The organism is Humiphilus diazotrophicus (assembly GCF_059726315.1).
On the sequence record NZ_AP040870.1, the window covers coordinates 3,214,258 to 3,444,943 of the forward strand.

Sequence of the window (230,686 nt, forward strand, 5' to 3'; positions counted from 1 at the left end):
CAGCACAGAGAGCAGCATTATGAGCCTGGAGCAGGGCATAAGTCTCCTCGCGCAACCAACTCTCATGGCGAAACTCAAAGGCAAGGCGAAAATCTTTCTTGCCGGCAATCTGAAGAAAGCCTTCCAGCCGATCATGATCGGCTTTGAAATTCGGCGGCAGTTGAAAAAGTATTACGCCCAGACGCCGGGCATCCATCATAGGCTGCAAGACCTTGAAAAACTCCGTGACCGCTGCCTCGCAATTCCGCAACCTGAGAATATGGGTAATCCGTTGCGGGGCCTTAAAGGAAAACCGGAAATTCTCGCTCGTAGAAGAAAGCCAAGTCTCCAGCATTTTGGCAGAAGGGAGACTGCGAAAGGTATAGTTCACTTCCACAGAGTTCAGCTGAGTCGCGTAATACTCAAGAAATCGTTTGGCAGGGAACTTTGCGGGGTAGAAATCAGGCTTCCAACTGGTATAGGCCCACCCGGAGGTTCCGAGGAAGATATCCGAGGCTGCAGGAAGTATCGACTTTGTCTTCGTCAAAGCGTTGGCAGACTTCACAGCGGGAGTATAAAGACACGACCAGCAAAGTTTGGGATTTAACGCCGATCAGCTTAACGGGAATTAGATGCTTAGGTGACCCTGCTTGATGTAAGCAGTTGATTCTATGGGGCGGCTAGTGGGGGTCGAACCCACGACACCCGGTGCCACAGACCGGTGTTCTGCCACTGAACTATAGCCGCCGTATAGACTAAATTGTAGCATCCAAGGCACGAATAAGCGAAAACCGGCCCGTTGCTAGATCGTCAGTTTAGCAGAAAGGAGATTGAAGTTGCCAGATACGCTGCAGGGTGAGGTTATCCCTCCTGGAGCCGCAAAGTTCGGCTCACGAATTGGCAGTAGAAACGATGGCGGGATTCTGCGAGATGAGAATCTTGATCTCCTGGCCCATCTGCTCGACGACTGGTTCCGGATACCGGGAACAGGAATTCGCTTCGGCTTGGATGGGATTGTCGGACTGATTCCCGGCTTGGGCGATATCCTTACCGGCCTGTTGGCCTGTATCCTGATTTTTGCCGCATGGGTCCGTGGATTACCCTATGTCACCCTGGCCCGCATGGTTGTGAATATCGGGCTGGACGTCCTAATCGGAAGCATTCCCTTCCTTGGAGACATCTTTGACATTGCCTGGAAAGCAAACCGGCGAAACTATGCCCTGATCCAGAGGCACTTGCAACAGCCGCATCGCCACACCTGGAAAGATTGGGGTTTTCTTCTAGCTCTTTCCACAGGCCTGACACTCATTTTCCTAATACCAGTTCTGGTAACAGTCTGGCTTATCTGGCTTTTGCGACACGCCTTTTAGCCTTCGACTTTGTTCCGAATGCTCGGCTCAGGTTACAATCGCAATAGTCGGGGCGTAGCGCAGTCTGGTAGCGCATCTGCTTTGGGAGCAGAGGGTCGGGGGTTCGAATCCCTCCGCCCCGACCAGTTCACACCAGCCTTCAAATATCGCTCTTCTCTCTTCGACAATTCCTCAAAATTTGACCTCCGAATAAGCAAGTAATCTTGCACGAATTCGCAGTCTGCTATCCCACCATTCTTTCCCATTCCACAAATGACATGTCGGGAGTATTCCCCAGGCATGAGGCGAAATGCACAACTATTTCCACATCCAGGAGCATGCAACGCGATTAGGGCCTCACGAGACTCGTTCGCACTAATTTGCCTTTTCAATTCGGCCTTTACTGCACACTGCATGCACAGTGAATCAACTTCTCCTCCAGAGCCGAAAATGACTTCTGACCTTCGGAGCGGAGCGCCCGTTCAAAGCGCAGGAGGTCCAATGGAAAATTTGCTTACTCTCGGAAACGAGGCATCTGCGCTTTTTCCTTGCGTTTGTGTTCTCTGGAGGACTGCAAGCACTCCAGAGAACACCCCTTGAGAGGCGAGCAGTTGGTTGATTTTCGCCAACTGCTCACGGTCCCGATAAAGTTCCCGATAACGAACTTTCACGCCCCCCAAAGATGCGCTTGAGGATGCGAAGAGGCATCCTACTTTTGCTTACACTTGCAGCCTCATCCGATTTCCTAGCGAAGTTTCACCTTGCAAGCTGCATTATTGGCATCGGGAAACGCTAAGAACACCAAGGTTCTTGGCTGGAGCACTACGTTTCGTGCAGACCGTTTACCCACCAGCGGGGAAATGGAGTCATCTGCCGTAAGGCTGAGGCCTTTCCCATTGAGACTTACCATACTTGCTTCGAGATCAGAGGCCGACAGGACATACTCTTCAGCCGAAGCGTCACTGTCAATATTTATCGCGGCTTTACCGGCGTTGATTGCAAGCAGTGTTACTCCACCATTCTTTTCAGGCAGACAATGTGCATAGAGGTGCACGTCGGGACTTGGACTTGACCCAGCATCCAATACCGTGGTCCCCATTAGGCGATGCCAAAGAAGAGCTGCCCAATAGTCGGGACGAGGCTGGAAGGTGTTTTCATCTATCAACCCATAATCGCTTGCAGCTAAAGTGTTATGGGCAACTACCTGAACACCATGTTTTGCAAGTGTGCCGAGTTCGTTGAGATAACGGAACGTGTCTCTAAAAGTAGAAGCCCACCGATCTCCACCACACGCTGCTTCTCCCGTTTCAGTTACCCAAATCGGCTTGTTGGGCATGTAACGATCCCGAAGGCCGGTATAGAAGGCGTTTACACGTTCCGGAATGTCGAGAAAGTTGGGCGAGAGTGCTTCATCCGGAGAAACGCCTCCGCCCAAAAAGCTGCTGCAACGCGACGAAAGGGCGTTGTAAAAGTGATACGAGTAGACATCAAATACGGAGCCTGTCGCCTGTAGCAGTTTCTCGCTCGGGATACGTTTCATCGAAGCAGTCTCCTTCCAGCCCATCCCTTCACCTTCACCTCCAGGGCCAAGGAACACGGTTTTAGGCGAACTCCGACGAAGCCAGGTACTAAATATTTCAATGTCTTGTGCAAAGTTGGCAGGCGCATATCCAGAAGGGACCCCGCCACCACGGAGAGCAAGCGTTGGCTCGTTCATGAATTCGGTAGCCGCAATATTGCCGCCCACCGACTTTGTATAGGCGAAGAACTGCTCCGCCTGTTCAGAAGTCCACACTCCATTCTTATCGCGAGTACCTCCACTCGTGGCAACCGATGTCATAAGTTCTGCGTTCGCCGCTTTTGAAAACTCCACGACACCCTTCCATTCGGAACGAGTGAGTACACCGTTGAAGCCCGAAGGAGGTGTGGTGGGTACGGGAGAATCGGAATCGTGGAAGTATGTTGCATTTCTCCAGGTGCCACTTACACGAACATATGCTGGACTAAGTGCTAATGCCAGGTTCCGTATGCGGCGATTACTGAGGTCGATAGGAGGACGATACTGGAATAGGTCAGCCGATAGCCCTCCGGCTCCTTCTTGATTCGGGTTCGCAGAAATCCCTTTGCTCTGCGAGTACGGTTTCCAGAATCGTCCTCCAGTTACTTCGACCATTTCGATGTTGTAGCTCTGGAATCGGGGATCGACAGTCGCTATTTGAGGAAAAGCAGATGGATGGACATGTTTGCTATCGCTCGCCGATTGTGCCATAAGGCCTGGGGCTAGCGCGAATAGTGCCAGAATCGTAGAGATATAAGGTGCTTTACAACTCGATTTATTTGACATGACGTATCTCTCAAAATTGGTTATTGAAACCTGTGTAAGAGTGGCTCTTTATCCGCAAAATTACTGTTACCTTATCTAACCTATTTGGACATAGTGCCGCGTGATAAACCCATATCCCAATAGAAAGGTCCGACCTCCTAGGCGAACGTAGAGACACAAGTACCGGATCATGGAAAGACCGCGAGAGAAGGGACTTCTCATTTCCAGCTCTCACGGTCTGGCGCTCTAGAACTGCATACGCAACGCAAACTGGATTTCTCTCGGTGTATAGCCGTTTGTAATCTGAGTTAGCTGTCCGAAATTTGGCCCATGAAGAATATTTGCAGGAGTAGCAAAGTTGGCAGTATTGGTCAGATTAAAACACTCTGTCCTGAACTGCATCGTCATTTCCCGAGGAAGCTGAAAATTTTTAAAGAGAGATACATCCACGTGCCGGCTATGTGGTCCGTAATATTGATTCCTGCGCTCATTTCCGAGTTCTCCTTTTGCTTGTGAGGCGAAGGCATCTGTATTGAAGAACCTGTGAACACCCTTGTTAGAGAGATTCGGGTTTCCTATAACGTTAGTGCGGTCGGCCGAGCTGGCTCCGGGATTTGTATTGCTCACATCTGTGGCATTCAGAATCGTATAGGGAAGACCTGTGCCCCAAATTTCCATAACATTAAACTGCCATCCTTTTTCTAGGATCCGCCGTGCTCCTGTTGCGGTTTTTCCAAATGGCAATTCATACATAACGGTTGTTACAAGGTGCTGACGGACATCGAAGGTACTGTTGCCATAATCGAGAGTACCTGACTTGCTTACCACGGTGCCAAATCCCGAAGAATCTCTGCTCCAGGGTCTGGCGTTGTCAAGACCGTGAGCCAGAGTGTAGTGAAAGTTGACGTTTAGGCCGTATTTGGAGGAATGCGAGTAAGCCGTCTGTAATGCGTTGTAAGAGGAACTTCCGCCCGAAGCAATAAAGGCAACGGTCGTCAAATTCGGATCGATCGAGTAATACGGTCGGAGGGTATTTGGGTTGGAGGATGTATTAGGAGGTGGCGCATTCAAATCTGGGAACTGTTGGGTTAAATGCCTGCCGAGCGAGCCGACATAGGAGACTTGAATAGAATCAAACTTGCCAAAAGAACGATCAATCCCCAGGTTGAATTGTTCCAGGTATATATTCTTGAGATGCAGGGCGCGCATGTTTGACAGGTTTCCCGTCGGATTGGAATAGTCGGGAGTCGTCGGCATCGGCAGCCCGGCGGCAAGTGTTGTATATCCATTCGGACAGGTGGAAGAAGAACATACTCCAAAAGTAGAGATCAGGCTCGAGCTGCCACCCGACGCCAGGGTAGATACCATACCAAATCCGCCGTGAATGGATGTTTCACCATCGGGCGTCCAGTTAAACCCTATACGAGGCATGAAACTTGAGTAATCGGTATTCACATTAGCAGTTTTTGATGCTCCATTCTTGCCTGCAATATCGATCTTGCCCGTCTCGGAATTGAAGTTTATGAGTTGATCCTTGATCTCCGTTGGTGCTGTATAGACGTCGTAGCGAACACCATAGGTTATCGTCAGACTATGTATGGCATTCCATTCGTCTTGGACGAACACAGAAGGCTCCCAAGTCCGATTATGTGGTTGAGCCAGGCTTAAGATACGTTGTACTGAAGTGAACTCACCCTTCAGAAGGCTGGGGAGATTCATAACCGTCCAGGAGCCTAAGCCATACGAACTACTCTCGTTGTTATATTGCCGACGAATTAAACCTCCGCCTATGGATAAGTTATGCCTGCCGCGGGTCCAGCTCAGCATTCCCTTATAAGAGAAGGTGTTATCAAGCTGATTTAACGGGCGAGAGTAACCGCCGTTGCCCAATGAAGAAGCAGATACTACATTGACTGGAGCAAGCCCATTTGAACTGGCTGCGACATTGACTCCAGGCTGCCCGAAGATTTGATTCACCGGATACTTTGGGTTCAGATCAGTGTCTATTTCATTCCAAAGCGTATATCCAGCCTTTAGATCCAGGAGCAGATTGGGATTAAACGTATGGGTATAGCTGAGAACACCATTCATCGACATATCCAGTGTGCTCCCGGCGAAGGTATAAAGTTGGCCACCAGGATGAATCGTTATTCCATCTTCGGTCACATCCGGGAAGGCGCTTGGAACTCCAATTGTGCTGCGGTTATAGCTGAATCGAGAGAAGAAGCTATCCTTTGGAGAGAATCGATGATCGATGCGCAGGTCGCCGGTATGGGAGAAATTCGATCCGCTTGGTGCGGTTACATAAGCATTCGAACCGGAGTTCGGAAGAGGATAAAGCTTAAAATATTGCAGTCCCACACTGTCAAGAGAAGTCAGCTTCTGACCGCCAACATCGGTAAAATCACCGGGGTTGTCGTGTTCATATTTTGTAGGCACAGTTAGCAAAGCTGGAGGACGTCCCTGAATGAGGCGGAAGCCCTCATAGTCTGCAAAAAAAGTTGTTTTGTCTTTCCACAGAGGGCCGCCAATGCTGCCGCCAAACTGATTCTGTCGCACTTCCGGCTTTCGTGTGTGGGCTCCGAAAAGATAGGGATACGCATCCAGAGCATCGTTGCGAAAATACTCATAAACGGTTCCGTGATACTTTTTGGTGCCCGACTTCGTGGTTATATTGATTACCCCACCTCCAGCTCTTCCCTGGGTAGCGGAATAGGCGCTTCCTACGACCTGCATTCCGGCAATAGCATCGACCGAAGGATGGACGGCAATTAACGAGTTGATGCGTTCGTTATTATCGATGCCATCGATCATGTTGTTGTTGAGCGTTTCCAGTTGCCCGCCAACTGAGATCGAGGAGGATGAGTGCTGAGCTCCCGGCTTTGCGTCCGAACTACTGCCGTTCATATTGCCTTCGTTAGCTCCGGTTGAGAGCTGCGCCAGATTTACGAAGTTTCTCTGGTTCTCAGGAATATCGTTTAGCACTTTGCCTACGAGCGATGTTCCTGCCCGTGAAGTTACGCTGCCGGTTTCTCCTTCGAGCAATTCCGAAGAGAGTCCGTGCTGCATTTTCACAGTAGCCTTGGCTTGGTCTCCAGCAACCAGGGGCAGCTTCGAGATGAAGAAAGCTTTATACCCTTCCTCGGTAACCAGGAGCTTGTACTCTCCGGGAGAAAGGCCTTTGATCAGGAATTGACCGGCGGTGTCGCTGAGAATCTGGAATTTCTGATGTGTTTCTAGATTTTCCACCAGGATTGTTGCTTTCGATAATGGGGATCCTTCGGGCGTGAGAACTTGCCCGGCAATTGTGGAAGTAATCGTCTGACTCTCCCTGGCCTCAGATCCGGCATAGCTAAAATTTGGTGATCCAAAAAGTGAACATGCAAGCACGAGAGAACAGGTGCGAGAGAGTCGCAGTTCAATCTTGTGCTTCAAAGAGGAGTTGCGCCAATTTGTCGGTCCATCGCTCATTGGCAGGTGTGGTCCTTTCTTTTTTCAATGCTGAAGTTTCCTTGGGAAACTCATAGAGTTGGTTCTCCGCTTCTTGAGACAAGCTGACCTTTGAACATCTTCATGTCATCGATAAAGCGAGGGATGGAATGCTCCTTCCCCGAGCGTAAGAACCTTAGTTTTCAGAGAGGACGACACGGAATGTTGTGAACCGTACTGTACGCGTATTACCCAATAATTTCATAGAGATACGACTCATTTTCCCAGTTCGTATGTCACGTACAGTACGCCCCTGCGCGCCGGAAATTCTAATCTCACACTTGAAACGGCCCTTATCCAGACCTCGACAAAGAAACAAATGAAATCGTGATTGCTATCCGAATTGATCCTTCGTTTGCAGCAGAGGGCGAAGGACGAGGAGGATGCCGTGAATTGATCCACTGTGATTTTTCAGGTTAGCTTTCAAGCCTTACAAGGTTTGCTCACTCGCAACCGCATCTCTTTTTCCGGTAGATGAAATCAGAATGGATGCTTGTCTCGGACGAGATGTGGAGGAGCTTTTCCGCGGAGTGATATCCTTCATTTATTCGTTGTTCTTCACATAAGATTTACTATGACAGTTGTCGCTGAGGCCGGAAAACACGAGTGGGTTTTACTGACGGACTGCGATGATTCTCTTAAAGCTGCAATCCTGGCAGAGACTCAATATATTCTTTCTCACCCCAGTTTTCGGAACAGTCGCCGTTGCGTGACGTTGTTCAAGTATTTGATGGAGTGTCTCGTTAAGGGAGATCAGGAAAGTCTCAAGGAACGGGTTCTGGGGGTAGCCGTCTTTGGACGGGATCCTAGTTACGATTCGAATTCCGACCCGATCGTACGTATTACTGCGAATGAAATACGAAAAAGGCTGGCTCAATGCTACCAGGAAGAACGCCAGAGCAGGATTCGCATCCATCTCCTTCCCGGCTCCTATTCACCACAAATTGAGATTATAAAGAGCGACGTCGAGACTCCTCCTGTCGAACCTTTACCGCAATATTCCGAGAAACCGGCGGAAGATAAAGAAACAGGAACAGGAATAAAGCCAGATTCACACATCATCTTTGGCAGGAAAGCAAAATCAATTTTCTTTTTGTCCATCCTTGGATTGGGCCTACTGTCAGCGGGCTTTATCGCCTGGCTTTCTCGCGGTCCGCACTTTCGCTCAACACAGGAACTCATTTGGGCACCGTTGCTGCACACGACCAGTGAACCGCTCTTAATGTGCGTGAGCGACATCCGTGATGATCCGGATACAGATCACAACAACTGGGCCGCGATGGATGCAAATATCATAGCTACTCACACGACTCCTGCTCTCAAATTGAAGGACAAGCGTGTCCCGGCAATGTCCGTAGTAGATGCAAAGGTCGCAGCAGGATTGATGGTTGCGATAGCCGCACAGCGGCATAACGCCATCATGAGAGGTTCCTCCACCGTAACTTTGACAGACCTCAGGCAAACCCCCGATGTTGTCATCGGAGCGTTTGATAATCCCTGGTCTTTGATCCTGCTTTCGCGGCTGCGCTTTCATGTCATGGTCGATCCTGTAACTCAGGATGAATGGATCGAAGATTCGCAAAACCCCGGACGAAAGGAGTGGCGTGGGAACGGGAAATTACAATTTGCAGATTCGTCCGTTGATTATGCTCTCATCAGTCGTTACCACAGTCCTGACACGGGGAAATGGATTCTTGCCGTAGGCGGCTTAGGCATGCATGGGACGGAGGCTGCTGGCGAATTACTTACTTCTCCTGTTTGGATTAACACCATTCCGAAAAACCTAATTGACAAGGAAAATAACTTTCAGATTGTCGTCAAGACAACTGTAATTAATGGAAACGTCGGTCCGCCGCAAATCATCGCCCAATATTCCTGGTAAGCATCAGTCGATAAGTATCAATCGAGTGCCGCCTTTATCTCTGTACGTGTAGGATTGCAGCACTCGTGGTGAGACGCTCGATCAATATGCTGATCACGATTGCTCCATTCCCCTAAACCGAAGTTCCAGCTTAGAAAAGGAGCAAAGGGAGAGATAAGCACCTTACTGATAAGTGAGATAAGCAGAGTATGTCTTTGTTGATTACATGAAAATGTACCCATGTAATATCAAAAGAATCGCTTGACGTCGTGCTGTTAATGATGCATATTGCTGGCCATGTACATCGACGTCGTGCCCAACCGCAACTCTCCTCCAGCCGTACTGCTGCGGCAGGCCGTTCGCGAAGGCAAGAAGATTCGCAAGGTTACCCTGGCCAACCTTTCCGACTGGCCGCAGGAGCAGATCGATAGTCTGCGCTTGGTACTCAAGGGCGAGTCGATGATCCCGCTCAACGGAGCCTTCACCATCAACCGCTCCTTACCTCATGGTCACGTTGCTGCTGCTTTGGGCACTCTGCGTCAGCTAGGACTGGAGCGCCTGGTGTGTCGAGAGTCTTGTCGGGAACGCGATCTGGTTGTAGCCATGATCGTGGCTAGGATCCTTGAGCCAGCTTCGAAGTTGGCTACCGTACGGGGCTTGGAAGCCGAGACCGCCTCCAGCAGCTTAGGGGCCTGTCTGGGGCTGGGATCTGTGAGCGAAGAGGAACTGTATCGCGCCATGGACTGGTTGTTCGAGCGCCAGGAGTCGATTGAAAAGCAACTGGCCAAGCGCCATCTGCAGCAAGGCTGTTTAGTGCTCTACGATGTAACCTCCACGTATTTTGAGGGTCGGCATTGTCCACTTGCACAGTATGGTCATTCCCGCGATGAGCGTTCAGGCAACTTGCAAATTGTCTTCGGTCTGCTGACCGATCAAGACGGACGGCCCCTTGCAGTGGAAGTCTTTGAGGGCAACACGGCCGATCCGAAGACCGTTGCCGTTCAAGTGGAAAAGTTACGCACCCGCTTTGATCTGCAACAGGTCATCCTGGTGGGCGATCGAGGCATGTTGACCAGCGCCCGCATCGAACAGGATTTGCGCAACTCCGGACTGGATTGGATCACCGCCTTGCGTAGCGTACAGATTCGCAGTCTGGTGGATTCTGGATGCCTGCAGCTGTCTTTGTTTGACCAGCAAGACTTCGCTGAGATCTCTCATCCCGACTACGCCGGAGAGCGACTCATCGCTTGTCGTAACCCTTTATTGGCCGAAGAACGCTCGCGCAAACGTCAGGAGCTTTTAGCTGCCACAGAAAAGCGGCTGGAGCAGATTGTTGCCGCCAGCAAACGCAACAGACGTCCCCTACGAGGTAAGGAGAAGATCGGCATCGCTATTGGAAAAGCTCTGGGCCGATACAAAATGGGCAAGCATTTTCAGTTCACCGTCGAGGAGACCCGTTTCACCTATCGACGTAACTTAGACAGCATTGCTCAAGAAGCGGCCCTGGACGGCATCTATGTGCTTCGCACCAGCGTTGCCCAGCAGCAGCTCTCCGCAGAACAGACGGTGCGCAACTATAAGCGTCTGTCGGTGGTGGAACGAACCTTTCGTAGCTTGAAGAGTGTTGATCTGAAGGTGCGGCCGATTCACCATCACTTGGCTAACCGCGTTCGGGCTCATGTCCTGTTATGCTTGCTGGCGGCCTATGTCGAATGGCATCTCAAACAAGCTCTCGCCTCCTTGCTATTTACCGACGAAGAGCCTCAAGCAGGGGAGGCTCTTCGTCCTTCCGTCGTAGCTCCAGCTCATCGTTCCCCAGCGGCTCTGGAAAAGCGGCAAAACCATCGCTCCGCTGACGGCCTTGCTGTCCATAGCTTCTCCACGCTACTCGAAGACTTGGCTACTCTGACTCTCAATCAAGTCTCTGTTACCGACCATTCCATGCAAATGATCTCTACACCTACGCCGCTGCAACGCCGCGCCTTTGAACTGCTCGGCGTTGCCCCTGCTTTCTAAACTGTACCCAGACCCCGATTCGCTCTCTGCACTTATCCCTCTGAATTCGCACACCTTTTCGTCCTTAAGGATGTGGAACTTCGGCCTAAATGTCTATCGAGCACGCTTTGAAGCAGCTGTGCGCGCTTTTTCGCTTTCACACCTGACTATCGAAGACGATGGTTGGATATTGCCTTCTCACGAATCAGAGCATTGAGGGCAACCAGTGTCAGCGATAAACGAAAAGTGATGGGGCACGCCTACAACTCAGGAGTCCTGGTCCTGGGGACTCAAGCTCGGCTTTGCACTGGACTGCGCTCTTGCAAGTATCCGCACATTGAGAAGCACCGCAGATAATCCTAGACAAACAGTCAAGACATAGAGTCCAACACCAGGTCTGACCTGCAAGGATTGAGCTGCAAGATGCCCAAGTTCTCTGGCCATCCCGGCAAAAGGATTATTTGAGAGTGTCCCCGAATCAGCCTCGAACTGCGCACGGAACCATTCATGCAAAGCTGTATTCGCAACCGTGAGATGAACGATAGTAAGAATAGCCAGCACCGCACCTAAAGAGGCACACAGTTTGGCAATGACTACTTTGATTGAAGTCAAACAACTCAGAAGGACCACAAGTACACAGGCAAAGCTCGCCAGGATTTCAGCAGGAACATACGATAGAGCCTGAACTATGAATGGCATAGGATGGGTCACAGCTCTATTGGGAATACGCGGCGCAGATTCATCCAATTCTGGACGGACCTTTCCCAAGTCCGTGGATTTGGCTCCATTCAACGCATGAGTAAGCTGTTTTGCTCTCGTTACAAGGTCATATCCGCTCACATCCTGCTTGCCTAGAATCGGCAACTGGATAGTCACCAGCGGCAGAAAAAAAGTTAGAAGTGCCGCAATCAATAGAGAACCAATCCCCCATCGTTCTGATTTCTGCAGTGTGTCCATCTTGCCCTTGCCTGTAATGAAAGTTACGGCCAAGTATAGCCGCTTAGAAGCGGGCACAAGCTATCAGTAATCGATCGGAATGCAATTTTTGCGCCACTGCTACGTTTAAATTGCTACTACAACTGCGTCCAGAAGGTGACCAGAAGAATCAAATTCCTCTCAACAAAGAAGCAACCATCTCGGCATCCGCCAGGATGATTGAACCCAGGAGTTTTGTCGTAGGTGTGACAATTTCCGGACTCGTGCATCTATTTAAGTGAGGTTGGAGGTACGTTGAGGGCTCTAAATGTAGTTCAGTCCTGGGGAAAGATTCTTCGCGGTCATACCCCTATTCTGTCCATTGAAGTTACACGCGAATGTCCGCTAAGCTGTCCCGGCTGTTACGCCTACGGCTCCGATCATCTCGGAGGGGAAGTCACCTTACGGGAGCTCAGCGATAAACGCGGAGATGATCTGGTTAAGGGTGTTCTAGAGCTGGTCGATAGCCATAAGCCGCTCCAGGTAACACTCGTGGGCGGAGAGCCACTGGTACGGCATCGAGAGCTAAGCCAGATTCTTCCAGCCCTTAGCAAGCGCGGAATCTACACCATGGTAGTAACCAGCGGCATCATTCCGATCCCGACTGAGTGGATGAACTATCCGGGATTAACGGTGGCTGTCTCGGTTGACGGTCTTCCGGAGCATCACAATATCCGTCGTAAACCGGCAACCTATGAACGCATCCTCAAAAATCTTGAGGGACGGAAGGTCAATATTCATTGGACCATCACAGCTCCCATGCTTTCCCGCCCCAGTTACATGGAAGAATATGTCCAGTTCTGGAGCCAGCAATCCGTGGTTCGCAATATCTGGGTCAGTCTTTACTCTCCGCAGCAAGGAGAGACTAGTCAGGAACGGCTGAACCCAGAACAGCGCGAATACATTGCTACCGAACTTCCTCGCCTGCGGGCAATCTATCCAAAGCTTCTCACTCCGGAAGGCTACGCTCAGGCGCTGCTACACCCTCCAGCATCCCCGGCAAAATGTACCTTTTCAAAAATGTCGAAGAACTATTCCGCTGATTTGAGGACTCACGTAGAACCTTGTGTTTTCGGGGGAAATCCGGACTGCAGCCAATGCGGTTGCTCCGTCAGCGCAGCCCTTCATTGGATCAGCGAATATAAACTTGTTGGGCCACTCAGGATCAAGCATGCTCTGCTTCCATCTATGGCCGTAGGAAGCCTTATGGCGAAGTTGCAGAATGTAGATCTACCCTCCTGGCGCGCCCGGCAGGAAGGTTCCTGGAAAGAGGACCGCCAAGATCTGGTCCAGATTTCAATGGACTGAGGAGCTATTCAGGATTGAAGAGCAGGCAGAAGAAACAGCAAAGGGGAACGCTTGGGTTCCCCTTAGATAATTAGTGTTGTGTTTCCGGTTGAAACTCCGCCATTACACGTTTAATGAACGGCCGGGGAGGGATTATTTCTCTGCATGAGCTGCACCAGAGCCTTTTCCGGGCACACGTGGTGCATTTCTATCTCTTCCAGCTCTTTCTCATCAAGAATGGCCGACCCCACCGTCATAAAGCAGTAGAGACATCTGGTGTTAAAACTCCCATTTTCATTCTGGGTCCGGCTATACATAATGCCCATCGTATCCACCGCCCAAGAAGGCAAATGTGATAGACGTCACAATTTCCGGTGATGAACCGCGTAGCGAGGCCTATAGTGGGGAATTGGCATAACTTGGCGTTTCCGGAATTAGGGTGTGCCCCTAGGAATGAATGAAGATCTTGTACAACTCAGCTCAAAAAACGATGCTCACTCCTGCTATTGAATTCCTCGTCCTCTTTCTTTTCCTGCCTCTGGCATATCGTTTCTCGCCTGTCTTTCTATCTCCGCTCCCGATCTTATGGGCAGTAGCAATCTACAGCTATTTCCAGCTGCGCAAAGAGAAGGGCTACTCTTTCTCCAAGACCTGGAATTCTGCTTCCATCTCTGGCCAACTTCCTTCCGTCCTGCTGCCGTTTCTTTGTTTTGTATTCATCACAGCATTTGCCGTGTGGAAGGTTATGCCCCAGGATCTATTCGGTCTTGCAAGAAATAAGACCTGGCTTTGGGCTCTGATCGTGCTGCTCTACCCCATATTGTCTGTCTTCCCGCAAAGTCTGATTTATAGGGCTTTCTTGATGGAGAGATACAAAAAACTCTTTCCGTCTTCCACAACACTTATCATGATCAGTGCTTTGGCGTTTTCATTCATGCATATCATCTTCCGCAATCCGATTGCGGTGATCCTGACGTTTCTGGGTGGGTTACTTTTCGCCTGGAGATATCACCGTACCGGCTCGTTAGCTGTCTCCACTCTGGAGCATGCTCTTTATGGATGTGCGCTCTTCACCATAGGACTTGGTGAGTACTTCTATCATGGGCGCATCAGGCTTTAGGCAGAACGGTAAGCAGGCGGGAGAGGGGTTACAGAAAGGGAAGAGTGTTGTTGAAGAAGAGGTAACACCTTCTTCCGACCTGGTCTGACCGGAAGAAGGAGTTATTCCAATTGCGGTTTTCGAACGGCTAAAGCAATTCCAGTAATGCCGGAATTGCTCCAGGTAAGCCTAATTACTCTTCAACCACTCTCTAAGTTTTGGACCTTGGGCAGCACGCAGATCAATGCAGTCGTTGATCTGGTCCTGCACTCGGTTCAGCGCTCGCTCAGCCGCAGGGACTTTATGAGCATTGAAGAAGCTCACTACTTGATCCCGCACATCGGCACGGCAGAAGCTGGAAGCAGATTCAATCAAACCCGCCCCCATCCAGGGAGTCATCTGAGCTTTGACCTTATCCCAATTCTGTTGCACATACTCCCATGTTTGCTGCTGAGACTCTGGATGCCCAAGAAGCGCAGCTACTAAATGGAGAGCATCCTGATTTCGAACTTTGCCACTCACGGCATAGTCCAAAGTCCGCTTTACTAACGCCGGATCGTAAAAATACGTCAAGGCGTACATCGTACGAGAGGCAATCTCCGGAACTGAAGCTGTTTGGCTGGTCTTCAAGAGCATGTCATAAAGTGCCGGATCTTCGGTCTCTGCCGCCACGATAAGAGCACCTCTGGCGAGAGTGGGTTCAACACTGCCGGGATCGGCAAGGAATTTTTCTGCCAGCTGTTTTGCTTGTGCAATTGTGGCAGGATCTTTTCCTGCATTTCCCACAAGACCAAATAGCGAAGCACGCAACTCGGTCTTCTGCGGCTCCTCGCCTTGCACTGGCGAACCTAGCGAGGCCAGGATGGGAGCAAAGTTCTTGCGAATCCAGGCTGAGAGTTGTTCTCTTTCTTCTTTACTTTCCGCAATCCGGGTGCGCGTAAAATTCACGCTGCCAATCACGCTGTCTATCAGTTCTGAGCTGGAATCCGTCTTTACAGCAGAGGCAAGATCGAGAAAGCTCCCGATATCGAGTTTGCCTGCACGTGTGAGAGCCCATTGATTGCCAACCAAGTTGATGCGCTCTTCGGGATTCAGATCTGTTTCCACATGCGGCATCAATGCCTTGTAGCTCTCCGGAGGTAAGGAGAATCTGTAATATCCCTTTCCTCCTGCATTAGCAAAGAAAACTGGAGAGTTAGGAACAGCAATGCTCTGCTGCTTTTCGCTAACCACCTGACATTCCGATTGTCCGGTAGCGGATTTGAAACACACAGGAAGAGTCCAAGTCTGGCTTGCCGCAGCGGGCGGCTGCAAGCTCAAGAAAAATCTCTGTTGCGATACCTGAACTTTTCCGTCTTGTGGAGTGGAGAAGCTAAGAATCGGTTCTCCTGGTTGAATCACCAGGCTGGACATAATCTTGTCCACAGGTTTCTGGCTCGTTTGCGTCAGCGTGTTCCAGAAATCCTCTGCCGTGGCATTGCCGTACATATGCGCTGCCAGATAATCGTGAACGCCCTTACGGAAGGCCTCTTTCCCGAGATAGTTCTCCACCATCAGCAAAACGGCCCCGGCCTTGCCATAGCTGATCCCGTCGAACATTTCATTGATCTGACTCGGTGTATCAGCCGTCGCACGAATTGTACGAGTTTTCCGTTGTGCATCCAGATTCAGAGTTCTATTCAATCCGCCAGCGATATCTTCGGGGATCGTCCATTCGGGCTTCCACGCATCGACTGGCTTATTCTCCATCCAGGTAGCAAAACCTTCATTCAGCCATACATTGTCCCACCACTGCATGGTGACCATATCGCCAAACCATTGGTGCGCCATCTCATGTGCGACAACAGAGGCCACCATAGCTTTGTTCGCGGCTGAAGCTGTCTTTTCGTCGATCAAGAGATCGGTCTCACGATAGGTGATTGCTCCGAAGTTTTCCATTGCACCAGCTTCGAAATCCGGAATAGCAATCATGTCGAGCTTGGGCATCGGGTACTTGATACCGAAGTATTCGTTGTAATAGTGCAGGATGTACTCTGCCGAAGTAACAGCGAACTTGCCCATCTGTACCTTGTCCGGAGTCGCACAGGAGCGGATCGGTACACCATCGCTCTCACCCGATACGCACTGGAAATCTCCCACCAGAAAGGCCACCAGATAAGTGGACATTTTGGGAGTGGTAGCAAACTTCAAAGTATGTTTGCCTGCAACCGGACCCGGGGTATCGGAAAGAGCATTCGTATTCGATATCGCTGTATCGCCCTTATCCACGGTCAGACTGATATCGAAAGTTGCTTTGTATGCCGGCTCATCGAAAGAGGGAAAGGCACGACGCGCATCCGTCGGCTCAAATTGAGTAACGGCATAATCCCGCTTGGCTGTCTTTGAAAGATAGAAACCACGCAGTTCGTTGTTCAAGATGCCGGTATATTGGATCTCCAGCGTCACAGAACCTGCGGGAAGATTGCTCGGGAAGGTGAAGGTAGCCTGCTCCTTCTTGGCATCGGTGCTGACATTTGCAACGAGTGTCTTGCCGCTTGCTTTTGCCGTTACCTTGCCGAATTGGATCTCTGCGGCATTAAGCGTAATCGCGTTGGTCGGCTGCTCAAGCAGCACATCGATCGATTCCTGTCCGGAAAAATTCTTCTGTTTGATATCCGGAGAGAGCGCTAGCTTGTAATGCTGAGGTCTTACGCCTTGCGGCAGACGTTGCGCCATCAACGTGACAGGAAGAACAGCAGGAAAAAGAGCTACAGCAAAAAACGATAGGAAGTGTTTCCCAAACATTCAATTTCCTTTTAAGGGAGATAACAGCATCGATTTGCTTATGCCGTCCCAAGAACACATCTCAATACGGGGTTGCCATAAGGATCGGGACACTTCATTTGGAGGAATGTCCCGTGAAGCATCTTGCTGAACCATAGCAAAAGCGTAAAGGCTATCGCAACGATCCTTCCCGAAGAAGAGCAGCTACATTCGTTGTGGAGAGGGTTCATCCCGCCTTTAGAGACAGAATTAGTACCAAAAAGGAATGGCTGGCGAGAATTGCCAGCCATTCGCAAAATTAGAGAAGAAAAGCGCATTACATGGAAGCTGCACGCAACGACCGGCCACTGATTTCAGCAGCACGAGCTTCTGCGTAGGCTGCAGCTCCAAGGAGAGCGGCACGGCTTTCGAGAATGATTCGTACCGGTGTCTGTACCAGCAGATCGCTCAAACGGCCCTTATCGACAAATGCCTTCATAAAGGTGCCGTCCTTCATCTTCGTGAGAAGACGAGGAGCAATTCCGCCGCCAAGATACATTCCGCCAATAGCCAGAACCTTCAACGCAAGATTTCCGGCTTCCGCGCCATATGAAGAGACGAACATGTCGAGGGTCCGGACACAAAGCTCATTCGTTCCCGCCAGGCCCAATTCGCTGATCACGGCGTTCGGATCTTCCACCTTCATCCGCTCCGCCAATTCACGAGTCTCTTCCAGCTTTTTCACATCGCGAAGGAAGTGATAGATGTTCGTCAGGCCCATACCGGAGACAATGCGCTCGAAGCTCACACGTCCCTTCAGTTGTACCCGCAGATAACGCAACAGCTCAATCTCGTCGTCGGTACGGGGTGCAAAATCGCAGTGTCCACCTTCGGACGCTACCGGGACATGTCTCTTGCCATCCCAAATCAGCGCAGCTTCGCCCAAACCGGTTCCAGCAGAGACCAACCCACGATTTCCGACCTGGGAAGGATCTCCCTCGCTCAAAACGTACAGCTGATCGGGTCCAAGCTCGGGAATGCCGTAGCCGTTGGCTTCGAGATCGTTGATCAGGAATAGATGCTCGATCCCGAGTTCACGGGAAAGGAGCCTGGAGTCCAGGACCCAGGGCAAATTCGTGAGCTTCAGGCGTCCATCGCGAACCGGTCCAGGTACTCCGAAACACGCAGCGGCAATTTCGTCTTTCGTGCCGCCGCTGCTGAGGAATTGGCGCACAATCTGCTCCAACCCCGAATATTGTTTTGCCGGGAATATTTCGTCCCGAACATACTCTAGACGCCCTTTTGCGAAACCATATAGCGCCAGATGAACTTTTGTTCCGCCTACATCACCAGCAAGAATCATCGTACGATTTCCACTCTCCCAAATCCCTCTGCATTTGGTGCCGGCAGCTTGGCAGCGGCGGCACGATCCAGAAATAATGTTAACTTGCCCGTTGCGGGCTGGATGAGCTGGGATGGCAATGTCTCCGGATCTTTTGGTCCGAAGATCACTCTTTCAAGCACATCTGCCTTGTCAGCACCGGCAACCAAGAAGAATACATCGGACGCCTGATTGATAACCGGCCATGTGAGAGTAATTCTCCAGGAATTCTTGTTTGAGACGTGATTTGCCGTCACAATCCTGCCAAGCTCATTGATTGCTTCCGAATGAGGGAAGAGAGAGGCGGTGTGTCCGTCGTCACCCATTCCCAACTCAATCACGTCGAATCGTGGGCTTTCTGCGCCTTCGAGACGGAAGGTGTTTCGAATAACCGACTCATAACGTGAGGCCGCCGCCTCCGGCTCCAGTTCGCCTTCCATGCGAAAGACCTGATCGGAAGGTATTGGCACTTTATCGAGAAGCGCCTCTCTGGTCATACGGTAATTGCTATCCGGATGATCCGGTGGAACCGCACGCTCGTCCACCCAGTACAGGTTGAGGGCACTCCAGGGTATCTGGTCACGATATGGATAAGAGGGATCCGCTAACAACGTAAACAATGCCTTGGGCGTATTTCCCCCGGAAATGGCAATGCGAGCTTTTCCACGCTTTTCAACTGCTGCAAGAATCTGGCTCAACAAGTGGTCGGCTACCCGTTGGCTCAACGCAACGCCATCGGCTACGACGTAGTTTGCTTCCGTAATCTTCGACATCTCGGTTCTTATGCCTTCCAGACCTACAGCGCCTTCCGCTTGCTGTGCAGAGAATTACGCATCCGACGAGGATCAAATCCTGGCACAAAACACGCTGTCTACCGCCACAGCAACCTAAAGCACAATGGCCAAAGTACTAGAAATTTTCCTGCAAGATTAAAGGCCCCAGAATCCAGCGAGATCTGGGGCCTCATGACTTAAAGACGGCGCCACTTGCGGCCATCGGCTTTTAGCAACTCGTCACCGCAGTTCGGACCCCAGGTACCAGCAGCGTAATTCGGAAAGACCTCAGGCTTTTTGTTGGCCCAAGCTTCCAGAACGGGGGTGTACAGAGCCCAGGTTGTCTCTACGCCATCGCGATGGGAGAAGAGTGTCTGATCACCCAACATGGCATCAAGAAGGAGCCGCTCATAGCCATTGGCGGAAGATTTGCCAAAGGCATTCTCGTAGTTGAAATCCATCAGCACCGGGCAGACCGACATATCCGGATTCGGCACCTTCGCCCCAAAGCGCAGCGAGATACCTTCATTCGGCTGAATCCGCATGGTGATCAGATTAGGCTGAATCTCACTGCACGGACCGGCCGTATTCTCCTGGTTAAAGAGCAGCATCGGTGGCTGCTTAAACTGGATCGTAATCTCGGTGGCACGCTTCGCCAGCCGTTTCCCCGCACGCAAGTAGAAGGGAACTCCGGCCCAACGCCAGTTATCCAACTGCAAACGCACCGCAGCGTAGGTTTCTGTCCCGGAGTTCGGATCTACACGATCTTCCTCCCGATATCCCTTCACCTGTGCGCCATCCACCGTGCCAGGGCCATACTGTCCTCGTACCACGCTCTTGATAGGAATCTCAGGAATGGACTTCCAGACCTTCAGCTTCTCCTGCCGGACAGCTTCAGCCGCAAAGGAAACAGGAGGCTCCATGGCAACGAAGGAGAGCAGCTCCATTACGTGGTTTTGAACTACGTCTCTCAGTGCCCCAGCCTTTTCATAGAAAGGCCCACGGCCCTCGATGCCAATACTCTCGGCAGCGGTGATCTGCACGTGATCGATATAGTTCCGATTCCAGATCGGCTCAAAGATTCCGTTGGCAAAGCGGAAGACCAGGATATTCTGGACCGTCTCTTTGCCAAGGTAGTGATCGATACGAAAGATCTGCTTTTCGTCGAAGACTGCGTTTACATGAGCATTCAGTTCCTTGGCTGAGGCCAGATCATGCCCAAAGGGCTTTTCGATGATGGCTCGCACCGCTCCATGCTCGGGCTTCACCATTCCCTGGGCACCGAGTTGCTCCACGATATCGGTGAAGTACTCCGGAGCTGTCGCTAAATAAAAGAGCCTGTTACCGAGAGTGCCGTGTTCCTTGTCGATCTTTTCAAGAAGAGTCTTCAAGCTTTTATAGCCGGAAGGATCATCGAAGTTCATCGCGTGATAGCTGATCTTCTTGATAAAGTCCGCGAGCTTGGTATCATCGCGAACCTCGCCGCCATATTTGAGGATGCCGTCCTTCATATCGGCGGCAAACTCATCCTGAAGCGGGCGGCGAGCTACACCGACAATCTGTAGCTCTTTCGGCAACAATCCGGATTCGGACAAATGAAAGAGCGCAGGGAGTAACTTGCGCTTGGTAAGGTCGCCAGATGCTCCGAAAATCACAATAATCGTGGGCTCGGGAATCCGCTCATTTCCCGTCGAAGCTTTCTTGACATCTTCGGGGGAGACCTTCATTTCCATAGTAGCCATGGGCTTCTGTAACCTCCTTCACGCAATTCAGCGTGGATAGCAACAGGCGCATGCAGGGAAGATGCGCCTGTCCGTACGATTACTTCTTGATGGCGTGTCCACCGAAGGCGTTACGCATAATCGCGAGCATACGATCGGTAAAATTGTTTTCTTCGCGGGAACGGATGCGACGAATCAGCGATTCGGTAATAACTGGAGCAGAAACATTCAAATCGATTGCTTCGAAGACGGTCCAGCGGCCTTCCCCTGAATCCGCCACATAAGCCTGCAACCCCTCGAGGTCGGGATTCTGCTTTAAGGCTTCCGCCGTTAAGTCCAGCAGCCAGGAACGGACAACGCTTCCATGTCTCCAGATCTCGGCAATTTGCGCCAGATCGAGATTAAGCGGCTCTTTCTTCTCCATGATGGTGAAGCCCTCGGCGAAGGCCTGCATCATGCCGTACTCAATGCCGTTGTGAACCATCTTGACGAAGTGCCCGGCGCCCGCAGGACCAACATGTCCCCAGCCCTTGTCCTTAGCAGGAGCCAAAGCTTCGAAGATAGGGCTCAGACGCTCGACGGGTTCCTTATCGCCGCCGATCATCATGCTGTAGCCTTCCTTCAGCCCCCAAACTCCACCGGAAGTGCCGACATCCACATAATTGAAACCCTTGGCCGTTACCTCACCGTGACGGCGAATTGTGTCCTTGTAATTAGAATTACCGCCATCGATGATGGTGTCGCCCTTAGACAGAAGAGACTCGAGTTGTGCGATCGTCTGGTCGACAGGATCTCCCGAAGGAACCATCATCCAAATGGCTCTTGGGGCATCGAGATTCTTCACCATGTCAGCCAGAGAGCTGGCTCCAACGGACCCCGCGTCGCTTAACTTCTTTACGGCTTCGGGACTAAAGTCAAAACCCACGACCTTGTGTCCTGCCAGGCGCAGACGCTCCGCCATGTTTCCGCCCATTTTGCCCAGGCCAATTATTCCTAGCTGCATAATTTCGTCTTTCCTCCGGTCCTTCTTAGTTCTTTTCTAGTGCGGAATCCTTTAAAGCGCATACGCTCTTTGGGGTTCGTTACAGAGATTCCACTACGCTACAAATACACCGAATTTCCCTACTCGTGTGTAAACCTCATCCTGCTCAAAATGAATCGGCTCAATCACGCCACTCTCTTCGGCAGCAGGCATCGTTTCTAGTTCTGATGCTGAAAGGCTTTCAAAGATGCGAAGGAGCACACCAGGAAGAGCTTGTACCTCCCTAACCCCGGCATCGTGTTGTAAAACTGAAATCCGTAGATCGGAATTGCCTACGGCTTTGGGACTGCGCTCTCTGCAATGAAAATCAGCCGTCAGCAACGAGTCGCCGACGCTCTGCAGGATTGTTGCAATCTCGCCCATAAAGAAGATTCTTTAAAACCTGTTACACAAGGGGATTTGGAACAAGGTTAAAAATGCGTTCAGGGCATCTTCCGCAATACTGTGTACTTTCCGACGATGCGAGAGTACGAGCTTAACTGTTCTTTAAACCGTATCGGGCGCGCCAGCGGCATGACGAAGGGAGGACAACTAAATGCCTAGGTTGCGGTAACCGGACTAACAATAGAGTTCCAATAATGCTTGTCAGGATACCTTACTGCCAACCTTCCTTATCCCATTCTTCCAACCAACACCAAGTCGGAAGAATGGGATAAACCCTACCAATCGTGCAGCCAGCAAAATGAAACACCGCAACTTTGTTTAGTGCTTCATGTTGCGCTCTTCTATCGCTCTAACCTTATTCAACCGGCGCACAAAGCGCTCTTCTGTAATAGCAAACTTCGCTTCCAGATACGTTTTGACAAGATCAAAGGCTAAAGCCGGTCCGATGATGCGCGCACCCAGAACCAATGCATTCATATCATCGTGTTCAACACCTTGATGAGCTGAATAGGTATCGTGGCACATCGCAGCACGTACACCCGGCATCTTGTTGGCCGCAATGCAGACTCCTACTCCGCTTCCGCAGATAAGGATGCCGCGCTCGGCCCGTCCAGCTTCCAGTGCTTTGCCTACGGCTTCGGCAAAATCCGGATAATCGGAGGGCTCACTGTTGTAAGCCCCCAAATCCAGAACTTCATGTCCTAACCGTTCTACATAACCGCGCAATTCTTCCTTCAGAGCAAATCCGGCATGATCACCGGCAATCGCGATCTTCATTCGTTATTTCCCCGCCAGTGCGGCTTCGCCTTTGCGCGCCTTTTCAATTAACTGCTGTGCCCGGCTTACGATGTTCTTGACACTATAGCCAAGCTCTTCCAGAGCACGAGTTCCAGGAGCAGAAGCTCCAAAGCGCTCCAGACCAATTACATCACCGTGTTTTCCGACGAAACGCCACCAGCCGAGAGGCGATCCAGCTTCAACTGCCAGCGTCGGCAGGTAGTCGGGGAAGATCTCCTGCTGGTATTTCTCATCCTGTTCGAGGAAGATCTTCCAGCTCGGCATCGACACCACACGAGCTTTCACACCCTGACCAGCCAATTCCTTTGCTGCATTCAAAACAGGCCAGAGCTCTGCGCCGGTAGCAACCATTAAAACATCCGGAGATTCACCGCCCTGCTCCACGATATAAGCACCATGCTTAACGCCCTCGTAGACGTTGATCTTGGTAGCGTCCAGGATAGGCAGGTCCTGACGAGACAGAGCCATGAAAGATCCATGCTTCCGCTCTAGAGCAAGACGCCATACAGCGGCAGTCTCGTTCGCATCCGCCGGACGGAAGTCGGTAATCTCAGGCACGGCACGTAGCGCCATCAAATGCTCGATGGGCTGGTGAGTCGGTCCGTCTTCACCGAGTCCGATGGAATCATGTGTAAAGACGAAGATGGAATGCACCTTCATTAGTGCAGCCATACGCAGTGCGGGCTTGCAGTAATCGCTGAAAACGAAGAAGGTCGAGCCAAACGGAATCAATCCGCCATGCGCGGCCATGCCATTCACAATGGCGCACATTCCGAATTCACGAACTCCAAAAAAGATGTTCCGTCCTGCCGGATCGATGTGGAAATTTCCACCGTCCTTGAAGATCGTCTTGGTAGAAGCTGTCAGGTCGGCAGCTCCGCCGATCAGCTCAGGAATAGCGGAGGCAACGGCTTCCATCACCTTGCCACCTGCGGTACGGGTAGCTACTGGCTTGCCATCAGCCGGGAAGATGGGCAGAGCCTTCTCCCAACCGTCAGCCAGCTTACCGGCCTGCGTACGCTCAAATTCAGCAGCCAACTCCGGATATTGCTGTTTGTACTTGGCGAAGAGCTCATTCCACGTAGATTCGGACTTCTTGCCCTTTTCTACAGACTCCAGCCAGTTCTTGCGAGCATCCTCTGGAACGTAGAAGGACTTGTCTTCCGGCCAGCCAAGATTTTTCTTGGTCGCCTTCACTGCATCGGCGCCCAGCGGCTCGCCGTGGGCCTTATTGGTACCGGCCTTAGGGCTACCGTAGCCGATGATAGTGCGAACGGCAATGATCGAGGGCTTATCCGTAACAGCCTTAGCTGCCTCGATAGCCTTTGAAATCTTCTCCAGATCGTTACCATCGTCGACGTACTGAACGTGCCAGTGATAGGCCTCAAAGCGCTTCAGGGCATCTTCCGTATAGCTCAGCTCGGTAGGTCCATCGAGGGAGATCAGGTTGTCGTCATAGAGATAGATCAGCTTGCCCAAGCCCAGGGTACCGGCCAACGAAGCTGTCTCATGCGAAATACCTTCCATCAGATCTCCATCGGAGACGATGGCATAAGTGTAGTGATCCACAAGATCGAGGCCCGGCTTGTTGTAACGGGCCGCCAAATGCCTCTCGGCAAGAGCCAAACCGACACCCATGGCAAATCCTTGGCCCAAAGGACCAGTCGTCACTTCGATGCCATCGGTTTCGCCATATTCCGGGTGACCTGGGGTAATCGATCCCCATTGCCGGAATTGCTGCAAATCTTCGAGAGAGATTTTGTAACCGGTTAAGTGAAGAACAGAATAGAGCAGCGCCGAAGCATGTCCGTTTGAAAGGACAAAGCGGTCGCGATTGGCCCATTTTGAGTTTGCGGGACTGTGCTGCATGTACTTATGGAAGAGTAGATACGCGATCGGGGCGCATCCTAAAGGCGCACCCGGATGGCCGCTCTTCGCCTTCTCTACAGCATCAACCGCTAAAAATCGCAGTGCATTAATGGACAACTGGTCCAGTTCGCTCATGTGCTCTCATCACCCTTGTTTGTTATTCACTACCATGTCTGGGACTTGCCAGAACCAGCAAGCCACTCCTGCCAGCATTCAGTTCTGCCCAGCGTCTCTCAACTTTGAGATGTCCGGAAATTGTCTTCGGGTTCTTGTCTTCCTAATCCGGAGAGCTAAATTTACGGGATTTCCAGCCAGGCATCTTCCAACCACTAGAGAGAGTAAATGAAAATCGATTAAGTTTGGGGTCCGATGGAAATATCCAAGACCCGCATCGCATTGGAAATCTCGGATTTCGAAGGCCCGGAGATTCAATTTTCGGCTGCATCGATGATTCGATAAACATTGCCGAAGATCATCAATGCCACTTGCAGAGTAGCACCGGACACAAACTTTCGCGTAATAACCCAATGTGAATTGTTCCCGGGTAATTGGTTAGTCCAATTCTGCACCCTCACAGTACCTGCGAATTGGTATCAGGGTCGGGATGGAAAGCTACTTCGCTCATGGCATGTTGAATCTCCCGATTCTTCATGAAGTACTCCCATACAAAACCAGTGCGTAAGTTTTCCGCCATGAGCACACTGATTCCCTGATCGATCCCCAGGATGTCCTCGGCAACCCACCCTGTCTTCGGATTGAAGGCGTCTACAAAGCCATAGCGGGTCCAGACCCGGTCACCCATCTTCTTGCGCATGCTCAGGAGCACATGTGAGCACTCGGCGGGCAGAAATGGCAGCGAACCGGCAACGGCACAGGGCACAACAGTCCCATCGATCGGGCCCATAGCCGGAGGTCCGCCCCAAACACGGTAACCTTGGCGGGAATCGCTGGCACTGATACCCCATAGATCCTGATCGATCCAGTTGTATTTTTGTCCCAAGGTCAGGCAAAAGAGCTGATGTGCCCGTGTGGCAGCAATCGAATTCGTAAAGTAATTCGCGTATCGATCACGCTGGTCCCGATAATCACACCAGGCATGAGGATATTGATGGATAAAAAGCGGGGCTACACCGCTGATGTACTCAATCCCCCCATATTGGACAAAGGGACGTTGCAGCGCACTCCATGTCTTTGCAGGAATGGGATGAGTTGGAGAGCCGATAGCCATCAGATACATGGTCATCAGCTCGGAATAAATATCCCAGCGATGCTGCAGAAAACCCTGTTCCGGAAGCCAGCCCATCGACAAGGTTTCGCCGCCATTGAGCATCCACTCCCAGTCGATACGCCTGTAAAACGTGGTCGCCAGTGCGGCAATACGGCTATTGCCTGCGAAATACTGACGGCAGTGTAATACGCCACATAACAATAATGCCGTATCGATGGATGACAACTCCGACCCAAAGACACGCTGACCGCTTTCCATGTCAATGAAGTGATAAAGAAATCCGTGTTCGTGGGGACAATCTTCCAGAAGGAAGGCTAAGGTTCGCTCCACGCGCTGTTCGCAATCGCTCGGACGCAGATAATTGCGCTTAGCAGCAATACAAAGGGAGCTCAGACCAAAACCCGTTGCCGCAATGCTTGCAACACGGGTTACCGAACGTCCCCGGGCTGAAGCGCGGTCACGCATCAGCCCTGTCTTAGGACTCGATTCCAGGTAAAACAGGTCGCAACCCCGCCCCTCCATGTCCTCCAGGAGGTTTTCCGCCTCGGTCGAAACCTGGGTTAACGGTCGGTTGATGAAGACGCCTGGCGGATGCGAATAATTTTGTGCCGCCTGGCTTTCGGTCTTGGGCGCCTCCCCGGGCTTTACCGGAGGCACTTGCTGCTGATTCTGGAACCCTGATGCCAGTCCTACGGCCGGAGCCCCAAGAGCTGCCGCACTGGCCATCCCCGCCCGCCTCAGAAGTTGTCTACGAGAGATCTTTTCGCTTGCCAATGCAGAGTACCGGATTATCCCTTGATGCCTCCCATTGCCGACAGACCGGGTGGCATCTCTGGATAGAGATTAAGACACACCTACACTCGATGAAGTTTCGACGAAGTTTCGACCGTCGCCGTTGCTGCCATCTTCTTAAAGGTTATGATGCTAAATTCCGGAATTTCACCCGGCTTTCACCTTTCCATGAACCCCGGCATCAAGTTGGCGCATCTACCTTGCTGTGAATAGCCTACGTTTGATGATCCCAGTTTCGAGATCGGACCACGGCTCTATTAGATTTAAGTAAGGAGGTTTTCTTTTGGCATACGAATTAGCACCCCTGCCCTACGACTACTCGGCGCTGGAACCCCACATTGATACCGAGACGATGAAGCTTCACCATGACAAGCATCATCAGACCTACGTCAATAATCTGAATGCGGCGATCGAAAAGCATCCCGAGCTGAGCAAGCACACCCCTGAAGATCTGCTCCGCAACCTTTCCAGCATTCCCGAAGACATCCGGACAGCGGTTCGCAATAGTGGCGGCGGCCATGTAAACCACACCATGTTCTGGTCCCTCATGAAGCCCAATGGCGGCGGAGAACCGACCGGAGCAATAGACGAACAGATTAAGAAGGACTTTGGCTCCTTCGAAGATTTTAAGAAGCAATTCAACGAGACAACAGCCAAGCAGTTCGGCTCCGGCTGGGGCTGGCTGGTCTATGAAGGCGGCAAGCTGAAGATTGTTACCTCCGCCAATCAAGACAGCCCACTCTCAAGCGGCCTTTACCCGATCCTCGCAAATGACGTCTGGGAGCATGCCTACTATCTCAAGTATCAGAACCGGCGTCCCGACTACCTGGCAGCTTGGTGGAATGTCGTAAATTGGGACGAAGTTAACAAGCGCTTCGAACAAGCCAAGAAGTAGAGTTTCCTAACCTCTGAGCCCCGGCATGCCGGGGCTCTCTAGTTGAATTCGTAAACAATGTAGTAACAGCTACGGAAGACTTTGTTGCCGCCATTGGCTGCTTTTCCCCCTCTCCTCCGTCCAACAATTAAGCCCTGCACTTCAGGCGTGAGGATATCTTCTTTGTTTCATCAGCGTCTTTTGCTAGTAGCTTCGGTTCTCTTTGGACTTCACATTTCTGCCATTGCCCAGAACATTCCTGCAGGGTCCTCCAGCTACACCCTCAACCTCAGCGGGAAACCTTGTGGAAAGATCTCCTCCAGCATTACTCCTGGCACTAAGGGCTACACGCTGAAAACGATAGCCAAGCTGCAGCTAGGGGATACGCCCTTTGCCTTCTCACGTACCGGGTCTATCGATCGGCAATTGAACCCGGTAGAGGAAATACTCAGCGGCAGCGTCAATGGAAAAGCCGTTGTCTTCGGACTTGATGCCTCGGCAGGGAAATACAACATCAGGATTTCAGCTAATGGCAAGCAATACTCAAATACGCTTAGCCCGCACGCACACACCGTCTTCCTACCGGATTTCGATCCGGCTGCTGCACAGATCCTTGTAACAGAGATAGCTACCAACCAAGAGGTTTGGGTTCTTATTCCCAAACAGACAGGGTTGCTTAATACCGTTCAAACAGTAAAGCACTCGCTCAAACAGGGAACTCTCGACGGGAGGCAAATTGGAGTTCAACACTTTACCGTCACCATAGCGGGAGTAAGTAGCGATATTTTCGCAACAACCACAGGCCTATTACTTCAGCAGGAAACACCGGAACAGGGATTCGCGTTGATTCGCGATGGATTTGAGCTAACGCCATCCACAACAGATACAACACCCAGTGATCCCCCTTCGCAAAAGTAGAAAGGGCTGCGCCGCATTGTCTATTGTGTAGACGTTCCTATAGGTCGTGCATGCTCTAAGCGTGCAAATCGTGATCCTGACGAATGTAGCTCCCAACCCACCTTTTCCGAACAAAGCAACCCGCTCCCGGCAGCTTCCGCAATCTTCATTCCCCCGGATAGTCATGGAGAGACTTCCTATACAGGCTCAAACCTGCTTCAAAATCGAATCGCCATCATCCACCGACGGATATGGCAATTGCTGAACTGACAGAATTCTCATCAGCTTCTCCCGAAGAAGCAGGTAATGCATCACTAACAGGCATAATAAGAAAGAGACGTGATCACTCTTTAGGTGGTCACGTCTCACGGTAATTAACGGAACTATACCAAGGAACTTAAACAGTTCAAAACGTAAGCCTGCCAACTAGCTGCATACTTCTGCCATTTACTGTTAACGAACTGATACTTGTTGAAGCATTGCAGAATGCCGATGACCCGGCGCAAGAACCAGGAGTCAAGGTGCTATTGGGAAGCCCGAAGCTCGGATGATTCAGTGCATTTGTGGCATCGGCGCGGATCTGAAATTTGATGTTTTCTCGAATCGAGAAGGTTTTACCCGCCGAGAGATTGATATTTGTCAGCCCTGGTCCATATACGCTGTTCCTCTTCATATTTCCGAAGGTTCCAGCTGTAGGAACAGCATAAGCGGTTGGGTCATACCATTTCTGCCAACTTTTGTTCGTAACAGATTTCGGGTTTCCAATAACATTTGGGAACCAGTTCCCCGCCTGTGAATACGAGTTGTTCACGCTCAGTACAGGAGTGAAAGGATTTCCCGTCATTGTTACCAATGTTCCGGAAACCTGCCAACCGCCGATAAACCTATCGAGAATGGAATTGTTGTACAGGAATTTCTTCCCTTTCCCGAAAGGTAACTGATAAACGGCATACCCTTTAAAGGCATGGCGAACATCGAAGTTGGAATTTCCATAGTTTGCAGACGGTTTATAGGAATTCTGATAGACCTGCTTACCAAAATAACTACCCCGAGCAGATGAGTCCTGTTCGTCCAGGAAGTGAGACCAGGTGTAGTTGAAATTGAAGCTCAAGCCTGACGTCATGCGCTTGCTGATCTGAGCTTGTAAAGAGTGATAATTAGAAATCGCATTATTTGTGCTACCACCGCTGATAGAGCCAAAACCAGGGTAGGGGCGAGACTTCGGACTATCGTCCACAGCCAGCTTCGACTCCGGCACCTGGTTGATATCAACTGGGAATGGCAGATCAAATCCATGACTCGCGACATACGAAATTTCCGCGGTCATATCTCTTCCGAGCTGATGCTGGATACCAAAATTCCACTGAAGGTTCTTTGGGAGCGGAGTGTGGTATTGGTTGTAGGTCACGTTCTGCCCGTTAAAAGCTGTCGGCGAAGTTGTCGGCTGCGTATAGGGAAGATTGGACCCATTGCCGGAAAGGAGCACTACAGGCGTACGGCCATTCGTTTGGTCGCTAATGCTACCCGAGGGAGTTTTCGCAGAGCCCAGAATATTGGCATAGGTATCGATACTCCAGTTATAGGAGTACAAGCCCATTCCACCACGAATTGTCATGTTGGGCCGCACCAGCCAGGAAAACCCTACACGCGGCATAACGGTACCAAGAACATCCGCTTGGGCAGCCTTTCGTCCGTGAGCACCGGTCGACGCATACCACATCGCACCGTTAGTCCCGGTGAGCTCATTAAAGACTTCAGGATCGAAGGCTCTGATATTATTCTTCACCTCATTCCATCCGTGTTGAATTTGATAGCGAACACCGACATTCAAGGTGAAGTTTGGAGTCAGCTTGATGTCATCCTGAATAAACATTTGCGGACTCTTTAAGCGCGCACCATATTCAGGAGCAATACTTGCACTCCAATTCTGGGTATAGCCCAAAAGGAAATCCGCATAGGCACTACCCGTAGTGCTACTTCCCTGGGAAGCCTGGGTATAAACACCTGTATACCCCATTGTTCCAGGATTGAGGTTTCCCCAACCGGTTTTGTTCGCCTGGTAAACCAGCAGCTCCCCACCAACGTGGAGAATGTGTTTACCGCGAATCAGAGTGACAACATCGGAAGGATCATAGACGAACTGCTTATAAACAGCATTGGTTCCAGGCTTGAGGCTGAAATAGTTGGTGATGTTGATCGTCGGAAACATATCTGCCTTGGCAAACTTCCAGCCAAGCTTGCTGGGATATCCTTCCCCTACCGATTGAGTGCTCTTGAAATAAAGTTCATCGGTAAAGCCAAAGCGTGCCTCATTGATTGTGTTGGAATTGATGTTCCACACATCGGAAATGGAGGCATTATTACTGTCTTGATCATTCTCAGCACAGCCAATTGGGCACGATGCCGGTCCACGGTCATGACTAGGGTTATCTTGTGATGAATTGGAGATGGTCAGTCGGTTATTCGGATTGATGTCGTAGTCGAGTCGGCCAAAGTACTTCGTATAAGGACTCTTCGTGGGAACGTTGTAATAGTAATTGTTAAGTGCAACGCCACTAGACATCGAACCAGGAATAAAAGATCCAGTGGAAGGATGATTCGCAGGCGTTGGGAAATATGCCTGAATTGTCTTGGCTACCGAATCTATCATGCTGGAAGGAATTCGGTTTCCATTACCATACTCATCTGCGAAAGACCTGCGGGTAACCTTGGTTCCTGACACTACTTGAGTTGTCGGATCGTAAATTGTTGGAAAGCCTGTAAAGTCGCCACTCATAACAGCTTCTGTCGGAAACGTCGCATAAGATCCGCTTCCCGAAGCGCTCGTCTTCTGAATGCGATCGAAATTGAAGTAGAAAAACATCTTCTTCTTCAAAATCGGACCACCGACCGTAAAACCGAAATTGTTATAGCGAAGAGTGGAAACAACTACCTTCCGTCCAAATCCAAAGTTTGCAGCATTCATTGCATCGTTCTGCAAGTACTCATATGCGCTGCCATGGAAGTTGGCTGTTCCGCCCTTAGTGATTTGGTTGTAGATGATACCGCCTACTCCATACTGAGCGGAAAATGAGGATGTAGAAACCTGTAATTCAGCTACATTCTCGAAGACGGAATAGTCTGCATTAGAGCTTGTTGGCAGGGTGCTGTTTGCACCGTCGGCTAGAACCGAAGCATAAGGGAGATTTCCATTCGCAGCGACAAACTGGCCAGGATTTGCAGACCCGGCATTACTGCCGGGCGCACCGGAGGTTCCGGGAAGCAATATGACAAAGTTGTTCCAGTCCTGACCGACATTTGGTAATTGGGACATGGACTTCGCTTCGAGGGTGGTAGATTGCTCTCCAGTTTCAGTCTTCAGCAGTGGTACGTCGGTACTGACGACCACTTGCTCTTTGGCTGAACCGACCTTTAAAACTGCGTTGACGGTTGTAACACCGACCTGAAGGGTAATGGGGCCTTGAATATATGAGGCAAATCCGTCCTTACTGAAGGTAACCCGGTAGCTTCCGGCAATAATAGAGGAGGTGTCGAACAACCCAGAGGCATTCGTGGTGAATGTCTTTTCTATGTTGGTATCCAGATTGAGCACTGTAACGGTTACACCCGCAACTACCGCTCCAGTGGAATCCATTACCGTTCCACGGATGTCGCCGGAATTTGTATTTTGGGCAGTTGCAATATTCAAAGCGGCTACTGACAGACATAAAGCTGCAATATGCCTCAAGAATTTCATCTTTCCGTACCCTTTCTTCGTTTCGCACTCTTGCGAATGAGCCTGTTCACAACAAGCTCCCCTAGGCCCATTCCTCTGTAAATGTTTTCCGCTCCTGACGCACTTATTTCTCAGCGTTGGGCGTTACGAATCTTGCTGGCTCATCTTTTCGAAAGTAGTTAGTGCGCACGTTTACAGCGATAATGTACACGTGTTCACAAACGGGCCAAATTTACGCCATGGGCGAAAGCACTGTCAAGAAATGGTTTCATTAGAAAACAAAAGAGGAATAAGAGAAGTTAGCGTTCACAATCGACAAAGAGACGATAAGTGTTCATCGGGTTCCGCAGCAACTGAAACTGTTACTAGAGCGGAATCAGGGTTACTGTGTCCGATCCGGCAAGGGCTAGAGCCTTTTTCGCAAAGACGTAGACCAAGTCACAACAGCTTATGCGGCTTTCCGTTAAAGAAAGCCGCTCTTCGCTGTCGTCAGCGAGTCTATACATATGCGAAAAATGCTCTAAGAGCAGCTTTTCTTTGTGGAAAAGCTGCGCGATCTTCCGTGGCTTGCGGATACATCTACCCTGATTCCGCTCGAGCCGGGAGAAATTTATATAACTATGGTTTGTTGAAATCGATATCGCTGCTAAGTGAAAAACGGCCAGCAGGAAGAATAACCAATCCCGCTGACCGCTTCTAGGCTAACCGGGGTATTGCTGCCCGGTTTTTAGCTGACCGCTTCTTAGCTGAACTACTAATTCCAGTCTTCTTTGAAGATCGCGTGTGGAATCAGCTTCCAGTAGTCTTCCTGCTTCGCATCGTCCATGCAGGCCTCGATGATCTTGCGTCCGAGAGGATCGAGATCCGGAGTCAGGAAGAGCGAAAGCTCCTTCTTGAAGAACTCGCGCCACTGCCGCGCGCCTTCTTCGTAGACATCGTGTCCGCCCTGGATCTGCGTTTCCACATGCAGCAGCACCGGAGGAATCAAGGATCCCTCAATCTTCAACTGCTTAGGGATGTATCCCAGCACTGGACAGGCAGCCTCAACCAACTGCTCACGACTGAAGCGGGCACTGCCACGGCGTGCCAGATATTCGCGGCTGATCCACTCTGCCATGAAGCCGACCTTCCAGGCTCCGATGTGCTGATTCGGAATCAGGACGTGGCGAGTATCGGTGTTCTCGACGATCTGCTCTAACAACAGATTTGCTTGATCTACGCGCCGCCCGGTCGCAAATGCCCAGTAGGAACCCACTCCCTCGGACTGCATCTCCTTCACCTTGGCAGAATCCTGAATGCTCGGATTCGCATGACCGCGAGGAGCAACCAGCCTCCACAACCACGCCAATGCAGGACTCAGAATATGCAACGCGCCGATGATTCCGTACTGGCGGCTGTCCTTGTGAGTAGGAGGACACCGGACACCAAAGCTGCGTACATTCACAGCCTTCGGACCGGAAGCCACGTCCCCAATCATCTCGCGAGGAATGATGACCCGCGGATTCGGGCAGAGCTTTCCCGGTGCATCCTCGATGTGCTCCCAGGTCAGGCAGAACCCACCGGGAACAATGTAGTGATTCAGGAAGATCAAAGGCCGCTCAGGAGCCAGGCACAGTCCTTCCAGTGTCGGATCTGTTCCGTAGTGCTTGATGTGATCGACGCGGACAAACCACCCATTCTCGGCGTCGCAGATATTCAGCTTCTGGCCGTCGTTATAGGTCGGATGTGCGCAGGCCATATCGTCTGCAATCGGACGTAGGTGGCAGGCTTCCGGCAGAACCAGTGTCCGCTCTTCTCCTGTCACGACGTTCTTGCCCAATAGCAGACGTCCATCTCCGAGACGATGGATGTGCTCGGTCATCTCGCTCTTGCCGCCACCCGAAGCACCTTCGTGCATGATGACAATCTGATTTTCGTACGGAGTCACAACGGCAACAGCCGAGCAGTGATTCGTTGTCCAGCCCTCGCGTTCGCCGATATCCAGCAGCAGGGAGTAAACCCCCTTCTTTGCGCTCGGTCCCGGATACAGGTTGTAAGCGTAAATCTCCTGGTGCGTCGGCGTGCGATAGTGAACCACCACCTGTTTGCCACTGAAATGAGTGTGGCGGAAAGGCGGAGCAATGAACTGCACACCGGCATTCAACTTGAAGTTTGTCGGAACCTTGCTGCCGGGAATCATACCCTGCAGATCGGCCAGTGCCGCGGCAAAGAAACCTGCCTGCTTAGGACAGATCAGGAGAGCACCATATTTCAGGTCATCCGGCCCGGCGTAGAACGGGACCACAATCAATTCCTGCGTCTTTAGCCAGCTCAGCGTCTGCTGACGCGTTTTGTCGAAGGTCTCGCCAAATCTTTCCTTATAGGTGGGCTTGTCTGTGGGGAGAAGGTCACCGATCACCATTGCATTCGGATCGCGGCGGCGCATGGCTGGATCGGGGAAATTCACGGCCACACCATTACGGGCCTTCGTGACTTCTGCTTCTACTACCAATCCTTTGCCGGGGACGTTGAAGACCGATTCATAAGCGCCCATGTCCTCGCGATTGCTCAAACGCCAGTCAGTAGCGTCTTTATCACGACCTAGAGCCCAATTCAGCAAATCTTCGCGAGACTCGGGAACATAGATATCCATCGCCGCACTCAGCACTTCCATTACATGTGGCGGCAGGCCCAGGGACATCCATTCTTTTTTGAAATCGATCGTACGTACGGTCGGATTTGACACAGTCCTCTCCCCGCGCATGGGTATGCGCTGATACGGAATTGGCGACACAGATGCCGTGCGCCGGAAAATGAAGTCAGTGGATTACGCCGAGAGCATCTCTCGCTATCGTTGTTGTCGCAGAACGGCGACACCCGAATCAGTGTCATTCATCACTGCCAGCAACATCTCACTGAAAACAAAGTTATAACGAACCAGCTCCAAAACGATCACGAATTAGCTGCAAACCCTCTTCGCGACTGTGAATCTGCCCTTCTAATTGTGCATCTTCTGCAAGCAGCAGCATTTCCTTAAACTGCGGACCGGACTTGTACCCTGCAGCTAGGAGATCTCTGCCGGTTACAAGTAACGGAGGACGCACCGTTTCTTCCGGAGTCTCCTCAAAATGCCGCTTAGCAAAATCATAAAGCGTAAGGTCACCATGACTCGAGAGACAATCCATCCGATGGAGCGCTAAATGCTCCGGAAACTTCGGAATCCGCAGAAATCTCTTCAGCGTCGAGACCTTCATTTTCTCAACATCCGCAAAACGCATGTGATGTTGGACCAGGGCAATAATTTGTGCCGTTTCTTCATTAGAGAATCGCAGATTACGGCACAACTCTTCTGTGATCTTTACGCCTACTTCAACATGGCCATCAAAACGAATTCGATCCGGAGCGCGGCGAAAAGTCGCAGGCTTTCCCACATCGTGCAACAGAGCGCCCCAGGCTAGCGTAGGCGAAACGCCAGCTTCCAGCTTTTCCAGCAGCGAAAGCGTGTGAATCCAGACGTCTCCCTCGGGATGATATTGAGGAGGCTGCTCGACTCCCTTCATCTTTGCTACCTGCGGCAGGACCTGTTCCAAAAGACATGTTTCATCCAGCAGTTCGAAGGCTCTTCTGGCTCTCCCCTCGGTCAACATGCGGGTAAGCTCATCCCGAACACGCTCGCGGCTGACCTGACAGATCTCCGGCGCAAGAGCTCGAATCGCTGTCTTTGTCGCATCTTCCAAGGCGAAGTCGAAACGGGCGGCAAAACGAATCGCACGCAGAAGCCGCAGCTTGTCTTCAGTGAATCGCAATTCAGGCTTGCCGATGGCGCGGATCACACCTGCCCGAAGATCGTCCATGCCACCGACGTAATCCTTCACCGCAGCTGCGACGTTGCCACTCTCCTCAAAGACCAGAGGATCAAGCAACATCCCATTAATAGTGAAGTCGCGACGCAGCACATCCTCCTCTGCGCGTTGCGAAAACTGCACGGCATCGGGATGACGGCCGTCGGAGTAGCTTCCGTCCGAGCGGAAGGTCGCAACTTCGGTTACGTATTCACAGTCGTCAATCAGATCCGCAACCAGCACGACACCAAAGTGAGCACCTACGGCGAAGGTACGCTCAAATAGATCCAAAACGATCTTTGGCTCTGCATTGGTGGCGACGTCGAAATCCTTCGGCTCCCGGCCGAGAAGCATGTCGCGCACACAGCCGCCGGCAAAATAGGCCTGGAAGCCTTTGGCGCGCAAGCATTTGACAATGGCGGTAGCAGCTTCCCGTGCGGCGTGTGTCTCCTTCACCTTGGTCATCTCCTCTACTATAGAAAAAGGTGAGCATAAGATTTATATGATGAGTGCTTCGCAGACCACCGACGCCCTGGCAGGAAAAGGCTCCGGCCTTATTTTGGCCATCGAGAGCTCCTGTGATGAAACGGCCGCCGCGGTCGTAGAGCGGGGAGAAAAGACGATCTCCAGTGTTGTAGCTTCGCAGATTCCTACCCATGCGCCATATGGCGGAGTCGTGCCGGAGCTCGCCAGTCGTGAGCATCTGCGTAACATCGTTCCCGTAGTCCGAGAAGCAGTGACCCAGGCAGGTTGCAGCCTCCAGGATCTGGACGCCATTGCCGTCACCTCCGGCCCAGGACTTGCCGGAGCCTTGCTGGTAGGCATCATGTACGCCAAAACCATGGCCTCGGCGCTCTCCAAACCACTCATTGCCGTAAATCACCTCGAAGGGCACATCCACGCTGTGCTGCTGGAGCAACGCCAGGCCCGCGAACAGGCACACGGAGAAGCACTTCCGCTTCCATCGCTGGCTCTGGTCGTCTCCGGAGGTCATACACACCTCTACATTGCCCGCCAGCATGGAACCTCCTGGACCTATTCCAATATCGGGCGCACCGTAGACGATGCCGCAGGAGAGGCCTTCGACAAGGTTTCAAAGCTGCTTGGCCTGGGATACCCCGGCGGCCCCTGGATCGATGCTCTTTCGCGCCATGGAGACCCGCAAGCGGTTCCATTCTCGTTTGCACAGATCAAGCAAAAGGCCCACCTGCGCGGAAAGCCGGGACCGGAGCAGAATCGTCGCTTTCTCTTCTCCTTTTCGGGGATCAAGACCGCCGTTTTGCGCTATGTAGAGGTCCATGGACTAAAAGACTCTATCGACGAACGCCGCCGGGCTCTGGCTCAGATTGCCAAGCCTACAGCAGCCGACGCTCTGGCCCTCTGCGATGCCGAGACACTGGGGCTGATTGCGTCTTTTCAGCATGCCGTCGTAGGTGACCTGATAAAGAAGACCTTTGAAGCAGCCGAGTCGATAGGAGCCCAATCCATTTTGGTCTCAGGCGGTGTTTCTGCGAATCGCGAACTGCGTGTCCGCTTTACGGCACAAGCCGCCGACCAGGGAATTCCTATCGCCTTCCCTTCGCTTTCTCTTTCTACGGACAATGCCGCCATGATCGGAGCCGCCGCCTGGCCGAAGCTCCTGGCCCGCGAATTCGCCACCTCGGAACTCTCTGCATCGCCGTCCCTAGCTCTGGGACAGCCTCGCTAGAGCTACAGTCCTGACGGAAGACTGGTAAACGGGACTTTTGAGTTCCGGGGCTGCCCCACAATGTCATTCCCTCCACACTGATAGAATCTCCCTTGGTATTTACCGTCTCAATATCAATAGGCAACAGTACGTTTCGACATGACAACCCGTCTGTTTAATACCCTTTCCGGCCAACTCGAAGACGTCACCCCCGCTGACGGCACCACCTTCCGCATGTACGCTTGCGGCCCAACCGTCTACGACTACGGCCACATCGGGAACTTTCGCACGTTTCTCCAAGTGGACGTACTGCGTCGATTCCTGATTTTGCAGGGCATGAAGCTCCGTCACGTCATGAACATCACGGACGTGGACGATAAGATCATCCGCAACGCCAGCCAAGCCGGAGTCCCAATCGAGGACTACACCCCGAAATACATTCAGGCTTTCTTTGAAGACCTGGATGCCCTGGGAGTGCAGCGGCCCGAGATCATCGCCAAAGCCACCGAAAATATCCCGGAGATGGTCTCTCTCATTAAGCGGCTGGCCGAGCAGGATCTGGCCTACAAGGCCGAAGACGGCTCCTGGTACTTCCGTATCTCCCGTTTTCCTGAGTACGGCAAGCTCTCCAAGAAAGACTTCACGGGGATCAACGACGGTGCCCGAGTGGACGTCGACGAATACGACAAGGATTCGGCCCGTGACTTTGCCCTCTGGAAGGCCCCTCATCCCAACGAGCATCATTGGGAAACCGAGATAGGCCCTGGGCGTCCGGGATGGCACATCGAGTGCTCCGCCATGGCTATGAAGTATCTGGGCGAGAGCTTCGATCTTCATGCTGGTGGCGAGGACCTGATGTTTCCTCACCACGAGAATGAAATCGCACAGTCGGAATCGGCAACTCACAAGGATTTTGCACGCCAATGGATGCACGTTCGTTTCCTGCTGGTCGAAGGCAAGAAGATGTCCAAATCCGAGGGCAACTTCTATACCTTGCGCGATCTGTTGCTGAAGGGCTATAAGGCCTCGGCTATTCGGCTTTTGCTGATCTCCGTACCGTATCGCCAGCAGCTGAACTTCACCTTCGATGGTCTGGGTGCCGAAACCATGGCTATCGAGCGTCTGCGGACCTTCAAACAACGCATCGAGCAGACAAAGTGGCCGGAGTGCTCCTCCAAAGAGACTGTCGGGACCACTCCCGAGATTTGGGAAGCAGCGCAATCGGCCAAAGCGAAGTTCCACGCTGCTCTGGCAAACGATCTAAATACCGCCGAAGCACGTGCAGCCATCTTCGAGATGGTGCGCTTCGTGAATGTTCAGGCCGATGCCGGAAATTTCTGCGAAAAGGATAAGGCTCCAATCCTCGACGTACTGAAGGAATTCGATTCCGTCTTCGCCGTCCTGGAAGATCACGATGCCGAAATCAGCCGTTTTGCCATTGATTGGGCAGAGCGCGAAGGTCGTCTGGCGGAGGCCTCTCAAGAAGTGGTAGCTCAGCTCTCCCTCAGCGATGCGGAGATTGATGCCATGATCGAACAGCGGAATCAGGCACGAAAGAGCCGCAATTTCGCCAAAGCGGACGCAATCCGCAAAGAACTGGCCGATAAGGGCATTCTGCTGGAAGACAGCAAAGACGGCGTTCGCTGGAAGAGGAAGTAGGTCCTGAGATTTCCGCAATTCCGGGCCATCCAGCCCGCTCCAGCTTCAGGAATTCCGGAAATCTCTGTTACACTGGGTGAAGCAACTCAAGCGTTAACCGCTGGAAAGACCAGGACCTGCGGTTGTTTGAGTTCCCACCAAGATCGGGGAGTGGCTCAGCCTGGTAGAGCACCTGGTTCGGGACCAGGGGGTCGGAGGTTCAAATCCTCTCTCCCCGACCAATTAGATACCAATCGAAATTAAGTGGAATCAGCGCATGGTCTTCCGGGTATCCTAGTCTCGTTATGCAGATTGCTATCGATTTTCCGGAAACGCTTGCCGCACAGTTCACCGCAGGCGGAAAGGATCTCTCGCGCACAATGCTGGAAGCGCTAGAACATTTCCCTTTTAGGTGTACACTGATTTTAGGCGATACTCTGCGTAGCAAATATTTGATGGCGAAGGCATATTCCGATGACCTGCGGCGGAGGTTTTTGTCCGCTTATGAGCAGGATGAGGGAACGCTGGAGGAATTGGCCGAGCGTTTCATGGTCAGTGTGGACTATGGAAAGAAGCTGCGACGTCAGTTTCTTCGCACGGGTCAGATGGAGCGTGTAGAGCAGCAGCGCGGCACCCCACGCAAGCTATTCGATGGGCCACGAGAGCAGCTGCGTGCTTGGCTGAAGAAAGAGCCGGATTTGACGCTGGAGCAATTGCAAGACAAGTTGCGCACCGATTGCGGCGTAACAATCGGCCACGCCCAAGTAGCCCGTGCGCTGCAGCAGATGGGATTGAAGTTGAAAAAAAGTCACTCCACGCCAGCGAGCGAGATAGCGAAGAAAATCGTCGGCGGCGAAAGGAATTCGTCGAACGTCTCGGTACGATCGCGCCAGAAAAGCTGATCTTCCTGGACGAAAGCGGTGTGACCACACGTATGACCCGTTTGTACGGACGTGCGCCAAGTGGGCAACGAATCCACGAGAGCACTCCGGAAGGCAATTGGCAGATCCTCACCATTCTGGGCGCCATGAGCACCCGCGGCATCCTTGCTGCCATGAGCATCGAAGCGGCTACGGATCGGGAAATATTCCTCGCCTTTCTCGACAAAGTCCTCTGCCCAGCCTTGCAAGCCGGCGATGTAGTGGTCATGGATAATCTCAGCTCGCATAAGGTCGATGGAGTCCGTCAGCGCATTGAGGCACGCCAGGCCGAGTTGCTTTACCTGCCGCCCTACTCCCCCGACTTGAATCCCATTGAAAAAGCTTGGGCCAAGCTCAAGCAGATCCTTCGTCAACTCAAGGCTCGAACCACCGATGCTCTGGATCAGGCGATCTCTCAAGCCCTTGGCGAAATCTCACCGGCCAACGCTCAGGCATGGTTTCGTCTTTGTTTTCACGGTGTATAGCTGAAGGGGAAATGCTCTAGTTCTGGAAAGCTATTGAACAAAACGATTATCGGAAGCCGAGATTCGAGATCTGCTCTATTTCGATAGGCCGCATGGAAGTTCATGCCTTCTTGAAGGAACATGCGGTCTTACTCCACTATTCTCTCGATGATTTACAACGAGACAGAGAAACAGCATTGAAGATCCGGGCGAAGAGACAAAGGCATCTTCCTCTAACAAACAACAAGCGGGATGATTGTCGTAGCCGATACCACAAGAGCGGCAAAGTCCGAATCTTGCTAGCTGTAGTTATGCTTCTTTCCGGGGCAAGGCTACCCGGTCTAGACCAAAACAAGGCTTGAATTGATTTTATAAGGTCGGAGGCTTCCGCAAGAGTTACAGTGTCTACTAACGTCGAAGTGAGTAGAAAACTGCTGGATCAGGAGAAGCCTCCATGCATATTGTAGGATGTGATTTCCACCCCAGCGCACAACAAATCGCATTTATAGACACCGAAACAGGAGAGATCGTACAGAGACACCTTACCCACAACAACGGAGAAGCAGAACGATTCTATCGCGAACTGCCTAAGCCCAGTCGGATCGGAATCGAGACGACAGGCAACAGTCAGTGGTTCGTGGACCTGTTGTTGGAGGTAGGCCATGAGGTGTGGATCGGAGACGCAGCACGGATTCGAGCCAGCTATGTTCGTAAGCAAAAGAACGATAAGCGAGATGCAGCTCACTTATTGAAGTTGCTACTAGAGAATCGATTTCCACGCTTATGGACTCCAGACAAGGAGATGCGGAACCTGCGCCAGTTGCTGATGCATCGACACAAGCTGGTTGAGATTCGCACCCGGGTCAAAAACGGATTACACCACTTGGCGATGAATCGTGGCCTGCAGATGAGTCGCCGACTGTGGACCGAAGCAGGGCAAAAAAAGTTCGATGCCTTAGCCCTAGACGGATGGGCATCAGTTCGTCGAAAGGATTTGGAGACTTTGTTAGGCACCCTTAATGGCCAGATCGACAAGCTGGATCAGGCGGTAGAGTTGGCGGCCAAACAAGATCAGCAAGCACAGCTTCTAATGACTCAACCTGGAGTCGGTCCCATTACAGCGATGGCCTTTGTTCTCACCATCGGCGATGTGAGCCGCTTCCCAAATGGTAGGAAAGTAGCCAGCTATCTGGGACTCATTCCTTCCGAAAACAGTTCTAACGAAAAGCGCTATACAGGCGCGATTACTAAGCAGGGCAATTGTTTCCTGCGTATGTTATTAGTCGAAGCCGCACAGTCGGTAGTTCGTTATGATCCCGGCTTGCGGAAAAAATATCAGCATCGCTGTCATCACAAGGCAAAAGGGGTGGCCAAGGTGGCTGCGGCGCATAAGTTAGCAACACGACTCTACTGGATGATGCGCACCAATACTCCCTATCCAGAGATCGTCCACATCGAGAGCAGCTCGCGGGTGGCCCTGGTCGACTAAGGTTCCTTAGTCAGTCCGTTGAATTGATTGAGCGCTCTCGCATCCAGCATCGGCTGGATGTCCGCAAGCAGAATCATGATGAGTAGTGCAAGTCCGTATTGATGGGTGGTGGGAAGCTGTAGCTTCCCCCGGAAACTGATTCAAGAGAATGTACCAGAAGCTTTCACTTACCTCGACGATCTTGGCCAAATATCGGTGCTTCAACACCGCACAGGACATTTTTACCCTTGACAAAGCTGTTGACCTTATTGAGGGCCACCCCCGCCTTACTTAGCTAGGTTGACGTTCCTGTTTTGCTCCAGACCCGACACGCCCATTGACGCGCCTATGCCATTGTGAGATAGTGTCGCATATTTCTAAATTTCATTTGCAAGGTAGAGTGCAAGAGGCGGAGTTATGCAAAAATTCTGGCTCGGTATGGTCGCAATTTGGGCGATAGGAGTCGCTGGCTTATGTCGAGCAGATCAACCGCAGGGATCTAGCGCCCCCGCAATTTCATGGACAAAGGGGCCAATGGTAGCGAGGCTTGGCAGCATCGCCGAAATCGAACTCCCGAAGGGTTATGTTTTTGCCGACGGCAACGGTGCTCGGAAATTTCTCGAACTTACACATAATCCTTCCTCCGGCGCCGAACTTGGAATCATTGCACCACAATCGAATCAGGAAAGTTGGTTTGTCCTTTTCGAATTCAACAATACTGGGTACATAAAGGACGACGAAAGGGAATCTCTTGACGCTGCCAAGATTCTGAAGAACATACAGAAAGGCACCGAAGATGCAAATTCAGAACGTCAGAAGCACGGGTGGAAGGCATTCCACGTAACTGGATGGCATACACAGCCTTACTACGACGTCCAAACGAATAACCTGACATGGGCAATAGACGGTTCTGAGGACAATGGCACGAGCCCATCAGTGAATTATTCAGTTCGGATTCTCGGTCGGCGGGGAACTATGAATGTCGATCTCGTGTTGGATCCAAACGACATGACTGCTACCGAACCGAAGTTCAAAGCCCTAATGTCAAGATTTCACTTCACCGGGGGGAATCGGTATGCCGATTTTGTCAAAGGTGATAAGGTCGCAAGCTATGGGTTGACTGCTTTGATAGCCGGCGGAGCCACAGCAGCAGCCATAAAAACTGGTTTGTTCGCTAAGCTGTGGAAGCTAATTGTCGTACTATTTGTGGCGATCATTGGTGCTATCAAGAAATTGTGGAACAAAACAAAGGCAGCGGTTACCGGCACCCGTGATCCCAAAGAGGAATTTCCCCCTACAAATATAAAGCCTGACTAAACGAATGCTGACGGTTGAACGCGAATTTACGTTTGTAGTTTATGCTTTGTACGCTTTCGATTGCATTCATTGGCTTAAGCCAAGCCAGTTCGCCCTCGTCCGACGTTTCAGCCGATGGCGAATTCAAGCGTTTCGCGATGACTCGTACACACTTCTCGGTAGAATGCCTGTATTTGTAAACCCGTTCGATTTCCGCCCATCGTATCTCTCAGGCGAGTTGGATGATCTTGCTGCTGTAGAGACAACTATTCAAGACATCGCCAACCGATACACGTCCGAATTAGTCTTACTTACTATATTTTCCACTATTGGCGCAGTTAACCTCTTGGTATTCCTTCCGCTGCTCCTGCTCTCGGGATATTTGCCAGCATGGTGGCACACAATAGCAACCATAGCGCTGGTCGTGCAACTTGTCCTGACCTACGAAGTCTATTGCCAAAGCGCCATTTGGCGAAGGGAGTGTCCCAGCGATTTCTGGCCGCAGTTCGTGTCAATATTACTCAATCCCGTAGCTGCACTACGAAGCGGCGATACGGTTTTGAGAGGAACGTTTGGATCACGAAACCAATCCCCATCCAACTCGGTGAGGCACTAACTAGACAGCGCAACCCTTATCTGTAAGGTTTCTTTGCAGGTTTATGTCGAGATTCAGGTAGCTGCAAAACCAAAGCCAAAACACGGCGAAATATTCTACTTATCTCCCAAACGGCAGTAGGGAGATAAGAAGGGAGAAGAACAGTAGACAGGGAGCGGGTTTGGAAGAGATCGGAGGAGTCACTCAATGGGTAATGGGCGAGGAACCGCTCAAGGCGACCCGCTCTAACCCTGTTTTGTCCCAGGTGGCTTGAATGGGCCACCCCGCCTAGTGGAAGTTTTTGTAGATCTTGGACTGGGCTCGACTGAGAAAAATCCTTGATCAGTATCTTAAGACTTCTAACGCGGCCACACATAAGCATCGTTCATCCATAACCATGCGACCCAGCACAATCCGCTACAATCATGCTGAACCTCATGAAAGACAACTGGCCTCGTAGGATTGGAATCTGGACTTTCCTGATCACGTTGATTTTGGTAGTTCCCGTTGCATTGGCACAACGGAACTTGCATTCCGTTTCCACGATTCGACGGATAGAAATTGCCCCAGTATGGACTGGAACTGAGCAGCCAACCAAGAAGTTGGTGGTCGTAATGCGTGATCATGGTGCCTTTCTCCGTACTTGGTATCCAGAGGAACTCTCCCCGGAGAACAATACCCTGCAGATATCTGCCATATCTGCTTCTGATGTCACAGCAAATGATTCTCAGCCCAAAGTTGAGGAGAACAGCCATCAGGAACCAATCGACACGAAGTTAGTAAGCAGGCTCCTTGCCGCGTTAAAGTCTGCTCCCATGGCTCACGCTACACTCGCCAATCTTGGAATCACTCCTGCGTGGCAGTCTCGTTTTGCAGAAAAACATGCAAAGCAGATAGGCAGACTTGGAGAACCTACCACTGAACACCAGAAGGCTTTCGCACAGAAAGCACTTTCCGATCGAGCACTACTCAACAGGCTATTGCCTCAGATCATAGAAGCAAGGTGGACAGATGATCCTGTTTGGGTTCGAGTCAAGATCGTATTTAGCAATGGCAATATCTGGACCGCGCAGACAGCCCATCAACCAAGTTTTATGCTTCCATGGACATGCCATCGCAACGGTATTATCTTCCAGACTTACAATGCTAATCTATCAAGAGCAATTGCTGCCCTGCTCCCTGAGGGGACAGTGAATCGAGACCGTCTGACGGGGAGTGAACTAGATCAGGAAGTTCTCCCTATCCTGGGAGATGCAATCAAGGAGCAATGGCTGGATATCGGCGCAGAAGACCTCGCCGGTGAAGCTCTACATACGCTGAAGAAGACATACATTGTGCGGCGATCCGAGGTCTCCAATTACATTAGTCTGGATTACGGCGCCGATAAGTGGGGCGAAAGTCCAGAACAGTACTTCCTCAATGCCGACGTGAGACGCCCAAATTTTCCAAAGTGTTTAGTAGTTGCGGCGATTTTCCCGATTACAGATAGGGAGCCCGAGGGAGTAAGCGACTTCCTTCACAATGGACGCTATTACGAGAACATTGTCCTTTCAACCCCTTGGTTGATGGAATCCCTCCGCAAGTTCGAGGACGTTGGAGCTTGGCTTTTATTCGTTCGTGATGTTTCGATGAGTGCAAAGGCCTTACGAATCTTTACCAAGGACATGCACGAACTTGGTAGAGATGACCTTGCAAAGGATGTATCGGTGCACAGGAAGGAGGTTGCGCTCCTCAACTACAACGGAAACCAGTTGATCATCTTTCCTGACCATCATGCCATTGTCTGGAGATGGAGCAGATGGCGCAAGTTATTCCGCTGGCCTCCAGAGAGCCTAACCACGACTCACTGTGAGAACTATGCAACGACTAGCGAAGGATGTGTTGCCGCCGTTATCAGGTCGGACGGGCATTTGATCAAATAAAGCCTTGGGGACAGTCAGTGAATGAGCCCCCATGCCGTTCGGAAGCAGCTTGTGAGGCCGCACGAAGCGTGAGAGCATTATTCGCATGGTTGCAAGTCCAGAACCCAAAGACCGGTTCTCCTCTTTGAAAACGCTACTCGGAGTCGCTGGTGTAATTTATGCCGTCATTTATTGCAGTGCACATCCTGGCGAGTGGTGGAGGATTCTGCTAAAAGCGATTTTCAGCCCCTTCTAATGCCAAAACTGACCCGTGACGTACATCTTTCCCCGGCTTCGCTTCGCCGCCCTGGACTCAAAAACACTCATTTGATGACCTTTCCTACTTCGTCGCAGGTGAATGCCGTTCCCTTCCTTTGGCACAGAGATTCCTGATATCGGCTTGTCTCTGAACTAGACTCCATATCGGAACATCGTGTCATTTCAAGGCAGGCCCCAGATACGGTACAGCTCCCGTACCATCCTCCCCATCTTCCCCACCGTGACATAAGCCTCTGTGCATCGGACCAGGAACGGTGATGTATCTGAAGAGATTTGATATCCGAGAGCAAGGCCTCTGCCCACATGCGAAACAGCCACTGACAAGGCTCCAAGGCGACTCCCCAAGCAACCAGTACCAAAGAAATCGTGAGGATGAACGTACCTTTGCGCATCTTGAGAAGATTGCCTAACGGTTATCTGGATTCTCTGTCTTAGTTGGGCTTCCGATCATCGGGCGAAGAATAATCCGGCTTAGGTAACAGACGGTCACGATCATAAGGTGGGTCTTCGTGCGCTGGAATGGCATCATCGGGAAAATCCTTCAGCCACTGCTGCCGATCAGCTTCAGCTGCGTAATATTTGAGATCGAGCCGGATATCTTCCTCGCTGCCACTACCGAGCATTTGTATGTGCCACGCTGAATTTTCATCCAGCGGAAATGCTGGGGTTTGCTCACGGAGGGAGGAGATCCAGAGATGTGCATAGAGCTCGCGGTCGCTGAGATGATCTGTCTGTTCGATAAATACTCGAAGCAATGCGAGCTTGTGTATCACCTCCCAAAGCTTTTCCGTTAACTCCTGGTCGTTAAGCGAATCCGGTGGAGGGAGTGACACGCCCGCATTCTCCAGCTGTTGGAAGTTCGTCGTCAACGGAGCTTCCTCGTAGTCCACCACATGCTGCCAGAATGCTTCCTCTACTTCAGCCGGAATCTCAGCTGTGCCGTCATCCAAATTCCCCACTGCCATCTGACCGCCACATAGCTCCTCCGCACGACGTTTCAATTCTTCGATTCGCCTATCCTGCTCATCTTCGGATTCCAGCTTTGTCACAATTACCTCCTGCTTACGAAACTGCACATCTCCAGTGATTCCTTAAGCGACAAGCCAATGCTACACGAGGTCAAGCATGCGGCCCACACCATATATACCTCCGTGCAAACAGATATCAGAATCAGGAAGTTGACTGTATTGAGGAAATGTCTGGGGTTAGAGCCGAAGAAAACCAAACATCAGGCTTCATCTGGAAACTTAAGTCCTTCCCTCATAGCTTGCTCACTCGGATGAACTCGTAGTGGTCACAACTCACCAGAGTTTGTCGCCGGAATTCACCTTGCAGGCGCTAATGGGCTGGGGACGTTTGCTGTTGAAATTCGTTTCCCAACACTTACCTAACACCGAGCAGTAACAAGCGCGAAATTCCATGTCATCCCGGGCCTTGTCGAAGGTCGCGGCCAAATCTTTACCGGCCATCGCCGGATCGATCTGGATAACAGATGTTTGGTCATGCGGGGACAGAATATTGCCAGAGACGTTGGAATAGATGACGCCAGAGGGTAGAACATCCTTATCAGCAGGCAGGGCCTTGGAACAACAGGCTCGCAACAGACCTCCAACCGTCGCGTAAGAAACACCTTTATAACGCACCTCAAAGCGGTCGATGATGGCGGGACCGATGCCTTGGTTGGCAAGGATAATCTTTTCGAGGAGCTTGCCTTCGGGTGTGACCTGATTACCGAAGGATTTGAGTATTGGCAGGGTGCTGGCCTCGACCATTTTTTCATTCTGGTCGACCATCTTCTCCATAGTGCGGCCGTGCTCGATGGAGACGACAAGTGAAACTACAGAAATAAAGACAGCGCTGACAGCGACAATGCCGTCAAGCCAGCGATGACCGGTGCCGTGGCCATGCGGTGCGTGACTGTGATCGGGTGCAGGCATCACGTCTGTTTCGTCGGCCTCCTGAGGTGTTTGGTTCATAGTAGTTGATACCGAAACTTTGTGCGTTTTTATGACATACAAAGAGCTGCTAATAGTTCCTCGATAATAGAGCCCACACTACTTCAAATCCTTGCGACATCTCCTTCGCCGTGCCAGGACTCTGTATCCCATTTGAAGGTAAAGACGAGCTGCCACCATTTATGCGGCTTCTGACCATAGCGAAAGTTCATTACTACTGAAGCGCCCATGCTGGAAGCTTCTGCGGCCAACTTGCGTTTCACATCGAGAAGATTGGCATTCTGACGGGATATTTCCGCATGGATATGCCGGATTACCGAGCCTCCGGAAATGGCCGACTCGGTAAAGAAAACCCCATCTACTTCGGTTCCTTTGACTCCGTACCGCTCAATCATTTAAGCATCTCGCTCCATGATGATGATCAGTTCTTCGCGTGTTCCGGTGAAGGAAGGGATACTGGCTGTAGCAGAAGTAATCACTCGCCAGCCTTCAGCAGCATAAGCATTGATTGCATTCTCCAGCTTCTCCGGGTCGAATTTACCCGCGAAAAATCTATCCTTCTGAGTCAGCACCTTATATTGCTTCAAAACAGCCTCCAATGGTTTTATTCGAATTGAATTTTACTCATAACGTGCTGTTATTTCAGTATCTAAATTCCATCTTGCCCAATTGGCCGCAATCGGTCTCCCAATGTAAGACAGGAATCGTCAAAACTAACCGCCGCAAATAACTTTACTAACTTCCCAAGAAAATGATATGAATGCACCCTGTTCGCTGAGGGCAGCTGACAACCTAAGAAACAGCCGCTCTCCGACATTCGGCTCACAAGCAAGAGGTTATAGAAAGTCTCCATGAGTCTCGTATAAGGGTGAAACGATCATGAACACTCGCGACAGGAAGGACTCTCCGAAATACCACATGCAACCGGCTGCAATTCTTATGGTGTTCTGCCTGGTGTTTTCCGCCTCACTCATAGCACAACAAACAGCCTCATACGTACCCGCCTGTGAAGCTAAGCCTATGATTGGATCGAACTCCCTCAAAGACTTATCCAGCGCTTACTTCGGAGATTCAAGTTATCAATGGAGTATTTTGCTCGCGACAAATGCTCATGCGTCCGACTCAGGATTCAAATTCATCCGAGACCCCTATCACCCGCCCACGGACTCAACTGCTTGTATTCCTTCATTCCCTGAGGCGAATCATCTGAGATCCAGCTATGACAGATATCTGCGCTCAGTCAATCAAACACGGATGCCAACACCAACCGACATCTCTTCCTCTCTGGTGGCGATCGATTCTTCCAAACCGGCAACAGTCGTTACCTGGATCAGAGAATCGCAGCTTTCGGCCTTCCACAAGGGCACAAATACCTGGATTTCCGCCGCTCCATACGATGTGTGGGTGACGGCTGTCCCTAAGCTGAAGGACTTCTGCCAGGAGTTTGCGAATAAGCATGTCGCCTCTGTCAGGCAACTTACCGAGCGTTTGGAAGAGCGGCTAGGGCTTCCACCTCTGAATGGCAAAACAGTTTTCGTAGAGTTTACGGTTACCGATCCCTCAGTTCCGACACATCTCTTTCGTCCTTGCGTTGTGCCTTCAGTTACAACAACAAGCTGCGCACTGGGACCTCCACCTTCGGAGGCAGGGGATCAATATAAAGGCTGGTTCTTTTCGCAGTATTACTCTTCTTATGGCACCCAATTACCATATCCATACCCATGGACATCGCTGGGATATACCTTCGATTGGGCTCAACTCGATGACGACCACTCCACACGATTTGTCCAGTTCGGAGAAAGTGAATTTGTCGTCCCTAAAGGAGCTCCAATTCAGATCAAGTCGGCTTCCACGATCATGCAATACTGCTCAGTACGTGAAACGGCTCCCATTAACTAAACAACACAGGCAGCGTTCCCATAGGAAGGCTGCCTGTATTTACTAGTTCCTACATTTGTTATTGGCGCAAAGAGGAATACCTACGAAGGGGTGGCGGTCAGAAACTGCCACCACAGCCGGTTCGGAGACCGGCGCTACTATACTGTACGTCTGCCGTAGCTTAATAGAATGCGCTGTGGTGACACGAACGGCAACGAACAAAGGCTGATGAAGGCTACCTCTATAGTGCAGTACATCCCAACTTCAGCGAAGTTAGAAATCGAAACCGCCGACGATTGCCCCACTTGAAAAGGGCAACTTGACTTTACTTTGTTACGTTTCCTCGTCGTAAAGGAAATTACAGAAGTCAGCATCTACTGAAAGCCGCCCAGGAAGCGGGCGTGAGACGAGCCGGAGAAGGGTAAGCAGCTCTCATGTAGCGCCGGTCTCCGAACCGGCTGTGGTGGCGGTTTCTGACCGCCACCTTCCTGCGTCGATTTCTTCTTCGTTTGCTGCTTGCAATATAAAAACTCGAAACACAGGCAGCGTTCCCATAGGAAGGCTGCCTGTATTTACGAGAACTGCGACTAGCGACGGAAGTGGAAGGAGACACCGGCGGCAAGCTTCAGATCGTGCTGAACATTATCTGCATTATTCGGTAAGGTCGAGCGCACGTAATCGACCTCAACGGCACGAACGCCAATCGTCTTGGAGACGCGCAGATCGATTCCGCCTCCTGCCTGCACAGCAAAAGAACTCGCAGCGCCCTGGGCACCTTTTGACGAAGGGAAAATACTATTGAACGCATGGACACCGCCGATCAGGCCTTCACCAAAGATTGCGACGCCATGACTTCCGAGATAGCGGTTCTTCCACTTCTCAGGGCTGTAGGTATATCGAGGACCCATTGTGAACATCACCTTGTCAAGATCCACTCCCGACTGGATGTCGGAAGCATGATTCCCGGTCAGATTCGCTGCTACTCCGAGTCCATGAAAGAAAGTAAATGCGGCGTTCGCACTCCCCCCATGCAGCCAGAAGCAGCCGCAATCCACAGAGACTATTTTGGCCCGTTCTGCCGTATACGTGACGGCCACATCGATATCGGTCGGATTTCCCTTAGACACAGGCTTTGACTGCTGCGCCTCCGTTGCAAGACTGGCAAACAACAAGCCACACACAAGCGCCACACTGGCCAACATTCTTCTAGCGATCATCTCATCCCTCTACTGGAGTGCTGATTGTAACTGCCACCACATAACAAGGCAGAACCGGACTTGCGATGATGTAAATCGCTTATACCGTTCCTTGCGCTCGAAGTACCACTACTTTTAGAGTATTTTCACAATTATGTAAACCTTCTAATACCCTTCGGGTACAGCTTTCTTTCCACCCCATCAAACCAAAGGCACGATAGCCTTCCATTTGCAATTCTACATAATGCAATTCACATAGTTACTTTCTTGCTATGGATCTATTTGAGCCATAAACCATTTGGCCACCGGGAGGGATGTGCGACGTAGACTGGAACGGAAGGGAAAGAGTGGAACTTTCCAGGTGGAGATCTCGTATTGCTGGTTATGACACGCCCTCGTGCTAGACAAAGAGTTGTTTTAGGATCAATCCTTCTCGGCTGCATGTTATTTGCACGAACGTCGCTAGCCGAAAGCCACGATATGAAATGCGACGGAAGCCTTCCCGCAACGCATATTGCACTCACGGAAAATGATCATGCAACGGCAGACCACCTGGAATTGAACCGGCAGTTTGGGAATAGTACATCGGTCACTCTGGATATCTGTGTAGCGGATCTGACCATTAGAAGCGGAACGGACAGCCAGCTAAAAATCTCCATCGACGCAGGTAAGGATTCTCCTCAAAAGAATCTTGTCGACTACGTTCAGACTCCGGATGTAGATCCAACACATACTACCTTGAGGCTCCATCTCCCCAAGGAGTTGCAGGCCAAGGTTGTTGTTGTCCTTCCAGCCTCCACTCCCAATCTGGAGGTGAATTTGGCTCACGGCAGCGTTTCGCTTGAAGCGGACAAAGCGGAGAGCAATCGCACCATCAATCTGGCTTCCGGAGATGTGAAGTTTCATGGAAACACCGATTCCTACCATCAACTGAAGGTAAGCATCGCCTTTGGTGCCCTACACGACCATCGCCAAGGCGGAAAGAAACGTCACTTCGTAGTGTCTAGATCTCTTTCGGGCACGGGTAAAAGCAATATAGAAATCAACCTCGCCAAAGGCAGTGTCGACCTTTTCTCTCTTTAGAGAAATCTAACCATTTAATTTTCAGCGATCTACCCGATCCGCAAAACCTCTAACGTTGCGGACCGGGTAGATCGCTATGTTTCAAAAATTATTTGTTGCAACGAATATCGTTCAAACGAATCATATAGCCAAGAGGAGAAAAAGGGCCATGACAACAGCCACCGCGACACAAACCGCCACAACCACCTGGAACATCGATCCCGTTCATTCCGTTGCCGAGTTCAAAGTCAAGCACATGATGATCTCGAACGTAAAAGGACAGTTCACCGCAGTATCCGGAGTACTATCCCTCGATGAAAACGACATTGCCAATTCGCGCATTGAGGCCTCAATTGACGCTTCGTCCATCGATACTCGCGACGAACAGCGCGATGCGCATTTGAAGAGTGCCGACTTCTTCGACGCCGAAACCTATCCCAAGCTATCCTTCCAATCGGGGAGCATTACCCGTACAGACGATGGAGAGCTCTCCATTGAAGGCGATCTAGCCATTCACGGTGTAACCCGCAAGGTAGTTTTCCGTGCGGAAGGACCAAGCGCAGCAGCAAAAGATCCCTGGGGCAATACCCGCATCGGCTTATCGGCAACCACCAAGATCAACCGGAAAGATTTCGGTCTTACATGGAACGCGGCACTTGAGACAGGCGGAATTCTTGTAGGTGAAGAGGTAACTATCACATTGGATGTGCAGTTTGTGAAGGCCTGAATCTTTCGAGAGACAGCCACATCCAAAGTCAGCGTTTTCCCATACGCAGAAGAGGTAAAAGAACATGTCACTCCGTCCAGTTAGAGAGATCATTCAAACCAAGCCCACAGTAGAGGGGGCTGGCGTAAAGCTTCAGCGGGCCTTCGGCTTCGGCAAAACAAAGGAGTTCGATCCCTTCCTGCTGCTGGACGATTTTAGGAACGAGAATCCAGAGGACTACCTTGCGGGGTTCCCATGGCATCCGCATCGCGGCATTGAGACGATCACGTACGTACTGGCCGGAGCGGTAGAGCATGGCGATAGCCTGGGCAATCATGGAAAGATGACGGCCGGCGACGTGCAATGGATGACGGCAGGTAGCGGCATCATGCATCAGGAAATGCCCTCAGGAGATGAGCAGGGCCGGATGCATGGCTTTCAGCTATGGGCGAACTTGCCCTCTGCGCTGAAAATGACCAATCCGAGATACCAGGACATTCCTGCAAGTGCTATCCCCGAGGTAACCGAGGATGACGGGACTCGAGCACGCATTATCTGCGGAGAGTTCTGGGGCAAGACAGGCCCGGTAGAGGGAGTAGCGGCAGACCCGAATTACATCGACATTTCTGTACCTCCGGGTCGCAAGAAGAGGCTGAAGGTCGAGACCACACGGAATGCTTTTGCTTACGTCTTTGCAGGGTCGGGAACATTCCGGGACTCGTCTGATCCGCAGCCGGTCCTGACCGAGCATACCGAGAGGCCAGAAGCTGCACCTGTATACGATGCCCGCAACCACTCGCTCGTTCTCTTCGATCGCGGTGATGAGATTGTAGTTCAGGCGGGAGAAGAAGGTATCCGCTTCCTGCTCGTCTCCGGAAAGCCGATTGAGGAACCGGTCGCCTGGTATGGACCGATTGTGATGAATACTGAGGCGCAGCTACGCCAGGCAATGGTTGAGCTGCATGGTGGAACTTTCATCAGGCGTCGCTGAATTTGGAAATGTGTTTCGCAATAGCTTCGGGATGATATCTCCCCGAAGCTATTGCTTTTCCTCGCCTCGGAAGCGAACTTACTTGAGCCCTTTCACATAGGTAGCAATGGCCTTTGCCTGATCGGGCTGCAATCCTGCTACGGGCTTTACATGATGCCCTTTCTCTGCCCCACCTTTAGTTAGCAGAGCTACTATCTGTTCGGGAGTCTTGGTTGTACCTGCGACTTTAGGTCCCACCTTTCCCTTACCTTCTCCAGCCGCGCCATGACAGACCGCACACTTCGATTTGTATAGAGCGGCCCCGTCCTGGGCAAATGCCGCAGTGGAGAAGACCGCGAGTAATGCTACGACAGCAAGCCTTTTGTTCATCCCTATTCTCCCTTCACCACATACTGCCTAACTTTTTTGCGACTCTCCGTCATCGTTCTTCTCTGCCGTCTCGTTTACCTCTGCCGCGAGAGCCTCGGTATCCAGCGCGTGCTCTTCCTGATAGTGCTTCCGAGACATCTTGCCATCCCACCAGGTCCAATTCATGGGATAAGCATCAGGATCAAAGAACACCTGATAGAAGTGCCACACAATAATCGCTAATGTTGCCAGAACCGCTTCATAAAAATGGATAGCCGTCGCAACGTCAATCCACCAGCGTGCAAGCAAATCGCCAACCAGCACCTTGAACCACAACATGATTCCGGTGGCGGCCATGATGATAATGCCCCACACCAGCGCCCAATATTCAGCTTTCTCTGCATAGCTGAAGCGACTAAATTCGGGCTTCTTGCGGCTCAGCCCAAGATAATACCGCATGGTTCCAATTACGTCGAAGGCATCTTTCAATTTCGGGAAGAAGTCACGAATCAGCTTTCTCCCACTTGGACTTAGGGCCAAGTAAAAGAGGTGATAGATTCCGGCACCAATCATCACCACGCCAGCAATACGATGAGTGATGCTGCGCAAACGCTCACTCATCCCCAAGGCATTTGCGAACCAGGAATCCGGATACTTCAGAGCAAATCCTGTGATTACCAGAACAAAGAAGCTGATCAGCAGAAGCAGATGCTGCCAGCGCTGGTTCGGAGACATCCGCACTACGAATGCCCCTTCTGCTTTACGCCGGGCAATTGCCTTTGCCCGCCAGATAATTATGTTGTGCAGGAGCATTGCCCCAATCACAGCAAAGATCAGGAACAGATAGAATCGGCGAATCCAACGCACGGCAATGCTGCCAACATCGGCAGAACTGCGGGAATCGACGTGAACCCGATTTTGCGCAAACCTTTCATTCACGCCAGGATGGCAGGCGCCGCAGGTCTTGGCCAAGTTCTCCTTGCTAATCGTCGACCGCGGATCACTCGAAGGCAGAATGTTATGCACTCCGTGACAGCTTGCGCAGTTCGCCACAACCTGCGATCCGCCTCGTGCCGCGAGGCCATGATAGCTATCCATATAAGTGGCCACAGAGTGCTTCTGGGTTCCGAACTCCTGTGACAGTCGCACTCCTTCGTGGCAGCGCGCACAGGTAGCCTTGGCAAGGTTTAATGCAGAAACAGGAGAAGTAGGATCGACATGCGCCTTAATGGAATGAATCCCGTGGCAATCCGTACATACCGGCGCCTGGTCATTGCCTCTTGCTAAGGCCTGTCCATGAATACTTTGAACAAAATCCTTTGAGACATTCTGATGGCATTTCCCGCAAGTCTGGGGAACATTGAACTTAAAGATAGGAGACTGGGGATTGTTGGCGGGAAGAATCTCATGTGAACCATGGCAATCGGTACAAACGGCAGCGCCATCTTTTCCTGCCGCCAAGGCTTTGCCATGCACACTCTCTTGGTAGGACATGAAAGGCTGTGCACTTTGTCCACGAGACTCCATCACAAACTTCTGGCCATGGCATTGGCCGCAAGTCGCAGGAATATTAGCATGACTCACCCGCGACTTCGGATCGGAGGTGGGCACCATTTCATGAATGTTCCCGTGGCAGTCCTGGCAGGTTGCCGCACTCCCTTTTCCCGGATGAGGACTTTTTGCGTGAAAGCTACGATCATAGGCCGCTTGCTCATCAGCATGGCAGTCCTTACAACTTACTTTTGCAGGAGTAGTCTCGTGAGGTTCCGCTTTTACTCCCTTGTGGCAATCCACACAGGTAAGCATGCTGCCATGAACGGAATTCTTGAAATGATTGGGATCGACCTGGAGGCTTACCTGTTTGCCATCAACATCTTTGGTTAAAGAAGCATCGTTGTGACAGGCAAGGCAATCTTCATTGCGAGGCTTTTTCTCTGCGGAAGAGATAGTTGCAAAGGTCAGAAAACCAAAAGCTAAAACCAATAAGAAGAGCCGGTTACAAGCAGCCAGCTTACGGAAACACAACATGCTAAGTCCTCACACGCGAGGCTCCACGTCGGGGAAGTTGGCCGGGGGCTCGCTTTGCCGCAGTACCAGCATCTCTATGCCACCCTTGCTTTCAGCAGAGAACAACGCTGGCTCGCACTTTCTCCCGCAAGCTAACTTGAGCACTATAGAGCAATCTGTGATCCGGGATACATTTTTCGAAAATTGTGTAAAGACAGGACTTAGCTTTCCCTTTAGAGGAAAGGCTGAAGCATCTTTAAGTTTGGCAGCCGAGGAGGAGGAGTTGATGCCAGACGTGCCTCAAGAACCAAGGTAAGCATTTCAGAAACATACAGATACAAAATCACTCTATCTAACACATGTCTTACGCCATCGCTTGATACGCTAACGTCCAGAAACCGACAAATACCTGGGGAGGTTCCGGAGAATCCATTAGCCGTTGCGTAAAAGAGGAGTCTCAACATACCTTCTGCAGGATCAATGTATGCAATGCGAAAGATCGTATCTCGCTTGACCGGCTCTCCTCCACCAGCCAACAGCGTCCCAAGAACTTCCACGTGAGTTTCACCATTGCGGCTAACCCGTGCCACCATTCTAGGGATATCGCCACGCTCGACGTGCCCCGCAAGGAGACGAGGCATACGATCGAGACGATCTTTCGAGAATCCTCTGCTGTACATCTCTCCCTTCCGCCATACCGGAGCGTTTATTCGCTGTAGAGTTTTCACTTATTGACGAAAGGGAATCAGCTCACGAATCCGGCTATCGCGGAAAAAGAGGCCTCCCCAGACAAAGATTCCGAGAACGATAGGAAGAACAACAACCCCGCTGGTCAGCCTGACGTTTTCATCAACGGCGCCACCCAGGACGCCGGTCATCAAGATTGCACCTAGCACCGATGTCCGCGGAAAGAGATAAAAGAGAGTGGAAATAAGCTCCAGAAGTCCGACAGTCAAAATCTGGCTGGTGGGATAGCCAGACTTAGCAAATCCCTGAACCACTTCGGCAGTCCTTAACAGCTTCGTGCTGGCGGCAAAGAGCATCATCAGTATGGGAATGGCACTCAAGATGCGCCCGGTCCACAAAGCCCCTTTTGAGATGCTGATTTCTTGAGTAGTAACCGACATTGGCTTTTCTCCTTTTCTCTGTTTTGGAAGTTAGAACTTCATTTAGAACCGTCCTTCTATCGCGGTACAGCCGCAACAGAAAGCAAACAAGCTGATTCTCGGTCTTGCTTCCGTGACTTCGGAAACCTCTTACAGAAGACGAGCTCTAGTACTCAGGTCTCGATTCTGTATCGAACCAGAAATGTTGAAATCGACAGGCCCAGGAACTTAATTGAGAAAACAATTCAAAGATAGGGGAGCAGAATCTTCTAGCACCAACTGCATCAGGCTCAATCTTCTCTGCGGCGTAAAACTCCAGAGAGCAACCGTAAGCAAACAGCCCAGAGCTAAAGCAAGCTTTCATTGATGAGGGATATGGAATTCCGATCAGCCCGTAATTCGCGACAACTTGGCACGAATCTTTCGCGGGTATTCCGGGAAATAATGTTCGATAACGGAGAGTTCGAAATGAGGGAGAATTGACTCTTTCGACTCATGCTCCAGTAGAAACTCAAATGAGGCTTCTACCAGTTTCTCGGCAGAGACCCCTTGGGGAGCGTAACGCTTCATTTGGTCTGGCATTACTGTAACGTTGTGAGTGGTTTTTCCTGCGCCCTCTTCGACAACCACCTGATATTCGGATTGTCCGCGATTCGCTACTGAAATATGCACCATCACAAAATCTCCTGAGATAGGAAGAAGCCGTTTGGTAAAAAATGGCTGCCATAGGACACAAACTCATGCCCAGCCACCAAGTACTCTCACCGTTGCCAGCACACGACGGAAACGACTACCTCTGGCCCAACAAACTATACCTGGAGATAGAGAAAGAAGGAAGCAGGGAACTTACTGTTACAGTCTCCCACTCCCGTTGCTGTTTGTTGAGCAAACCCTGCACTGCTGTTGACCATCCAATAGGGCTAAGCCAGAGGCTCCGAAGCAAATTCCCTGCACCGGCTTTCGGACTACTCGCTCACAGAAACGCTGAGTTCCTTATCTATGCGCACAGTTGCTTTCTGATCTATGTGGGAAGAAGAATCGCCCAGCATAAGCTGATAAGCACCCGCGTCTACATGCCAGACTCCACTCTTCACATCGAAATAGGCAAAGCTGCGCGGCACGAGTTCTAGGGTGATATGCTTTGTCTCCTTTGACGCCAGAAAGACCTTTTCAAAGCCTTTGAGCTCCTTCACCGGACGTCCTATATGTGGATTCTCCTGTCCTACATACAGCTGGGCAACAGTAGCGCCAGAACGATCTCCTGTATTGGTCACGTCAAAAGTAACCGTATATTTTCCGTTTCCTGACGGCGTTGCTTTGAGGTTGGAAAAGCTAAAGCTGGTATAAGAGAGTCCGAAGCCAAAGGGATAAAGCGGATCTTTGCGGCTGTGCTCATACCCCCGATAACCGACAAAGATACCCTCCCGGTAATGGATCTTATTTGTCCCTGGATCTGGATAGTAGCTTGCCAAACTAGGGTTATCCGACAGAGTCTTCTCCCAGCTGATAGGAAGGTGCCCCGAAGGATTGGCTTCGCCGAAAAGCAACTTGGCGAATGCTGCACCTCCTAATTCCCCGGGATACCAGGTTGCAAAGATACCCTGAACCTTATCTTTCCACGGCATAACGTCCACGCTGCCGCCCGCAGTGATAGCCACAACGGTCTTCTTTCCCAAAGAGGCAACCTTCTCGATAAGCTGAACCTGACCGACAGGAAGCTCAAACGAGCGGTCTCCGCCTTCCGATTCCGATAGGTTGTCGAAACCTACAGCCAGGACCACAGCGTCAGCTTTCGACGCAATCGCCAAGGCATCTGGATCGACAATATCTTTGAGCGGAGCAATACCGACACGCACACCGGAGACACTACCCAACTGCTGTGAAACCATTTCCAGCACAACCTTGTGGGCCGACTTCCCCAGGTGCATTGTCGTCTGACTCAGGATGTATTTCGGAATGACAGTATTATCGAAGACAACCTGATCATCGACGTGAAGACGGAATCTCGCATCGGTGCGAACAAAAATGGCGAAATCCCCCTCCTCTGCCGGGGTATAGTAACCGGTCCACCGGCTTGAATTAGGAGGCGTCCGATAAGGATTCTGTGTCCTGTGCATCATGAGGGCGTTAATTTCCTGCTCCTCTGGCAAACGGCGTGTACCTCCAGGACTGACCATCGTCTGCTCGACAATGGTCGATTGCACATCTCCTTCGAGATTCGATTTTGAAAACGTCTCGTGTGTCACGCCCGGTTGCGTACCAGCTTCGTCAGTCGTGAACTTTGTCAGCCGTGCCAGCTGTTCGATGGTGTAGAGTCCACGTGCATAAAGGACATTGGCGTTTTCACCCAGCGCATTGCTGATGCCGGTTAGCAAGTTGGTGTTTGCAAAACTGACGACCTCTCCGCTACCGCCACCTGTCGTAATCGTCTGCGCTGCCGTAGGACCGATTACTGCGATTGTATGAAGTGCGGAACGTTCAAGAGGTAGAACTCCGCCGGTGTTCTGCAACAGCACCGTTCCCTCAAGAGCACCTTGTAACGAAGCTGCCCGCCCCTTTAGGTTGTAGCGAGGAATCGACAGATCTTTTACCGGATGATCAAGCCATCCAAAAGCTGCGGCCACTCGCAAAATACGCCGCACCTTCTCGTCGATGGTAGATTGACTGATCGCTCCGCTCTGCACAAGAGGAAGCAGCTTTTCCCTGCTGAAATAGACACCATAGGGCATCTCAAGATCGAGTCCGCCGTTTGCCGCAGCCGCTGTGTCATAAGTGGCGACCCAGTCCGACATAACTATTCCCGGGAAGTGCCATTGCTCCTTGGCTACTTCCACATTCAGGCGGCGGTTCTGTGTCATATGTTCGCCGTTAGTTAGATTGTAGGAATCCATGATTGCTCCTACATGAGCATCCTTAACGGAAGCTTCGAAGATCGGCATATAGATTTCTCGTAATGCCCTTTCGTCAATTACCGAATCGGTATCGTGACGCAGATACTCGGAGTTGTTTCCGAGATAATGCTTGACCGTTGCAGAAACGCCTTCTTTCTGGACTCCGCGAATATATCCAACAGCAATGCGGCTACCTAAGTACGGATCTTCTCCGAAATACTCGAAATTTCTACCGTTCATTGGAGCGCGATAGATATTGACACCGGGACCAAGTAGAAATGCAGCTCCGCGCGAGCGCGAATCACGTCCCAGTTCTTCACCAATCCTCAACGCGAGATCTGTATTCCATGAAGCAGCGAGCCCAATGCCCGCCGCATAGGCAACAGTCGGCGCAGGGATATGGGCGCCCACCGGACCATCTGTCATTTGAAAGAAAGGAATGTTCAGGCGCGGAATAGAGTGTGTCCGGAAAGGAGTATCGCCGCTGAGGAGATCGATCTTTTCCTCCAAGGTCATTTTGGCGATGAGTTCATCGACTCGTCGATCCACCGCTGCCGGGTCGGCAACAGGGAATTGTGCAAAGGAGAGGCCTCCCCCAAGGAAGCCTCCAAATATGAGCAAGCTTATGACGAACGCAAAGCTGCGGTTTCCGGTCAGCATCGAGATCCTGCCCCCTGAGCTTATTTCAACGAAGTCAAATGAGACGTCGATACGGCAAGCAATACTCTCAAAAGAAGGGCAGGTTTGGAAAGGGGCAAATGAATGCCCTTAGCTTGTAGTATTCATCTAGACAATCGTTTGCTTATCCTCCAGCGATAGCTCCAAGAATAATGAAGGGCTCATGCCCCTTCATGACGGCCTCGGGCAATGGCGTATCTGGCGAGTCGTGGGATAGATCTTCCCCGCAGGCAAAGAATCGTAGAAACGCCCGGCGTTGCTTGCTATCCCGATCGCGAATCGTCCCGCATAGCATTGGATAACGGGCTTCCAGGGCATCGAGGACTGACCGTTGCGTGGCCAAGCCCTCGATATCCAGTTCAACCTCACTGCCAACACCCGCAAGGTTCCGCAGATGATACGGAAGCTCGACTCGGATCATGGCAACGTCTGGACCTCAACGGAAAGAACAGCCGGAAGGTCCCGCACAATCGGCGCCCAGGTCTCTCCCGCATTTGCCGATGCATATACCTGACCGCCTGTGGTTCCGAAATACACACCGCAGGAGTCGAGGCTATCGACAGCCATTGCATCGCGAAGGACGTTCACATAGCAATCTTTTTGTGGCAGCCCCGTCGTGAGTGGTTCCCACTCATTCCCTCCGGTCTTACTACGATAGACACAAAGCTTCCCATCCATCGGATAATGCTCGGAGTCGCTTTTGATTGGCACTACATAGATAGTGTCCGGCTCATGTGCATGAACATCGATGACAAAGCCGAAGTCTGTCGGAAGGTTTCCACTTACTTCCTGCCACGATTCCCCTGCATTGTCGCTACGCATAACGTCCCAATGCTTCTGCATGAACAAGACATTCGGACGGGAGCGATGCATGGCAACGTGATGAACACAATGGCCGACTTCCGCCTCGGGATCCGGAATGTACTTCGAGTTCAGCCCACGATTTATCGGCTTCCATGTTTTTCCTCCATCGTCGGTTCGGAAGGCGCCCGCAGCAGAAATGGCAATATAGATTCTGCCGGGATCACTGGGATCGAGAATAACGGTGTGTAAGCACATTCCCCCCGCACCGGGCTGCCACTTCGACCCTGTGTCATGACCACGCAAACCGGATAGCTCCTGCCAGTTATGGCCGCCATCGTCGGAGCGGAAAAGAGCGGCATCCTCGACACCTGCGTAAACGACCTCGGAGTCGGTTAGCGATGGTTCAAGATGCCAGACACGTTTAAACTCCCAGGGATGGGGTGTCCCGTCATACCACTGATGTGTTCCTGGAGTTCCTTCGTAGCTGAACTTATTACTTACCGATTCCCACGTCTTTCCACCATCGTTGGAGCGTTGTAAAACTTGCCCGAACCATTCGCTGGTCTGCGAAGCATAGAGGCGATCCGGGTTCACAGGAGATCCTTTGACGTGGTAGATCTCCAAACCACCAAAATGAGGACCACTGACCTCCCATTTTTCGCGCTTGCCGTCGGATGTCAGGATGAATGCACCTTTGCGCGTACCTACAAGTACTCGAACCTTGCTCATTCCATACTCCTTTTCACGGTTTTCTATTTACTAGAGCAATTCAGGTTTAGGTATGGACACCCAAAGAATCGTGTCTACACCGAAACCTAAAATGACCTAACCGGGGAAGACCTTTCTCAACCATGGGCAGAGCCACAGAAGGATGCACCTCGGCTCAATAGAGAATCGAATGGGAGATCCGCAAATCGACAACAAGACTTCGAAAATTTTGGCTGATCGATACGGTTAATAGAAGTCGCTGCAGCTCAAAAAGAAACCACAGGTTTCGCAGACCATCTTGCAACGCCAATCCTTCAGATGTGCTCCACATTGAGGGCAATAGGTCGAGAGGTCTCGTTTTGAAGTTTCCGGCGCGGGCTGCAAGTTATTGGGGGAATCAAGAACTTGGTCTTTTTGCATAGCTGCCTGCCAGTGTACAGCTGGAGATAAAGTCTTGGTGCTGAGATTGGGGGAATTGATTTCAATGTCACCCTTCAGTCGCAGCCTCAGACAAATCATTCTAAAACTTAGAGATAATCACTACGTTGCATTTGGATGGCTACCGTCACGAGTAATTGGCAACAAAGAGAAAGCTTCGAATTGCCAAGTGATTCAAGCCAGCCTAATCCTCTGATTACCCAATATTTACGACCCTCGCAGCACTCGCAGGTATTGTCGCCGAGAAGTTTGGTCTCAGCGGCGGAGGACCCTTCCTGCTTTTCCTGCGATTTTCCCGGCAAGCGCCAGCCTTATCGAAAAGCATGAGAGCCAACGTAAAGCCTCCCAGAACTAGACGGCTCTTGCCGGGCCACAAAGACTGCTGGAGCCTCTACCGCGGGCGGGACCATAGGCTCTATCGGCAAGCAGCCAACCATCCCGCCCCTTGTCGATACATGGAATTTGCGTAAGACTTACCGCATGAATACGGCACAAGATCTTGCATCGCTATTTCGTCGTGACCTAACTAGACTTGAGCAGGAAATCCAAGCCTTCCCCGACGAAGGAACACTCTGGGAAATTGCCCCTGGAATAACGAACTCTGCAGCGAATCTTACCCTACATCTAGAAGGTAACTTGCGTGAATTTGTAGGGCGGCAACTTGGGGGTATTCCTTACGAGCGCCATCGCGATGAGGAATTTTCATCGAAGAACATTGCAGCCAAAGAGCTGCTTGCACGCATAGGCCACCTGAAGCAGGTGATTCCGGACGTAATCGCATCCCTGCCAGAAGAAAAGCTGGCAACCGATTTTCCTGAGAAGGTCTTCAAAACCACCTTGCCGACACTGCAATTTCTCATGAGCCTTTATGCCCATCTGAATTGGCATCTTGGCCAGATAGACTACCTGCGCAGATTTGTCACGCAGCACTCGGCAATTGAGCTGGCTTCCCTATAGAGCCTACAGAGCGCTCCCTGCGATTTGATCCTGTGCTGATCAAATCGTATGGGAGGCTTAATCACCTTAGCAGTTATCTTGCTTTCTTCTCTTTCCCCTCTTTCGCTTGCTTTCCTATAGCCGACAGATACCGGCGATAAGCGGCGAGCCTGGAGGGAACAGCGTGATAGAAGATGTGTTGCCCACTCCGCCGCGAGGTAATCAATCCAGCCTGGGTCAGCACCCTTAAATGGTGAGAGATTGTTGCACCGGAGATGGGCTGACAAGCACACAGTTCTCCGCAATAAAGTTCTTTCCGACCCATAATCTGACTGTAGATACCCAACCTCGTCGGATCCCCTAAAGCCTTACCGATCAGGGCCGCGTCTGTTTCTGTTACATCGGCCATACCTATAACGATGCAGTAAGCCAAGCTTCCTCCGCAACATAATTTAGAGTGCACTCTCACTTCTGTGTGGAAAAGTTCGTGAATCCAGATATTTCGATAAACATCAAAATATTCACCTGAAGTACGTCCCGATTCCTTTTCTGGAGTGCCACCATGTGGATTGTTCGACTTGCGCTAAACCGGCCCTACACCTTCATTGTGGCCTCATTACTGATCATTATTCTTGGGGTAACGTCGATTGCGACGACCCCGACGGACATCTTTCCGAATATCGATATCCCGGTAATCACGGTCATCTGGTCCTACTCTGGTCTTCCAACCTCAGAGATGGAGCACCGTATCACCACCTTCAGTGAATTCGTAATGGCGGTGGTGAACGATGTGAAGTCTATTGACTCGCAAACAGTCAACGGCACAAGTGTCATCAAAATCTACTTCCATCCCCAGGTACGCATTGACGCCGCAATGTCCCAGGTAGGTGCCGCGGTGCAGTCGATTCGTTTCCGCATGCCACCTGGGGTGAATCCACCGTGGATATTACGCTTCAGTGCCTCGACAGTGCCGATCATTCAGTTATCTCTATCGAGCGATAGTATTTCGGAGTCGGCGCTGTATGACTACGGCATTTTCCGCGTCCGGCAACAACTTTCGACAGTGCCGGGAACGCTCCTTCCGGCACCATACGGCGGGGTATCGCGCCAGATCATGGTCGATCTCGACCAAAATGCTCTACAAGCTAAAGGGCTGACGCCCATTGACGTCACCAATGCAATCAACGCTCAGAACGTAACGCTGCCTTCAGGTTCAGTCAAAGTAGGAGCCCGGGAATACACCGTAAGTACGAACTCCAGCCCAGTAGATGCCTTGACCCTGAACGACGTCCCCGTTAAGCAGGTCAATGGGGCGATGGTCTACGTTCGTGACGTGGCGCATGTACGCGACGGTTGGGCCGTTCAGCAGAACGTTGTTCGCTCAAATGGCAAACCTTCTGTCCTGCTGACCATCATGAAGACCGGTTCGGTATCGACATTAGATATCGTGAACCAGATCAAGCGCGATATTCTGCCCACATCGAGAGCAGCAGCGCCGAAGGGGATGGAGATACACGAGCTTTTCGATCAGTCGATTTTTGTTCGTGCGTCGATACAAGGAGTACTGCGAGAGGGAATCATCGCGGCGGCATTAACGGCCTTAATGATTCTTCTTTTTCTGGGAAGCTGGCGCAGCACCCTAATCATCGCCATCTCGATTCCACTGTCGATTTTGAGCTCGATTATCGTGCTCAGCGCCCTGGGCCACACTCTAAACACGATGACGCTGGGCGGTCTTGCACTGGCAATCGGAATCCTGGTAGACGATGCAACCGTGACCATCGAGAATATTCACCGGCACATGGGGCGGCAATCGCTCTATGACGCGGTGTTGATCGGCGCATCGGAAATTGCAACGCCAACCTTTGTCTCGACGCTTACGATCTGCATCGTCTTCGTTTCCGTTGTCTTTCTGACAGGCCCGGCGAAGTATCTCTTTACGCCGATGGCATTAGCTGTAGTCTTTGCCATGCTGGCTTCTTATGTGTTATCGAGAACCCTCGTTCCCGTCCTGGTGAATTACTTGCTCGGAACGGAGCAGCACCCGGTCGATCCTGCAACCGGCATCGTAGAAGGTGTTCAGCACAAGAGCTGGTTTGGGCATATCAATGATCGCTTCAATGACGGGTATTTGTGGGTACGCACCCGCTACACAGAAATATTGCGCCGCTTCCTTGCACATCGGAAGGCCGCTCTATTGTCCTCCGCGGCCGTGATGGCAACAGCATTCCTTCTTCTACCGTTTGTGGGAAGAGACTTCTTCCCGGCAGTGGATGCAGGCCAGTTCCGGCTGCACGTACGTGCTCCCGCCGGAACGCGAATTGAGGAAAGCAAAGTTATCTTTAGTCGGGTAGAAGATCAGATCCGCCAAACCATTCCGGCAAAAGAGCTCGAACTGACGCTGGACAATATCGGCTTGCCTCCTGAGACCTTCAACGATGCTTTCGGAGACGGAGCAACTATCGGAAGCTTCGATGGTGAGGTTCTGGTCTCGCTGAATGCTAAGCATCATGGTTCTACCGAGAAGTACGTGAAGCAACTTCGTCGCCGCTTGCAGACGCAGTTTCCGGAATTGATCTTCTATTTCCAGCCGTCGGATATCGTGACGCAGATTTTGAACTTCGGTCTACCGGCACCAATCGATGTACAGATTCAAGGTTACGATCCGAACAACTATGAAATCGCACGTGAACTGCGTTCGAGGATTGCATCGATTCCGGGAGCTGTCGACGTTCACCTTCATCAGGTGGTGAATGGCCCAGACATGCACCTCGATATTGACCGTACGCGAGCAGCTCAATTCGGACTTACCCAGCAGGATGTAGCCAATAGCGTTTATGTCTCTCTCAGTTCGAGCGCGGCTGTACAGCCGAACTTCTGGCTCGATCCCAAGATGGGCATGACCTATATGGTCGCAACGCAAACGCCACAATATCGGTTGGACTCGGTAAATGCTCTCGAGAACACACCGATCCCGCTGCATACGCTCTCCAACCGCACGGAATTGCTGGGAAACATGGCAACGCTTTCTCCCTCGATTCAACCAGTTGTGGCCAACCATCACAACGTTCAGCCTGTATTCGATATCTATGCGAATACGCAAAACAGCGATCTAGGCTCGGTTGCGGCTAAAGTGCAGCGAATTATCAAGGAGGAGAACAAGAAGCTTGCTCCGGGAAACATCATCGTCCTGCGCGGACAGGTGGAGAGTATGCGGGAAGCTTTTACACGCCTGGGATTAGGGCTGGTATTCGCGGCTCTGCTCGTCTACCTGCTGATGGTGGTGAATTATCAGAGCTGGCTCGACCCGTTCATCATCATCTGCGCATTGCCCGGAGCTTTCTGCGGAATTGTGTGGGCGCTCTTCCTTACCCAGACGACCTTCAACGTTCCCAGCTTGATGGGCGCCATCATGTCGATTGGCGTAGCAACGGCGAACTCAATTCTGCTTGTAACCTTCGCGAATCAAAAACGTGAGGAAGGACGTTCTGCACTGCAGGCAGCAATTGATGCAGGATGCACCAGATTGCGCCCTATCTGCATGACTGCGTTTGCAATGATCATCGGTATGCTACCGATGGCCTTCGGACTCGGAGAAGGTGGAGAACAAAATGCTCCTCTAGCACGAGCGGTAATCGGAGGTCTGTCGGTGGCAACCTTCGCGACGCTGTTCTTTGTTCCTCTAATGTTCAGCATCATTCACGAAAGAAGTGAAACCTCGAAACAGGAGATTGCCTGATGCACACCAGTGGCAGCACTCAAATTCTTGAAAACCCGAAGAAGACCGCTAGAGGCCGCATCGTAAGAATTGTTGCCGGCATTCTCTTACTCTCGGGGTTAATCGTTGTCGGCATAGTGCCTCGACTGGAGCGCCAGCGAGACGCGCTTGCCGCCGTTCGGGAGGCAGCCGTAACGCATCCCGTTGTCTCAGTAATTCATCCGGAACAGGCTCCTCCCCAATCGGAGCTCGTCTTGCCCGGCAACATTCAACCTATCTACACAGCATCTGTCTATGCCCGATCGGACGGCTATGTGGAAAGAAGAACTGTCGATATCGGTTCCCAGGTACACGCGGGAGAGATCCTGGCTATCATCTCCTCGCCTGAGATCGATCAACAACTGACTCAAGCACGCGCAACGGTCATACAAGCCCAGGCAACAGTGCAGCAAACCAGAGCGAATTTAGAGCAGGCTAAGGCAAACGTCGAACTCGCGCGCGTCACGAAGGATCGCTATGTAGCCTTGGGAAAGAGCGACGTAATTTCGCGGCAGTCGGTCGATGAAGCAGTACAAACTTTCAATGCAAGATCTGCCGATGTGTCATCGGCTCAGGCAAACATCGCCGTAGCAGAAGCTAATCTCAAGGCGAATCAGGCAAATGTACAGCGGCTGACACAGCTACAAGGTTTTGAGCGAGTGGTAGCACCCTTCGACGGGGTAATTACGGAACGCAATGTTGAGCGTGGCGACCTGGTGAATGCAGGAGGGAACGGAAGCAAGAACCTCTTCACCATCTCTCAGAGCAAAACGCTTCGTATTCAGGTAAATGTTCCACAGTCGCAAGCCGTCAATATCCAGCCGGGACAGAAAGCCACCATTGAAGTTCGGGAAAGGCCTGGCCGCCAATATACCGGTGTAATTGTCCGTCGCGCCGATTCACTCGATGCAGCTGCTCGCACCATGTTGACCGAGGTGCAAGTCGATAACAGTGACGGCTCGTTGCTTCCGGGAATGTATGCGCAGGTCAAATTTGTACTTGCCCGGACTCAGCCGACGCTGGTTATTCCGTCCAACGCATTGGTTGTCGACAAGAACGGCATGCACGTCGTTTCTGTTTCGTCTACCAAGCAGATTCACTTCCAGACAGTTGAAGTAGGAAGAGATCTGGGAACGAAAGTGGAAATTGTTCGCGGGCTCGATGGTCAGGAATCTCTGGTATCGAATCCGGGAGATTTGTTAGCCGAGGGGCAGCAGGTAGAGGTAAGGTGACAAACCTTTGACATACCTCTACTGCTTTCCGCACAGAAAGCAGTATGATGGTGATGTCGGGATACCGACGAAATACGTCTTCAGGGCGGGGTGAAAGTCCCCACCGGCGGTAAGTTCTTCAAGAACAAGCCCGCGAGCGCCTGCAACGTTGCAGGGACAGCAGATCTGGTGCGATTCCAGAGCCGACGGTTAGAGTCCGGATGAAAGAAGATGTGCAGGTTTGGTGCGGCCAGAGTCTCACGACTTTGGCCGTACAGTTTGCCCTTTTGCCCTGAAACGTTTGTCGCGAAAGCGAAGGAGCGTTTCAATGTCGACTCAAATATCTTCTAGACCTTCCACTAAATCTTCATCGTCTGACTCGCGGCTGGAAGAAGCATTAACAGCCATGCGCGAAGGTCGACCTGTTATCCTCACCGATCATGCAAATCGGGAAGACGAAGCCGACCTGATCGTCGCTGCCGAGCGGATCACGATTCCCACAATGGCGCTGCTGATTCGTGAATGCAGTGGAATTGTTTGCCTTTGCCTTACCCATCAGAACGCAAAACAGCTCCAGCTCCCCCCTATGGTCGAACATAATGAGAGCCGTTACGGCACGGCCTTCACTGTTTCCATCGACGCCCGGGATGGTATTACAACCGGTGTCTCCGCTCATGACCGGGTAAAGACGATCCAGGCAGCGATTCGTCCCAGTGCAAAACCCGAGGATCTGGTTCGCCCCGGTCACATATTTCCCTTACGCGCAGCTCCGGGAGGAGTTCTTGAGCGTCCAGGACATACGGAGGGAGCGGTGGAATTGGCGCAGATGGCAGGACTACGACCTGCGGCAATCCTCTGCGAGCTCATGAACCCTGATGGAACCATGATGCGAGGTAAGGAGGTCGTGGCATTCTCGCAGGAACATCGCCTGCCGCTGATTAGCATCGAGGATCTGATGAACGAGATTTCAGCCGTCGGAAGCGGATCATGTTGAAACAGCACGTCCAGAACATCTACGACAATCCCGATTTCTTTGCCGGATATCAAGAGCTTAGACGCACCGAGAGTGGAATCAATGTAGTTTTGGAACAGCCTGCCTTTCGCAGGCTGTTGCCCCCATTAGCAGGACTTAGAATCCTTGACGTTGGCTGTGGCTTTGGACACTTTGCGCGTTATGCACGGGAACAGCAGGCACACGAGATCTATGGCATCGATCCCTCGGAAAAGATGCTGATCGAAGCACTTCACCTCACCCAAGATGCACATATCCATTACATCCATCGATCTATCGAAAAATACGCACCTGTAGTTGGCAGCTTCGATCTGGTCGTCTCTTCTCTAGCTTTCCACTATGTCCAGGACTACAAAGCTGCTGTCCGAAAAATTCAGGCATCACTCAAATCCGGTGGACGCTTTGTCTTCTCAGTGGAACACCCTATATGCACCGCCAGCCCTACAGGCTGGTGCCGGGATCTTTCTCTTGACGAGTTGCATTGGCCTATCGACAACTACCACAACGAAGGGAAAAGACTTACAAGATGGTTTATAGATGGTGTAGTTAAGTTCCACCGAACAGTCGAAAGCTATCTCAACGGATTAATTGAAGCTGGATTCAGGCTTATCAGGGTAGAGGAACCAACACCCGCTCCTGAGGCTTTGCAAAAGAGGCCCGAACTATCACTACACTTCCGAAGGCCGTCGATACTCTTAATCGCCGCCCAGAAGATATAAGTTTATTGTCCGTACTCCGAAAGATAATAGGCCAATTGTCTTAGAGATTTTTGCTTAGTGCATTTCCCGAAAAGATGTATAGACCGAGATAATAAAATTCGGTGCGGCTTTCCTCCCAAGGAAACCGCTCTTCCCCTTGCTTGGAAAGTTCACAGTATTTAGGGAAATGCTTTAGTGCGGCTTCAAATCTGTAAAGCATTAAAGTCGCAAAGGAGTGCGGCTTCGCGAAGTTGCTTATCCAAGGTTAGGAAAACCCTTTCTTGAGGTATGCCTTCGCACCACTCTAGCGCTGCAGCCAACTGCAGCGCGCTACCTGCAGAGAGATCGTACCGGTCGACGAGGCGAATCGCGCGGGAGCGTAATGCTTCGGAAGGCTGCATCATCGCCCAGGACTCACTTAGGCTTTTTGCAAGCTTCCAAGCTGCTGTCCAGCCCTTTGAATCTATATGATGCAAGCGCACGAGGCGAGCCAGGATATTGGCAATTTCGACTGGAGCTCCCCACCAGACCACCATCTCATACTTCTTATATAGAGTAGATGCCTTCGCTGTCGCACTTTGACGTACACAAAGAGGCAACAGGATGCTGGTATCCCAAAACGCAGTGGATCGATTTATCGTCTTTCCCGCTCTTCCTGCCATAGTTGATCTATAACCTCATCGGAGATATTGCCCGGCGGTTCCGGCCAGGAGAAAGAAGCAGAACGAGACCTGCGCCGCAAGGAAGGAACAAGGGCTCCTCTGGCTATCAATCGCTGTTCCTGCTCGGAATAGTCACCTAAATGATAGGGAACAATCCGCGCCACAGGCTTATTGCGGTCGCAGACCACAATTTCTTCACCTTCCTCGACAAGCCTGATGTGCGCGCTAAGCTGTGCCTTTAAGTCGCTGATATTGACTACCTTCATGGAGCGATTGTAATAAACATGACCAAGTTGGTCATGTTCCTGTTGAGACTGAATTCATCGCTTGCGTATTCAGAACACTCTCTGTAAAGTAAGTTAACTCTGAGGTAACTTTCGGTTGAAGTTTCGACCGTCTTGAACTTTTTCCCTATAGATGTAATCCGAAGTAAAGATCAGAAACTACGCAGTTCCTCCAAGACAAATCGTTTGCCGTTATAGCTTCATCAGCACCACACATTAGCACCAACAGGCTCTAGTGGCTGCGAAGTTAAGTCTCCGGTTCTTCCCTTAACGATCTGCCGCAAGCAACTTGAGGAGAGACAGATGATGCGTTCACGTTTCTTGTTGTTATGTTCATGTATTCTCTTGCAGCTAGGCTTGATATCCGGCTTTGCTCAAACCATCACAGGCTCTATCACAGGAACAGTTACAGATCCAAGTGGAGCAGCTGTTCAGGGAGCCAAAGTTACCGCACTAAACACCGCTACGGGTATTCGCACAACCACAGAAACAAACCCGGCAGGCATCTACACTCTACGTTTCCTTCAGATTGGCCAATATAAGCTGACCATTGAAACCAGTGGGTTCCAGACAAGCACTGCGGGTCCCTTCAATCTTGAGGTCAGCCAGGAAGCAAAGATCGACGTAAGACTGCAGATAGGCCAAGCCAACGAGAATGTTCTCGTTTCTTCGGCTGCGCCTATCCTCAACACGGAAAACCTGACTACCGGCGATACGATTACAGCGCAGGCAGCTACGGAAGTTCCACTGCAAGCCCGCAACTTCTCTTCGCTTACGCTACTCGTTGCGGGCGCCGTTACCACGGCACCCAGCGCTCAGAACAGTATTGGACGCGCCGGATACAACGGTGGATTTTTCGTCAACGGCAACCGCGAACAGACGAACAACTATACCCTCGACGGCGCAGATATCAATGAATCGATCGACAACTATATCGCCTACAGCCCGAACGTAGATGCTTTAGGAGAGGTTCGCGTAATCACCGGCGATGCCACTGCCGAATACGGCAACTCCAATGGCGGCCAGATCGTAATGGTCACCAAGAGCGGCACAAACAATTTTCACGGCAACGCCTTCATGTTCCTGGAGAACACCAATCTCAACGCGAACAGCTGGACAAACAAGCACCATCCGAACCGCGCGGATTTTGGTGCAGTTCCTACGCTGAACCGGTCGATGTTCGGTGGAACCTTTGGCGGCCCGCTCTTGAGAGACAGACTGTTCTTCTTTGTCGATTATCAGGGTGCCAGACAACATAGCAGCACCTCGGAATCAAGAAGTGTTCCGAATGCAGCAATGCGGAGCGGTGTGATACCGGAAACCGGGCAGACAGTCCCGATCACCAATCCTGTTGCACAGTATCTTCTTGCACATCCGGAAGTGTATCCACTACCCAATGCGACGGGAACTGGAACCTACGGGTTAGTTAACAATTTCGTTGGAAGCTCCGGACAGGCAACGCACAATGACCAGGGCGACATAAAGATCGATTCCCGGCTCACCGCCCATGACAATCTTTCCGGAAGATTTTCAATCGGACGGGAAACAAGTGGATATACGAAAGTAGCACTCCCAACCGATATCCCCTCCAACAACTCGGATCCATACACCGGATTCATCCTCAACTGGACGCACGTCTTCTCTCCACGAGTGGTAAACGAAGCTCGTGCGGGTTATGGCCGTTCCCGCTATATTGGAACGCCCACGGACATCGCCGGAAAATTCGGAGCCGCAGGTAATCAGAAGCTGGGAATTCCTGGGGCTCAACTAGTACCAGGAATTAGTAGTTTCGATATCAGCGCTGTAGAGGGACTCAATCCTATTGGAGTACCGAAGGATGGATCTCTCGGAGGCATTGGCAGCGATAGCATTGTAAATGCCTATACCTATGGAGATGTGATGAGCTGGCAGCTCGCACGTCATACGCTGAAGTTCGGTGGCCAGGCACTACGGTACCAGCAGAATCGCTATTACTCCGGCAACGACGGAGCGCTCGGATATTTCGTCTATAGCGGTCAATTTTCAAACTCAAGCTGGCAAGATTTTCTTCAGGATCGAGCATACAAATATGGGCAAGGAGCTGTAACTGGACGTTGGGGGCAAAGGCAGTGGAGAGATGCTCTCTTCTTCCAGGACGATTTCAAGCTCAAGCCTAACCTAACCATCAATCTCGGGCTTCGCTGGGAGTGGGACCAGCCTCTATACGAGGTCAATGACAAGCAGGTCAATGTAAACATCTACACCGGTGCTGTGACCTATGCCGGAAAGAACGGTGCAAGCCGCGCTCTCTATCACGCCTTCTGGGGCGGCTTCATGCCCAGAGTAGGCTTTGCCTTCTCCCCGGAGAGATTCCATGAGCGGCTAGTCGTTCGCGGCGGCTATGGAATTACTAACTTCCTAGAGGGAACGGGCGCCAATCTCCGGTTAACTCTGAATCCACCGTACTTCGTCGATTCGTCGCAGCAATCGGAAAATGGAGAGTCCTTCCAATCAGAAAATGGATTTCCTCGTCCTGCAAACGCCAGTACGCTATCAGGAAATGTTCGCGCCTGGGATCCAAACCTCAAGCCTGCACTTATCCAGCAATTTAATCTCACGACCGAATATGCAATTAACAACAGCATCTCTTTGGTCGTAGCTTATCTTGGACAAGCTGGGAATCACCTTGTGAATCCACGGGAAGGAAACCAGAAGACATGCGCCACTTGCCCTTTACCCTTGGCAGCAGTATTGCCTGCGGTAACGGTAGTCAGCTATACGGAATCCAAAGCGAACATGAACTACAACGCGTTACAAACTACTATCCGTGAACGCGCTACAAACGGCCTTGAATTCCTTGCCAACTATACCTTCAGCAAATCCCTTACCAACAATCTTGGCTACTACGGAGCCGGTGGTGTTGCATCGCAGAGCGCTTACTGGCAAGACGCATACAACGGTGGTGGCGATTACGGACCTGCCTTTTTCGACGCTACTCACATCTTCTCGTTCTCCGGATACTACGACCTGCCTTTTGGCCGAGGTAAACTTTTCGGCAAAGGCATAAATCGCCTCGCCGATGAAGCTATCGGGGGATGGAAGGTTGGAGCTGTTGCAAGCCTGCATTCCGGCTTTCCGATCACGATTGCCTCCAATCAGCATTACTCCGCAAATCAACGCACCGATCGTGCAAACCACTATCGTCCACTAAAGATCAGGAATCAATCGACGGATCATTGGTTTGGTACCGATCCATCGGCCACGCGCTGCGCATTTGACGATCCAGTTCACGCAAGTTGCGCCTATGGAGAGGAAACGCTCAACGGCTTCGGTACTGCACGAGTGGGTAGCGAACGTGCACCATCATTCCACAATTTAGACGCGGCCCTAAGCAAAGCATTCACGATCACAGAAGGAACACATTTGGACTTCCGGGCGGACTTCTTTAATGTCTTGAATACCGTCAGCCTGGGGCCTCCGGAAGCGAATATTTCCTCTACAAACTTTGGGCAGATCACAAAGACCAACTCGACCGAACGTCAGATCCAGTTGGCACTGAAGCTGGTCTTCTAACAAAGGAAGGTACCTTATCCCCACTTGCGGCGGTGCTCAAACATGGGCATTCGCCGCTTTTTCCTTTTACGACCGAGGTAAAGGTGAAATCGGTATCCGGACAGCACTAGATCCATGCATTGCTCGGCTACCAAAAAATACTATTGAGACCTGAGTTTGCTCAGCTTCTTTTGAGCAATAGCAAGTGCCTGGTAATAGCGCTCCGGCTTCTCCTCCAGCAGTGAATGCTCCACGCCTTTTTTGTATCCGTTGGTATAGATCGTATACATGACAGCCAGCGCACACCCCACCCCTAGACTGAAGCCAAAGAAATAGCCGATCATGACCGTCCAGAGACCTTCCATTATGCCTCCCTGCTAGTGCTCTGTTGTCAGGTATATCAAGAAAAGCCAGGCAATGTGTAATGGGGGATGAGGGACCGGATGCCCTCTAGTAGAGAGTAGAGGAATGAAGAATCAGAGAAAAAAAGCAGGAGCCCCGTTGGAGGCCTTGGGCCCCTGCTATCAAGACCTTCCGCCCAGCATGGCTTCAGGCTAAAGTCTTTTGCTGCTCCACTGGTTCCTTCTCTTTACCTTCAAAGATGCGGTAGAGAGTCGGAACAACGATCAAGGTGAGCAGCGTTGAAGTGATGAGACCGCCAATAACGACAATGGCCAGTGGTCTCTGCACCTCAGAACCCGGTCCGGTTGCAAATAGGAAGGGCACCAAGCCTAGCGCTGCCACAGTAGCCGTCATCATTACAGGCCGGAAGCGTAGCTTCGCTCCCTCCACAACGGCATCGAACTGCGGCATTCCAGCTTCGCGCAATTTACGAATGTAGGAGACCAACACCACGCCATTCAGCACGGCGATGCCCCAGAGTGCAATGAATCCTACCGATGCAGGCACCGATAGATACTCGCCACTTACATAGAGTGAAATGACACCTCCGATCGAAGCGAACGGCAGAACCATGATGATCAGGCTCGCAAAGCGCAAAGACCGGAAGAGCAGGAACAGGAGGAAGAAGATTGTTCCAATCGTAATCGGAACAATGATCATCAAGTGATGCAGCGCGCGCTGCATGTTCTGGAACTGTCCACCCCAGACGATGGAATAACCTGGAGGCAGTTCCACTTCACGATCGATCTTCTTCTGCAACTCAGCAACAAAGCCGCCAAGGTCGCGGTCCTTCACATTGACGCCGATTACGATACGACGCTTGGCTGTTTCGCGATTAATCTGTGCAGGACCTTCACTCACTTCGACTTTGGCCAGGTTTTCTAGCGGCACCTTCGGACCGCTGGGAGTACTTACCAGGATCTGACGGATGTCGCTGACAGTATCTCTTTGATCCTGAGGAAGACGAACAACCGCTTTGAAGCGTCTTTCTCCCTCGTAGATTTCCGTAGCAGCCTTCCCACCTATCGCCGTTTCGATCACGTCGTGCAGATCGGAGGCATTCAATCCATACCGGGCAATTACACCGCGATCAACGGTGATATTCAGATATTGTTGCCCGCCCACACGATCAACCTTGATGTCCTGGGTTCCGTGAATCGTCTTTGCCACCTGCGCAATACGATTGGCGCGTTCAACCAATACCCCCAGATCGTCACCGAAGAGCTTGATGGCCACATCGGCGCGAACGCCTGCCACCATCTCATCGACACGGTCTGAAATTGGTTGGGACATTACAAGGTTCACGCCCGGCATCACCGAGAGGCGTTTTCTGATCTCCTCTGCAATCTTGTCCTGAGTCAATCCCTTCGGACGCTTATCCCAGGGAGTCAACGAAGCAATAACATCTGTTTCATTCGGTCCTGCAGGATCGGCGGGAGATTCGCCACGGCCTAGTCGAGAAACTACGTTATCGACTCCAGGTATGCCACTGATAATCCGCATCATCTCCATTTCCATCTTGATGGATTCATTGAGAGAGATATTCGGAACTCGGTCAGCATTTGGCGAAAGTGTCCCTTCCTGCATTTCTGGAATGAACGATGTACCCAGGAACGGGAACAGGCTGAGAGCAAAGACAAATAGCGCAAGGACGATTGCAATGGACAAGCCGGGCTTGTTAATTGCACCGTGTAACAGACGATAGTAGGGCTTTCTGAGATTACGAACCAGCCAGGTATCTTTCTCAGAGCCACCTTTCAGGAACATCGCCGAAAGAACTGGAGAAAGAGTCAGCGACAGAATCAGAGAGATGCCCAACGCAATAGCAATCGTGTAGGCCAGAGGAGCAAACATCTTGCCCTCCATTCCCTCCAGTGTCATTAGCGGCAAGAAGACAACAATGATGATACCGACACCGAAAATGACCGGCGTGGATACTTCGGTAACCGCATCGAGTACAATTTTGGTTTTGCTCTTGTTCTCCGGATTGTGACTTAATTTTGCAAAGACATTCTCTACGACCACCACGGAGCCATCGACAATCAATCCTATGGCGATAGCCAGCCCACCCAGCGACATCAGATTTGCCGAGATGCCGTAGTGGTTCATGACCATAAACGTACATAGTGGAGTAAGAACCAGCGTAGCAATCACAATGATGCTAGATCGAATATCCCCAAGGAAGAGGAAGAGAATCACAATGACAAGAACAATGCCTTCCCCAAGAACCTTAGTGACCGTATGTATGGCGGCGTCCACCAGTTGTGAGCGGTCGTAATAGGGAACAATCTGCAAATTGCCGGGAATTTGATGCTTGTTATTTATTTCGGCAACGCGTTCCTTGACCTTGCTTACAATCTCCTTTGCATTACCGCCGGCCATCATCATGACAATACCGCCGGTGGCTTCGGAGTATCCGCCCTTCACCATCGCTCCGTAACGGACTTCTTCACCGATACGCACATCAGCTACGTCGCGGATGTAGACCGGAGTTCCGCCTGATTCCTTCAGAATGATGGAACGGATATCGTCAAGGCTATTGATGAGGCCTATGCCTCGAACGAGATATTGCTCATCATGTTGCGGAAGAATTCCGCCTCCGGAGTTGGCATTGTTGCGGGCAAGTGCTTGATAGACATCCTGTAGCGACAAGCCGTAGTAACGAATCTTTGCTGGATCGACGAGAATGTCGTACTGCTTAACGAAACCTCCGGTCGAATTGATCTCTGCCACGCCCGGAATAGAACGTAGCAAAGGACGCACGACCCAGTCCTGAATCGTACGGCGCTCTATTAGCTCTTGCTGTGTAAGCGCACGTTTTCCGTCATCGGGGCTTTCGAGTGTGTACTGGTAGACCTCTCCCAAGGCGGTCGAGACAGGCCCGAGTACAGGAACAACTCCCTCCGGAAGCTTCTCTCGCGCTTCAGTCAAACGCTCAGAGACAAGCTGGCGCTCGAAATAGACGTTTTTGTCGTCTTCGAAAACCAGAGTAATGATCGAGAGGCTCGGCTTGTTCAGCGAACGCATCTCGGTCAGACCGGGTAGACCGGTCATCGCAATCTCCAGAGGCACAGTAACGAAGCGTTCGACCTCTTCAGGAGAACGTCCCGGCACTTCCGTCGCAACCTGTACCTGAACATTGGTGACATCCGGAAAGGCGTCCACAGAAAGGTGCTGGGCCGCATTCATGCCGAAGACCATGAGTGCGAGAGCGACCACTACAATAACCAGGCGCTGCTTCAATGCAGCTTGAAGAATTGAGCGCAGCATATCTTATTGGCCGCCTTGCAGTGCATTCTGCTTGCGTTGATTGTTCACGTGGAATGCTCCGTCAAGGACAATCTTTTCCCCGGAACCCACGCCACCTACAAGGACGCGGAAGTCACCAAATTCGGGACCCAACTCCACTTTTCTAAGGTTGAAGATGCCAGCACTCTTTTCGACAAAGACGTAGTCCTGGTTCTGCTCACGCACGATAGCCGTTTCCGGAATCGTGAGTTTTTTCTGTGGATTGTCGCTCAGCTTCATCGTGGCCAACATCGCCGGCTTGTAGCGGCCAGCAGGGTTGGGAAGATTCATGCGGGTCCCAACGGTACGTGTCTCCGGATTGACAATTGCACTTACGAAGGAAAGCTTTCCTTGAATCTTGTCTTCCGGATAAGCTGGGATCTCTGCCTGTACCTCTTTACCCAGATAGATACTGCTGGCATTCTGCTCAGGAATATCGGCTACCAGCCAGGTATTGGAAAGATCCGCAACGAGGAATGCGGGATCGGCGGGCTGCACAATCTGGCCGATGGTGACTTTGCGCTCCAACACTGTACCGTTGATGCTGGAAACAATCGAATACTCGGAATTGATTTTGCGAGTCTGTTCGAGCCGGTGAATCGCGGCGTCAGACATGCCCAGGCCATGAAGCTGTTGACGAAGAGCCGCGACTTCAGCTGATGCCTGCAGGACTTCCGCATCGCGACGTTGCAGCTCCGCCGAACCAATCACATCCGCATTCACCAACAGCTTCGCACGTTCAGCGGATTTCAATGAAAGTTCATGCTGAGAATATGCCTTGATGAAGGCAAATTGCGTATCGGAGAGCTCAGTACTGTGAACCGTAGCCAGAACCTGACCGGCATGAACCCGCTGCCCTTCTAGAACAGTCAGCTTTGTAATTCGTCCGCTAACAGGAGAGCCAATACGAGCCAAACGTGTTGCATCGGCTTCTACTCGCGCCGCGACCTGCACGGTGTTCGTAACATCTTGCAGGATAGGATCTCCTACCTTAACCCGCTCCTGTAATGCAGGAGTAAGGCGAACTTCCGTGCTGTTCAAAGATGCTGCGCTGGTTTTGCCGGCGTCTGCATTTTTGGCGCTCTTGCAACCACTTGCCAATAACAACAGGCCTGCCGCCAGCATGACTTGAGCGAAGGTTTTAGAGGTGGTCATCTTTTACTTACTCCCTATCGTTATTGCGCCTAGCTGCTCAAGATCGATCAAAGCGAACTCCCGCTGGTATTGGGCATCCAGGAGATCGACACGAACACTTTGCAAAACGCGCTGTGCATCGAGGACCTCCATAATGCCTCGTTCGCCAAACTTGTATGCTGCCTGAGCTGCTTTAAGTGCAGCATCTGCTTGCTTCAGTGAGGCCGATTCAAAAACAACTACCTGCTGATGCGCCAGCTCATATTGCCCATACGAGCGCTCAAGAGAGGCGGTAAGTTCAAGTCGCCGCTGATCGGTTTCAGCCTTTGCGACATTCAATGAGGCTTTCGCCTCTTCAATCGGGCCCTTGCGCCGGTTCCATAGAGGAATGGCAACGTTGACGCCCATACGGTAGTAGGTCAAATCCGGCTGATGCTCATACTCTCCGGATAAGGCTGGTTGAGGAATTCTCAGTGCCTTCTGATTTTCCAATTGAAACTGTGCGCGCTCGGTATTGGCTTGTGCCTGAGCTAAATACGGATGGTTCGCCAATACCTGGTCGCGCAAGGAATCGAGGGAGGGCAGTGTAATTGGAGGATCCAGCTGGCCTTGCGGATCGATTTGCATATCAGGAGGAACGCCAACGGCGGCTCGTAACCCCGCGGTCGCCGCCACCAACTCAATCTGGGCATTCTTGACAAGAGTGCGGGCCTTCGCAATTTCGGCTTCGGCACGTGTCAATTCCAGTCGTCCGGCTTCGCCGACTTGAACTTGTACTTCGATACGACGCCGCAGATCCTCTACCAGTGCCAGATTCTCCCGGGCATAGCGAATCTCTTCCTTACGGCGAAGAACTTCATAAAATGCGTGCTTAACGTCAGACTGAACAGCCAGCAGAATACCGGCTTCGGCGTAATTGCTGCTTTTCGCACCTACGCGGGCAGCTTCAATTCTCGTCCGACGCTCCCGGGGAATTTCAATTACTTGCTGAGCACCATAATGCTGCAGCAGGCCGGGAGTACCGGGATTAGCTACTTTTCGCGCCGACTGATCTCCCATCTGGAAATCGAATTGCGGATTCGTATAGGCACGGGCGCTTTGAATTGCTGCGCGCGCTCCAGCGCTCACCGCTGCCGCAGCGCGCAACTGAGGATTATTCTTGCGGGCTAGAGCAAGCGCATCCTCAAGATGAAAAGCCGTAGCCCCCGACGCACTGCCCGATGCTGCGGGAGTTGAGTCGGCACTTTGCGCCGAAGAAACAAGAGATCCCGTAACTTGAGACAATGCTGGTGTAACCAACAAAAATACCAGCGTAACGACTGAATGAAAGCTCACGATCCCACTTAAGTGCAATTGGTGGACCAGAGCTAACCCCTTGATTTTTCTAGGGAAAAGGAAGAATGCTGTACCTTTACGTACGACAGTTACCATGAGAGTTGTCCCATTGCGTACACCTCAACGCAAAGGACATAAAGGATTCAATAGGATACTGGTGGACATTCGATTGCATAGAACTCGAAGCATTGACCAGCCGTATGAATCTGATCGGCTGGATGAATCTTGGTGGAGCAGGTATTTCTTGGGAACAGGTGCAAGTACGATTTCAAAGGACCGGATATGGCCAGCAACAATAGTAGCTTCAGTGATCTTGCTGTTCGCCATTATTCCCTGGCTTGTACCTATGCAGGATGTGCTGGCGCACAACATCCTGCACCATCTGAACTTTGTTCCGCTCATGGTCGCGGGAATGTTATTCGGTTGGCGAGGCGCCTTGTATGCCACGGTCTTCGCTGTACTGATGCAGTTCCCCCATGTAGCGCACTATTGGACTATAAATCCGCAGGACGCGAGCGATCAGGTCATTGAACTTTCTATCTTCGGGGTAGCGGGAACCATTGCCGGATTTCTGGTCGACCGCGAACGCAAGCAGCGCTTCCGTCTTGAGCGAACAAAACTTGCACTGGAAGATGTACATGAAGAGCTGCGGCAGAACGTAGAGGCTATGAAAAAGGCCGAACGGTTGTATGCTGCTGGACAGCTCTCCGCCAGCCTCGCGCACGAAATCCGAAATCCGTTGGCCAGCATTTCCGGTGCAGCAGGCATCCTCAAGAGAGGCCATGCCTCGGGAGAGAACGTAACGGAATGCCTGGAGATTATCGAGAAAGAATCTCAACGTCTGAATAAGCTTCTTACAAACTTTCTCACCTTTGCCCGGCCTCGCGTCCTGAGGCTGCAGAGCACAGATTGCCGCGATGTTGTCAGCGCTGTCACTTCAATGGCAGGACACCTGACCAGTCAAGGAATTCCGGAAGTACAGACGGAATTCGATGAGAGCTTTCCTGAAATCGAATGCGACCCGGAACAGCTCAAGCAAGTATTAATCAACCTGCTAATCAACGCTATACAAGCTTCTCCGCCCAACGAAGCAGTAAAAATCCGCGGATTCCGTCAAGGCACAAACGTCGTACTTGAAATATGCGACCACGGATGCGGAATTACTCTGGAACAGCTGGAACACATCTTTGATCCGTTCTTCACGACCAAAGATACAGGCACAGGCTTGGGCCTGGCCGTAGCTTCCATGATTATCCAGCAGCATGGCGGACAATTAATTGGAAAGATCAACCCCGATAGAGGGATGACATTCCGCGTGGAATTACCGGTAGACCGGAGACAAGAACGATGAGCCCGAATTTCATACTGGTTGTAGACGACGACAGTAGCCTTCGCCGCGTCATGAAAATGCAGCTGGAAGAGGCTGGCTATTCCGTCGAAACGGCCAGTAGCGGAGACGAAGCACAACGAATTATTCGCGATCAGAGCCCGAAGCTGGTCATCACAGATTTGCGCATGCCTGGAATGAGTGGCATCGATCTACTTCGGAATGTCGCTACAGAAGGTCTGGACACAACCGTTATCGTAATCACGGCCTTCGGCAGTGTGGAAACAGCGGTCGAAGCGATGAAGATCGGAGCCTACGATTACGTTACGAAGCCTATCGATTATGAAGCTCTGGTTCTTGTCGTACATCGCGCCATGGAGCGTCAGAGCCTCCTGGAAGAAGTTCGCAATTTGCGTTCAGCTCTCGACCGCCGTTATGGATTCGAGAGTATCGTCGGCAGTTCGAAGAGCTTACTGCGCGTTCTCGACCGGGCTTCCAGAGTCGCACCTCACGACACAACGGTCCTCATCCATGGTGAGACCGGCACGGGGAAAGAGCTTCTAGCCCGGGCCATCCACCACAACAGTCGCAGAAAAGCGAAACCTTTCGTAACGATCAACTGCGGAGCCATTCCGAAAGATCTGGTAGAAGCAGAGCTCTTTGGCTTTACACGCGGCGCGTTCACCGGAGCACAAGTAGCCAAGCAAGGTAAGGTAGAGCTGGCCGATGGAGGAACACTATTTCTCGATGAAATTGGCGAACTGCCTCTTGAAACCCAGGTAAAGCTTCTCCGATTGCTTCAGCAGGGAGAGATAGAAAAAGTTGGAATGACCGGGGTCCAGACAATTGACGTCCGCGTTCTTGCCGCAACTAATCGGAATCTCCAGGCCATGATCGAAGACGGAACCTTTAGAGAGGATCTCTACTATCGTTTGGCCGTTGTACCTTTGGAACTTCCTCCTCTACGCGAGAGGAAAGAGGATATTCCCGAACTCGCACAACATCTATTTCGCAAACTGAAGGAGCGGCATGAACTGGATCATCTGCGCATGCCTGCAAGTCTCACCTCTCTTTTCAGCGCCTATCGTTGGCCGGGAAACATTCGTGAATTGGAAAATGTGATCGAACGGATGGTTGTTCTCTCCCGCGGAGACGAGGTTTCCGAGCTCGATCTTCCGGAGGAAATCAGCCGGGTTTCTCTACCCCGTCAGGACTCCTTCCAACTGCCTCTGCCGGAAGAAGGTATCAGCCTCGAAGGTGTTGAAAGAGAGCTACTGTTGCGAGCCCTGGAAAAGTTCAGCTGGAATCAGACACAGGCCGCACGGTATCTGGACATCAGCCGAAGAACATTGATCTATCGAATGGATAAGCACGGGATTCGACGCGAGTCGGATCAAGAATAGCTACGCGCTTTATCCTTTGCTGGCTGCAATCGATAGCTTCCCCACCCTTCCAACCTGATGCTAGACGGTGGGGTGGGGTAAGGAAGACTGCTATAAAGACTCATAAAGAAAAGTCAGCTCTCGTAAAGCAATGTATCCCGGTTCAGCGGAATTAGGAAAAATCTTGAGATCTCCCGGTTGGATGCAACTGCCGCGCTATATCCGGTGCAAGGCAGAAAGGAGCGTACGATCCACCCGGAATCTTTCTCCTGAGTAGAGCCATCGCAGGCAAGCAGCATCACCGTATCGGACGTAACATCAAAGCTCTGCAGATCTTGACTAAGGCCTTTCCCCGTTCCCTTGATAAAGGCTTCTTTTCTTGTCCAACAGCGAAAGAACATAGATCGGCAATCAGAGTCAGCCAATCCCTCAAACAGCGCTCTTTCTTTCCGGGCGAAGAATCGGTCGGCAATGGCCATACTATCCCTCATCCCATCCACAGCCTCCACATCGACACCAATCTCAGCTCCATAGGTAACGCCACAGAGAAACATATCCTTCGAATGAGAGAGATTGAAACGCAGATCAGGATACAGAGGCAGATACGGCTTTCCTTTTTCGCCACGTGCAATCTGGAATGCCAAAGGAGACGTACCGGTATATTTCGCCAGAATACGGCGCAGAAGAGCCTTACCAATCAAGGCCCGGTCGCGAAGATCTTCGAAACGAAACTTCTGAGCTTCAAGCCGCTCTTCTTCCGGAACGCTGTCGAGAGATATCTCTTCCGGATTCCATTGACTCATTGAACCAATCCATAGATCGATCCGTTGGCCGAGATTCGAGTTCTGCATGCACAATTCCTGGCAGGAACTATCTTGGTCCTTTTCTATCATTGAGGCTCAAATAAAGACAGCTGCCGTTGCGGCTTGCGTATGGCAGTTTTGCGTGGGGGATCCATTACTGTTCTGCCATCCAACGATGGAGACATCTCCCGTTCCCGCGCAATTGCTTCCGAGAAGTTAGCCTCTGGACGATTGCGGCTCTCGATCGTTCGGACAAAGCGATCCAGCCTGCGGAATCCTTCCAGTTTTTCGGTATTTCCTAGCTTCGCAGCATCGAGAGAGCGGCGCAGAACAGCTATCGACTCGTCGTAGGTCTTCAACGGCACAGGAAAGGGATGTCCATCCTTCCCACCCAAGGCAAAAGAGAAACGTGCAGGATCAGAAAAGCGGGTTGGCGTTCCATGAACCACCTCGGCAATCAGCGCAAGCGATTGAAGTGTTCGCGGTCCAAGCTTTTCCATCAAGAGCAGTGAAGCAAAATCGTGAAAGTCCCGTTCGTAGGCTGTCGCCAAGACCGCTCCCAATCGCTTCAGATCTACATTCTGACTTCTCACCTCGTGATGACGAGGCATTTGCAGCAATCTTGCTTCCTGCAAAGCGCGATCCGGTCCGTCATGCACGATGTCGAGTATGGAACTTTGTGATTGCTGGGCCCGGGAGTCCACCAGATTCATGATGACTCCCTGATGACGTCCAACAATTGCTGTGTGGGGTTCGCAGGTAAAATCCCGCACTGCCGTGGAATGCCAGTGATAGCGGCGAGCCATCCGGCTCTGCTCATCCATTCCCTGCTGTACGACAACCCATTCGCCAGTCCGGCTGACAACGAAACTGTGAAGATACAGCTGGAATCCATCGTCGATGGCGTTATTGTCCACCCGAGCCGTCAGACGGCTGCTGCGAACAAGTTCCTCGCCAGCCAATCCTTCACGCTCGGCATAAGCTTGTAGCTCCTGAGGTGTCTTGCGGGAGTGCTTTCCCCGGCCGCCACAAAAGCAGATCCCCAACTCCTCCGCCTTGGGATTCAAACCACGCTTTAAAGCTCCCAATACGGAGGTTGTAATTCCCGAGGAATGCCAGTCCATTCCCATAACACAGCCAAGTGCCTGAAACCAGAAAGGATCGCTCAGTCTAGAGAGGAATTCGGAAGCCCCGTACTGATACAGGATGCTTTCTACGATTCCACTGCCCAGGGATGTCATGCGCTCCGCCAACCAGGCGGGAACCCGGCCACCATGCAGCGGCAGTTCAGCAACCCCAGACCGTTTCATCTCCCCACTATTTTAATGGAGAGATTGAAATTTCCAGATTCTGCTCGAATATTGGCGTTGAAAGCTCAGAGCATTTCCCGCAAAGGTATAAACCGGCGCAACAAAGGTCGATGCAGCTTTTCCACCAAGGAAAGCTGCACCTCACTGTGCACGGCAAGTGTATATCTACGCGAACCGGCAGCTATCGGCTCAACCGAACAGCAAATTGAACGACGCGGGGATCGGTAACTGTATTGGTGATGGTTCCAAAGGAAGTAGAACCGAAACTCCCATTTGGCTGGCCAAAAGCCGGAGTATTCGTAACATTAAACATCTCTGCACGGAACTCAACATCTCCGTGCTCCCAGACCGGGGTATGCTTCACCAATGCGAAGTCGCCATCACGATAAGCTGGTCCCCGCAAAGGATTTCGAGAAGCCGACCCCAGTGCGTATCGAGGAGCCGTGACAAACGCATCTTCATATCGAGAAGAGTACGATGAACAGGCTTTATTCGTACTGATATAGACCCAACAGGTTGGAGTCCCAACGATCTCCGGCTTTCCAACCACATTCGGACGTTGCAGTACAAACCCTGCAAAAGCATTGTTGTTCGTAGCCTGAGTAACAGTCACGGGCATCCCCGACTGCAGAGTCATAATCCCATTCAACGCCCACCCACTTAAGATGGCACGTGGTACGCCGTGCGACCCCAGACTATGCCCACGTCCAACCGGGAGCTGATAGGTAGCACTGATGACTGTTACATTCGGAGTGTCTCCTGTTGACGAATCCCGCTCCAGACGCGGATTGAAGGTATCCGCTGCAATCAGGCTGCTCGAATTGGGAGAAGAAAGCACCGTCGAGGAGAATACAGAGGAAGCGTCGTCGATAAGCTTCGAGTGGGTATAACTCACCAGGAAACTGAGTCCATGCGAAAGCCTCTGTTCAATCTTCAGTTCCGCTGCATGATAATTCGTCTGGCCGGTATTGTTTCGATAAGCAGCTACATTCAGGAAACGAGGATAGGGCTTGATGGACTGTGCATAGGAGATGGTCTTTCCCCCGATAGAAGAAGAAGTGGGAATCTGACCGTAGTAGGGATTATTCACCTGGCTTATCAACTTATCGCCTTGTGCCAGATCCTCTACCGATAGCTGATTCATATTTCGATCTGGAATACCTACCCGAACAATACGTGAGCCTACATAAGCAATTTCAATCGAGAGATTGCGCGTAAGCTCCCTCTGGATGGCCAGATTCCATTGCTGCACATAACCTGATCCAAGTTTGCGATCCACGGTATAGACGCTCTGCCCTAACCCGGCATCGGCGGTCAGAGGAATCGCCGAAACACTCGGACCATTCGAGAGGGCAAAAGCTGCATTCACGCTATCCAACGTCTTCTGCGAAGTGTTCTGAATAAATGGAAATTGCGGAATAGTAAAAGGTGTTGTAATTCCGGATTGATCGATAAAGACAATTCCACCGCCCGCCCTCACTACGGTATTCCGCATCGGCTGATAGGTGAGGCCTATTCTTGGGGCAACATTGCTCCAATGTAGCTCGCGCGCACTATGCGAAAAACCATCCTTCCCCAGATACTGGAGCTGCTGGGTCGCAAGGTTGAAGACCGCTCCCTGATTGTTCAATTCTGTGGAAGGCAAATGCAAGGTCCAACGTGCTCCCAAATTGAGAGTCAGATTGCTGCGAAATTTCCAGTCGTCCTGCAAGAAATATTCCTCAATATGATCTCGCGGACGAATGATGCTCTGCTGAAGATCAATCTGGAAGTTATCCACCTGCCCGAGCAAAAAGCTCGCAATCGCGTGTCCGCTGTTCGTTACTCCCTGTTGATTCGTTCCAGTAGTAGTAAAAGCAAAGGCTCCAGTCGGATTTGGAGGTTGAACCGCGTTGAGCTGATACCAGCGAAAATCAAGTCCAGCCTTTAGCACATGGGACTTAATCGTATGAGAGAAGGTGTCAACCATCTGCCAGACTCCCGTTTGATAACGGGAGAAGGTGCTGGCAGAAGAACCTATCTGCTGAATTCCGGTAATCGTAAAGAGCGGCAGAGCATTGTTAAAAGCAGCATTCGTAGGAATGCCCGGAATTCCCAGAGCGGCAGAAGCGGTACCGTTCAGCTGCGTACCGGTAATCGTGTTGCCTCTGCGGGTGTAGCCCAATCGAAAATCGTTGAGTGTATAGGGATTGAAGGTGTGGGTCTCATTCACTACGATCTGTTGCCCCAGCACGTTCGACAGACCAGCGACGTTATTTGTACCAAGTACCGATCCCGTTATCGCTCCACTTCCATCTGGAAAGGGTGTTGCCGGTTGATCGACATCGTGGAAATAGGAGTACCGAACAAAAGCCTGATCGGCCTTCCCGTAGGTACCATCGACACGAAGATCGAATTGATTTTGATGATCGTCGTCGTTGGCTACCCTTACGTAGTTATTCGTCGTAGCCGAGGTATCCGTCGGTTGTGGATAACGGCTCAGCAGAGCAGCTGCCTTTGAATCGAAAGGAATATTAATAATGTCGTTGGGAAATTCCTTTCGAACATACTTTCCGTTGGTGTAGACCGTTGAGGTTGGATCGTAGATGTGAGTACCGGTAAAGATTCCCTTCCGCTGATTGAGTGTCGGAATCGTCGATGTCCTGGGGACTCCAATACTCTGCTTCTGCCCCTGGTAGTCTCCAAAGAAGAAGAGCCTGTCGCGCAGAATCGGAAGTCCCAGAGTCCCTCCATATTGATGGCGTTGATAATCCGACTTTCGCGAGGGAGCACGCACAAAGTAGTTACGAGCATTCAATTCCTGATTGCGAAAGAACTCATACAGACTTCCATGAATAGCATTGCTTCCCGAGCGGGTACTCAAATTGACGACGCCACCGTTAAACCTGCCGAACTCGGCGGGCACATTGTTGCTCTGGATGGTGAATTCCTGAATGTCGTCAACGATGGGGAAGAATGCCACCTGCCCAGGTTCCGGCTGCAGGGCAGAGATTCCGTCAAAGAGATATTCATTCGTCCGGGGTCTACCCCCATTGATACGAGGGAGTTGCGTTCCTGGAGGAAGAGACACTCCGGGCGCCATCGTCGCAAGCTGAATAAAGTTCCGACCATTGAGCGGCATTGCAGGAATAGCATCCCGCGGAATCACAGTCTGAATATCGCTTGATTGGGACTGGAGCAGCGGAGCATCTCCTGCAACAACTACGCTCTCCGTAGCAGAACCTATGCGCAGAACCAGATTGGCCTCGACACGAGACCCGGTGAGCACAGTAATGCCTTCTCGAATCAGATGCTGAAAACCAGGTGCGGCAACATCCAGGTTATAGACTCCCGGAACCAGGCGGGTGAAGGTATAGTCTCCCGTACCTGTCGTAATCGTGGTTCTCTTTATATTAGTTGCTTTATCAGTTACAGTTACCCGGGCTCCGGATATAGCAGCATCTCTGCCGTCGATCACTCGGCCGGTCAAATCGCCTCCAACCTGACCAAGCACACCGGTTGTAAAAAACAGAATCAGCAAACCGAATATTGAGATCCTCTGCATCATGCGCATATCCGCCCCCAGAAAACTGCTCAATAAAAATGCGAGGTCATTTCTCTGTATCGAAAGTTGGCAGACCACGGTTGGAGGGAGTTGCCCAGACAGCTCAGGTCCCGATGTAGATCCGGAACCGATATTGGCATGGCTATTTCGGCAAAGAATAGCCACACCTCACGGTTCTCTAGATCGACAGTGTTAAGACCAGGAAGACGCTAGACAAATATCTGCCCATCTCGCTCTGCTTCCGCCAGGAAAAGCCTCGCGGGCGATCTTTAGCTCGCCCCATGAAACTTATAGAGGACAATGTCTCATAAAAAAGACAAATAATCAAAAAGATATTCAGCGGATAGGCGCGATCTTGGAGCAAGTTAAGCGAAGTACTCGGGAACGGAGATCTGCATAGCCATTCCGGCAAGAATGGCGGCACCACCCGAATGTGGAAATCGTGTGCAGACAATGCCGGTGAAGACCCGAGTTGCAGATCTACAGGACTTAGGAATTTGGAATGGAATTTTTAAAAATTTGGAGGCGCGGGTGGGAATCGAACCCACGCATAAAGGTTTTGCAGACCTCTCCCTTACCGCTTGGGTACCGCGCCGGATAGGAAAAAACGTGGCGCTCAAAGAATCCCAGCCCAGTAACTACAACACAGGAAAAACTCTTACCTGGGCTGTTGCTTCTCTGACTGGAGCGGGAGACGGGACTTGAACCCGCGACCCTCGCCTTGGCAAGGCGATGCTCTACCACTGAGCTACTCCCGCAATTGAGTACTTACGAAGTATAACCAACAGAACGACGTATGGTCAATTTGCTGCGCGTTAAAGGCTGTGACTTCCGATAACGCCCGTTCCAGACTCGACTAAAGTGATCTCTCCATCGCGCATGTGGATGATGCGATCGGCAATAGCAGCCGCTTCAGGATTGTGCGTAATCATCAGAACCGTTTGGTTCAGCTCCTGGTTGGATCGGCGCAGCATGCTCAGAACGACATCGGAATTCTTGGTATCCAGATTTCCTGTCGGTTCGTCTGCCAAAATAATCGCCGGGTGCGTAATGAGAGCGCGGGCCAGAGCTACGCGCTGCTGCTCACCACCGGACATCTCTGACGGCCGATGATCCAGCCGGCCTTTAATCGACAATATGTCGAGAAGATGATCCAGATAGGGGCGATCCAGGGGTTCCTTGCGGCCACTGATTTCGTAGGCGATTTCAATGTTGTCTTCTGCCGAAAGCGTCGGCAGGAGATTGAAACGCTGGAAAACAAAACCGATTTTGGATTTGCGCATTTCAGTGCGCTGCGCGTCGTTGAGCGAGGCAAAATCTATCCCGTCGATAACGACCGATCCCGAGGTGGCTTGCGTCAGCCCTCCCAGGAGGTAAAAGAGCGTCGACTTGCCGCTGCCCGAAGGCCCAACGATACTGACAAATTCGCCACGTTCAATGGTGAAGGAAATACCGCGCAGAGCAGGAACTTCCAGCTTGCCTGTGCGATAAACCTTAGTAAGGTTCTCAGCTTGAATAATATGCGGTGTCAACGGCACGGTTTTATTGTAAATGCCCGACGAAGGTTCCACCGTTTGTCGGATGAAGACTATTTTCCAGAGGGTTGGCAAGTCTGAGCAGATCACCATCCCTCTTCTTCAAAAAAACTCCGAAAACGCTGGAACCGTCGTGGTTCTAGAGCATTTTTCGCATATGTATAGACTTGCTGACGACAGCGAAGAGCGGCTTTCTTTAGCGGAAAGCCGCATAAGCTGTTGTGTCTTGGTCTACTTCTTTGCGAAAAATGCTCCAGCAAGAAATGAGCAGATCAGGTTTAGGAAGCTACCGCTACAGACTCACCAACCTCGAGTCCGGTCTTTGCCGGATCGGGAACTGGGAAGGTGATACGGGCTGAGCCCTTCTTGGGCCCACGCTTGCGAGCGATCATGACCCGGATACGCTCCAGCATCTCCATCGGAGAGCAGCCACCCTTCGGCAGAAAGGCATCGGCGAAATTCGCGCGATCAAAAGCCTTTACGCTGCTGCTATAGAGAATCATGGGAACTTCGCTCGAAATCTCTTTGAGACGACGCACTAGTTCATTTCCGTCCATCTGCGGCATTATGAGGTCGCTAAGGACTAGATCGATCTGTTCCCGAGTGAAGATTTCCATTGCCTCTTCACCGCTCTGTGTAGCACGGACGCGATAACCGCGAGTCTCCAACAGAAACTTCCGTACGGAAAGGGATTGTTCGTTATCGTCAACGCACAGGATCGTCTTCTTCGGCCGCATTTCTTGCTATGAACTCCGTTTCTCTGGTAGCGGCCCGTTGAGACACACTTCGAGTGTGCACCGTCCGGACCTGGTTGCGGTGTGCCGCAGTAGCCGATTTAGAAAAACAGGGCCCCGTCCGCGCGAGAGGCTTTTTCAAAAAAACAAAAAGCGAGTGACCGTCTCGTAGCGCGGTGCCGCCCTACCTGGAAATCGAACTCAGGCTGCGGAGAGCAAGAACGCCAGTAAATGAATGCTGTGCGCTAGGGACTTTGGCCGCCGGCAGGTGGATAAACAAACACACGCACGCAAAATCCCGCAGGACTTCTGCTGGCCAAGGGCTCAAGAACGGCAGGGCACACGACTCCCAGTGTTCTTGCTCTGATTCAGTTGTCTTTTACAAAAGGCGAAAGCTGCGTCCGGAATCATTCCCTGAACGCTTGCCAAGAGTACGAAGGCCGCTATGCTGTGTAAACGGGGAATAAAAAGCGAAAAGAGGAAGAAATTTTTCTTTACGTTCCACTGTTGTTGGCCAATCTCTACACTGTCGCGGGTTTCAGCCCACTTCGGGTTGTTGAAAGAATGTGAATCGCGCAAGGAAAAGAGGGTACTTTGCAACGGGAAAGGTGCTGTTGATTTTCGTCATTTTTTGCCTTCCGACGAATTCTCTATTTCGCGCTCATCTCCGCGTCATTCTTGATGAAACGTGATTTCCAGACCTTCCACAGAAGCCCACAAGCTTCCACAGGAAGATATTTATTTCCGCAGCGGATTTTGTCTCAACCACGGTTGAGGAAATTCTTCTCGGCCGCATTGACACGGAAGAGGAAACACCTTACCCTCTGAAGATCTGATGTCCATGAAACCGACCACTCAAAACGCGATCAGCTGTTGTTGTCCCAGCGTACGAGTGTGTTCTCTGGACTAACTCCCTTCGACAACACACAAAGGTCTTACTCTCAACAGCAATATGTCTGACGAGAGATATAGCCTTTTACTCTTCGGAAAGCTAAGTCTCCGCGCTTTCGGGGGAAGTTCTCTCAGGGACGTTTCTTTCAGGATGAGCACCGGTGGCGAAGTGGCTAACGCGCTGGTCTGCAAAACCAGTATTCGCCGGTTCAATCCCGGCCCGGTGCTCCAAATCAAAGCACTTCTGTAACTTCGTACAAACGACTTAGGCACTCTGCACTATTACGTGTGCAGTATCCCGATCCGGTACTCACTCCTACGCTGTTTCATTGCGACTTCTGCCAAACACCGTCAGCCTCAAATTAGAGACATATTTTGATCAATGTGTTCTATATCACTTATTAGGACATATTGAAGCCTTCATAGTTGTCAGGATCTTGAAGAGCGTGTTCATCCTGCACCATGCTCTGGGCCTGAGGAGACCAAATGAACTTCTTTCGAAACCTGCCTATTTCACGCAAGCTGGCAGTTGCTTTCGGTGCAGTAATCTTCATCTGCGTTGGTATTGGCGGAGGAGTCGCTTTACTAGGATTAATCCTTCTGAATAACTCGACCGTGGAACTTGATTCGAAATGGCTTCCAGGTGTGGTCAATCTGGCGAATATCCGCCATCAGTACGAGATCATACACAGAGCAGAGCTTAACTATATTCTTTGCCCGGATGATGCTTGCAGGACCGGCAATGAACAAGCACGCACCCAGGCACGGGAGAAAATGCCTGAAGCTATCTCAAGAATTGAGTCGCTGCTGGTTTCTTCCCAGGAACGAAATCTCATCTCGGCATTTCGCGGCAATCAGGAAACCTCCCTTGCCGTTGGAGAAAAAGCTCTGGCCATTGCCCGCGAAGGACGTGCGGCAGAAGCAAACGAGCTCATGCGGAGTCAGAAAGAGCCTCTCTTCCGCCAGGCAGAACAGAACCTGGATGAACTAACAGCGTTGACAACGCATGGAGAAGAGGATGCCACCTCCAGGGCAGCTCTTATCTACAATGGCGTTCGCATCGCCGCGACCCTGGCCGGAATTCTGGGAGCAATTCTCAGTATCTTTGCTATCCGCTGGCTCACCCGGCAAATCGCCGGACCTTTGGTGAATGCTGCGGAGTTACTGAAGAGAGTTGCGGACAAAGACCTCACGGCTGCACTCGAAGCCAATTCGAACGATGAGATCGGGCAGATGGCGCAGGCGCTCAATATCACGGTGGAATCCATCCGAGAGATGGTTTTGGAGATCCAGAACAGCTCAGGACAGATGGCGGCGGCAACGGAACAAATTGCAGCGGCAGCAACAGAGACTTCCAGCAGTGCACGGCAACAGACAAATCAGGTCCAACATGTAGCGGCATCCGCACAACAACTATCCGACTCGATTGCTGAAATCTCCAAAAACTGTGAAGAAGCATCTACAGCCAGCCAGGAATCTACCTCTTCCGCAATCAATGGCGGTGCCACCATGCGTGATGCCGTCGAGGGCATGCAGAAGATCGCGAGTACAAATCATGCTGTCGTCGAACGAATGGAGTTCCTCAGCAAGCGTTCTGCTGAAATCGGCAAGGTTGTGGAAGTTATCCGAGATATCGCCGAACAAACAAACCTGCTCGCACTGAACGCTGCTATCGAATCGGCTCGCGCCGGGGAACACGGTCGAGGCTTTGCAGTGGTTGCCAGCGAGGTGCGCAGGCTTGCGGAACGCACGCAGGGGGCAACGGCAGAGATCACTGACATGGTGGGCTCGATCCAATCGGATATTGAGTTGGCCTTGACCGCAACGGAAACCGGACGAACAGAAGTAGATCTTGGGCTGCAACGAACATCGAGCGCGCAGGCCACATTGGATACGATTATCTCTGTCACAAAGCGTTCCGATGCCATGGTCTCCGTTATTGCCTCGGCAGCAACGGAGCAAGCGAGCGTCAGTACGGAAATCAGCGAGAGCATCAATCTCATCTCTCACATGATTGAGAAAACTTCCTCTTCAGCAGACGAATCTTCAAACGCGTGTCAATCGCTAAGGCAACTCGCCGCAAACCTGGATGCAATCGTGAAGCAATTCCGTCTGGACAACCAAAGCAGAAAGAGAATGGGAAGCGCACAGCTACAGCTAGCAAATGCTTATCACGCTTCAGGCGTACATCAGTAGCTTTGCGTAGTTCGGCTGGCGCCCTAAAGGGAAACGCCAGCCGAGAGATCTTGCTAAATAGATCGTGCCAGTCAAAAGCAGATCCAGTCGAATCTATACCATTTTCATAAATACTGTGTCGGGACGAACGAACGTTATGAGTGGCTTTTTTTGACGGAAAAGCCACGCCGAGATTCTTTCTCGCGGATACACCTTTTGTGAAAAGGGTATAGCCTGCACTCTTCTACAGATTGATAAAGATGTACGAGACTTTTGGGAGAGGGAGGAGGGAATCTAACTAGCGGCTCTATCCGTATACTTTCTCAGCCGGGTATAGCTCAGGAGCTCGCGCATCCTGCTTGCTTCACGCCTTTGCGCATCGACTAGTTTTCGCTGACGACGGCGATGATCTTCACTCAGGAGGGCAGGAATTGCCTTTTCGTCACGATCGGCATCTTCTTCCAGGCGAAGGATACGGGCCTGAATCGAGAGATGAAACCGGGGACTAATCTCATAGGGTTCGCGACGGACAGCCATTTGAGAAAATTCCTCCTGACGACTAAAGGTTTTCTGAAAACCGCCGATAAGTAGCTAGTAGTTCTTTGCCTACCGCGAACAGTTTAAAACCAAACCCACCTGTGTAAAAACTTTGATGCCGAAAGCAATCTCTCGGTTGGCACCGAAATGGTCAAAAGCCTCCAATTTAGAACAACTTGCGCTCCAGTAAGCCACTCAAAGGCTATCTGCTTTCCTTCGGGTTGTCGACGGAATTCGCGCTAGAGCATTTCCCTCACGGGCTAGATTGGCTAAAGGCAGCGGGGAGCGGCTTTCTTCTGCTGAAAGCCTTCTAAGCCTCTGAGACTAGGTCTACATCTTCGGGAAATGCTCTAGCAGCTGGAAAACTCGGGACATGTAGTAGAGGAACTACTCTTCGGGAAGAACGGCGTAATACCCTTTGCGGGATTGCACCTTAAGCCCATCTCCCTTGCATTGGATGTCCACGTGATGATATTTCCCGTCGGCTTCTCCTACTGGAGTATAGCTGGCAACATATTGAGTGCGAAGCTCCGCTTCAATCTGGGCAAAGGCAGCTTCCAGCTTCTTCCCATTATTCCCAACGTCGATAACGCGCCCGCCAGTTTCCTCAGCCATTTTCTTCATGGCTGAATCACCTGAATAGCCAAAACCACCGTAGATTCCTCGATCCGCAATCATGATCACGTAAACGATAGTATTGGCTTTCTGGGCAGCTTCAATCGCCTGCGGTAGCTTGGTCTTGCTGCCCTGATCCTGACCGTCTGTCAATATAATCAATGCTTTACGTCCGGTTTCGCGAGGGAGCTTCTCTCTGGAAGCCAGATAAACGGCATCGTAGAGCAAGGTTCCCTTGGGGTCGCCATGGATCGGAACAGGCCCTTGTCCGGCGCCCGGAATACCGGCCCCGCCATTTCCCCCGGCGGTATTAATCTCGGCCTTATCCAGCGCCTGCTTGAGTTGCCGTGCGCTACCCGTGTAATCGGAGAGCAAATTGACATCTACGTCGAAGGAGATCAGGAAGGCTTCATCCTTGGAACGGAGGATACGATCTAGGAATTCGCCCCCTGCCTGCTGCTCCAAGGGCAGGACATATTGCTGACTTCCGCTCGTATCTAACAGAATCCCAAGGGTTAAAGGCTGATTCGTCTCTGCCGTAAAGTTTTTTACCTTCTGCGGCTCTTTTTCGTCAAAGATATTGCAGTCGTTCTGAGTCAGATATGGAATCAGAGCGCCGCGCTTGTCTTTTACCGTGAAGTACAGGCTGACGAGACGAGCAGTAACCTTTAGCGTGGTCATCGGCTTCTCATCTTGTGCCTCAGTATCTGCCTGAGCTGGAGCTTTGCTTTGAGGAGGAGCATCCGGAGAAGGTGCTAGCTGAGCTGCCAAAGGCAGCGGGGCCAGGAGTGCTCCGAGAAGTACCGAAACTAGATGAGCGCGCATGCGTTTTAGACGATAGCTATTCGTCAAAAGTCAGCATACGCTGAATGATGTAGGAGGAGGAACAAACCCGCAGGAATCATAAATCTGTCCCAAATCTGATAGTCTGTGGCTTCATCCTCCGAGCTGGATTGCTTCCTGGAATGGCCGGGAAGGGTCTGGTGAAGCATCTATGTAAGAACGGCGTGCGGCAAGCCGAAAGATGCCGCCCAGTGGGGGTTTTCGTTGATTCGTGGTGCTTTGGTATTAACGTTGGCTGCTGTAACCGCAGCCATAGCACAGCAACAGAGTGTCCCTGACGCTCCCGTTCCGCAAACAAGCGGAACCTTCTCGGAGATCAAGGACCAGATCGCGCCTGGAAAAGGGGCGCCCGCTACTCCCGCGCAACAGGAAGAGAGTAAGCCGAAGGCTGCAGCTCAGGAAGAGGCCCCTCAAGGCCCTCCGCCGGATATGCTGAAAGCATCGGAGCTCCCGGATTACATCCTTAAGGTCGGTGTCACTTTCATTGACGTACCTGTCACGGTAAAAGACCAGAAGGGCAAGCTTGTTCCAGGACTGGACTATCGCGACTTCCGTATTTATGAAAACGGGCAGCCGCAGCACATTCAGGTGTTCTCGTCCGATCCGCTTCCACTTTCGATTGCCTTCGTCATCGATCAAAGCGTGACCCGAGACGTCATGCAGCGGGTCAATGAGTCTCTGAGCGCTATTTCCGGCTCGCTGGCTCCTTATGACGAGGCCGCGATCATTACCTACAACAATGGGCCCAAGACCGTTACCGACTTCACTGGAGCTCAGAGCGCCAGACTGCCTGCCGCTCTGGAGTCCTCCAAGAGATCGGGTCGCGATATGGGTACTCCGGTCAACTCCGGGCCTCTAGCTGCCGGTCCGACGATTAACGGACGCATTGCAGATCCCAACCTGGCGCCCCAACGCGGAAACGCCAGTGGCTTCCTGTTGGTTCCGAAGGAAGTTCACACCTTGAACGACGCTGTCTTTGCCGCGGCAAAGATGCTGTCAACCCGTCCTATTGGCCGTCACAGAGTCATCTACGTCATCAGCGATGGCAAGGAACAGGGTAGCAAGATCAGCCAGAAGGAAGTCATCCGTTACCTGCAGACCTATCACATCACTGTTTATGCAACGATGGTCGGCGATGCAGCCATCTGGGGCGAAGGAAAGGCGGAACGCTATCACATCCCCTGGCAGGCCAGCAATATTCTTCCGAAGTACGTCAATGCAACCGGCGGAAGCTGGAATGCCGAAGGTTCGGTAAATGCCATCGAATCAAGCTATGCACGCATTGCTGGCGAAGCTCGCACACGCTACACACTGGGATATTACACGCATGAATCGGTTTACGACGGCAAGTACCGCACCATCGATGTACGCGTCCTAAGACCGAATCTGAGTGTCATCGCTCGTAGCGGATACTTTCCGTCGGCACAGGACACCAATACGACGGCACCTCCCAGGTAGGACGGCTGCCGGTTTCACCTCACCTTCTCTACAGCCGGTCGACAACGACCGGCTGTAAGTGTCTTGAACTTCCTCTGTGTACAGGGAGATTGGAAAGCAAGTGGCTTTTGGTATGCTCAGCAGCACAAATCTAGGCCTTAGTGCGGCAGTCAGCTGGGGTGCTGCTGATTTTGCGGGGGGACTGGCTACACGACGGGCCACCCCGTTTCTGGTCACAGCGATTGCCCATGGATTGAGCTGGGTGGCTCTTGTTGCGCTCATCCTGCTACTGCATATACCGGCTCCATCTCCCCATCACCTTCTGATGGGACTCTGTGCCGGAGTTGCGGGCGGCATAGGATTGGTGACGTTTTATCACGCACTCACCCTGGGACCAATGGGCCTAACAGCCGCCGTCACGGGCTTGCTGACTGCGATTGTTCCTGTTCTGTTCTCATTCGTTGGCGAAGGACTGCCAAAGCCGCTACAGCTGGCCGGTTTTGCCGTGGCTATCCCTTCTATCTGGCTGATCGCAAATCCGCATAGCGAGTCGACAAACAGCAAGGCACTCTGGTTTGGCTCGGCAGGAGGCACATGCTTCGGCATTTTGCTGATCTTCCTGAAAATAGCTGGCGAAGGTGGCGTCCTGTGGGCTATGGCGGCCTCAAGGACAGCAAGTACCAGCATCGCAATCGGACTGCTCCTGGTTAGCAGGAAACATGTCTTCGAGGGCAAGGGATTTGGCTGGCTCGCAATCCTGACGGGCTTGTTGGATACGGGAGGAAATCTCCTCTACTCGCTTGCTACCCGGGTAGGGAGAATGGATATCGCGGCAGTACTCTCATCGCTTTATCCGGCGATCACGATCCTGTTGGCGATTGCCATTCTGAAAGAAAAAACTACACGAGCCCAGATAGCAGGAATGGTGCTGGCTCTTATAGCCGTTGTCATGATTTCGTTATGAAGCACGCCAACCATGAAGAGAGCTTGATCCAAAAACAAGGAATGAGTGAAAGACAGAACTGCTAAATTGGAAGCAATCCGGGCCAAGCCAAAAACTTCGGAGAACACGATTGAGTACGTGCCCAAACCTAAGTCCATATCCCAGAGGACACTAACTTAGATAAGTCCCACCGCCCGACATTAGTTCTAATATCAATCCGATCAAGTGCGGGCAGCCACTACACAAAGATGCTATACTCCATCAGCCGTAGATTTCCGCTAACAATCAGAAATCTGATACGGAGAATCATTATGCTTCAGAAGTAGATGGTTCCCTTGTGCCCCGCCAGATGAGTCTCACGAGAGATGTAAGCTATCCAGTTAGAAATCTGAAGAACTAAGGAATCAGGTACAGGACAACTCGTCTGTCCCATTTGCTTTATGAACGATCCTGACTGCCGTCTTTAATCAATTTATCTCTTGTCTTCGGTATAGCTCGGAACAACTACAGACATATGGTGACTTTACCGAGAAAGGCTCCTTCAACGCAGGAGGTCACACTCTCATGAACATGTGTGAACAATTCTGCTCAAGATATCAAGGGAGATAGCCTATGAGTTCTCTTTCACGTTCTCAGCTGTTAACTCTTTTATCATTAGTTATTCGCCAAACAAAAATACGGTTCATAACAAGCATTATTCTCTGGGCGATACTGTGCACAATTGGAGTAAAGCATGTTCTTGCCGCAAAAACCTCGACTACCACAGTTCTGGATATTGTTTCCAGTTCAGTGCGTTTAGGGAAACCTGTCACTCTGACAACAACGGTATTTGCCGGCGGCATTCCCGTGACCCCAGGCCAAGTAATCTTCTGTAATGCCTCGGCAATTTTCTGTAAAGATGAAAATATTCTGGCTACAGCGCAGTTAAGGAATAACGGTCAGGCTTCAGCAAAGCTTTTGCTTGGTCTTGGCACCTATAGCGTCTATGCAACCTTCCGAGGAACAAATTCATATGCAGGAAGCTCTTCCCCAGCGCAGACTGTGGAGGTTACCGGACTCCTTCCTAGTGTGACGACGGTTTCCAAAGAGGGCACGGCCGGCCTCTACACCTTGAGTGCAATTGTCCGCATACAAGGAAGAGCCCGACCGTCGGGCACCTTATCCTTTCTGGATGTACTAAACAATAATCGCGTCTTGAAAACTCCGACCTTCAGAGGCGAGGCTGGGTATTCTCTGAGCCTGCCGGAGACTTACCTTGCCAATGAAGGGACCAATTCGGTAGCAATAGGAGACTTCAATTTCGATGGAGTGCCTGATCTTGCTACCGCAAACTATACAGCTGGCACCCTCAGTGTATTGTTGGGAGATTCTGTGCAGCCAAGGAGGTTTTTGCCTGCACAAAATTATCCCGCTGGCGGAAATCCAAACTTTATCGTTGCAGGTGATTTCAATGCCGACGGCCTGAAAGATTTAGCTGTTCTAAACGAAAGCGAGGATGTCTTAAGAGTATTCCTGATTGATTCTGCACATCCCGGAAAGCTTTTGCCGCCCACAATTTATCCAGTGGAACACACGCCTTCTGCCGCCGTAGTTGAGGATTTCAACGGAGACGGTATTTTGGATTTAGCTGTATCGAACTCCGCATTCGCTAACAACAAAGGGAGCAGCATAAGTCTCTTATTTGGAGACCCAATGCATCCCGGCCAGTTTCTTCCTCAATCTACATTGACTGCGAGATCTCCTCAATTTATTGCCGCAGGTGATTTCGACGGAGACGGATCACCAGATTTAGCCGTAGCAAATTTGACGGACTTGGCAATTTATCTCGCTGACCCTACACATCCTGGTCATTTTCTCGCTGAACAGACTTACCCCACATCACACCCCACCACCACATTGACAGTTGGAGATCTCAACAAAGATGGGCTACCTGATGTGGCGGTCGTTCTTCATGATCGCGGTTATCCCGGGTGGGCAGCGATTAACATTTATTTGTCGAATCTGAGTTATCCCGGTCAATTCCTCTCCCCTTCGCAGATCCCCACTGTTCAGTATGCCTATTCCATCACTTCTGGAGATATCAATTTAGATGGAACTCCAGACTTGGTTCTCGGAGGCTTTGGAGAGAATGAAGGGGCGGTCTTCTATGGCGACACTAGCCATCCAGGGCATTTTCCGGGAGCTAATATATATCTATTTGGAGGCGGGTCCAAACAAGTTCTTGTTGCGAATCTCGACGGAGACAATTTCCCTGACGTCATTGTGGCAAACGGCAACCAAAACGTCAGCGTAATTTATGGCACCCATCTTGCAACTTTCATTATCAGTCCCGATGTCTGGGTCGGACAGGGAGCGCATTATGTAGCTGCCCGTTATTCGGGAGATAGCACCTATTACGGAAGTGATTCTTGTGCCATCCGTTTGGACCAATACAATCCAGCGCCTTCGGTGATCAATAATGTACAGGTTTCGAGGATCACCGCAACCTCGGCAGTTGTGGACTGGGCCAGCAATATCCCCGCCACTGGAGTTGTAGAGTTCGGCACATCGCCAGCACTCGGGCTAGAAACATCTTGGAACAACCCGCTATCAACGGGACGCTCCTCTATTTTGAATAGCCTGATTCCAAACACCACATACAGTTACCGGGTAAGATCGGTGACCTTCTTTAGTAATTGCACACATTGGACAACTTACTCACCCATAGCATCATTCACCACGGCACATTAGAGTACAGAGGGGAACGTGAGGTGAGGTTTTGCTTCCACAGGGCTTGGCCGAAAGCCACGACAATCTCGCTGAAGACGTAAGCATCGGCCATGGAAATGCTTCAGCGTATTTCTCTTGTAAACGCTGAGCAGTAGAGCAAAGAGTAAGCCTCTTTTCTTAGAGAAAGAGGCTTACCGCTACAAAGGAATCCCATAAATGGAAAGATAGGTCGGAGAGATCGGAGATAACTAGAGCAAAACCAGCGTTACTATGTCCTATCCAAATTCCGCGATGTGCAGGTTTTCTCGACGGAAAACCTGCGTAGGGAGTTGTGGCTCGGGATACACCTACGCTGGTTTTGCTCTAAATCAATTCGGTCGAGCACTCGCCAGCTGATTCCTTCCAGGCCATGCCAGGTCACGACTTCTCTTGCCCTTCAATTCGACTTTCGGGCCGGGCAGTAGCTAGAGAACAATCTTCGTGGGGTCAAAGGTGGGCTTGGGATATTTCATCTTCAGACCACCCAAGACCTCGACCAGGATCCTGGAAATAGCAACATTGCGATACCATTTGCGATCTGCCGGAATCACAAACCAGGGAGCAAACTTCCGGCTTGTTCGGCTGATGGCATCCTCATACACACGTTGATACTGGTCCCAGTACTTACGCTCGGCAAAATCCGCTTCGCTTACTTTCCAGTGCTTGCTGGCATCGGCCAGACGTGATTCCAAGCGGCGAGTTTGCTCTTCCTGGCTAATGTGGAGAAAGAACTTGAGAATCGTCACATTGTTCGCAGCCAACGATTCCTCGAAGGCAACGATCTGCTCCATGCGGGAATGAGCTTCCTTATTGGAGATCTGCCCGTGGACACGCGTTACCAAAACGTCTTCGTAATGCGAACGATTGAAGATCCCGATCATCCCCATGCGCGGCACAGCGCCGTGAACTCGCCATAGAAAATCATGTTCTTTCTCAATGGGAGTGGGCACTTTGAACGAAGTGACGTTACAGGCCTGAGGATTAACACCGGTAAAGATGTGGCGGATCGTGCCATCTTTTCCGGCTGTATCCATACCCTGCAAAACAACCAGTACGGATCGCTTCCCCTCTGCGGTTAGCAACTCTTGAAGTTCCGACAGTTTTTTGCGGTGCCGTTCAAGATCGGCATTGGCTTCGTTGTTATTGGAATAGGATCCGGTATCGTCTGTAGCGATAGAAGCAAGACGTACCTTCGTGTGCGGCGCGATACGATAGAGGCTTTTGATCTTCATGACAGACAAAGAGCGCCGCCCTTCTGGCGGCGCTCTGCACATCTAAAACAGGATTAAGAGCGACGAAACTTGTGTCCCAAGAACTACTTGGGCTCTATCGGGTTGGCATTCGCACCCGTGTTGGTCTTTGCAGCAGTCTCCTGCTTTTCGGCATCGGGATTGCCCTTGATGCCTTCTTTGAAACCACGAAGCCCTTCCCCTAAGCCTTTTCCAAGTTCAGGCAGCTTCCGGGGTCCAAAAACTAACAGTGCAATCACTGCAATGATCAACAGATGTGTTGGCTGAAAAAGATCACCAAGCATTTCAATACCTCCCGGTCTCGCTTCTGGACTCCCTACGGAGAACCGGAGTTTCGTTTCTCTATTTTCGCACAGCCGGCGAGTCCCAATAGAAAGATTTAAAGAAACTACTGTATATTTGGCCGCCAGAGGCGGAATTTGCAGCTCAGTTTACCTTGGCTGGGTCGCCAAGACGGGAAATGACCATTTTGTAGAAGGTGACCATATCCTCCTGCTTCCCCATGGTCAGCCGCCGATAGACCTTCATCAGAGGAAATAGCCGGGAACCACGGACATCCAGGCTCGGAACTGCCGTAATACCACCGGGATAAACCGTCATGGTCCATTCCCCGGCATAGCGACGGCGCAAAAACTCCCCGAAATAGCCACCCCAGATGCGAACCTGCTCCTCTTCGTCGGCAGAATCTACCTTCTCCGCAACCTGGGAAAGGATCTCTTCCAGGATCTCTATCGAACTTTCAGAGTAGTCGAGACGCTGAAGATATTCTTTTTCAGCAAGATCCCCCGCCTGTTTGGCATACGCGGCCATCATTGCGGCCAAGTCTTCGTAAACAATTCCGTCCTTTTTATCGCGCTCTGGCATCTTTGACAGAGTATCCGTTCTCCCGAATCTCTGAAAAGAGATGGCAGGAAATGGAACTGTATATGGCACACTAAAAGGAATTTTTTATGAAAGGAAGCACGTTCCCCATGCGAAATCTTCGCCATGCAGTGCTTATCTTTGGATTTCTCCTGGCACCGATCTTCGTCGCCATGGCAGAAAGCCAACAGGTCTACCCCGACAACGCGGACGCCAAAGCCGATGTCCATAATGCCCTGGTACAGGCAAAGAAAGAGCACAAACGCGTCATTCTGGACTTCGGAGGGAACTGGTGTCCAGACTGTAAAGTGCTCGACATCTACTTCCATGATCCGGCCAATGCACCGATCCTGAATGCAAATTACATTCTGGTGCACATCAATATCGGTCGCTATGACAGGAATCTGGATCTGGCGGAAAGGTACCAAGTACCTCTAAAGAAAGGGGTTCCGGCACTCGCCGTACTCGATTCCAATGGCAAGCTGCTTTACAGCCAACGGACTGGAGAGTTTGAAGCCATGAGGAACATGGCCTCAAACTCCGTGACGAGTTTCCTGGTCAAGTGGAAGTCATCTGAGCCTTGCAGCGTTGTTGTCGCACGCTGCTAAGGAAGAATCTCCAGGGCAGCTCCTTCCGTCGCGAGGGAGTTGCCTCCCACCCAAAGCTTGTACTTGGTTGATTCAACAGTACGAATCATCTCGGCGTTATAGAAAGCTAGCTCATCAAATCCCACCGAGAACTCAATGTGTTTTTGTTCGCCGGGCTGCAGCGTGACCCGTTCGAAACCCTTCAATTCGCGGACAGGCTGTTCCACACTTGCTACGGTGTTCCGCAGATATAGCTGAACGACCTCCGTCCCCGGAGTACTGCCGATGTTCTTCACATCCACACCGACACGTACCAGTGGCTGGTTTTTCGTGGCCAGCACCTCTTTCAGGGGAATCTGAGGCTTGTTTACAGTAACCGCGGAATAGGCAAATTGCGTATAGGAAAGCCCCCATCCAAAGGGATAGAGAGGCGAGTTCAGTTCATCGATGTAGCGGGATTGATACCGTTCCCCCGCCCCCTTCGGAGGAACCGACAACTCGGCTCTTGCAGGACGTCCTGTCGGCAGCTGCGCAAGATAGAGAGGCTCCTGACCGACACTCCTCGGCAGGCTGACGGGGAGCTTACCGGAAGGACTGGTTTCTCCGGTCAGAATGTTCGCTATCGCAGACCCGGCTTCCATGCCTGGATACCAGGCTTCCACGATGGAAGGAACATGCTCTGCAGCCCAGGGAATAGCCAGAGGGTGGCCGTTAAAGAGAACCAGTACTACAGGCTTACCGGCTGCGACTACCGCTTCCATCAGCTGCTGCTGATTTCCTGGAAGGTCCAAGTGCGCACGCGAGGCCGCCTCGCCCGTCATATCGGGACCGGATTCGCCCAAAGCAAGGATGACCAGATCCGCTTTTTTCGCCGCCGCAACCGCTTCGGCAAAACCCCCGTCGGAGTTGCTGAGGATCTCAGTACCCTTGGCGTAAAGCAGTTCCGAGTTCTTCCACTTCTCGGCCAAGGCAGTCCGAAGTGTAACGGTATCTGTTGCCTTGCCCTCTGCGAACCAGGAACCTAGCATGTCTACTGCCGAATCCGCCAATGGACCAATTAGCGCCACACTCTTGGGTGCCTTTCGGATCGGCAATATCTTCCCGATGCCCTCTTGAGCATCGTTCTTCAGCAGGACCAGGGTCTCTTCAGCGATGTGGCGTGTCTGCTCCCGCTTTTCTGCAGTAGCCTGGTATGCGGGCTGCTCGGGCGCATAAGGATGTTCAAATAATCCAAGCGCAAACTTGACGCGTAAGATTCGGCGCACCGCTTCGTCGATGACAGACTCGGACAATTGTCCCGAACGAACTATCGAAGTCAATCGAGCCGTATAGATACCGCCCTCCATGTCCATATCCACGCCCGCCGTAAGAGCCTTTGTAGCCGCCTCTACGCCATCGGAAGCAATGGCATGATTCATGAGCTCACGGACGGCTCCCCAGTCGCTTACAACGAATCCCTGGAAGCCCCATTCACGCCTCAGGATCTGAGTCTGAATGAACTTATTGGCCGTGGAGGGAACTCCGTTGATGGAGTTGAAAGAACTCATCAAAGTGGCAGCACCGGCATCGACAGCTGCACGATAGGGAGGAAGGTAAGTCTGCCGCAAGGAATTCTCGGAGAGATCGACTGCGTTGTAATCGCGCCCGGCAATCGGAGCGCCGTAAGCGGCAAAATGCTTGACGCATGCAGCCACCGAATCGGGCTTTGACAGGTCGCCTTGCTGATAGCCCTTAATCCACGCACGGGCGATGGCATTTCCCAGATAGGGATCTTCGCCCGCACTTTCTACGATCCGCCCCCAACGGCCATCGCGAGCAATATCCACCATGGGAGAGAACACCCACTGAATGCCATCGGCGCGGGCCTCACGTGCAGAGGTACGAGCAACAGTCTCCACCGCGGAGGGATCGAAGCTGGCGGCTAGCGCCAGCGGAACCGGGAAGGTTGTGCGATGCCCGTGAATCACGTCGTAGCCGAAGATCAGGGGGATGTGCAGACGCGATTTTTCCATCGCTATCCGCTGATAGCGATTTGTCTTTTCCGCGCCGACAACGTTTAGCAAAGAACCGATCTGTCCGCGGGCGATTAATTCTTCATAAGTCTCTTTGGAAGCTTCAGGCCCGGTGGCGTCCCCCGCCGAATACTGCACCAGTTGTCCTACTTTTTCTTCCAAGGTCATCTTGGCCAGCAACGCCTCTACACGAACATTCAAGGAGCGTTCCGAGAGCTGACTATTCGGAGCAGGAACTGGCGCCACTGAGACTACGGCTGCTTTTTTGGCTGCCTTGGTCGACCGCAAAAGATGAAGTGTTTGCCCAAACGAAGGTCCCACAAGAACGGTTAAGATGCAGCCGATCCCTGTAGACAAACGAAAAAAACGCGCAAGGGTAGAGTCGATTTTCATGCCGGGGTGAGAATATCAAGGGTCGGGGCTGGACGCCATCAGGCATCCTTCTTGCGTCTTGGCCAGAAGCGTATCTTCGATTAGTCTTCCATCGTATGTTCCAGCCGCTACGACATTTGCGAGATGCAATCTGGACCGCAATCCTCCATGACGTGCTAAGCACGGCGAAGGCGGCTGCTTATTCCGGAATTCTGATGCTTTTTCCAACGCTGCTGGTCTTAACCACAGCCTTGGCCTTAAGCCCGGAAACAAACACAATTCGCGGCGAGATCCGCGGAGCCTTCGAACAGATTCTGCCTCCCGACACGATGCAGTTGGCACAAGCCTATTTCCAGACGCGTCCGGTCTGGTCTGTTCAGGTTCTGCTATCGGCATCGGTACTAAGTGTGTTCGCCGCAATGGGAGTCATGCTGTCGCTAATGGAGGGTTTTCGCAGAGCCTACCATTTGCCCCGGCATTTGATGGGCTTCTGGAAACAGCGTCTTACAGCGATCTTGCTCATCCCCACCTGTCTGGTACCGATGGCCTTTGCCACGCTGCTGATCGTCTTTGGCCATCAGATCGAACAGTGGACGATCGATCGGGCAAACCACGATTTGCAATTCTATGTTCTGCTCCTCTGGAGAATCGTGCGTTGGACAATCGCTCTTGCGACCTCGGTAACAGTACTCGGAATCATTTTCCACTTCGGGACCCGGCGCGAAGAGCCATGGTGGAGAATTCTTCCCGGAGCCATTCTGGCTAGTATGATCTGGTTTGGAGCGACCCTGCTCTTCGGCCTTTACGTTACTCGTTTTGCCGATTACTCGGTCGTATACGGATCTCTGGGAGCTGGAATAGCAACGCTAGTGTGGCTTTACATTACGTTTTTCAGCATCTTGATTGGTGCAGAATTCAACGCTCAAATGTATAAAACTCGTCAAAATCCAGCACCCAGCTTACCTCAGTGACGAGCCTCACGGCTTTTCTGTGGAATTCCTGTTACTCCTCACTAGGAGAGACATTTACATATCGGTTCTCCTGTAGAATTAAGCCGAAAATCGGCAAGACAACGCGGGGAACCGCATAACAATAGTTTTGGGGGATTATGAGTGCTTTTCTGGGCGGTCCTAGCCTGACCCAACACCAAACGCAGCGCCGGGCAAAGATCGTAGCGACCCTGGGCCCTGCGTCGAACAATGAATCCGTATTCCGGGAACTCGTCCGTGCCGGACTCGATGTAGCCCGTTTGAACTTCTCACATGGCACACACCCGGAGAAGCTGGCGCTGATCGAAATGATCCGCAAAGTCAGCGAAGAAGAGGGTAAGCCAGTTTGCATTCTCGGCGACCTGCAGGGACCGAAGATCCGTACCGGTAAGTTGAAGAACCACCAGCCGGTTCTCCTTAAGGCCGGACAGCGGCTGACGATTACACCGCGCGATATTCCTGGAACGGCAACCCTGGTGTCCACCACCTTCCAGACACTTGCAGAGAACGTTGAGCAAGGCTCCCGTATCCTGCTCTCCGATGGACTGATCGAATTGCGTGTTATCGAAGTCGAAGATCAGGACGTAGTCTGCAATGTCATCAATGGTGGAATGCTGGGTGAACACAAGGGAATCAACCTTCCCGGTATCCCGGTTCGCGTTCCTTCTCTGACAGAGAAAGACGAAGTCGATCTGGAATTCGCACTGAAGAACGATGTCGATGCAATTGCCGTATCTTTCGTGCGCACTGCAGAAGACGTCAAGCTGGTTCGCAATCGCGTCGCAGCTTACGGCGGCGACACCTGGATCATTGCCAAGCTGGAAAAGCCACAGGCTATCGAGCACCTGGAAAGCATCCTGGAGCATGCCGACGGCGTGATGGTTGCCCGCGGTGACCTCGGTGTAGAAGTTCCGCCCGAGAAGGTTCCGGCGATCCAGAAGCATGTAATCCGTCGTGCCGGAGAGTATCGCAAGCCGGTTATTACGGCTACGCAGATGCTCGAGTCGATGATTGAGAATCCTCGTCCGACCCGCGCAGAAGCCAGCGACGTTGCTAACGCCGTCTATGATGGCACCGATGCTGTCATGCTTTCTGCAGAAAGCGCCGCCGGAAAGTATCCCGTCGAAGCGGTCAAGATGATGGCCAAGATTGTGACTGAGACGGAAAGCCAGATGCGCGATGGCAATTCTGAACCCCGCACACGTCACATGCGGCTCTCCATCGCAGAGACCATCTGCGAGGCCATGGCACATGCCGCCGACGATCTGGATCTGAGTGCTATCTCCGTCTTTACCGAGACCGGCACCACAGCGCGGCAGCTCTCAAAGTATCGTCCTCGTCCGCAGATTGTGGCTTTCAGCAGCGTCGATGTCACTCTGCACCGTATGGGCCTGCTTTGGGGCGTTCATCCTCTGAAATGCAACAGACTGCAGACCACCGAACAGATGGTCGATACCGCAGAGCAGTTGCTGCAGGAAACCGGCTATGCCCGCGCAAGAGAGATTGTCGGCGTCGTAGCAGGAACCCGTACCAAGTCCGGTTCGACTAACTTCCTACGCCTTCACGTGCTGGGAGATCGCTCCGAAGCTCTGCTCCGGACCACCCGCGAACCCGCTCACGAAGTGCCGGAAGAAGAAGTGGAAGCAAAGCCTGCAAAGGCTGCTGCTCCCCGGCGCAAAATTGCGACCGCCCGTCGCAAGCCGGTACGGTCACGCAAGTAAGCTGTAGTTCACTCCTGAAAAATGGCGGCTCGTTGAGCCGCCATTTTTCTTTGCTATCGAAAGCTTCAAGACATCTTTACCTGCCGCTATCACTTCGACTACTCGAGAGTTACACAGAATTGCCGCAAGACAAAAATTCCACTTGACCAGCAACAGAGCTGTGGCTGTACGATATGTTGCTATGACATATATCGGAGCAGAAATCTTCGACCGTGAATTAAAAAAGGGCAGTGCCGAGTTATTGATTCTCTCTCTCCTCGAGTTCCACGCCCGTCACGGATATGAAATAAGCAAGCTTATCGAAGAACGCTCCGGAGGCACCTTAAAGTTCAATGTAGCCTCACTCTATCCCCTGCTTTACCGGCTCGAAAGTCGCAAGCTCATTCAAGGTAAATGGGTGGAGAAGCCTGGACAGCGGCGCCGGCGTTATTACCAGCTGACCGCACACGGAAAAAACATCCTCAAAGAACAGCGTGCAACATGGCGCGAATTCGTTCAGGCAATTCAGCGAATCACGGAGGCAGAGCATGCCTGATTGGTCTCACAAGATTCGATCGTCTATCACCGAACTCAGGCTCGATCCTTCTCGTGAAGCACAACTGATAGAAGAACTCAATCAGCATTTATCGGATCGTTATGAAGAGTTGATGGCAGACGGCATGACCGCCCAAGAAGCCTACCAGCAAGCCTCACGAGAATTGGATGGCGATCAACTGGCAGCCGGACTGAGAACAACTCTGAAATCCGTCCCTCCCGAATTACCCATTGGAGCCAACCGGGGGAACTGGTTTATGAAAATTGGTGGAGATCTGAAGTATGCAACCCGCCAGCTTCGCCTGAATCCTGGATTTTCAATCGTTGTCATTCTCTGTCTGGCTCTGGGAATCGGAGCCAATACCACCATCTTCCAATTGCTCGATGCGGTTCGCTTGAGGAGCCTACCGATAAAAGATCCGCAACAATTGGCACGGATCCACATAGCACCAGGAGGCTATTTAGGCGGAAGCTTTTTCACCCGCCACCCTGAACTATCTAGTGCGATATGGGAACTAATCCGCACCCGCCAGCAGGGCTTCTCCGAAGTTGCAGCATGGAGCGAAGGCACGGTAAAGCTCGGCCCCTTTGGCGATGCAAAGCATGCTGAAACATTGATGGTCAGCGGAAATTTCTTCAATGTTCTCGGAGTCAGACCTCAGCTTGGGCGATTGATCTTACCTGGCGACGATACAAGTGCTTGTATGTCGCAGAGTGTAGTTATAAACGATAAGTTCTGGCATCGGGAGTTCGCCGGAAAATCGGATGTTGTTGGGAAGAAGATTCTGCTCGAAGGTCACCCTTTTCAGATTATTGGAGTTACGCCATCAAGCTTCTACGGTCTGGAAACCGGACTCAATTTCGATGTTGCTGTTCCTTTGTGTTCCGACAAGATTTTTAGTCCCGATCATCCTCCATCGGAGAGACTCATCACGTGGTGGCTAGCATCGGTGGGAAGACTGAAGCCAGGATGGACACTCCAGCAAGCATCAGCTCAGCTCGCCTCGATCTCTTCGGGAATCTTCTCCGCCACTGTACCTACACAGGACTATGATGCCGAGCAAAGGCAGGAATATCTCAAGCACAAGCTTGAGGCGATTCCTATTGAATCAGGTCTTTCTTATCTTAGAGAACAGTACGAAGCCCCACTCTGGATGCTGCTAGTCTTGTCCGGCTTGGTGCTACTAATTGCGTGTGCAAATCTGGCAAACCTGCTACTTGCGCGGGCAGGCGCACGACAACGAGAGATTGCCCTTCGGCTCATATTAGGAGCATCGAGAGCGCGTCTAGTCAGACAATTACTTACGGAAAGTCTTTTGCTTGCCATCCTTGGAACTGTAATAGGCGCACTCATCGCACAAGCTTTCAGCCGCGTTCTGGTGGCATTCCTCAGCACGCAGCAGACCTCCGTATTTCTTGAATTGACTCCAGATTGGAGGACCTTCAGCTTTGCCGCTGGAATCGCAGCGCTAACCTGCGTGATATTCGGTTTGGCTCCGGCAATTCAGGCTTCTCGCACCGATCCTGGCAACACTATCAAAATTGGCGGCAGGACAACTGGCGGAGGGAAGACACAGTTTTTCGTGCGCCGAGTACTTGTTGTTTCTCAAGTGGCCTTATCAATTGTGTTATTGACCGGAGCACTGCTATTCGTTCGCACCTTTCACAACTTACTGACGATGAATACCGGGTTTCAGTCAGATCACGTCCTGATCCCCTCTATAGATTTCTCAGCGCTTAATTTACCTGCTTCTAGTCGCCTGGCATACAAACAGCAACTGCTATCCCGGATGCGAGCGCTTCCTGGCGTAGCCTCCGCAGCAGAAGCCTCCATTACGCCACTGAGCAATACCGGTTGGAGCGACTTGATTAACATTCCAGGCACCGGAATCCAGAGGGGAGAAGCCAATTTCAACCAAGTAAGCGAAGGATACTTTCAAACATTGCGAATCCCCTTACTATCTGGCCGGGATTTTCAAGAAAGCGATACACTCAGTTCTCAACCGGTCGCCATCGTAAATAGAGCCTTTGCGCAAAAGTTTCTAGGTGCAGTGAATCCAGGCGGTAGAACCTTTGAGGTTCCTGAACGCCCGCAGAGACCAGCCCGGCGATATCGAATCATTGGCCTTGTCGAAAACACGAAACATTACGATCTCAGAGAACAGCCTGAGCCATTAGCTTATCTTGCAATGCAGCAGGACAAAGATTCGGGTCCGTCCGCAAAATTCGTACTACGTGCAGACATTCCGATGGAGCCTCTTGCCGCTTCTGTTAAGCAATTGATCTCAGAGATGAGTCCGTCCATAGAACTGAATCTTGACGTATTCAAAACTCAAATTCGTGAAGGCACGATTCGCGAGCAGTTGATGGCTACCCTGTCCGGTTTCTTCGGAATACTGGCAGCAATTCTGGCAACGGTGGGCATCTACGGAGTAATTTCCTATTTCGTAGTTCGAAGACGAAACGAGATCGGAATTCGCATCGCGCTTGGAGCGGAAAAAATCACCATCTTCAGGATGGTTTTTCGGGAAGCGGGCATTCTCGTTGCGGTTGGAATCGTCATTGGAGTTGGACTATCGCTAGCGTTAGGGAAAACGATCGACGCGTTCCTCTATGGCCTTAGACCTAACGACCCTGCAACCTTGCTCATCTGCGTTTCCAGTTTGACAGGAGTAGCATTGCTGGCGACTCTGCTTCCCGCACAAAAAGCTGCAAAACTGGATCCGATGACGACCTTAAAGGAGGAATAGCCGAAGGCTCCCGGGGTAATAGGATTCGGTAACAGCAGGACTCAGTAACATTGGCCATTTCACCCGGAAATGGCCACACTTCACGGTCTCTTGGCTGCCTAATCTCGAGCCTAAAATACTCTAAGACAACGTTTTTCAGTAAGCTACGCCATCTATCCACCGCGACGGTCCCGAGGTTGAGACGTTATAATTCAGGCTTCGCGGAAGGACTCTCATGTTGGTTGATTCGGCGGCAAGCAGCGACTCGAAGCTAAGTGCGGACGAAAGGGCTGCAATCCTTGAGCAATTGGAGCGTCTGCTCGCAAATCCTCACTTCAAACATAGCCGGCGTTTTCCTTCTTTTCTGCGCTTCATCATCGAGCAGACACTGTCAGGCCAAACAGATCTCCTGAAAGAGCGGACTTTAGGTATCGAAATCTTTGGGAGGGATCCGGACTACGACACAGCCTCCGATCCGATTGTTCGCGTAACCGCAGCCGAGATCCGCAAACGTATTGCCCAGTACTACCAGGAACCGGGGCATGAGCAGGAGCTGCGAATCTCGCTCCCTCTCGGAACCTATATTCCACAGTTCCAATGGCCGCAAAAGCGGCAGGACAACACAGCTATACCGTTACCGGCCTCTTCGCAGGAGAGATTGGCGCAATCGGAGCAGCCTGTATCGCCCGAAGCAACGGATCAGACGCGCAAATACCATTCCTGGCTATGGATAATGGGGATCGCCGCTGCTGCAATCTTGGGCGCGGCATTAGCTCTTCTTTGGAAGTCCATCCCTGCCGCTACTCCTTTCGACGCTTTCTGGTCTCCGGTCATCAGTTCCAACGATCCCGTACTCCTATGCGTCGCGGATCAGAGTCAGTACTCCGCCATCGTGCTTCGCGATGCCAGCGATCCCAGTCGCCAGATTCTGTTGAAAGATAATTTGACGGCAGTCGTCATAGACGACCTCAATCCCGTAGTCCACATCGCAGGCACACTTCAAAGTAGAGGGAAAAAGTACATTCTGAAGGGGCAAGGCACCACCACCCTCATGGACTTGAGAAATGGGCCAACCATTTTCATAGGAGCCTTTGACAATGCCTGGACCCTCCGCCTGACAAATCAGCTCAGATATCACTTCGCTAACAATCCGCCGGCCATGACAGAGTTTGGAATTGTTGACGGAAGCGCTCCGACGAAGGTCCGCTGGATCATTGAACGCGCTCAGCAGCTGGCGACAAACAATTATCGGGACTATGCCCTCGTTGCCCGCTTTACCGATCCCACGACAGGCAAGCTGGCAGTAATTGCCGCAGGAGTTGGCCGCGGCGGAACTATTGCTGCGGGTGAGTTCCTGACCGATCCGGCAAATCTTGCTCAGCTTCAACGTATTCTCCAAAGCTCCGGTGGTAAAAGAAATTTCGAGGTAGTTTTGAGCACAGAAGTAATCGGCGGCGAATCTGGAACGCCGAAGGTTGAGGCAACCTACTTCTGGTAGCAACACGTTATGGATGTACTAAGTTCCCTTGTATCTTGCGAAATGCTTCCGTTTCCTCCTGGGCTTGTTTCAACTTGCCTTGTTTGCGATAGATACTAGCCAAGCCAAAGTGCGCTTGGGCTGCCAGCATTGAATTCCGCTCAATCGCTATGGTGCGAGACCAAGCCTTCTCTGCAGTTGCTGGCTCGCCAATTGCGGAGGCCGCTTTCCCCAATGCATACAGAGTCTCCGACATATTAGGACGGAGTCGATCGGCGCGTTGAAGTTCCTTGAAAGCTTCAGCCGTCTTGCCCTCATGCAAAAGTGCATCTCCCAACCGGAACGCTGCTTCACCATTCCCCGGCTGTAACTCCGCTTCTGCACGAAATTGTTCTTCGGCCTTTCCCCACTGCGCACCTTCTGCATAAATCTGGCCTAGCTCCAGATGAATCTCCGGAATATCTGGGCGCAGTGCCAGTGCTTGCTGGTACTCCTTTTCGGCGTCCTCCATTCGCCGCATCGAAAAATAATTTTGACCGCGGACTTGATAAGCACGGTCGCTATTCGGATAAGCGGACAACAACATATCCACGGATTGCTGCGAAAGCATTTGCGCTGCTTGACTGAGGTAATAGAGCAGGTCCGGATCGTGGGGCCTCCTCGCCAGTGCAGCTTGCAAGTTTGAAATTGCCTCCGAAGGCTTTCCAGCCTGAAGCTGTGCAATGCCCAAGGCACCAATCTCATGAACCTTATCGAGATAAGGAATGGCTTCAGAGGCATACCCCTGGGATAGCAAGGCAAACCCCAACAGCTGATGAGCTACGGGAAGATCAGGTTCAAGCTCAAGTGCATGCTTGATCGGCGGGACTGCATCTCCGTATTGATGATTTTCCAACAACGCATTGCCCAGACGAACGAAGCCTACAGGAGCCGAGGGATCTGACTCGGTTACGTGCCGAAACTCTTCGATAGCGGTTGAATACCGACGCTGGCTTTCTGCCTGCGTTCCTGCATTTAGATGTTGCATACCATCCGAAGAGAGCGCGATATTCGCCGCACTCACTTGTGCGAACAACAGCCAGGCAAAGACCATGTGAATCATGGCGTTTCACGCTCCTGTATCTCCCGGAATTGATTACCGGGAACATTCGTCATTGTTTGGCGGATACCGGAAGGCCAACGAATCTCGATCCTGGCTGAAGATGCTGAACCGAGACCGAAGTGCAGCCTCTTATCATGAGAAGAGAGATAGCCTCCGGAGGCAGTTGCGAAACGGATCTGCCCATTCACCTCGACACGGGCGCCGAATCCGTCGCAGTTGCTACGAGTACCTCGTAATGTAATTGTCAGCCAATGCTGATTCCCATTTGCGTTATTCATTATTACTTGAGGATGAGCTGAAAGGACCGACATCACTACATCAGGAAAGCCATCGTTGTTGAGATCGCCAAAGGCAGCACCACGGCCTGCAACCGGCGTCTCGCTTCCCACCCTGCCCCTCTCAAAATGTCCTTTCCGGTTTAGAGCCAGGAGAGGCGGATCCAGATAATGTAAGGACGAATCGAAGATCTCAACATTATCGATAACGTGACCCTGCGCAATAAATACATCCTTCCAGCCGTCATTATCGAAATCTTCCAGTCCCAGGCTCCAGCCGGAAGTCAGTCCGGACAAAAGGCCAAAACCGCTCTCCAAGCTCTGATCGCCGAACACTCCAGAACCGTCATTATGGAAGACCGTATATAGCTGGTGCGGCAACTCCGTCACAATGAGGTCTGGCAAACCATCATTGTCATAATCCTGAAAGACAGCGCCCATACCCGACATCATCTTTCCGTCAGAGGTAAGCGCCGCTCCGGCTTCCAGCCCTCGTTCAGTAAAGGTTCCATTGCCGTTGTTATGGAACAGATACTGTTCTACGACATCATTAGTCACGAAAACATCGGTAAAGCCATCTCCGTCGTAGTCTGCGAAGGCTACACCCAGTCCGTGGCCTTTCTTCGCACCGATACCGGAAGAAACGCTAACATCCTCAAATGTTCCATCTCCACGGTTGTGGTAGAGGATGTTGCTGATTCCGGGAAACTCTCCCGGAGGACAATAACGCGGTGGCTCGGGACCACAGAACTTACTGTGCTTCATATCCCAATCGAGATATCTGGTCACAAAGAGATCGAGCTTGCCATCATTGTCGTAATCGAAAAAGCCTGCCGAAACGGACCAACCTCCGCCTGTCACTCCAGCTTTGGCTGTTACATTTGTAAAGCTTCCGTCTCTATTGTTGTGGTAGAGAACGTTCCGGCCATAACTGGTGACAAAGATATCGGAGTAGCCATCGTTGTCGTAATCTCCGACAGCCACACCCATTCCGTAATTTCCATCGCCTGCGTCTTCCAGGCCACTCTCTTTCGTAACGTCTGTAAAGCTACCGTCCTTGTTTTGCCGGTACAGACGATTCCAATACTTTGGATCATGCCGATAGAAATTGTCCGGTTGCGGGAAGGGCTCAATAATACGTCCCCCATTCACCAGAAAGATATCGAGTAATCCATCGTTGTTGTAATCGAGTAAAGCCACACCACCCGGCATCGTCTCGATCAGATGTTTTCGAGGCGTTGGAGAATTTTGGAGGACGAAGTCCAAACCACGTGGCGATACCAAATGGAATACGGGAGCAGTATCTGCTGCCCCCAGAGTTATGAAAGCACAAGTGAAGACGCAGCTTATCCGGAGGAACCTGGCAACTTTCGATAGCGTAACCAATCTGGACAATTTCATATGGAATGCGTCCACTTCTTAGTCCAAAGTCACAGACTATGGTTGACTGTGAAATTCCAAATCGTTCCCCAAGCCATCGTCAGCAAGCGTGAAAGAGGCAGCCTGACGGGATAAATCTACGTTCCCAGACATGACCCCAGATTTCGTTCGCACTTCAACACTCTTTCCCGACCATCCATAAACTTCCACGTTCAGATCCTTCCACCAGGGACGGAAACTACCTTCGTGCGATCCAACATGCACCTTCACAACACCGGACTGTACGGAGCAGGAAAAACTCATACGCAGAAACGCTCCTTGCTTGTAGGCCATCGTCTGGCCGTCGTCCTGATACAAAGACCCGGTGCAATCTTTGCCTGGATACACACGCAAAGTAAGAGCACCTTGCGGTATCTCCCCGGTACTCTGAACCAAGGGTTGAACAGGAATTATCGAGCCTTCGCGAACATATACCGGCAGGGATTCCAGACTTGGACTTACCGTCGCCTGAGAGACTTCAGCACCGATTGCAGAACCTCCTCCATCGGCAACCGGAGCAGGAATCTGCTGCCCATGAATACGCATACCGCTCCAGTAATCGAACCAGCTTCCCGGTGGCAACAACACGCTGTAGCTATCGGGCCTCTCTGGATAGAGTGCGGGGGCTATCAGCAGATGCTTTCCAAACATGTACTCGCTCCCCGCATCGAGATCGAGAGGATGCCCATCCTGATTAGCATTGGGAAACTCCAAGAACAGTGGCCGCATGACCGGAACCCCTGTTCTCGACATCTCTTCTGCCGTTGTGTAGAGATAAGGCAACAAACGATAGCGTTCTTCGATATAGCGACGCCGTATCTCTTCCTGCGCAGGACCATGGACCCAGGGTTCCTGAAATGCCGATCCCTTCTCGGTATGGTTGCGATCAATCGTCTGAAAGGTGCCCAATTCAACCCATTTCGTCAAAAGCTCAGGCGTCGCTGACCCCACAAAGCCGCCCACATCGGCACCAGCAAGGCCAAAGCCACTAAGCCCGAGATTGAGAAGCATCGGAGTCGTCAGACGAAGGTGATTCCACGTACTGCTGTTGTCTCCAGTCCAGGTTGCTGCGAAACGTTGGCCACCTGCATAAGTCGCACGCGTTAGTACAAAAGGACGCATGTTTGGAGACAACTTGAGCAAACCTTCGAAGGTGGCTCTGGTATTCTCCATCCCATACACGTTGTGTATCTCTGCATGACTGGCAAGACGGGACCGGAAGCCCTGCTCCTCAATACGATGTTGCACACTTTCGGGAATGGTAAAGCTGAGTGTATTGAAGACGGACGGTTCGTTCATATCATTCCAAAAACCGGCAACACCCTCCGCAACAAAGCCTTTGTATAAGTTGCCCCACCATTCGCGAGTGCTTTCTTGTGTGAAATCGGGGAATACAGAAGGTCCCGGCCAGACCTTACCCACAAAGGTCGTCCCATCCGGATTTTTGACAAACCTGTCCTCTTTAGCACCGGTGTCATACGGCGCATACCCTTCATTCGGAGCCTTCGCAATGTGAAGATCAGTGATCGTGACAACGTGAAAATGGTCTTTCGCCAGATCTCTCAACATCTCGGAGAAGTGCGGAAACTTAGTGTTATCGACAGTGAAAGGCCGGTTTTTCTCTTGAAAGTCGATATCGAGATAAAGCGCATCTGCGGGAATCTTTTCCGCTCGCAGCTTTGTGGCTACTTCTCGCAGTTGCGCTTCTGTCTCGTAGCTATAGCGAGATTGTTGATAACCCAGCGTCCATAGAGGAGGTAGCGGCGCTTTTCCGGTGAGCCAGGCGTATCTCTCCAAGACCTGCTTTGGTTCCGGTCCGTTGATCACGTAATAATCAATCGGGCCACCCTCTGCGCCAAAAGAATAGATACCAGCCTTTTCTTTTCCAAAATCGAAACTGCTACGCCAAGTATTGTCGAAGAGAACTCCCGTTGCACGCCCGGCACGAAACGCAAAGAGAAAGGGGATGCTTTTGTACAACGGATCTGTCGACTCCTGAAAACGATAGGCATCTGTATTCCAGTTAGTAAACGTCTGATTCCTCCGGTCAAGAGGTCCCATCTTATCGCCTAACCCGAAGTAGTGCTCGTCTTGGGGCATCTGTTTATAGATCCGAAAGCTTTGGCCGTGAAATTCGATTGGCCACCCGGCAGCATCGTCTTGAATAACTCTGCCGTTTATATCTGAAATAGTTAGACGAAGGCTCTTGCGATCGATTCCAAGCCGTAGTGATTTGGTATGGAAGCCGATAGCAACAGAGTCCACGTCGGGAGTTACAAGAACAGTATTAGTTCTAGATTCAGGCAATACCGCCCAGGAAGCATCCTCCGGCAAGCTGCCTTCCGCCCCGATACGAATACGAATTATGTCGTCCGTGAGAGCTACGGCTCGAAGGACCGCTTTGCCTGCACGCACTTCTATTCCGCCTTGAACGGCTTTCGATTCCGTGACACCACTAAGTACACTTGATGACGTTATAAATGACTTCGGGCCCTGAGCTGCAAAACAATCTTGCTGAACAACGGTGCCAAGCAAACCTAAAAAGCAGGTGCAAATAGTAAAAACGCGTCGACTGTCCTTGATCATTCGTCCATTCCGATTTGTTTCCGCAACCGATGACAGGAACTACCCTGCGATGCGCTGACGGCACATGTGCTGCAATCAGTGCATTTCGCAAAGTAGCTTCAAAACAGCTCAAAGAACTGTGGCAATTACCAATAGATCTTTAGAGCAGCTTGGACATCGCGTGATGGATAGGCTTGGGAGATAGTCCCAAACAAATGACTGCTGACATCTCCCAGATTTGTATTCGGAGCAAAGAAGTTCGGATGGTTCAAAGCGTTGAACATCTCCATCCGGAACTGGATGCGCCTTTGCTCTCCGAAATCAAACCATTTTTGGATACCCATATCCCAATTGTTGTAGTTCGGGGAACGCAGGTTCGCGAGATTACGAGGAGCATTGCCGAAGGTGAATGCTGCAGGCTGTGAAAATGCCGACGCATCAATCCAATTCTTGATGTTCTGGCGTTGTGGCTTTGGATTTCCAACCAGATTCGGACGCTGATTGCCTCCAAACGAGTTTGTATTGTTCTGTGCCGGAGAGATTGAAAGTGGGAATCCACTCTTGGCCGTTAGGATTCCGGTTAACTGCCATCCACCTAGAGCAAGGTTGGTCGGCATATTCCATCCCCGTCCGAAGGTTTTTCCACGTCCGAAGGGAAGCTCGTAGATATAGTTCACAACCAGGCTATGCGGAATATCACTGGTATCGACAGCCCACTCCGTTGCGAGATTGTGAGGATCGCGAACCTGACTTCCGCTGCCCGGGAATGCCCATCCCGATGCACCCTGCACGTTATCCATAAACTTCGAGAACGTATAGGAAGCAGTCAGATTCAGGCCGGAATGCCAGCGATGAGTATAAGTTGCCTGCAGTGCGTTGTAGTTAGAGGCCCCTACAGCGGGAGGAGCTTCTGTAACGCTGCAATATTGCGGATAAGGACGAAGCAACTGCCCGCGCAGCACCGTAGGCTGATCGAGTCCGCAGGCACTGCCGGAGACATGCCCATAGAAAGGATTGCTTACCTGATCGTAGAGGGAATTCCCCAAGCTCAACTTGCTGGTCGGCAGTTGGTTCCACTCGAGATACTGAGCAAGAACATGAACGCCATGATTTCCTACGTACGTGATGTCGAGCAGATCATTACTATTGAAGGAGTATTGGAAACCCGCCATCCATTGCTGAACATAAGGAGAATGCCGCTTTGGATTCACAACCGGGTTCAAGCCGTAACCGACATTTGTCAGCGCACCCTGCGCGGAGCCCTGTGGCTTTACTTGCCCTCCTGGAAATGCGTTAGCCAATGCGTCGTGAGGGGTTAATTGATTGTCAAGAGTGCCAACCCAGGGAGTTGCTTGCGAGTAGCCGGTCAACGGTCCGTTGCCATAATAGTTAGGAGTAAAGAAGATTCCATAACCCGACCGGAATACGAGCTTCGGCATCACCTGATAGGCAGCACCAATACGCGGAGCAAAATTTGTGTAAGTGGTGTTGTATAGGCCACGGTTTCCATCCGTATTGAAGACCAACTGTCCTGGAACCGTCATGCCGACTGCGCTACTGATGGGGTTGGTTGCTGAAAAATCAAAATACTGCTGGCGATTGTGCCGCTCGGTGGGAGCAGTCTGAATCTCGTACCGCAAGCCAAGGTTGATCGTGAGCTTCTGGGTTGTCTTCCAGTCGTCCTGCAGATACCAGCCTAGTTGCTTTTTCTGCGTAGCCGGAAAAGCATTGACACCAGTTTGGCCGCTTCCGACGCCCAATAACAATGAGGCAATACCAGCGCCAGTTCCAGAGGCCTGGTTTTGAGGATCAGGACCTCCGGTAAAGGATGTCGGGAATGTCAGCGTCGTGTTGAAGTAATGCCCACCATAGATCTGATTCAGGACGCCCATAAATCCAAACGACAGATTATGCTTGCTCAGAGTTTTAGTAAGGTCGGTGGAAGCTGTCCACAACGTGCGCGGTACAACGTAGTCGTCCTGGCTTGGATTGGGTCCTAGCCCGGATACACCCTGCGGTTGAAACTGCGGAAAGATAGGAGAGATTGCGTCGATAAAGCCTGGGAGCCCAAGTGTTGAAGGCTTAAATCCGAAACTCTGTACACGCGACTCTTCCACCCAGCGATTCACACCGATATTGGCACTTATCAGGAAAGTTGGAGTGAATATGTGGCTGTATCCGAGATCGAAACTATAACGGTTGTTGGGATTCGTAGCTCCGGGACCGGCCGGATTCGTCGAACCGTAGTACTCAGGAACGTTGACCTTCGTTTCGAACTTCTGAGACCAGCGGGCAAAGATGCGGGAGAGAGCCGAAATATTGTGGTCAACTCGAATTGAATATTCGTCCGAATGTGCTTCGGCAGCTGCCGAACGGCTGTAGTTGTTTGAAAGAGCAGAGGAGTCTGCTTTTGGCCAATAGGTCCCCTGAAGGACATTCTTGGCAATAGCGTCCCAGCGATTGTTCGTAATTACATTTCCACGGAAAGGGTCGCGAATATATCCACTGCTGGTTGATGTCAGACCTGTAACCGCATCGACCTTACCCGCAGTGATCTGACGTGTGCTGAAGGGATCATAAATCTGGCCGGTATAAATAGGCCGGCCAAGCGCATCGCTTCCTATCTGTGCGCCTAGTTGCGCTGAGAAGTCTCCGTTACGAAAGGCGTCGATAGGCATCGTGCCTCCGAAAGTTACCGGAGTCTGCTGGCGCAGTCCTTCATAATAGGCGAAGAAGTAAGTCCTATCTTTGATAATCGGCCCGCCGGCTGTAGCACCGAACTGCTGCCGATGGAAGAGCGGCTGCTTGCCATGATTGAAGTAGTTCTTAGCATCCAATGCACTGTTACGGTAGAAGTCGTAAATATCGCCGTGGAACTGGTTCGTACCCGACTTTGTAACAACGTTGATGACGTTGCCACTGCTCCATCCATATTGCGCAGTAAAGGCATTGGTCTGAATTTTGAATTCCTGCACTGAATCCACCGCAGGCACGTAGGCTACGCCACCCCAGTCAGCACCTGTGTCCCAGGTACCGTCCAGGAGATATTCGGCGGTATTGAAGAAGGTGCCACCGAAATTAAAGAAAGAGATATCCTGGTCGGCACTTCCTGAAATTCCATTTCCGCCTACGATCTGAAACTCCGCCGTATTACTGACCGATGAATTCAATAAGGCCAGGCCATAGACGTTCCGGAGATTGAGTGGCAGATCGACCACCTGCTTGGCAGAGATGTCGGATGAGATGTTGGCGTTATCTACATTCAGTAAAGCCACCTCAGCAGTAACTTCTACTTTTTCGGTTGCCGAACCTACCTGGAGCGTAATCGGCAGTTGAGCAGTTTGGCCGGCAGCCAGATTGATGCCATCCTGCTTGTAGGTCTTGAAGCCCATTGCCTGAACTTCCAGGGAGTAGACGCCGGGCGGTAACAGCGAAAAGGAATAAATCCCGGATGCATCCGAGGTGAAGGTTCGAATGATGCCACGTTCAGGACTGACAAGTTTTAGCTTCGCACCAGCCAGCACAGCTCCTCCGGGATCGAGAACGGAACCGCTCAGCGTTGCCGTGAACGCTTGAGTCTGGGCGTGGACTGATGTCTGTAGCGATAGCTGACTACCGATGATAGTCAGGATGCTGGCTACCCCGGTCAACAGAGCTTTCCACTTCATAGAGATACAGCCTCCAAATTCTGGTTTACATCTTCCGGGAACATCTGCCGTTGAGACTTGCTCATGATTCACAGATCCCTTACCGGCCTTCCCGACAACACAATGTGAACCGCGAACCTTTCTAGCGAGGTCCTTCACTATGCAAAAGGTCCTTACGGAAATGTCTCCCGTAAAAACGAACACATATAGGGGAAAACAACAGATGCAACAAGAGCTAACGGAGGAGTTCTATCGCCCTCGAAAGTGAGGGTCTTTACAGGTAAAGACCCTGGGAAATTGGCTCAATATCAAGGACCACCTCGAGATTCCCATAGACTTCTGAGCTAACCCAATGTCAGCGAATCACAGTCGAGCGAGTTCCCGGGACTGTTCATTTGCGGACAATGGTTTTTCGAATTTGAACAAGCTTCGAGTTAGAAGAACGACCTCATGATCCCAATCGGCTGATAAAGAGGTACTTTGAAGCCGTTTGACTTTGGCAGGACATGTGCTGTGTACGAAAATGAACACCCCGGCCTGGGATGTGGAGATCTAGATGCAAACGCTGCTACAAGACCTACGCTATGCGTCGCGCCAGCTTCTATCGTCAAAGGGACTAACCTTTCTTGCGATCCTGACATTAGCTCTGGGGGTAGGCGCAAACATGACACTCTACACCGTAGTGGAGAGTGTCCTACTACGTCCGCTGCCTTACAGCCACGCGGATCGCCTTGTATTGATAACCCCCTCTGATGAAAACAAGGCTGGATTTCAGTCCACTTCCTGGCTCAACTATCGAGATGTGCGCGACCAGAATCGTAGCTTTGCCGCTGTCTCTGCCTATGCGGCAGATCTGAGTGTCATCGTAGGCAAGAACGGATCTGAATCCGTCCTTGCTCCACGCGTAACACCTAATACCTTCGCCATGCTCGGAGCACAACCGCTACTGGGCAGAACCTTTACGGAAGACGAAGGCAAGACAGGCGGCCCGCAGGTCGCGCTGCTTTCGGAAAAGCGTTGGAGGCAGAGTTTCGATTCCGATCCGAAGATCATCGGACAAACCATAAATATTGGAGGCACAAGCCGAACGATTGTAGGCGTAATGCCATCAACCTTTAAGTTTCCCGAAGAAGCCGGTGCCGATATTCGCCAAGCTATCTGGTTGCCTATGCAGCCGACACCGGAGATGCTGAAAGAACGTGGATATCACTTCCTGGGTGTAGTTGGACAGACGCGTCCCGGTGTTACACAAGCGCAAGCGCAAAGCGATCTGAACGCAATAGCAAAAAACATCAGCCAGACCGATCCGGATGACGCCAAGAATCTAGTCCTTCGCGCCTGGCCCTATCAGGAAGTTCTTACCGGACCGATTCGTCCAGTCTTTTTGAGCCTATTCGGGGCTTTGGTTCTGGTATTAGTGATTGCCTGCGCGAATGTTGCCAACCTGATGATTGCCCGCTGTCTTGGCCGTCAACAGGAGTTTGCCGTCCGCTCCGCTCTTGGAGCTAATCGTTTCCGCCTTATTCGCCAGATGATCACGGAAGGGCTACTGCTCAGTATCCTTGGCTGCGGAGTCGGAATGCTACTTGCCAAGCTAGCCTTAACGGCGATCTCCAAACTGCCGGACGATACGATTCCTAGAGCAGATTCCATTGCAATCCATTGGACCGTACTACTGGCGCTGGCAGCAGTCGCTACGCTAACGACACTCTTGTCCTCCCTGCTACCTGCGCTAATGGTGGCCAGAACGGACCCACAACCTGCTCTTCAGGCCGGTTCTCGCGGTGTAGGGTCCCGGGCGGTTAACCGCAGACTAAGCGGATGGATGGTAGCTGGAGAGATTGCGCTTTCAACGCTTCTGTTGATCGGCACCGGACTTCTCTTCCATACACTCTGGAATCTTGAGCACACGCATCTGGGCTTCGATGTCGCTCGCATAACAACATTCACCGCAATGCCGTCGGACTCCTCAGGATTTTCAGGCATGGAGGTTTCAGAAGACACCGCCAACGCTCCCACTTCGGTAGCAACAACTGTCTACACGCCTGTTCTGGAGAGAATCCGGCAAGCTCCCGGCGTCGAGAGTGCAGCGGTTGTCACGGCGCCGCCTCTCTCTGGAGTAAATATGCACTCCAGCTTCGAAATTGTTGGAGATCCCAAAAAATCCGAGAAGAAACCTCAAGGAAGGATCACGGCGGTTAGCGGAGACTATGCCAGAACATTGGGAACCCCGATGGTACGTGGTCGAATGATTGACGAAAGCGACACAGCGAACTCGCCCTATGTTGTCGTTGTCAATGAGGCCCTCGCCAAAAAGTACTTCTCAGGTAAAGATCCTCTACAACGACAAATCGATCTGGGTGGGAAAGATACAGGAATGCTCAGGCCATACACAATTATCGGAGTAATGGCAGATCAGACTGATTCCAGCGTGGGAAGCGCCGCGCAGCCCTTCATTCTTATCCCTGCGCAGCAGATACCGACAACATCCCTCTTCTATCAGGCTTTACTCAAAACCATAGTGAACTTTGTCGTAAAGACCCGCGGGGACATTCCAATTACTCAAGAGATGCGCAACATCTTCCGGCAGACTGCTCCCGGCTTTGCTCTCGATAACTTCCACACCATGCGAGAAGTTGTCGAAGCAAACACTTTCAGTCAGAGACTTAGCCTTTATCTGGTTGGCTCCTTTGCAGGACTTGCTGTTGTCATGGTGGCAGCCGGCCTTTATGGCGTACTAGCCCAGCTTGTAGGCTACCGTCGTAGAGAAATCGGCATCCGCATGGCCTTAGGCGCAACTCGCCAAAGTGTCGCACAAATGGTTCTCAGACAAGCCTCTCTATTCATTGGCATTGGCCTGATCTCCGGAATCATCATGGCACTCGCAACTGGACGCTTGATCAAAAGCTTCCTTTATCAGGTACAACCGAGCGACCTGTGGACATACAGTTTCGTCACTCTCCTGTTGCTGTTGATAGGAACAATAGCTTCTGTCTTCCCAGCACACAGAGCGGCATCGATTGAACCGATACAGGCGTTGAGAGAAGACTAGAGCAGTTCCAGCGCAGCTGTACCCTGGAACCCACGAAGATTACGCCGCTTTCCGCCAAACCGGGGCCCCCGGCAAGTCTAGTGTTGACTTGCTGGGGGGAAGAAAGCGGCTCTTCTCTATCCAGTAAACTGATCTTCGAATGATGAGTCCGTTGCTAATCTTCGCGGCGCTTTTGGCTCTTGCTCCCTTTCTTCTTGAGGCTTTTTGCACCGGTTTCCTTTCGCGCCTTGCGCATACGATCTCCTTTCCTCTGCGAATGGCACTGCCAGCATTGCTGTGCATTCCTTACACACTGGTGGCCTATTCCTCCGGAACCTTCCACTGGAGCTGGTTTGCTCTCTACGCATTGCTTCCAGTTGCTGTCGCATTTCTGTTATGGCAATCCCAAGCTGTCGATCCGATACAGAATGGAAACTGGCGGGATTTTCTGGTCTTACTTATCCTGGGTCTGGCCGTCGATCTGCGTTGGTTTGAAGCAGCCTGGCCAGCAAAACTCACGGTATTTGGAAAGGTTCTCCTGCTTGATGCCGGCATCTATGGATTCTGCGGACTTCGTCAACTGGGCGGCACTGGCTTTGATTTACGGCTGAAATTTCGCGACCTGCGCTTCGGATTGCGCGAATTTCTCTTTTACACACCACTAGCAATCCCGTTAGGCTTGGGACTTCATTTTCTGCACTTCCATTCTCAATGGCCATCACTGCTTCAAGCGGCGGGAGGATTCCTCTTCATTTTCTTCTTTATAGCTGTTCCTGAAGAGCTGTTCTTCCGTGGATGGATGCAGAATCTATTGGAACGCCACACGGGAAGATACACTTCACTTCTTGTAACAGCAGCCCTCTTTGGACTCTCTCACTGGAATAAGCGTGCGCTTCACTTCAATTGGCGTTACGTTTTGCTGGCAACTTTGGCCGGATTCTTTTATGGGCGAGCGTGGAGACAAGAACGTAGGGTGGGAGCTTCCTCTATTACCCATGCCACTGTCGATACACTCTGGTCCTTATGGCTGAGGTAATACTGGACCATTCGAATGATAGATCAGGTAGCCATGACCGACGCGCATGTTATGGTGCACATATCCGGGAATACTGATCACCAGACATATCCCTAGAATTGCATGTGCAATGGCAAGGCTGAAGATATTGCGATAGCGCAGAAAAGCCGTGCAAGCTACCAGTCCCCAGAACAATGTGCACGCCGTAAGAATTGGACTTGGCAGATGTGCCGCCGCAAATAGACCAGCAGCCGCCACGACTGCAACCTTCTTCTTGGGGAGAATCCTCAACAGCCTTAAAAGAACAAAATCCTGCAGTAAAAACTGCTGCATAAAGGCCCAAAGAATATAGCCCGCAAACCTCCTAAAAAAGGCCACAATTCCGTGGGGGTGGTGCAGTGTACGAAACTTGATTGCAACGACGACAGCTCCAGCCATAATGAGCACGGCCAATCCAGCCACCCAGAGTGATTGAACAAAGCCGGACGTCTGTAATCCCATCGTCTGACGACTATCAGGAGCTAGAGCTGTAACCAGAAGTATCCATCCCAGAGCGACGAAATAGAGCGACCTTTGCCAGGGATTTGCTGTCCATATCACCGACAAGATCAATCCGTATCCAATCGCAAGCTCCCAGAAATCTCTTTGCTTGCGATTGGCCTGTAACGGATTCGCTCTTTTCCAAACGTTCAATTTAGTGATTTCCAGTGAGACTATACAGGCTCGATCGAAGCAAGCTACTTAACGCCCTGCTCCGGATTCCACGAGCCTTGCAGCCTCCGAATATAGATGATCTGGCCGATATGGTATGCGTTATGAGCTCCGACATGAGCAATCAATGAAGCTGATTCAGCTATCTTTTCATCACTCGCCGCTTCGACTGCCTTCTCCCAGGAGGTCATAACCTCATCCAGCTGTTTGACCGTTGCTTCCCATTTTTTGCTGTCAAAGTTGTTGAAGGTCTCTTCGTTATTTCCGCTAAACTTTGCAGGCTGTTCACCTTTAAACTTCGCCAGCTCCTGGTTATTCCAGAAGATCAGGTGATTGGCCAATTGCCCGATGGAATGATTTCCGCTGCTATCTTTCCAGCTTGCCTGCTCCGCGGTAAGCCCTTGTACGGCGATATTAGCGGGAACGAACCAGTCTTTGCTGTTATGCGTCGTTCGAAGTTGCTCTAATAACACATCTTTTAGGGTCATAGGCTTTGGTGGTTTCGCAGTTTGCGCAAAAGCGTGAAACGACAATACTAAAACAGCCAGAAGTACGATTTTCTTCATACACTGTTTCCTCTTCATTAACTTGGGTTTCCTGGATCATGGCAAGCCTACCCGCATCTTCATCGCGGACGAGACAGGCAAAACAAGAGAACTTTAACTGAGCAGATCTATCGCCGTCGAGTACTGATTGCAAACCAGCTCCTTTGCCGGATCGATCAGCATCTCCCATTCCTTTTCTATAAGGGAACGGAACCATTGCCGCCCTTCTGCAAACGAGTACTTGCGAACAGCAAAGGCCATATAGAACCAATATGCCGGTCGAAGTATGCGTGACATGGCATCTGCATTCGATAGGCACACAGCTTCCACAGAAACGGAACCAACCTTACAAGGTTCGGAATGCGTGATAATCGCAGCAGCGACTTCGTCAGCCCGATCCTTTGGAAAACCGCGGGACAAAAGGAACTCCCGCGCTAACTCGGCGCCGATTCTGGCGTGATCGGGAATTGTCGTTGCATCTATCACGGCGGAGATGTCATGAAAGTAAGAAGCCAACTCAACAACTTCGATATCTGCGCTTAGCTTTTTCGCTAGCTCGTTTGCACAATTTGCAACAACAGAGAGATGCTCTTTAAAGAAAGATGGACCAAAGATGTTTTCATTCTTTTGACATAACTGCTGCATATACTCGCGAACACAAGAACCTTGCATGTCAGAACCATACCACTTTTGGCCCACCCCGGATTTATTGGTTTATCGAAGGACTCCTTCTTTACCGGCGACTCTTCGCAAAAGCGCCAGCTGGCCTACGTGATAAGCCTGATGAAAGAGTATCGTCGTCAGCAGCGTCCGGACTGTTTCATCAGGATCGTCGCGAGGAGAGAATGGAGCCGGAGAATCAAGAACCTCTGGAATCAAATTGGCGATGCCTACATCCACATGGGCCGAGGTTTCGCCCCATATACGAAGAAGCTCTTCCAGCGGTACCGCCTCGGAAGCATCTCGAATTGGCAAAGATCCTCTTGCATAACGTTTGAGCGCTTCCGTTTCCTTTATTTGCTCCTGTCCGAGCATCGGAAGGATGCTGTTATAGATACACGCCAGATGTCCAATGACCCAGTTGATGCAGTTCCCCCCACCGACGGGCTGTATCAGGCTATCAGCTTCCGTGATGCCATCCAGCGTACGGCTTGCAATCACGCTTATGACAATCGCTTGATTGCGAAAGATTTCGACTTCCGTCGCATGTGCAGATACGTATGTGGCCATGACTACTCCTCAACAAGCAGGTTTTGTATCTTTCTCTTGAATTACCGCTGCAGTAATGACCTATTTGGCAGAGCTGCTTTCGATAACCGTCTTCATCTTGTTCAGCCCCTTTTCGAAATTACCGCCGATCATCTTGTCCATATTTACAAACAGCCCAATGGCCTTACCGGCGAACGGGCGCTTGCCGAACATTGCCCATGTCACCTGTGCCCGATCCCCCTCGGACTTAATCGTGAACTCTGCTGTAGCCGTACTCCGGAGAGGCTTAAGAAATTGCATATTGATTCGGACCAGATCGTTCGGGTGACTCTCGGCGATAGATAGCTGGCCCTCGCCGACTTTATTGTTTCCAGCCCAGGAAAATGTGGCCCCCGGCCCCGATTCAGGGCCGGCATATAGCAGATGAACGTTAGGATCGGCTTCGAGCCAAGGAGACCAGCTATTCATTTTGTGCAGATCGTTTACTTGCGCAAAGACTATCTCCGGAGGTGCTGCAATCGTTACCGAACGGGCAATTCGAAAGTCCGACGGTTGAAGAGCAACGACCACAACAAACAACGCAATAACTGCAATAACAGCGCTCAGAATCTTCAAGAACATGACAGTTCTCCCTTCCAAGTAAATCCACTTTCTTGCGGTCGCAGCATTACTTTCAGCACGCAGCAGCTGAGAATGTACATAATTGGTTTTGATCCGGTCTATTTACTTCGAATGGCAGCAGGACCCTACCTTTTCAAGATGGATATACCCGCCAGTGGCATCGACGTATCCGCCGGCACCATATCGATCATGATGCCTGACCCAATCCGCCAAGGAGAAGTTTGGGCCGTTTTCATCCCGTCCCTTCGGCGTCATATCGAGGAACATATACGTGGTGAGAACTTCTTCATTTCCCCGTCCGTAACAAGAGTAGGTATGGTAGATGTCTCCCTTTGTGTCCTTATAGAAAACACTTTGTCCTGAAAGTTCTTCGATAGGCACTTTTGACATTCTGTAGTTGTAGTAGGCTTCGCCTTTCGATAGCTCCTCTGCCGTGAAAGACACATGGTAATCAAAGTTGAAATCACTGTTGTAAGACGAGACCCAGGGGAAATGCCAACCCATCCGATTCTTGAAGGCTTGCAGTTCCGCAAGTGGAGCACGCGAAACAGCAACAAAGGTCACATCGTGGTTAGCGAGATGTAGATTGGCACCATCCACATGATCGGCAAGGAATGAGCAGCCTACACAGCCTTCGCCCAATTCTTTACGCCACATAAAGTGGTAAATAAATAGCTGACTCCTACCATCGAAGAGGTCGCATAATGTTTTCTTTCTGTCCGGAGTATCGAAGAGATACTCCTTCTCTACCTTGACCCAGGGTAAGGCACGCCGTTTCGCGTTGATTGCATCGCGTGCACGGGTAAGTTGCTTTTCTTCTTCCAGTAAGGCTATCCGTTCTTTAAGCCATTGCTCTCTGGATACGATACGGGGATTCGCAATAGTATTTGTCGTCATGGGGATCTCTTTAACAATGCTGTTTTCTTGCGTTCTATGAAGACATGACCTGCTATTACTTGGCTTCCGTACTTATATGACAGCAGGACTTTGTTTCCTTCATAAAGTCGTACTTATCGTGATGGCGGGTCCATCCGTAGGTGGGACTCTGGGGCCATCCCTGGGGAGAGTCTTCCCAATCTTCCTGCCGGCCATAGGCTGTCATATCCAGGAACTGAATTGTGCCAACCAGGGGTTCCAATCCACGCCCATAGGTGGAATAGGTATGGAAGATACTATCGCCGACACGCAGAAAGACGCTGAGCCCGGGCTGCTCTCCCTTTAGTTGATATATCAATCCCTCTCGCTCGAGAGTTTCTTTGTCTTTGTAGTTGTATTCGACTGGTGCGATATTCTCATCCAGAGTTACGTGGAAGTCATAATTGAAATCGCTCTCATAAGACGAGAACCAGGGAATCGTCCAGCCCATTCGAGCCTTAAATGGCGCTATCTTAGTTCGAGGTGCACGGGAGACCAGAACCAAGGAGGTATCCCGTGCATACAGATGAGAGAGATGTCCAATGTTATCTGCCATCATGGAGCACCCTGGACATCCCTCGTCCCATGGAGCTCCGGAGCTTCCGTCAGGAGAATCCGCAGGATCGAACATGAAGTGATAAACAATTAACTGCCTTCGACCATCGAAAAGATCCAGCAAGGTGGCTTTTCCCTTAGCACCGTCGAATATGTATTGTTTTTCGATCTTCACCATCGGCAGACGGCGACGCTTCGCGTTTAAGGTGTCACGTGCTCGGGTAAGTTGTTTCTCTTCGAGAAGAAGAGCTTTTCTTTCTTTCAACCACTCGTCTCTCGATGTCACTCTTGGGAGGGCTACCTGACTCGTCGCCATCTCTAGTGCTCCTTTATGTTTGCGGCTGAAGAAGCTTTTTTGTTCTTGTTCTTTCCACGAAGCTTCATGAAAACCGCAGTTATTCCGCCCGCCGATGTTGTACTTACTGCAACCAAAGCTGCACTGGCCACACATGCTGGACACATAGCTTCCTCCTCCCTTACCGACTCAAACTTTGGGTATATTCGGAATCTCGATAACCGGCCGAATTTCGACCGTGCCCTTACGTGCTCCTGGAATTTTCCCGGCAATCTCGATCGCGTCGTCGAGATCTTTGGCTTCTACAAGGAAGTAGCCGCCGAGTTGTTCACGCGTCTCCGCGAAGGGCCCATCGGTTACGAGGCGCTCTCCCTGGCGAACTTGAACACTGGTCGCCGTGGATACAGGCTGAAGAGGAGAAGCTGCCAGGAACTTTCCTTGGTTCGCTAGTTGATGGCAGAGTTCGGTTGATTCCAGATAGCACTCTTCTCGCTCTTTGTTCGTCCAGACTCGCTCCTCACCATAGATCAGCAACATATATTTCATTCGTCTCTCTCCATGAAGTAATCGAACGGCAGTAGCTGGGATCGACACACCGGCAGGAAAAATATTTACAATTCCGGCATGACGCAGGACGCTACCGCCGCTGTCGAAGCAGTGTATCGCGCCGAATGGGGTCGAATCGTAGCTACATTGATTCGAATTCTCGGAGATTTCGATCTTGCAGAAGAGTCTGCACAAGAAGCATTTACCGCCGCAGTAGATCAATGGTCAACCTCCGGGGTGCCGGAGTTTCCCCGGGCATGGATCATCCAGACAGCCAGACACAAAGCTATCGACCGCATTCGGCGCAAGAGCCGCTTTGAAGAAGAACTGGATCCCTATGCCGAAAGTAAGTTGGGCTCCGCTCCCAAGGAACTCACCTATGAGCCGGAGTACCACGTGGGAGAGATCCCCGATGACCGGCTTCGCTTGATCTTTACCTGTTGCCACCCCGCACTTGCACTTGAAGCCCAGGTTGCACTGACCTTGCGCACCTTATGCGGACTTGAGACCGAAGAGATTTCGCGCGCCTTTTTAACGCCGGTACCAACCATGGCTCAGCGGCTTGTCCGAGCAAAACGAAAGATTCGCGATGCAGGTATTCCCTATGCAGTGCCTGCAGCCAAGGAAATGGTCAGCCGTCTCGATGCAGTGCTGACAGTGATTTACCTCGTTTTTAATGAAGGCTATACAGCAACCAGAGGCGAACCGTTGCTGCGAGCTGATCTTTGCAGCGAAGCGATTCGTCTTGCCCGACTGGTGCAATCCTTAACAGCCCCCAGAACTCCAGCAGAAGTTTCAGGCCTTCTGGCGTTGATGCTGCTTCATGACTCCCGCCGCAATGCTCGGCTCAACGCAAATGGTGAACTTGTCATTCTGGAGGAGCAGGACCGCTCACTTTGGGATAGAGAGCAGATTAATCAGGCACTTCCCCTCGTCGAAGAGGCCTTTCGAAAAGGACCTGGACCATATTCCATTCAAGCAGCTATTGCAGCTCTGCATTGCCAGGCAGTACGACCGGAAAAAACGGACTGGCAGCAGATCGTAGCTCTTTACGAATTGCTCGAACAGATGCAGCCGTCCCCTGTGATTGCATTGAACCGCGCAGTTGCAGTGGCAATGACGAAAGGGCCGAGAGCAGCACTAGAAATCATCCACGATCTCGAAACCTCGCATCAGCTCGACAATTATCACCTTCTCCATGCCTGCCGGGCCGATCTCTTGCGTCGTATCGGCTCATTGGAAGAAGCCGCTGCAAGTTATGAAAAGGCGTTGTCTCTGGTATCGAATGAAATTGAGCGCCGATTCTTGAAACGAAGATTACAAGAGATCTTACCTTCAAAGATTTCCGAGTAGAAACCTTTTGCTTTCAGAGATCTAGAACATCTTTCGCATGAGATTTTCCGCCCTGCGGATCATGCACAAAGACAAGTGCATTTCTATTGAGCTTTGTAGAAGAGCCACAAATGTTTGTCGCTTTTCACTGTTGCTTTTATCATTAACAAAGATCACAAGATCTTGAGTTTTGGTCTGACTTGTTCCAAAAAGGTGGGCTTGCTCACTTTTTCCCATTTTCTGTGTACGATCAGCCAATTTAAATCGTCTATCTGTTCTGAGGGAAAGGTAAAATCACCGATACTGATCAACATGAGCAGTCCTCGATTCATTGGCTCCCATTCAGGATGTAGTCTATGTTGCGAAGGCCTGAATGAGCCGTTTCCCTTCACGATGGCATTCCAGCCAATCGTAGACGTGGAGACTCAAAAAGTTTTTGCCTATGAAGCATTGGTGCGCGGTCCAGGTAATGAACCCGCAGGCTTTGTGCTGGGCCAAGTGGACGCCTCCAACAGGTATGCTTTCGATCAAAGCTGCAGGATCAAGGCCATCACCATGGCTACATACCTGGGTGTTGGAGAGACAGATGCAAAGCTGTCTCTCAATTTCATGCCGGATGTAATCTACAATCCGTCGACTTGCTTGCGCCATACCCTCGAAGCAGCGCGCAGCTGCAATTTTCCACTGAACGGATTGATCTTTGAGCTTACGGAAGATCAGCGAATTCAAGACACCGAGCATCTATCGGGAATCGTCAATGAATATCGCAGCCATGGCTTCCAGATGGCTATCGACGATTTCGGTGCCGGTTATGCAGGACTCAATCTGCTGGCAAACTTCTCAGCCGACATCATTAAGTTGGATATGGATCTGATTCGCGATATCGAGCAAAGACCAGTTGCTTACGCGATCGTGCATTCTATTGTCCAACTTTGCAACAGTCTAAACATAAAGGTCGTTGCAGAAGGTGTCGAAACCCATGAGGAGTATCTGGCATTGCGGCAATGCGATGTAAAGCTCATGCAGGGCTACCTCTTCGCCAAGCCGATGTTTGAAGGGCTTCCGGAGGTTTCGTTTCCCAGGATTACAGAGCAGGATGCTGAAATAATCGTGCTGCAATAGTCCACGAAATCCTCTCGCATTGCCGGTTTATCGCTGTTCCTCTATGGCGCACGATAAACTGTTGGCCCTGCGAGAAAATCCGAATTCTGGCCGATACTGGCGCCTAAAAAGCCACCCAGGAAAGCAAGCGCAACCGTCATAATATGCCCTTCTTCTACTTGATCTTTTGCAGAAGAATCGATGCCGGCACCAATTCCAGCACCAGCCCCAATACCAATCGCTGCGCCTGCCAGTGTCGATAAACCTTTACGCGACAGGCGAATTGACCTTATCTCATTTCGAGGCGTTACAACCCGGTGATGTACAGGGAAGAAAAGAATGGTCTGCCTCTTATCACAGATCAGCGTGTCCTCGTCAGCATTAGAGAAGTTGCAGGTGATCCCCCTATGAATTCTAGTTATCCGGATCTGCTGACCGGGAGGAAGTTGCTTCACCCTATCCCATCCGCCAGATTGCGCCTGAAGACAGGAAGCAAAACAAAACACACAGCAGAGAACTATCCATCGTGCGTAGAAGATCATGGCCGACATTGTAGTCATGAATCCCAAAAAGTTTAGAGCATTTTGTGGCTTTTTCTGAGGCCCGCGACCTGTAACCATTCATGGACAGAATTCCTCTCTCCTCCAACTTGGAGGGTCCTCATGAAAAAATGCCCCCCACTGATATGTCAGATACCTTGGAGCTGTCTTCTACATCCTTTCACGGGCTATTAACCAGTTGATAACCTCCGTGCGACACATTAACGATGTGTGATATCTCCCTTCGCCAGCCTGAAGCTGTGGGTTTTCTCTTTCGCTCCGGGGTCCAAGCAAGCCACACGACAGCTCTTCCTGGTCTTCTATCCCCCATCAGAAAGGAGTTGCAACAACAATGCGTTCCTTGCCAGTGAAAGTTCTGCATGTTTTCTTTGTTCTACTCATTGCAGCGTTACCGGTCTGTGCGCAGGTGAATACCGCAAACCTGTCCGGCCTTGTTACCGATCCAACCGGTGCGGCTGTCGCCAACGCGACAATTACTGTCACCAACACTGCAACGGGATATTCACGCACTTTCCAGACGGATAGTGCAGGATTCTATTCTTTCCAGAATCTTCCCATCGGGGAATACTCACTAAAGTTGAGGGCTCAGGGTTTTAACAATCTGACGGAAAATCTGACATTAAATGTAGGTGAAAAAACGCGAGAAGATTTCCGCCTGCAACTAGGATCGGCGTTGCAGACCGTCCAGGTCGAAGCAACAGCTCCGATGCTTTCTCCTGATGACGCATCTATCAGCACTATTATCGATGCCAGTACTATCGAGCAGACGCCACTCTATTTACGGAACTGGGACGACTTGCTACGGACCGTAAAAGGCGTTCAGATTGCACGCTACACACAGCAGAGCGGTGCAACGTCGGCCGGGCGCACCGGCTCTTTCAATGTGAATGGAATTCACTCTCTGCAAAATAACTTTATTCTCGACGGAATAGACAACAATACCTTTTCAGAGAACGTACAAGAACTGAGTACTGAGTCCGCTCATCCCTCGGTGGATACCATTGCTCAATTCAACGTAATCACAAATCCCTACTCCGCCGAATATGGGCGCAGCCCCGGAGCGGTTGTATCCGTCAATACAAAGAGCGGAACCAACAAGATTCATGGCCTCGTCTATGAATATGTCCGCAACAACTATTTTGACGCTAACGATTTCTTCTCGAATCGCAATCATCTACGAAAGCCAAAAGACAACCAGAATCAGTTCGGAGCAAATCTGGGTGGACCGATTCTTAAAGACAAGTTTTTCTACTTCTTCAACTATGAGGGAACCCGCATCAAGCAGGGAGTCTCCCGTACCGCGACGGTTCCGCTCCCAAACGAACGTATCGGTGATTTCAGTCCGGCGGCCGCAGCACTAGCAGGAGTAACGTACAACACGATCTACGATCCCACCACGTGTCAGCCGGCATACTCAGGCACAAACTGTAAGCCATTTCAAAATAACAGCATTCCGCAGGGATCGATTGACCCGACGGTATCGAAACTGCTGGCGCTCTTTCCTCAGCCCAACACGACAACTCCTGGAAGCCCGAGGAATATCAACAACTACACACGCAGCGCCCTGGCAATCGATAACAACGACAGCTACGATGCCCGCATCGATTGGTCTCCCTCTTCTTTTGATACTTTTTTCGTCCGCTATAACTATTCAAATCGCTTCCGCTCAATCAGCAGAGAAACGCCCCTATTACTCGAAGAAAAAGACGCAGGGGCTAAAGCCCAATGCTTAAGGACTCTACCATCGGCAGGACTAAAGTCCGTGCCCTAATAAGAAACATCAAAATCCGACTTCCCGTTTCATTTATCGCGGGTCGGCTACCCCGGTGCAGGACTGACACAAAGCCTGACGAATGGTTGCAACAGCCACAATTGCTGCTATATTTGGCTTTTCTTTATTAATCCCCTTCGCAAAAGAAATGTAGAAACTCTATAGGAGGAGGGCATCATACCCTCCTCAAATCTCACAGCGGATATTTACCCTACGGCCGGAATACTAATCTTGCTTGCGCTCCGGCCTTTTCCCATAAAGCTTCAATCTCAGAGAGCCGGGCTTCCTGAACCTCTATGCGAAAAGCTTTCCGGGCAGCTTCCTTGAAAAAGGAGGCCACGGACTGAAAGATCTGCTCGATTGAAGCACTGCCAAAGCCGCTGCCGATAAGTTCGATTCCCGTACTGCGTAGAGTCGCAGCAGGCAATGTAATTGTGCTTCCCGCCATAGATCCGACCTGAACGAAACGAACGCGGGGCGTTGTTTTCTGCAATCCTTTTTGAGAAAGAGCCTCCAGAAGATTCTCGGCAGGACGCCCCCACAGATAATCGAGTACGACATCCACTCCTGACTGAGCGCACTCCTGCCGGAAGGCAGCAAATAAATTTGTGGCCTCTTGTTCAAGAGGAATAACTGCATCCGCTCCTAGCTCTTTCAGTTCCTCCAATGCCTGAGGATTGCGGCCCGCCGCGATAACCCTGCGAGCACCTAATCGTTTTGCAATCTGCACAGCAAGCTTTCCAGAGGTTCCTGTTGCCCCCAGGATAAGCACGCTCTCTCCTGCTTTAAACCCTGCTCGCACCGTTAGTGCCGCCCATGACGACATCGCAGGATTGGCAATTGCCGCGGCAGTTACGTCGTCGAGTTCCGCAGGAAGAGGGAGACAAAACATCCGCGTCGTTACTGTGCGTTCAGCGAAGCTGCCGAAGGGAGGCTTTGAAACTCCGAAGTAAACTCGAGTGCCATCCTCCAGTCTGCCTGTACCATCCACACCAGGGACGAAAGGAAGGAGCCCAGTACTCCCATAATGGGTGCCACTCGCCAAAGCACGAACGATTTGATGAAGTCCAGCAGCACTCACATTTACAAGGACCTCGCCCTCATCAATATTCGGATCCGCAAAGGTTGCATAGCGAGGAGTAACACCGAAGGCGTGGACTACCGCAGCATTCATAAGATAATTCCCCCTAAGTTCGATTAACCATCTGATCCTGACGAAACAAATGTAGCAGGATCCGATATATCTTCCTTCTCAATAAAGGTTGCCAATCTATTCGGCATTCTTTTGATTACATATTTTCCGCACGACATTAACAAAATCTTCATCTGCCTGCATCAAAGTCGCTGGAGGAATCAAGATGCTTCATGTGCGTAAAAGTACTGCCCCTTTGCTGTGCGCTGTTATTGTTATGGCTTTTGGCTGCCACGGGAAACAAGATACCGATACATCGAATTTCAAAAAAGCAATTAACGATTACTACAGTGCCCATTCCGAGTGTCTATGGGCTGCTCCAGTGAAGTTTCCCGTGCAGGCAGACACTTCGAATGACAATCAAACGAAGGGTTTCGATGCGCTCACAGATGCGGGCTTATTAGTTCGCAAGGCTCAAGAGAAGAAGCGGTTCCTGATTGGCTCCAAACAGGTCAACGATTACGATCTGTCGGATAAAGGCAGAACAATGTGGACCGCAGACCAGAGTCAGCCCGGCTATGGAAACTTCTGTCTCGGACATCGCGAGGTGACATCCATCGACAACTTCACAACGGCAACCAATGGAAACGGAGCCAAGACTGCAACGGTCAATTACCATTACGATCTCTCCAGCGTTCCCGATTGGGCAAAATCAGCTGAGACGCAAACTGCCTTTCCGAACGTTCAAGCTGCTGTAGCCGCTCCCAAGGCAGCAACTGCAACATTGACGCAAACTCAAGATGGCTGGCAGTATCAAAAAGACTAAAAGACTGAGATCACGGCCACACAGCACTCCCGCGTGGGAGTGCTGTGGAAGATTTATAGAGATATATGACTTCTATCGTCCTTGCAGCGTATAGCAATTATCTGCCGAACATCCGCCTGCACCAGAACGCCAAGCCATTTACGAGAACCTGCATTTCAGCTGGCGCGCTTCTGCGTTTGAGAAATAGGTGAAGTGAGATATATTTCGCCGCCTCGGATAGCGACACCAAAGGTCTGAATTGGCTTTGAAGCTGGTCCGGAGATTACCCTTCCTGTCTGCACATCGAACTGCGACCCGTGCCACGGGCACTGCACTGCGGAGCCAGCCAGAACGCCATCGCAGAGTGGGCCGCCCTTATGAGTGCAATGATCGCTGAAGGCGTAATATCCAGCCGCAGTCTTCCCTAACACGATCCGCTCTCTCCCCTCAGGGCCTTCGTTGTGAATGAGGATCATCTGCCCATCCGCTAATTCACTTTGATTGCAGGCAGGGTAGTTAAAGCCTGCGATTGTTCTTTCGATCATTGGGTGGCCTTGCGTCTGACGGCGAAATACTCCAATCTGCAGTTCGTAAGACAGGCTTCCGCCCAGCCATCCGGAAATACAGAGCAACACAATTCCTAGCGAAGAAAGTAGCAGCGTCGAATTCGTGGGATCGTGGATCAATCCCCGACGTTCCAGAGCCACCAAGAAAAAGATTAGTAAAACAGCAGTATTAAGACCGCCATGCACGGCTGCAACCTTCTTGCCGCTGGAGTTGGGAGGAACTACGCTCAGCCAATCCATGAAACCAGGAACGGCTGCAAATAGAGCACCAACACATCCGGCAATTGCCAGATAATAACCTGTATCTCCAAAACCCGGACGCTTTGTCCAGGCAAAGAGAAGATCAAAGATCCAGCTCCCGAACCACATGCCTAAAGGCAAACCGATAAGCATGGGATGGATCGGATGAGAGGCTAGGCGCGCGCGTGACCGCATCAGGTACCTCCAAAGGGATCTGGGAGATTCAGGTACACCCAGGCCGGTTGTGAATATAGATGCAGCGCCAGGAGGTAAAGCTTGTTGAGATCGTGCTCTATTCCGTAGGCATCATATCTCTGGTTCAAGATAAAGGTGAATCATGATTGATCTTTCAGGATTGGAATTATGGTTTGTCACTGGAAGCCAGCCACTCTATGGAGAAGAAACTCTCCGGCAAGTAGCTGAACACTCAAAGGAAATTGCGGGTTTTCTCTCCGATGCATCGGCAATTCCTGTAAAAGTTGTATTTAAGCCGGTCATGACGACCGACGAACAGATTCAAACGCTGTGCCTGGAAGCAAATCTCTGTAAAGAATGTGTCGGTCTGATCACCTGGATGCACACCTTTTCTCCGGCACAAAGCTGGATTCATGGACTCAGGTCCTTAAGCAAGCCCTTCGTACATCTGCATACCCAATACAACCGCGAGTTGCCATGGTCCACTATCGACATGGATTTCATGAACCTGAATCAGGCAGCGCATGGAGATCGGGAATTTGGATTCCTTGCCAGCCGCCTGCGAATCAGGCGAAAGGTTATCGTCGGACACTGGCGTGAACCACAGGTAATCCGGGAATTGGCTTCCTGGTCGCGCGCGGCGTGTGCATGGCACGACGCACGGCACCTCAAGATTGCCCGGTTTGGAGATAACATGCGCCGGGTCGCAGTGACAGAAGGAGACAAGGTTGAAGCAAATATCAAGCTGGGATATTCGGTTGATGGCTACGGGGTAGGCGATCTTGTCGAAAGCATGCAACAGGTTAGCGATCATCAGATAGACGAAATCATCTCTCAATATCACGAAGCGTATGAAATAGCTGAGCCGCTGCGAAAAGAGGGATCACAACATTCGTCCTTACGGGAAGCAGCAAGAATAGAAGCCGGACTCTATAAGTTTCTCGAAGAAGGCGCATTCAATGCTTTCACAGATAACTTCCAAACATTGCACGGCTTACCGCAGTTGCCGGGAATCGCTGTACAACGTTTGATGGCGGATGGTTTTGGTTTTGGTGCCGAAGGAGATTGGAAAACGGCAGCGCTGGTCAGAGCCATGAAAGTCATGAGTCTAGGACTTCAAGGTGGAACCTCATTTATGGAGGACTACACATACCACCTATCAGAAAAAGGAGAGGTCCTTGGCGCACATATGCTGGAAGTCTGCCCGACAATTGCGGAAGGCCGTCCACGGGTTGAAATTCATCCTCTCAGCATCGGAGGGAAAGCCGATCCTGTAAGGCTCGTCTTCAACTCTCGAACTGGGCCGGGCGTAGTTGCCTCGATCATAGATCTGGGAGATCGCTTCCGCATGATTGCGAACGAGATCGAGGTAATTCCACCGGAACAGCCACTACCGAAACTTCCGGTTGCGAGGGCCATATGGAAACCCGAGCCCGATCTGAATATTGCAGCTACCAGTTGGATTCTGGCGGGAGGAGCGCATCATACGGGCTTCAGTCTTGCTCTTAAAGCAGAGCATTTGGAAAACTTCGCTGAGATTCTGGGAGTTGAGTTTCTTCTTATCGATCGAGAGACAACAATCCGGGAGTTCAAAAAAGAGCTTCGCTGGAATGAAGCGTATTACCGGAATGCAGTTTTTGGTTCTTAAGCAGTGTTCCTAATCCTCTACGATTCCTTTCCCAGGTCCCCTCTAAAAAGACCTGGGAAAGGCTTTTGTCACGACGCCTTTCTCGATGGACGAGTCTCTTGCTCTTCCTCCATATAGGCATGAGCTGTGGTGGCGTTATCGGGCCCCAGGTCCGTATGGGGATCGGAACTGCTGTCTCCCGGCAAACGAGTCTTCAGAGGTTGTGGCTCTGAGGCTTGTTCGGTTAGCTCCCGACGCTTCTCTTCTATGGTGCGAATAGTAAGTGGGTCTCCTCCATCCGCATCTTGAAGCTGAGATTCGGAAGAGGAGAGCGCCGTACCTAGAACGTCGTCGTATTTGCCCTCTGCTTCAAGTGTCGGGCCGACATGACGAATGGCATCAAAAATCTGCGGCTTTGTCTCTTCACCAGTACTTTGTTCCGCATCCTGTTTCTTGAATTCCTCGGACATACGCATCTCACCTCTCTAGATCGGACAGAACAAGACAGCTTCGAGTTGCCCAAAGAGAAAATCAAGCGTCAGCTACAACACAGAAAACGCTCCGAGTGAGGTGGCATCAAATGTCGGAAAAGGAAAAGCCTTCACTATCGCAGGAGCCATTGGGGTCGGGAAACATCGTCATGGCCTGGCAAGCGAATAGGTAAAGAGGTCGCTCAAGAAAGGCATAGGGATCTACGGCAGCAAGCATCTATCCTTAACCTTCGGCAAGAAGCTCCACTACAAAGGTGGAGCTTCTTTGCTCGCCTTCATTTCACGGCGAAAATAGAGCCGTTACGAAAAGGGATAGCTGGCTGGTTCGGGAGGAAGATTCCCATGAATTAGCCCATCCAATTCTGGCATGATGGCCAGCTCCGTATCTCCCTGGTTGCCTGCCGCTGCTTTCAGAAGCTCCTTATCGCGCTTGAGTTCCTGGGGGCTCAGAGCTTCACCACGATCGAAATGATCCAGTGCTTGCAAACATGCAGCCGCCAGCTCAGCCAAAGGTTTCGAATGATTCATCACTTCATTTAGCTCTTTTGAATTGTTCTGCAGAGCAGTTAGTTTCCGGTCATTCGCAGCCCACTTATTCAGCCACATTCTTACTTGTGCTTCAGCTGCCGGATCATGGTTCTTCTGATATGCAGCCAAGGCTAGGCGAAACTCATGCTTTGCCTGCGAATCAATCAACACAAAATCTGCAACTCGATCAAAGCTAACGGGTTCGGGAGTTCCCTGTGCCCACTTAAGAATCTGGGCTACGAGTATTTTGTAACCCTTCAATGGCACCAAGATATCCAGGAGATTTTGCACTGGTTCCGGATCACCGCCAGCAGCAATGTGTTTCACATGCTCCCGATAGTTCGCCTGACTTCTCATGCCTTCGCGATCCAGAAGATTACTCAACGCAAAGAGCCGTGAATACATCGCATCCACGGGCTCAAGTTCTCCGCCTGTCCACAACCGTTCGGCAATCGCACCTGTCCGCGGCCATATACGAGCATCAAGATTGCTGCTATCCACCAGTTCCGTCCAGATTGCAGCTTCGCCGCCCAGCGGAGAATGAGGCATCTTCCCTGTCTTCGGCATGACGGAATTGAGATAGTGAACATGCGCAGGGAAGAAGATATCGAGATAAAAGCCATTTGCCACGAGCATCTGATTTCCCTGTCCCAATGTCATCTTGGTAAGGTCCGTCGCAGGACGAGCACTCCAAATCTCAAAGATCGTGTTATTCGAAAGCGGACCCGCAAAGGCGTCTTCCCATGCAGCCATACGCTTGCCGTGTTTTTCCACCAGAGTCTTTACCCGTGCCACAAAATATCCCTGCAGCGCAGGTGCATCGGCCAAATGATGCTCTTTCATGAAGGCAGCAATGGAAGGATTCGCCAGCCAGATTGCGCCATTATTTTCGTCTGCACCGATGTGAAGTTCCGGCGCGGGGAAGAGTGCCGACATTTCGCCAATAAGGCGATCAAGAAATTCATAAGTCGACTCGCGGCTCGGATCCATCGCGGGAAGTTGTGCTGTCAGCTGAATGTGATCGAATTCTTCGGGTGTAGTTTTCGGCGTAATTCCATTGAAGTGCAACAGCCCCGCATGAAATGGCCCCGCGGAACTAGCCAGCTCAGGATAAGCAGCCAGCCAGCTCTGCGAATGACTGGGCATATCAAATTCGGGGATCACCACAATGCCGCGCTCACCGGCATAAGCAATCAGGTCGCGGATTTGCTGCTGGGTATAGTATTTTCCGTTCGATCCCACTTCCTGCAACTTCGGGAAAATTTTCGACTCAACACGGAATCCTTCGTTGTCCGACAAATGCAGATGTAGGACGTTCAACTTCACCAGTTCCATAGAGTCGATATTTCGTTTAAGAATGTCCACCGGAATAAAGTGCCGTGCAACATCGATCACTAAGCCGCGCCAAGCGAATTCTGGACCATCCTCGATAGTCACTTCCGGAAGATATACATGTCCGTTTTCCTGCTGGAGCAATTGGCGGAACGTCGCCAGTCCACGCAACGCGCCAAGATTTGTATTCGCTTCCAACCTTGCGGACTGCGCACCGATTATCAACTTGTACGATTCGTCTTCACCGACTCGCAACGGAACCTTGTTCTTGACAGCGATGCTCAGAGCTCCCGCAGTTGTCGAAGGCGGAGCAAACTTCAATCCGGTGCGAAGAGAGAGAGTATGAAGACAGCGTTCCGCCGCCGAATATAGTTGAGGATCATCGTTTTGCAGCTGAATCCGGAATGACGGCGTAATGCTTAACTGTGCATTGCCCACGCTCATTTTTTGCGGACGCGGCATGAGTAAGGGCCGGTTCTGAGAAAAGGACTGGAAGGGAATAAGAGTCAGAAAAATCGCTGCAAACATCAACTTTCGCATTCGCGCACATCCCGCAAAAAATTAAACACCGGAATTCACCAACATCATACTGCTGTATATACAACTATGGTGATCATAATATGCAGGCCATGTATAGATTGTCGAGGACGGAAATCCTTTGAGAAGCCGCGAGTTTTCCTTCAACCGGAGCATTTCAGGTTTGCGGTTATGACTCACGCCGCTTCTGATAACTTTTGAATAGCATGGGACGCATTCGAGTTCTTTCCGATCAAGTTGCCAATCAGATTGCCGCTGGAGAAGTTGTCGATAGACCAGCCTCTGTTGTGAAAGAGCTTTTGGAGAATGCTCTCGATGCCGGAGCAACCCGCATTCGACTGGAAATTGAGGGCGGCGGAAAGAAGTTGATCCGCATCGCCGACGATGGCTGTGGGATGGTACGCGATGACGCTCTGCTGGCTTTTGAACGTCATGCTACTTCCAAAATCCGTTCCAGCGACGATCTGCTTTCGATTGCTACCTTGGGCTTTCGCGGTGAGGCATTGCCTTCCATCGCGTCTATTGCACGCTTGGAAATGGAAACCCGGCCTGAAGAGGAGCCTTCGGGAACGCGCATAGAAATCGCGGGAGGAAAGGTTCTATCCGTAGAAGACTGCGGTCGTCCACGCGGCACAACGATCACAATCCGCGATCTGTTCTTTAATACTCCGGCGCGAAGGAAATTCCTTAAGTCCGAAAATACCGAACTGTCGCATGTGACGGCGCTGGTCACCCACTATGCTCTGGTACATCCCGAAATGCATTTCGAGTTACACTCGGCCTCTCATGCACTGGTAGTTGCACCACCTGTAGTGCGCTCGTCCGAACGTATATATCAGATTTTCGGGAAAGACACCCTGGACCAGCTTTTGCCTGTGGCAGCGGAAATTCCTCTGGAGCGTACCGGATTACCTGAGCCTCCGCCGTGGAAGCGTGAAGAGGATTATCAGCCTCCCAAGCCCGGAACTCTCCGGCTGAGCGGCTTCATTTCAAAGCCGGAACTGCAGAAGCTGAATCGGAACTCGATCTATATCTTTGTCAACAAACGGTTGATTCGTGATCGGCTGATCTTGCACGCCATCAGCGAGGCCTATCGCAACATCATTCCGCCGACGTCATTTCCCGTGGTCCTCATGTTTCTGGAGATGCCACCGGAGGAAGTCGACGTAAACGTCCACCCGGCCAAAACAGAGGTCCGCTTCCGCCAACAGAGCTTTATTCATGATTTCGTGCGTGACTCTTTGCGTACGGCACTGATGAATGCTCGTCCGGCAGCAGCTTTCGTAGCTGCTTTGACCAATAATCCGCACGCCACGCCCACCTTCCTGCCTGATGTTTCTCCATTACCGGGAGGAGACGCGGAAAATCCGGAAAAGACCGAGGCCGAAGCAGAGATAGCCAGCGGAGGAAGCAATCCTTCTGTAGAAACAGCTGGGGATTTTTCGCTTAGCATGCCTGCACCTCGGCCAGAACCAGGACGCTTGCCTTTCTCCTTGCAGGAAGCCTCTGCCATGGCTGTGGCCAGCCAAGTGTTGCCTCCTCAACAACATACCGAACACAGCTGCGGCAGTGCCACCGAAACGATGCCGGTTGCGACGGTTGAATCTCCTGAAGAAGTCCCCTCGAACCTGAATGCCTTGGCATCATTAAAGCCCCTGGGACAGCTCCGGGAATCGTTCATCCTGGCCGTCAATGACGAGGGGCTCTGGATTATCGACCAGCACGTTGCCCATGAGCGTGTGCTCTTTGAAAAGATCCTCAGAGAACGTCAGGTAGAACGTGTTCAGCGCCAGCGCCTGCTGATGCCGCTGCTGATAGACCTGCAACCCCATCAAATGGTGGTGTTTGCCTCTTTGGCCGAAGAACTCGACCGAAACGGATTCGAAGTCGAGCCATTCGGCCCCCGGACCCTGGCTATCAAAGCAGCACCGGTAGGCCTGGAAGGAAACCAGCTGGAGCGCGTTCTGTCGGAGATCATCGAGCAAACCGAACGGGAGCGGCAAAGTGAGAATCTAGAGACTGTTCGGACCCGTATAGCGGCATCCATCGCCTGTCATGCCGCAATTAAGGTAAATATGCCCCTCGATACCACTCGAATTGAGTGGCTTTTGAAGGAATTAGCGAAAACTGAGCACCCGACCAGTTGTCCTCATGGAAGACCCATTGCCTTGCGGTATGCTTGGAAAGACATTCAACGAGCGTTTCAACGGATCTGACCACAATGGTCTCCGTGCTCGTTGAGAAGGATCTTCTTTGACATCAGAGCAGTTAAAAGCAGCGCGCGCCGAAAAATGGCGCCAGACGGGGAATGCACTCCTTACTCAGGACGAAGCCCAAGCATGGATTAAGGATATGGGGCTGGTTCTTTATTTGCCCCGCCGAACACAGCTTCAAGTTGATGCCCCAAGTTTTGTAGAGGCCGTAATCGGCCAGCCGAATCCCACTCCCGGACGAGAGGCTCTGGATCAGGCATATGAAATGCTCCTTCGCCTTACCACCGAAGGCTCTGCTATTCCCCTCAATCTCATGGGAACGCAGGGAGAGCAGCCAGATTTCTTAGTAAGCGCCGAACTCTTGCCTTATATTTATGCACTTCGTGGCGATCGCGACTGGAAACGAGCCCCGCAAGTTAGCGGCGTGCGCTCAGTATCTCCTCTGGTTGCCCATGTTTACGAGGCTCTTGAAAAATCTGGCTCCGAGACACTCTTCGGGCTTCGAGACAAACTCGGCAGCGAATTGACCGAAGCCGCCGTACTCCGTGCTTTGACGGAACTCTGGACCGAAATGCGTGTCCTTCCGGTCTTCCATGGCAATGGAGAGCCTACGCTCTGGCAGCCGTTGAGGCTCCACCACTCGAAAGCCATGGCTCAAGGGACCTCGACCTCACATCTGACAGCTGTTTCGGTATTGAGCTCCCTTTGGGTGCAGACTGCTATAGCTGCAAATGCTGATGAAGTTGAAACCTTCCTTTCGCCCTTAACCTCACGTAGCAAAATTCGCGAGGTATTGAATGGCCTGTCGGCAACAAGACAGCTGGAATCAATTTCTGCCGGGCATCTCACCTACTTCTTTGTGGCTGGAACTCTGCCTGAGTTCCCAGAGGTGGCGCCAGCAGAAGGTGCAGAATCTCCTGAAACCTCGGAGTTCGAAACCGGCCGAGCGAGGGAACGCTCGCCCCGTCGTCCCCGCACAGATGACGGTGGAGCAGGTGCCGAACGACGTCCCGCACGGAGTTTCGAGCGCCGACCCCCTACTCGGGATACTCGGGACAGGGAAGGGGCAGATCGCCGTCAGTCTTCAGGAGGCTTTCGTGAACGGAGAAGCACTGGCCGGAGCTTCGAACGCTCCGAACGGAGCGAGCGTCCTGCAGCTCGCCGTCAAGATGATTCTGCTCCACGCGAGCGCTCCGGTTTCCGGAGATCGGAAGAGGGCCGTGGCGGTCCTCGTAAATTCGGGAACAGAGTAGGCCAGGGAGATCGCCCCAACAAGCCATGGGTGAAGCGTGAAGGAGATCGTGAAGAAGGTCGCGGTCGTCGCAGTTCTGGAGAAGGTGGCTTCCGTTCACCCCGGCGCACCAAGAGCTGGGAAGCAGGAGGAGAGGAACGTAGCGAACGCAGGCCTCGTACGGAAGGGCGTTCCGAAGAAAGTTCCTTCCGCAGATCTCGCCCTGAACGCCCAGCTGCGGGAAGAGGGTTTGAAAAGCGTAGCGAAGGCCGCGGTCCCCGCAACTTTGAAAGAGGTGGAGATCGTCCGCCGCGTCGCGAACCTCGCTGGAAGTCCGATGAGGAAAGACCTCGCGAGCGCAAACCGCGTACCGAGGGACGTTCGGAGGAGGGTTCTTTCCGCAAGCCTCGCACTGAACGGCCTACTACAGGCAGAGGGTTTGAAAAACGTGGCGAAAGCCGCGGTCCCCGCAGTTTCGAAAGAGGTGGAGATCGTCCGCCGCGTCGCGAACCTCGCTGGAAGTCCGATGAGGAAAGGCCTCGCGAGCGTAAGCCTCGTACTGAAGGACGTTCCGAAGAAGGTTCCGTCCGCAGATCTCGCCCTGAACGCCCGGCTGCGGGAAGAGGATTTGAAAAACGTAGCGAAGGCCGTGGTCCCCGCAACTTTGAAAGAGGTGGAGATCGTCCGCCGCGCCGCGAATTTCGTCCGAGATCAGGAGAAGAGGGTGAGCGCAAGCGTGAAGACAGACCTCGTCGTGAGGGCGGGTTTAGCTCACGTCCTTCTGGCAGCTCCCGCTTCGAAGGCAGAGAAAAACGGCCTGGCGGATTCGGAGCCAAGGGTGGCAAACCGAAATCAGGCGGCAAGTTTGGACGTAAGCCTTCCGGCGGCAAGTTTCCTTCAAAGCCAGGTGGTCGTCCGGCGAAAAAATTCGGTAGAAAGGACCGTCCGGAGTGAAACGCCTGATTGTCGCAATTGACGGGCCCGCCGGAGCCGGTAAGAGCACTCTTGCCGCGCGCCTGGCAGCCCGTTTTGGGCTGCTAAACCTGGAAACGGGAGCCATGTATCGGGCCTTTGCACTAAAGGCCCTTGAAACACAGACGCCTCTTGACGATGTAGCGGCGCTGGAAAAGTTGACAACAACGACTGTCATCCGGCTTGAACCTACGCAATCCGGGAATCGTGTCCTCCTCGATGGAGTTGAGGTAACGACACAGATTCGGCAGAAGGATGTCACAGAAGCGGCATCGCGAGTAAGCGTTCATCCCCCGGTACGCCACTGGATGGTTGAAGCTCAGCGCGCGATGGGACATAACTGCGGAACTGCCGCCGGTGTTGTGATGGAGGGCAGAGATATCGGGACAGCTGTCTTTCCCGATGCCACGGTAAAGATCTTTCTGGATGCAGATCCGACGGTCCGAGGACAGAGACGCTTCGATCAACTGGGGCCGCAAGCTGGTGTTGCCAAAGAAACCGTGCTGAAGGAAATCCGGGAAAGAGACCAGAGAGACAGCACGCGGGCTGCATCACCACTGCACCCCGCGCCAGGAGCTGTCATTATCGATTCAAGTCAGCTGACTCTCGATGAAGTTGTAGCCCGAGCAGAAGAAATAGTTACTGCTCGACTGTCTTCGGAGTCTCCCCTTTCGGCACGCTGAGGTGACGAACACCTTTCCCCGGAGGTGATGGAGGGGTGGGCGGCACCGGTACGGAATGAATCTGCGGTTTTGGTGGAACCGGTGGAAGAGGCGGGAAGCTCTCTCCCTTCTGCAACTGAATATCGTTGTTCGTTGTAGTAATGGAAATGCGAGGCCCGCCTTTACCGACTTGTCCTGATAACGACTGCTCTTTATCTTCACCCTTCGTCGGCAACGAGAAATCGGATTGGATCGCGCCATGGGTTGCTTTGGCGTCAATCTCAAAATTGGCCGATGGTGGAACCAGAAGCCGTACCTCTCCATTACGGTTTTCAATCTGCACCTGACCTAACGGCGCAGCCGCAGCAACCTTCACGGAACCATTTGAGTCCTGAACGCGGATATCTCCATAGATCTGCGACAGATCCACATCCTTGGAGCGTGTACTGACCCGCATAGGCCCAACAGCGGAGCTTATATGGAGGTCGCCGGAATCCATCGTCATGTCTCCGTCAAGCCGTCCAATTTCAATCTCCGTACGGCTCGAATGGAAGTGCATAGGAGACGCGAGATGCTCCAGATGAATGTCTCCGAAGAAATCCCCTTCCATTAAAACTTTGCCTTGAATGTCGGAGATGGTTACATCGTTCATCTTTCCATCCAACGCCAGATCTCCCAGCACGGAATGGGCAGAGAAGTCCCCCTTCGACATACGGGTGTGCACATTGGAAGAGAGATCGTCGAGCTTAACGTCTCCATGACCGGAATATACGTTTACTGCTCCCCGGCAGCCGGCAACGGTAACATCGCCGTGATTCGTGTTGACGTCGACGGAGACATCCCGTGGCAGTTCGATACTTAGATCCGCTTTTCCGTTCTTGACGTTTTCAATGCGCACCAACACCGTGGCACCACTTACCGTGATCTTCGGAGCAAGCGCCGTAAAGGAAGACTGGGCATCGGAATCGGAGGAGGTGTACACCGTCTCGTGAGTACGAACCTGCATGGAGCCGGATTGATCTCCGGCTGAAATCACTACATCCCCGCGAGCATTTTGAATCTGAACGTGAGCTCCAGCGGGAATGGTCTCAGAATTCTGCAAGTCATTGTCATGCTCCGGCCCCATGAAGTGGAAGAAATCCTCATCGTCATCGCCCAATTCGTGAAATGGAGTCCAGTTGTGCCAGTTGGAGGCACACAGTCCTAGTGCTCCTAGAAGCAGAACTAGAGAAACGACTCCACCGCCGCGGCGAATCGGATACGCGCTTTTCCGGTCGAGGAACCACTCGAAGAGCAAAGCAACGCCCATGACAACCAGGAGAAGAGGCCACCAACGTCCATACCACGTCCAGAAATGTTCTGCCGCTATCTTGCCCGTGGCCAGCAGCAAAGCGATTACACCAATGGCAATCAGGACCAGCGGCCCGACCAACGAAGGCTGGCGGCGGGCCCGCCAATACGCCTTCTGAGCACGCCATGCATCACGGCGAGCACGATCGGAGGCCTTCTGCTGCTCTTTCTGGAGACGCCACGCAGCACGAGGATCAATTGGAGGTGTGGAAGCCATATTATTGCCCCGATTCTCCGGAGTGATTCTCAGGCATGCTGGGAACGATCGCGGTGGTTGCTGAAACTGGGGGAGCGGTACTTACGACAGGCTGTCCCGGAGCAGGTGGGGGATAACCGCCCGGTACATCCATTGGATCCATGCTTGCGAGGGCTGCACGCTCAGCTAGTTTGAGCAATCCATAGAGAATCAGATAAAGTGGCCAGGATTTGCCCCAACCCAGGATGTTCCATTCGGCCAGCAGCGCCATGACTCCAGTAAGCAGAATGAAAGCAGGAGCATGAAGACGGCGGACTAGTACGTAGCGATTCATTGTGCGCCTCCAGATGAATTACCAAGCCGCCGGAAGAACAACCATGCACCTATCGCGATCAGGATCCACGGCCAGCTACGACCAATCCAGAAGGTTCCCAAAATCCCCAGCGACTGCAGCAGAAAGAGCAATCCTAGAGCGATCAAGATAATGGCGCCGATGGGTTCCGGACGACGCATACCCCCAGGAACGGGTGGTTCCACAGGAGTTGTAAACGGTTCAGGGGGAATTGGAACGGTCGTATACGGCTGCGCTGGAGGAGGTGGTACGGGGCCGTAGGAGGCTGCCGGAGGAGGTACACCTGGAGCAGGAGGCACTTGTCCGGCAGGCGTGCCGGTCGCGGAAGGCGTATGCGATTGCATACCAATCCGCTGACCGAGTTCATTTAAGCCAAAGGGATCGGGCAATGGCAGACCATCGCGCCGGGCCTTGGCCGTCTGGTGAGCATCGAAGACCTGATAAAACACCCAGGCTGCGATAAACAAGCCGAAAATGCCATGCTGATCGGAAAGACTGACAAGGATCGCAAAGACCAGCACATGCACCAGAGCCTTTACAAACTGGCCGTTGTACATGGCTCCGACACCAGGGATAAAGCCGAGAAACGCAGCAAGACCGGGATTCGGCTCACTTGTAGTCGGAGGAATACCATACGAACCTGCAATGGGCGGCACAGGAGAGCCAGGGGCCCCGGCAGGAGGTACGCCCAGACGAGCAGCCAGGCACATCTCGCAGTAAATGAGTCCGGCTACAGGCCGTACACATTGCGGGCAAAGCGGCTTACCGCATTGCTGGCAATATGCCGCAACCGGAGTATCGGGATGGTTTGCGCAGTTCATACCAAGCTCCTTCCTGCTTGGTCTCTGTCTCTGTGCAGGGTCTCAAAGCAAATACGTCTTAGGTATATCGATTTCTTGCTCACACTGTTCCAGTTCAGTTTGGCTTCCATCATTTGACCTGCAACAACAGGTGGCGGAGGTACAGCTCTTTGTGGCTCATTAAAACTGCCCCCATCTTTGCCGGGTGCGCCATTCTTGATTGCGCTTCCCCCTTTTTCTGTTGGCTGCTGCTGTTGTTGTTCTTTCTTTTGCTGTTGTCCGGAATTGTCCTGCTCTTCAGCACGACGGAATTCCCTAACGCGGGCTTCTACTTCGTAGACGAAGCGAAGATGATCGTAGTAGCGCACAACGGGCCTGCTGGCTGTGGCGAATTGCCGTTCGATGGTGCTGCGCACCATGGAGGGGCTCAGATCGCTTAAGCGGAAATTCCCGTTCCGTATTCCCGCCAAATCCAGCGTCAGTGCGATGGAGAAAAAGGCCATCGCAGCTGTCATCATCAAACGCGGTTCGGATAAACGCCGCAGTCCTGTAAACCAACGCGCATGCTTCCAGCTGGAAGACTTCGGCATTACTGCTACTGTCGAATTTGTGGCTACAGCTGCTACAGATACGGTCCCTGAAGTTTGAGCCAATATCTTAGCAACCAGGTCTTGGGGAACGGGAGGCTCCTTCGGTAAATACCGGAGCCACTCTTGGCCACGCTGAGCCTCGTCAAGCAGTTGGGCACATGCCGTGCAGGAATGGGCATGGGAATCGAACTTCATGGCCTCTTCGCTAGCCAGCGTCCCATCCAGTACCTCGGCCAGCATAGCTTCCCACTGCTCACAAGCCAGATTATTGTTATGTATATTTTTGTCTGGCATGACTACACCACCTGTCCTTTGTTACGATCCAAAACTCTTGCCAGTTCCGCACGTCCGCGGCTGATACGCGACTTCACAGTTCCTTCGGGAACGTGCAAAACCTGGGCGATTTCCTTGTAATCCATGTCCTGGAGGTCGCGTAAAATTACGGCCTCACGCAACTCCGGAGAGATCTTGGTCAGAGCATCCTGCACCATGCGCTCCAGCTCCTGCTGTACAGCGCGCTCATGAGGGCTCTTCCCACGGTCTTCCAGCCGATCAATCGGCTTAAGTTCGTCCGACTCGTCCCAACCGGAATCAAGAGAATCTGTCGCTCGCAGCTGCCGTGTCCGGCGAAAATGATCGACTAGCAGATTCCGTGTCAGCGTTGTCACCCAGACCTGAAAACTTCCGCGAGTCAGATCGAAGCTGGTCAGATTTCCATACAGTTTCAGGAAAACCTCTTGCGTCAGATCCTCAGCATCTTGCGAACACCCAGTGAAGCGATAGCAAAGGCCATAGACACGACGATGGTGGGCCTTGACTAATTCCGTCCAAGCCGTCGGATCACCATCCAAACACCGTCGCACTACACTGGGCCAATCCGGCTCCAAATGCCTCTCCTCTTTCCCATGCAGGCCGAGCTTGCCTGCCTCTCTAAACCCTGACCCCGTCTGGGATTTTCCAGAAGGATGCAGGTCGCGAGCAGAACGCGTCGAAGTCGTCCAACCAACTTCTTCCATCGTCATGGCACCCGCGATGCTCATAGAGATCAATACGACGAAAGCGAAGAAGAGGTTCCACAGAATCAGGAGGGTCTAGTGTAAATGGCGTATCTCGTCTGGGAGCACTCTTTTCCCGGATAGGGAACCAGAATCGTTCCTACCCCCGGACAGAAGAAGAGGAGGAGCCTGAGCCGTACCGGAAATCTCTAAAAACAAAAGAGGGAAGAACATAAGCTTTCATGTTCTTCCCTCTGATTTGATTACGTTGACTTCCGTTTGGAATCAGCCGATCTGCGGAAAATCTGCCGCGACCGGGGATTCATATAGCGAATAGTCTCGTGTGACGACCGTAAGACCACTGGCGGTTACAAAATAGTTCCGGCGATCTTCGTTCTGGTCATAACCAATCACGGTACCTTCGGGCAGGTGGACATCTCTGTCGATAATCGCCTTGCGAATACGGCAATGGCGGCCTATATCCACGTGAGAAAAGATAATGCTCGAATCGACCTCGGCGTAGCTGTTTACGCGGACATCCTGGGAGATCACGCTATTCTTCACCAAGCCGCCGGAGATGATACACCCGGCAGAAATAACCGAGTTAATCGCCATGCCGGTACGACCCGGCTCTCCAAAGACGAATTTGGCCGGAGGATACTGCCGTTGACGGGTACGCATCGGCCAGGCGCTGTCATAGAGGTTGAAAGTAGGCGAAATGGAACAGAGGTCCATATTCGCGTCGTAATAGGCGTCCAAGGTGCCTACATCCCGCCAATAGAGCGCATCCTGCCCGTTCTCATCGACAAAGTTGTATGCACACATTTTGTATTTGCCCAGAACGGCTGGAAGGATGTCGTGCCCAAAATCATGCTTCGAATTGGGATTCTCGGCATCCTGCATCAATGCGGGCAACAAGACATCGGTATTGAAGATGTACACGCCCATGGAGGCATCGACCGCATTGCTGTTAAACGGCGAACGAACACTCGTCTCTTTGGGTTTTTCCTGAAAACCGGTCACATCTCCATTGGGAGCGACTTCCACTACCCCGAAACGTGACACCTCCGAGGGCGGAATAGGCAAAGTCGCCAAGGTCACATCCGCGCCCATCTGCTTGTGATGTTTGAGCATCAGGCTGTAATTCATCTTGTAGATGTGGTCGCCGGAGAGGATGATGACGTGCTTTGGCTGCTCGGAGCCGATAGAGTAGATGTTCTGGTAAACAGCGTCTGCTGTTCCCATATACCAATTTGCACTGATTCGCTGCATCGGCGGCAGAATCTCAATAAACTCACCGAGCTCTTGAGCCACCAGGCCGGTCCAGCCTTCACGAATGTGCCGATTTAAAGAAAGTGCCTTGTACTGCGTCAGGATGAAGACCCGGCGGAGGCCGGAATTGATGCAGTTCGAAAGAGTGATATCGATGATGCGGTAATTGCCCCCGAAGGGGACGGCCGGTTTTGCCCGGTCACGCGTCAGGGGGAATAATCTTTCCCCTGCTCCTCCTGCCAGTAGTACACCCAGAGTATCTTTCATGAAGTTCCGCTATACCGCTTCCACAGTAGTTCTCTTCCTGTAGAGGAATAGGACAACTTTGCTTCTAGGAGAGCCGTACCACAATCACTATCTCTCCAGTCACCACACCCCACTCATGGAGTATTCTCTCCACCCTTATCGGCAATGAACAGAGAAGACTCAAAGGTTCCCTTTGACGAAAGCGCATCAGCGGACAACAAGAGTACAGCTATTCGTCTGTTGCTTTTTCATCTCCCTCAACGGAGATGCGTAAAGAACGCAGGAAACTTACATCCTGAACCGTAAACGGCCCCTCTTGCGACTCTGTTTCTGCCTGGACTCCATTTTCAGACTCAGGCTGTTGCTCCACCTCATTCAGGCCGATGGTCGCCTCCAACATCAGCAAAACATCGAAGCCCTGCTTTCGTATATCCTGCACCACGCCGGCAATCTGTTCCGATTCGGCGACGGACTCGTGGATAGCCTCCCCTAACTGCTGAATCAAATTTTTTAATCGCTGATTCAATGGCACCCTCCCGTCACGGCTTCCGGATACAGATCCGGTTCTCCCGCTACCCATACCTTACGGTTTGATGTATGGACAGGGCAATGGGAACCTGCCCAGACTGCTAAACTTTTCATGGAAATGGAACCGCATCGGTTTGGACGAACACTGGGGATCGGTCTGCGCGTGGCCTCACGAATAGTGAAGGAACGCACCTCCGAATCTTCCGCAAAGAACGTCTCACATTCCGCAGCCAAAACTCTCGAAACGAGAGGAAAGGTCATTGCGCAAAAAAGTAAAAATGTCGCCGAAGGCAGTCGTAGATTCGGAAAAGCCTTCTTTGGCCCTCTCGCTCACGTCGCCTCTGTGTTGTGGCTGGAGATCACCGGTGTATTTTTTGCGATCTTTGCATTGTTTTTTATGCAAAGTTGGTGGAAAGTTCGTGCCGCCTATGCCACTGGACCGGACCATCGTAAATTTCTGCTCTATGGGATCCTGACGCTGGTCTTTCTCTATTTCTGTGTCAGCTCCTTCTTCAGAGCCCGTCGGAAAGAGAAGCGCAAGCGATAGATTTTATTGATCTTGTTGTAAATACAAAGCGGGAAATAGTCAGGACCCAAGAACTTTGAAGGCCCTTACTAATTGACAGAGCTCTGACCTGGACCGAGCTACTTTTGCACCAGTCGCATAATGCCGACAATGCCCACCAATACACCCAAAACAGCGGTAATAATCGCCCTCGATCCATGGACGGCAACAATCGAGTAATAGATCGCAAACAGCGCTGCAATCAATAAGATGGCACCACGAAACTTGTTCATTTCCCAATTATTTTAGAGCCTTTCTCCGGAGGAATGGAGATAGGAACAATCATTCCCGGGTTTACGGTATCCTCAAAATCCCTTCAACTTGCCTGACAGACTCGTACCGGAGTTTGACCTTCGTCATGCCAACAACTATGTTGAATGTTCAAGTTCTTCACAAGAAGAGGATCTCCCTGTGTCTACAACAGATTCCACGTCGACTTTGCGCAAAACAGCTCTAAATTCCACACATCGCCGTCTTAAGGCCAAGATGGTCGATTTCGGTGGCTGGGACATGCCGGTGGAATACTCCGGCCTGGTAGCCGAACATATGGCCGTTCGCACCGGAGTAGGGCTCTTCGATGTCAGCCACATGGGCGAGATCCAATTTCGCGGCCCCGGATCACTTGCTGCAATCCAGCACATCAGCATGAATGACGCCTCGAAACTTCAAGTTGGACAGGCTCACTATTCCGCGATGCTCTATCCGGAAGGAACCTTCGTGGATGACATTCTGGTCCACAAATTCAGCGATAACGACTACATGCTGGTAGTCAACGCCGGAACCCGGGAAAAGGACTATCAATGGATTCGCTCCCAGGTGGGGAGCTTTCCCGGAATCCACATTAGCGATTACAGCGATCACTATACGCAGCTCGCCATCCAGGGACCGCGGGCACTGGAGACGCTATCAAAGCTGACGACTTACAACCTGAGCACGATCAAGAACTATTGGTTTGGCTGGGGCGAAGTCTGCGGACTCTCCAATACCCTGATCGCACATACGGGCTACACCGGAGAAGACGGCTTCGAGATTTACATCCCCTCCGACGAAAAAACCAGCGAACGAGTCTGGAACGAGATCATGGAAGCAGGCAAAGAATTCGGCATTCTTCCCTGCGGCTTAGGCGCCCGCAATACTCTGCGGCTGGAATCGGCCATGGCGCTCTATGGTCACGAAATCAGCGACACAACCACCGTCTTTGAAGCTGGGCTGGATCGTTTTTGCAAGCTGGAGAAGGGGAGCTTTGTTGGCTCCGAGAGCCTCGAGAGGATAAGAGCTGCAGGCGGACCGGAACGTAAGCTCGTAGGGCTGGAAATGATCGAAAGAGGTATCGCCCGCGACGGCTATCCGATCTTTGATCTTGGGGGCAAACAGGTCGGGCAAGTTACCAGCGGATCGCCGGCTCCATTCCTGAAAAAGAATATTGCGCTGGCGTATCTCCCCATCGCCAACACTTCTACCGGAACAGAAGTCTGGGTGCAAATCCGCAGCAATATGGTGCGCGCCCAGGTAGTACCTATTCCGTTCTATCGCCGTCCGAAAAAACAGGCATAGAACGATTCGCAATCGCGTTTTCACATTCGTGATAATTCGAAACGGATATAGTTAGCTGGAACTGATTGCTAGACCCGGTTCCCGCTAACGCAACCCTGGACAAAAGCACCGAGGCGCTAGAGCCATTGGTTTTAGGCATAGACCAGGAACAGATGTTTGAGTGACCGCTCCTCGAAAGGATGGCCACACTTCTCTCCTCCTGGCTGGACCGTACTAGATGCGCGAAAACGCCGTTCAAACCCGCTGGGAACTCCGGCGAGAATATTCGAAAGAGAGAGATTTTCATGACATATCCTGCGTCCTATCGCTACACAAAGGAACATGAATGGATCGAGGTTGACGGTAAGATCGGCACCATCGGAATTACCGACTACGCTCAGAATTCGCTCGGAGATATTGTCTATGTCGAACTGCCTAAGATCGACTCCACTGTTGAGGCAGGCAAAGTCTTCGGCAGCGTCGAGTCGGTCAAGGCCGTCAGCGATCTTTATTCACCTGTAACCGGGAAGGTTACAGCAGTAAATGAAGAACTGGTGAATTCGCCGGAAAAGGTCAACACAGAGCCCCATACGGCCTGGATCATTAAGGTAGAGCTCTCCGATGTCTCGGAACTGGAGAAGCTATTAGATGCGCAGGCTTATGAAAGCTTCATCGCCGAAGAGGGCGCTCACTAAAAACTCACCAATGCCTTCGCTGTTAGCCCTTAGCCTTCGGCTATCGGCTAGCAGCATGAGGGCACTTCCTCCATCTAATTCCAGCCATAATTACCAACTTCCATAGTTCTCTCGAATCTAATGAGCTAATGCATTTGGGGTTTCCGTAAAAACAAGAATGCATGAAAGTCAAGAATCAAGGATCAGAAGTTACCCTATGTCTGTCTTCGAAGAAAAGCGTTCAGAACTAGAAAAGCATGAGTTCATGATGGGAGCCGCAAGAGGCCGTCTGGCTGTTTCGCTGGACATGTTGACCGATGCTCTCATTCTTGTTGGTCAGCATGGCGTGTATTGTGTCTCGGGACGCAATCCCTCAAAGCCGGCACTCGATCTGGAAACGGTACTGGGAGAGATCAAGGGCGCCAAGGAATTGATTCAATCTGTCATGGAGGAATTGCGCCGCGAAAAAGAGTCCGCGGCGCAAGGTTGAAAGCATACCGTCAATCGGCGGAAACAGGAACAAAGGAATCCGTATTTTCCCAGGTCAGGTGCAGTTGAGTCTGATGACTCGAGGTCTTCTCGAAATGAATCTGGAAAGTCTCCACCGGAGATGACACAGAGTTTGTCGACATCGGAACGCGCCCCAGATCCTGTTTCTCGTCATATTTCATTCCCGATTGACCGGTCTGCTTGTTCACAATAAGCGTCCACCCGGTCTCGGAGGGGATGGAATAGAGGGTATAGGTGCCGGCAGGAACGGCCAGATCACCAATATGCAGGGCAATAGGAGTCTTCAGAGTAGTAGCCTCATTAGCTCCAGTGCGCCAGACCTTCCCAAAGGGGACCAGTTCTCCCATGATCTTTCGTCCCCGCATCGATGGGGCGGAATAATCAATCGTAATTGTCTGACCACTGAGTGCTACTTTTGCTTGAGCAGGGGGGCTAAGCGGTTTCTTATCGCCACTAGAAGACATCTGAGCGAAGGACGGAACTGCTACAAGCAAGACCACCATGAGGCTCCAGATACTTCTTAGGACCTTCAGTTTCATCCGTTTTACTCCTTACACTATTTAGTTGTTGGTTTAGTTGATTACGGGGAAAGGGCATTTTCATCTCAAATGAATAGACACCAAATGCCGGGGATCGTTTCTCGCGAGCTATCTTTACAGCTCAACCCATAGTATTCTTATATACATTACGACGCGCCCGTAGCTCAGCTGGATAGAGCGAATGCCTCCGGAGCATTAGGTCGGGAGTTCGAATCTCTCCGGGCGCACCATCCCTCCCAAGACAATCCCACGAAAGTTCCATTTCGTCCAAAATCGCTTCTTTTACCTGCCCGATTCAGGCTTTTCCGTAATGTCACCGCATTTTGTTCTTACCAGCTTTTTCACCTAGCCACCACATGACTAATGGCATTACGATTTTCCAATACTTCCCCCGAAGTGGATAAAAAGCAGGTAATCGAGCGATGGCGTGTCTACGGCCAATTGCGTTCGCAGCTTGCTGTGTGCTCTTGACAGCAGGATGTGCAACGAACGTTTCCTTTAATTCCCCCACGACGGGCACACTCCCGACGGCGGGCTCGACCTCCAATAGCTCGACAGTCGACCGATCGAAGATTCAACATATCGTGGTCATCGTCCAGGAAAATCGAACGGTCGATAACCTGTTCAACGGTCTTCCCGGAGCCGATACCGTCACCCAGGCAATCAAGAAAGACGGGTCCAAGGTTCCACTTAAGCCGGAATCGCTGGAAGGACAGCCAGACAAGAGCCATACCCACTCAGCCTGGTGGAAAGAGTGGAACCATGGCCAGATGAATGGCTTTCCCTCTTCCACAATGACCTACGTTCCCCGCAGCGAAACAAAGCCCTACTGGGATTTAGCGCAAAAATTCGTCTTTGGCGACCGGATGTTTCAGTCAAATACCGGTCCGAGCTTTGCCGCTCATCAATACCTGATCGCAGGCCAATCCGCAAAGGTAGACAGCAATCCGAACGGCCCCGTATGGGGTTGCGATGCACCGGGTGACGAACGAACTACAATCATCGGCCCAAACGGCACAAGCCTTCCTGGACCTTATCCCTGCTTCGATTATCAAACCATGGCCGATTTGCTTGATACCGCCCACATAAGCTGGAAGTACTATGCTCCGTCGGCGGCAGATCAGTTCTTCATCATCTCGGCATATCAGGCGATCCGCCATATTCGTTTTGGAAACGATTGGGGCGCAAATGTTATTTCGCCGGAGACTCAGATCCTCTCCGATATCGAAACGGGGAACCTGGCACAAGTAACATGGGTAGTCCCTTCTTTTGCCAACTCAGATCACCCGGGCGCGACCACGAATGGTCCGGAATGGGTAGCCTCAATCGCCAATGCTATTGGAGCAAGTTCCTACTGGAATTCCACTGCAATCATCGTCACATGGGACGACTGGGGAGGATTCTACGATCACGTTAGTCCGCCCCAAATCGATGACATGGGCCTGGGATTTCGTGTTCCGCTCATCGTGATCTCGCCTTACGCAAAGAAAGGCTATGTCTCTCACCAAACGCACGAAATGGGAAGTATTCTGCGTCTGATCGAAATTGTGTTTGGGCTGCCCAGTCTAGGGACCAGAGATGCGGTATCGGACGACTTCAGCGACTGTTTCGATTTCTCGCAAAGACCGAATCCCTACGAGAACGTCCCGACACGTCTGACGCCATCCTTCTTCTTAAGCCAGAAGCCCTCAGGTGCTCCTGACGACGACTAAACAAAATAGAGGATCCTCGGTTCGATAATACGAAGCATTCCTTAGGCAGCCCTGCTAAGCTCATCTTGAATCTCGCAGCGCGTCCCTGGATTGCATTCCCTTTGCTCGCAAGGAAAGCGAAGCATCTGTGAATTGATCCTTGACTGGATCTCATCGAACAGGATGCGTGTGAGAGATGCGCATTATTTCGCCTATGGACTCTACTCAACTGATTTGGGGAGGTGGGCTGCTTGTCCATCTCATTCTTCTGGCCGTGCTAATTCGGCAAAAACGTGTGCCGCATTTTCCATTCTTCACGGCACTGATTGTGTTTTATATTTTGCGCTCCCTGGCCCTTTTTGCTCTCTATCTGCACATCTCCCGGGAGCAATATCTGATGACCTTTTGGGGCCTCGCACTTGGGGATCTGCTACTACAGACCGTCGTCCTGGCCTCGTTGCTAAAAGAAGTATTTCAAAAAGCCGCGCTCCCTCAAATACGCACTGCGCTGGGTGGCGTGGTTGGAATTCTTCTGGCAGGAGTTTTGGTTTTCTTTTGGGGACCGTTGCCATCGTTAGTCACACCCGGGACAGAGGAAATCCATTTGCAGCTATTGCTGCCGGTGTTAACCAATAAAGGGAATCTGTTGATCGGCATATTGACGCTGGAAACGATGGTGACAATGATTTGGCTCTCTCGCCGAAGCGGCCTGGGATGGAAGAGCCATATCCAGCGTATCGCGCATGGTCTTGCCTTCTATGCTTTGGTTAACCTCGTCGTACAAGCAATGATCGAGCATTTGAGCCTTCCATCGGTGCTAACCTCCATGGCTCAGATCCAATCCAACATGCACACGATTAAGACTCTGGGATACTTTCGCACTTCAACCTATTTCGTAGCAGTACTGTATTGGATTGCCTTTCTCTGGATGGATGAGGCGAAGCAGAAAACCCTCTAAGCATTTCTCGCATAGGCACAAACTTGCCAACGATGGCGAATCGATACCTATGCGGGAATAGCTTTAATCCCTTATTCCTAGATATGACAACTAGCAGCACCACGCTTCTCCAGATACTTCTGGTGGTACTCTTCCGCTTTCCAGAACCTGGTGGCAGGCACGACTTGAGTGGCGATCTTTTTAGGGAAACGCTTCTCCGCAGTTAATTGCTCGATTTTGGCATGCGCAGCCGCTTCCTGCTCCGGAGAATGATAGAAAACGACGGTGCGATACTGCGTGCCCCAATCGGGCCCCTGTCGGTTCATCTGCGTAGGATCGTGGATGGAGAAGAAAACATCCAGAAGTTTTTCAAATGTAACTTTTGCAGGGTCAAAATAAATCTGGACCACTTCAGCGTGTCCGGTCTGGTCGGTACAAACATCGCGGTAAGACGGATTTTCCAGCGTACCGCCTTCATAACCTACCGCTGTTTCAAGAACACCCGGAACAGCAGCAAAGGACGCTTCCACACCCCAAAAGCAACCTGCTCCAAAAACAGCTACTTCAACCTGATCACTCATCGCTCCTCCGGCTATCACCCTCGTCATCAAATGCACAGGGGAAATAGATTCCTATGGCATTCGCGGTACGAAGAATCGAACTCGTATGGGGAAAATATTTTGCCGAGCGAAACCAGTCAAAAGAGAAAAGAAGAGAACTTCCTGGGACCGGCTTGAACTCGACCGCTACAGATTAGATGAGTAGCGATCGAAGATGACACCAGGTATTTAGAGCAAAACCGGCGTTGCTATGTCCTATCCAAATTCGGCGATGTGAAGGCTTTCTTGACGGAAAACCTGCGTAGGGAGTTGTGGTTCGGAATACACCTACGCTGGTTTTGCTCTAGGAATTGGGACGCCGGGATCCGCCGCCCCGTTGAGGTCCCTTGCGAGAACTGGATTTACGCTTTGGCGGACGAGGTAACTGTGCAGCTGCAGGCTTACGCTTACGTTCCTGCTTCTTCGCCGCAGAAGATTTTCCGCCACCTCCACGAATCGCACGACGCAGAGCCTGCACCTCTTGTTCCGTGAGCTCACGAAATTCCCCAGGAGGCACATCCAGGACCAAAGGGCCAAACCCGACGCGGCGAATCTTTTCTACGTGATGGCCGATCTCTTCGAACATCTTGCGCAGTTCCCGATTGCGGCCTTCGGTAAGGACGATTTCAAACCAGGGGTTATCTCCCTTTCGGATCAACCGTATCTGGGCTGGCTGGGTCATCACCCTGCCTTCAAAAGTACCTCGACGGCCACGGTCGATCATGATGCCCGCACGTAGCTGGTCGATCTGCTCCTCCGTAGGATACCCGCTAACCTTCACCAGATAAGTCTTCTCTACCTTGTTGGAAGCACGGGTAAGCCCATTGGCAAGCTCACCATCGTTGGTGATGACTAGGAGCCCTTCGCTCAGATAATCCAACCGGCCGACAGGATAGAGCCGCGCTCCTGCCCGCTCGAAGAATTTCATTACCGTCGGGCGACCTTCCGGATCGGAAACCGTCGTGACATAGCCCTTGGGCTTATTCAGAACGAAATACTTATGCTGTTCTGCACCATGGAGAAGCTTTCCATCCACGCGGATGTGGTCGTGTTCAGGATCTGCCTTCGTGCCCAGTTCGGTCACAATCTGGCCATTGACCTGTACGCGTCCAGAGACAATCAACTCCTCGGCCTTCCGGCGCGAAGTGATTCCGGCAGCAGCCAGAATCTTTTGAAGCCGTTGTCCTCGATTTTCCTGACGTTCGGTCACGATTTTTTCTCCTGATCCGAATCCTCGTTTTTGGCGGATACAGCTTCCACTTCAGCCTCAGCCGCTTCCTCCGCAGCTTCTACTGCATCGGGGGTTGGTACGCGAACTGGAACGACATCCGGATCTGAGGTGGAAACAGCAGTAGCCTTGGCAGCAGTTTCCTCTTCCGAAACAGCTACAGCCGCTTCTTCCGCGGCAACCTCCACCGCTACACCGGCAGCCGCGCCTTCCACTTCTCCAGGAGTCTCTTCCATGGAACTCGAAACGGAGGCTGAACCTTCAGTTGCATCCTCTGACTTCGCCTCCTGGCTCTTGTGGGAACCAGCAGCACCAGAGGTACTCTCAGCAATAGCTTCATCGACCTCTGCCAGGGCACCGGTAGCCATCCTCTCGAATTCTTCCATGGAAGGAAGTTCGTTCAGATCCTTCAGGCCGAAGCGCAGCAGAAATTCCTTCGTTGTTTTGTAGAGGATCGGACGGCCGACAACCTGTTTTCTGCCTGCCGTGGTTACAAGTTTACGGCTGATCAAGGAACCCAATACACCAGCTGAGTCCACACCGCGGATTTCACTGACCTCGGGAGCTGTAATCGGCTGTTTGTAGGCAATAACAGCCAGGGTCTCCAATGCAGGCAGTGACAGCTTCATGGGCGGCTTCAGGCTCTTGACGAAGGCTCGCACGGCATCGTGGTATTCGGGCTTGGTTGCCAGGCGGTAGCCGCCAGCGATCTCGCGGATTTCGATGCCTCTGTCCAAATGCTCATAGTCGGCCATCAGTTCGACCAGGACTGAGCGCAGAGTATCGCGTATATCACGCTCCCGTTGACGGGCAGCACGCTTTTCGGCCTCCTCCGCATCGATTGGATCAATCGCGGCAGGAATCTCCGGCTCTGCAGGTTTTTCAGCTTCAGAGCTCTTCTCCTCGGGAGAGACCTCGACAGAAGCAGGTTCGGCAACGGTTGCCTCTACAGCTTCAGCGGTCTGGCCTTCTTCGGCATTTTTCGCAGGGCTTTCGGCATCTTCCGGAACATCGGCGGAAACCACCTCAGTGTCCGATGCCTCAGTATTCGATGGTGCCTCTGTCTCCTCGGTCGAGGCTCCGGGCTGTGATTCCGTCTCAGCCTGCTCGGGCGATTCGGATACGGCTTCAGCCTCAACCTCAGCTTCAGCCGCAGGTACAGGTACAGGTTCCTCTGCAGGCGCCGTCATGGGAGCAATCGGGACTGGAGGCGCCAAACTTGCTTCGCTTTGGGCTTCGACATCCAGAGCTTCCTCAACGGTGAGAATCGGCTCCTCTACTGTCGCAGCGGACTCAGCAGCAGCCGCTGCGGCGGCCGCCTCTGCTTCCTTGGCTTGTTTCCATTCCAAAGCCTCTTGGGCAAATAGGCCAGCAAGCTGAGCCAGGGTAACTGGCTCCTCAGCGGCATAAACAACAGCTTCGATCTTGGCTTTCAGACTCATCAGTAAAAAAGGGCGCTATCGCAATTCTGTAAGGTATCGAGGAGAGAACCGATATCCACACAACCATTCCGCCAAAGAATGGCTGCGAGACTCCATCTCGCCTCTCTATAGCATCAAGAAGATGCTATAGACTCTCCCGACGGCCCGCAGGCGCTCCTTTTGAATACTACTGGACCGTGAGAGTTTCGTCAGGACCAGAGCCTTTAATGGCTCTGCGAGGCACGCCGTCTTTCTTATCGGCATGCCCAAAAAAATTAACATCTGGCAGGTTTAACCCTGGTTCCTCCCTGTTCTTACTCTCGGAAGGAATCAGGAGCCTGCTTACCGCCAATCGTCCTGCGTCTGCGTGGCAGCATCATTCATGACACGGTCGAATTCCACATGCTTCTTAATGAAAATCTCAGTGAAATTTCGATCTTGACGCAACATGATCGCCTGCAAACGAACCAGCTCCAGCAATGCCAGGAACATGCAGAGCAATGCCCGCTCCGACTTCATGTTGGAAAGCAGCCGGCGTAAGGATACGGGACGGTCTTCCATCGTAAGACGGCGGCTCAGAAAACGAATCATCTGGCCAACCGTAACCGACTCTTCCGTTACATCCAGAATCGGCCGGCGCTTCTGCCGCTCCAGGATTTCCTTAAAAATTCGTACCAGGTCAACCGTATCTGCAGCCACCCCTGCATCGGCTGCCGCATCTCCGCTGAACTCGCGCAATCCTGGATTCGTCCATGAGGACTCTTCCAAAAGCTGCTTCTGTTGCAACATTTGTGCAGCACTCTTGAAGCGCTCGTGTTCCAACAGTCGCTCAACCAGCTCGCGACGAGGATCCTCAGCATCTCCATCTGCGGTCTCAACTGGAGATCGGGGGAGCAGCATCTTGCTCTTGATGTGAATCAGGAGCGAGGCCATGTAGATAAACTCCCCGGCCGCATCCACATCGGTTTGCTTCAAACCTTCAACATAGGCCAGGAACTGCGCCGTAATCTTGGCAATCGGGATATCGTAAATGTCGATATCCTGCTTCCGGATCAGGTCCAGCAGCAGATCCAGCGGGCCGTCATAGACCTTACCCACAGTGACAGAAAAGGGAAAAGCAGTGTCTTCAGGCGCTTTCTTTGCCCTTCCACCCTGTTTTGAACCCTCGGGTTTCTGACCCTGTTCCTTCTTACCTGTATCTTTGGGAGCTCCGGACGGAACTTCGGGCTCTTGTCCCTGAACCGGTTGCACTGGCTGTTCGGAAGAGGGAGCAGCCTCTACAGTTGCTTCTGGCTGCGCCTCTGCCACAGGAGGAGCGTGTTCGTCGGTCTCTGGCTGAATAGGCTGCTCAGCAGAGACCTGTTCCGCAGAGGTTTGCTCAACCTCTTGCTCCTGATGTTGAAGCTCTTCGCTCATTTCGTATGCATTTCTCCGAACGGAAGCTGCATTGCCTCACGTACTTCCCGCATTGTCTGATCTGCGCGAGCATAAGCACGTTTTCCGCCCTCGACGAAGATCTCTTTTACCTGCGCTTCCGTAAACCGGGCCCTACGTTCCTGAATGGGATTCAGAATATTCACCAACCCATCCGCTGCCCATCCCTTGCATTCGATGCAACCGATTCCGGCAGAACGACAGCCCGCGTACACCTTATCCATTGTCTCCTTGCTGGAGAAGACTTTGTGCAGATCTCCCACCGGACATTTGTCGGGATCTCCCGGATCGGAACGGCGGATGCGGGCCGGATCGGTCACCATGGTCTTTAGCTTCTTCCGTACTTCCGGCTCAGGATCGGTGAGCTGGATCGTATTGCCGTAGCTCTTGGACATCTTGCGTCCATCCGTACCCGGAAGCTTTGGAGAAGGAGTTAACAGAACCTGCGGCTCGGGAAGAACTTCCTGAATAATGGAGCCATCCGATGCCTTTGGAGCATAAAAACCATTAAATCGACGGGCAATCTCGCGCGTCAGCTCGGTATGCGCAACCTGGTCCTGCCCCACGGGAACAAAATGTGCCTGATAGGCCAGAATATCCGCTGACATCAATACCGGATAGCCGAGGAAACCATAGATCGAGAGATCTTTGTTGGCCAGATTCTCCTGCTGTTCCTTGTAGGTCGGAACTCTCTCCAGCCATCCCAGCGGAGTGATCATGGAGAGCGCAAGATGAAGCTCGGCGTGGTGCTTGACATGGCTTTGCACAAAAAGAGTGCACTTTTCCGGATCCAGTCCAGCGGCTAGCCAATCCAGAGCCACATCGAGAGTGTTCTGCCTCAAGTTTGAGGGATCCGAATAGTCGGTCGTCAGCGCATGCCAATCGGCGATGAAAAAATAGCACTCATATTCGTGCTGTAAACGCACCCAATTGACGAGAGCTCCCATGTAATTGCCCAAATGGAGCTTGCCCGTAGGACGCATGCCACTGACTACGCGTTTTTTCTCTGCAGATTGAATTGCCACCATGAATAGAACAGAAACCTTTATGCCTTAGGAGAGGCTGCTTCCATTGTACGGGATTGCCCATATTTCCTATGGGTAAGCAAACCTTGCTTTGACGTCCCGGTCCTCTAGAGAGACAAGAGCGTCCCCAGGAACAACCGTAGCAATGGCTGAAGGAAGATTCCCACAATTCTCCAACCGAAGAAGAAAATGATGATCAGCACAAACATGCCGTAACGGTCATAGACCTGGAGAACGTTATAGGGCAGCATATGACGCACCAGATGGCTGCCATCCAACGGAGGCATAGGAAGAAGATTAAAGACCGTCAAAGTCAAATTAATGACTACAGCCCAGATGCAGAGGAAGACAACGGGTTGAAGAAGGGAGTTTGCGGAAAGATCGGCTACCCCCAGCAACATTCCCTGCACTGTTGCACGGCCAAGAGGCGAGACCTTGACCATCACGGCCAAAACCAGGAGAGCAACACAAGCCAACAAAAAATTACTGGCCGGCCCGGCGAGTGTAGTTAAGACATCCCCGCGAACATACTTCTTAAAATTGCGAGGATTTACCGGCGTCGGCTTAGCCCACCCAATCAACGACCCGCCCAAAACGAGAGAAATGAGAGGAATAATCACTGTTCCCCAAGGATCGATGTGACGCAGTGGATTTAACGTAATTCGTCCCATCATGCGGGCTGTTTGATCACCAAGACGAGACGCGGTCCAGGCATGAGCGGCTTCATGCACGCTCAAGGCAAACAGCAGGTTTACTACTTGGAAAATAATCTGGAGAACTTTGAAGTCCATCAGCGCCTTACTTCATCCCTGTCAAAAAACCTGGCTGCGTACGGAAAAATCCCGCACGATTTCTGTCGATCTTCTGCTACCCACATGCTGAGAAATGGATAGTGCATTCCCTTTCGGGCCTTTGACTCACATCATCCAGTACAACCCGGGACAGCTTAATTTCCTTCGACATCGCGAGATAGAAAACGCCACCTTTTTAAACCAAGGCAGCGACTCTCCCCAACTCGCGAACTTCCTACCTAGGATAGTGTACGGTGCCGGAGGATCATCTTTGGCTTTCGCAATTCGGATTCTGTTTTTGCTCTTTCTCCAAAAAATATCGCCTCAAGAGAAAAGCAGCGAATCCGATCATGAAGTTTGCACCTTTTCTGCACCACTCACTCCAGGACGATAGACCCAGTGAGGATCAAGAACAGCTCCTGGAAGGACTTCTACTTTGTTTGGACCTTCCTCGGGGTGATCGATTCTCCGGGTATAGACCGAAGCATATTCTCCGATTTTTGCCCCCTGGCCAATGACTAATTCCCCTCGATCGTCGAGAACGACTCTCCGACGAATCACACAATCATCTTCGAGAGTCAGGTTGTAGCCAAAGCTGAAATTCACGCCATGCGAAATCTGGACGTTTTTCCCGATGTGCTTAAAGATGTGCTTCCCGAGCATGGCCCTAAATCTGATGCCCAACCAGTGATTCAAGGCCACCGGAGTGCGATCGAACATCTGCCAGAACCAAATCAGAGGCTGGCGCGGAGCATACTTCTCCGGATCCACATCCGGCGAATGCTGAGCGCTCAAGGTCACGTTGAGGGGGTCAAGAGACAACTGCAGAATGTTGTAGGGAAGCTCCGTCGTCAATGTAAAGTTCAGTTTTCCGCCGTGCGGGCGGCCAAGCAAAAGCTGATGGAGTTGATCGCGTACAAACTCCGCTCGCATCGTGGGCTTGTGATGCCGGGTGAACTCTTCGTCCAGGTGGCGGAGCCAGCGCAGATAAATCTCTTCCGCCTCTGCTGAAGGCCGTGGTTGCTCTTCCATATCGGACATATCTTTGGCTGACGCCGCCCCTCCCTTCCGGGACTACTTCTCATGAATAACCGGCGAAAACGTTCCTACTCTACCGAGAAGATTGCGTAGACCGTCGCCGACCGGGTCACCTTTCGCGGATTGATGGACAGGGGCTTCACCTCTGCCTTGGCCATAGCAACGTCATTCCCCCCTCCTCCCCTCATCATCAGGGGATGAATCGGACGCACCTGTTCGGCCTGGTTACTGGCATACACCAGAACACCTAATTTCACGCCCAATCCTTGCGCCATCCGTTCGGCAATTTCATGAGCGCGCTTCAGAGCTTTACCCGCCGCCTGCGCTTCCAGAGCATTTGAATCGGCGACAGCCCACTCAATATCGCCACTGTTATTCGCACCAGCCTTAACAGCCACATCCAGAATGGCAGCCGCATCTTGGGCAGTGGTCTTCACCGTCCAGCTTTGTTGCGCAACAAATTGCCGTTGTGCTTTCTGATCGGCAGGAAGATTCTGCAATTCAAAGGGCTGAACACGATTGATGCTCTGTGACTGGCTTTCAATGGCGTCCTTCTTCACGCCAGCCTTTTCCAAGGCCACAGCAATGGCATTCGACGCCTTCGACGCATTAGCATATGCGGCCTGCTCATCGGTCGCGTAGTTTTGAAATCCGATATGCACGGTTGCGGTATCCGCATCTGCCTCGGCAGTATCGTCGGCCGTAACAGCAATGGTGCGGTTTTCCTTATTCACCGTAATCTGTTGCGCACTCACGATGGAAGCGGGAACTAGAAGCAACAACAGGAACGTACTCAGCTTACGCATTGCAACTCTCCTAACCAGCCGTTGTATTTCGTTACCAAAAGGTTTATGACCAATCTGCCTATAACCTTTCGCCGTAAAGCAGGCTATAGCATTTTGAGATTTGGTGCACATCCCGCCATCGCACCGTTATTTGGCCGAATCCCCATATTTCTTCGAGAACCTACGCAGCTTTTCAAGCGTGACTGCAGCCATTCCGGAATCGATTGCTTCAGCTCCACGAGCTACGCCTTCTTTCAGATCTGCTGCAATACCAACCGAAACCAGCGCGGCGGCAGCATTCAAAAGCACGATATCCCGGCGTGGTCCTTGAATCCCAGTAATGATGTCGTAGAGTATCGAGGCATTCGCGTCGGCATCGCCGCCACTAAAATCTTCCAGCTTGGCGCGTTCCAGTCCCGCCATCTCCGGCAGAATCTTGGCAGCACGCAGAGCAGGCTCACCATTTTCCTGAAATTCGCCGCCCTCAATACGTGCCACAATGCTCTCGCCGGTCAACGTCAGCTCATCGATTCCGTCGGTTCCATGCACCACAAAGGCGCGGTTCACGCCCAGAGCAGCCAAAGCCCTCGCTACAAGCAGGACCCTACCCGGAGAGATCACGCCAATCACCTGCGAACGAGCACCCGCTGGATTCGTCAACGGCCCGGCCATATTGAAAATCGTTCGAAAACCCAAGGCCCGGCGTACAGGCTGAACACGCTTCAGCGTCGGATGAAGAGCTGGAGCATAGAGAAACATAAATCCGGTCTCGCGCAGGCATTCCACGGCCAGCTCCGGACTCAAAGAAACGGCTACCCCCAAGGCCTCGAGAACATCCGCAGAACCACACTTTGAGGTGACCCCTCGATTACCATGCTTTGCAACCTTGGCTCCGGCTGCAGCCGCCACCAGTGCAGCACCAGTCGAGATATTAAAAGTCACCGGGCCGCCGCCACCTGTTCCGCACGTGTCAACCAAATCGGCGCGTTCTTCTACTGTGAGGGGGACAGGAACACTCAGCTCCCGCATCGTTTCAGCGAAACCAGTCAGTTCCGGTGAAGTCTCGCCACGAGTAGCCATGGTGGTCAGCAAGGCTGCGATTTCCAAATCGCTCACCTCTCCGGTGAGGATGTCCTTCAGAACCTGGCGAGCCTGCTCGCGGGTGAGGGTCGTACCAACCTCAGTCAGGGGCTTAAGCAATTCCTTCAAACTTGCCATTGTTATTCCGTTTCTACCTTTATGCGCGGGCGAGCACATGAACTCCAGATCAAAAATAAGGACCGGGCAAAATGAATTGCGTTTCAAAGACAGCTCAAACGCAAGGTCTGCCGTTCGAACAGCGGTCCCTTCATTTCTGTCGATTTCCTGCGATTTCCCGCATTTCTATGGTATCGGTTCTTTTGACTCACAGGCTTTCGTGACAAGACTCACTGCATTTTCTTCATTTTCTGCGGTACACAGTTTGCCGCTTCTTCCTTCCCTCCGATAGTATCGAGATGCTTGCCGCAAAGGCTGCTTTTCCCTTAGTTCGAAGCAGTTCTGCGTGCCGGAGACGGCTCGCGACGGCCGCACAACAGAGAATCCACGATGAAAATCCACGAATATCAGGCGAAAGACATCCTGGCGAAATACGGAGTACCCGTACCCCGGGGAGAAGTGGCCAACACGCTGGACGAAGCGATGGATGTGGCCAAGAGGCTGTTTACCAATGGGGCTGGAGGAGTCGTCGTTAAGGCTCAAATCCATGCCGGAGGACGAGGAAAGGGTGGAGGCGTCAAGGTCGCCAAGAATATCGACGAGGCTGAAACCTACGCAAAGCAGATTCTTGGCATGCAGTTGGTCACCCACCAGACCGGACCGCAAGGACAAAAAGTTCAGAGATTGCTGATCGAAGAAACAGCTGCAATTGACCGCGAACTCTATCTGGGCATCGTGCTCGACCGTGCTGCCGCCAAATTGGTTTTCATGGCCTCGAAGGCGGGCGGCATGGAAATCGAAGAGGTTGCAGCCAAAGATCCAAAGGCAATCCACAAGGAACACATCGATCCCGCAGTCGGATTCGGGGCCTACCAGGCTCGCAAGCTGGCCTTTGCGCTAGGGCTGAAGCCCACGCAGATCAATCAGGCCGTGGCCTTCATGCAGGGGCTCTACAAGGCATTCCTCGAAACCGATGCCTCACTGCTGGAGATCAACCCCTTCATCACCACGAAGGATGACAAGCTTTTTGCTCTCGATTGCAAAATCAACTTCGACGACAATGCCATGTTCCGCCACAAGGACCTGAAGGAGCTGCGCGATATCGCCGAGGAAGACCCTCTCGAAGTCGAAGCCTCCTCTTACGCGCTGAACTACATCAAGCTTGACGGCAACATTGCTTGCATGGTCAACGGTGCAGGTCTGGCGATGGCTACCATGGACATCATCCAGTACGCCGGTGGCTCTCCCGCAAACTTCCTCGACGTAGGCGGTGGTGCAAACCAGGAGCAGATCGAGCACGCCTTTGAGATCCTGCTCAGCGACAAAAATGTGAAAGCGGTCTTCATCAACATCTTTGGCGGCATTCTCCGCGTGGATACTCTCGCACAAGGCGTCGTCGGCGCAGCTAAGAAGACGAATGTGCAGGTTCCGGTCGTTCTTCGCCTGGAGGGCACAAATGTCGAACAAGGCCGCGAGATCCTGAAGAGTTCAGGACTGAACTTCATCGTCGGAGAAACGATGCAGGACGCGGCTGAGAAGGTAGTTGCGGCAGCAAAGGGGGTTCGCTAGACATGGCAGTCTTAGTCAGCAAGGAAACTCGACTTATCGTTCAGGGCATTACCGGAAGAGAAGGAACCTTTCACGCCAAGGGATGCGCCGAATATGGCACCAACGTTGTTGGCGGCGTAACACCCGGCAAAGGCGGCACCAGGCATGAAGGCTGGCCGGTTTTCGACACCGTCTCGGAAGCAGTCGAAAAGACCGGAGCCAACGCAACAGTCATCTTCGTTCCCCCACCGTTTGCGGCCGATGCCATCCTCGAAGCAGAAGATGCTGGACTTCCACTGATCGTCTGCATCACCGAAGGCATTCCTACCCTCGACATGGTGCGGGTGTGGTCGAAGCTCAAGGCCTCCAAATCCAGACTAGTGGGTCCGAACTGCCCCGGAGTAATTTCTCCCGGCAAGGCAAAGATCGGCATCATGCCCGGACGCATTCATAAGGAAGGTTCCGTGGGCATCGTCTCCCGCTCCGGCACCCTGACTTATGAAGCGGTTCATCAGCTCACACAGCGGGGCATTGGGCAATCAACTGCAATCGGTATCGGCGGCGATCCGATCATTGGAACCACTCATATCGACGCGCTGAAGTTGCTCAATGAAGATCCGGAAACGGAAGCCATCATCATGATTGGAGAAATCGGTGGCACTGCGGAAGAAGCTGCAGCCGAGTACGTCAAGCAGCATGTAAAGAAGCCTGTCGTCGGCTTTATCGCCGGACAAACAGCTCCTCCAGGACGCCGTATGGGCCATGCCGGCGCTATCATCTCGGGCGGACAAGGAACTGCAGCCGACAAGATGAAGGCTCTCACCGCAGCTGGAATCCATGTAGTTCAGTCACCGGCACAAATTGGCGAAACCCTAGCCAAAGTGATCGGCAAAGCTTAACTTAACTCCGGTACCACAAAAAGCTCCGCGTTCGCGGAGCTTTTTGCTTGGAGCTTATACCCTTTGGCGAGGGAAACAAGAATCTTTACTTAGCAAGCTCGCCATCGATCCAGTACTGACTTCTCGACTTAAAGGCCAACTGAGGACGGTCTTTGATCTGCAGATGAAGGGCATGCATTCCAGGATCAAGCGATGTCGGGCGGAAGCTCAAGACATAGAAATTCGGAACATCGTGCGATGCTGAAATCAATCCATTTCTCAAATCCTTCGCATTGTGAAAGCGAAAGAATTCTCCGCCTGTAAATTTGGCTATCGATTCGGCAGTGTTGGTACGAAGCGCACTCCTCGCAGCAAGAAAGGCCATCGTAGCGAATCGAACGGGAGGAGCGAGTTGGCTTATGCAGTCCAGAACCTGTTTGCTGTAGTGACCTTTATACTCGACGTCTGCTCCTTCCTTGCTGAAGCAGCCATGCGCAGGTCCAGGCTGCGCACTGTTAAACTTTGACGCCTCATGCGATACAGCGGAATGAGTGCTGGAGAATCCGAACGTGTACATGGTCGTATTGGTATCGCTGATAAGGCGTAGGGCTTCTTCCAGATTGGTTCTGCTCCCTTGATCAACTGTTTCACTGAGCAGCAGAATCGCACGCCGGTACTTCGTAGGCAGCACTCTCAGCTGTTCAACACCAAACGCCACCGCATCTAAGACCGCGCCTCCCGGATCGCCCGCCTCAAGGTTCTCCAGCTTCTGCGAAGCAAGATCGGTATTGGGCATAAAGGGCATGAGCAGATGAGGAGTACTGTCAAACCCGATCACTGCAACCTGATGTTCAACATTGCCAATTAAGCCATCGAGAATTGCATCCAGTTGTTGATATTCCCGGAGATGATTTACTCCTGCGCCGCCCGTTTCCACAACAATGGCCAAAGCCAGGGGTTGAGAGTCGCTATCGGGGTCGAGTACAAGGGTCTGTGGCACACCGTTATCTGTAAGCACAAAATCATCGGCCTGGAGCCCGAAGACTACTTTCCCTTTCTTGTCCTTTACGAGAACAGGAACCTGCACTAGCGTGGATTGTACGGTCAGAGTTGGCTGGCCTGTATCGGTCTGTTGTGCTTGCGAATGCAATGCAGGGAGGCCAAGCAAAAGAGCCAATAAGCAGGCAAGTTTCATAAGTAGAACTCATTGTAAGCGCAATCGGCGGCAAGATTCGAGGCGGCAAACCGATACCCTTGAAGAGTTCGTGATGAATAGAAGAAGGCCCTGGCCTCCAGCAGGGCCTCATGAATGGGCCTTATCTACCCAGGGAAACAGTTTTGGGCTCCATGCTTCATCGTGTCTAGATATTGCGAAGAGCGACCAGGGGATTAATTCGAGAAGCTCTGCGTGCAGGAAGATACCCGGAGAGCAATGCGACTGTAACCAGGACAAGAGTCATCCATCCATATGCGCCCAGGTCCCAAGGAGACGTCGCAAATAGCAACGAAGCGATGAGTTGGGCCACCCCTGCCGATGCCGCGATTCCCAAGACAATCCCAGCCAGCACAAGCTTCAGAGTAGTAAACAGGACCCCACGTTGTACACGGCCCATGGTCGCACCCAGCGCCATGCGAACACCGATCTCTTGGGTCTGGCGTGTAACTGAATAGGAAATAACTCCGTAAAGCCCGAGTGCAGCTAGCAATAATCCCAATCCCGCAAAAGCGCCTACAAGGATTACAAAAAACTTTCGCGGAGAAACAGCATGACTTACTAGCAGTTGTAAAGGACGGAATTCCGCTGCGGGCTGGTTGGGATTCAGCTCCCGCAAGGCATGCAAAACACTACTGGCAAGCACCGCAGGCGGCAAACTGGTGCGCACAACGAGTTGTGCTCCGGCAGGATTTTGCTGTGTGGCCGGATAGTAGATTTGCCAGCCTAAATCCCGTTCTACACTCTCCTCATGAACATCCTCTACAACGCCAACGACACGGTAATCTATGCCTGAAGACTGAATCGTCTTACCAACAGCATCTTCATTCGGCCAAAGAAAGCGGGCCGCGGATTCGTTCAGTATTACCACCCGCTCGCTCTTAAGTCCGTCATCCCAGGTAAAGTCCCTTCCTCGTAAACCAATCCCCATCGCGCGTAAATAACCTGGAGTAATCACATAGACCAAAGGACTTGGCAATGCTCCTGGGGGATAGGTCTTCCCCTTCGGAACAGCAGGTCCCCAGGCGCGATTTGGCCCTAGAGGAAGGAAATCGACAATACCCGCGGCTTCGACACCGGGAAGCGAATGAATACGGGCAATGGCTTCAGAGAATATGGTTCTACGTTTTGCCGTGCTCGCCTCGTTAGAGGGAGCGCTGTCATCGTATTCCAATTTAATAGCAGCGGCCCGCTCAGCCTGAAATCCAAGATCCACCTCCAGCACCTTAAGAAAACTGCGGAGCAGTAATCCTGCACTCACCAGCAATACGCAAGCCATCGCTACTTCTGTAATCACCAGAGCAGAGCGAATGCGCTCATGCTTGCGGCTATGTCCAGTACCAAGGCCCGAATCCTTGATCGCTTCCTGCAAATTGCCTCCCGCAGTCCGCATGCCAGGAATAAGACCAAAAGAAATGGCAGCCACACAGGCAATAACCACAGTCCAAAGCAGTGCTGTTCCATCGATGCTCAAACTACTGAGCAGAGGTAGAGCAATAGATCCCTGATGAGCTAGCCAGACAATCACAGCCCAAGCCAGTCCAAGTCCTAACACAGCACCCGCCAAAGAAAGAACGAGACTTTCCGTGAGTAGCTGGCGCACAATCCGCCCGCGACTGGCGCCAAGTGCTCCACGCATTGCGAACTCTTTGCCCCGCGCAGCAGCACGTGCAAGCAGCAGGTTAGACAAATTTACGCAGGCGATTAGCAGTATGGTGCCGACCGCGAACCATAGCACAATCAGAGAACGACGTATCTTGCCGCTCACATAATCCTTAAGTGTATGCAACTGCATGGAAACGCCTTTGCCTGCGTACATGCCGCAAGAATTCGGGTATTTCTTGCTCCAGCAGAGCTTGGGCTCTACGAGCAAGCCCTCAGCTTGTGCCTGCCCTAAACTCACTCCTGGCTTCAGACGTCCGACCATCGTGACAATATTTCCCCAATCTCGCGATTGGTCGATGTTTAGCGGTGTAAAGGCATCGATTTTTGCTCCAGGAGAAAACACCGCACCGAAGTCGAAGCTCTTAGGCAAGACACCCACGACAGTTACCTGCGTGCCGTTCATATCAATGACCTTGCCCACAATCGCTGGATCCGCAGCAAACTGCCGTTTCCACCAAGCATCGGTCAGCAGCACAACTGCCGGAGAACCACCACGGGAATCGCTGGGAGTAAATAAGCGGCCCATTGCAGGTCGCACACCAAGTACTTGGAAGAAATTGGATATTACGTCGATCCCCGTAGCAGGAACAGGATCGCCATGACCGGTAATGCGCAAGTTGTCGGGCGTAGAGAATGCAAAGTACCCTGTTACATCTTGATAGGAGGTGCTTTGAGCTCGAAATTCTTCATAAGCATCCCACGAGTAAGTTGCACACGATAACCCGCATTTTTGTGGTGGTGGGGCAATCCAAGCTAACTCTTGCGGATTTGAGAATGGTAGCGGGCGAAGCAGGAGGGTATTGACCACGCTGAAGATAGCAACATTTGCTCCAATGGCAAGCGCCAGAATAAGAATAGAGACGGTTGCAAATCCGCGGTCCCGGTGAAGCGTACGAAGACCATATCGGATATCTTGCAGACAGTCGGCCCAGTAGTCCCTGATATGTTTGCTACGCTCCATTCGCCCTCCTAGTTGTTCTCCAATGTGTTGCACAGCGCGGATATCTCCGAACTGGCGTACAGCTTCTCCGCGTGCGGCTTCCGGACTCCAACCACGAGCGATCAGGTCGTCGGCCTTTTCTTCCAGATGAAACCGCAGTTCGTCACGCACATCGGCGGCAGGGTCGGAGCCAAAGAAGCGCGCGTAACGGCGCCAAAGAGGAAGTTTTCTCATATTGGCTCCTCGGGAAACGGCTGCGTAGCCCCCAGAACTTTAGCAACGGCACTTGCATAGGCTTCCCATGTTTTGCACTCCTGGCGAAGGTGCCGGCGTCCCTCGGATGTAAGTCGATAAAACTTAGCCTTTCGGTTGTTTTCGGAAAGCCCCCACTCTGCCTCAAGAAGCTTCTTGTTCTCCAGCCTCCAGAGAGCCGGATAAAGAGTACCCTCCTCCACGAGAAGAGCATCCTCGCTGTGCCGTCGAATAAAGCTGGTAATGGCGTAGCCGTGCAGGGGACCCCACACTAACGATTTGAGAATAAGAACATCGAGAGTTCCGCGAAATAGTTCCAGCTTAGTCCGATCCATTCGCTCCCCTAAGGTTTCCAGGGAAGACTCTCATAGTTTCCCCTTGGAATACAAGGGGAATTTCCTGGATAACGCCGGGCAAAGATGGAATGCAATGAGGATCGCTAATGAATAGAGTTAATCAAGAAAAAGCCCCGCCGGTATGCGGGGCTTTTTTCTCTCGCTTTAGTAAGTTCTACCAGACGCGGCAGATCTTTTCCGCCACCATGGGCTGTCCGGCCTTACAACCAAAGGATTTTGCGAACTCCGGCAAATCGGCCAGGATACCGTTGGTCCGATACTCATCTGGAGAATGGGGATCGGTCTGCAGTTGGGTCCGCAATGCTTCAGGACGGGTTTGGGTGCACCACTGCTGGGCATATGCGATCCAGAAACGCTGGTCGGGAGTATATCCCTCCTCCTTGGCATTCATATCCACATGCGCAGCCTGTACCTGATCGATCCAAGCGAGATACGCAAGCCACAATCCGCCAAGATCTGCCAGGTTTTCTCCGAGGGTGAGCTTTCCATTGATGTGAACATTCTCGACGGGAACGTATCCATCGAACTGCTTCACCATGCAATCAGCTCGCTGCGTAAACTTCTCGCCATCCTCTTTGGTCCACCAGTCCTTCAGATTGCCTTGTGCATCGAACTGGCGTCCCTCATCGTCGAAGCCATGAGTTAATTCGTGTCCGATGGTAGAGCCCATGTCTCCATAGTTCGCAGCATCGTCTTCCTTATCGCTAAAGAAGGGAGGTTGCAGGTATCCGGCAGGGAAATTCACATCGTTCATCTGCGGATTGTAGTAAGCGTTCACGGTCGGAGGAGTCATGCCCCATTCGCCACGATCAACAGGGCGTCCTATCTTCGCAAGATCACGGGCAGCTTCGAAGCGGCGTGCACGGAACTCATTTCCCAAGGCGTCTCCCCGAACGATCTCCAGATTGGAATAGTCGCGCCATTTATCGGGGTATCCAACTTTGTTGCTGATGGTATGCAGCTTTTCCTTGGCCCGCTGCTTGGTCTCAGGACTCATCCAATCGAGAGAATCGATGTCGCGGCCCATAGCCGCTTCAATCGCCTGCGTCATCTCCAAAGCACGCTTTTTCTCAACAGGTGGAAAATACTTGGCAACATAGACCTGCCCTAGCGCCTCACCCATCTCGCCATCGACACGCCGAGTGCAACGCTTCCAGCGCTCCTGTTGCTTTTCCTGACCGCGCAGGATATGTGCATAGAAGTTAAAGTTCTCGTTGTCGAAGGCTTCCGGCGTACCGGTTCCGGCAACGGCATGGATAAATTGCCAGCGCAGATAGGTGCGGATCGAAGCCAAATCGGTATCGGCAAGGATGCTGTTAAACTCCGCAAAGAACTTAGGCTCGGTTACATTCGTCTTCGCAATCTCGGGAGCCTGAAGCTGTTTCAGATATGCGGCAACATTGAAATTGCCGATCATCTTAGACACAGCCTGTAATGGCATCGGATGGTTCAGATTCTGAGGATCGCGTTGTTCTGTAATCGTGAGAGAAGCTTTTGCCAACCGGGTTTCCAGGGCGAGAACAGTCTCCGCATCTTTCTTGGCCTGCGTCTCCGGCTCACCCAGCAACTTCAACATGTTGGTTATGTGCTGAACATACTGCTGACGCTGTTCGACACTCTTGGCATCCGTCCGGGTATAGAAATCACGTTCGGGAAGACCCAAGCCACCTGCAGAAAAAAAGTCGATAACTTTGGTGGAATCGGCAAAATCCTGATTCGAGCCCATTCCGAAGAAGGCATTCACGCCTTCTTTATGCAGATCTGCCAGTAATACCGGGAGATCTTTCTTGTTCGAAAGAGCGGCAATCCTGTCCAGTTCCGATTTAAATGGAGCGATCCCTTTGGCATTGATCGCGGCTACATCCATACAGCTGGCATATTCATCCCCGATCTTCTGTTCGTTCGGAGTGCGTCCAGCCGAGGGTGTCGCTGCTGCCTCCAGAATCGAACGCAGGTGGGCGCGATTGATTTCGCTCAGCTCAGTAAAGCGTCCGTAGGAGATCTGGTCGGCAGGAAGAGGATTCTTCTTAAACCAACCATTGCAGCTGTAACGATAGAAATTCACACAGGGATCGATCGTCTTGTCGACTAGTGACGAATCAAACACTTTAAGTGTCTTCGTCTCCGGATTCTCTCCGCCATTTGGCGCCTGTGCGTGTGCCGATACCAGGGTTAGCGACGACAACGTCCCAACCACGGCAATTCTCAGCAATAGATGCATGCCTCTTCCTCCATCAAATCTTTCCCTCCAGGTACGCCATCGCAAGGTATTTTCCTTTGGAAAGCAGGTCCATCAAAGAAAACGATAAAAAGTGATCAGTGTCCTGTGAAGAAATACGCTGCTGAAACCTCAACGGTTCCGCCTCAGCGTAAACTAATGTAGCGCAGTGTCAAGCGATCAGGTTGACACTTACTTACTATCCTACTGAGAGGTCTTCGTGTCACAACGCACGTTCAGCATCATTAAGCCGGACGCAGTCCGTAAAGGCCATACAGGTGCCATTCTGGCTGAGATTGAGAAGGCGGGCTTCAAAATCGTCGCCATCAAGAAGCTCTCCATCTCCAAAGAGCAGGCTAAGGGTTTTTATTACGTCCACAAGGACCGGCCCTTCTTCGACTCGCTTACCGACTTCATGTCCTCCGGACCAATCTTTCCCATGGTTCTGGAGAAGGACAATGCCATTGCCGATCTTCGCAAGCTGATGGGTGCCACCAATCCTGCCAATGCTGAGGAAGGTACCATTCGCAAAAAGTTTGCAGGATCGATCGAAGAGAATGCCATCCACGGCTCCGATGGCGAAGAGACAGCCGCTTTTGAAATCGGATACTTCTTCGCCGGATACGAGATGGCGTAACAACAGCTAAAAACCGGGTCGCGAGGCTTCGTCTTCGAGCGGTCGCTTCGCTCTCAAACAACAAAAAGCGGTGAACGGGAAATAACTCACTCCGTTCACCGCTTTTGCTGTCTTTAGGCTAGGCGACGAAGTCGCGCCACCCGGTTTTTAGCTCAGAGGCGAAGCCTCGCGACCCGGCTCTTCGCTGCCTTTTACCTTTTCTTCGCAAACCGGTATAGGACACCGACGGAAATTGCGAAATTATTCTGCGTCTGGTCGCCGTAGCGGGTAAAGATGTCGTCCGGAGAGATCTGCAGAGCCCACCGTGGAGACCGGTTTAAAACGATAGTTCCGCCGAAGGCGCCTGCCAGGGCAAATTGGTTATCGAAAAATCCGAGTTCAGCAGGCTTATGACCATCCAACCCGCGGGTGAAATACCCATAGCTTCCACCCATGAGGGCATGGACAGTAAGCGCACCATGCTGGTTCTTGGGTCCCATCATCGTTGGACCAGCAAGCATAAAGTGTTCGCTGACGAACGGGCCTTCAATTCCCAATTTATTGGGGACGACACCACTGGTACCGTAATAGCCCCGGACATTCGCCATCGCGCCCCAACGGGGAGTCAACCACCGAGTCCCCTGTGCGTCAAAGCCGCCGATATTTGCACCCTGCAGGAGGTTCTTACCAGCCTTGAAGTGGACATAGGCCATACCGCCATAAATTTCATAGCGATTGTCGTACTTGGTAGAAGGTGCTGCCTCAGGCGTCGTCGGAATTTGGATAGGCTGAGGGTTCGGAGCATTTTGGGACGACTGCGAAGATTGAGACGTCTGAGCCAAAAGCGAGCCAGCGGCAGAGGCCGCAATCAAAACCAGAGCAAAGGCAAATGTGGCAAATCGATGAATCCGCATTTCTTCTACAAGATACATGGGTCTGGGCCGATTCGCACAGTCCGGCCCTCCAATTAGGGCATTTCCGCATAGGACAAGGCCTGTTTACAGCGCAGAAATGCAGTCTTTCTGCAGGATCAGACACAGCACCCAGATTTGCCCTAGATGGGGCAACTGTCGAGAAATTGGGCTAGACCTAGCAAGCGGACCATTTTCAGGACCTCAAGTTCCCACTCAAACCACCTTTTGGCGGCATTCGTTCCAGGAAGGTCCGGAGCAGAGTGCATACTCCAGAGAATCGGGTACCGGCGGAAGATGTAGGCGGCCCTGGGCAGACGAACCTTGGTTGCGATAATCTCAGCCGACTTCCACCCGTGGGACTTCATAATCTCCATCGAATAGCAGGCATTTTCCAGGGTGTTTTGGGCTCTGCGCTCCTCGAAGAGGGAACTCTGGGATATTCCCTGCGAACGCGCCACTTCGGCCATCACCGTAGCTTCGACAAAGTCATTATGAGCGGCCCCGCCGCTGAGAATGATGTGGGGAGCCACGCCGCGCTCATACTCACGAATAGCCTCGTAAACTTCTGCCTGCTGATCTGCTGAGGGAGCACCATTGGGTTCGGAGGGGACGCCCAAAACAATAATTGCGTCGAAATGCCGATTCTCCGTATTGGAAAGCGGCATGGTCTTCAGGTAGAGCGTGACTCCAAGCCACACCACTACGCAAACGGCAAAGGCAATTCCACCGATCTTTATGCGTTTATCGATCTGGGGGAATCGGCGTTTGCCGGGACGTCTTTTCCTTCTTTTAATCTTGACCCGCAAGCGTTATTTCTCGTGAAAGCCTTCTGGAGCATTTCCCGCATAGATACAGACTTGCCGAGAACGGAGAGGGGCCACTTTCGCTCCACCCCAGCAAACCAATGACGGGTTTGCTGGAGACCCGGTCTCTTGCAGATAGCTGCGTACGCTTCTGTGCCCAATCCACATCTTTGGGAGAAATGCTCTATTCCACTCTATTGCAATTTCAGCCCATCCGGCATTTTCGGTACTGCAGTCGTAAACATGCCGTACAACTGCTCGCCCGCAAGACAGCAGGATGGGCTGCCATCACACTGTAAGAGAAAGAATATAAACAGGTTTTCAACCGAATTGAGATGCCCCAGATTAGAAAATCAAAAGACAGGCTTCTCCCACTCGCCGAAAACAATCTCACTTAACGGCTTCCGGGTGCGCGGAGACACTTCAAGATGACGAGCTTGCTCAGGGAGCATGTCAGGATCTCCGAAATAGCCGAGTGCAGTTACCGCACCCATATCGTAATCAGCCGGAATCTGGAAGAGTTCGCGCGCCTTATCCTTATCGAAGCCAGCCATGGAATGTGTATGTAGCCCCATCTCCGTGGCCTGTAGCGAAAGATAAGCAGTAGCAGCACCCGTATCGTGCAAGTAGTAGTCATTTGGCTTGCCGTTCTGGGTAAAAGCCTTCCTGGCAACCGAAAGGATAAGAACCGGTGCATTCTTTGCCCAGGTTTGATTGAACTCAATCAGAGCCGCAAAAATCTTTTGATAGACGCTGTCTCCCCGATGTCCGACCAGGAATCTCCAGGGTTGCTCGTTATAGCTGGAAGCAGCCCACCGTGCCGCCTCAAAAATCTTCTTCAGATCCTCGGTCGTGACGTCCTGCTCGGCAAACGCTCTCGGGCTCCATCGCCGAAGGATGTTGCCATCCACACCTTCTACCGCGGGTGCGTGCTTTAACTTTTCAATGTCTTCCAATACATGAGGCATAAGGGGAATCTCCTTGCAATCCGCAATGAACTACCTGATTAGATTCAGCACCTCGCGAGAGGGACGCGGTTTTCCTTATTCCTTGAAGTTGCACAGAGACTGCACTAAGAATGAAGCATCCTGGGCAGGCTGATCTTCAGGCACAAACTCTGGCAGGTTTCTATACTGAACCCATGTCCCGCATCTTTCTGCTGGTAGCAATTCTGTCCGAGATTCTCGCAACCTCGTCCCTTAAGGCCTCAAATGGCTTCACGAAGCCTGCATGGGTTCTTCTGGTAATTGCCGGTTACGGAAGTGCCTTCTACTGTCTATCCCTGGCTCTACGGCAAATCCCCATCGGCATAGCCTATGCAATATGGTCTGGAGCGGGAATTGTTCTGATCTCCCTTATTGGCTACCTCTTCTTTCGAGAAAGACTCGACATCCCGGCTCTTGTAGGAATCGCTCTCATTTTGGCCGGAGTATTCGTTTTGAACTTCCTATCGAAGACAACGGCACACTCCTGAGGCCTCTGAAATACACATGAAGCAGGTATGATATTGCGAAATCTTTCTGGAGGATGTTGTGCAGGACAGCCGGCCAAGCGCAACCGCTTATCGAGTCGCCCTTCGGCGCGCCACTCACCAACTGCTTGATCAACCCTTAATCCTCGAAGACAAGCTCGCCCTTCAGATCCTCGGACCGGATACCAAAGAAAAGATCACAGGCGATCCGGAGAAACATCAGACTCCGATCTCTCGTGGATTGCGAGCTTTTGTTTCAGCCCGCAGCCGCTATGCCGAAGACAAGCTGGCCGATGCTGTCTCTCTCGGAGTACGACAATACGTTCTCTTAGGCGCAGGACTGGACACATTCGCCTATCGCAATCCCTATCCTGAACTTCGCATCTTTGAAGTTGATCATCCGGCAACACAGGAATGGAAGAGAGCGATCCTGGAAAGGGCTCAAATCTCTATTCCATCGTTGCTTAGTTTTACTGCCGTGGACTTCGAGAGAGACAATTTAAAGGAAAGGCTGAATGCCGCCGGATTCCGGACCGATGAGGCGGCGCTCTTCGCATGGCTAGGGGTAACACCTTACCTGTCGTTGGAAACTTTTCGCAGCACGCTACAATTCCTTGGCTCGTTACCGACAAGAACAGGTGTGGTCTTTGACTACGGCCTGTCCAGTGAACTGCTCACGCCTAGGGAACGGTTGGCACTGGAGTATCTCTCACAGAAAGTGGAAGCAGCGGGGGAGCCCTTCCGCCTCTTTTTCGCGCCTTCCGGACTTCAAGAGGAACTGCGCAACGCCGGCTTCAATAAAATTGAGGATCTCAGTGGAGCAGACATTCGAAATCTCTATTTTGTAAATCGCCCGGACGGACTGACGGTCGGCAATATCTCGCGAATTGCAAGCGCCTGGAAGCTCTAGAACATCTTTGAACCTTCGTATGGTCTCTCAGTAAGACGTGGAATGGGATGCCCTCTCATTTCCTCCCTTGACATTCGACAGGAGCACGCGTAACCCTATTTGCGGATATCGAGGGAGTAATGCCACCATCTACCGATCTGCTACAGGGAACTCTGGATTTATTGATTCTGAAAACACTCGCACTTGAACCCATGCATGGTTGGGCCATTGCACAGCGTATTCAGCAGGTTTCCAAAGAAGTCCTGCAGATTGGCCAAGGGTCGCTCTACCCGGCACTTCACCGCCTGGAATACAGAGGCTGGATTCGAGCGGAATGGGGTAACTCCGAAAATAACAGGAAAGCCAAATTCTACGCATTGACGCGCACAGGGAAAAAGCAGCTGGAGACTGAGCTGGAACAATGGGATCGTCTGGCTACAGCGATTGACCTTGTCGTCGAACGCATTTAGAGAATTGTCGAGGCCATGCGCGAGGAGATCGCAGAACTCTCAATCGATATATCCAGCCCGTACATTCCTATATGCATCTATAGCAGATACACATTGACGTGCCAGAGATGAAAAAAATCGCAGGAACCAAAAGCGGTACGTAACAACATGGCTTTTCTCTAAAATTTACCTCCGCTCTTATAATTTTCTCTCTAAAAATCTTTATTTAAAATCTGCTTCATTGCGGTGTAATACGCCTACACTGATGGCAGCGGTAGGAGAATTCGCTTCAGTAGTCGCTGCAAATCGACCCCCTTCCCCCTTTACCCACTCTCATCTTGCCGCTTTCAAGGTCACCGTTAAGGAGTCTAAAGATGGTGCGTTTTCTGTGCACAATTCGTTCTGGAGCAGGTTCGATCCAAACACAAACAAGATGTGCGTGTTAATCTCCAAGTTGGACGTAAGTTGTTGATTTCATTAATGTAATTACAATTTTGAAAGACCCGGCACATATGCCCTCTCCCTCAAAAATCAAACCCGAGTGGCCCGCTAGGATAGGACAGCTACTCCAAAAGCACAGACTGACGCAGGCCGCTTTGGCAAAGCGCCTTGGAGTCTCTTCTGCAACTGTTTCCCGATGGTTGAAAGGCACGCACGAACCTACAGGGGAGGCCTATGTCTCGCTTGGCAATCTTGCTGGATCGCCTGAAGATCTGTATTTCTGGGAACGCGCAGGCATCGACACCTCAAGCTTTCCCGAGGCGGGTTCACGGGTCAGCTCTCAATCATTGAAAATCAAACTCACTGACTTCAAGTTAGTTGCCGGGCAGTATTTCTCTGGCAAGGCATTGGTGGGTAAAGCAAATGCCGTAGCGATTCCATTGCTAAACGTGACCTGTTATGCAGATCCTATTCCACCGGAAGAACGTGTTCATCTTCCCGAAGCAAACATCGAAGAGGTGCTTACCGCACCAGTAGATTGGTGCCCACATCCTGCGGGAATGATCTGTATGCACGTAACCGGAGATTCAATGTTTCCCTTGATCCTCTCCGGCTCTATCATCGCTGTCGATATGCACATCACAGACCACGCAATCTTGAGCGGGAAAGTAGTCCTCGCTTCTCATCGGGATCTGGGATTCAAGATTGCGAGACTGGAAAGGCTTCCTTCCGCCGACATTCTAATTTCTCAAAATCACAGCTATACGCCAATTGACATTACTGCCGATCCGAAGTGGAAGATCATGGGTCAGGTTTGTTGGTGGGTAAGCAGAGCTGCTGAAACTAAGCAACACGACGCCGAGGCAGATTTAGCAATCTGTTGATTGCAATAAACATCTGCTCCGGTCCATCCGTGGATACCGCCGTAGCATCTGCACCGAGATTCGCTGCAGTGCCCAGCGAATATTCAAGCGCGAGAATATGCACATAGGGGAAGTGTTTCCTCACACCCTGGAGTATCACACCGGCTTCTTTGGCGGTGAGGGAGTGACAAAGGACGACAACATCAAAGAGATTGTCATCCAGTGCCTTAAGCACATCTTTGGGATACGCAATCTCTGTTGTCCAACGCATGCTTAGGACTGTAGCCCGGGTCGTCAGTAAAGTGGCATCGTACCCGACCAGTAGAATTTTCCCCTTCATCTGTCACCCGATACGCTTTCCTCACCCCTGGAGCTTTCAGATTCTGCAAATAGTATGCCAGGAACGCCATCACACTTATCCTTCTCAAATTTGCAAAAGGGGAAGCTGTGCTGATTGCCTTTCAAAAGGTGTGTCGTCGCAGAAAGCATTTACATTAGCGCAAATACAGAGATGCAACCGATCTGTAAATGGTTTTAAGGAAATTCGTAAGCAGAATTTAGCCAATATCGAGATGTGGCTTATGGATCTACTAAAGGAATCAAATAGATATATTCACAAGCCATAGAGAATGGAGCAGGTTTTCCGTCAAGGGAAGCCGCTTCCTTCTTTCAGGATCGGACATAGTAATCCTAAGTCCGCTCTAAAAGACGCTAGGGCACGAGCAGAAGTACGTTTACACGCCGTGGCTGGACACCGCCGGATGATCAAGCCTATGCGTTTGAGAGTGTCCTTACGCTTGTTTCTTGAAACATTGCCATGAATATGTTTGCCCTGGCGTTCGGTATAGGACTCTATCTATCCACACATTCATGAGATTTGCCCAACATCTACTCATGTCTTAAGTGGTTAAGAAACCACCACCGTTCACAAGCAACCATCACAGTTACTTCGCTTGCATTACGTGCTGTGCCCGACGCGCCACAAAAAAGAGGGTCTCGAAAATCGAGACCCTCTTTTATTGAGTAACTATCGTGAACTAGAAAACGAACTTAGCCCATAGACGGAGGTGCCGATATTCGCTTCCATCACGCGCATTTGAGATGTTCTGGTAGGAGGCCAGACCAATCTGATTTACGTTGATCACCTGCGTTGGACGCACATTGTTGTGATTACCTATATTCTGTGCCTCAACACGGAAGACTAGCTGTGCGCCTTCAAGGCGCGTAAATCGCGCCGGTACAGCCTTCTCGGCAGCCACATTCCAGTACTGCGCTCCAGGGTTGCGGAAGCTGTCACGGCTGACCTCGCGAGACACCATGTTCGTCCCATTTGCAGCAATCGGAATGAGGAAGTGAACATCACTTGAGCTCACGGGCTTTAATACGCGGGCCTTAGCTGGAGAAGCGTTATAAGCCGCCTGATCATAATACTGACCAGAGATACCTCCGACGTAATAGCCATCAACACCCACCGTATTCAGTGGTGCTTGGTTATTTGACACCACGGGACGGTCGTTGGTCGTACTGCCATCGCCGTTAATATCGCGCCCGCTAACGTTATAGCTTGAATAGGGTCCGGTCATAAACTGCGTCTGGCCAGAGATTGTGATGTTCCGGGTAAAGGCGCTCAACACTAAGTCTGTAAATGCCTTGTCCGAACGGAAGCCGCGCGGAGCATAAGTGTACACGAACGAGGCCACATGACGGCGGTCATAGGCCGAAGGTCCCCATTCCTGCCGAATACCGTCAGCAGCAAGGTTCGCCTGATAGGAGCCGGGCGCATTAAATAGAGCAAAGACCTCAGATGAATTATCCAGAGCCTTAGAGTAGGTGTACGATCCGCGCAAGAAAAGTCCATTTACGAATCTACGATCCACTCCTACCTGCAGCCCCTGATAGTTTGACCCCGCGCGATTGTCACGCACTGTGATCAGGCTTCGAGACTGAACAGGCCGTACTCCATTCACCATATAGTTGATCTGCCGATTGGAGTACAGCTTCAGACCACGCGCTCCAACATAGTTCACGGTGGCTTTCAACTGCAGCGGAAGTTCGCGCTCAATCCCGAAGTTCCACTGATAGGTCTGTGGATTGACTATGTTGTTGATCACGCTCTGTACCGACGAGTTCTGATCGAATTTCGGTGTAATTGTTGCAAGCAATGATGACGCCGGTGCGGTATTCGACTGAACTAAACCTGTTGGAGCCACCGGCGAGGATTGAGCCGAGTTCACCAGAATATTCGTGAAGAACGGATCATAGAAGATGCCGAATCCTCCGTGGATAACGGTTTTGCCATCGCCTCCAAAGCCGCTATAGTGCGGAACATAAGCAAAGCCAAAACGCGGAGCGATATTGTTCTTATCCGCCTTTACCGGTACATAGGTGTTAACCGGCCCAAAGAGGTTGTTCAGATCCACAGCCGGAAACGAAAGGGCATTCAGAGGGTTGGTGAGGTAATCGTAACGAATCCCCAGATTCAGCGTAAGATCCGGGCTCAATTTGAAATCGTCGGAGACAAAGCCTGCAAGCTTCCAGATATGTGGATCGACTCGGGTTGGGCCGAAGGTTTTCGTCACCGACCCGGAGGTTCCCAGACGGTCATTCAGATAGTTATCCAGTGAAGATGCGCCCCCACCGGCGGCATAAGAGTACGCACCGATATACGTCTGGGCGATAAGATCTGTCTCAAGCAGCCTGGAAATGTCAGTTCCCATGCGTAAGGTATGTTTGCCACGACTCCATCCCACCGTGTCCTGGAACTGATAGAGCTCTTCGCCACGCCCCTGCGGCATGTTTTGAGAAACGCCCAGAGTCGGCATGTTTGTGCCGCCCAATGCGATGCTGGGAAGCTTGGCTGCCGGATTCGCCAGAGTGTCAGCGCGTGGAGAAAACTGGAAGTTGATACGAGTTTCCGATACCCGGAACTCGTTCAGCAAGTTGGGAGTAAAGACGTGAGTCCATGTACCGCCAGCCAGTTCGGAAGGCCCGCCAGCGACCGCGTCAAAACCGGGCAGCGTTGTCGTGTTCATGCCGCTACCGGCAGTGCCGGAGCCCGAGGAAAAGTAAGGATCAGTTAGCCCGCGATCATGCAAATAGCGGAAGTTAAATGTGTCCTGCGAACGAGGGATGAAGTCGATACGATAGATCCATTGTGTTTCGGGTGCCTTTAGCGCGGTCGCATTGCGCTGAAATCTTGCCATAGAAATATTGCAGCCACCAACGCATCCAGGACGCGAACTAATCGCAATCTGTGACGAATTCGGTGCAATAACACGGAAATTGGCTGTATTTAGATACGAGCCATTATTCAGATAACTTTGCAGTTGGGTCACCAAAGGACCGCCAATCGCCGCGAGCTGTGCGTATCCATTAGCATCCGGCAATTCGACCGAGCCAGGTTGAGTTTGGCCGTAGTAGCGAACCCATGTCCCCCCGCCAAAGGCAAACAGCTTGTCCTTGATGATCGGACCTCCGGCGGTAAAGCCGAATTGATGCTGATCGTAACGAGACTTCGGATTTGCTGCACCTGCGGGAAGGGGCTTAACCCGTCGTGTCTGGCCATCCAATGCGTCCAGTCCGGAGCCGGTGTAAATCTCATGCACGCTGCCGTGGAATTGATTGCTGCCACTGTTGGTGATGGTGTTAATCACCGCTCCACCTGAGCGACCAAACTCGGCGCCTGCGGAATTCAAAAGCGCCGTCGTGTTCGAAAAGAAGTCCGGCATAATCGCCTGAAATGCCTGGCCACCAAGGGACACATCGTTAATATCCATGCCGTCGAGCATGAAGTTATTGCTGCGTGGACGTGCACCATTTACGGAGATTTTTATCGAGCCGTTACCACCAGCACCGCCAAGACTAAGCGGGTAAACATTCTGGGCTCCCGGAAGTGAGTACACCAGCTCTGCCGGATTTAGCGTAAAGATCGGCAAGGTCTTCAACTCTGTCTGGCTGATCGTGCCGCTAAGCTGTGCATTTTGGATATTGATGGTGTTCGCGGTCGCCTGGACTTCGACAACAGTGTTCTCACCGCCAACCTCAAGAGTTGCGTTCGCTGTGTTGACGACCGAGGGATTAACAATGACCCCCTTCGCCTGGAAGCGCTTAAATCCGGTCATCACCACATCAACTTCGTAAGTTCCCGGATTGATAGCCTCAACGCGATAGTTGCCGTCCGAACCTGTTGTCGTCCGCCGTTGTTCTCCAGTTCCCTGATTCACAACAGTCACCTGGGCGTTGACTACGACGGCACCAGCGGAATCGCGAACTATGCCCACCAAGATACCTTTACTTGTTTGTGCTATGGAGACACCAGCGCCCATAAACAAGAAAAGCAGCAGAAGTCCTACGAGGGACCTCACTTTTCTGGCAGGGAGGAAAAACAGAAATGGGCTCGCCACTAAGGTAGTGGCGGTCGAAGAAGAACTTGCCATCGACTAACCTCGAAAATGAAAATCGCCCGTAGACATCACGGGTTTGTGTTTTGACTTGTTCTGGACAACTGTTTACTGAGCCTGACGAAACGGCAAACTGCTGACCCCTTGTCCGAAACAGGAAGCTAGCCCTGTGCACAAGAGGTGAGAATTGAAGCTAACGATTATTCCTTGAGCCTACAAGGAACCGGATATTAATAAAAGATTGAGCCTAGATGACAAAATTGTCAATATTTTCAGAGAAGAAAAGGCAACTTTTCAGCAAGGATGGGGTCTATAAAAAATCCAACTATACCGGTTGAGGCTCGGGATTGGAGGTCTGGGAAAGAAATTGAAGCGCAAACCTTTTAACGCTTCTTAAAAATTTCAGATACGTACCTGTACTAAAACATTTTACTCGAAGGGGTTAATCATACTTCATGGTTCTTTGAAGGACCACCAACAAAAAACTGAAATGCTCCACTTCCAAACATTAAGCAATCAACATCATCACCAAACTTGGTGCAAAATACCGTTCGATCTTTCTCCCTAATGAATCGCAAAAAAGCTGAAGTTACTAAATGAATGAAGAATCATACAGCTCCACAGCGAGCCTGTTCTTTTCTTCAAAGCAGCCAACAGCAGCCCCATCGCGAAGACACAGATGAGACCCCGTGTAATTACTGGAAAGACAAATTGATGGAGCACAATCCATCCCGCGATATGGATTCCGAGAAACACTCCTGCCTGGCCTAGATTGGCAACCCAGAAGCGTGTGCGTTCTGCAAAGTCATTCAGGAGATAACCACGGAAAACCACTTCTTCACTAAAACCGACCATAATAACCGGCCCGATCCACAGATTTGCCCCGAAATGCGGATTGATTGTTACTCTTCCGTGGCTCAGATAGGCACCCAGCAGGTTGATCGTAATCAAGCAACAACCCAGGACGATACCCCAGACAACTCCACGTATGATGTTCGAACGCAAAAAGAGATATTCCAGAACATCTCTTTTTGCGCACTTCAGGAAAACGAGGATCGGCAGGGTCCAAACAGTCAGACGAAATGCCACTGGAAGGGAAATAGCGTTACGAAGATAGGGAGATCTTGCGTAAACATACGCACACGTTATCTGAAAGGTGAACAAGAACAGCAGATAGCTCCATAGGAAAAGGAAACTTTGCGAGTAAGTACGTTTTCCGGTTACAGAGTCCATCGTTAACGGCATCTGCGAATCCAGGCCTTCTGCCACCCAGAACCTTTTCGTATCACCTTAAGTATTTCAAAGATGAAACGGCACCAAAGATATGACGGCCAGAGTATTGCTCTTGAGGGATTCCTTCCATCTATAAATCAAGCTTCCTTCTTCCGAAGCCGATTGCTCAAGGCAATCAGCTTGTCACAGGCCTTTGGCCAGTCCTCAAAATCAAAGCCCTCCGCATACTCAAACTCTGCCGCTTTTAGTGCACGATATGCTTTCCCGACGAACTTCACACCCGAGTCAAGGTCCACTCCATCCAGCCGCTCGCCTTGGCGGTTGTGGGCGATAGCCTCAGACAGGGAAATTCCGGACGGGAGCTTGAGGGTAAATTTCTTTGTTTTGAGAAAAAATGGATATCCGCCCCGCATTCCTTGAACCCCGGGAATACTCATACGCAGAGCTTCTCCGGTCAGAAGAGAGAGCAAGACTGGCACGGCTGTCGCGGAGGTTACTGTATTGATTTCCTCCCCTATGGTCCCGAAGTCCGGACGAAAGAGCAATGCTTCCCGCTCCCTACCTTTTATCCAAACTCTGGGCTGGCTAAGAGCCCTTCTTCCTTTTATCCACGATCCGAAGTGCCCATGATGTCCAACTACTTGAACATCCTTACCGTTCACGGTACCCATAGAAGAGACAAAAGTTCCTATGATCGCAGCATTGCCAATGCCACACGCGACTGGCAACCCCACTTTATGAAGAACAACATTCACACAATCTGGATAACAGGCATTCACGATTGAGGTATCACCGTCGCCTATGCTCTTGCTAAGCTCGGCAACAAGAGCCAGCTGAAGCGGGAGTGAGACTCCGAAGCCAGTTTGAGTTAGCAGTTGTGTCCAGGCATTCGGGCCTTGAGCACTCTCCCAGGGAGACTGTATTGATGCGGCAAAGAAAACCACCTTCGGACGAAGTGGGCGCAGAACTTTTGTAAAAACCTTCGCTTCGAAGCTGCGAACCTCAATAGGCAGAAATGTTGCCTTCCCACCCAATACGGCTGCACGAGCATTTGCAATCAGAGCTATCTGATTGACCTTGGCCATGGAGCGTCCGACAACGGCAACACGCAAAGTGTCAGCCGTATATTGCGAGAGCGCATGGATAACCCCCTGCGCCAACGAACCTGAACCGACAATAGCAATGTCAGCAGTTTTCAATGACTTTGCCTTTCGCAAGAAAAATCAAGGATCTTTTCAGACCATAACACCAGAGCAACAGGAGGTATCGATTATCGCTCCGGTTATCGCCGCCCCGATATTCTCAATCCCATCCTTTGTCACACCGAGGCACTTCTCAGAATCGGATGCCCAGATCCAGATATCTCCTTCGAAAGGTTCCAGACCTATTGAGACAAACCAGTGCCCACCGGCTTTCGATAGAAATCCAGCGTTTGTCTAAGCCCATCGGAATATGGTGTTTTTCGAATTTCTCCTAACAAGCCCTTCAACGCAGAGTCGTCCATTATGACCGGAGTTGTTTGGAGATAGTGCATTTCAACCAGTTCCTTCATAACGGGATTAACCAGACCAAAGAGTCGAAGCATCGTCTTGCCTGCAACTCGGATCTTTTCCTTGCGCCCTGCCATGGCAAAGACCTGATCCGCAATCTCACGCTGGGTGATGGTGCCTGCACCTGCAAAATTCCACCATCGCCCATATGCTTCGGACTTACGAGCCAGTGCAGTTACAACAGGACCAACATCCGGAACAAAGACAAATTCATGCGGAGTATCTATCGGTCCCACCATGACTGCCGTTCCACCCTTTGCTGCCGCTCGAAAGAGCAGATGCAGGAAGCTCGTTTCAATTCCGGGGCCGTAGAAATCGGGCAATCTTAGGACGGTGCCGCGAATGCGCCCAGAGGCGTCGGCCTCCAACAAGATATCCTCTTGCTCCTTACGCATCTTGCCTTTGAAAGTTTGAGGATTACGCGGATGTGATTCCGAAACTTTGGCGGTAACAGGGCGGCCATAGGGATAGACCGATGCAATCAGTACGACCTTTTCAACACCTTCGGCAATGGCCGCCTCTAGGGTTTTCCGCATCAGTTGGGGATGCAGCTGAAACTCGTTGTACGGAACACCTACTAGATACACCAGAGTATCGATGCCTTTGGCCGCTGCACGAATTGAAGCCGGGTCGTCTGGATTCCACGTCGCAATCTCAGCCTTAGGATAGGAGCCAAAGATCCGCTGCAATTTCTCGCGTTCCCGGCCCACCACGCGATAACTCTGGCCTTCCCGCCGGAGAGCCTGAGCGATGCTCTCTCCAACAGTTCCTGATGCTCCCCATAACGCTATCTTCTCCATTTCGACCTCCTTCCGATTTAGTGAACAGTGTTCATTAAACAGTGTTCAGTTTATCCTATAGACGGTACCTGTCAAGGGGGACTTTTATGGGACGACGGCAACAGCCTGAAAGCGAAAGAAATGAGCTTCGGAAGAAGATATTGCGAGCGGCAGGCGAGATCATTACCCGCGAGGGTTTTAGCTCATTCTCAATGCGGAAGCTTGCCGATAAGATCGGCTACTCTGTTGGATCAATCTATCTCTACTTTCAAAGCCGCGAGGAAATTGCCCGATCGCTGAGCTATGAAGGCTATTCGCAACTCTTCAACGAAATGTCGGCAGCTAAGGCTAAGACAAAGGGGAAGAATGCGGCGTCACAATTTGCCGCACTGATGCAGGCCTACATCCGCTTCGGGATGGAGAATCCCGAAACTTACCGTCTGATCTTTATGGATGACCCTGTTTATCTTAAGACGATCTATGCAAGAAAACAGGAGAACGATCCGGCCAATCTGGCTTTTAAGCTGCTAGTAGATGCTATATCTGAGCTGCAGAGCTCGGACCATAATTTTCCTAAGGCGCATGCTATTCAGATAGCAGAAACTTGCCATGCCGCAGCTCACGGGATCGTAAGCATGAAATTGACGTGTCCATATTTTCCAACTTCATCCGCAGAAGAAATGTCTTCCATCATGCTAAAGATGCTCCTTCCTGCAAAAGCGGAGAAGAAGAAGGCGTGACAATACAATCACGCGATTGCAAATACTGCTGGAAATAGATCGACATGGTGAGTTCTTTATAACATTGTCAAAGTGGGCACATCCTCCATATCGGTAACTATAGTCACCTGATGCGATTCACTGCCTTTTGCCGATAACAGCTATAAAGATGATTCCAACATTTTATAAAGCTCTGTGCTCGAAGCGATCCTGTGTTCTAGGATCCTTACTCCTGCTCTTACACACTCTCACAGTAATTCCCCTGGCAGAAGGGCAGCTACAACAATCCGATATAGGAGCACAAGAAGCATTCGTCCTCGCAATTGCCAAAGCCGAGGCGCGGACCAACCTGCACATTGCGGGTATGACGCCGTTCGAAATTCACGCAAAAATCGTCTCAGACTGGGCTTGGCACGCTGTTAGGGATGGCGTTTTCGAAGAGCAATGGACAGATAAAACCCACTGGAAACGTACTCTCAAATTTCCCGATTACGAAGAAAAGATCATCAAAAACGATGGGGGAGCGCCTTGGATAGAACGTTCAACTACGTTTCTGCCCATTCGCGCGGGGCAATTGCACCAGATCTTGATGCTTAGTCTCCCTTCTATGGAGAACGCCTCCGGTTTCCTTGTTGTTCAGTCCTCTGAAAAGCTAGACGACGGACAGGAACTTAGTTGTTTCGCTGTTACCCGGAGCACGAAAAGCGATAATCCCAACCATCAGTCTAAATTGTGCTTTGAAAAGAGTACGGGACTGTTACGTAGCATCGATCGTGCGTCGGCACTTCATATCTCCTTTGAGAAATATATCCAGTTCCAGGGGAAGTTTGAATACACGGTTGTTCATGTTACAGCAGACCAATTTCCGGTACTCGATGTCCAGCTGGATTATGCGCCTTTACATACCGGAAAGATTGAGGCACTAGAACCATTGGCTGGAATGAAAAGGGAGTCGACAAGCACCTCTCGATTAAATCCGGAAGAGTGGAAAGCAGCGAATCTCGTCAAGGATGCTACAGCATCGCTTCCCCTCAACTTCCTGAATAAGAATTCGAGAACCTTCGTTAAACTCCATCTATTCCTGGGTGTAGACGGACATGTTCTGGACGCAGCGCTAGAAGCCTCGCCCACCGAAGCAATGGCCAACGCAGCTTTGCGTACAGCCGGGAAACTTGTCTTTAGTCCATACCTGGTAAACGATACGCCTACGCCGACGAACTTTTTCTTTGATATCTCGTTCTCGCGGTCGTACCGTCACTATCCAGCCCCGAAACTGATGTTGGATTCGCCCACACTCCCCCTAGGCGAGCAGACCTTGCATAGCTTATTTGCTATCTGTCATACGAATTCACGTAGTTTGAAAATACGAGAAGAAGGATTGAGACAGTTACATCAGAACTTGCCATCGTGGTATCCGGATAGCATTTGGGCCTCAGAGATAAAAGCCGTTCGCGAGATTGACCTTACGGAACTAGCGATGCCTATTTACCAAAAGCATCTTATCGATAGCACTGCTAAAAAACTGTTGCGCGTATTATCGACGTCAAATGGGCAGCAGATGTTAGTACGCTCATGGCACGTCGATACTCCAACACCATTTGGAGAGAATATAGCAATGGAGGACTTTTCTGTCGATTTGAAGCAAAGGATAGAAGAGGAGCGACTTATTCAAGAAGAGATTGCCAGCTCACTAACGAGCAAAGATCAACAAGATCTGTTTACATGGGCTAATTCTGATGACGGGAAACGGCTAATGGCAGGGCTACCTGAAATGATGAGGGAACTGGACGAAGCTCTTCTATTGAAGCAGATTGAACTACTTGGGGAGACCACGAAAAGTCACCGAGTCGAGTTGCTGAAAGCTCTACAGGACCACAAGCCCCAGCATCAATGACCATGAGATGACTGTGAAAATAATGCGAGGGAGTGTAGTGACTGCTTGTGTATTTACCAGAGGTTTGGTTCCAGCTTTTCCTTGGTAACAGCTTCCTATTGATCCTTTGACGATGCAAAACGCTACGCGCCTTCAATGCTGATCCCATTCAGGAACACAGTCTACAAAATGGCTTTGGAATCAATAGGCGGAGGGCGAGGATGCCTCCCACGACAGCCGGGGCTGGAGACCAGCAGTACTTTATTCATACCGTGGTTCTTCTTGGACTCTTCTGTTCGAATTGCTCAAAAGTAAAAGGGCAGAGCTTATAGGCTCTGCCCTTTAAAGTTGCCTGAATGGCCAGTCTTACTCTGCGGCCAATTCTTCGGCTTCGCCTTCCTGACGCATCATCTCGAGTTCGCGCTCGGCAGCTTCGTACTCGGCAGTAACTTCCTGCTGGATGCGGGCTGCAGCCTCTTCGAGTTCCGGAGAGAGCTGGATGTTGCGGTAGTACTCCATACCCGTTCCGGCGGGGATAAGGCGTCCAACGATGACGTTCTCCTTCAAGCCGCGGAGGTTATCGACAGCACCGTTGATGGAGGCTTCCGTGAGGACACGGGTGGTCTCCTGGAACGATGCAGCTGAGATGAATGAATCGGTCGAGAGAGAAGCCTTGGTGATACCGAGCAGCAACGGACGACCGATACATGGACGACCGCCATTGGCAATCACACGCTCATTCTCTTCACGGAAACGGAACTTGTCGATCTGCTGTTCGAGCAGGAAGTTCGTATCTCCCACGTCCTCAACCTTCACCCAGCGCAGCATCTGACGAACGATAGTCTCGATGTGCTTATCCGAGATAGCCACGCCCTGGAGACGGTAGACTTCCTGAATCTCGTTGACCAGGTAAGCCTGCAGTTCCTTCTCACCGAGAACAGCGAGAATGTCGTGCGGGTTCAGAGGACCGTCCATCAGCTGTTCGCCAGCTTTCAGGCGCTCGCCTTCCTGCACGTTGACGTGGATACCACGCGGGACAGAGTACTCTCTCTCCTCACCGTTATCGGCGGTGACGTAGATCTTACGCTGACCCTTGGAGACTTCACCGAAGCGAACCACACCATCGATCTCGCTGATGATGGCGGTTTCACGCGGTTTGCGGGCTTCGAACAATTCGACGACGCGAGGCAGACCACCGGTGATGTCCTTCGTACGAGTGGTTTCACGCGGGATCTTGGCCAGGATGTCGCCCGGGAAGACCTCGTCACCATCTTGAATCATCAAGTGAGCGCGGCTAGGCATCAGATAACGCTTGTTGCCCTTGGCCCCCTTGACCATGATGGCCGGCTGACGCTTTTCGTCCGGAGACTCGGCGACAACCAGACGAGACAGACCCGTAACTTCGTCGACTTCCTCGTTGAGAGTGATACCTTCCTGCAGATCCTTGAAGTTGGCGGTACCGCCAATCTCTGTCAGGATCACGAAGGTGTAAGGATCCCACTCGACGAGAGGCTGACCGATCTTGACCTGCGCTCCGTCTTCGACATTGAGCTTCGCACCGTAAACGATCTGGTAGCGTTCCTTCTCACGACCACGATCATCGATGACGGCAATGGATCCGGAGCGGTTCATTGAAACAAGATGTCCGGCCTTGGAGCGAACCGTAACCATGTTGATGAAGCGAACCGTACCGTTGGTTTTCGCATCGACCTTCGATTGCTCGGAAACACGGGATGCAGTACCACCGATATGGAAGGTACGCATCGTGAGCTGTGTTCCAGGCTCACCGATGGACTGTGCAGCAATGACGCCGACAGCTTCGCCGAGTTCTACCATGCGTCCGGAACCCAGGTTACGGCCATAGCACAGGATGCAAACGCCGCGGCGGGATTCGCAGGTGAGCACCGAGCGGATCTTTACGCGCTCGATACCGGCAGCCTGGATGGCTCCAGCCAGGTCTTCATTAATCTCCTGGTTGATGTCAACAATCACATTGCCTTCGTAGTCCTTCAGACGCTCGAGCGAAACGCGGCCGATGATGCGGTCACGCAAGGGCTCGATGATCTCACCGGATTCAACGATCGGTCCGACATAGATGCCTTCCACCGTTCCGCAATCGTGCTCGGAGACAATAACGTCCTGAGCAACGTCGACCAGACGGCGGGTGAGGTATCCCGAGTCGGCGGTCTTCAAAGCCGTATCGGCCAGACCCTTACGGGCACCGTGCGTCGAAATAAAGTACTGCAACACGGTCAGACCTTCACGGAAGTTCGCCGTAATCGGAGTCTCGATGATTTCGCCCGATGGCTTGGCCATCAAACCGCGCATACCGGAGAGCTGACGGATCTGCTGTTTCGATCCACGAGCACCGGAGTCGGCCATGATGTAAATCGGGTTCATCGCGCCTTCTTTATCGGCGTTCTTCATGTTGTTGAACATTTCGTCGGCGACGCGTTCCGTCACCGTCGACCAGATCTGGATGACCTTGTTATTACGCTCACCGTTGGTGATAGCGCCATCCAGGTACTGCTGCTGAACTGCGATAACCTGCTTTTCCGCCTCGCGTACGACAGGGTACTTGGTGTCAGGAATGACCATGTCATCCAGACCGACCGAGAGACCCGAACGAGTTGCGAACTGGAAGCCCAGCTCCTTGATACGGTCGAGCATCTTCACCGTGGTCTCAAGACCAAGGTTCAGGTAGCAGTAGTTCACCAGCTGTCCGATGCCCTTCTTCTTCAGAAGACCGTTGATATAGGGCATTCCTTCCGGCAGTGCCTCGTTGAGAATGGCACGGCCTACGGTAGTGGAGATGTACTGCTTCTGGTACTCAACCGGCTCGGTGTGCGTCAGATCCTGATCGTCGTAAGCCGTGGTCATATCCAGCACCATGCCGGAATAACGCAGGCGGATCGGTGTCAGGGTCTCGACTTCCTTGGCGTTGAGAGCCATCAGAACTTCTTCAATGTTGGCGAAGGTACGGCCTTCACCCTTGCCACCCTTCTTGGCCTTGGTCAGGTAATACAGACCGAGAACCATGTCCTGGGTCGGAACCGTAATCGGCTGACCGGAAGCAGGCGACAGGATGTTGTGCGAGGCCAACATCAAAACGCTGGCTTCCACCTGAGCTTCAGGCGACAGCGGAATGTGTACGGCCATCTGGTCGCCGTCGAAATCGGCGTTAAAAGCGGTACAAACCAGCGGATGGATCTTGATGGCCTTACCTTCGACCAGCACCGGCTCAAAGGCCTGGATGCCCAAACGGTGAAGGGTTGGGGCGCGGTTCAAGAGCACTGGGTGATCCTTAATAACCTCTTCCAGGATGTCCCATACGATCGGCTCCTGCAGTTCCACCATTTCCTTGGCTTGCTTGATGGTGGTGCAATGTCCGGTCTGCTCCAAACGGTGATAGATGAATGGCTTGAAGAGTTCCAGAGCCATCTTCTTAGGAAGACCGCACTGATGCAGCTTCAATTCAGGGCCGACGACGATTACCGAACGGCCGGAGTAGTCGACGCGCTTACCGAGCAGGTTCTGACGGAAGCGGCCCTGCTTACCCTTGAGGGTATCGGAGAGCGACTTCAGCGGACGGTTGTTGGCACCACGCAGTACGCGGCCACGGCGTCCGTTGTCGAAGAGAGCATCGACGGCTTCCTGAAGCATGCGCTTTTCGTTACGCACGATGACTTCGGGAGCGTGAAGATCCATCAGCTTCTTCAACCGGTTATTACGGTTGATGACGCGGCGATAGAGATCATTCAAATCGGAGGTCGCAAAGCGGCCGCCATCCAGAGGCACTAAGGGGCGCAGCTCAGGAGGAATGACCGGAATTACGTCGAGAATCATCCACTGCGGCTTGTTGCCGGACTTGCGGAAAGCTTCAACGACCTTCAGACGCTTCGCATACTTCAACTTCTTCTGCTGCGAAGTCTCGGCCTTCATTTTCTCGCGCAGTTCGATCGAGAGCTCGTCGACATTGACTCTCTTGAGTAATTCCTTGATCGCCTCGGCTCCCATCATTCCCTTGAAGCCGGTGGGACGGAACTGCTGATCGAGTTCGCGGAACTTTGCTTCGTCCTTGATGATCTCGCGCTCACGAACGGGCGCATCGCCTGGATCGACGACTACGTAGCTCTCGAAGTAGAGCACACCTTCGAGGTCACGCAGAGAGATATCGAGCAGGTGTCCGATACGTGAAGGCAGGCCCTTGAAGAACCACACGTGCGAGCAGGGCGAAGCCAGCTCAATATGGCCGAGGCGTTCACGACGAACCTTGGACAGCGTTACTTCAACACCGCACTTATCGCAGATAACTCCGCGGTGCTTCATGCGTTTGTACTTACCGCAGAGGCATTCCCAATCCGTTACAGGACCGAAGATGCGAGCGCAGAATAAACCGTCCCGTTCTGGTTTGAAGGTACGGTAGTTGATAGTTTCCGGCTTGGTGACTTCGCCATGCGACCAGCTGCGGATCTTTTCTGGTGAAGCAAGCGAAATACGAATGGCATCGAAATCCGTAATCGGGCTAGTTAGTTCAAATGGGCTGGAACGGTACAAGACGACCCTCCTTGGCACTCCGCTTTCGTTTGGTTGACTGAATGCGGCGCCTGCTACTCCGGGCTGCTTTGCTGGGCTTTCTGTCTTCCCCGGGGAGCTTTCGCTCACTAAGGCAGAGCCCTTATCTCTTCAGAAACTTATGCGCTTCAGAGGCCGGAGTATTGCTCCGGCCTCAAAGAGCGGCTAATCGGCCGCGGCCACCACTGGCGGAGGAATCGCGGGCTTCTTCTCGCCCTGCTTAACCAACTCCACATCCAGACAAAGTGACTGCAACTCACGAATCAACACGTTGAACGATTCCGGTACACCAGGCTCGATCGCGGCTTCGCCCTTGACGATGGCCTCGTAGATCTTCGTACGGCCATAAACATCGTCGGACTTGGCTGTCAGCAGCTCCTGCAGAATGTAGGCAGCACCGTAAGCTTCCAGTGCCCACACTTCCATTTCTCCGAAGCGCTGTCCACCGAACTGAGCCTTACCACCCAGCGGCTGCTGAGTAATGAGGGAGTACGGCCCGATGGAGCGAGCGTGGATCTTGTCGTCGACCAAGTGGGACAGCTTGAGCATGTAGATGTAACCCACAGTTGCCGGCTGTTCGAACTGTTCGCCTGTCATACCGTCAAACAAGTGCGTCTTGCCCGAGCTAGGTAGATTTGCAGACTTCAGCAGCGCCTTGATTTCTTCTTCCCGGGCACCGTCGAAGACCGCCGTTCCGAACCAGATACCGCGCTTCATACCAGCTGCAACGCGTAACAACATCTCATCGTTGAGCTCCAGAAGCTGACGCAAAGTTGCGGTTCCAGCGAAGCGCTCCTTGATCACTTCGCGTACAACATTCGCATCGCGATTCTGTTGCACGAGTGCGGCCACCTGCTGACCGAGCTCATGAGCCGCCCAACCGAGGTGCGTCTCAAGGATCTGACCGACGTTCATACGGGAAGGCACGCCGAGAGGATTCAACACGATCTCGACAGGAGTGCCATCGGGCAGATAGGGCATATCTTCCTCGGGGAGAATACGCGCGATCACACCCTTGTTACCGTGACGTCCGGCCATCTTGTCACCGACCGAGAGCTTACGCTTCATGGCGATGTAGATCTTGACCAGCTTAATTACGCCGGGAGCAAGTTCGTCGCCCTTCTGCAGCTTGCCAATCTTCTCGTTGGTGATCTTGCGCAGAACGTCGATCTGACGAGAGGTCATCTCTTCGATCTCGTCGATCTGCTCGTTCACGCGAGGATCCTTATCCGCATAACGGATGCGCTTCAGGTTCTTGGTCGAGATGCGCTCGATGGTGTCGCGATCGAGGATTGCACCCTTAACCAACAAACGCTTATTGGTGCGTTCGTCGTGCAGATCGGCCAGAACTTCCTTGCCGCCCAGAATGCCTTCCAAACGCTTTAACCGCTCGTCGGTCAGAATTCGGATTTCATCGGCCAGGTTCTTCTCAAGCTTCTCGACCTGAGTTGCTTCGATCTGCTTGGCACGCTCGTCCTTCTCTTGTCCCTTACGGGAGAAGATGCGGACATCGACAATGGTTCCTTCAATACCCGGAGGGCAGGTTAAGGAAGCATCGCGAACATCGCCGGCCTTTTCACCGAAGATGGCGCGCAACAGCTTCTCTTCCGGCGTCAGCTGGGTTTCGCCCTTCGGCGTAACCTTTCCGACCAGAATGTCGTTGTGCTTGATCTTGGCGCCGATGCGGATGATGCCGCTCTCGTCGAGATCGCGCAGCGCATTCTCGCTGACGTTCGGGATATCGCGAGTAATTTCTTCCGGTCCAAGCTTCGTGTCGCGAGCTTCGATTTCGAACTCTTCGATGTGGACGGAGGTGTAGTAATCCTCACGAACCAGCTTCTCGGAGATCAGGATCGCGTCCTCGAAGTTGTATCCACGCCAAGGCATGAAGGCGACCAGAACGTTACGTCCTAAGCCAAGTTCGCCCTGCTCCGTGCAAGGTCCGTCAGCAATCACCTGTCCCTTTATCACACGGTCGCCCTGACGAACGATCGGCTTCTGGTTGATACAGGTGTTCTGGTTCGAACGCTTGAACTTGATGAGCTGATAAATGTCCGATCCAACCTCACGAGAGAGCTGTGTCGGATGGTGCTCACCTTCCACGCGGATGATGATGCGCTCGGAGTCAACCGAATCGACCACGCCATTACGACGAGCGATGATGACGGCTCCCGAGTCGCGAGCAGTAACGCCTTCCATACCGGTTCCAACGAGTGGCGCTTCAGCCACAAGCAGAGGCACAGACTGGCGTTGCATGTTAGCACCCATCAATGCACGGTTCGCGTCGTCATGCTCCAGGAACGGCACCAACGAAGCAGCTACCGAAACCAGCTGTTTCGGGCTGACGTCGATGTAGTCGACTTCGGCGCGATTTACCAGCACAAAGTTGCCCTGACGACGAGCATTGACCAGATCTTCAACGATGTTTTCGTTCTCGTCTGTCTCGATGTTCGCCTGTGCGATGGTGTGGCGATCTTCTTCCCATGCTGACAGGTAGAAGGAGAACGGAATGTGCTCGATAGTTCTCTTCTTGTCTGTCTTCAGCTGATCGTTCAGCTTGATGGCTTCAGCCTTCTCCAGATGGTCGCCCACCCGGAGCCCGCTCTCGCCGGCATTGGTGATCTGGACATAGTCGAGAATGCGGCCATCGCGAACACGGCGATAGGGCGACTCGATAAAGCCGTACTCATTAATGCGAGCAAAGCAGGACAGAGAGCTGATCAGACCGATGTTCGGACCTTCAGGGGTCTCAATCGGGCAGATACGGCCATAGTGCGTCGGGTGGACGTCGCGGACTTCGAATCCGGCGCGCTCACGGCTCAAACCGCCAGGCCCAAGGGCCGACAGACGGCGCTTGTGCGTGATTTCCGATAGCGGGTTGGTCTGATCCATGAACTGCGAAAGCTGCGAGGAACCGAAGAACTCGCGGATCGCGGCCATAACCGGCTTGGCGTTGATCAGGTCGTGCGGCATTGCTGTCGACATCTCCTGATAAACACTCATCTTTTCCTTGATGGCGCGCTCCATACGAACGAGGCCGATACGGAACTGGTTTTCCATCAACTCACCGACGGCACGGACGCGGCGGTTGCCGAGGTGATCGATGTCGTCTACGACACCGATGTTCTTACGCAACTTGAGCAGGTAACGGATAGTCGCGTAGAAGTCCTCCGGCGTCAAAGTACGACGGTCGAGAGGTGTTTCTTCCTGATTTTCGTAAAGCTTGATGTTGAACTTCAGACGGCCTACGCGTGAGAAGTCGTACTTACGCGCATCGAAGAACATTCCTTCGAAGAGAGCCGTTGCCGTATCCAGGGTCGGCGGATCGCCCGGACGCAGCTTGCGGTAAATCTCGATCAAAGCCTCTTCCGGCTTGCGGACAGAGTCACGACGCAGGGTATTGGTGATGATGTTGCCCACATCGTCGCGCTCAGGGAAGAAGACCTCAAAGCTGGTCACACCACTGGTAACGATGCGGTGCAAACGCTCTGAGTTCAGCTCCAGGTTGGCCTCAACGATCACTTCACCGGTGGTCTGATCAACGACATCGGCGATGGTCATTGCACCATCCAGCTCCATATCCTCGATCGCGATCTTGTCGATCTTGGCAGCACGCAGAGCCTTCATGATGGAAGGAGTGATCTTGCGGCCCGAGTGAGCAATCTCTTCGCCGTTAGCAACAACCGCATGAGTCGGCTTTACGCCGAGCAGGTGAGTGGACTTGTTCGGATCGTCCACTACGTTCCAGAAAAGCTTGCTATCGGCAACCTGAATGGTATCGACCGTGTAGAAGGTCTTCAGGATCTCTTCGTCCGAACGCAGACCGAGAGCGCGAAGGAAGATGGTGCCCAGGAACTTGCGCTTACGGTCGATACGCACGTACAGCGTGTTCTTCTGGTCATATTCGAACTCGACCCAGGAGCCACGGTAGGGGATGATCTTGCCGAGGAAATAAGTACGATTGTTTGCGGTTTCGAAGAAGACACCAGGCGAACGGTGCAACTGCGAAACGATAACGCGCTCGGTGCCGTTCACGATGAAGGTACCGTTCTGCGTCATCAACGGAATGTCTCCAAAGAAGACTTCCTGCTCCTTGATATCGCGAATCGACTTGTTACCGGTTTCGGGGTCCTTGTCGTAGATCGTAAGGCGAACGGTCACCTTAAGCGGAGCGGAGAAGGTCATGCCGCGCTCTTCGCATTCGACCTGGTCATATTTCAACTGCAATCCGACAGGGTCACCGCACTTGTTACAAAAATCTGGGGTGTTTTTGTTGTAGGTTCCGCACTTTTGGCAGAGCACATCGCCCGGATGAAAAGGGTCGGTGATCACCATCGAACCGCAATTGACGCAAGCGGTACGAAGGTGATGCAGCCCCTTCAAGTGGCCGCATTTGCACTCCCAATTGCCGATGGAGTAGTCGACAAAATCCAACTGCGAAACATTCCGGAAATCGGTGATCGGAAAAACTGAAGTAAAGACGGACTGCAAGCCGTTGTCTTCGCGTTCGTTCGGCAGCTTGTCCATCTGCAGAAAACGCTCATACGAACGGCGCTGGACTTCAATCAGGTTCGGAATTTGAATAGCTGTTGGTATCTTGGAAAAATCGAGTCGGCTACGAATGGCGCGATTCTCGTTCGGCATGCTTCACTCCTGAGGCTCGTATCCCCGAGGTTCCGACACGGTCCGTCGGAAAAAAGCTGACTGCCCGAGCAACAGCCAACTTGGTTACTTCCTGCTATGCTGTTCGCAACCGCCTCGTTCGGCCCCGACCAGCATTTTTTGTTTCTCGATCTTCAGAGAAAAGTCCGGCGAACAAGCCTGCCAGCCTTCTCTTTCCGGTTTCGACACGAAGAGACGAGCTTTTCCCGTCCAGGACCGGAACCTGTCAAATTTTCTTAAAAGCCACCAAATCGACTGGTAAAGCGTCAGACACAGGTGTTAACGTAGTGCCGGAATTGGGGATACCGGAACTCTCCGAACACCGATACAGATCTTTAGCTAACTAGCTACCACTCTCGACACGCTTAGATTTACGTCGGCAGAGAAAAGCGAAGACGCGAAAAGCCCGTGAAGACACGAAGTCTCACGAGCGCAGCAATTCGAATTGTGCACTTAGCGTCGTTTGTATTTCTGCTTTCCGCCGATTCCAAAAGCGCGTGCGCCGCCCCACAGCAGATCGTTGTTCCGTTTCCGTAAACCCGCCGCATCTTTACAGAAACGTCGGCACCCAGCGTAAAGAGCGCCCACAAAGTATCCCCGACAATCGCAAACTGTGCTTAAATCTTGCCAGCCCCGGAAAACACTACACTTCCGGCCGCGTCTTTATTCGCTGCCCACAAACAGGCACAGCCAAAGCCAGACGCGTATCTTTAAGGATAGCGCGTTTGGCTTTGGCATGCAAGTTGCTACTTGATTTCGATGGTTGCGACGCCGTCAAACTTCTTCTTGATGGCTTCCGCCTCTTCCTTAGTGGCGTTTTCCTTCAACGGCTTAGGAGCGCCGTCGACCAAGTCCTTGGCTTCCTTCAGGCCGAGTGAGGTGACCTCACGAACAGCCTTAATGGTGTTGATCTTGTTTGCACCGGCATCCTTGAGAATGACCTGGAACTCGGTCTTCTCTTCTGCTGCCGGAGCTGCCGCACCAGCTGCACCACCGGCAACAACGACCGGGGCTGCGGCTGCTGCCGACACGCCAAGACGCTCTTCAAGCTTCTTTACCAGAGCTGCTGCATCCAGCAAGCTCAGGCCAACAATCTGTTCTTCCAACTGCTGCAAATCCGCCATGATTTTCTCCACTCAAATCAAAATCTTAAGATTTTTGCTACTGTCGGCACGCAAAGCGTCCCGACTGCCGGTTCTCGCCTGAAGGTTTCCGATGTGCCCAGACCTAGCACCCCTTCAGCCAATAGCGCGGCTCAACTCACATAAAGGGCCAACTCGCGCCCTTAGTTCCAGCTAGGCCGAAGCTTCGCCGGAAAACTTGTTCTGCTCGACAGCCTGATTGATAACCACTGCCAGATCGCGGCCGGTAGCGTTGATGACCGTAGCCAAACGCTGTGCCGGAGCATTGATAAGGAAGAGCAGCTTCGAGAAGATCTCTTCCTTGCCAGGCATGGTTGCCAGCTGCTTAACCTCTTCAACGCTGAGGACCTTGCCGTCAACGATGCCGAGCTTGAAAGTAAACTCTGCGTTATCGGCAACCCACTTTGCGACTGCCTTTGCCAGAGCAACGGGATCGCCGTCTGTGTAGGCCACGGACGAGACACCCTTCAATCCCTGAAGAGCTTCCTCGATCTTGGTGCCCTTGGAGGCACGAGCTGCCAGCTTGTTCTTCAGAACACGATAACGGCCACCCGCCGTGCGGACAGCCTTACGCAGCTCGAAATCCTGAGCCACAGTCAGCTTTGCAAAGGTGCCTACGATAGCGCTAGTCGAAGTCTCAAGCTCCTTCGCCAGCTGCTGGACCTTCTCTGCCTTCTTTGCTTTTGTCAATGCCATTGCTAGAAATCCTTACTGGCCGCCGGCTGCAGATCACTCCGCGCGCGGCCGAAAACTAAAAACTTTAGGAGTCTTAGGCCTTTGCTACCTGATCGGCGATTGCGCTATCGACCTGAATTCCAGGGCCCATCGAAGAGCTCAGATACATCCCCTTGATGTACTTACCCTTAGCAGCTGAAGGCTTGGCGCGCATAATGCTTGCGATAACCGCCGAAGCATTGTCGATCAGCTTGTCAGGGGTAAAGGAGATCTTGCCCACTGGGACATGTACCAATGCAGTCTTGTCGGTACGGAACTCGATCTTACCAGCCTTGATTTCCTTAATAGCCGCAGCCACATCATTGGTCACGGTACCGGTTTTCGGGTTCGGCATCAAACCACGGGGTCCGAGGACCTTTCCCAAGCGGCCGACCGACTTCATCATGTCCGGGGTAGCGATCAGAGCATCGAAGTCCGTCCAGCTTTCCTTCTGGATCTTCTCGACCAGCTCTTCGCCGCCGATGATATCGGCACCGGCAGCCTCAGCTTCACGCTGGCGCTCACCGGTTGCAATTACGGCGACCTTCTTGGTCTTGCCCAATCCATGGGGCAGAACCACGGTTCCGCGAACCATCTGGTCAGCATGGCGAGGATCGACACCCAGGCGGAGCGTCAGATCAACGGTTTCATCAAACTTTGCGAACTTGACCTTCTGCAGCAAGGCGACTGCATCGGGAAGCACATAAGGCCGCTGCTCCACCTGGGCGCGCGCCTTCTCAATATTCTTGCCTGCCTTTTTCGACATCCTTTACCTCGTCTTCCACCGCTTGGGGAAAACCTCTCCCGGCCGTGGTATGGGTGACTCAAGCACCCGGTTGGCTAGCACGTGCCATTGCAACACGCGCACTTTCTAGTATGCCACAGGGGATTCGGTTTCCTTTAGAAAACCGATAAAACCTGGGCGATTCACAAAACGATTACGGGAAGGCACAGGGTTACCTGCGTCTTCCCGTTCAATCTCAGCAATTAGGCGGTTACTTCGATGCCCATCGAACGGGCAGTGCCCTTGATGCTCTTGATAGCAGTCTCAACGGAGGCAGCATTCAAGTCAGGCATCTTCTGGGTTGCGATCTCGCGAACCTGGGCCTCGGTCACCTTGCCGACCTTGTCCTTGTTAGGAGTTCCGGAACCCTTTGCCAGACCAGCGGCCTTCTTCAACAGAACGGCAGCAGGAGGAGTCTTGGTGACAAAGGTAAAGCTACGATCAACGTAAACCGTGATCACGACCGGAATGATCAAGCCGGCCATCTCTTTGTTCTGCGTGCGAGCATTGAACTGCTTGCAGAACTCCATGATATTGACCTGGGCCTGACCGAGTGCAGGACCTACCGGAGGTGCCGGAGTCGCTTTACCCGCTTCGATCTGCAGCTTGACTTGCGTTGCAACTTTTTTCGGTGGTGCCATTGGACTAAATCCTTCCTCTATCGAGCCATTTCGGCCCGTCCGTATCTCTCACCCGTACCGTCGTTAGAAGCAGCCAGCGCCACTGCGCGGCAACGAACAAAGCATCCGGAGAGATCCGGGGTCTTACACAACTTTTTCGACTTTTCCGAATTCCAGCTCGACCGGAGTCGAGCGACCGAAGATAGTAACCATCACCTTCAAGGTCTCGCGATCTTCGTTCACCTCGTCCACAATGCCATTGAAGTTGGCAAAAGGACCTTCGGTAATACGAACCGACTCGTTCTTCTCGAACTTGATCTTGAGCCGAGGCTTTTCTTTTGCCACATCGGTCCGGAAGAGAATGGAGCTGACTTCTGCATCAGTCAGAGCTACCGGCTTATCTCCCGTCCCCAGGAAGCCCGTGACCCGCGGCGTGTCCTTAATGACGTGCCAGAGGTCGTTATCAAGATCCATTTCAACCAGCACATACCCAGGTAGGAAGACGCGCTCTATCGTACGCTTCTTTCCATTGATAACCTCGGTCACCGGTTCGGTCGGAATCATTACGCGGCCAATCTTGTTCTGCAGGCCAAAAGCCTGAACACGGCCCTCGATTGATTCCTTTACCTTGCGTTCAAAGCCCGAATAAGCATGGATGATGTACCACTTAAAGCGCTCGTTCGCCGGCGGATCTAAGTGCTCCGATACAACCCCACTCTTTGAGGGTTCCTGGCTGCCTAAGCTGCCGTTCTCGATTTCGTCCGCCATGAAGATCCTCTTTCGCGCTTTTTACTGCGCTCCACCCATCTGGCGCAGCACATACTGAATGCCGCCGCCGATTGCCCAATCAACCACATAGAAATACGCGGCAAAGATAAACACCGTCGCAATTACTACAGCAGTTGTGGCCTGGACTTCTTTACGCGAAGGAACAACAACCTTGCGCATTTCTCCGCGCACGTCGCGCAAAAAATCGACTGTCCGCCCCCAGAGACCGGTTATCCCGTTGGGTGCTCCGCCTTCAGTTGGTAGCGCTGTCGCCTTCGTCATAGACTTACCTTTGTCAAGCACGGGCATCTCACGCCCCCAATTCCCGTAGCAGTCTAACTCTTTAAATGCTGTCGCAAACTTGTAATTCTTGTAATGGCAGGGGCGGAGGGATTCGAACCCCCAAGTTCGGTTTTGGAGACCGACAGTTTAGCCGTTGAGCTTACGCCCCTGTATCAGCTTTCAGCCTTTACTTACCTGAGCCTTCCGAATACATTCCGACAAATCGTTGAAATGATTGAGGCCAAATGCTGAAAGCTTCAAAAACTACTTAGATTCTTTATGTGCCGTGTGCTTCCGGCAGCGCTTACAAAACTTCGAGAACTCCAGACGACCGGTCGTGGTCTTCTTGTTCTTCGTCGTCGAGTAGTTCCGCTCTTTGCACTCGCCGCACTGCAATGTCACAATTTCCCGCATTCCCTTATCCTAACCGATCTACGCCCACTTTTCTCCAGCGAAGACCTGGCCCCGGAAAGTGTGTCTACACAACCGGGGCCCTTTGTAAACTTCCGGGCGGATAAACCGCCCCGTACTACTAACCTACTTAATGATTTCCGAGATGGTACCGGCACCGACTGTGCGTCCGCCTTCGCGGATTGCAAAGCGCAGGCCCTTCTCCATGGCTACCGGCGTGATCAGCTCAATCAACAGCTGAACGTTATCGCCCGGCATCACCATCTCTGTTCCTTCCGGCAGCTTCGCCACTCCCGTAACGTCTGTCGTACGGAAGTAGAACTGCGGACGGTAGCCGTTGAAGAACGGAGTGTGACGTCCACCCTCTTCCTTCGACAGCACGTAAATCTCGCCCTTGAAGTTCGTGTGCGGCGTAATTGACCCGGTCTTGGCCAGAACCATTCCGCGCTCCACATCGTCCTTGCCGATACCGCGCAGCAGCAATCCGGCATTATCTCCTGCCATGCCTTCGTCCAGCTGCTTCTTGAACATCTCAACGCCGGTCACGACCGTCTTGCGGGTGTCACGGAAGCCTACGATCTCTACTTCCTCGCCAACCTTTACCTTGCCGCGCTCGATACGGCCAGTTACCACGGTTCCACGGCCAGAGATCGAGAAGATATCTTCGATCGGCATCAGGAACGGTAGATCCACTGCACGGTCAGGCTGCGGTACGTTCTTGTCGACCGCTTCCATCAACTCGTCGATCTTCGCTTCCCACTGCCCTTCGCCGTTCAAAGCTCCCAGAGCCGAACCACGGATCACCGGCACATCGTCGCCAGGGAACTGGTACTTCGACAGAAGTTCACGTACTTCCATCTCCACCAGATCGATCAACTCAGGATCTTCCACCGCGTCGCACTTGTTCAGGAACACCACGATGTACGGCACACCAACCTGCCGAGCCAGCAGTACGTGCTCCTTGGTCTGTGGCATCGGTCCGTCCGTTGCTGCCACCACCAGGATCGCTCCGTCCATCTGTGCGGCTCCCGTGATCATGTTCTTGATGTAGTCTGCGTGTCCCGGGCAGTCTACGTGGGCATAGTGACGATTCGGCGTCTCATATTCCACGTGGGCCGTTGCGATCGTAATTCCGCGCTCCCGCTCTTCCGGCGCATTGTCAATCGAATCAAACGACCGGAATGAATTCTTCGGGTTGTGCTTCGACAGCACCTTCGTGATCGCTGCCGTCAACGTCGTCTTCCCGTGGTCAATGTGCCCGATCGTTCCCACGTTTACGTGGGGCTTTGACCGATCAAATTTCTCCTTCGCCATCTCCCTAACCCTTTCTGATCCCTTGTCTTTCTCAAGTCGATCCGTTGGCGGCTAATTTACTTCAGACGCCAAACGACGCGCACTACTGAGCGAACTCAGTAATACGCGTATATCTTCAAAAACTTCGCGCGCAACTCTGGAGCCACATGCTCCACCAGCTTTAAGTACCGCTCACGTATCTGACCGCGATCCGAATCCCCTAAAGCGCCGTACTTCGCCGGAGCCGAGGATCCCAAAAGACCACGGGTCAAAACCGCTTCAAACTCGCGCACCCGCAACCCGGCCTTGGATACTTTCTTCAAAAACTCTGCCACGGCTACAGGAGCAAACACCTGGTCTAACACTGAATTCACTTCAGCAAAGACCTGCTCATTTTGCACAGGGAGAACTGCTTGCTCGAACATACGCTGTCTGTTTCCGCCCTATATCGCCACGATTACTTCTTCACGATTTGGAGCGGGAGACGGGAATCGGACCCGCGACCAACAGCTTGGAAGGCTGTGACTCTACCACTGAGTTACTCCCGCTTGCTTCAACAACCAACGGCCAGCTCTAACTTTCCGCCATGCCCGCTGACTTCAAAACTTCTCCACTGTAGCCGGAGCCTCAGTGAAGCTTGAAACTCTGGAGCTGATGACCGGGATTGAACCGGTGACCTCTCCCTTACCAAGGGAGTGCTCTACCAACTGAGCTACATCAGCCCGTTACAACAAAACTCCAGAGGGCCTTACACCCTGTAGCGCTTAGCGCGCCTCACTATCGTATCGCGAAGCAGGGGTTAGCGCGATACGAACCGCAAACCCAGCTAGAACGATGATTGTAAGCCAACGAAAATTGCCGGCTTCCATCGTAAACCAAGCTGACGCTGCCAGGACCGCCAATATTGCTATCGCCAAAAGCTTCCGGCGAATCCCCTTCACAGCATGCCTCGATACTCAAGTGGTGCACAGGGGAGGATTCGAACCTCCGTAGCTCCAAGGAGCGGCAGATTTACAGTCTGCTGCCATTAACCACTCGGCCACCTGTGCACTTCATTCCGGTTTCCGCTTCTGCCTAATTTATCCGCACCAGACACCGTACGAGGCGATAGTACTTTACGCCACCGCAATCCAACAAACACGGTTTCTGTGGAGATACTGTGGGTAGGCAGTCCAGCTTCCGCCGGGACAAACAAACCTCTACTCCGGCTGCTTTCGCGCCGGAAAACTCTGGAGCTGGCGAAGGGATTTGAACCCCCGACCCTCTGATTACAAATCAGATGCTCTACCAGCTGAGCTACGCCAGCTCTCTTGCAGCCATCTACCCTTGTCCTCGCAGGCACACGGCCGCATCGACAAGATGTTGGTCACAAGATGAAAGACTAGCACACGATCCGCGTCTCCGCAAACCCGCCCCAATCCACAAAATCAGAGGCATTCCAGAGCGCGAAACCGCGAAAAAACAGGTGCGGACGAAATCCTAGCAAACGCCTCATTTCACGTGGAAATTTTCCTGCAAATCCGCAGATTTCCTGCTGGCTGAAACGCGCTTGCAATTCGAACAGATCGGGAATGGTATCCTGAAGCACCAAAAGCTTATGGATCTGGGTTTGGCCTAAGAAATTCACATCCCGGACCGGCGCACTCCATGCATAAACGTACTAGAACGACCCTTCTCGTTGTCGCTGCCATTCTCGTCGCCCTTGGAGTCGCTATTTATCTTCGCAAGCAGGCGCCGCCGGAAGCGGCGAGGCTGCTTCCTGAATCCGACGGAATTGTTTACGTCAATCTGCGCCCTCTTCGTGCAGTCACTCACTTCGACAAGCAGAGCGTGCCGCACGACCCGGATTACCAACGCTTCCTGGACGCCACGGGGTTCCAGTTCGAACGAGACCTCGACGAGGCTGCCTTTGCCCTACATCGAATGCCGGATCCTCACGGGCCGAATGGACCTGTAGCCTTCTCGGAAGTCTTCGTTGGGCGCTTTAAGGACACGCTGTTGCGCAACTTCCTGGAATCTCAGGCAAACGCCAAGGAAAGCTACGCAGGGCACACGATCTACTCCATTCCGAACGAAGGCCGTACGGTACGAGTGGTTCTCGTGGGCTACGATATCGTCGCGATTTCCAATACTCCCACCGCCGAGCAGATTCACTCCATACTCGATCGTTACCGCACAGCAGCATTGCCCTTTTCCGGCTCATCTTTGCTTTCGGAGCATTATCACGAAATCCCCTTGCTTTCCTTGGCCTGGGGCATTGGAAAAATTGGATTGCCACTGGAAGACGAGAGCCAGGAGCTTAGCCTGATGGGCATCAAGATGCCGCTCTCTCCCGACTCGACCTTTCTGGCCTCGATACGCTGGGCCGGAAATCTGAAGCTGAGGATCGAAGAAATCGCTCCGTCGGAGGATTCTGCAGCCGCTACTGCGCAGAATCTGCAGACTCTGGTAGGGCTCTTCCGCGGCGCAGCCGATGTCATGTCAGAACGCGGCAAAGACGAGGGGAGAGACCTCAAAACCCTGATCGATTCCACTGCCGTCGACCACAAGAAAAACCGGATGATTCTCACTGCCACCCTGCCACTCTCGCTCATGGAAAAACTGGCAACTTCCGCACCGGCAGGCTCTAGTCAATCTGCGCCAGAAAAGTAAGAATCTAAAGAATTTTTGAGCAATCTACCCGAAAAACATCATCGTAAGCACAAGTGATTCCCGAGTTTCGAGAGCCTCTGCCCACTCGATGACTCTGATCTCCTAAAATTCCATTCCCCGAAACGGAGGAGTAATGCGCGGAATCTTCGGCGTGATGCTTGCATCCATGGCTATGTTTGCATCTGTATTTCCTGCCCTTGCAGCAACTGACGATCATCCCTCTTCGAAGACAGTCACTGGCCAAGCGGCCTTTCACGACTACAGCCAGGAGAAACCTGGAGCGCGATGGAAGATCACCGTCTCCGATCTTCCGAAACCCGATGCAGCCGAGTCGACAGACAACGGTGCCGATCTCGTTCCCAGGCCGCCAAATGCCTGGCCGCAGGCGCCAAAGGGATTTCAGGTCACTCTCTACGCCTCTGAGCTGGATCGTCCCCGCCTCATTCGGACCGCGCCCAATGGCGACATGTTCGTAGCCCTAAGCGAAGCAGGAAAGATCCTGATCTTTCGCGGAGTGGGGAAAGATGGCAAACCCCAGCAGGTTGAGACCTTCGCCTCCGAACTACATCAGCCTTTCGGAATTGCCTTTTATCCCTCCGGGCCAAACCCCAGGTACGTCTACATCGGCAACACCGATGGGGTAGTCCGCATTCCCTATCAGAACGGCGACATGAAGGCGCGAGGTCCGGTAGAGGAGTTGGCCTCTCTGCCGGGCGGAGGACGCCTTCGCGGCGGCGGGCACTGGACGCGAGATGTGGTCTTTTCCAAAGACGGACAGAAGATGTTTGTCTCCGTAGGCTCGCACTCGAATGTGGATGACACGGATACGCATCCAGAAGAGTTTCATCGCGCCGATGTTCTCCAATTCACACCTGACGGAAAGTTCGTCAAAATCTACGCCTACGGAATACGTAACTGCGTTGGAGAGGCTATCAATCCGATAACCGGTGAATTGTGGTGCTCCACGAACGAGCGAGACGCGATTGGAGATAACCTTGTCCCCGACTACGTCACACATGTTCAGGAAGACGGCTTTTATGGATGGCCATGGTTCTACATGGGAGGCAATCAGGATCCCCGGCACGAGGGGAAACATCCTGAACTGAAGTCGAAAGTGATTACGCCTGACGTTCTGGTACAGCCACATTTCGCATCGCTGGAAATGCTCTTCTACGAAGGTTCGCAGTTCCCCTGGGGATACAAAGGCGACGCATTTGCCGCAGAGCATGGCTCATGGAACAGGCATAAACGCACAGGCTACGAAGTTATTCGCGTGCCGCTGAAAAATGGGCGTGCGACAGGTGAATACGAAGACTTTCTTACCGGCTTCGTCACTCCCGAAGGAAACGTATGGGGTCGTCCCGTAGGTGTAACCGTTGGGAAAGACGGTTCAATGTTTGTAACTGACGACGGCTCAGGTTCTATCTGGCATATCAGCTACACGGGTAAGTGAAATCCGGAGGGTACAGGCAGAGGCGTGAAAGACGAATTATCACTGAGCTTTGTGCTATCTGCGCAAGTGTCTGGAGCATCTTGCCTTTCTTCTCCGATAGATCGCAATGGCTGAAAACCAACCAACATAGCTGCGCCTTCCGCAACTTCGACAACGAACCGGATATCGAAAGAGCAGCAGATGCTTCAGATCTCCGAATCGGAAATGGGAAAAGCGAAAGCTGGCGAAGCCGCAGAAACGACAGATCATGAGGGATAGAACCTAGAGAAGTTCTGGCCGTGATATCTCGTACACAAAACAAGAATATAGCGTTCTCCAGTCCTGGATAGACCGCGGACCTGGGAGTACTCTCAGCTGGTACAAATCGGACGACTGGAGAGGAACATGGAACCATTAGAAAGCGGAAACTCTCCCATACTTTTTCAAAATCAAATTTTCACTTCGAAGAATCGTCTTTTCCTATTTCTTTTTCCCAGTTTTGAGGTAGCTTGAGAAAACAGCATGAGGTGAATCCCGATGGTTTGGGACGTTGCGTTTACCTGCGACATTTGTGGCAAGAAAAAGGGCGAGAGCAATCACTGGTGGATGGTGATGTTAGGCGATGTTCCTTGCTGGGAAGACGATCAGCCCAGCAGACGCTTCACCTTGCTCCCCTGGAATCCTGCAGAGAGCCGCAATCCGGAGATGTTTCATCTCTGCGGCCAAGGCTGTGCCATGCAGGCGATGGAGCGCTTCATGGCGAGCGGCTCGGTTCATAGTCTTTCGGAGAACGGCAATTCTGCTCACCCCAAAGCAAAACTATCCTCAGCAGCTAAACCCAAGATCGTTCGTTCTGCCGAAGGATAGAGCTTTTCCAGAAAAGATGTAGACCGAAGCAATAGAAGTTGGCGCCGCTTTCCGCAAAGAAAGGCGTTTTTCACCTAACCTGGGAAGTTCACAGTATTTCGGGAAATGCTTTAGAGCAAAACCAGCGTTACTATGTCCTCTCCAAATTCCGCGATGTGCAGGTTTTCTCGACGGAAAACCTGCGTAGGGAGTTGTGGCTCGGGATACACCTACGCTGGTTTTGCTTTAGAGCGCAGTATTGCGAAGAGATACCGGAGTAAACCTGCCCATTGAAATAAAACGCAAAGAAGTTTAGGACTCGAAAAGGCTAGGCTCTTTCTTTTCTTTGCGCTCAACCTTGCTGCGAGGACGGGGAGCGCTTGGCTTGACCGGTTCACTACCGGAGAGCATGCCCAGCAATTCATGTAATTCTTTGCGGACTTTACCAACAACTACCGCCACGTGTTCGAGCTGCTTCTCGGGGCGTTCTGCGGTATTTTTCTTCAAAGGCAAATCGAGAGGAGCTGGCTTCTTCCGGGAATTCTCCTGTAGAACTTGCCGGGCTCCCGCGAGGGTATAGCCCTCTTCGTGTACCAACTGCCGGATGCGAAGAGCCATCTCCACATCGCGCTTGCGGTACAGCCGCTGACCTGTGCCGCTCTTGTTGGGCCGGAGTTGAGAAAACTCACTCTCCCAAAAGCGCAAGACATAGGCGGGCACACCACACAGCTTTGCTACTTCTCCGATGCGAAAGTAGAGCTTGTCGGGTATCTCTGTGGGTTGCGGCGCGCGATGCTGTGGCAATTGAGTCGCCATGAAGATGAAAATCGGTCAACCTGCACTTTAGGTTCTCAGGTCGAAACCTCTCACAAGTATAGGCTAGCCACGGAGGAAACTCATCCTCAACTCGCACAAAGAAAAGCTCGGTTTTTATTTCGAACCAAAGTGAGTTCCAATTTCCTGATGTGAAACGGGTTGGCGAGGCTGAGTCCCTTTCTTCGCGGCACGAAGATATTGCACCGGCCACGGAGTGGACAGGTCAGAAGTCTGCGCGGCATGGAGCGGCCAATAGGGATTGCGCAGTAGTTCCCGCGCGAGAAAGACCAGATCGGCCCTCCCACTCTGCAAAATCTCTTCAGCCTGTTCCGGGGTCGTAATCATTCCTACAGCTCCGGTCGCAATGCCCACTTCCTTTCGAATCTGCGCAGCAAAGGGAACCTGATAGCCGGGACCTGTGGAAATTTGTACATTGGGAACCAGTCCACCGGATGAAACGTCGATGAGATCCACTCCACCGTGTGCCTTTAGCTCACGTGCAAGAGCCAGAGACTCTTCCTGCGTCCAGCCGCCTTCGGCCCAGTCTGTCGCCGAAATACGTACGAACACGGGCAGATCCTCCGGCCACTCCTTGCGAACAGCATCGACAACTTCGAAGAGCAGACGCGTGCGATTGGCGAAGCTTCCTCCATACCTATCGCTTCGATGATTACTCAATGGCGAGAAGAATTCGTGCAGCAAATATCCATGTGCAGCGTGAATTTCCACAACATCGAATCCTGCTTGAAGCGCGCGTCTCGCGGCTGCGGCAAAAGCATCAATGATTGAGACAAAGCCCTCGCTCTCGATCTCAGCAGGATTGCCATAGGCGGGACCAAAGGGAATTGCACTTGGTGCAACAGGCTGCCAACCGCCGTTTTCCAGAGAATGGACACGTTCCTCTTCCCAGGGTCTGGACATGCTCCCCTTGCGCCCAGCATGTGCTAGCTGAATGCCGGCATAGGCCCCCTGACTGTGCAGGAACTCCGTGATGCGTTTCAATCCAGCGATGTGGTCGTCTTTCCATATTCCGAGATCTTGCGGAGTGATGCGACCTTCGGGAACAACAGCGGAGGCTTCTGTCATCACCAATCCGGCACCACCTTGAGCACGAGCGCCGAGATGAACGAGGTGCCAATCGTTGGCGAAGCCATCCTCGCTGGAATACTGGCACATGGAAGAAACCACAATGCGATTGCGCAAGGTGATTCCGCGTAAGAGGAAGGATGAGAAAAGATGCTTCGATTCGGACATAAGACTAGCCAAGAAACACAGCTCCTCCATTCCACGAAACAGACGAATCCTTAAGATTCGTCTGCCGCACAATTCGAAGAACAAGATCGGAACGGACTCTCACCCTGCAAGAGATAGGGATCCGGCACGAAATGTTGCAAACTCTTTTCGCTAGCTGCTAAAAGCCCTCTCCCATCTCAATCTAGAGCCTCGGCCTGACCAATTCTTGATGAGGAGGCACTACCCGTGGATGCTCCTCGGGGCGAGTGACCGATGGCCGGGGTTGAGACTGAGGTTGAGGCTGAGGCCGTACTTCCGGACGTTGCTCCACCGGTTTAGGCGCTTGCACCTGAGGCCGAACAGTATTTGGCTCAACCCTCGGCGCCACAATCGGACGCGGAGCCTCCGGACGAGAGGCCGTTGGCAGATTTGGCCGTTGTTGCGGAGCAACAGTGACAGGTCTCGCTACAGGAGCGTTCATCTTCGGATTCTGGTCCTGGCGGGAAGGAGGATTCCATTGATGCACCTCCTGATGCATCTGGTTCTGCGCAGGTGGAGTTATAGGTGACGCAGGACGAATGGACCGGCCCGCATCCGCTGGAACCGGGACCATAGTAGACCTGGCACCACCCATAGAATCCCGAGTGCCGGGAGGCAGCGGCCGAACAGGAACAGGTTCAGGATGGGCACCCGGGGCCGCCACCATCTGACGGCCACCATGGGTCAACAGAACCGGATGTGCTGTCGGTACCGGAATCCGATTTACAGGCTGTACCACCATGCTTGCCTGTGTAGGCCGAATCTCCGGACGAGCGACTACCTGCACCTGCCTCAACTGAGACGGATCAACTCGCACCAGGTTCTGATGGACAGGACGAGCCGAGGCAAAGGCATCCGAACGCACTGCAGTAACTGCCGTCGTACGGTAGTTGTAATGCACGTTGTTGATGTTTGTGATGTTGTAGTTGTTTTGAACAACCACCACTCTGGTGACACGGATATTCGTAATATTCACTTGGTTTACATACCGGGGACTGCATCGATACCAGGGGCTATACGGCTCTCCAGGCCCGAGCGGAAACCAGGCGGAAACACCCGGTCCACCACCAACATTCACACCAATTGAGATATGCGGCCCACCTACAAAGGCAACCAGCGCGGGAGACCAAACAGGGCGAGCAACGACCGGCCCGGGGACCCAGCCCCAACGATTTCTCAAGAACACCCAACGCCCATAGTGGAAGGGAGCGTATCCCCAGGGTTCATCCTCGACCCAGGTCCAGCCCCAGGCTCCTGTCCATACCCAGTGTCCGTAACGGTAGGGAACCCAGTCTGCAGCAACCGCGCGCGGATACCAGACCGGACCGTAATCGGTCTGAGCCTCCCACTCGCCATTCTCGTCCAGATCGTCATACCCAGGTACATCACGGCCAACATAGCGGACAGACGCAGAGCTCTGCAGACGACGATCCCGATCCATGCTCCAGGAATCGAACTCATCCAGGCCGGCCATTCCGATATACGTAGCCGCAATAGGATTGGAGCCCACAAGGCGAATACTCTGCCCTTGATTTACATATTGGGAAAAATTCGGGCCCGTAATCTGAACCTGGCCGTTGTTAACCGTTACAACCGTTCCCGAGTTTCCGGGATAGGCGTCTACGCGAATGTCTCCGGGAGTAATCACCGTTACCGAACCATTGGGAGTATCGATTTCGACATCCTCATTTGCTTGCAGTCCGTAGGTTCGTAAGCGGAGTGTTCCTTGAGCCAGCCCCAACTGAACCATATCTTCGGAAAGATCCGTCATGCTCAAGTCGGTGCTGTGCCAGAGGCGAGCCGTAATCTCACCGATTTGGATCTCGGCACGTCCATCCTGATCGGCGAAGAGCCGATCTCCTGTAGCAACGGGATAGTTTTGAGATGCCGCGCTCCACTGGTTAACGCCAGAAGGTTCCAGTGACACCTGTCCGCGCAGAGTGGAGAGCCTTCCCACACGCGATGGAGGATCTCCAGCATCTTGAGCATGCAATCCATGGACAGCGGAGAAGGTCAAAATTACCGAAACTGCAACGAAAAATTTACGCAGACCATGAATCATTTTCTCGCCTCCGTGTAGCTGAATCATTCGTGTTTTCAAGCAGCTACAGGCCTATGGCAACTCTAAACCCCGATTTTCGTAAGATGACTCTGCCTATTCAAATCACGAACGAATAAAATCTCCTGACTGAATCCCTCTATATCTTCAACGGGAGCCATAATCCCAAATGAAGCACGATGTTGGCGGTCTGTTCTGTTGAAGAGCTGGGAACAGACCGTGACGCAATCACGTATCTAGCATTGTCGTTTTTCAAAGGAAGCGCCATGAACTGGAAATCACCCGCCATTACGCTGTTGGGCTTTACTGTACTTCTCACTCTCACCGCCTGCCGTATTGAGACCAACAAAGGACAGGACGGCAAAGATAAAAACGTAAAGATCGATACTCCCTTTGGAGGGCTGCATGTAGCAACAGACAAGACGGCAGCAAATGACGTTGGATTGCCACTATATCCAAAGGCTCAGCCCTACCAGGAAAAGGGGGATTCCAATACCTCTGCCGATGTTCATATGGGTTTTGGAAAATGGCAGTTGCGAGTAAAAGTGGTCGAATACTCTTCTCCGGATTCGGAGAACGACATCATAGTTTTCTACAAGAAAGCCCTCGGACGTTATGGGGACGTCATTACCTGCAACGGAGACAGCGCAGTTGGAACACCAGTGGTAACACGCGAAGGACTCACCTGCAAAACCAGCAGCAAGGATTCCCAGGTAGATCTCAATAAATCGGACGATCACCTTACTTTGAAAGCCGGATCTCCGAAACATCAGCATATTGTGAGCATCCGGAGACCCGAGAATCGGCAGACCCGCTTTACCTTGATTGCTCTCGATTTGCCGAGAGACATGGACAAGACAGAGGAAACGAATTGAGAGAAGCAGCCAAGAAGCGGTCAGCAGGTAAAGCGGACAGCGAAATTCCGGTCGGCTAAAAACCGGTCAGCAGCAATGATCCCTGCTGACCGGTTTTTAGCTGACCGCTTTATCAGCTAACCGGACTTCAGCTGACCGCTTCTTAGCTGCTTTTGTTGCTTTTGCCCCTGCGCTCATTTAGTTTCAAAAGTAGGAAACCGAATGGAGCTAACCTGCCATCGTTGTGGAGCGGCCCTGACGAGCGAAGAAAGTACTTTTTGCCCCGTCTGTGGAGCACCACAACTACGCTTTGAACCAAACGAAGATACTGCCACCTATGCTGCAGGACTTCGCCAAGGCTACGGAGTACACACGCCGAACAGCATTCGCTGGAAACAAGCCCTTCAGGCGGCAATTACCGTAGCAGTGCCCATGGGCATCATGAGTTCAAACCTTATGCCATTGGCTTCTTTTGGCTGCTGCCTCTGGATTGTCGGTGGCGCGATTGCCGCAGTGGCGCTGTACCGGCGCCGGACGGCGGTTACGGTTCTTGCGGCGCAAACAGGAGCCCGCATCGGCCTTGTCGCAGGAATTCTGGCGGCTCTGGCAACCACAATTTTCACAGCGGCATACCTAACTGTGGAACGCTTTGTTCTCCACCACGGAGAGGCTGTAGATTCCATATTCCGGGCCTTATTGGAACAATTGACCAAGATGGCGCAATCCAATCCGGAATCGCAGGAGCAAACGCAGATTCTTCTTCGTTTCCTTGCCACTCCGGAGGGACGCGCAGCCTGGATCCTGGGTTCAACTGCCGCGCTTTCAGCAGGAATTATTGTTTTTTCCACATTGGGAGGAGCCCTGGGGGCCCGCTTGTTAACCCGTCGTTCCCAATACGGCTCCTGAACGTTTCCGTGCTTCTAACTTGCCCGAGCGCCAGAAGCCTCGTATCATCCCGCCAGAGAGCCTTATGACAGAGCAAGCCTTTATTTCCAAACCCGTGCTGCGTGAAAAGGGACGTATCATGTCCGCCTCCGAGATCGAGCGGACCCTGGTTCGCCTTGCCCACGAGATTCTCGAAAAGAACAATGGTGCGCAGAATCTCGGACTCGTAGGGATCAAGCGCCGTGGCATCCCCTTGGCCGAACGCCTGGGGAAAATCATCAGCGGCATCGAAAAGCGCCCCATCGAGACCGGTACGCTGGATATCAACTTCTATCGCGACGACCTTACAACCCGCGACGTTCGCCCGGTCGTTGTTCCAGGCGCCATAGGCTTTGACGTCACAGGCCGCAACATCATTCTGTGCGATGACGTGCTCTATACCGGCCGGACTGTTCGTGCCGCCATGGATGCATTATTTGACCACGGACGTCCCCAGCGAGTACAACTCCTGGTGCTCATCGACCGCGGACATCGTGAACTTCCGATCGAAGCCAGCTTCGTAGGAAGAAACGTTCAGACCTCAGATAAAGAAATTATTGAGGTTAAGTTCCGCGAAATTGATAATGACGAGCAAGTTTTGGTCGTCGAACGCGTGGATTAGTTCGGAAGGGAGATCCCGTCCGAAATGCCATCGTGCAGAACAATTGATCGGTAACGATCCTGAACCAGAGGCCACGGAGCTAGACCGTTTTCCTGCCGCTGTGGCCTGTCCAAACCGAGTGTAGTCCGGCTTCCAGGAGAGACCCGACCACATTCGTGTGTCTTTGGAACGCACCGGTGGGGAAACGGGAATTTCCGCTTCGCGGATGTGTGCCCATGCCAGCCAGCCAGACCGAATCTCGTTCTACAGTTACGCCCGAGCTCCCCGTGACCGTTTCAAGACAAGCGGGGTCCGTACTTTCCGTTGAAGATCTCTCGTTGGAGGATCTGAGCAGCATTCTCCACATGGCCACGGTCCTCGAAGATGAGGATCCGCTCAAGAGAGCCAAGCGCCTCGCAAAACGCCGCATTGCGTTGCTGTTCTACGAATCCAGCACCCGTACCCGCACCTCATTCGAGCTTGCGGCAAAGGGTCTCGGAGCGGACACCACCCTGATTAGTTCTCTTTCCTCCAGTATCGAGAAGGGTGAGTCGCTGAAAGATACAGGACTCACGCTGAAGGCCCTTGGAGCAGAGTGCATTATCCTGCGCCACCTGTCCTCAGGTGCCCCGTATCTGCTGGAGCGCGTTACCCAACTTCCGGTCCTGAATGCCGGGGACGGGATGCACCAGCACCCCTCGCAAGCGCTGCTCGATCTGCGAACGATCCTGATGCATCGCACAGGCAATCAGATCCCGGAGAAAATTTCCGGCGATATTCTGAAGGGAGTCACCGTCTCCATCGTCGGAGACATCTTCCACAGCCGGGTTGCGCGTTCGAACATGCAATTGCTTCCCAAACTGGGAGCACGCGTCCTCCTCTGCGGCCCACCGCAGTTGCTACCCGAAATCGCTGCAAAGTGCGGTCCGAATGTCGAGATCGAACGGAATTTCAATCGCGCGCTGGATCAATCGCAGATCGTCATGATGCTGCGTATTCAGGCAGAGCGGCTGGCAGGCCTCTCTCTTAATCTCGAAGATTACAAAGCCGACTATCAGCTGGACAGCGAGCGTCTGGAGAAACATGCTCCACAGGCCCTCATCCTCCACCCCGGCCCGATCATTCGCGGCTTGGAATTAACCTCGGAGGTTGCGGATGGATCTCAGTCCGCAATTACGGAACAGGTTCGCCATGGGGTGGCCATTCGTATGGCTTTGGTCGAACGTGCTCTCAATAGCCGGAAAGGAAATCAGCAATGAGTACGATACTGATTCGCGGCGGGCATATGATCGATCCCGCAACTTCAGTTGACGCGCCCCACGATCTTTTGCTGCGCGGCGGGCGTGTTGCCGAAGTTGGCGCTCCCGGCAAAGTAAAGGCTGCAAAAGGCGAAGAGGTCGAGGTTCTCGATGCAACCGGTTTAGTCGTTGCGCCGGGCTTGGTAGATATCCACGTCCATCTGCGTGAACCGGGTCAGGCCTATAAGGAGACGATTGCAACAGGAACAACTGCTGCTGCTGCAGGTGGCTTTACCAGCATCTGCGCAATGCCCAATACGACTCCGGTCAACGATTCCGTCGAAACAACCCGTTGGATGTTGAGCCCGGAACGCGGTGCCACTATCCGGGTGTTTCCGATCGCTGCAGCGACTCGCGGAAGCATGGGAGAAGCCCTCTCCGAATACGGAGCATTGAAGGCTGCCGGAGCTGTTGCCGTCACTGACGACGGGAAGCCGATCCTGAAGGACAGTGTCATGCGGGAAGCATTAGCAGCTGCGGCCCGGGCGGGATTGCCGATCATCCAACATGCGGAAGACACCCGTATAACAGCGAATGCTTCGATGAATGCAGGGACGGTTGCGTTCCGTTTAGGTCTGCGCGGAATGCCTACAGAGGCAGAATCGCAGATTGTCGAACGTGATATCCGCATGGTTGCAGAACTTAAGGACAGCCGTGTTCACCTGCACGTCGCTCATCTTTCGACCGCTGCAGCGCTGGAAGCTGTACGTCGTGCCAAGCGTAATGGGTTGCGTGTTACATGCGAAGTAGCTCCCCACCATTTTTCGCTCACAGAAGATGCGGTCGGCGAATACGACACCAACGCCAAAATGAATCCGCCCTTGCGTTCTGAGGCTGACAGGGACGCTATGCTGGCCGGAATTGCCGATGGAACTGTCGATTGTGTGGCTACTGACCACGCGCCCCATGCCACCCATGAAAAAGAACAAGAGTTTGAGCGAGCACCGAATGGCATCACAGGACTGGAAACAGCTCTGGGATTAGCGCTCAAGGTGCTACATCAGGAACGCAAGCTCTCTCTGAGCCGTGTAATTCGTTTGCTTAGCACCCAACCGGCAAACGTATTGGCACTTAAAGGCCGTGGCACACTCGCCGTAGGCGCATTTGCCGATGTGGTCTTGTTCAAGCCGGGTGAACAGTGGAGCTTCAACGTAACCGAATCCAAATCGAAGTCGAAGAACACACCTTTCAATGGATGGAAGTTGCCGGGAAAGATTCACTTCACAATTAGCGAAGGCAACATCGTCTATCGAGGCTGATACTTCCAGGCGCGGCTGACGAGCAAAGCACTCGCCGCCGCGCCCAATCCTGCACCCAAAGCCAGCCGCAACCATGGCATGCTGCCATGAAATCCTGCTCTCTCCGCAAGTACATCTACTACATTCAGAAGTAACACCGAGAGAAAGATCTTCTTTGCAATCGCACTGTCGATAGGCAAGAGTGCACCCGCAAGAAGCCCCGTATAGACACCCAAACAGCGTGTACACACCGCCCAAGGCTGACCATACAGCCAGAAGCTTCTCTCCGGTCTTTGGTGACAGACCGCATGAAAGAAAGATTGCAGGACGGCGGAGGTTAACGCCATTCCATGCGTTGCGAGGCATGGTGTAATCCAGGCAGCCAGCAAAAGGCAGGCTGCCATGGATACGAGGAGAAGGCGTAGCCCTTTCATTTGGAAAGAATGTTGAGCCTGCGAGCCACGCGATGCAATATCTCCAATGCCTGATCAAGCTGCTCGCGCGTATGCTCGCTGGTCATGATGGTACGAATGCGCGCTTTGCCTTCAGGCACTGTCGGAAACGCGATTCCGGTGGCCATCAGGCCCTCCTCGAAGAGTGCTCTTGAGAAGGACATTGTGGCACCGCCATCGCCGACGATAATCGGAGTAATCGGCGTCTCGCTTGCAGGAGTTGTCACTCCGCCAATATCAAAACCCAACTGCCCCAGCTGATTCTTGAAGTACCGGGTATTTTCCCAGAGCCGTTCAATCCGCTCAGGCTCGTGCTCCAACAAATCGAAGGCTGCGATACAGGTAGCCGCAACCGATGGCGGATGAGAAGTTGAAAAGAGAAATGGCCGCGCTCGGTGATAAAGATAATCGATCAGGTCCCGCGATCCACAGACATAGCCACCCAGCGCACCGATAGCCTTCGACAGAGTGCCTACCTGCACGTCTACCCGGCCATGACAATGGAAGTGGTCTACACTTCCTCGTCCATTCCGCCCCAGGACGCCGGAAGCGTGAGCATCATCGACCATCATGATGGCTCCATACTTCTCGGCTAGATCGGCCAATTTATCCACCGGACCGATATCTCCATCCATCGAGAAGACGCCATCGGTGATGATGAGCTTGCGCCCCGGCTCGCTCTGAACTTCCTTCAGAAGCTCCTCGCAATGATCGACATCTTTGTGTCGAAAGACCTTAATCTTGGCTCTGGAAAGCCGTGCACCATCAATGATGCTGGCGTGATTCAACTCATCGGAGAGGATGAAATCCTCGCGCCCCAGAATGGAAGAAACTGTACCGGCATTCGCGGTAAACCCACTTTGAAAGACCACGCATGCTTCGACATTCTTGAAGCGGGCAATCTTCTCCTCCAGTTCCATGTGTATGCTCATGGTTCCAGCGATGGTTCGTACCGCACCAGAGCCTACGCCGTACTTCCGAATTGCCTCAATGGCAGCTTCGCGAAGCTTAGGGTGATTTGTAAGCCCCAAGTAATTGTTGGAGGCGAGATTAATCACTCGTTTGCCGTCGTAAGTGCAAACCGGAGCCTGCTCATCCTCAAGAATGCGCAGTCGAAAATATGTGCCTTTCTGTTTCAGCTCATCGAGTTGGGCCGTCAGATGTTTCAGTTGGGGGCGACTGGATAGTGCAACGGACATGAGTGCTTATACCTCCAAAGGCACTGATACGCTACTTCACTCAGCTGTGCTTCGTACATAGATAGGCGAAATTATCCCGCCATGAGGAATTGCCGCATCTGCTCCTGACTGTATCGGATGTAGATGCCTTGAAAGTTCGTGACCAGAAAGGAATCCGACTCCCCGAAATTCAAGTGTCCCCATATTACGGGAAGCAGCATAACAGGCTAATCCTGGCATCCAACCTGTGACCTCGCCCCGCGGAGCCCTTTGTGCAAAGGCTTGAGCAAAACCTGTGCCGCTGTAGCAGAAAATTGCGAACAACTGCCCAGCTTTTTCCCAGGATCCGACTTTACCAGCCCGCGACAACTGGATACATGAATTTCGATTTTATTTCCCCGCGTACTTTCTATTTGTTATTGATCATTTTGAGCCTGTGGACATTCGGCCCCACCGCGTGTCGAAAAAATTCAGCGAACCAGAGCACCGACTCACAACAGCAGGATTCTCAACAGAAAGGCCACGAAAAAGCGAGCGACAGCCAGGCATCAGGAGACAAAGGGGGACCGGTCTCGCAACCGGCGCAGTCTACGACAGGACAGCCTTCCGCTGCCTCGGACGAGGGAAGCAGTACAGCAACCAACGGACTGCCAATCGCCCTGCCTGGAGCGCCAACCGGCAGCCA

The 230,686-nt window shown here is 52.0% G+C and carries 180 protein-coding genes, 12 tRNA genes and 1 riboswitch (2 of these 193 running past the window's edge); of the genes, 74 read left to right on the forward strand and 118 right to left on the reverse strand.

All coding sequences use genetic code 11. The features are described from left to right. Together AC6I7T_RS13845 and AC6I7T_RS13850 are read right to left on the reverse strand one after the other, a co-directional pair. On the reverse strand, positions 1–526 hold the 5' portion of the coding sequence (locus AC6I7T_RS13845; RefSeq protein ID WP_497794068.1) for a DUF72 domain-containing protein. 221 nt of this gene lie to the left of the window's left edge; only the first 526 of its 747 coding nucleotides appear in the window; the start codon lies at positions 524–526; the stop codon falls past the left edge of the window. Positions 527–651: 125 nt separating this feature from the next. Continuing rightward, positions 652–726: transfer RNA gene (locus AC6I7T_RS13850), tRNA-His, on the reverse strand. An 89-nt stretch (positions 727–815) separates the two neighbouring features. On the opposite strand from AC6I7T_RS13850, the gene AC6I7T_RS13855 reads away from it, so the two are divergent. Together AC6I7T_RS13855 and AC6I7T_RS13860 are read left to right on the forward strand one after the other, a co-directional pair. Further along, positions 816–1,349: a DUF4112 domain-containing protein gene (locus tag AC6I7T_RS13855; protein ID WP_497794069.1), complete on the forward strand. Its 534-nt coding sequence runs from the start codon at positions 816–818 to the stop codon at positions 1,347–1,349. A gap of 48 nt (positions 1,350–1,397) precedes the next feature. Next, a tRNA-Pro gene (locus AC6I7T_RS13860) sits at positions 1,398–1,474 on the forward strand. A gap of 599 nt (positions 1,475–2,073) precedes the next feature. Here the strand turns inward: AC6I7T_RS13860 and AC6I7T_RS13865 are convergent. Together AC6I7T_RS13865 and AC6I7T_RS13870 are read right to left on the reverse strand one after the other, a co-directional pair. Then, positions 2,074–3,672: a glycosyl hydrolase family 79 N-terminal domain-containing protein gene (locus AC6I7T_RS13865; RefSeq protein WP_497794070.1), complete on the reverse strand. Its 1,599-nt coding sequence runs from the start codon at positions 3,670–3,672 to the stop codon at positions 2,074–2,076. A gap of 225 nt (positions 3,673–3,897) precedes the next feature. Then, positions 3,898–7,122, reverse strand: a complete 3,225-nt coding sequence (locus AC6I7T_RS13870; protein WP_497794071.1) for a TonB-dependent receptor — start codon at positions 7,120–7,122, stop codon at positions 3,898–3,900. A gap of 592 nt (positions 7,123–7,714) precedes the next feature. On the opposite strand from AC6I7T_RS13870, the gene AC6I7T_RS13875 reads away from it, so the two are divergent. Together AC6I7T_RS13875 and AC6I7T_RS13880 are read left to right on the forward strand one after the other, a co-directional pair. Continuing rightward, entirely contained in the window at positions 7,715–9,022 is a 1,308-nt protein-coding gene (locus AC6I7T_RS13875) for a hypothetical protein (RefSeq protein ID WP_497794072.1), read from the forward strand. 276 nt (positions 9,023–9,298) lie between these two features. Beyond that, complete coding sequence (locus AC6I7T_RS13880; protein WP_497788306.1) at positions 9,299–11,017, forward strand: IS1634 family transposase; 1,719 nt, start codon at positions 9,299–9,301, stop codon at positions 11,015–11,017. 246 nt (positions 11,018–11,263) lie between these two features. Here AC6I7T_RS13880 and AC6I7T_RS13885 read toward each other — a convergent pair whose 3' ends face one another. Continuing rightward, positions 11,264–11,953 carry a hypothetical protein gene (locus AC6I7T_RS13885; RefSeq protein WP_497794073.1) on the reverse strand — a complete coding sequence of 230 codons (690 nt, stop codon included), beginning with the start codon at positions 11,951–11,953 and terminating at the stop codon, positions 11,264–11,266. Positions 11,954–12,226: 273 nt separating this feature from the next. Between AC6I7T_RS13885 and AC6I7T_RS13890 the strand changes: the two genes are divergently transcribed. Both AC6I7T_RS13890 and AC6I7T_RS13895 read left to right on the forward strand, forming a co-directional pair. After that, positions 12,227–13,279 carry a radical SAM protein gene (locus tag AC6I7T_RS13890; RefSeq protein WP_497794074.1) on the forward strand — a complete coding sequence of 351 codons (1,053 nt, stop codon included), beginning with the start codon at positions 12,227–12,229 and terminating at the stop codon, positions 13,277–13,279. 436 nt (positions 13,280–13,715) lie between these two features. Then, complete coding sequence (locus tag AC6I7T_RS13895; RefSeq protein ID WP_497794076.1) at positions 13,716–14,378, forward strand: CPBP family intramembrane glutamic endopeptidase; 663 nt, start codon at positions 13,716–13,718, stop codon at positions 14,376–14,378. A 168-nt stretch (positions 14,379–14,546) separates the two neighbouring features. Here AC6I7T_RS13895 and AC6I7T_RS13900 read toward each other — a convergent pair whose 3' ends face one another. The 9 genes from AC6I7T_RS13900 to AC6I7T_RS13940 form a co-directional block, all read right to left on the reverse strand. Next, positions 14,547–17,141 carry a M1 family metallopeptidase gene (locus AC6I7T_RS13900; RefSeq protein WP_497794077.1) on the reverse strand — a complete coding sequence of 865 codons (2,595 nt, stop codon included), beginning with the start codon at positions 17,139–17,141 and terminating at the stop codon, positions 14,547–14,549. 295 nt (positions 17,142–17,436) lie between these two features. Further along, the gene (gene glk / locus AC6I7T_RS13905) at positions 17,437–18,462 is read right to left on the reverse strand and encodes a glucokinase (protein ID WP_497794078.1); all 1,026 of its coding nucleotides are present in this window, start codon (positions 18,460–18,462) and stop codon (positions 17,437–17,439) included. Continuing rightward, the gene (pgl, locus tag AC6I7T_RS13910; RefSeq protein ID WP_497794079.1) at positions 18,459–19,253 is read right to left on the reverse strand and encodes a 6-phosphogluconolactonase; all 795 of its coding nucleotides are present in this window, start codon (positions 19,251–19,253) and stop codon (positions 18,459–18,461) included. Before pgl ends, glk begins: the two co-directional genes overlap by 4 nt. Positions 19,254–19,450: 197 nt before the next feature. Then, on the reverse strand, positions 19,451–20,995 hold the full coding sequence (gene zwf, locus AC6I7T_RS13915; RefSeq protein ID WP_497794080.1) for a glucose-6-phosphate dehydrogenase: 1,545 nt from the start codon (positions 20,993–20,995) through the stop codon (positions 19,451–19,453). A gap of 79 nt (positions 20,996–21,074) precedes the next feature. Continuing rightward, a complete protein-coding gene (gnd, locus tag AC6I7T_RS13920) occupies positions 21,075–21,977 on the reverse strand; it encodes a phosphogluconate dehydrogenase (NAD(+)-dependent, decarboxylating) (RefSeq protein WP_497794081.1) in 903 nt (300 codons plus the stop codon). Positions 21,978–22,070: 93 nt separating this feature from the next. Beyond that, a complete protein-coding gene (locus AC6I7T_RS13925; protein ID WP_497794082.1) occupies positions 22,071–22,379 on the reverse strand; it encodes a hypothetical protein in 309 nt (102 codons plus the stop codon). 339 nt (positions 22,380–22,718) lie between these two features. Next, positions 22,719–23,177 (reverse strand): ribose 5-phosphate isomerase B, encoded by a 459-nt coding sequence (gene rpiB / locus AC6I7T_RS13930; protein ID WP_497794083.1) that lies wholly within the window; start codon positions 23,175–23,177, stop codon positions 22,719–22,721. 3 nt (positions 23,178–23,180) lie between these two features. Then, positions 23,181–25,202 carry a transketolase gene (gene tkt, locus AC6I7T_RS13935; protein ID WP_497794084.1) on the reverse strand — a complete coding sequence of 674 codons (2,022 nt, stop codon included), beginning with the start codon at positions 25,200–25,202 and terminating at the stop codon, positions 23,181–23,183. 436 nt (positions 25,203–25,638) lie between these two features. Continuing rightward, positions 25,639–27,021 (reverse strand): glucoamylase family protein, encoded by a 1,383-nt coding sequence (locus AC6I7T_RS13940; protein ID WP_497794085.1) that lies wholly within the window; start codon positions 27,019–27,021, stop codon positions 25,639–25,641. A gap of 349 nt (positions 27,022–27,370) precedes the next feature. Here AC6I7T_RS13940 and AC6I7T_RS13945 point away from each other — a divergent pair, with 349 nt between their 5' ends. Both AC6I7T_RS13945 and AC6I7T_RS13950 read left to right on the forward strand, forming a co-directional pair. Next, positions 27,371–27,982 carry a superoxide dismutase gene (locus tag AC6I7T_RS13945; RefSeq protein ID WP_497794086.1) on the forward strand — a complete coding sequence of 204 codons (612 nt, stop codon included), beginning with the start codon at positions 27,371–27,373 and terminating at the stop codon, positions 27,980–27,982. Positions 27,983–28,144: 162 nt separating this feature from the next. After that, entirely contained in the window at positions 28,145–28,879 is a 735-nt protein-coding gene (locus AC6I7T_RS13950; RefSeq protein WP_497794088.1) for a hypothetical protein, read from the forward strand. A 385-nt stretch (positions 28,880–29,264) separates the two neighbouring features. On the opposite strand, the gene AC6I7T_RS13955 is transcribed toward AC6I7T_RS13950, so the two are convergent. The 3 genes from AC6I7T_RS13955 to AC6I7T_RS13965 form a co-directional block, all read right to left on the reverse strand. Continuing rightward, the gene (locus AC6I7T_RS13955; protein WP_497794089.1) at positions 29,265–32,594 is read right to left on the reverse strand and encodes a carboxypeptidase-like regulatory domain-containing protein; all 3,330 of its coding nucleotides are present in this window, start codon (positions 32,592–32,594) and stop codon (positions 29,265–29,267) included. 733 nt (positions 32,595–33,327) lie between these two features. Next, positions 33,328–35,298, reverse strand: a complete 1,971-nt coding sequence (locus AC6I7T_RS13960; protein ID WP_497794090.1) for a DUF4914 family protein — start codon at positions 35,296–35,298, stop codon at positions 33,328–33,330. A gap of 181 nt (positions 35,299–35,479) precedes the next feature. After that, the gene (locus AC6I7T_RS13965) at positions 35,480–36,859 is read right to left on the reverse strand and encodes a CCA tRNA nucleotidyltransferase (RefSeq protein WP_497794091.1); all 1,380 of its coding nucleotides are present in this window, start codon (positions 36,857–36,859) and stop codon (positions 35,480–35,482) included. Positions 36,860–36,899: 40 nt separating this feature from the next. Here AC6I7T_RS13965 and tsaD point away from each other — a divergent pair, with 40 nt between their 5' ends. The 8 genes from tsaD to AC6I7T_RS14005 all read left to right on the forward strand — a co-directional run bounded on the left by tsaD (position 36,900) and on the right by AC6I7T_RS14005 (position 46,384). Further along, a complete protein-coding gene (tsaD, locus tag AC6I7T_RS13970; RefSeq protein ID WP_497794606.1) occupies positions 36,900–38,102 on the forward strand; it encodes a tRNA (adenosine(37)-N6)-threonylcarbamoyltransferase complex transferase subunit TsaD in 1,203 nt (400 codons plus the stop codon). Positions 38,103–38,240: 138 nt separating this feature from the next. After that, entirely contained in the window at positions 38,241–39,740 is a 1,500-nt protein-coding gene (cysS, locus tag AC6I7T_RS13975; RefSeq protein ID WP_497794092.1) for a cysteine--tRNA ligase, read from the forward strand. 144 nt (positions 39,741–39,884) lie between these two features. Next, positions 39,885–39,961, forward strand: a tRNA-Pro gene (locus AC6I7T_RS13980). 63 nt (positions 39,962–40,024) lie between these two features. Continuing rightward, positions 40,025–40,621, forward strand: a complete 597-nt coding sequence (locus AC6I7T_RS13985; RefSeq protein ID WP_497794093.1) for a helix-turn-helix domain-containing protein — start codon at positions 40,025–40,027, stop codon at positions 40,619–40,621. After that, positions 40,510–41,124 carry an IS630 family transposase gene (locus AC6I7T_RS13990; RefSeq protein ID WP_497794607.1) on the forward strand — a complete coding sequence of 205 codons (615 nt, stop codon included), beginning with the start codon at positions 40,510–40,512 and terminating at the stop codon, positions 41,122–41,124. The genes AC6I7T_RS13985 and AC6I7T_RS13990 overlap by 112 nt, the downstream gene beginning before the upstream one ends. Positions 41,125–41,557: 433 nt before the next feature. Further along, positions 41,558–42,592: an IS110 family RNA-guided transposase gene (locus AC6I7T_RS13995; RefSeq protein ID WP_497791317.1), complete on the forward strand. Its 1,035-nt coding sequence runs from the start codon at positions 41,558–41,560 to the stop codon at positions 42,590–42,592. 396 nt (positions 42,593–42,988) lie between these two features. Next, positions 42,989–43,888 (forward strand): DUF2167 domain-containing protein, encoded by a 900-nt coding sequence (locus AC6I7T_RS14000; protein WP_497794094.1) that lies wholly within the window; start codon positions 42,989–42,991, stop codon positions 43,886–43,888. 1,011 nt (positions 43,889–44,899) lie between these two features. Next, positions 44,900–46,384: a hypothetical protein gene (locus tag AC6I7T_RS14005; RefSeq protein WP_497794096.1), complete on the forward strand. Its 1,485-nt coding sequence runs from the start codon at positions 44,900–44,902 to the stop codon at positions 46,382–46,384. Positions 46,385–47,073: 689 nt separating this feature from the next. On the opposite strand, the gene AC6I7T_RS14010 is transcribed toward AC6I7T_RS14005, so the two are convergent. From AC6I7T_RS14010 to AC6I7T_RS14025, 4 genes are all read right to left on the reverse strand, one after another. Next, on the reverse strand, positions 47,074–47,691 hold the full coding sequence (locus AC6I7T_RS14010; protein WP_497794097.1) for a hypothetical protein: 618 nt from the start codon (positions 47,689–47,691) through the stop codon (positions 47,074–47,076). Between the two features lie 252 nt (positions 47,692–47,943). Beyond that, positions 47,944–48,618 (reverse strand): hypothetical protein, encoded by a 675-nt coding sequence (locus tag AC6I7T_RS14015; RefSeq protein ID WP_497794098.1) that lies wholly within the window; start codon positions 48,616–48,618, stop codon positions 47,944–47,946. Between the two features lie 83 nt (positions 48,619–48,701). Continuing rightward, positions 48,702–48,992: a hypothetical protein gene (locus AC6I7T_RS14020; protein ID WP_497794099.1), complete on the reverse strand. Its 291-nt coding sequence runs from the start codon at positions 48,990–48,992 to the stop codon at positions 48,702–48,704. Next, on the reverse strand, positions 48,993–49,184 hold the full coding sequence (locus tag AC6I7T_RS14025; protein WP_497794100.1) for a DUF4177 domain-containing protein: 192 nt from the start codon (positions 49,182–49,184) through the stop codon (positions 48,993–48,995). A gap of 292 nt (positions 49,185–49,476) precedes the next feature. Between AC6I7T_RS14025 and AC6I7T_RS14030 the strand changes: the two genes are divergently transcribed. Continuing rightward, positions 49,477–50,496, forward strand: coding sequence for a hypothetical protein (locus tag AC6I7T_RS14030; protein ID WP_497794101.1), 1,020 nt, complete (start codon positions 49,477–49,479; stop codon positions 50,494–50,496). Between the two features lie 566 nt (positions 50,497–51,062). On the opposite strand, the gene AC6I7T_RS14035 is transcribed toward AC6I7T_RS14030, so the two are convergent. Continuing rightward, complete coding sequence (locus AC6I7T_RS14035) at positions 51,063–51,692, reverse strand: hypothetical protein (RefSeq protein WP_497794102.1); 630 nt, start codon at positions 51,690–51,692, stop codon at positions 51,063–51,065. A 459-nt stretch (positions 51,693–52,151) separates the two neighbouring features. Here AC6I7T_RS14035 and AC6I7T_RS14040 point away from each other — a divergent pair, with 459 nt between their 5' ends. From AC6I7T_RS14040 to AC6I7T_RS14050, 3 genes are all read left to right on the forward strand, one after another. Next, on the forward strand, positions 52,152–52,754 hold the full coding sequence (locus tag AC6I7T_RS14040; RefSeq protein WP_497794103.1) for a hypothetical protein: 603 nt from the start codon (positions 52,152–52,154) through the stop codon (positions 52,752–52,754). Positions 52,755–52,902: 148 nt separating this feature from the next. Continuing rightward, positions 52,903–53,460: a YceI family protein gene (locus AC6I7T_RS14045; protein ID WP_497794104.1), complete on the forward strand. Its 558-nt coding sequence runs from the start codon at positions 52,903–52,905 to the stop codon at positions 53,458–53,460. A gap of 64 nt (positions 53,461–53,524) precedes the next feature. Beyond that, positions 53,525–54,430, forward strand: coding sequence for a pirin family protein (locus tag AC6I7T_RS14050; protein ID WP_497794105.1), 906 nt, complete (start codon positions 53,525–53,527; stop codon positions 54,428–54,430). A 78-nt stretch (positions 54,431–54,508) separates the two neighbouring features. Here the strand turns inward: AC6I7T_RS14050 and AC6I7T_RS14055 are convergent, their stop codons facing one another. The 8 genes from AC6I7T_RS14055 to AC6I7T_RS14090 form a co-directional block, all read right to left on the reverse strand. After that, positions 54,509–54,799, reverse strand: coding sequence for a c-type cytochrome (locus AC6I7T_RS14055; protein ID WP_497794106.1), 291 nt, complete (start codon positions 54,797–54,799; stop codon positions 54,509–54,511). Between the two features lie 27 nt (positions 54,800–54,826). Further along, entirely contained in the window at positions 54,827–56,806 is a 1,980-nt protein-coding gene (locus AC6I7T_RS14060) for a cytochrome b/b6 domain-containing protein (RefSeq protein WP_497794107.1), read from the reverse strand. Positions 56,807–57,018: 212 nt separating this feature from the next. After that, entirely contained in the window at positions 57,019–57,465 is a 447-nt protein-coding gene (locus tag AC6I7T_RS14065; RefSeq protein ID WP_497794108.1) for a hypothetical protein, read from the reverse strand. A gap of 48 nt (positions 57,466–57,513) precedes the next feature. After that, complete coding sequence (locus tag AC6I7T_RS14070) at positions 57,514–57,912, reverse strand: DoxX family protein (RefSeq protein ID WP_497794109.1); 399 nt, start codon at positions 57,910–57,912, stop codon at positions 57,514–57,516. 366 nt (positions 57,913–58,278) lie between these two features. Then, the gene (locus AC6I7T_RS14075; RefSeq protein ID WP_497794110.1) at positions 58,279–58,566 is read right to left on the reverse strand and encodes a hypothetical protein; all 288 of its coding nucleotides are present in this window, start codon (positions 58,564–58,566) and stop codon (positions 58,279–58,281) included. Between the two features lie 290 nt (positions 58,567–58,856). After that, positions 58,857–61,442, reverse strand: a complete 2,586-nt coding sequence (locus AC6I7T_RS14080) for a glycoside hydrolase family 3 protein (protein WP_497794111.1) — start codon at positions 61,440–61,442, stop codon at positions 58,857–58,859. A 142-nt stretch (positions 61,443–61,584) separates the two neighbouring features. Beyond that, positions 61,585–61,881, reverse strand: a complete 297-nt coding sequence (locus AC6I7T_RS14085) for a MoaD/ThiS family protein (protein WP_497794112.1) — start codon at positions 61,879–61,881, stop codon at positions 61,585–61,587. Further along, positions 61,878–62,993, reverse strand: coding sequence for a WD40/YVTN/BNR-like repeat-containing protein (locus AC6I7T_RS14090; RefSeq protein ID WP_497794113.1), 1,116 nt, complete (start codon positions 62,991–62,993; stop codon positions 61,878–61,880). The genes AC6I7T_RS14085 and AC6I7T_RS14090 overlap by 4 nt, the downstream gene beginning before the upstream one ends. Before the next feature lie 897 nt (positions 62,994–63,890). Between AC6I7T_RS14090 and AC6I7T_RS14095 the strand changes: the two genes are divergently transcribed. After that, entirely contained in the window at positions 63,891–64,367 is a 477-nt protein-coding gene (locus AC6I7T_RS14095) for a DUF1572 family protein (RefSeq protein ID WP_497794115.1), read from the forward strand. A 73-nt stretch (positions 64,368–64,440) separates the two neighbouring features. Here AC6I7T_RS14095 and AC6I7T_RS14100 read toward each other — a convergent pair whose 3' ends face one another. Further along, entirely contained in the window at positions 64,441–64,779 is a 339-nt protein-coding gene (locus AC6I7T_RS14100) for an ArsR/SmtB family transcription factor (RefSeq protein WP_497794116.1), read from the reverse strand. A gap of 129 nt (positions 64,780–64,908) precedes the next feature. Between AC6I7T_RS14100 and AC6I7T_RS14105 the strand changes: the two genes are divergently transcribed. From AC6I7T_RS14105 to AC6I7T_RS14120, 4 genes are all read left to right on the forward strand, one after another. Further along, positions 64,909–68,085, forward strand: a complete 3,177-nt coding sequence (locus AC6I7T_RS14105; RefSeq protein ID WP_497794117.1) for an efflux RND transporter permease subunit — start codon at positions 64,909–64,911, stop codon at positions 68,083–68,085. Then, the gene (locus tag AC6I7T_RS14110; RefSeq protein ID WP_497794118.1) at positions 68,085–69,335 is read left to right on the forward strand and encodes an efflux RND transporter periplasmic adaptor subunit; all 1,251 of its coding nucleotides are present in this window, start codon (positions 68,085–68,087) and stop codon (positions 69,333–69,335) included. The genes AC6I7T_RS14105 and AC6I7T_RS14110 overlap by 1 nt, the downstream gene beginning before the upstream one ends. 72 nt (positions 69,336–69,407) lie before the next feature. After that, a riboswitch (FMN riboswitch) is annotated at positions 69,408–69,551 on the forward strand. Between the two features lie 91 nt (positions 69,552–69,642). After that, positions 69,643–70,308: a 3,4-dihydroxy-2-butanone-4-phosphate synthase gene (ribB, locus tag AC6I7T_RS14115; protein ID WP_497794119.1), complete on the forward strand. Its 666-nt coding sequence runs from the start codon at positions 69,643–69,645 to the stop codon at positions 70,306–70,308. Beyond that, the gene (locus tag AC6I7T_RS14120) at positions 70,302–71,045 is read left to right on the forward strand and encodes a class I SAM-dependent methyltransferase (protein WP_497794120.1); all 744 of its coding nucleotides are present in this window, start codon (positions 70,302–70,304) and stop codon (positions 71,043–71,045) included. The genes ribB and AC6I7T_RS14120 overlap by 7 nt, the downstream gene beginning before the upstream one ends. A gap of 182 nt (positions 71,046–71,227) precedes the next feature. On the opposite strand, the gene AC6I7T_RS14125 is transcribed toward AC6I7T_RS14120, so the two are convergent. Together AC6I7T_RS14125 and AC6I7T_RS14130 are read right to left on the reverse strand one after the other, a co-directional pair. Continuing rightward, entirely contained in the window at positions 71,228–71,686 is a 459-nt protein-coding gene (locus tag AC6I7T_RS14125) for a type II toxin-antitoxin system VapC family toxin (protein WP_497794122.1), read from the reverse strand. Next, on the reverse strand, positions 71,659–71,952 hold the full coding sequence (locus tag AC6I7T_RS14130) for a type II toxin-antitoxin system Phd/YefM family antitoxin (protein ID WP_497794123.1): 294 nt from the start codon (positions 71,950–71,952) through the stop codon (positions 71,659–71,661). Before AC6I7T_RS14130 ends, AC6I7T_RS14125 begins: the two co-directional genes overlap by 28 nt. Positions 71,953–72,273: 321 nt before the next feature. Between AC6I7T_RS14130 and AC6I7T_RS14135 the strand changes: the two genes are divergently transcribed. After that, positions 72,274–75,522, forward strand: coding sequence for a TonB-dependent receptor (locus AC6I7T_RS14135; protein WP_497794124.1), 3,249 nt, complete (start codon positions 72,274–72,276; stop codon positions 75,520–75,522). A gap of 140 nt (positions 75,523–75,662) precedes the next feature. Here AC6I7T_RS14135 and AC6I7T_RS14140 read toward each other — a convergent pair whose 3' ends face one another. From AC6I7T_RS14140 to AC6I7T_RS14155, 4 genes are all read right to left on the reverse strand, one after another. Further along, the gene (locus AC6I7T_RS14140) at positions 75,663–75,866 is read right to left on the reverse strand and encodes a hypothetical protein (RefSeq protein WP_497794125.1); all 204 of its coding nucleotides are present in this window, start codon (positions 75,864–75,866) and stop codon (positions 75,663–75,665) included. Between the two features lie 184 nt (positions 75,867–76,050). Continuing rightward, positions 76,051–79,173 carry an efflux RND transporter permease subunit gene (locus AC6I7T_RS14145; protein WP_497794126.1) on the reverse strand — a complete coding sequence of 1,041 codons (3,123 nt, stop codon included), beginning with the start codon at positions 79,171–79,173 and terminating at the stop codon, positions 76,051–76,053. A 3-nt stretch (positions 79,174–79,176) separates the two neighbouring features. Beyond that, on the reverse strand, positions 79,177–80,346 hold the full coding sequence (locus AC6I7T_RS14150; protein WP_497794127.1) for an efflux RND transporter periplasmic adaptor subunit: 1,170 nt from the start codon (positions 80,344–80,346) through the stop codon (positions 79,177–79,179). Positions 80,347–80,349: 3 nt separating this feature from the next. Beyond that, positions 80,350–81,660, reverse strand: a complete 1,311-nt coding sequence (locus tag AC6I7T_RS14155; protein WP_497794128.1) for a TolC family protein — start codon at positions 81,658–81,660, stop codon at positions 80,350–80,352. Positions 81,661–81,904: 244 nt separating this feature from the next. Here AC6I7T_RS14155 and AC6I7T_RS14160 point away from each other — a divergent pair, with 244 nt between their 5' ends. Together AC6I7T_RS14160 and AC6I7T_RS14165 are read left to right on the forward strand one after the other, a co-directional pair. Continuing rightward, positions 81,905–83,011 carry a two-component system sensor histidine kinase NtrB gene (locus AC6I7T_RS14160; RefSeq protein WP_497794129.1) on the forward strand — a complete coding sequence of 369 codons (1,107 nt, stop codon included), beginning with the start codon at positions 81,905–81,907 and terminating at the stop codon, positions 83,009–83,011. Continuing rightward, the gene (locus tag AC6I7T_RS14165; RefSeq protein WP_497794130.1) at positions 83,008–84,390 is read left to right on the forward strand and encodes a sigma-54-dependent transcriptional regulator; all 1,383 of its coding nucleotides are present in this window, start codon (positions 83,008–83,010) and stop codon (positions 84,388–84,390) included. The genes AC6I7T_RS14160 and AC6I7T_RS14165 overlap by 4 nt, the downstream gene beginning before the upstream one ends. Before the next feature lie 113 nt (positions 84,391–84,503). Here the strand turns inward: AC6I7T_RS14165 and AC6I7T_RS14170 are convergent, their stop codons facing one another. The 7 genes from AC6I7T_RS14170 to AC6I7T_RS14200 form a co-directional block, all read right to left on the reverse strand. Continuing rightward, positions 84,504–85,220 (reverse strand): 4'-phosphopantetheinyl transferase family protein, encoded by a 717-nt coding sequence (locus AC6I7T_RS14170; RefSeq protein ID WP_497794131.1) that lies wholly within the window; start codon positions 85,218–85,220, stop codon positions 84,504–84,506. Positions 85,221–85,258: 38 nt separating this feature from the next. Continuing rightward, complete coding sequence (locus AC6I7T_RS14175) at positions 85,259–86,482, reverse strand: DUF763 domain-containing protein (protein ID WP_497794132.1); 1,224 nt, start codon at positions 86,480–86,482, stop codon at positions 85,259–85,261. A gap of 181 nt (positions 86,483–86,663) precedes the next feature. Beyond that, positions 86,664–90,029: a TonB-dependent receptor gene (locus tag AC6I7T_RS14180; protein ID WP_497794133.1), complete on the reverse strand. Its 3,366-nt coding sequence runs from the start codon at positions 90,027–90,029 to the stop codon at positions 86,664–86,666. 517 nt (positions 90,030–90,546) lie between these two features. Next, positions 90,547–90,621, reverse strand: a tRNA-Cys gene (locus tag AC6I7T_RS14185). Between the two features lie 88 nt (positions 90,622–90,709). After that, positions 90,710–90,784 (reverse strand) — tRNA-Gly (locus AC6I7T_RS14190). Positions 90,785–90,841: 57 nt separating this feature from the next. Further along, positions 90,842–91,654 (reverse strand): ABC transporter ATP-binding protein, encoded by an 813-nt coding sequence (locus AC6I7T_RS14195; protein WP_497794134.1) that lies wholly within the window; start codon positions 91,652–91,654, stop codon positions 90,842–90,844. A gap of 185 nt (positions 91,655–91,839) precedes the next feature. Beyond that, complete coding sequence (locus AC6I7T_RS14200; protein WP_497794135.1) at positions 91,840–92,298, reverse strand: response regulator; 459 nt, start codon at positions 92,296–92,298, stop codon at positions 91,840–91,842. 1,043 nt (positions 92,299–93,341) lie between these two features. Between AC6I7T_RS14200 and AC6I7T_RS14205 the strand changes: the two genes are divergently transcribed. Both AC6I7T_RS14205 and AC6I7T_RS14210 read left to right on the forward strand, forming a co-directional pair. Then, a tRNA-Cys gene (locus AC6I7T_RS14205) sits at positions 93,342–93,417 on the forward strand. A gap of 255 nt (positions 93,418–93,672) precedes the next feature. Next, entirely contained in the window at positions 93,673–95,382 is a 1,710-nt protein-coding gene (locus tag AC6I7T_RS14210) for a HAMP domain-containing methyl-accepting chemotaxis protein (protein ID WP_497794136.1), read from the forward strand. Between the two features lie 273 nt (positions 95,383–95,655). On the opposite strand, the gene AC6I7T_RS14215 is transcribed toward AC6I7T_RS14210, so the two are convergent. Both AC6I7T_RS14215 and AC6I7T_RS14220 read right to left on the reverse strand, forming a co-directional pair. Then, the gene (locus AC6I7T_RS14215; RefSeq protein ID WP_497794137.1) at positions 95,656–95,898 is read right to left on the reverse strand and encodes a hypothetical protein; all 243 of its coding nucleotides are present in this window, start codon (positions 95,896–95,898) and stop codon (positions 95,656–95,658) included. Positions 95,899–96,285: 387 nt separating this feature from the next. Further along, positions 96,286–97,338, reverse strand: a complete 1,053-nt coding sequence (locus AC6I7T_RS14220; protein ID WP_497794138.1) for a VWA domain-containing protein — start codon at positions 97,336–97,338, stop codon at positions 96,286–96,288. Between the two features lie 222 nt (positions 97,339–97,560). Here AC6I7T_RS14220 and AC6I7T_RS14225 point away from each other — a divergent pair, with 222 nt between their 5' ends. From AC6I7T_RS14225 to AC6I7T_RS14235, 3 genes are all read left to right on the forward strand, one after another. Then, positions 97,561–98,814 (forward strand): VWA domain-containing protein, encoded by a 1,254-nt coding sequence (locus tag AC6I7T_RS14225; protein WP_497794139.1) that lies wholly within the window; start codon positions 97,561–97,563, stop codon positions 98,812–98,814. A 100-nt stretch (positions 98,815–98,914) separates the two neighbouring features. Next, a complete protein-coding gene (locus AC6I7T_RS14230) occupies positions 98,915–99,757 on the forward strand; it encodes an EamA family transporter (RefSeq protein ID WP_497794140.1) in 843 nt (280 codons plus the stop codon). Between the two features lie 591 nt (positions 99,758–100,348). Then, a complete protein-coding gene (locus AC6I7T_RS14235) occupies positions 100,349–102,466 on the forward strand; it encodes an FG-GAP-like repeat-containing protein (RefSeq protein ID WP_497794141.1) in 2,118 nt (705 codons plus the stop codon). Between the two features lie 443 nt (positions 102,467–102,909). On the opposite strand, the gene AC6I7T_RS14240 is transcribed toward AC6I7T_RS14235, so the two are convergent. The 3 genes from AC6I7T_RS14240 to AC6I7T_RS14250 all read right to left on the reverse strand — a co-directional run bounded on the left by AC6I7T_RS14240 (position 102,910) and on the right by AC6I7T_RS14250 (position 104,598). Continuing rightward, positions 102,910–103,716: a polyphosphate kinase 2 family protein gene (locus tag AC6I7T_RS14240; RefSeq protein WP_497794142.1), complete on the reverse strand. Its 807-nt coding sequence runs from the start codon at positions 103,714–103,716 to the stop codon at positions 102,910–102,912. A gap of 83 nt (positions 103,717–103,799) precedes the next feature. Further along, positions 103,800–104,018 (reverse strand): twin-arginine translocase TatA/TatE family subunit, encoded by a 219-nt coding sequence (locus AC6I7T_RS14245; RefSeq protein WP_497794143.1) that lies wholly within the window; start codon positions 104,016–104,018, stop codon positions 103,800–103,802. A gap of 142 nt (positions 104,019–104,160) precedes the next feature. Next, positions 104,161–104,598, reverse strand: coding sequence for a hypothetical protein (locus AC6I7T_RS14250; protein ID WP_497794144.1), 438 nt, complete (start codon positions 104,596–104,598; stop codon positions 104,161–104,163). 107 nt (positions 104,599–104,705) lie between these two features. Here AC6I7T_RS14250 and AC6I7T_RS14255 point away from each other — a divergent pair, with 107 nt between their 5' ends. After that, complete coding sequence (locus AC6I7T_RS14255; protein WP_497794145.1) at positions 104,706–105,203, forward strand: thioredoxin family protein; 498 nt, start codon at positions 104,706–104,708, stop codon at positions 105,201–105,203. Here the strand turns inward: AC6I7T_RS14255 and AC6I7T_RS14260 are convergent. After that, entirely contained in the window at positions 105,200–107,587 is a 2,388-nt protein-coding gene (locus AC6I7T_RS14260) for a glycoside hydrolase family 3 N-terminal domain-containing protein (protein WP_497794146.1), read from the reverse strand. The two genes, AC6I7T_RS14255 and AC6I7T_RS14260, sit on opposite strands and share 4 nt — an antisense overlap. 95 nt (positions 107,588–107,682) lie before the next feature. On the opposite strand from AC6I7T_RS14260, the gene AC6I7T_RS14265 reads away from it, so the two are divergent. The 5 genes from AC6I7T_RS14265 (at position 107,683) to AC6I7T_RS14285 (ending at position 115,037) form a co-directional block, all read left to right on the forward strand. Further along, positions 107,683–108,537, forward strand: coding sequence for a YihY/virulence factor BrkB family protein (locus AC6I7T_RS14265; RefSeq protein WP_497794147.1), 855 nt, complete (start codon positions 107,683–107,685; stop codon positions 108,535–108,537). 137 nt (positions 108,538–108,674) lie between these two features. Beyond that, on the forward strand, positions 108,675–110,276 hold the full coding sequence (gene pyk / locus AC6I7T_RS14270) for a pyruvate kinase (protein WP_497794148.1): 1,602 nt from the start codon (positions 108,675–108,677) through the stop codon (positions 110,274–110,276). 160 nt (positions 110,277–110,436) lie between these two features. After that, complete coding sequence (locus tag AC6I7T_RS14275; protein ID WP_497794149.1) at positions 110,437–110,811, forward strand: PadR family transcriptional regulator; 375 nt, start codon at positions 110,437–110,439, stop codon at positions 110,809–110,811. Then, the gene (locus AC6I7T_RS14280) at positions 110,804–113,560 is read left to right on the forward strand and encodes an ABC transporter permease (protein ID WP_497794150.1); all 2,757 of its coding nucleotides are present in this window, start codon (positions 110,804–110,806) and stop codon (positions 113,558–113,560) included. The genes AC6I7T_RS14275 and AC6I7T_RS14280 overlap by 8 nt, the downstream gene beginning before the upstream one ends. Positions 113,561–113,774: 214 nt before the next feature. Further along, on the forward strand, positions 113,775–115,037 hold the full coding sequence (locus AC6I7T_RS14285) for a hypothetical protein (protein ID WP_497794151.1): 1,263 nt from the start codon (positions 113,775–113,777) through the stop codon (positions 115,035–115,037). A 7-nt stretch (positions 115,038–115,044) separates the two neighbouring features. Here AC6I7T_RS14285 and AC6I7T_RS14290 read toward each other — a convergent pair whose 3' ends face one another. The 4 genes from AC6I7T_RS14290 to AC6I7T_RS14305 form a co-directional block, all read right to left on the reverse strand. Continuing rightward, a complete protein-coding gene (locus AC6I7T_RS14290) occupies positions 115,045–116,118 on the reverse strand; it encodes a tetratricopeptide repeat protein (protein ID WP_497794152.1) in 1,074 nt (357 codons plus the stop codon). Beyond that, positions 116,115–117,794 (reverse strand): CRTAC1 family protein, encoded by a 1,680-nt coding sequence (locus AC6I7T_RS14295; RefSeq protein WP_497794153.1) that lies wholly within the window; start codon positions 117,792–117,794, stop codon positions 116,115–116,117. Before AC6I7T_RS14295 ends, AC6I7T_RS14290 begins: the two co-directional genes overlap by 4 nt. A 36-nt stretch (positions 117,795–117,830) precedes the next feature. Continuing rightward, positions 117,831–120,227 carry a glycoside hydrolase family 31 protein gene (locus tag AC6I7T_RS14300; protein WP_497794154.1) on the reverse strand — a complete coding sequence of 799 codons (2,397 nt, stop codon included), beginning with the start codon at positions 120,225–120,227 and terminating at the stop codon, positions 117,831–117,833. Positions 120,228–120,523: 296 nt separating this feature from the next. After that, the gene (locus tag AC6I7T_RS14305) at positions 120,524–124,045 is read right to left on the reverse strand and encodes a TonB-dependent receptor (protein WP_497794155.1); all 3,522 of its coding nucleotides are present in this window, start codon (positions 124,043–124,045) and stop codon (positions 120,524–120,526) included. A gap of 535 nt (positions 124,046–124,580) precedes the next feature. On the opposite strand from AC6I7T_RS14305, the gene AC6I7T_RS14310 reads away from it, so the two are divergent. Beyond that, on the forward strand, positions 124,581–127,076 hold the full coding sequence (locus tag AC6I7T_RS14310) for an ABC transporter permease (RefSeq protein WP_497794156.1): 2,496 nt from the start codon (positions 124,581–124,583) through the stop codon (positions 127,074–127,076). Between the two features lie 139 nt (positions 127,077–127,215). Next, positions 127,216–128,091 carry a CPBP family glutamic-type intramembrane protease gene (locus AC6I7T_RS14315; RefSeq protein ID WP_497794157.1) on the forward strand — a complete coding sequence of 292 codons (876 nt, stop codon included), beginning with the start codon at positions 127,216–127,218 and terminating at the stop codon, positions 128,089–128,091. On the opposite strand, the gene AC6I7T_RS14320 is transcribed toward AC6I7T_RS14315, so the two are convergent. From AC6I7T_RS14320 to AC6I7T_RS14355, 8 genes are all read right to left on the reverse strand, one after another. Further along, complete coding sequence (locus AC6I7T_RS14320) at positions 128,077–128,763, reverse strand: CPBP family glutamic-type intramembrane protease (RefSeq protein ID WP_497794158.1); 687 nt, start codon at positions 128,761–128,763, stop codon at positions 128,077–128,079. The two genes, AC6I7T_RS14315 and AC6I7T_RS14320, sit on opposite strands and share 15 nt — an antisense overlap. Positions 128,764–128,807: 44 nt before the next feature. After that, the gene (locus AC6I7T_RS14325) at positions 128,808–129,347 is read right to left on the reverse strand and encodes a DinB family protein (RefSeq protein ID WP_497794159.1); all 540 of its coding nucleotides are present in this window, start codon (positions 129,345–129,347) and stop codon (positions 128,808–128,810) included. 93 nt (positions 129,348–129,440) lie between these two features. Next, on the reverse strand, positions 129,441–129,998 hold the full coding sequence (locus tag AC6I7T_RS14330; RefSeq protein ID WP_497794160.1) for an HD domain-containing protein: 558 nt from the start codon (positions 129,996–129,998) through the stop codon (positions 129,441–129,443). A gap of 42 nt (positions 129,999–130,040) precedes the next feature. Next, entirely contained in the window at positions 130,041–130,556 is a 516-nt protein-coding gene (locus AC6I7T_RS14335) for a DinB family protein (protein ID WP_497794161.1), read from the reverse strand. A gap of 60 nt (positions 130,557–130,616) precedes the next feature. Then, entirely contained in the window at positions 130,617–131,156 is a 540-nt protein-coding gene (locus tag AC6I7T_RS14340; protein ID WP_497794162.1) for an SRPBCC family protein, read from the reverse strand. Positions 131,157–131,258: 102 nt separating this feature from the next. Further along, the gene (locus tag AC6I7T_RS14345; protein WP_497794163.1) at positions 131,259–132,053 is read right to left on the reverse strand and encodes a DUF899 domain-containing protein; all 795 of its coding nucleotides are present in this window, start codon (positions 132,051–132,053) and stop codon (positions 131,259–131,261) included. Positions 132,054–132,108: 55 nt separating this feature from the next. Further along, positions 132,109–133,077: a DUF899 domain-containing protein gene (locus tag AC6I7T_RS14350; protein WP_497794608.1), complete on the reverse strand. Its 969-nt coding sequence runs from the start codon at positions 133,075–133,077 to the stop codon at positions 132,109–132,111. Between the two features lie 33 nt (positions 133,078–133,110). After that, positions 133,111–133,467 (reverse strand): YciI family protein, encoded by a 357-nt coding sequence (locus tag AC6I7T_RS14355; protein WP_497794164.1) that lies wholly within the window; start codon positions 133,465–133,467, stop codon positions 133,111–133,113. Positions 133,468–133,545: 78 nt separating this feature from the next. Here AC6I7T_RS14355 and AC6I7T_RS14360 point away from each other — a divergent pair, with 78 nt between their 5' ends. Next, positions 133,546–134,820 carry an RNA polymerase sigma factor gene (locus tag AC6I7T_RS14360; protein WP_497794165.1) on the forward strand — a complete coding sequence of 425 codons (1,275 nt, stop codon included), beginning with the start codon at positions 133,546–133,548 and terminating at the stop codon, positions 134,818–134,820. 372 nt (positions 134,821–135,192) lie between these two features. After that, a complete protein-coding gene (locus tag AC6I7T_RS14365; protein WP_497794166.1) occupies positions 135,193–135,921 on the forward strand; it encodes an EAL domain-containing protein in 729 nt (242 codons plus the stop codon). 41 nt (positions 135,922–135,962) lie between these two features. On the opposite strand, the gene AC6I7T_RS14370 is transcribed toward AC6I7T_RS14365, so the two are convergent. After that, positions 135,963–136,520, reverse strand: a complete 558-nt coding sequence (locus AC6I7T_RS14370) for a hypothetical protein (protein WP_497794167.1) — start codon at positions 136,518–136,520, stop codon at positions 135,963–135,965. Between the two features lie 271 nt (positions 136,521–136,791). Between AC6I7T_RS14370 and AC6I7T_RS14375 the strand changes: the two genes are divergently transcribed. Next, positions 136,792–138,231, forward strand: a complete 1,440-nt coding sequence (locus tag AC6I7T_RS14375) for a carboxypeptidase-like regulatory domain-containing protein (protein WP_497794168.1) — start codon at positions 136,792–136,794, stop codon at positions 138,229–138,231. 211 nt (positions 138,232–138,442) lie between these two features. Here the strand turns inward: AC6I7T_RS14375 and AC6I7T_RS14380 are convergent, their stop codons facing one another. After that, positions 138,443–139,405, reverse strand: coding sequence for a quinone oxidoreductase family protein (locus tag AC6I7T_RS14380; RefSeq protein WP_497794169.1), 963 nt, complete (start codon positions 139,403–139,405; stop codon positions 138,443–138,445). Positions 139,406–139,589: 184 nt separating this feature from the next. Here AC6I7T_RS14380 and AC6I7T_RS14385 point away from each other — a divergent pair, with 184 nt between their 5' ends. Continuing rightward, positions 139,590–140,189 (forward strand): SEN1982 family lipoprotein, encoded by a 600-nt coding sequence (locus AC6I7T_RS14385; protein WP_497794170.1) that lies wholly within the window; start codon positions 139,590–139,592, stop codon positions 140,187–140,189. Positions 140,190–140,344: 155 nt separating this feature from the next. Here the strand turns inward: AC6I7T_RS14385 and AC6I7T_RS14390 are convergent, their stop codons facing one another. Then, positions 140,345–141,169: a Rieske (2Fe-2S) protein gene (locus AC6I7T_RS14390; protein ID WP_497794172.1), complete on the reverse strand. Its 825-nt coding sequence runs from the start codon at positions 141,167–141,169 to the stop codon at positions 140,345–140,347. 142 nt (positions 141,170–141,311) lie between these two features. Here AC6I7T_RS14390 and araA point away from each other — a divergent pair, with 142 nt between their 5' ends. Beyond that, positions 141,312–142,817 carry an L-arabinose isomerase gene (gene araA / locus AC6I7T_RS14395; RefSeq protein ID WP_497794173.1) on the forward strand — a complete coding sequence of 502 codons (1,506 nt, stop codon included), beginning with the start codon at positions 141,312–141,314 and terminating at the stop codon, positions 142,815–142,817. Positions 142,818–142,885: 68 nt separating this feature from the next. Here the strand turns inward: araA and AC6I7T_RS14400 are convergent, their stop codons facing one another. Further along, complete coding sequence (locus tag AC6I7T_RS14400; RefSeq protein ID WP_497794174.1) at positions 142,886–143,272, reverse strand: hypothetical protein; 387 nt, start codon at positions 143,270–143,272, stop codon at positions 142,886–142,888. 315 nt (positions 143,273–143,587) lie between these two features. Further along, the gene (locus tag AC6I7T_RS14405) at positions 143,588–145,687 is read right to left on the reverse strand and encodes a beta-N-acetylhexosaminidase (RefSeq protein WP_497794175.1); all 2,100 of its coding nucleotides are present in this window, start codon (positions 145,685–145,687) and stop codon (positions 143,588–143,590) included. A gap of 203 nt (positions 145,688–145,890) precedes the next feature. On the opposite strand from AC6I7T_RS14405, the gene mutL reads away from it, so the two are divergent. From mutL to cmk, 3 genes are read left to right on the forward strand one after another with little or no spacing between them, the layout of a single operon-like run. Beyond that, on the forward strand, positions 145,891–147,900 hold the full coding sequence (mutL, locus tag AC6I7T_RS14410) for a DNA mismatch repair endonuclease MutL (RefSeq protein WP_497794177.1): 2,010 nt from the start codon (positions 145,891–145,893) through the stop codon (positions 147,898–147,900). A gap of 37 nt (positions 147,901–147,937) precedes the next feature. Next, positions 147,938–150,082 (forward strand): hypothetical protein, encoded by a 2,145-nt coding sequence (locus AC6I7T_RS14415; RefSeq protein ID WP_497794178.1) that lies wholly within the window; start codon positions 147,938–147,940, stop codon positions 150,080–150,082. Continuing rightward, positions 150,079–150,783 (forward strand): (d)CMP kinase, encoded by a 705-nt coding sequence (gene cmk, locus AC6I7T_RS14420; protein WP_497794179.1) that lies wholly within the window; start codon positions 150,079–150,081, stop codon positions 150,781–150,783. The genes AC6I7T_RS14415 and cmk overlap by 4 nt, the downstream gene beginning before the upstream one ends. Here the strand turns inward: cmk and AC6I7T_RS14425 are convergent. From AC6I7T_RS14425 to AC6I7T_RS14455, 7 genes are all read right to left on the reverse strand, one after another. Then, a complete protein-coding gene (locus tag AC6I7T_RS14425; protein ID WP_497794180.1) occupies positions 150,740–152,329 on the reverse strand; it encodes a DUF4097 family beta strand repeat-containing protein in 1,590 nt (529 codons plus the stop codon). The genes cmk and AC6I7T_RS14425 overlap by 44 nt on opposite strands. Position 152,330: 1 nt before the next feature. Then, the gene (locus tag AC6I7T_RS14430; protein WP_497794181.1) at positions 152,331–152,642 is read right to left on the reverse strand and encodes a hypothetical protein; all 312 of its coding nucleotides are present in this window, start codon (positions 152,640–152,642) and stop codon (positions 152,331–152,333) included. Continuing rightward, on the reverse strand, positions 152,639–153,481 hold the full coding sequence (locus AC6I7T_RS14435) for a B-box zinc finger protein (RefSeq protein ID WP_497794183.1): 843 nt from the start codon (positions 153,479–153,481) through the stop codon (positions 152,639–152,641). The genes AC6I7T_RS14430 and AC6I7T_RS14435 overlap by 4 nt, the downstream gene beginning before the upstream one ends. After that, positions 153,478–154,344: an anti-sigma factor family protein gene (locus tag AC6I7T_RS14440; protein WP_497794184.1), complete on the reverse strand. Its 867-nt coding sequence runs from the start codon at positions 154,342–154,344 to the stop codon at positions 153,478–153,480. Before AC6I7T_RS14440 ends, AC6I7T_RS14435 begins: the two co-directional genes overlap by 4 nt. A 2-nt stretch (positions 154,345–154,346) precedes the next feature. Continuing rightward, complete coding sequence (locus tag AC6I7T_RS14445) at positions 154,347–155,072, reverse strand: RNA polymerase sigma factor (RefSeq protein WP_497794185.1); 726 nt, start codon at positions 155,070–155,072, stop codon at positions 154,347–154,349. Between the two features lie 258 nt (positions 155,073–155,330). Next, entirely contained in the window at positions 155,331–156,584 is a 1,254-nt protein-coding gene (gene glgC, locus AC6I7T_RS14450; RefSeq protein WP_497794186.1) for a glucose-1-phosphate adenylyltransferase, read from the reverse strand. 208 nt (positions 156,585–156,792) lie between these two features. Then, a complete protein-coding gene (locus AC6I7T_RS14455) occupies positions 156,793–157,095 on the reverse strand; it encodes a hypothetical protein (protein WP_497794187.1) in 303 nt (100 codons plus the stop codon). A gap of 159 nt (positions 157,096–157,254) precedes the next feature. Here AC6I7T_RS14455 and AC6I7T_RS14460 point away from each other — a divergent pair, with 159 nt between their 5' ends. Next, the gene (locus AC6I7T_RS14460; protein WP_497794188.1) at positions 157,255–157,638 is read left to right on the forward strand and encodes a hypothetical protein; all 384 of its coding nucleotides are present in this window, start codon (positions 157,255–157,257) and stop codon (positions 157,636–157,638) included. Positions 157,639–157,736: 98 nt separating this feature from the next. Here the strand turns inward: AC6I7T_RS14460 and AC6I7T_RS14465 are convergent, their stop codons facing one another. Beyond that, complete coding sequence (locus AC6I7T_RS14465; RefSeq protein WP_497794189.1) at positions 157,737–157,889, reverse strand: hypothetical protein; 153 nt, start codon at positions 157,887–157,889, stop codon at positions 157,737–157,739. A gap of 178 nt (positions 157,890–158,067) precedes the next feature. Here AC6I7T_RS14465 and gcvT point away from each other — a divergent pair, with 178 nt between their 5' ends. The 3 genes from gcvT (at position 158,068) to AC6I7T_RS14480 (ending at position 160,353) form a co-directional block, all read left to right on the forward strand. Then, the gene (gene gcvT, locus AC6I7T_RS14470) at positions 158,068–159,210 is read left to right on the forward strand and encodes a glycine cleavage system aminomethyltransferase GcvT (RefSeq protein ID WP_497794190.1); all 1,143 of its coding nucleotides are present in this window, start codon (positions 158,068–158,070) and stop codon (positions 159,208–159,210) included. A gap of 284 nt (positions 159,211–159,494) precedes the next feature. Further along, complete coding sequence (gcvH, locus tag AC6I7T_RS14475; protein WP_497794191.1) at positions 159,495–159,884, forward strand: glycine cleavage system protein GcvH; 390 nt, start codon at positions 159,495–159,497, stop codon at positions 159,882–159,884. 196 nt (positions 159,885–160,080) lie between these two features. Continuing rightward, positions 160,081–160,353, forward strand: a complete 273-nt coding sequence (locus AC6I7T_RS14480; protein WP_497794192.1) for a hypothetical protein — start codon at positions 160,081–160,083, stop codon at positions 160,351–160,353. Positions 160,354–160,363: 10 nt separating this feature from the next. Here AC6I7T_RS14480 and AC6I7T_RS14485 read toward each other — a convergent pair whose 3' ends face one another. After that, positions 160,364–160,912 carry a DUF2911 domain-containing protein gene (locus AC6I7T_RS14485; protein ID WP_497794193.1) on the reverse strand — a complete coding sequence of 183 codons (549 nt, stop codon included), beginning with the start codon at positions 160,910–160,912 and terminating at the stop codon, positions 160,364–160,366. A gap of 153 nt (positions 160,913–161,065) precedes the next feature. Here AC6I7T_RS14485 and AC6I7T_RS14490 point away from each other — a divergent pair. From AC6I7T_RS14490 to AC6I7T_RS14500, 3 genes are all read left to right on the forward strand, one after another. Next, positions 161,066–161,142 (forward strand) — tRNA-Arg (locus tag AC6I7T_RS14490). Between the two features lie 192 nt (positions 161,143–161,334). Further along, positions 161,335–162,624 carry a phospholipase C gene (locus tag AC6I7T_RS14495; RefSeq protein WP_497794194.1) on the forward strand — a complete coding sequence of 430 codons (1,290 nt, stop codon included), beginning with the start codon at positions 161,335–161,337 and terminating at the stop codon, positions 162,622–162,624. Positions 162,625–162,799: 175 nt separating this feature from the next. Next, complete coding sequence (locus tag AC6I7T_RS14500) at positions 162,800–163,561, forward strand: hypothetical protein (RefSeq protein WP_497794195.1); 762 nt, start codon at positions 162,800–162,802, stop codon at positions 163,559–163,561. Between the two features lie 77 nt (positions 163,562–163,638). On the opposite strand, the gene msrA is transcribed toward AC6I7T_RS14500, so the two are convergent. The 9 genes from msrA to trpD all read right to left on the reverse strand — a co-directional run bounded on the left by msrA (position 163,639) and on the right by trpD (position 173,079). Then, positions 163,639–164,121 (reverse strand): peptide-methionine (S)-S-oxide reductase MsrA, encoded by a 483-nt coding sequence (msrA, locus tag AC6I7T_RS14505; RefSeq protein ID WP_497794196.1) that lies wholly within the window; start codon positions 164,119–164,121, stop codon positions 163,639–163,641. A gap of 322 nt (positions 164,122–164,443) precedes the next feature. After that, positions 164,444–165,349 (reverse strand): pseudouridine synthase, encoded by a 906-nt coding sequence (locus tag AC6I7T_RS14510; RefSeq protein WP_497794197.1) that lies wholly within the window; start codon positions 165,347–165,349, stop codon positions 164,444–164,446. Beyond that, on the reverse strand, positions 165,346–166,809 hold the full coding sequence (gene scpB / locus AC6I7T_RS14515; RefSeq protein WP_497794198.1) for an SMC-Scp complex subunit ScpB: 1,464 nt from the start codon (positions 166,807–166,809) through the stop codon (positions 165,346–165,348). Before scpB ends, AC6I7T_RS14510 begins: the two co-directional genes overlap by 4 nt. 321 nt (positions 166,810–167,130) lie before the next feature. After that, entirely contained in the window at positions 167,131–168,204 is a 1,074-nt protein-coding gene (locus AC6I7T_RS14520) for a segregation and condensation protein A (RefSeq protein ID WP_497794199.1), read from the reverse strand. Beyond that, positions 168,201–169,250, reverse strand: coding sequence for a tryptophan--tRNA ligase (trpS, locus tag AC6I7T_RS14525; RefSeq protein WP_497794200.1), 1,050 nt, complete (start codon positions 169,248–169,250; stop codon positions 168,201–168,203). The genes AC6I7T_RS14520 and trpS overlap by 4 nt, the downstream gene beginning before the upstream one ends. A 104-nt stretch (positions 169,251–169,354) precedes the next feature. Continuing rightward, positions 169,355–170,038, reverse strand: coding sequence for a site-2 protease family protein (locus AC6I7T_RS14530; protein WP_497794201.1), 684 nt, complete (start codon positions 170,036–170,038; stop codon positions 169,355–169,357). Positions 170,039–170,386: 348 nt separating this feature from the next. Next, the gene (locus AC6I7T_RS14535; RefSeq protein WP_497794202.1) at positions 170,387–171,070 is read right to left on the reverse strand and encodes an acyltransferase; all 684 of its coding nucleotides are present in this window, start codon (positions 171,068–171,070) and stop codon (positions 170,387–170,389) included. Between the two features lie 74 nt (positions 171,071–171,144). Further along, positions 171,145–171,882, reverse strand: coding sequence for an SIMPL domain-containing protein (locus AC6I7T_RS14540; protein ID WP_497794203.1), 738 nt, complete (start codon positions 171,880–171,882; stop codon positions 171,145–171,147). 126 nt (positions 171,883–172,008) lie between these two features. Beyond that, on the reverse strand, positions 172,009–173,079 hold the full coding sequence (trpD, locus tag AC6I7T_RS14545) for an anthranilate phosphoribosyltransferase (protein WP_497794204.1): 1,071 nt from the start codon (positions 173,077–173,079) through the stop codon (positions 172,009–172,011). 369 nt (positions 173,080–173,448) lie between these two features. Between trpD and sucC the strand changes: the two genes are divergently transcribed. Next, the gene (sucC, locus tag AC6I7T_RS14550; protein ID WP_497794205.1) at positions 173,449–174,627 is read left to right on the forward strand and encodes an ADP-forming succinate--CoA ligase subunit beta; all 1,179 of its coding nucleotides are present in this window, start codon (positions 173,449–173,451) and stop codon (positions 174,625–174,627) included. A gap of 2 nt (positions 174,628–174,629) precedes the next feature. After that, positions 174,630–175,505 (forward strand): succinate--CoA ligase subunit alpha, encoded by an 876-nt coding sequence (sucD, locus tag AC6I7T_RS14555; RefSeq protein WP_497794206.1) that lies wholly within the window; start codon positions 174,630–174,632, stop codon positions 175,503–175,505. A gap of 85 nt (positions 175,506–175,590) precedes the next feature. On the opposite strand, the gene AC6I7T_RS14560 is transcribed toward sucD, so the two are convergent. The 4 genes from AC6I7T_RS14560 to AC6I7T_RS14575 form a co-directional block, all read right to left on the reverse strand. Beyond that, on the reverse strand, positions 175,591–176,679 hold the full coding sequence (locus AC6I7T_RS14560; RefSeq protein ID WP_497794207.1) for a VWA domain-containing protein: 1,089 nt from the start codon (positions 176,677–176,679) through the stop codon (positions 175,591–175,593). Between the two features lie 166 nt (positions 176,680–176,845). After that, positions 176,846–179,536: an ABC transporter permease gene (locus AC6I7T_RS14565; RefSeq protein WP_497794208.1), complete on the reverse strand. Its 2,691-nt coding sequence runs from the start codon at positions 179,534–179,536 to the stop codon at positions 176,846–176,848. Continuing rightward, positions 179,533–179,889 carry a PadR family transcriptional regulator gene (locus AC6I7T_RS14570; RefSeq protein WP_497794210.1) on the reverse strand — a complete coding sequence of 119 codons (357 nt, stop codon included), beginning with the start codon at positions 179,887–179,889 and terminating at the stop codon, positions 179,533–179,535. Before AC6I7T_RS14570 ends, AC6I7T_RS14565 begins: the two co-directional genes overlap by 4 nt. Before the next feature lie 175 nt (positions 179,890–180,064). Further along, a complete protein-coding gene (locus tag AC6I7T_RS14575) occupies positions 180,065–182,131 on the reverse strand; it encodes a M13 family metallopeptidase (protein ID WP_497794211.1) in 2,067 nt (688 codons plus the stop codon). Between the two features lie 217 nt (positions 182,132–182,348). Here AC6I7T_RS14575 and ndk point away from each other — a divergent pair, with 217 nt between their 5' ends. Further along, positions 182,349–182,765: a nucleoside-diphosphate kinase gene (gene ndk / locus AC6I7T_RS14580; protein WP_497794212.1), complete on the forward strand. Its 417-nt coding sequence runs from the start codon at positions 182,349–182,351 to the stop codon at positions 182,763–182,765. 191 nt (positions 182,766–182,956) lie between these two features. Here ndk and AC6I7T_RS14585 read toward each other — a convergent pair whose 3' ends face one another. From AC6I7T_RS14585 to AC6I7T_RS14595, 3 genes are all read right to left on the reverse strand, one after another. Further along, on the reverse strand, positions 182,957–183,658 hold the full coding sequence (locus AC6I7T_RS14585) for a hypothetical protein (RefSeq protein ID WP_497794213.1): 702 nt from the start codon (positions 183,656–183,658) through the stop codon (positions 182,957–182,959). Between the two features lie 140 nt (positions 183,659–183,798). Continuing rightward, positions 183,799–184,464 (reverse strand): YdcF family protein, encoded by a 666-nt coding sequence (locus AC6I7T_RS14590; protein ID WP_497794214.1) that lies wholly within the window; start codon positions 184,462–184,464, stop codon positions 183,799–183,801. A 350-nt stretch (positions 184,465–184,814) separates the two neighbouring features. Continuing rightward, positions 184,815–185,429 (reverse strand): nitroreductase family protein, encoded by a 615-nt coding sequence (locus AC6I7T_RS14595; RefSeq protein WP_497794215.1) that lies wholly within the window; start codon positions 185,427–185,429, stop codon positions 184,815–184,817. Between the two features lie 173 nt (positions 185,430–185,602). Here AC6I7T_RS14595 and AC6I7T_RS14600 point away from each other — a divergent pair, with 173 nt between their 5' ends. The 4 genes from AC6I7T_RS14600 (at position 185,603) to AC6I7T_RS14615 (ending at position 188,595) form a co-directional block, all read left to right on the forward strand. After that, positions 185,603–185,935: a DMT family transporter gene (locus tag AC6I7T_RS14600; protein ID WP_497794609.1), complete on the forward strand. Its 333-nt coding sequence runs from the start codon at positions 185,603–185,605 to the stop codon at positions 185,933–185,935. Between the two features lie 58 nt (positions 185,936–185,993). Continuing rightward, on the forward strand, positions 185,994–186,842 hold the full coding sequence (locus tag AC6I7T_RS14605) for a class I SAM-dependent methyltransferase (RefSeq protein ID WP_497794216.1): 849 nt from the start codon (positions 185,994–185,996) through the stop codon (positions 186,840–186,842). Positions 186,843–186,961: 119 nt separating this feature from the next. Next, on the forward strand, positions 186,962–187,291 hold the full coding sequence (locus tag AC6I7T_RS14610) for a PadR family transcriptional regulator (protein WP_497794217.1): 330 nt from the start codon (positions 186,962–186,964) through the stop codon (positions 187,289–187,291). Positions 187,292–187,782: 491 nt separating this feature from the next. Next, positions 187,783–188,595 carry a S24 family peptidase gene (locus AC6I7T_RS14615; RefSeq protein WP_497794218.1) on the forward strand — a complete coding sequence of 271 codons (813 nt, stop codon included), beginning with the start codon at positions 187,783–187,785 and terminating at the stop codon, positions 188,593–188,595. On the opposite strand, the gene AC6I7T_RS14620 is transcribed toward AC6I7T_RS14615, so the two are convergent. The 5 genes from AC6I7T_RS14620 to AC6I7T_RS14640 form a co-directional block, all read right to left on the reverse strand. After that, positions 188,555–188,914: a hypothetical protein gene (locus AC6I7T_RS14620; RefSeq protein ID WP_497794219.1), complete on the reverse strand. Its 360-nt coding sequence runs from the start codon at positions 188,912–188,914 to the stop codon at positions 188,555–188,557. The genes AC6I7T_RS14615 and AC6I7T_RS14620 overlap by 41 nt on opposite strands. Positions 188,915–189,611: 697 nt before the next feature. Then, positions 189,612–193,010 (reverse strand): TonB-dependent receptor, encoded by a 3,399-nt coding sequence (locus AC6I7T_RS14625; RefSeq protein WP_497794221.1) that lies wholly within the window; start codon positions 193,008–193,010, stop codon positions 189,612–189,614. A 528-nt stretch (positions 193,011–193,538) separates the two neighbouring features. After that, positions 193,539–194,243 carry a CPBP family intramembrane glutamic endopeptidase gene (locus AC6I7T_RS14630; protein WP_497794222.1) on the reverse strand — a complete coding sequence of 235 codons (705 nt, stop codon included), beginning with the start codon at positions 194,241–194,243 and terminating at the stop codon, positions 193,539–193,541. Between the two features lie 101 nt (positions 194,244–194,344). Then, positions 194,345–195,406, reverse strand: a complete 1,062-nt coding sequence (locus tag AC6I7T_RS14635) for a hypothetical protein (RefSeq protein ID WP_497794224.1) — start codon at positions 195,404–195,406, stop codon at positions 194,345–194,347. Positions 195,407–195,591: 185 nt separating this feature from the next. Next, on the reverse strand, positions 195,592–196,557 hold the full coding sequence (locus AC6I7T_RS14640) for an NAD-dependent epimerase/dehydratase family protein (protein ID WP_497794225.1): 966 nt from the start codon (positions 196,555–196,557) through the stop codon (positions 195,592–195,594). 86 nt (positions 196,558–196,643) lie between these two features. Between AC6I7T_RS14640 and AC6I7T_RS14645 the strand changes: the two genes are divergently transcribed. Next, positions 196,644–197,276, forward strand: a complete 633-nt coding sequence (locus AC6I7T_RS14645) for a TetR/AcrR family transcriptional regulator (protein ID WP_497794226.1) — start codon at positions 196,644–196,646, stop codon at positions 197,274–197,276. Positions 197,277–197,424: 148 nt separating this feature from the next. Next, the gene (locus tag AC6I7T_RS14650) at positions 197,425–199,149 is read left to right on the forward strand and encodes an energy transducer TonB (protein WP_497794227.1); all 1,725 of its coding nucleotides are present in this window, start codon (positions 197,425–197,427) and stop codon (positions 199,147–199,149) included. 345 nt (positions 199,150–199,494) lie between these two features. On the opposite strand, the gene rpoC is transcribed toward AC6I7T_RS14650, so the two are convergent. From rpoC to AC6I7T_RS14730, 16 genes are all read right to left on the reverse strand, one after another. Beyond that, positions 199,495–203,685 carry a DNA-directed RNA polymerase subunit beta' gene (rpoC, locus tag AC6I7T_RS14655; RefSeq protein ID WP_497794228.1) on the reverse strand — a complete coding sequence of 1,397 codons (4,191 nt, stop codon included), beginning with the start codon at positions 203,683–203,685 and terminating at the stop codon, positions 199,495–199,497. A gap of 183 nt (positions 203,686–203,868) precedes the next feature. Further along, positions 203,869–208,347: a DNA-directed RNA polymerase subunit beta gene (gene rpoB / locus AC6I7T_RS14660; protein WP_497794229.1), complete on the reverse strand. Its 4,479-nt coding sequence runs from the start codon at positions 208,345–208,347 to the stop codon at positions 203,869–203,871. Positions 208,348–209,111: 764 nt separating this feature from the next. After that, positions 209,112–209,489, reverse strand: a complete 378-nt coding sequence (gene rplL / locus AC6I7T_RS14665) for a 50S ribosomal protein L7/L12 (protein WP_497794230.1) — start codon at positions 209,487–209,489, stop codon at positions 209,112–209,114. Positions 209,490–209,660: 171 nt separating this feature from the next. Then, the gene (gene rplJ / locus AC6I7T_RS14670) at positions 209,661–210,203 is read right to left on the reverse strand and encodes a 50S ribosomal protein L10 (RefSeq protein WP_497794231.1); all 543 of its coding nucleotides are present in this window, start codon (positions 210,201–210,203) and stop codon (positions 209,661–209,663) included. A 73-nt stretch (positions 210,204–210,276) separates the two neighbouring features. Next, positions 210,277–210,987 carry a 50S ribosomal protein L1 gene (rplA, locus tag AC6I7T_RS14675; protein WP_497794232.1) on the reverse strand — a complete coding sequence of 237 codons (711 nt, stop codon included), beginning with the start codon at positions 210,985–210,987 and terminating at the stop codon, positions 210,277–210,279. A 221-nt stretch (positions 210,988–211,208) separates the two neighbouring features. Continuing rightward, positions 211,209–211,646, reverse strand: a complete 438-nt coding sequence (gene rplK, locus AC6I7T_RS14680; protein ID WP_497794233.1) for a 50S ribosomal protein L11 — start codon at positions 211,644–211,646, stop codon at positions 211,209–211,211. 123 nt (positions 211,647–211,769) lie between these two features. Further along, positions 211,770–212,393 carry a transcription termination/antitermination protein NusG gene (gene nusG, locus AC6I7T_RS14685; RefSeq protein ID WP_497794234.1) on the reverse strand — a complete coding sequence of 208 codons (624 nt, stop codon included), beginning with the start codon at positions 212,391–212,393 and terminating at the stop codon, positions 211,770–211,772. A 21-nt stretch (positions 212,394–212,414) separates the two neighbouring features. Further along, positions 212,415–212,675, reverse strand: coding sequence for a preprotein translocase subunit SecE (secE, locus tag AC6I7T_RS14690; protein WP_497794235.1), 261 nt, complete (start codon positions 212,673–212,675; stop codon positions 212,415–212,417). Between the two features lie 94 nt (positions 212,676–212,769). Further along, positions 212,770–212,845 (reverse strand) — tRNA-Trp (locus AC6I7T_RS14695). Positions 212,846–212,939: 94 nt separating this feature from the next. Next, complete coding sequence (gene rpmG, locus AC6I7T_RS14700) at positions 212,940–213,089, reverse strand: 50S ribosomal protein L33 (protein ID WP_497794236.1); 150 nt, start codon at positions 213,087–213,089, stop codon at positions 212,940–212,942. Between the two features lie 123 nt (positions 213,090–213,212). Further along, the gene (gene tuf / locus AC6I7T_RS14705) at positions 213,213–214,400 is read right to left on the reverse strand and encodes an elongation factor Tu (RefSeq protein ID WP_497788909.1); all 1,188 of its coding nucleotides are present in this window, start codon (positions 214,398–214,400) and stop codon (positions 213,213–213,215) included. Positions 214,401–214,495: 95 nt separating this feature from the next. Next, positions 214,496–214,804: a hypothetical protein gene (locus tag AC6I7T_RS14710; protein ID WP_497794237.1), complete on the reverse strand. Its 309-nt coding sequence runs from the start codon at positions 214,802–214,804 to the stop codon at positions 214,496–214,498. 48 nt (positions 214,805–214,852) lie between these two features. Further along, positions 214,853–214,927: transfer RNA gene (locus AC6I7T_RS14715), tRNA-Gly, on the reverse strand. Positions 214,928–215,025: 98 nt separating this feature from the next. Continuing rightward, a tRNA-Thr gene (locus tag AC6I7T_RS14720) sits at positions 215,026–215,101 on the reverse strand. Between the two features lie 239 nt (positions 215,102–215,340). Beyond that, positions 215,341–215,428: transfer RNA gene (locus tag AC6I7T_RS14725), tRNA-Tyr, on the reverse strand. 181 nt (positions 215,429–215,609) lie between these two features. After that, positions 215,610–215,685 (reverse strand) — tRNA-Thr (locus AC6I7T_RS14730). Between the two features lie 341 nt (positions 215,686–216,026). Between AC6I7T_RS14730 and AC6I7T_RS14735 the strand changes: the two genes are divergently transcribed. From AC6I7T_RS14735 to AC6I7T_RS14745, 3 genes are all read left to right on the forward strand, one after another. After that, positions 216,027–217,031, forward strand: coding sequence for a hypothetical protein (locus AC6I7T_RS14735; RefSeq protein ID WP_497794238.1), 1,005 nt, complete (start codon positions 216,027–216,029; stop codon positions 217,029–217,031). Positions 217,032–217,164: 133 nt separating this feature from the next. Next, the gene (locus tag AC6I7T_RS14740; protein WP_497794239.1) at positions 217,165–218,484 is read left to right on the forward strand and encodes a PQQ-dependent sugar dehydrogenase; all 1,320 of its coding nucleotides are present in this window, start codon (positions 217,165–217,167) and stop codon (positions 218,482–218,484) included. A gap of 516 nt (positions 218,485–219,000) precedes the next feature. Then, positions 219,001–219,330, forward strand: a complete 330-nt coding sequence (locus tag AC6I7T_RS14745; protein WP_497794240.1) for a hypothetical protein — start codon at positions 219,001–219,003, stop codon at positions 219,328–219,330. Between the two features lie 291 nt (positions 219,331–219,621). On the opposite strand, the gene AC6I7T_RS14750 is transcribed toward AC6I7T_RS14745, so the two are convergent. The 3 genes from AC6I7T_RS14750 to AC6I7T_RS14760 form a co-directional block, all read right to left on the reverse strand. Continuing rightward, positions 219,622–220,125 carry a MerR family transcriptional regulator gene (locus AC6I7T_RS14750; RefSeq protein ID WP_497794241.1) on the reverse strand — a complete coding sequence of 168 codons (504 nt, stop codon included), beginning with the start codon at positions 220,123–220,125 and terminating at the stop codon, positions 219,622–219,624. A 114-nt stretch (positions 220,126–220,239) separates the two neighbouring features. Further along, complete coding sequence (locus AC6I7T_RS14755) at positions 220,240–221,391, reverse strand: NADH:flavin oxidoreductase/NADH oxidase (protein ID WP_497794242.1); 1,152 nt, start codon at positions 221,389–221,391, stop codon at positions 220,240–220,242. A 169-nt stretch (positions 221,392–221,560) separates the two neighbouring features. After that, a complete protein-coding gene (locus AC6I7T_RS14760; RefSeq protein WP_497794243.1) occupies positions 221,561–223,459 on the reverse strand; it encodes a DUF6600 domain-containing protein in 1,899 nt (632 codons plus the stop codon). Between the two features lie 263 nt (positions 223,460–223,722). Between AC6I7T_RS14760 and AC6I7T_RS14765 the strand changes: the two genes are divergently transcribed. The 5 genes from AC6I7T_RS14765 to AC6I7T_RS14785 all read left to right on the forward strand — a co-directional run bounded on the left by AC6I7T_RS14765 (position 223,723) and on the right by AC6I7T_RS14785 (position 228,392). Continuing rightward, entirely contained in the window at positions 223,723–224,331 is a 609-nt protein-coding gene (locus AC6I7T_RS14765) for a hypothetical protein (protein ID WP_497794244.1), read from the forward strand. 201 nt (positions 224,332–224,532) lie between these two features. After that, the gene (locus AC6I7T_RS14770; protein WP_497794245.1) at positions 224,533–225,216 is read left to right on the forward strand and encodes a zinc ribbon domain-containing protein; all 684 of its coding nucleotides are present in this window, start codon (positions 224,533–224,535) and stop codon (positions 225,214–225,216) included. A gap of 64 nt (positions 225,217–225,280) precedes the next feature. Continuing rightward, positions 225,281–225,856: a bifunctional pyr operon transcriptional regulator/uracil phosphoribosyltransferase PyrR gene (gene pyrR, locus AC6I7T_RS14775; protein ID WP_497794246.1), complete on the forward strand. Its 576-nt coding sequence runs from the start codon at positions 225,281–225,283 to the stop codon at positions 225,854–225,856. A gap of 215 nt (positions 225,857–226,071) precedes the next feature. Further along, positions 226,072–227,094: an aspartate carbamoyltransferase catalytic subunit gene (locus AC6I7T_RS14780; RefSeq protein ID WP_497794247.1), complete on the forward strand. Its 1,023-nt coding sequence runs from the start codon at positions 226,072–226,074 to the stop codon at positions 227,092–227,094. Further along, the gene (locus tag AC6I7T_RS14785) at positions 227,091–228,392 is read left to right on the forward strand and encodes a dihydroorotase (RefSeq protein WP_497794248.1); all 1,302 of its coding nucleotides are present in this window, start codon (positions 227,091–227,093) and stop codon (positions 228,390–228,392) included. Before AC6I7T_RS14780 ends, AC6I7T_RS14785 begins: the two co-directional genes overlap by 4 nt. On the opposite strand, the gene AC6I7T_RS14790 is transcribed toward AC6I7T_RS14785, so the two are convergent. Both AC6I7T_RS14790 and AC6I7T_RS14795 read right to left on the reverse strand, forming a co-directional pair. Beyond that, entirely contained in the window at positions 228,380–228,775 is a 396-nt protein-coding gene (locus tag AC6I7T_RS14790) for a DUF2085 domain-containing protein (protein WP_497794250.1), read from the reverse strand. The two genes, AC6I7T_RS14785 and AC6I7T_RS14790, sit on opposite strands and share 13 nt — an antisense overlap. A 26-nt stretch (positions 228,776–228,801) precedes the next feature. Then, complete coding sequence (locus AC6I7T_RS14795) at positions 228,802–230,022, reverse strand: glycine C-acetyltransferase (protein ID WP_497794252.1); 1,221 nt, start codon at positions 230,020–230,022, stop codon at positions 228,802–228,804. 356 nt (positions 230,023–230,378) lie between these two features. On the opposite strand from AC6I7T_RS14795, the gene AC6I7T_RS14800 reads away from it, so the two are divergent. Beyond that, positions 230,379–230,686: the 5' portion of a hypothetical protein gene (locus AC6I7T_RS14800; RefSeq protein ID WP_497794253.1), read on the forward strand. 547 nt of this gene lie beyond the right edge of the window; only the first 308 of its 855 coding nucleotides appear in the window; the start codon lies at positions 230,379–230,381; its stop codon lies off the right edge, out of view.

What these genes read in the sequence shown, in the direction of transcription:
- AC6I7T_RS14050 (WP_497794105.1), top strand. Translation starts at nt 53,525, where the DNA reads ATGTCACTCCGTCCAGTTAGAGAGATCATTCAAACCAAGCCCACAGTA.
- AC6I7T_RS13870 (WP_497794071.1), bottom strand. Translation starts at nt 7,122, where the DNA reads ATGAGCGATGGACCGACAAATTGGCGCAACTCCTCTTTGAAGCACAAG.
- AC6I7T_RS14750 (WP_497794241.1), bottom strand. Translation starts at nt 220,125, where the DNA reads ATGGCGACTCAATTGCCACAGCATCGCGCGCCGCAACCCACAGAGATA.
- AC6I7T_RS14565 (WP_497794208.1), bottom strand. Translation starts at nt 179,536, where the DNA reads ATGAGAAAACTTCCTCTTTGGCGCCGTTACGCGCGCTTCTTTGGCTCC.
- AC6I7T_RS14770 (WP_497794245.1), top strand. Translation starts at nt 224,533, where the DNA reads ATGGAGCTAACCTGCCATCGTTGTGGAGCGGCCCTGACGAGCGAAGAA.
- AC6I7T_RS14105 (WP_497794117.1), top strand. Translation starts at nt 64,909, where the DNA reads ATGTGGATTGTTCGACTTGCGCTAAACCGGCCCTACACCTTCATTGTG.
- AC6I7T_RS14175 (WP_497794132.1), bottom strand. Translation starts at nt 86,482, where the DNA reads ATGAAACGGTCTGGGGTTGCTGAACTGCCGCTGCATGGTGGCCGGGTT.
- AC6I7T_RS14090 (WP_497794113.1), bottom strand. Translation starts at nt 62,993, where the DNA reads ATGAGCAAGGTTCGAGTACTTGTAGGTACGCGCAAAGGTGCATTCATC.
- AC6I7T_RS14405 (WP_497794175.1), bottom strand. Translation starts at nt 145,687, where the DNA reads ATGCGAAAGTTGATGTTTGCAGCGATTTTTCTGACTCTTATTCCCTTC.
- AC6I7T_RS14245 (WP_497794143.1), bottom strand. Translation starts at nt 104,018, where the DNA reads ATGCTTGGTGATCTTTTTCAGCCAACACATCTGTTGATCATTGCAGTG.
- AC6I7T_RS14220 (WP_497794138.1), bottom strand. Translation starts at nt 97,338, where the DNA reads ATGCGCGCTCATCTAGTTTCGGTACTTCTCGGAGCACTCCTGGCCCCG.
- AC6I7T_RS14340 (WP_497794162.1), bottom strand. Translation starts at nt 131,156, where the DNA reads ATGTTCTTGAAGATTCTGAGCGCTGTTATTGCAGTTATTGCGTTGTTT.
- AC6I7T_RS14095 (WP_497794115.1), top strand. Translation starts at nt 63,891, where the DNA reads ATGAATACGGCACAAGATCTTGCATCGCTATTTCGTCGTGACCTAACT.
- AC6I7T_RS14120 (WP_497794120.1), top strand. Translation starts at nt 70,302, where the DNA reads ATGTTGAAACAGCACGTCCAGAACATCTACGACAATCCCGATTTCTTT.
- AC6I7T_RS14145 (WP_497794126.1), bottom strand. Translation starts at nt 79,173, where the DNA reads ATGCTGCGCTCAATTCTTCAAGCTGCATTGAAGCAGCGCCTGGTTATT.
- AC6I7T_RS14335 (WP_497794161.1), bottom strand. Translation starts at nt 130,556, where the DNA reads ATGGCCACATACGTATCTGCACATGCGACGGAAGTCGAAATCTTTCGC.
- AC6I7T_RS14135 (WP_497794124.1), top strand. Translation starts at nt 72,274, where the DNA reads ATGATGCGTTCACGTTTCTTGTTGTTATGTTCATGTATTCTCTTGCAG.
- AC6I7T_RS14785 (WP_497794248.1), top strand. Translation starts at nt 227,091, where the DNA reads ATGAGTACGATACTGATTCGCGGCGGGCATATGATCGATCCCGCAACT.
- AC6I7T_RS13940 (WP_497794085.1), bottom strand. Translation starts at nt 27,021, where the DNA reads ATGGCCAGTGCGGCAGCTCTTGGGGCTCCGGCCGTAGGACTGGCATCA.
- AC6I7T_RS14060 (WP_497794107.1), bottom strand. Translation starts at nt 56,806, where the DNA reads ATGTTGTGTTTCCGTAAGCTGGCTGCTTGTAACCGGCTCTTCTTATTG.
- AC6I7T_RS14280 (WP_497794150.1), top strand. Translation starts at nt 110,804, where the DNA reads ATGCCTGATTGGTCTCACAAGATTCGATCGTCTATCACCGAACTCAGG.
- AC6I7T_RS14165 (WP_497794130.1), top strand. Translation starts at nt 83,008, where the DNA reads ATGAGCCCGAATTTCATACTGGTTGTAGACGACGACAGTAGCCTTCGC.
- AC6I7T_RS14005 (WP_497794096.1), top strand. Translation starts at nt 44,900, where the DNA reads ATGAAAGACAACTGGCCTCGTAGGATTGGAATCTGGACTTTCCTGATC.
- AC6I7T_RS14330 (WP_497794160.1), bottom strand. Translation starts at nt 129,998, where the DNA reads ATGCAAGGTTCTTGTGTTCGCGAGTATATGCAGCAGTTATGTCAAAAG.
- glgC (WP_497794186.1), bottom strand. Translation starts at nt 156,584, where the DNA reads ATGAAAGATACTCTGGGTGTACTACTGGCAGGAGGAGCAGGGGAAAGA.
- AC6I7T_RS14080 (WP_497794111.1), bottom strand. Translation starts at nt 61,442, where the DNA reads ATGCTGACCGGAAACCGCAGCTTTGCGTTCGTCATAAGCTTGCTCATA.
- AC6I7T_RS14235 (WP_497794141.1), top strand. Translation starts at nt 100,349, where the DNA reads ATGAGTTCTCTTTCACGTTCTCAGCTGTTAACTCTTTTATCATTAGTT.
- tuf (WP_497788909.1), bottom strand. Translation starts at nt 214,400, where the DNA reads ATGGCGAAGGAGAAATTTGATCGGTCAAAGCCCCACGTAAACGTGGGA.
- AC6I7T_RS14305 (WP_497794155.1), bottom strand. Translation starts at nt 124,045, where the DNA reads ATGAAGTGGAAAGCTCTGTTGACCGGGGTAGCCAGCATCCTGACTATC.
- AC6I7T_RS14375 (WP_497794168.1), top strand. Translation starts at nt 136,792, where the DNA reads ATGCGTTCCTTGCCAGTGAAAGTTCTGCATGTTTTCTTTGTTCTACTC.
- AC6I7T_RS13965 (WP_497794091.1), bottom strand. Translation starts at nt 36,859, where the DNA reads ATGACCAAGGTGAAGGAGACACACGCCGCACGGGAAGCTGCTACCGCC.
- AC6I7T_RS14030 (WP_497794101.1), top strand. Translation starts at nt 49,477, where the DNA reads ATGAACACTCGCGACAGGAAGGACTCTCCGAAATACCACATGCAACCG.
- AC6I7T_RS14170 (WP_497794131.1), bottom strand. Translation starts at nt 85,220, where the DNA reads ATGCAGAACTCGAATCTCGGCCAACGGATCGATCTATGGATTGGTTCA.
- AC6I7T_RS14780 (WP_497794247.1), top strand. Translation starts at nt 226,072, where the DNA reads ATGCCAGCCAGCCAGACCGAATCTCGTTCTACAGTTACGCCCGAGCTC.
- AC6I7T_RS14265 (WP_497794147.1), top strand. Translation starts at nt 107,683, where the DNA reads ATGTTCCAGCCGCTACGACATTTGCGAGATGCAATCTGGACCGCAATC.
- AC6I7T_RS14795 (WP_497794252.1), bottom strand. Translation starts at nt 230,022, where the DNA reads ATGTCCGTTGCACTATCCAGTCGCCCCCAACTGAAACATCTGACGGCC.
- AC6I7T_RS14535 (WP_497794202.1), bottom strand. Translation starts at nt 171,070, where the DNA reads ATGGAAGAGCAACCACGGCCTTCAGCAGAGGCGGAAGAGATTTATCTG.
- AC6I7T_RS14390 (WP_497794172.1), bottom strand. Translation starts at nt 141,169, where the DNA reads ATGCGGTCACGCGCGCGCCTAGCCTCTCATCCGATCCATCCCATGCTT.
- AC6I7T_RS14425 (WP_497794180.1), bottom strand. Translation starts at nt 152,329, where the DNA reads ATGGCTTCCACACCTCCAATTGATCCTCGTGCTGCGTGGCGTCTCCAG.
- zwf (WP_497794080.1), bottom strand. Translation starts at nt 20,995, where the DNA reads ATGGCTACTATGGAAATGAAGGTCTCCCCCGAAGATGTCAAGAAAGCT.
- AC6I7T_RS14260 (WP_497794146.1), bottom strand. Translation starts at nt 107,587, where the DNA reads ATGAAAATCGACTCTACCCTTGCGCGTTTTTTTCGTTTGTCTACAGGG.
- AC6I7T_RS13880 (WP_497788306.1), top strand. Translation starts at nt 9,299, where the DNA reads ATGTACATCGACGTCGTGCCCAACCGCAACTCTCCTCCAGCCGTACTG.
- pyrR (WP_497794246.1), top strand. Translation starts at nt 225,281, where the DNA reads ATGACAGAGCAAGCCTTTATTTCCAAACCCGTGCTGCGTGAAAAGGGA.
- AC6I7T_RS13985 (WP_497794093.1), top strand. Translation starts at nt 40,025, where the DNA reads ATGCAGATTGCTATCGATTTTCCGGAAACGCTTGCCGCACAGTTCACC.
- AC6I7T_RS13900 (WP_497794077.1), bottom strand. Translation starts at nt 17,141, where the DNA reads ATGTTTGGGAAACACTTCCTATCGTTTTTTGCTGTAGCTCTTTTTCCT.
- AC6I7T_RS14045 (WP_497794104.1), top strand. Translation starts at nt 52,903, where the DNA reads ATGACAACAGCCACCGCGACACAAACCGCCACAACCACCTGGAACATC.
- AC6I7T_RS14430 (WP_497794181.1), bottom strand. Translation starts at nt 152,642, where the DNA reads ATGAATCGCTACGTACTAGTCCGCCGTCTTCATGCTCCTGCTTTCATT.
- AC6I7T_RS14620 (WP_497794219.1), bottom strand. Translation starts at nt 188,914, where the DNA reads ATGAAGGGGAAAATTCTACTGGTCGGGTACGATGCCACTTTACTGACG.
- AC6I7T_RS14570 (WP_497794210.1), bottom strand. Translation starts at nt 179,889, where the DNA reads ATGGATCGGACTAAGCTGGAACTATTTCGCGGAACTCTCGATGTTCTT.
- AC6I7T_RS14560 (WP_497794207.1), bottom strand. Translation starts at nt 176,679, where the DNA reads ATGAAACTTGCCTGCTTATTGGCTCTTTTGCTTGGCCTCCCTGCATTG.
- trpS (WP_497794200.1), bottom strand. Translation starts at nt 169,250, where the DNA reads ATGGTGGCAATTCAATCTGCAGAGAAAAAACGCGTAGTCAGTGGCATG.
- araA (WP_497794173.1), top strand. Translation starts at nt 141,312, where the DNA reads ATGATTGATCTTTCAGGATTGGAATTATGGTTTGTCACTGGAAGCCAG.
- AC6I7T_RS14740 (WP_497794239.1), top strand. Translation starts at nt 217,165, where the DNA reads ATGCGCGGAATCTTCGGCGTGATGCTTGCATCCATGGCTATGTTTGCA.
- AC6I7T_RS14615 (WP_497794218.1), top strand. Translation starts at nt 187,783, where the DNA reads ATGCCCTCTCCCTCAAAAATCAAACCCGAGTGGCCCGCTAGGATAGGA.
- AC6I7T_RS14380 (WP_497794169.1), bottom strand. Translation starts at nt 139,405, where the DNA reads ATGAATGCTGCGGTAGTCCACGCCTTCGGTGTTACTCCTCGCTATGCA.
- AC6I7T_RS14540 (WP_497794203.1), bottom strand. Translation starts at nt 171,882, where the DNA reads ATGCGTAAGCTGAGTACGTTCCTGTTGTTGCTTCTAGTTCCCGCTTCC.
- AC6I7T_RS14070 (WP_497794109.1), bottom strand. Translation starts at nt 57,912, where the DNA reads ATGTCGGTTACTACTCAAGAAATCAGCATCTCAAAAGGGGCTTTGTGG.
- pgl (WP_497794079.1), bottom strand. Translation starts at nt 19,253, where the DNA reads ATGTCGAAGATTACGGAAGCAAACTACGTCGTAGCCGATGGCGTTGCG.
- AC6I7T_RS14240 (WP_497794142.1), bottom strand. Translation starts at nt 103,716, where the DNA reads ATGAAGATCAAAAGCCTCTATCGTATCGCGCCGCACACGAAGGTACGT.
- AC6I7T_RS13925 (WP_497794082.1), bottom strand. Translation starts at nt 22,379, where the DNA reads ATGGGCGAGATTGCAACAATCCTGCAGAGCGTCGGCGACTCGTTGCTG.
- AC6I7T_RS14745 (WP_497794240.1), top strand. Translation starts at nt 219,001, where the DNA reads ATGGTTTGGGACGTTGCGTTTACCTGCGACATTTGTGGCAAGAAAAAG.
- AC6I7T_RS14360 (WP_497794165.1), top strand. Translation starts at nt 133,546, where the DNA reads ATGACGCAGGACGCTACCGCCGCTGTCGAAGCAGTGTATCGCGCCGAA.
- AC6I7T_RS14500 (WP_497794195.1), top strand. Translation starts at nt 162,800, where the DNA reads ATGCGCATTATTTCGCCTATGGACTCTACTCAACTGATTTGGGGAGGT.
- AC6I7T_RS14055 (WP_497794106.1), bottom strand. Translation starts at nt 54,799, where the DNA reads ATGAACAAAAGGCTTGCTGTCGTAGCATTACTCGCGGTCTTCTCCACT.
- AC6I7T_RS14200 (WP_497794135.1), bottom strand. Translation starts at nt 92,298, where the DNA reads ATGCGGCCGAAGAAGACGATCCTGTGCGTTGACGATAACGAACAATCC.
- tkt (WP_497794084.1), bottom strand. Translation starts at nt 25,202, where the DNA reads ATGAGCGAACTGGACCAGTTGTCCATTAATGCACTGCGATTTTTAGCG.
- pyk (WP_497794148.1), top strand. Translation starts at nt 108,675, where the DNA reads ATGAGTGCTTTTCTGGGCGGTCCTAGCCTGACCCAACACCAAACGCAG.
- AC6I7T_RS14310 (WP_497794156.1), top strand. Translation starts at nt 124,581, where the DNA reads ATGCAAACGCTGCTACAAGACCTACGCTATGCGTCGCGCCAGCTTCTA.
- AC6I7T_RS14140 (WP_497794125.1), bottom strand. Translation starts at nt 75,866, where the DNA reads ATGGAAGGTCTCTGGACGGTCATGATCGGCTATTTCTTTGGCTTCAGT.
- sucC (WP_497794205.1), top strand. Translation starts at nt 173,449, where the DNA reads ATGAAAATCCACGAATATCAGGCGAAAGACATCCTGGCGAAATACGGA.
- AC6I7T_RS14520 (WP_497794199.1), bottom strand. Translation starts at nt 168,204, where the DNA reads ATGAGCGAAGAGCTTCAACATCAGGAGCAAGAGGTTGAGCAAACCTCT.
- AC6I7T_RS13865 (WP_497794070.1), bottom strand. Translation starts at nt 3,672, where the DNA reads ATGTCAAATAAATCGAGTTGTAAAGCACCTTATATCTCTACGATTCTG.
- AC6I7T_RS14075 (WP_497794110.1), bottom strand. Translation starts at nt 58,566, where the DNA reads ATGGTGCATATTTCAGTAGCGAATCGCGGACAATCCGAATATCAGGTG.
- AC6I7T_RS13885 (WP_497794073.1), bottom strand. Translation starts at nt 11,953, where the DNA reads ATGGACACACTGCAGAAATCAGAACGATGGGGGATTGGTTCTCTATTG.
- AC6I7T_RS14575 (WP_497794211.1), bottom strand. Translation starts at nt 182,131, where the DNA reads ATGCATCTATTGCTGAGAATTGCCGTGGTTGGGACGTTGTCGTCGCTA.
- AC6I7T_RS14255 (WP_497794145.1), top strand. Translation starts at nt 104,706, where the DNA reads ATGCGAAATCTTCGCCATGCAGTGCTTATCTTTGGATTTCTCCTGGCA.
- AC6I7T_RS14765 (WP_497794244.1), top strand. Translation starts at nt 223,723, where the DNA reads ATGAACTGGAAATCACCCGCCATTACGCTGTTGGGCTTTACTGTACTT.
- AC6I7T_RS14495 (WP_497794194.1), top strand. Translation starts at nt 161,335, where the DNA reads ATGGCGTGTCTACGGCCAATTGCGTTCGCAGCTTGCTGTGTGCTCTTG.
- AC6I7T_RS14315 (WP_497794157.1), top strand. Translation starts at nt 127,216, where the DNA reads ATGATGAGTCCGTTGCTAATCTTCGCGGCGCTTTTGGCTCTTGCTCCC.
- AC6I7T_RS14345 (WP_497794163.1), bottom strand. Translation starts at nt 132,053, where the DNA reads ATGACGACAAATACTATTGCGAATCCCCGTATCGTATCCAGAGAGCAA.
- AC6I7T_RS14640 (WP_497794225.1), bottom strand. Translation starts at nt 196,557, where the DNA reads ATGGAGAAGATAGCGTTATGGGGAGCATCAGGAACTGTTGGAGAGAGC.
- AC6I7T_RS14595 (WP_497794215.1), bottom strand. Translation starts at nt 185,429, where the DNA reads ATGCCTCATGTATTGGAAGACATTGAAAAGTTAAAGCACGCACCCGCG.
- AC6I7T_RS14465 (WP_497794189.1), bottom strand. Translation starts at nt 157,889, where the DNA reads ATGAACAAGTTTCGTGGTGCCATCTTATTGATTGCAGCGCTGTTTGCG.
- AC6I7T_RS14215 (WP_497794137.1), bottom strand. Translation starts at nt 95,898, where the DNA reads ATGGCTGTCCGTCGCGAACCCTATGAGATTAGTCCCCGGTTTCATCTC.
- AC6I7T_RS14110 (WP_497794118.1), top strand. Translation starts at nt 68,085, where the DNA reads ATGCACACCAGTGGCAGCACTCAAATTCTTGAAAACCCGAAGAAGACC.
- rplA (WP_497794232.1), bottom strand. Translation starts at nt 210,987, where the DNA reads ATGTCGAAAAAGGCAGGCAAGAATATTGAGAAGGCGCGCGCCCAGGTG.
- rpoB (WP_497794229.1), bottom strand. Translation starts at nt 208,347, where the DNA reads ATGCCGAACGAGAATCGCGCCATTCGTAGCCGACTCGATTTTTCCAAG.
- AC6I7T_RS14350 (WP_497794608.1), bottom strand. Translation starts at nt 133,077, where the DNA reads ATGTGTGGCCAGTGCAGCTTTGGTTGCAGTAAGTACAACATCGGCGGG.
- ribB (WP_497794119.1), top strand. Translation starts at nt 69,643, where the DNA reads ATGTCGACTCAAATATCTTCTAGACCTTCCACTAAATCTTCATCGTCT.
- AC6I7T_RS14365 (WP_497794166.1), top strand. Translation starts at nt 135,193, where the DNA reads ATGGCATTCCAGCCAATCGTAGACGTGGAGACTCAAAAAGTTTTTGCC.
- AC6I7T_RS14325 (WP_497794159.1), bottom strand. Translation starts at nt 129,347, where the DNA reads ATGAAGAAAATCGTACTTCTGGCTGTTTTAGTATTGTCGTTTCACGCT.
- AC6I7T_RS14015 (WP_497794098.1), bottom strand. Translation starts at nt 48,618, where the DNA reads ATGAACCAAACACCTCAGGAGGCCGACGAAACAGACGTGATGCCTGCA.
- AC6I7T_RS14610 (WP_497794217.1), top strand. Translation starts at nt 186,962, where the DNA reads ATGCCACCATCTACCGATCTGCTACAGGGAACTCTGGATTTATTGATT.
- trpD (WP_497794204.1), bottom strand. Translation starts at nt 173,079, where the DNA reads ATGGCAAGTTTGAAGGAATTGCTTAAGCCCCTGACTGAGGTTGGTACG.
- AC6I7T_RS14290 (WP_497794152.1), bottom strand. Translation starts at nt 116,118, where the DNA reads ATGATTCACATGGTCTTTGCCTGGCTGTTGTTCGCACAAGTGAGTGCG.
- AC6I7T_RS14645 (WP_497794226.1), top strand. Translation starts at nt 196,644, where the DNA reads ATGGGACGACGGCAACAGCCTGAAAGCGAAAGAAATGAGCTTCGGAAG.
- AC6I7T_RS14790 (WP_497794250.1), bottom strand. Translation starts at nt 228,775, where the DNA reads ATGGCAGCCTGCCTTTTGCTGGCTGCCTGGATTACACCATGCCTCGCA.
- AC6I7T_RS14485 (WP_497794193.1), bottom strand. Translation starts at nt 160,912, where the DNA reads ATGAAACTGAAGGTCCTAAGAAGTATCTGGAGCCTCATGGTGGTCTTG.
- AC6I7T_RS14440 (WP_497794184.1), bottom strand. Translation starts at nt 154,344, where the DNA reads ATGCCAGACAAAAATATACATAACAATAATCTGGCTTGTGAGCAGTGG.
- AC6I7T_RS13875 (WP_497794072.1), top strand. Translation starts at nt 7,715, where the DNA reads ATGACAGTTGTCGCTGAGGCCGGAAAACACGAGTGGGTTTTACTGACG.
- AC6I7T_RS14650 (WP_497794227.1), top strand. Translation starts at nt 197,425, where the DNA reads ATGATTCCAACATTTTATAAAGCTCTGTGCTCGAAGCGATCCTGTGTT.
- mutL (WP_497794177.1), top strand. Translation starts at nt 145,891, where the DNA reads ATGGGACGCATTCGAGTTCTTTCCGATCAAGTTGCCAATCAGATTGCC.
- AC6I7T_RS14385 (WP_497794170.1), top strand. Translation starts at nt 139,590, where the DNA reads ATGCTTCATGTGCGTAAAAGTACTGCCCCTTTGCTGTGCGCTGTTATT.
- AC6I7T_RS14530 (WP_497794201.1), bottom strand. Translation starts at nt 170,038, where the DNA reads ATGGACTTCAAAGTTCTCCAGATTATTTTCCAAGTAGTAAACCTGCTG.
- scpB (WP_497794198.1), bottom strand. Translation starts at nt 166,809, where the DNA reads ATGAGTCTGAAAGCCAAGATCGAAGCTGTTGTTTATGCCGCTGAGGAG.
- gnd (WP_497794081.1), bottom strand. Translation starts at nt 21,977, where the DNA reads ATGCAGCTAGGAATAATTGGCCTGGGCAAAATGGGCGGAAACATGGCG.
- AC6I7T_RS14435 (WP_497794183.1), bottom strand. Translation starts at nt 153,481, where the DNA reads ATGAACTGCGCAAACCATCCCGATACTCCGGTTGCGGCATATTGCCAG.
- AC6I7T_RS14445 (WP_497794185.1), bottom strand. Translation starts at nt 155,072, where the DNA reads ATGACGATGGAAGAAGTTGGTTGGACGACTTCGACGCGTTCTGCTCGC.
- AC6I7T_RS14625 (WP_497794221.1), bottom strand. Translation starts at nt 193,010, where the DNA reads ATGGCAAGTTCTTCTTCGACCGCCACTACCTTAGTGGCGAGCCCATTT.
- AC6I7T_RS14295 (WP_497794153.1), bottom strand. Translation starts at nt 117,794, where the DNA reads ATGAAATTGTCCAGATTGGTTACGCTATCGAAAGTTGCCAGGTTCCTC.
- AC6I7T_RS14210 (WP_497794136.1), top strand. Translation starts at nt 93,673, where the DNA reads ATGAACTTCTTTCGAAACCTGCCTATTTCACGCAAGCTGGCAGTTGCT.
- AC6I7T_RS13995 (WP_497791317.1), top strand. Translation starts at nt 41,558, where the DNA reads ATGCATATTGTAGGATGTGATTTCCACCCCAGCGCACAACAAATCGCA.
- AC6I7T_RS14480 (WP_497794192.1), top strand. Translation starts at nt 160,081, where the DNA reads ATGTCTGTCTTCGAAGAAAAGCGTTCAGAACTAGAAAAGCATGAGTTC.
- AC6I7T_RS14180 (WP_497794133.1), bottom strand. Translation starts at nt 90,029, where the DNA reads ATGATGCAGAGGATCTCAATATTCGGTTTGCTGATTCTGTTTTTTACA.
- AC6I7T_RS13895 (WP_497794076.1), top strand. Translation starts at nt 13,716, where the DNA reads ATGAAGATCTTGTACAACTCAGCTCAAAAAACGATGCTCACTCCTGCT.
- AC6I7T_RS14065 (WP_497794108.1), bottom strand. Translation starts at nt 57,465, where the DNA reads ATGTACAGCAGAGGATTCTCGAAAGATCGTCTCGATCGTATGCCTCGT.
- AC6I7T_RS14150 (WP_497794127.1), bottom strand. Translation starts at nt 80,346, where the DNA reads ATGACCACCTCTAAAACCTTCGCTCAAGTCATGCTGGCGGCAGGCCTG.
- rpmG (WP_497794236.1), bottom strand. Translation starts at nt 213,089, where the DNA reads ATGCGGGAAATTGTGACATTGCAGTGCGGCGAGTGCAAAGAGCGGAAC.
- gcvH (WP_497794191.1), top strand. Translation starts at nt 159,495, where the DNA reads ATGACATATCCTGCGTCCTATCGCTACACAAAGGAACATGAATGGATC.
- AC6I7T_RS13955 (WP_497794089.1), bottom strand. Translation starts at nt 32,594, where the DNA reads ATGAAATTCTTGAGGCATATTGCAGCTTTATGTCTGTCAGTAGCCGCT.
- AC6I7T_RS14285 (WP_497794151.1), top strand. Translation starts at nt 113,775, where the DNA reads ATGTTGGTTGATTCGGCGGCAAGCAGCGACTCGAAGCTAAGTGCGGAC.
- rplJ (WP_497794231.1), bottom strand. Translation starts at nt 210,203, where the DNA reads ATGGCATTGACAAAAGCAAAGAAGGCAGAGAAGGTCCAGCAGCTGGCG.
- rplK (WP_497794233.1), bottom strand. Translation starts at nt 211,646, where the DNA reads ATGGCACCACCGAAAAAAGTTGCAACGCAAGTCAAGCTGCAGATCGAA.
- AC6I7T_RS14710 (WP_497794237.1), bottom strand. Translation starts at nt 214,804, where the DNA reads ATGTTCGAGCAAGCAGTTCTCCCTGTGCAAAATGAGCAGGTCTTTGCT.
- AC6I7T_RS14195 (WP_497794134.1), bottom strand. Translation starts at nt 91,654, where the DNA reads ATGGTGATCTGCTCAGACTTGCCAACCCTCTGGAAAATAGTCTTCATC.
- AC6I7T_RS14355 (WP_497794164.1), bottom strand. Translation starts at nt 133,467, where the DNA reads ATGAAATATATGTTGCTGATCTATGGTGAGGAGCGAGTCTGGACGAAC.
- AC6I7T_RS14035 (WP_497794102.1), bottom strand. Translation starts at nt 51,692, where the DNA reads ATGATCGCTAGAAGAATGTTGGCCAGTGTGGCGCTTGTGTGTGGCTTG.
- secE (WP_497794235.1), bottom strand. Translation starts at nt 212,675, where the DNA reads ATGACGAAGGCGACAGCGCTACCAACTGAAGGCGGAGCACCCAACGGG.
- sucD (WP_497794206.1), top strand. Translation starts at nt 174,630, where the DNA reads ATGGCAGTCTTAGTCAGCAAGGAAACTCGACTTATCGTTCAGGGCATT.
- glk (WP_497794078.1), bottom strand. Translation starts at nt 18,462, where the DNA reads ATGATTCTTGCTGGTGATGTAGGCGGAACAAAAGTTCATCTGGCGCTA.
- AC6I7T_RS14760 (WP_497794243.1), bottom strand. Translation starts at nt 223,459, where the DNA reads ATGATTCATGGTCTGCGTAAATTTTTCGTTGCAGTTTCGGTAATTTTG.
- AC6I7T_RS14370 (WP_497794167.1), bottom strand. Translation starts at nt 136,520, where the DNA reads ATGGTTACAGGTCGCGGGCCTCAGAAAAAGCCACAAAATGCTCTAAAC.
- rplL (WP_497794230.1), bottom strand. Translation starts at nt 209,489, where the DNA reads ATGGCGGATTTGCAGCAGTTGGAAGAACAGATTGTTGGCCTGAGCTTG.
- AC6I7T_RS14040 (WP_497794103.1), top strand. Translation starts at nt 52,152, where the DNA reads ATGAAATGCGACGGAAGCCTTCCCGCAACGCATATTGCACTCACGGAA.
- AC6I7T_RS14250 (WP_497794144.1), bottom strand. Translation starts at nt 104,598, where the DNA reads ATGCCAGAGCGCGATAAAAAGGACGGAATTGTTTACGAAGACTTGGCC.
- AC6I7T_RS14130 (WP_497794123.1), bottom strand. Translation starts at nt 71,952, where the DNA reads ATGAAGGTAGTCAATATCAGCGACTTAAAGGCACAGCTTAGCGCGCAC.
- AC6I7T_RS14600 (WP_497794609.1), top strand. Translation starts at nt 185,603, where the DNA reads ATGTCCCGCATCTTTCTGCTGGTAGCAATTCTGTCCGAGATTCTCGCA.
- AC6I7T_RS14585 (WP_497794213.1), bottom strand. Translation starts at nt 183,658, where the DNA reads ATGCGGATTCATCGATTTGCCACATTTGCCTTTGCTCTGGTTTTGATT.
- rpiB (WP_497794083.1), bottom strand. Translation starts at nt 23,177, where the DNA reads ATGAAGATCGCGATTGCCGGTGATCATGCCGGATTTGCTCTGAAGGAA.
- msrA (WP_497794196.1), bottom strand. Translation starts at nt 164,121, where the DNA reads ATGAGTGATCAGGTTGAAGTAGCTGTTTTTGGAGCAGGTTGCTTTTGG.
- AC6I7T_RS14735 (WP_497794238.1), top strand. Translation starts at nt 216,027, where the DNA reads ATGCATAAACGTACTAGAACGACCCTTCTCGTTGTCGCTGCCATTCTC.
- AC6I7T_RS14020 (WP_497794099.1), bottom strand. Translation starts at nt 48,992, where the DNA reads ATGATTGAGCGGTACGGAGTCAAAGGAACCGAAGTAGATGGGGTTTTC.
- cysS (WP_497794092.1), top strand. Translation starts at nt 38,241, where the DNA reads ATGACAACCCGTCTGTTTAATACCCTTTCCGGCCAACTCGAAGACGTC.
- AC6I7T_RS14125 (WP_497794122.1), bottom strand. Translation starts at nt 71,686, where the DNA reads ATGGCAGGAAGAGCGGGAAAGACGATAAATCGATCCACTGCGTTTTGG.
- nusG (WP_497794234.1), bottom strand. Translation starts at nt 212,393, where the DNA reads ATGGCGGACGAAATCGAGAACGGCAGCTTAGGCAGCCAGGAACCCTCA.
- AC6I7T_RS14400 (WP_497794174.1), bottom strand. Translation starts at nt 143,272, where the DNA reads ATGCGTATGTCCGAGGAATTCAAGAAACAGGATGCGGAACAAAGTACT.
- AC6I7T_RS14085 (WP_497794112.1), bottom strand. Translation starts at nt 61,881, where the DNA reads ATGATCCGAGTCGAGCTTCCGTATCATCTGCGGAACCTTGCGGGTGTT.
- AC6I7T_RS14000 (WP_497794094.1), top strand. Translation starts at nt 42,989, where the DNA reads ATGCAAAAATTCTGGCTCGGTATGGTCGCAATTTGGGCGATAGGAGTC.
- tsaD (WP_497794606.1), top strand. Translation starts at nt 36,900, where the DNA reads ATGAGTGCTTCGCAGACCACCGACGCCCTGGCAGGAAAAGGCTCCGGC.